Raw genomic sequence first — 196,596 nt, 5'->3', positions numbered from 1 at the left:
ATTTGAGTCTTGCGAGATACTAATTCAGTCTTCGATGAGTATATTTCAGTCTTCGGTGAGTATATTTCACTGTATTTTGATATGATTTGAGTCTTGCGAGACACTAATTCAGTCTTCGATGAGTATATTTCAGTCTTCGGTGAGTATATTTCACTGTATTTTGATATGATTTGAGTCTTGCGAGACACTAATTCAGTCTTCGATAAGTATATTTCAGTCTTCGGTGAGTATATTTCACTGCATTTTGATATGATTTGAGTCTTGCGAGACACTAATTCAGTCTTCGATGAGTATATTTCAGTCTTCGGTGAGTATATTTCACTGTATTTTGATATGATTTGAGTCTTGCGAGACAATAATTTGGTCTTCAATGAGTATATTTCAGTCTTCGGTGAGTATATTTCACTGTATTTTGACATGATTTGATTCTTGCGAGACACTAATTTAGTCTTCAACGAGTCTATTTCAGTATATTTTAATATTATTTTAGTGTCAAAAAATATTGTCCGTGTTTTCTGTTCTTCCGTGGCAAAAAAATAGGCTTTATCGATGTGCAAAAACGAGTAAAGTTTCTTTTCTGAAAAGGAAAGTTGGCAGTACTTCGGAAACGACAATCCCGTTATCCGCTGTAGCTCCGATGAAAAACCGGAGGCTGCCGCTACTACCGGGTTTATAAATAAGGGCTTGTAGTATTAAAATCAAGCTTTATAAAAAAGGCCTGCAATGATAATTTTGCAGACCCTTAACATTTGAGGCATTATAATATTTTAATGGAAAATGGCTAAATCATTAAAAAATATTTTTGTAAAATCAGTGGTAACGCCATCACCACCATATTTAATTCTTTTAACCAAAGCACCTGTAGATGCATTATAGATTAGTAAATAGTTAACGGTAGAAGCTGCACCATAACCCTGAATTCCATTAACCACGATGTAATCTTTGTTTTTATCGTAACGGATGGCGCCATAAACCATAAAGGGATCTTCGGTAATGGTAATAAAAGGTTGGGCTAATGAAGTGGCATCACCATCTACATATTTATAAATGGCTTTTCCTGAATGATAGAAAACGGCATTTTCTTTGGTTGATGCGGTGAGCCTTGTCGGCGCTTCAAGTGCGAATGTACCCACTGCCACCTTTAGTGCTACACCAGCAGTATCCAGGTTGTTATCAATGGCAATTAACCTGCTACCTGTTGAAGCCCAAACTTTTCCGTTTGGCGTTTGCGCAAACCCACGGTTAATGTTAGAGAAACTTTTTACAAGCGAATAATTATTGGCAGATACAATTTTGGCTCCGTTGCTCTGTAACAGGTACACATAATCACCTTTTTTCCACATGTCGCCCGTATTTACCGTACCAACTGTAGTCAGTTTATTTTGCACAGCCAGTGTGTTCAGGTCGATCTGATAAACGCCGTCGTTTGCGCTTACCAATCCCCTGTTTCCATCAACCTGTATAATGCTTCTCCAGTTGCTGGCTTCCTGCACATATCTGGCTTCCTCTTTTAAGGTGTATTCGTTTATTTTTACGATAGGTCCGTTTACTTTGCTCATCAGGTAGATGCTGCTATTAATAATGGAGGCAAATTGTAAGGTGCTTGTTTTCGCCGCATTTGATAATATTTTACCCGGGTTTTCTTTTTCATAAACCCTGATATTAAGGGTATCGTCGCCATAATGGTAAAAGCTCACACTACCTGAATTCTGCCCAATGGAGCCCTCTGCTATTACAAAAAAGCCATTTTTATATTTACCTTCAACAGGATCTACCTGCAGATTCTCTACATTGTCTTTTTTACAAGAGTATAATCCTGTTGTAAGAAATAATGCGCCTGCTAAAAATTGCTTAAAGTTAAATTGTTTCATATTGTGTATTTATTTTTTTAAAATTTTAAATTTACGATGCCATCTAAATCACCAGATGCCGCACTATAAATGCATCGCTATAATAGTAATCCAACCTTAGCAGCTATACCATAGTAACGTTTTTTAGTCATAGACGGATTAATTCTGATTGTTTGATCACTATAACCTAAACTAACAAGTATTCCAGCTTTTGGTCCAACTTTAAACTTATACCCACTTCCAAGGTTAAACATTGCTCCTTTTCTGAAATTATTATCTACTTTCAAACCTGTGCCAGCGTTACCATAAGCAAAGAATGTTTTATTTTGATTTTTGAAATAATATCTAACATCCAGAAATAATTGGAACAAATTATTGCTTAAGTAATAGTTATTATTGTCTGTGTAATTCTCTAAGCCAATGCCTGCTCCGATAGATATGTTATTGGTTAAAAACACACCATTAATATTTCTTAAACTCAATGCATATGAACCAGACGTTGCACCAACATACCTATTTGGCTCCACTTTTGCCTCATAAATATGATTTACAATATGGTATCCAAACTCTGTAAGATTGAAATAGCCCTTTTCCTGTTTGGTAATGTTCTGAGCCATTAGAGCATCTCCTAAAATAAGCATCAGCACAACTAAATATAGTTTTGTATTCATTCTTATTTAATACGTATTTTTAAAAAAAAATTAATTTAATCTGGACTTAATTATTGTGAAATTAAGCTACAGGAAGTATGTTCTACATAAATAAAGTGCAAACTTTTCTTGTTTATAAAACCGGTAATCAATCTTAGCAATCATCAACCTAGCGGTTCTTTTTCATCCATAACAGATAGTATGAGTATCAGCCAAAATAAAAGGCATCTGTAAGGAATTAAATACAATAAAAACGACAGGCTTTTATTCCTGCCGCCCTATTTAAATGTATAACTAGAATAGTATTTCTTTTACTATTCTTTCATTCTAACTTTTAATCTAATTCCCCTCCATTCGTTATTATATTTGACAGTACCAAAAACACTTGCTCCCTGAACTTCAAAATTTGTAATCAATTCTTCAGTCAATAATGATTTAGCAATTTGTCCCGCACTAAAGGCAATACTGCTCGGATTTGTTGAAATGGTAATACTTGAAGTAGAAAAATCTAAAGGGATATCAATTTTATCATCGTTATAAGTTACTACTTCATATGGGGATACGAATGATTGGATTTTGTCGTCCTTTAAAACATCATTTCTTATAATCGTGGAATTAAAGCTTTTCGGCATATTTTCCATATCATTAATAGACAACCATCTTATAGCACCATCCCCGTCTAAAGAATAAACCGGAAATTTATAATTATTGGCATTGTTATTTATTATTGAAGGGCCTGATGGAGGTGCAGATTTAACCAATACTTTCTTCAACTCATTCCATCCTGCTTTTACCGCCCCCTTAAACATACTTGATTTTACATCAATGCCTTCTGGCCTAAATGGTATAAACCACCCTGGTATTGCAATAGTGAAAAGTTCATTACTACCTCTTTTCAATTTCCATCCGTATAAATTATACCTTATACTGTTTGTAGTAGACCACATTGGTGAAGCATAATAAGGATTTTCATATGGATTGATTAAGTAAGGAGCACCAGTAGATGGTGGGTTATCATTATTTGGCAAGGAAATTTTTGGAACCGATATAGCTGATTTGTAAGCAATATAGTCCCATCCTCCTCTAATTTCCTCAGTCTCCCTTTTATTCCACCACAACCACCCTTTCTTTTGAAATTTCACTTTTAACCCTAAAGTTTTTAAAATTCCATAATTACGGTTGTACATCAACACGCTAGTCCTGTAATTATCATTGAAATTATGATATCTTGTAGAGTTCTCAAAAATGGTTTGCAGAATGCTACCTGCACCTTTGCTAAAATTAATTTCATAATCAAGCATATTTTGATATGCTGGACCAGAATCCTCCTGTAAAGAAGCTGTTGGTACAACCGCCAAGTAGTTTATCTGTTTCCTCTCTAAAGGAATGTTATCATTTTCAGTTGGTGCTGTTGGTGCTGGGTCCGGGATTGGAGGAAAAAGATGCCAACCCTGTTTATGGTATGTATCGATTTCTTCGTCTGTATTAACTATTGTTGGTGGTTCATTGCTTTCAAGAAAAGAGTCTATAAAAAATACAGTCTTCATTACTCTTATCATATCTTTTGTTTCCGTACCTTCCATAGGAAAACCATCAAATCTTATAGGCGTCTGCTTGTCATATAATCTTAATTTGTAGTCAAATGAACTGTAAGTTACATCTACAAGGTATTGAAGATCATTTTCAAATTCAATGCGTGCAAAAAAGGTACCATAAGGCGTTACCTTATAAACTATATCTTCAACTTGGATTTCCCCATTTTCACTTAGAATCGCTTTAAATGCTTCATCATCTACTACTTCATCAAGAACATCATCATAAGTTGGGTTATCTCCTGTTTCAGTTTGTACAGCCTGTGTAATTGGCTTGACCATTGATAAAGCCCGTGAATTAAATTTCTGGGTACTTAGCTTTAAAGCGGCACTGCTTACTTTCGAGTCTTTATTTGCAATACCTAGAGAAATGAATTTTGGATTGGAACTTTTAAGTTCTTGAAAGTCAGCTAAGCTTTGTTTATCATTAACCTTTCTAAGATTTTGATAAAGATTGTTAAAATCACTTTTACTCAACTTTAGCCTGTCGCTATCTGAAGCAGATTTATTATTTGACTGGACATCAAAATCTTTTTTACATCCGTTAACTGTCAACAATAATATTATTGATACACAGAAAAATACCAAAATATTCTTTCTATTCCTACTAACTTTTTTTTTCTTTTTTTCTTCTTTCATGATTACGTTAAAAATTAAATTATTTTATGGATTGTTTTTTAATAAGGATAATTGTTGTTCTTTGGTGTACCTAAAAATAAAAGTTTGGATTTTTCAAATGGTTCGGTATTATTAACCTATTTTTTTAAAAGTTTAAGGTCAACCGCTCCACCAAATTCGGTTGAGATTTCGCCCAGGTAGCGCGAACGATCGTTGTCATTATCCGGACTAAAAGGATTCCCATTGCTGTTTTGCCCGGTGTACACCTTTACAAAATCAATTGAAGTCAGATTTACTTTTTTCCCTGCGGCATCAATTGCCCAATCGATATCGAAGGTGTTATATCCCCTTCCCAACGATTCCTGCAAAGCGATGTACTCACTTGAGCCATTATCCGAATAACCAAAGGCGAAAGGTTTGTTGGTAATAATCTCGCCTGGAGTAAGGGTGTTTTTAAGCAATGTTCCGGTGAAAGAAATTTCACTGGCGGTTGACCATGAGGGGAAATAATCCTGTGTATGGAACTGATTCCTCAATACCAGTCCTTCTTTACCCTGATTATCTGTCCAGCGGATATCGTCGGTTATTTTTGCTGGTTTATAATAGGTAATTTTATAATTTTTGATGGTGGTTGAGGCATTGTATTCACTTCCGGCCAGTTCATACCAAACATCATCAGCCAGACCGTTTTTGTTTACATCCTGCATTACTGAGACGATTCCGGGTTCAGAAAATTCCATATCTGCGCCGATTAACGGATTACCGTAAATACCCAAATCGGCTCCTGCTGCGTTGGTTACGCTATGATCAAATCCAAATACGATAAATCCACCAAAAGCGCCAAGTGAAACGAGGCCGTTACCCGCGCTGCCGATTAATACATCGGTTTTAACAAGGTCGTTGGTAAATTGTCCTGGCGCCTGTTTAAATTCATATATTTTATTTAAATATGGCGATTGGTTAGTAACAGGCTTTTCCCCTTCGCCCTCTTTTTCAACTGCATTTTCTTTTTTACAAGAAAAAAGCACGGCTGATAAAAGCGTTAAGGTGATGATAAATTTTGTTTTCATAATAAGATTATTGAATTATAAAAGAGCGTGAATCCAGTGTAATTTCTTTTAAGAAAACTATTTGATCCCTAAATCCATTGCGCCTTTAACTTCGGTTGATATTTCTCCTAAAAGCGTATTCCCTTTTTCCCGCTGACCAGTATAAACTTTTACGAAATCGATGGTATTTAAAGCGATTTTCTTTCCGGTTTTATCAACGGCCCAGTCTAAATCAAAACTATTGTATCTTTTAGTGGCATAATCATCATCAATAGACCAGCTATCGGTATAACCCCATGGGAAAGCGCTGTTAATGAAAATGCTGCCATTTTTACCCCAGGTAGATGGAAGCAGGGTGCCTTTTAACGTTAATTTTTCCTGGTCTAGTGCAAATTCAGGATAGAAATTATGCTTGTGGAAATTGTTTACATCATAGGTGCCGCTGTTGCCCTGGTTATCCATCCAGCTTACATTAGCGAAACCTTTTGGATTGGTGTAAATGATTTCGTAGTTTTTAATGGTTAAAGGATTGTTGTATTCGCTGCCCGCCAATTCATACCATTCGTCGTCAGGTTTTCCGTTACCGTTCACATCCTGACTTACCATCACAATGCCCGGCTCGGCCCATGGGGTTGTTCCACCAATCGGGTTGCCGTAAATGGCTAAATCAGCACCGGTATTATTTACCACAGAGTGATCGAATCCGAAAATAATGTACCCACCAAAGCCACCTAAACTAACAAGGCCGGTTTGAGATACATCGCCAATAATTTTTTGTGCACCTGCAAGGCTTCCTAAACTTTCATTAATAAACTGGCCCGGTGCTGGTAAATATTCAAATACCGTAGTAATAAATTTGGTACTATTTGGCGTAATGGCCACTACCGGAACAGGAACGGTTACAGTGTACTTATGAGAGAATGCCCCCACATTGTTACTTGCAGTATATTCTACTAGATAAGTACCAGCCTGCGTGGGTATAAAATCAAAATTATACGCGGTGCTTACTACTTTACCATCCAGTTTCCATTGGTGATTAAAGCCTTTTCCATTATTCGTTCCGGCAGAGAATGCAACGTTAGTATTCACTTTAGCTGTCATGGTTTCTCCTTTAACAGAGAGATTTACATCAGGAGCTGCTTCATTGTTTTTTTTGCAGCTAAACATCAGTGTTGCAAGGCAGAGCGTTAAGATCAGGTAACTTTTTTTCATTTGTTTATTATTATATATGGTAGTTGTTTATTCGTATTTATAAGAGTAGTTGAATACGGCATGCTGAGGCAACACACCGGTTGCAAAACTGAATTTCACTTTACCATCTGTCCCTACACAATAGGCTGTGCCTGCAGTACCGTTATAACTGTTGGCATCTGCAACTATTACATCTTTACCAAATGGATTTATTGTTAAGCCATAAATAATGTTTATCGAGTGTCCATCGGTAATTAAACTTGAACCAAGTGCTCCACTAACTGTATTTAAAGCTTTGATATCGGGATTGCTGTAAATATCTTTAGATACATACGCCGAAGAGCCGTTAATGGCAATGGCGCCCAGGTCGTAATTATAAGAGGCGGTTTTGGTATCAGTGGTACTGCTAATCCGGTCTAACGATGGGTTGTTGTTAATAATATAATCATTCCAGCACACCACAAATAAATCACCATTATCAGCTGCCTGTATCCTAACCGGATTATTGTTTACGGTAATATCTTTTGTTTTGGTAAAGGTGGCCAGGTCGATTACTGATACTTTGTTTTTTGCACCGTTCTGGTAATACGGATGTGATGAATTGCACACATAAAGCTTTCCATTGGCTACAGCAAGTTGCTCTAAACCTTCTGATAACATAATTTCTCCATCAATAGCCATTGATGCGGTGTCAATCCGGCTTACTCTTCCATCGTAACGCGAAACATAGGCTTTATCTTTATAAAAAGCTACAAACCTTGGGATATACCCATCGGTGGCCGAATTGAATGAAATCCTTTTTAACGATTTACAGGTTTTGATGTCGATAATATCCAGAAAAGATTGTCTGCTGCCCTGAATACCTGCTACTACACAGTACATTTTGCTGCCGTACTGCTGCAAATCGTTTGCAGTTTCTCCGAGTGCTACATTGTTTACCTGTTTGTAATAATCGGCAACAGTTGTTTTTGTAGCAACATCGTAATACGATATAGAGCTGTTGCCATTGCCCATTAAACCTTCGCAAAGCATGTAAATACCTTTGGTATCTGATATTACCTGTGTTTTTTCGGCTATTTCAATGCTTTCCTTTTTGCAGGATGAAACAAAAACCACCATGGCGGCAGCCAAAAATAAAATGTTGTTTTTGTAGAGATTTCTCATATTATTAGATTTAGTTTGTAAATGCAATGTGAGCAGGAATATCGCCCGTGGTAACCGACCATTTCAAGCGGCCTTCCGGACTGTAACAGTGTAATTTGCCGGGCGTAACGTAATCTTTGGCATCGGTTACATATACATCTTTACTGTTGGGGTTAACTGCAATGCCATATGGGATTTTAATATTCTTTTCGGTACCATCCATAATAAATTTGCGGTCCGTCAATGTTTCATCTTTTACATTAATCATCGAATAAGTAATGGTATTTTTCTGTTCGATATAATTCCATTCGGTGGCGTAGATGTAAGCATAATCATCATCTATGGCCAAATTGCTTGCAGCAATGTTAAATACCTTTTTAATCTGGTCGGTTTGGGTATCAATTACAAAAAGTCTTGAAGGGATAGTATAATAATCACCACGCGAAGTAATATACAAATCGCCATAGCGATCGGCTTTAATCCGGTGAAGGTTAATGGCAACTTCAATCCGTTTAATTTCTTTAAAACCAGGCAAATCGATCACGGAAACGGTATGCTCATAATCAGGCGGACTATAACCACCAGAATTGGCCACATATAATTTGTCACCAATAATGGCCATCTCTTCCGGCTGCCTGCCCACCTCAACAGTGCGGTTTACCTTTAAAGCCGTTGTGTCTATTTCGGCTACAATACCATTTGGCGCTTTAGGATCGCCAACTTTGCCTAAATAAGCACTTACATAAGCTTTTCCGTTATTAAAGGTTACGTACCGGCAATTGGTGATGTTGATCTGACCGATTTTTTTACCGGTCTTCACATCTAAAACTTCTACTTTATTGGAAACGTTAACCACCACGTAAAGCTTGCTGCCATAACGGCCAATATCATTGCCCACATCGCCTAAACCTTTGGTAACTTCAGGATTTACCTGGTTGTACAGGTTGCGGGTGTAAATGCCATTTACCAGATCAAGGTAATCTAACGAGGCTTTATTCATGTTCATATTGCCTTCGTTAACCAGGTAGAAACCTTTAATGGCTGATGTTGGCTCTGGCTCAACCCTGGTAATTTCAGATGGCAAAGGCTTCGGGTCTTTCCTGCAGCAAGTGGTAGTTGCCGCCAGAAAAGCCAAAATGCATATCGAAAATTTTAGCTGCCTCATAACTTATAATTTAAGGTTAACCTGTAGTTTCTGCCGGGCATAGGGAAATTCGGAATGATATCAAATTGCTGATTAAGCAGGTTATTTACTTCGCCATTAATGTTTAAGCTTCCCTTTTTCAGTTTAAATTCATAACCAATTGCAGCATCATGGGTGTACCATGGTTCCATATAGTTTTCTATAATATTTGCTTTTTGGTTATAACGAAACCCGGTGTAAATGAAACTATAGTTTGCCCGCCACTGGTGATAATCAAGCCTCGTTAAAAAAGAACCGCTGTTTTGTGGTATGTAAGGAATCTGGTCTTGATATTGATCTTCAGATTTTGAAGTAATATCTACCGCTCTTTGATAGGTATAATTAATGGCAAGATTTACCATCAGATCGGTAAAAGGCTCAAATGCAGTTTTTGCGTTAATTTCTAAACCACGGATATCCACCAGACCAATGTTGTACATAATCCAGCGGTATAAGTTTGCGCCTGGTTGTGCTACGATTTTGTCTTTTACGCGGTTATAATAAACATCAGATTGAATATCGATAAAATTAAATTTCTGGTTTTTAAAGTTTTTGAAATAGGTTACGCCAACATCATATTGCTTGGCGTATTCAGGTCTTAATAAAGTATTACCGATGAAAGTATAGTAAAGGTCGTTAAACGTTGGCATCCGGAAAATGCCTTTGTAAAAAGCGCGGATTCTGATGTCCTTATCCTTGAGCAGTTTCCATGAAAGCATTACCGTTGGACTAAAAACCTGTTTATCACCTGCTGAAGAATAAACTTTTACCCGGTCGGTTACAGTAGTGCTTAATACACTCGCCCTTACATTAAGCTGATTTAGTGTTAACGACGAACTTAAAACATTTAAAAAGGTATTTCTGGTGGGATAAGCAAACCTGTAAATATTGGCATCCAATGTCTGATAAGTATAATCGGATGCATAAGCAGCCTCCCATATCGAATTGATTTTATATTTGCCGGAAATGGAAAAGTAAGCTTCCTGTTCTTTAAAACGGTTATCTAAAAGGCCTGTAGTGGTTACAAAATCAGGATCAAGATAACGCTGATAAGCATAACTGTATTTTCCATTAACAAGAATGCTTAGTTTAGCCGAAAGTTGCTTTTCTACACCTCCCTGAACAAAAAAATCACGGTCCCAGATTCTTTGTGTAAAATCGAACCTGTTGGATACAATTGCACCCGGCAGGCCCCTCTCTGATAAAAAAGAGTAAGCCTGTGCCTGCCATTTTCCATTTTTAAATTTACCAAAAAGTGCTGCCTGCAAGCGAAAGCGTTCTACATCGGCATTATTTCTTACCGCAGTGGTATCGTACACGCCATTAGTCGATCTGAATTTGTATTTTCCATTGGCATATATATATTCGGTATTGATACTGGCGTTTAAGCGATCATTAACCTTATACTGATAAACCAAGGTTGGATTAATGAGACCAAAAGATCCGCCTTTTAAGCCCAATTCTAATTGTTCATGCTGATTTTTTTCAAATTCAGGCACCCTGGTTTTTAAGTAGATGCTGCTGGCAGAGGCGTAAGCCCTGGCGGGCAGAAGTAATTCAGGCTTTTGTCCACTGTATAAGGAGATTTCTTCAAGGTTGTTTAATGAGAACTTACCTAAATCTACCTGGCCATTTTGTGCATTTCCAACCTGAATCCCATCCAAAAAAACAGCAGTATGGTTGGTACCTAAACTGCGTACATTAACGGTTTTTAGTCCCCCAATGCCACCATAATCTTTTAACTGCAAGCCAGAAAAATAACGGAGGGCATCGGCAACCGAAAGACTGTTCATCCTTTTAAGGTCTTCTCCTGATAATATCTGAAGCGGTGTAGGCGATTTACTCTGCTCAGTTAACCGATATTCCCTGATCCGGATTTCCTTAAGCTGCGTGCTTTTCTTCGTGCTGTCTGTTTGCGCCCAGGTATTTAAGGGCAATAAAAATCCTGTCCACAGAATAGAAGAATATATAAAAAACCGCATTGTGCCCGCATAGGCAGAATGTTTTTGTGTCATTTTGATTGTGAGTTTAACCCACAGCCAACAGATGGAAAAGAAATGAAATACGATTACGTAAGTACATCACCCCTTAGCTTCAATCCCCGAAAGCTATGAAATATAATGCTAAGGCAGGTCTTCTGACTTACTCCCGGGTTTCCGGCCTTCCCATCCCGACAAATCGGAACAGTGGCAGATTGATTGGAAATCCGTTAAGGAGCTTACAGCTGCGGGACAGTTACAGATTTACACTGTATTCCCTTTTAATTCCGGGTGTAAAGCCGGAAACCAAAAGCGCTGCAAAGGTAATAAAATTAAGCAACATGTAAAATGGATGATGGAAAACAGTCTTTCTAACAGAAAAAGCTAAATTAGGAATCAAATTTTCAACCATGAAAAGGATTTTAACTGTTATATTATCGTTCATTAGCCTGTCTGTTATGGCACAAACTGATACCGTCTTCTTAAAGAAATTACTGGAGAGTAAGCCCGAACTTTTTTCGGCCATACTCAACCATCCCGATCATAACCAGGTACAAATCCTTTATACTCAGGTAAACCGCGATGCAAAGAATAAACCGGCGTTTAAAACCTTCAGTTATAATTTAGATCCGCACCATTATTTTTACCCTGCAAGTACGGTTAAACTTGCCGCCGTAATTTTTGCATTGGAAAAGGTAAATCGTTTAAAAAGTACAGGACTAACTACCAAAAGCATCATGATTACCGATAGTGCCTATAAAGGACAAACTAAAGTTTTAAAAGATACCAGTGCAGAAAGCGGCCACCCTTCTATTGAGCATTATATCAAAAAAATCCTGCTTACCAGCGATAATGATGCCTTTAACCGTTTATTCGAATTTATCGGTCGTGCCGAAATTAACGAAAAGCTAAAAGCAAACGGATTGAATGACAGCCGGATTTTAAACCGTTTGGCCATTGGCGATGCCGGCGAATCAGCCAGAAATACCAATCCGGTTAAATTTTATAACGGCGATAAATTGGTGTATGATCAAGCCGCTCAGTATGATCCAAAGGAATATGAGCTGCAGTTAACCAATCTGGTGATGGGCAAAGGTTATCTGGACAGCACCGATAAACTTGTAAACAAACCTTTCAGTTTGGCCGGAAAAAATGCTTTTGCCATTAACGATCAGCAAAAACTGATGCAGAAACTGATTTTTCCGGAAGTTTTCCCGGTTAAAGAAAGATTTAACCTGACTCCGGAAGATTATAAGTTAATTTACACCTACATGAGCAAGTATCCAACGGAAAGCGATTTTCCTAAATACGATCCGAAAGCGTTTTGGGCTACTTATGCAAAAATGCTTTATTATGGTCGTGAGCAGGAAACGCCAGATCCAGATATCAGGATTTTTAATAAATATGGCGACAGTTATGGTTACATCATCGACAACTCCTATTTCGTTGATTTTAAAAATGGAATTGAATATTTTCTCACAGCAGTGGTACAAAGCAATGAAGACGGTATTTTCAATGATAATAAATACGAATATGATACGGTTTGTTTCCCTTTTATGAAAAACCTGGGCAGAACGATTCATGATCTGGAATTAAAAAGAAACAAAAAGTACAAACCAGATCTGAGTAAATTCAAAATCGATTATAATCATTAAAACCTTTCTCCTACTTAATGGTTTATAGCCTATAAATTGTATAAAAAACTATACATTAATTAAAAAATAATATATTCGCATCTGAAATAAAAGAATACATCTCTAATGGCTAAACTATTAATAATTGACGATGAGCGTGCGATAAGGAGTACCTTACGCGAAATTCTGGAATACGAAAATTACGATGTTGAAGATACTGATAATGGTATCGATGGCCTCGAAATGATCAAAAAAGGAAATTTCGACCTGGTACTTTGCGATATCAAGATGAATAAAATGGACGGGATGGAAGTGCTGGAACAGGCACAAATTATCAAACCCGATCTGCCTTTTATTATGATATCTGGTCATGGAACAGTTGAAACCGCCATTGAGGCCAGTAAAAAGGGAGCTTTCGACTTTATTTCGAAACCACCTGATTTAAACCGCTTACTCATCACCGTACGCAACGGTTTAGACCGTGGAAATTTAGTTACCGAAACCAAGGTTTTAAAACGTAAGGCCAGTAAAACCCGCGAAATTTTAGGCGAATCAGAAAGTATTTCTAAAATTAAAGAAACCATTGAGCGTGTGGCACCAACCGAAGCCCGCGTATTAATTACCGGTGCAAATGGTAGTGGTAAGGAACTGGTAGCCCGCTGGTTACACGAAAAATCCAACCGCGCCGATAGTCCGTTAATTGAGGTAAACTGTGCTGCAATTCCTTCTGAATTAATTGAAAGTGAACTGTTTGGTCACGAAAAAGGTTCATTTACCTCTGCTGTTAAACAGCGTATTGGTAAGTTTGAACTTGCAAATGGTGGCACCTTATTTCTGGATGAAATTGGCGATATGAGCTTATCCGCCCAGGCAAAAGTTCTACGGGCGTTGCAAGAACATAAAATCTCACGTGTAGGGGGCGAAAAAGAAATTGAAGTAAATGTTCGTGTTTTAGCGGCAACGAATAAAGATTTATTAAAAGAAATTGAAGACGGTAATTTCCGTATGGACTTGTACCATCGCTTAAACGTAATCAATATCCACGTTCCGCATTTAACAGAACGTACCGACGATATTCCGGTAATTGCGCAGAACTTTTTAGAAAGCATTTGCAGTGATTATGGCATGCCGGTAAAGAAAATAAATGATGGTGGTATGGCCGCACTACAAGCTTTACCATGGACAGGTAATGTGCGTGAGCTTCACAATATGATTGAGCGTTTGATTATTTTAAGTGATAAGGTAATTACCGAAAATGATGTGCGAGCATTTGCCAACCCGGGCGGTGGAACCAATATCGGTGCTGCCACAAGCGCACAGATTGCGGGCGCCGGAGGTTCAGCCTTAACTTCATCATTTGATTCATTTAACAATTTCCAGGATTATAAAGACCATGCTGAACGTGAGTTTATCAAATTCAAACTGGAAAAAAATAACTGGAATGTATCAAAAACCGCAGACGAGATTGATATTCAAAGAAGTCACTTATATAGTAAAATTGAGAAATTTGGCCTGAAAAGAGCTGAATAGTTTAATAAATTAAAAAGTTTAAAGGTTGGAATGTTTGAAGGTTATCTTGGAACATTCCAACATTACAACTTACAACTTTAAAACATTAAACATCAAAACAACACGCAGGCCGTCATTTCGACTGTAGCGAAGCGAAATGGAAAAATCTGTAAAAGCTATCTATCAGTAGATTTATCCACTACGGTAGAAATGACAATCATGCAGGATTTTAAGGTTCTCCGGGCAACATCCCAACTTTAAAACATTAAACATTACAACATCAAAACAACAGGAAAGTCGTCATTTCGATTGAAGCGCAGCGAAATGGAGAAATCTATAAAAGCTATCTATCCGTAGATTTATCCACTACGGTATAAATGATGATCATGCGGGATTTTAAGTTTCTCCTGCTAACATTCCAACTTTAAAACATTAAACATTTCAGGATCAAAACAACAGGCAAGTCGTCATTTCGACTGTAGCGCAGCGAAATGGAGAAATCTATAAAAGCTATCTATCCGTAGATTTCTTCACTACGGTAGAAATGACAATCATGCGGGATTTTAAGGTTCTCCGGGCAACATCCCAACTTTAAAACATTAAACATTACAACATCAAAACAACAGGAAAGTCGTCATTTCGACTGTAGCGCAGCGAAATGGAGAAATCTGTAATAGCTATCTATCCGTAGATTTCTTCACTACGGTAGAAATGACAATCATGCGGGATTTTAAGGTTCTCCGGCTAACATTCCAACTTTAAAACATTCCAACATTACAACCCATCTTAACATTGCAACATTAAAACCTCTCTCAACCCATATAATCATTTTGCCTCATCAGCAATGCCCTGTATTTATTAAAAATAGCTGTTTTAGACACAAAACCTAAATATTGATTTTGTGCAGTAAGCACTGGTAAAATCCACACATTATCCTGCTCCATTTTCTCCAGTACCAGTTTCAGGTCATCATTTTCTGCAATCGTATTCGGTGCGGCCTGCACTAAATGAGAAGCCAGTAGATTTTCTTTGTCCGGATGATTGATCATCTTATTAAACAACTCTTCAATATAAATAATACCTTTAAAATCACCCAGTTCATCAGTAACTGCGCAGATATTTTTATGCGATTGCAGAATTTCATTCATCTTAACTGAAATCTGATCGTTCATCTGCAATTGCGGATAACTTTTCTCGATCAGGTATTTCAGCTTCATCTGGTTTAAAACCGTCGTATCCTTGTCCTCGTGTGATAACAATTCTCCCTTATCGGCAAGTGCTTTAGTATAAATAGAGTGTTTTTGTGAGCTGCGGTTAATGGCGTAAGAAATTGCTGTGGTAATCATCAGCGGAACCATCAGGATATATCCTCCGGTAATTTCGGCGATAAGAAATATTCCCGTCAATGGTGCATGCATAATAGAACCTAAGGCGGCAGCCATCCCAGCTACAATAAAATTAGAAACATTCAGCTGTGCAATACCAGATAGATTTACTACATAAGCAAAGATAAACCCGATTAAACCACCCATAATCAAACTTGGAGCAAACGTTCCGCCGTTACCGCCAGCTCCTAAAGTAACCAGTGTGGCGATCGATTTCATAAAAATGGTAACCACTGTAAATAAAACAACCAAAGCCGGGATGGTGTTGTAATCGGCAAAAATACTGTTATTGATCACAGTGTGATAATCACCTTTTAATAACCCTTTTATCGTAATATACCCCTCACCATAAAGTGTTGGAAATAAAAATACCAATGCACCGAGCATCAAACCACCTACAATTACTTTGGTGTAAGGATGTTTTATTTTATAAAATAATCCTTTAACTGCATAATTGGCTTTGGTAAAATAAATGGAAAATAAACCAATAAAACAGGCCAAAATTACATAATAGAACAAGGCGTTTACCTTCCACCCTTCTGTAACCAGAAAGAAAAGTTGTTGCGTGTAAAATAACCTGGCTACCACAGCTGCTGTTGCCGCAGAAAGTAATAAAGGAATAAATGCGGGAATGGTAAACTCTGGCAATAAAATCTCGATGGCAAAAACAATCCCCGCCACCGGACTATTAAAAGCACCTGCAATACCTGCTGCCGCTCCACAAGCTACCAGCATGGTAATTTCGCGATACGATAAGCCTAACAAACGGCCAAGATTGGATCCAATTGCTGATCCGCTGGTTACAATGGGTGCCTCTAAACCGGTAGAACCGCCAAAACCAACTGTAACGGCTGCCGTGATGATTTGCGAGTAAATATTGTGTGCCTCAACCTTACTCGATTTTTTTGAAATGGCATAAAGCAGCGGCGTTAAACCCGTTTCGAATTTCGTTCTGCGGATAAAATATTTGATGTACAAGACCGTCAGAAAAATACCGATCATCGGAAAAATAAAATACAGATAATATTTGTATTTCCAGTGCCAGTCTGACTGAAGAAATTCTTCGATGTGGTGGGTTAAACTTTTTAAAACGGCTGCCGCCAATCCGGCCAAAATCCCGACAATTACGGCCAGGATAATTAAGAAATTACGGTTTGATATTTTAGATTTCCGGTATTGGTTAACCCTATCAAGGTAATTTACAAATCTGATGTACATTCTATTGTTTTTTAAATAGAGGGCGATGCCCAAAAGTAACAAAAACAAAAGGAGAAGCCAATTTAAAGGCCTCTTTTATGCATCAAATTTATCCAGTAATTTTATTAATGTTGCAAAATCTTTAGGGTATGGAGCATCGATTACAATATCCTGATCATTTAATCCTTTAAAAACCAGATGACGGGCGTGTAAAGCAAAACGTTTCATAATGGGTTGTTCCTCTTCACCTTTGGTTAATTTATAACCTCTTTTGATTGAAGAAAGAAAAACAGGTTTTCCTTTGTACATATCGTCGCCCACGATAGCCGCTCTTTGCGTAGCCAAGTGGATCCGGATCTGGTGCATTCTACCCGTAATTGGCTTACATTCTACCAAGGTATAATGTTTGTAGTATTTTAAAGAGTTGAATATCGTTTCTGCCCTTTTACCTTCAGCCCTATCGATGGTTACATTTTTATTGCCATCGTTTAAGATAGGCAGGTCGACCGTTAAATCGTCAAAAATAACATGCCCATCTACCACGGCATGATAGGTTTTATTCACCTTTCTTCTTTCGAACTGCATAGAAGCATGACGGTAACCTTCAGGGTTTTTCGCAATAATTAAAGCACCAGAAGTTTCTTTATCCAAACGGTGGCAAACCTGTGCATCATCGCTATATTGTTTGGCCAGGCGCAAAACGTTGGTTTCCCCCGATCCGCCACGTTCATCGAGCGAGGCTAAAAACGGAGGTTTATTGATCACAATAAAATCGTTGTCTTCGAAAAGAATAAGGTCTTTAAAATTAGGAAACTTCAAACTGTGTGTAATTAATGAAGCGCAAAAATACGATTTTATTTTTATTGGTTGAGGAATTAACCACAGATAAAAAGGATAAACAGATATGGAAAGAGGAAGATCGGCGATAGCATGATGGTCTTACCTTGTGTGTCGTCTTCCTGGCGCATTTTGTCATTCTGAACGCAGTGAAGAATCTCCAGGACATAGAATGTGTTATAAAATAAAAGCAGAGGTATTTAGCAGCAGAGCTAAAATGTAAGAGATTCTTCGTACCTCAGAATGACAGCATAAAAAAAACACAGATTAAGCATCAGAAAAAATCTGTGTTAATCTGTGTCTATCTGTGGTGAAAAATTATTTAAGAAAGCTCAAACTTATAACCCACTCCTTTTACAGTAGATACATAAGTTTCGCCTAATTTTTCCCTTAATTTACGGATGTGTACATCAATAGTCCTGTTGGTTACCACTACAGAATCTTCCCAGATATTTTTAAGGATCGATTCTCTCGTGTAAACTTTTCCTGGTTTAGAAGCCAATAAGTATAACAGTTCAAATTCTTTTTTAGCCAATACTACCTTGTTACCCCCCTGAAAAACCAGGTAAGCTTCACGGTCGATTACCAAATCCCCGATTTCAAGCTTGTTTTCAGATACCTCTTCTGTTCCCGTATTTCTTCTCAAAATCGCATTAATGCGGCTCACCAAAGCGCGTGATTTAATCGGTTTTGCAATATAATCATCGGCACCAACATTAAAACCTGCGATTTCAGAATATTCTTCACTTCTGGCGGTTAAGAAAACCATAAAAGTGTTTTTAAATTCAGGTATTGCACGCATTAAACGGCAAGCCTCAATCCCATCCATTTTAGGCATCATAATATCCAGGATAATTAAATCCGGATGAACCTTTTTCGCAACAGTAATTCCTTCCTGGCCATTGGTCGCTGTGAAAACCTGATAACCTTCTTTCTTTAGGTTATATTCAATAAGTTCCAGAATATCTGGTTCATCATCAACAATTAATATTTTCTGACCTGCGTTGTTCATAGTTAAATATTTGTTACGAAAGTAGTATCTATGATGCAATATTTAGTTAAGTCTAAGTTAAGAAATTGTTAATTACTTAAATTAGTTTAACATGGAATTTGTTTTAACGTAACGTTTTGGCTAAAAATGCTTCCAGTTCGTCGCCACGCAGGTTTTTAGCCACAATTTTTCCAGCTGGATCAACAAGGTAAGAGGTAGGAATCGCCTGTACCTGGTATTTTTTTACGGTTTCGCCATTAAAATCTTTTAATTCCGAAACATGCGTCCAGGTTAAACCATCTGCTTTTACTGCACCTAACCACGCTGCTTTGTCAGTATCTAACGAAATACCGATAATATCGAAGTTTTTGCTTTTATATTTATTGTACACTTTAACTACATTCGGGTTCTCCTGACGGCAAGGCTGGCACCACGAAGCCCAGAAATCGATCAATACATATTTTCCTTTGTAATCGGATAAACTCACCGGTTTATTATCTGCTGTGTTGATGGTAAATGCCGGTGCAACCTGACCAACCTGAACGGCTTTTAATAAGGCCATTTGTTTTACAAAAGCATCAACCGTAGCATTGCCTTTAATTTCTTCTTTAACTTCATCAGCAAACTGCACCAGTTCGGCTTCAAACTCCTGCGGACTCAACGTATTCATCGCATAAAAACTTGCAAGTGTTCCTTTATTATCCTTTGCAAATTTAATAATCTGCGTATTCAGCTGGTTGATATAAGATTCGTACTGAGGTTTCATCGATTCTAACACAGCAGCCCTGTTTTGTGGTTGAGTGGCTACTTTTGCTTCAAAATCTGCCTGTAGTTTTTCAACCTGTTTAGCAAAGTTGTTCCTGATGGCATTCAGTTCTGATAATTTATCCACTTCATTCGCACCAGAAATTTTGTAAGCCATGGTTTTATCTGCTATATCGGCTTCAAGCTTAATGTCATCACCATTTTTTGCAATCAGCATAAATTCATGATTACCTAACGATACCCTGAAAAAATCTACAGATGGGGTTTTACGTGTAAATTTAAATTCGCCTTTTTCTGATAAATTGGTCGAATCAACTGCGATCATATTGCTGTTCTGCATGCCATATAAAAGCACTTTCTTCTCCGTTCCGGGATTTTTGAAAGTTCCATCGATGGTAAAGCTGTCTTTTGGTTTACATGCAGTGAAGGCAACCGCGATCAGCATGATCAGGCTCAATTGTTTTAGTCTCATTATTTCAGTTTTTCAAGTATTAATTCATTTAATTTTTTAGCATCGGCTTTACCCTTGGCCAGTTTCATTACATCGCCAACAAACAAACCTAAAACGCCTTTTTTACCTTTCTTGTACGCTTCTACCTGTTGTGGATATTTATTTAACACTTCATCAATAAAACTACTTAATTCATCGTCATTTTCGGAAATAAGTAGGTTTAATGATTGAGCAAGACCGGTAACATTTGCATTGCCCTGAAGTTCTAAAGCAGGTAATAGTTGCTGAACTGCAATTTGTTGCGTAATTTTTTTATCATCAACAAGATTAATGGCTTCAGCCAGTTGTGAAGGATTTACTTTAAAATCATTAATGGCAATCCCTTTTTCATTTAGAACCGCCCTGATCGGACCGATTAACCAATTGATCAGGCTTTTTTTATTCTTAACAACTGCTATTGCAGCGTTAAAATAATTTAACAGATCCAAATCTTCTGCAAAAAGGGCTGCATCGGCCTTACTGATTCCAAATTCAGCAATCATTTGTTGTGAAATTTCATTTGGCAAAGCCGGCATTGACGATTTGATCTCCGCCAACCACTCATCCGAAATATGGATCGGCTGTAAATCAGGATCAGAGAAATAACGGTAATCGTTAGCTTCTTCTTTGGTACGCATTGGAGAAGTAGTTCCTTTATCGGCATCAAAATTCAAAGTGCTCTGAATAATCCGCCCACCATTATTGGTCACTTCTACCTGACGGCCGAATTCGAAATCCATAGCCCTGCGTACGTTACGCATGGAGTTTAGGTTTTTTACTTCGCAACGGGTTCCGAATTCAGTAGTGCCCTGCGGGCGGATAGAAATATTGGCATCGCAACGCAAACTGCCTTCTTCCATGTTGCCGTCGCTTACATCTAAATGCCTTACCAGTTTCCTGATTTCGCTTAACAGCACAGAAGCTTCTTCCGAACTGCGGATATCGGGCTCGGTTACAATTTCGATTAAAGGAACCCCGGCACGGTTTAAATCAACAAGCGAAAAGTTCTCATCCTGATCATGGATACTTTTGCCGGCATCTTCTTCCAAGTGAATTCTGTTAATACCAATCTTTTTTGTAGAACCATCTGATAATTGTACCTCTAAAAAGCCATTTACGCAGATGGGCTTATTGTCTTGTGTAATCTGATAGCCTTTTGGCAGGTCGGCATAAAAATAGTTTTTCCTGTCGAAATGGTTTACCTGATTAATCGTGCAGTTTAAAGCCAAACCGATACGAATGGCCTTTGCCACCACTTCTTTATTAAGCTTTGGTAAAGCGCCAGGCAAGGCCAGCGAAACGGTTGATATATTTTGATTAGGCAAAGCCCCGAAAGATGCACTATCAGCAGAAAATATTTTGGTATTTGTATTTAACTGAACGTGTATTTCCAGTCCTGAAACGAGTTCGAAAGTATTTTGGGGACTTTTTTCTTGTAAAGGCATTTAAAGCTCGATGTGTGTTTATAAATTATTAGCCATAGATCGGTGCAGATTTAATTTTAATTTGCATGCCATTGATCACTGGTTAAATATTAATGTTTCAAATATAGTTATTATTTAGTCTTTCCTTAAAAAAGGCTTGAAGGAGAAATTTTTAAAAATTCCTGCCATGGCAAGCCACCTGCACCTACCAGAAGCATTTTATCAGGCTTATATATCTTATTAAATGCATCCATGCCTGAGGTTTTGCTTATAAAGCCGGTACTTTTAACTTCAATGCCGACCACTTTGCCTCTTTTTTCTAAAACAAAATCTACCTCATCATTCCGGTGTCGCCAATAAAATACCTTATAGTCCTCAACAAAAGAAGAATTTAAAAGATGTGCGCCTATGGAAGATTCAACCATCCTGCCCCATTCTGCGGGCAGCTTTTTTATTTCTCCGAAAAACTCATTTCTTTGAGCACTCACTAAAGCGTTATTATGCACCTGGAATTTTGGACTGGAAGACCGTTTGCGAACTACATCGGCTGCATATTTCTCTATACCACCAAGCAAGCCAGCAGTATCCAGTAATTCCATATAATGAGATAAGGTAGTGGTATTACCTGCATCTGAAAGCTGACCAACTATTTTGGTGTAGGAAAGGATCTGACCGGAATACAAGCACCCAAGCTCAAATAAACGTTTCATTAAGGCAGGTTTATCCACACGCGTTAGCATTAAAATATCTTTAGAAATACTGGTTTCGATCAAGGCATTTAAAACGTAGCTTTTCCATCTCTCCTCATCCCCGATTAATCCTGCAGAACCCGGGTAACCACCAAACCAAACATACTGCTCTGCGGTAAAGCCGAAAGCGCTTTCCATTTCGGCAAAACTCCAATGCCCTAAATAAGTTAATTCGAACCTTCCTGCCAACGATTCCGTTAATCCCTGCTGAATTAATAATCTTGACGAACCTAACAGGATGACCTTTATGTTTACACCGTTGCGCATGTCTTCATCCCAGAGGCGTTTTACAATTTCGCTCCAGTTATCTATTTTCTGAATCTCATCAATAACTAAAATGTATTCGTGAGTACCAGGTTCTTTCATCAACTCCCTGGTATTGTACCATATTTGTTCAATCCAGGTTCTATCAGAAGCTACAACGGCATCAGCAGACTCAAATATGCAAGGCGTAGCTAAATCTTTTACCAATTGGCTTAATAATGTTGTTTTACCAACCTGTCGGGGGCCAACAAGTACCTGAATAAACCTTTTTGGTTCGTTCATTACCTTTATAAGTTTTTGAAAATGAGACCTTTGAAACATAATATACAATTTACTCAATAAACTGAGTAAATTTACTCAAAGTATTAAGTAAATCCTAATTTAATTATCCTTAACTCGATTTATTAAGCTAAATAAGCCCAGTTATTATCGCGTTAATTACTTAAATACTATGCTATAAATACCTATATAACAATTCATTACATTTATAATTACAATTTACTCAGTAAGATGAGTAAAATTACTCAATGCTTTTGAATAGTTAAAGAATGTTAAATGCAGTTGATGCAATTAAACTACAATCCGGTGGTCTAGTCTATTAACCAAACACACAAGAAACCTTAATTAAAAGTTATGAAAAAATTAGTTTTATTTGCCGCAGTACTGATGGTTTCATTATTCGGCATCAAAAATGCGAAAGCACAGGTTAGCTTAAATATCAATATTGGTTCGCAACCCGTTTGGGGGCCAACAGGTTATGATCATGTAGATTATTATTATTTCCCGGATATTGATGCTTATTATTATGTACCATCTGGCCAATACATTTATTCGAACGGTGGCCGTTGGGTTTGGACAAACAGTTTACCTGCCCAATATGGGAACTTTGATTTATACCGCGCTTATAAAGTGGTAATCAATGAGCCTAAACCCTATTTGAGAAATAACATATACGTAACCAGGTACAGTAAATATAAAAACTATGGCGGCCGTCAAACCATTATCAGAGATAGTCGCGATAGTAAATATTTTGTTGTAAAAGGACATCCGAATTATAACCAAAGACCTGCAAGAAATGTTACTGTTATCAATAACCGTCCGAACCGTGTAGTACAAAAGAATGTAACAAGACCCGCTCAAAATAATGGCCGTCCTCAATTTAAAAATGGTCACGATAATCGTCCTGAGAGAAAGCGTGAAGAAGGCCGTGGTAACGGGCGCCACTAGTAATAATATTTGGTTTTGATTAGGGAGTGCCGTGTGGTGCTCCCTTTTTTCATATCTCTGTTACAATAGAAGTTTTGGCACAGCGTTTGAATTACTGAAGTACACACAAATAAAATGGATTATTATGAAAAAGTTATTTATCATCTCCGCGATTTTAGGTATCGTGGCTTTAACATCTAATCAATCTAACGCTCAGGTAAGTATTAATTTAAATATTGGCGCACAACCTGCTTGGGTTCCGGCAGGCTATCAAAGCGTTGATTATTATTATCTGCCGGAAGTACAATCTTACTATTATGTTCCGCAAAGACAATTTGTTTATTTAAATGGAAACAGGTGGACACGTTCGAGGTATTTACCTGCAAGATATAGAGGGTATGATTTGCACCATGGACGAAAAATTGTAATGTATGGCAACAATCCTTACCGCCATTACAATACACACAGGGTTACTTATGCCAGCCGCAATAATTACTACCGATCATCATATGGTGGTGGAGACAGGATCAGATACCGCGCACCAAGAAACAATTACAGATCTTATCATGTTGATAACAGGCACCACGACAGAAGGGTAAATTCAAGTTTATTCTCCAGAGGACACCGGGAAAAACATGGCAGACATTAAAATAAAAAAAGAGGCTTTAGGGCCTCTTTTTAATTTCCTGATGATTATTGTTGTTGAGTAATAAAGCTCTCTGCTTTTTCCAGCACAACTTTTAATCCTGCCGGATTTTTACCTCCTGCTGTTGCATAGAACGGCTGACCACCGCCACCGCCCTGGATTTCTTTGCCCAGTTCGCGGACAATGTTTGAAGCATTTAATCCTTTTTTAACCAAATGGTCAGAAAGCATTACCGTGATTCCTGGTTTACCATCAATTTCAGTAGTAAAAACCAAAAAAAGGTTATCAATCATATCTTTTAAAGAGAAAGCCAGGTTTTTAACGGCTTCAGCACTTTGTAAATCGATATGTTTGGCAATCAGGTTAATTCCGTTGATCCCCCTTACATGGTGAACAATTTCATGTTTCAAGGTATTTACACGCTCTATTGTCGATTTTTCGATTTCCTTTTTCAGTTTTGCGTTTTCATCCAATAAAGCCTGAACAGATGCTGATAAATCTTTGCTTCCGTTTAATAATGCTTTTAAATGCCCTAATTCTTTTCTCTGATCTAAGAAAAACTGCTCTGCTTTATCAGCAGTAATGGCTTCAATACGACGCACACCTGCAGCTACTGCACTTTCTGAAACAATTTTGAAAGAACCGATCTGCCCGGTGGCTTTTACGTGCGTGCCGCCGCAAAGTTCTTTTGAAAAATGATCGTCAAAAGTAATCATGCGCACAAAATCACCATATTTTTCACCAAATAAAGCTGTTACACCACTTTCAATAGCATCCTGATAAGGAACGTTACGTTGTTCCTTTAACTTAATGTTCTGGCGGATTTTCTGGTTTACGATCACTTCGATCTGAGCCAGTTCTTCATCAGTTACTTTCGCGAAATGAGAAAAATCGAAACGTAAATAATCAGCATTAACCAAAGATCCTTTCTGATTAACATGTTTTCCTAAAACCTGTTTAAGGGCTGCATGCAATAAGTGAGTTGCCGAGTGATTATCTTCCGTTAAAACACGTTTATCTTCATCTACAACCGCCCAAAATTTACCTTCAAGATTATCAGGTAATATATCTGCAAAATGAACGGTTAGTCCGTTTTCTTTCTTGGTATCAGTAATATCAACCCAAAATTGACGGCTATGGTCTTCTAAACGGCCGGTATCTCCTACCTGACCACCACTTTCAGCATAAAAAGGTGTCTGGCGAAGTACAATCTGATATTGCTCTTTTCCTTTCGCTTTTACTTTACGGTATTTTAGAATCTCCGTTTCAATTTCAAGGTCATCATAACCTACAAATTCGCTCTGATCTTCTGCATTTACGACGATCCAATCGCCTGTATCTATGGCTGTTGCAGCGCGGCTATCGTCTTTTTGTTTTTTCAAAGCTTGCTCGTAACCATTCAAATCAACGCTCCAGCCTTTTTCTCTTGCCATTAATTCGGTTAAATCAATAGGAAAACCAAAAGTATCTGATAATTCGAAAGCAAATCCGCCTTCAACTACATTATTGGAAGCCTGATATTTTTCAAAACGCTGAATTCCTGTAGATAAAGTCCTTAAAAACGAAACTTCTTCTTCTAATACTACTTTCTGAACGAAATCCTGTTGCGAAATCAATTCATCAAAAACACCTTTAAATTGCTCTGCCAATAAAGGAACCAATTGATTTAAAAACGGTTCTTTAAAGTTTAAGAAAGTGTAAGCATAACGTACGGCACGACGTAAAATCCTGCGGATTACATAACCAGCTTTATTATTTGATGGCAACTGTCCATCGGCAATTACGAATGAAATCGCACGGATATGATCGGCCATTACACGCATGGCAATGTCTGTTTTCTCGTCGGCACCATATTTTATTCCTGCTTTATCAGAAATAAACTGGATCATTGGCTGAAATACATCAGTATCATAGTTGGATGTTTTCTCCTGTAAAACACGTACCAAACGCTCAAAACCCATACCAGTATCAACATGTTTGGCCGGTAAACTTTGCAGTGAACCATCTTTTAAACGATTAAACTGCATAAATACGTTGTTCCAGATTTCGATCACCTGCGGATGATCGGCATTTACCAGCGTAGCGCCATCTACCAATGCTTTTTCTTCGTCGGTACGGCAATCTACATGGATTTCGGAGCATGGTCCGCATGGTCCGGTATCGCCCATTTCCCAAAAATTGTCTTTTTTATTTCCGGGTAAAATATGGCTTTCATCAACATATTGTTTCCAAAGGTCATAAGCTTCCTGATCTTTTTCCAGGCCTTCTTTTTCATCTCCTTCGAAATAAGTAACATATAACTTTTCCTTCGGGATTTTATAAACCTCGGTCAATAATTCCCAGCTCCAGGCAATGGCTTCTTTTTTAAAATAATCGCCAAAACTCCAGTTGCCCAGCATTTCGAACATGGTGTGGTGGTAAGTATCGATCCCTACTTCTTCCAGGTCGTTATGTTTACCAGAAACGCGCAAACAGCGCTGCGTATCCGCAACACGAGAATATTTTATGGCGGCCTCTCCTAAAAACAAATCTTTAAATTGGTTCATACCCGCATTGGTAAACATCAATGTCGGGTCGTTTTTAACCACAATCGGTGCTGAAGGAACAACATGATGCTGTTTCGATTCAAAAAAACTAAGGAATGCCTGTCTAATCTCTTTTGCTGTCATTTCAATATTATTGGAGGCAACAAAATTAAAATTTTATTACGTTAATAAGGAAAAATCGAGCTACATTTGAATACTTTAATTAATCGATATAAAACACTCATAATCAAGCACAAGTTATGCCGTATAAAGAAAGAGACATTAATAAAATGTATTATACCATGGGCGAGGTGACTGAAATGTTTAATGTAAACGCATCCCAGATCCGTTTTTACGAAAAAGAATTCGATATTCTTCAGCCTAAGAAAAACAAAAAAGGCAACCGTCTTTTTACCCCGGAAGATATAGAAAACCTGAAGATTATCTTCAATCTGGTTGATGAAAAGGGTTTCACTTTAAAAGGTGCAAAAGAATACCTGAAAAACAATAAATCGGACGTGAAAGAGAACCAGAAAATTATCGATTCACTTGAAAAACTGAAAGGTTTTTTAGTGAAACTCGCCGAAGAACTTTAATCTGTATACCTTACACTGCTTTTTAATCCTACAAAACTGTATTTTTATAATTATTTATTTTGTAGTATTTAAAATATATTTCTACATTAGTTTTAATTAATCAACCATCACCCTATTTTCTTTAACTGGCTTAATCTCCGCTTATGAAAATATGGTATCTGCTGTTGATCGATTTATCTTTCAACTATTTTTCTCTCCAGAATAATCTGTCGACTAGTTTTACAACAGTCAGCAATAGCTGTTTGGTTGTTGTTAATGTCTGGTTTTTACAATCCAATCCTGCTATTTATGCTTGCTAGGATCTTAATTATCGCTTTTGTGATGATGGGATTCATTGCAAATGCACAACAGAGCAACGAAACAGAAATAGATATCCGCGATATTCTGGAAAGTGTTACCGAAAGCCTGCCGGATGATTACGATATGACTGAGCTGGTTGATGTGCTAATGAGGTACCGTAAACATCCGATCGACCTTAACCACACCTCTCCGGAAGAATTAAAGAGTCTGGTTTTTCTTTCTCCATTGCAGGTTAGTAACTTTTTCTCTTACGTTAAAGAAAACGGACAATTTGCAGATGTGCTGGAGTTACAAAGCATTGATGGTTTTGATGTTAAAACGGTTCAGAATTTATTACCTTTTGTAGCGGTTAATGTTCTACCGGAGTACCAGCAGCTTAATTTTAAAAACATTTATAATCTTGGCGAAAATGACCTGATGATGCGCTATGCACAGAACTTAGAAAAGCAAAAAGGCTTTACCGATTTGCCCGGAAACCGATATTTGGGTACCCCGGAAAGGTTTCAGACACGTTATCGTTTTAATTATAGTACTATACTTTCTGCTGGCCTCACAATGGATAAGGATGCCGGTGAAAAATTTTTCAGCAAGCCTTTTGATTTTTACTCCGGTAATGTAGCCTTGTTTAAATTAGGCAGGATTAAAAAACTTGTTGTTGGCGATTATACTTTACAATTCGGACAAGGTTTAACTTTGTGGTCGGGCTTCTCTTTTGGTAAAGGACCGGATGTAACCAGCGTAGCCAAAAAGGATTTGGGTTTAAGGCCATACAATTCTACCAACGAATATTCTTTTTTCAGAGGAGCATCGGCAACCTTTAATCTTTTCAAAAATATAGACATTACCCCATTTGTTTCTTTTAGAAATCTTGATGCAAGCCAGAAAACCGATAAGGAAGGAAATCTGGTTCAATCGACCATCAATCAAACCGGCTTGCACCGAACTCCTTCCGAAATAAAAAATAAAAATGTTTTAAGTCAGCAATTATACGGAGCTGTTCTCCAATATACCAAAAATGAATTTGGTATAGGTGCAGTTGCTTACCAAAGTACTTATGGAAATGATTTTGTGGTACAAACTGCTGCTTATGATAAATACAGTTTTACCGGCAAATCATTAACCAATTTAGGGTTGTTTTATAATTATACTTATAAAAACATGTACCTCTATGGCGAGGCGGCCAAAGGTGCCGGCGGCGGCGTTGCTTATATTAACGGTGTACTCGTTAGTTTATCAAAAGTGGTTTCTGCTGCCCTAACCTATCGCGATTATGCCAAAGATTACCATAATTTCTTTAATCAGGCGGTATCCGAATCCAGCGAAGCTGTTAACGAAAAAGGCTTGTACATCGGCTTAAATGTTAATCCAAATAAACAGTGGGCAATTTCAATGTATGGTGATTTTTTTAAGTTTCCGTGGTTAAAATACCGCGTGGATGAACCATCAAAAGGTTACGAAGCATTAGGACAGGTTGTTTATACCCCGGATAAAACCTTTAAAATTTTAGCGCGCTTTAAAACAGAAAAAAAACAACAGAATACCGACCTGGATGTACCTATTAATTTTTTAGATGATGTAAACAAACAAGGATACCGGATTGAAGTAAACTGGCTGCTCAATAAGAATTGGAGCTTTCAAAATCGTGCTGAAGTTTCTCAATACAAAAAGGGAAATGCAAATACAGAATTTGGTTACCTCATTTATCAGGACGTTGATTATTCTCCCATGTTCTCGAAAATTACCGGCAATGTGAGGTTTTCTTATTTCAATACCCCAAGTTACAACAGCAGGATATATGCCTATGAAGATGATGTATTATATAGTTTTAGCTTTGGTATGTACAGCGGAAAGGGTTTCAGGACTTATCTAAACCTGAAATACAATTTGGCTAAAAAGTTAAATATCTGGATGCGGTATGGGTTGTTTATTTACCAGGATGTTGAAACAGTAGGTACTTACCTGGATGAGATTAAGGGTAATAAGAAATCGGAAATTAAAGTTCAGGTGCGCTACCAATTTTAAGGAATGTTTAAAGCTGAATACGTTTTTGTAAGGATATTATTCCCTTTTCTGATTGGTACCGGTATTTTTTATTTCTTTCCCTCAAAAGTGTGCCTGCAATTTCTATCCGTTGTAGTTTTACTAAATTTTCTGTGCATACTCTGTTTAAATATTTGCTATAAAAGGCTGAATATTTATCGCTATAAAGGAACAATTGGTGTTTTGCTGTATCTATTTTTCTTTAACCTGGGCGGCTTACTTTGTTTATTAAATAATCAAACCCTTAAAAATGATTATTTTGGAAACAGCAATTATACTTCCTTAAAAATCTGGGTAAAAGAGAACCACAGCAAAATGGGAATATACTGCGGTTTAAAGCAAATGTAATTGTGGGCTATGAAAAAGATAAGCAGGTTAGGTCGTCGGGCCAATTGCTTGTGGCTTTAAGATTAGATAGCTTAAAACCAATCCAACTAAAATATGGCGATGAAATCATCATCTCTGCAAAATATACGGAAATAGAGCCGCCATATAATCCGGCCGAATTTGATTTTAAGGCCTGGCTCTCGCATCAGAATATTTACCACCAGGCTTTTATTGATCAGGCGCACCTCATTAAAACCAACAATAACATAGGTAATCCAGTTATAAAATATGCCTTAATCCTGAGGGAAAAACAGGTGAAAAAATACCGGAATTTGATTAAAAGCAACGAGGCTTTTGCAGTGGCTTCTACCTTAATTTTGGGTTATCGGGCCGATTTAACTAAAGAAACTTTATCATCATATACCAAAACCGGCACCATACATGCTTTATCAGTTTCAGGGGCACATGTGGCTATTATTTATGTGGTGTTAGATTTTATGCTGATGTTTCTAAACAGGAATCGTTCATTAAAAATCGTCAAATTGATACTGATCTGCACTTTAATATGGAGCTATGCACTGCTAACAGGCTTATCTCCTTCTGTTGTGCGCTCGGCAATTATGATCAGTATTTTAATTACAGCAAAAGTTTTATCCAAAAATACCAACAGTTATAATATTTTGGCGTTCTCTGCATTTTGCCAGTTGCTTTATGATCCCTTTTTAATTTGGGACGTTGGCTTCCAGCTCTCCTACCTTGCTGTTTTCGGTTTGGTTTATCTTCAGCCAAAAATTTATAACCTGCTCTATATTAAACATAAATGGACAGATAAATTATGGAGTTTTATTGCCATGTCGTTAGCAGCGCAAATTGTCACTTTTCCTTTAAGCATTTATTATTTCCATCAATTTCCACTTTATTTTCTTTTTGGTAATCTTTTTATCACGATACCCTTGGTGCTGATGATGTACCTTGGGATTGCTGTTTTGGTTCCATGGTTTAGTTTTTTAGCGCCAGTTTTCGAGTGGATCATCAACTTTACCAATTCAGTATTGAAATGGATCGCTGATTTGCCCTATGCTACTTTTTCATCAATATGGATTAATCTGCCTGAATTTATTTTATTGAGTTTTGCACTTGGCTTGTTTATATATGGCCTGTCAAATTTCAACAAGCGCTTTATATTTTCATCACTCCTTATTTTCGCCGGCTATCAGGTATTGGTTGCCTATGATGACCTGGCTGCATTTCATCAACAAAAGATTATTTTCTTTTCGTTAAGGAAAAACTATGCGGCTGCCTTTATCACAGGAAAAGAAAGCATTCTGGTTACCGATTTAAAAATTACGGATAAAAATTATGACTTTTTTGTAAAACCGGCACTCACACAGCTACAAATAAATAACATCAGTTTTATTAATTTAAAGAAAGATACGGTGCTTAAGAATTTTGTATTGAGAAACCATCAGCTTGTATTTCATCATTATAAGCTATTAGTGGCTGATGAACGTCTAAATTATAAAAAAATGAGTGGAAACGGTGTGTTTTCCAGTCTCTGGATTAGCGGCAATACAAAATTTAAGTTAGAAAGGTTAGCGCCTGAAATAAAATATAAAAATCTAATCATTGATGCTACCAATAAGGATTATAAGATTGAGATTCTTAAAAAAACTGCAGAGAATAATCATTTAGATTTTCATATTTTAAAGAAAAATAAAGCATATTTGGTGCAACTAACCCAATAATATGGAAAATCTGGTTTTATATCAGGTTGCAGAAAGAATTGCAACCTTAACCATTAACCGGCCTGAAAAAAGAAATGCCCTAAATCCTCAGCTCATTTCAGCTTTAACAGCTGCATTTATCCGTGCGGCAGAAGATGACCTGGTTAAGGTAGTTATACTAAATGCGAATGGCGATTCGTTTAGTGCCGGTGCCGATTTAGGCTACCTGCAACAGTTGCAACACAATACCTTTGAAGAAAATGTTGCTGATTCCAATCATCTAAAAAAACTGTTTACCACCATTTATTACCTGCCAAAAGTAGTTATAGCACAGGTTGAAGGACATGCCATTGCCGGTGGCTGCGGTTTGGCAACAATCTGCGACATTGTTTTTGCAACCCCCGAAAGTAATTTTGGTTATACTGAGGTTAAAATAGGTTTTGTGCCAGCCATTGTTTCCTGCTTTTTAAAACAAAAGGTTAGCGAATCGGTTGCTAAAGAAATCTTATTGACCGGAAAAACCTTCTCTGCTGAACAGGCACTTAAATATAATTTGATAAATTTTGTAACAAATTCATCCGAAATTCATCAAAACGTAAGAGAATTTGCATTAAGTTTGTGTAGCGGGAGTTCTGGCAATTCGTTAATGGTTACAAAACAATTGATTACGCAAACCACCAATCCCCTGCTTGAAAAATGCCTTGAAACTGCGGTACAGATCAATGCCCGTGTACGGGAGAGTGAAGATTTTAAAAAAGGAATTTCTTCATTTTTAAACAAAGAAAAAATTAACTGGTAAATAACTAAACTGAAATAAAAAACATGTTAAAATCAATCAAAACAAGCGTTGTTGCTTTAATCTTAGTAAGTAGCGCCGTTATCGCCCATGCGCAAAAGAAAATAGCTGAAGGTACAATTACCTATGGCCTGGCGTATAAATTAACTGAAGAACAAAAAGCTGCAATGGGCGGACAAGAACCACCTGCAGAATTGAAAGTTAAATTTAATAATGGTTTAACCAAAATCGAAATGGAACAAGGTCCTGCTTTAATCGGTATTGTTTCTGATAACAATGAGAGAACAGGTTTGCTTTTAATTGATGTTCCGGTTGCACAAAAACAGTTTGCAGTAAAACAAACTAAAGCTGATATTGAAAAAGCAATGGGCGCTATCCCTAAATATTTTGATTTCAAAGCTACAGGCGAAAAACAAACTATTGGTGGTTTTAGTGCTGAAAAATATTCTTATAAAGATGATAAAGGTGCAACGCTTGAATTATGGGCTACAAAAGATGTTGAATTACCAAACGTTGGTTCTCAAAACTATTTCCCTGGTTTAGCTGCTTTTCCTGTAAAATATACATTGGTTCAAAGAGGTGTAGAAACTACTACTACCCTAAAATCGGTTGTTGAAGGTAAAGTTGGTGCCATTTCGAAAGAAGTACCAACAGGTTACGAAGTAGTAACAATGGAAGATTTAGCAAAAATGCAAGGTGGTGGTGAATAATTAACCAAATCCTGCTAATTAATGGCTTTTTAACTGCCGGCTTTTTATTTAAATTAGCCGAAAAGTTAAAAAGCTTTTTTTATGCCCCAAATTATATATGATTAAAAACTTATTATTCAGATTATCAATTGCCTGCATCGCTTTATGTACGTTAATTGATGCAAAAGCCCAAAGTATCAACTGGGCAAAAGATGGTAACTCTTACTACCAGATTGCAAGCGGAGAAATTATCTCGGTTACGCTTCCAAAAAGCGACAAAAAAACAATTATTTCCAGAGCGTTACTAACGCCGGCAGGAAAAAATAATGCCATTGCGGTAAGAAGTTTCCAGTTATCTGACGATGGTACAAAAGCTTTAATCTACACCAACAGTAAAAAAGTTTGGCGTTATGATACCCGTGGCGATTATTGGCTGGCTGATTTAACGGCTAACAATATTACCCAAATCGGGAAAGATAAACCGGCATCATCTCTAATGTTTGCAAAATTATCGCCGGATGGAAGTAAAGTAGCCTACGTAAGCAAACACAATTTATATGTAGAAAATATCGACGGATCAGGTTCAAAAGCTTTAACCACTGATGGTACCGATCGCCTGATTAACGGTACTTTTGATTGGGTTTACGAAGAAGAATTTGATTGTCGTGATGGTTTTAGATGGAGTCCTGACGGGAAATCTATTGCTTACTGGCAAATTGATGCAACCAGGATCAAAAACTTTTTGATGATCAACAATACGGATTCAATTTATCCTTATACCATTCCGGTAGAATATCCAAAAGTAGGCGAAAATCCTTCTGTTTGCAAGGTTGGTGTGGTTGATGTTGCATCTGCCAAAACAAACTGGTTAAATGTTCCGGGCGATAATATTCAGCATTACATTCCACGTATGCAGTGGGTACCAAACAGCAATAACATTATTTTACAACAGCTTAACCGCGAGCAGAACGAAAGCAAAGTATTTATCTGCAATGCTAGTACAGGTGATGCAAAAGCCATCTACACCGAAAAAGCAAAAGCATGGATCGATCCACAGGATGAATGGAAATGGTTAAACGACAATAAAGAATTTACCATTGTATCAGACAAAGATGGCTGGAACCATTTGTACAGAATTAGCATTGACGGAAAAAAAGAAACTTTGGTTACAAAAGGCAATTACGATGTAATTGATGTGAAATTAATCGATGTAAAAAACAATACGGTTTATTTCCTTGCCTCGCCAACAAATGCCACGCAGAAATATCTTTTTAAAACAAAGTTGGATGGAAAAGGGAAATTAGAACAGGTTACCCCTTCTATCCTTCCTGGTACTCATAATTATGATATTTCTCCTAATGCTGCATTTGCCCGTCATACTTATAACAGTTCGATTGTAAGACCAATTACTGAGTGGATGAATTTCACCACAGGCAATCCGTTTACTATGGATGGAAGTGTTACTACACAACTATCAAAACAGGAAGCCCCTAAAAATAAGGTTGAGTTTTTCAAAGTAACCACCGAAGATGGCATTGAAATGGACGGCTGGATGAAAAAACCTGATAATTTTAATCCTGCTAAAAAATATCCTGTTGTATTTTATGTTTATGGCGAGCCTGCTTCACCAACAGCAGCAGATACTTATGGTGCGGGAAGAAACTTCTTATATGCCGGCGATATGGCTAAAGATGGTTATATCTATATATCAATGGATAACAGAGGTGCACCGGTGCCGAAAGGAAGCGCTTGGCGTAAAAGTATTTATAAAAATATTGGTGTAATCAATATCCGCGATCAGGCCATGGCTGCTAAAAAACTATTGGCTACCAATGCCTTTATGGATAAAGACCGTGTAGCGGTTTGGGGCTGGAGCGGTGGTGGCTCATCAACCTTAAACCTGATGTTCCAATATCCTGAAATCTACAAAACAGGTATTGCCATTGCTGCGGTAGGCAATCAGTTAACTTACGATAATGTTTATCAGGAACGTTATATGGGTACGCCTTTCCCTAGTAAAGAAGCTTATGTTAAAGGTTCTCCTATTACTTATGCTAAAAACCTGAAAGGTAATTTATTGTATATCCATGGCACCGGCGATGATAACGTACATTATCAAAATGCCGAAATGCTGATCAACGAACTGATTAAAAACAGAAAAGTTTTTCAGTTAATGAGTTATCCTAACCGTACGCACAGTATTTCAGAAGGTGAAGGAACAAGCGAACACCTTTCGCTAACCTACACCAAATTTTTAAAAGAAAACTGTCCTCCGGGAGCAAGATAGAAAATTTAAAAAGCAGCTTTCGGGCTGCTTTTTTTATGCGATAAAACTTTGGTTATGTATATATGATAACCTTAGTGTTGAAGTTAAGCACTATGGTTTCAAAACCAATCCCTGAAACCATTGTTTACTAGCTATGGCATTAATCGAATTTACCAAAAGAGGCATTTACTGTAAACAGGGCGATTTTTATGTAGACCCCTGGTGGCCTGTAGATTATGCCGTAACTACACATGGACATAGCGATCACGTGCGGTTTGGAAATAAATATTACCTCTGCCATACTTTAACAAAGCCCATTATCAAACGCAGGATTAGCGAAGATTTAAATGTTGAAACATTGGAATACGGAGAAAGTATTGTTCGTAACGGTGTAAATATTTCTTTTTTCCCTGCAGGGCACATTATTGGTTCTGCACAGGTACGTTTAGAATATAAAGGCGAAATCTGCGTAATATCGGGCGATTATAAAATTGAAGATGATGGGATCACCGTACCATTTGAACCCGTAAAATGCCATTCTTTTGTTTCAGAAAGCACTTTTGGCCTGCCAGTTTACAAATGGCAAAGACAGGAGATTGTTTTTAACGGAATCCGGAATTGGATAAACGATAACATTAATCAACAGAAAACCAGCGTATTAATTGCCTATAGTTTGGGCAAAGCACAGCGTTTAATTAAAAACCTGGCCGGCGATATTCCGATTTATGTACATAACAGTATTGCCAACCTGAACGAAGTAATTATAGAAGCAGGTGTAAACCTTCCAAAAACGATTAGGATTACTCCTGAAACCACTAAAGATGATTTGCAGAAAGGAATAGTAATTGTGCCGCCCGCGATGCGCGATAGCCGCTGGATCAAGAATTTATCACATCCTGTTACCGGAATATGCTCTGGCTGGATGCAGGTTCGGGCGCACCGCCGCTGGCAAAGTGCCGATGCCGGTTTTGCATTAAGTGATCATGCAGATTGGCCTGGATTGATGGAAGCCATTACCGCAACAGGTGCAGAAAAAGTTTATGTTACGCATGGTTTTACTGCGGCTTTTAGTCGTTTTTTAAATGATGAAGGTATAGAAGCCGCAGAAGTTTTAACCAAGTTTGGTCAGGAAGATGATGAAGAAAACAAGGTGGATTTAGCTGAGCAAAACGAAAATAAATAATATGAAACGTTTTGCCAAACTGATCCATCAGCTCGAACTGAGCAATAAAACCAACGATAAAATCGCGGCTTTGGTTGATTATTTTAACCACGCCGATGATAAAGATAAAGTATGGGTGATTGCCTTATTTACTGGTAAAAAACCTAAAAGACCTATTAAATCGGCCTTACTTAAATATTGGGCGATTGACATTACCGAAACGCCTGAATGGTTATTTGCCGAAAGTTATTCTAATGTTGGCGATTTAAGCGAAACCATCGCTTTATTATTACCTCCAGCCGAAAATACGTCAGATTTTCAATTGCATACCTGGATCGAAGAATTGCACGATCTGGAAGGCAAAGATGATGAAACTAAGAAAGATTTTATTTTAAATGCCTGGAACAAACTCGAAACACAGGAACGTTTTATTTTTAATAAACTAATTTCGGGTAATTTCAGGATCGGTGTTTCCAATAAAATGCTTGTAAATGCATTGGCCAAACAAAGCAGTTTAGATAGTGCCCAGATTATGCACAGCATTATGGGTAAATGGAATCCTTATGAGATTACCTTTCATGAACTGATTAATGGCATCCATGTAAATACCGATAACTCCTGGCCTTACCCTTTTTGCCTGGCCTATGCTTTAGAACAGGAACCCGAAAAACTTGGCGATATTTCTGAATGGCAGGCCGAATGGAAATGGGACGGAATCCGCGGGCAGATTGTAAAACGGAACGGCGAACTTTTTATCTGGAGCCGTGGCGAAGAACTGGTGACGGAACAGTTTCCTGAACTGCATTTTATGATTGACGTTTTGCCTGACGGCGTAGTTTTAGATGGCGAAATTTTGGCGGTACAGGATAAACAGGTTTTATCATTCAGCACTCTGCAACAGCGTTTAAATCGTAAAACGATTAATAAAAAACAGTTGGAAGATGCGCCTATCGGATTTTTTGTTTACGATATCCTGGAATATGAAGCGAAAGATTTCAGGGAAGAACCCTTAAGTGAAAGAAGAAAAATACTCGAAAAATTAATTGGTGGACTGGATGAAAGTCCGGTGATTATTTCTCCGGTAATCAGTTGTAATACGTGGGAAGAACTGGCCGAATTAAGACAAACTTCACGTTCGATCAATAGCGAAGGGATTATGCTTAAAAAACTGAGTTCGCATTACCACAGTGGCAGAAAGCGCGGAGATTGGTGGAAATGGAAAATCAATCCCTACACGGTTGATGCGGTAATGATTTATGCTCAAAAAGGAAGCGGTAGAAGGGCCAATTTCTTTACTGATTATACTTTTGCTGTTCGTGATGGAGAAAACCTGGTAACGATTGCAAAAGCCTATTCGGGTTTAACAGACAAGGAAATTAAAGAAGTGAACAGTTTTGTAACCCGCAATGCGATCGAAAAATTTGGTCCGGTACGTACGGTAAAACCCGAACTGGTTTTCGAAATTGCATTTGAAGGAATTGCGGAGAGTAAACGGCATAAAGCAGGATTAGCTTTACGTTTTCCGCGTATATTGCGGTGGCGAAAAGATAAAAAAGCAGATGAAATTAATACTTTGGAGGATTTGAGGCAATTGCTGCAATCTACCTTGTAATGCGATTCTATGATCTGTGTCCTCACAAACCATTATGATCATAACTAAAAGATTTCGGTCTGTATGGGCACAAACTGATGGAAATTTAATAGAATAGTTAGCCTACGTAGGTTTGCCTTGCTATTTTAAACCCGACAGCAGCGATACCCTTTTTTGTTTAAGGATAATCAGTTTTATCGTTGATTTACAAAAAAGGTTTAGCGCATGGCGGGACTGAAGCAACCGAAGGATTACTGATATTGCTTTTCAAAAAAAACAAAACTCATAAATATAAAACCAATAGGGAAATACATTAGGCATGGACCAAACCAAAACCAAAGGTTATAAAAAGATAAAAAGCTGGCTAAAAACCAATAAACGAAGGCCTTTTCAATTTCAGGAAGATGCCTGGCAGTATTATCTTAATGGCTACAGCGGTTTGGTAAATGCACCCACAGGCTTCGGAAAAACTTTTTCGTTATTTTTAGCGGTGGTAATTGAAGCTTTAAATGCATCAGAAGCCAGTAATAAAAAAGCAAAAGACCGTTTACAGTTGATCTGGATTACCCCGCTCCGCTCTTTAGCAAAAGACATTGCAAGGGCCATGCGCGAAACTTTATTGGAACTGGAACTGGATTGGCACGTGGGGGTCCGCAACGGCGATACCTCGCAGGCAGAAAAAGTACAGCAAAAAAAATCGATGCCCGAAATTTTGTTGATTACCCCGGAGAGCCTGCACCTGTTGCTGGCACAAAAGGGTTCTTCTACCCTGTTCCGGAATCTTAAATGCATTGTGGCAGATGAATGGCATGAACTTTTAGGGAGCAAACGCGGAGTATTGGTTGAGCTGGCGGTATCGCGGATTAAAGGTTTGCAAAAATTAGAAAAAAATCAATTTTTAAGGATCTGGGGGATTTCTGCTACCATTGGCAACATCGATGAAGCTTTAGATGTTTTAGAGCCAAATTTAGATGCCAAACGTGTTATTGTTAAAGCTGATTTAGAAAAGAAAATTGTAATTAAATCCATTATACCCGACGATATTGAGACACTGCCCTGGGCAGGGCATTTGGGCTTAAAACTAGCTTACAAACTTTTGCCGATTATTGAAAAGAGCAAAACCACTTTAATTTTCATCAATACCCGCGGACAATCGGAAATGTGGTACCAGCACTTGCTGAATATCGAACCTGAACTGGCCGGGCGCATTGCCATACACCACGGATCGATAGATTTTGAACTCCGGAACTGGATTGAAGATGCTTTACATACGGGACAACTTAAAGCCGTAATTGCCACTTCGTCGTTAGATTTAGGTGTCGATTTTAAACCGGTTGATACGGTTGTTCAGGTGGGTTCGCCGAAGGGTGTCGCCAGGTTTTTGCAGAGAGCAGGCCGTTCGGGCCACTCCCCTCACGAAACCTCCAAAATATATTTCCTGCCTACCCATGCGCTTGAATTGGTAGAAGCCGCGGCCATTAAAGAAGCGGCTAAAACCAACAATATAGAAAGCCGTGAGCCTTTTATTATGGTGTTTGATACATTGGTGCAATACCTGGTTACATTGGCTATAGGCGACGGATTTGACGATAAAATCATCTACGAAGAAATTAAAAACACCCATGCTTTCAAACTTATTCTCCCTGAAGAATGGACCTGGGTAATGCAATTTATTACTTCGGGGGGCGATAGTTTAAGTGCTTACACAGAATTTAAAAAGGTAGTGAAAGAGGACGGAATTTGGAAAGTAAAAAGCCGTCAACTGGCCATGCGCCACCGTTTACACATCGGTACTATTGTAAGTGATGCGATGCTGAAAGTCAAATTTATTTCAGGGGGCTACATTGGTATGGTGGAAGAATATTTTGTTACCCGTTTAAAAGTAGGAGATAATTTCCGCCTGGCAGGCCGGGTTTTAGAATTTATCCAGGTGAAAGATATGACGGTTGTAGTAAGGGTAAGCAAGCAAAAAAACGCCATTTCCCCTAGCTGGAACGGAGGCCGACTACCCTTATCATCTAATTTAGGTTCTGTATTGCGGAAGAAATACAATGAGGCGCTTGATAAAACCCATCAGGATGAGGAACTGGATTCTGTTTACCCATTGTTTTTATTGCAGGAAAAACGTTCTCACGTACCAAGAAATGATGAGTTACTAATTGAGCTGATTAACAATAAAGAAGGTTTCCATTTATTTGCCTATCCGTTTGAAGGGCGTTTGGTGCATGAGGTTTTAGCCGCTTTGGTTGCTTATCGCTTAAGTAAATTGCTGCCGATCAGTTTTTCGATCGCCATGAACGATTATGGTTTCGAATTGTTAAGTGAAACGGAAATCCCTATGGATGAATCGATTGCTTACGAAGTTTTTTCCCCTAAAAATTTAACGGAAGATATTACGTTAAGTATTAACTCCACTGAAATGGCAAGGCGTAAATTCAGGGATATTGCGTGTATTTCGGGATTGGTTTTTCAGGGTTACCCGGGTAAATATGTCGCAAATAAACATCTCCAGTCATCTGCAGGTTTGTTTTTTAATGTTTTTAGCGATTACGACAAACATAATTTACTTTTGCGCCAGGCATACGATGAGGTTTTTTATCAGCAACTGGAAGAACCCCGGTTGGCAGCCGCTTTAGAAAGGATCCAGAATGGAGCAGTTATCATTACCAATCCGAAAAGTTTTACGCCGCTCTCTTTTCCGATTAAGGTAGATAGTTTACGCGAAAATATGAGTTCGGAAGAGTTGGAGCAACGGATTGCCAGGATGAAAGCCGAATCAGAGAAAATTAAATAGATACATGATCTTGTGCAGTCAGAAATTAAAAGATCCTTCGACAAGCACAAGATGACAATAGCATAAAATAAATGACCATTACAAGCCAGGGTGAAGAACTGATTTTAGATAAAGAAAGGGCTATATTTTTACCAAAACATCAACTTTTAGCCATAAGCGACCTGCATTTAGGCAAATCGGCACATTTCAGGCAGGCAGGTTTACAGGTACCTGCAACCATTGCCCAAACCGATTTACAACGCTTAAGTTTGCTTATTAAACAATACCAGCCTAAAACATTGCTGATTAATGGCGATATGTTTCACCACGGCTTAAATACTGATATTGACGAATTTGCTGAATGGAGAAAACACTATCAGCAACTGAATTTCTTATTGGTTAAAGGGAATCACGATCGCCTGTCTCATGCCAATTATGCTGCAATGGACATCGAAATACACGAACCCAGCTATTGCTTAGGTCCATTCTGTTTTATCCACGATGCGCCAAATTGTACTGAAGAAGAATTATATCCCATCAGCGGACACATCCATCCAGGCGTTACCATTGTGGGGAAAGCAAAACAACGGTTAAAATTTCCATGTTTTTACTTCGGTAAGGAATACGCAGTATTACCTGCTTTTAGCTTATTTACCGGACTTTATAACATCTACCCTAAAACAAGCGAACGTATATTTGCAGTCACGCCAAAAAGTGTGGTAGAAGTTTAATATTCAGGCATGTGCATCAATCACCTGCTTAAGTTGAGCGGCCTGTAAAACTCCACTTTGCCTCCAAACCTGTACTCCATTTTTGAAAAGGATTAAGGTAGGAACGCTCTGAACATTGAACGAAGAAGCGGCAGGTTGATTCTTATCGATGTCAACTTTAAGGATGGAAACCGAATCGCCAACTTGTGATTTCAGCTGTTCTAAGATCGGTTTCATCATTTTACAGGGCCCACACCACTCTGCAAAAAAATCAACCAGTACAGGTTTGTCGCCATTAATTAAATCTGAAAACTTAGCCATGATATTTGTCTTTATTTAGAAACAAAGATAAACCGGATTGGTTTTTAATGAAAATTCGTCATTACGAACGGAGTGAAACGCAATGGGAAATCAATAATAGATCTCTCCATTTCGCTGTGCTTCAGTCGAGATGACGAATAAATTAAATAATTCTTCTTAAATTAAGCGCTTACCGTTAATTCAGCGGCTAAGGCAGTTACCCAGTTATCAAATAAAGCTTTTTCGATTTTAATTACTTCTGCAGCATGGTTTTCCCAATCATCAGAAAAGCTCACCAGCTGGTTCATCATTTCTTCCAGATGACCTTCTTCTTCCAGGATAATCGATTTCACATTTACCTTGCTCTTCGCCTCATCTAAAACGGCCTGGTAAATTGGATACAATTCATCAGCACGTACTTCAATCGCATAGGTAACAAATAAATAGGCAGCAAACTTTAAGTCGTAACCTGACAGATTAAACTGTGCTTTTAAGTAACGGCAAACCGCAATATCCAAAGCGTGCAAATAGTATTTGGTATGATTTGGTGAAAGTAACTCGGCATTTGTATAGGTTTTACATAACGACTCATCAACTTTTGAAATCTGCTTTTTTAAATAGTAGGCATGACGGTGTTCTTCTGCCGCATGTTTAAGGATAATCAGGTTTACATTTTCCTTATGCTCTGACGCTGAAATCTTTTTTGCACCTGCATTTTCCATATAAGACAATGTATTTAACCATTTGGCGTGCAATACATTATCCGAAACTATCGATTTTAAATTTGAAGCTAACATTCTTAATTGTTAAACTGGTAAATTGTTGGTATTAGCCAACTAAAATTTTTAACTGAAAACTGATTAAATTTCCCTGTTCAGGTCCCAGCTTTCTAAATAATCGGCTACCCTGCGCACAAACATGCCACCCAATGAGCCATCTACTACCCTATGATCGTAAGATAAAGAGAGGAACATCATGTGCCTGATCGCAATTACATCACCGTGTTCGGTTTCTAAAACAGCCGGTTTCTTTTTAATGGCCCCAACCGCTAAAATAGCTACCTGTGGCTGGTTGATAATCGGTGTACCCATTACGTTCCCGAAGCTACCTACATTGGTTAAGGTAAAGGTTCCACCCTGTGTTTCGTCGGGTTTTAATTTAGAATTTCTTGCTCTTGTGGCCAAATCGTTAACGGCTTTAGTTAAGCCAACAAGGTTAAGCTGATCGGCATTTCTAATTACAGGAACAATTAAATTTCCACTTGGTAAGGCAGCGGCCATACCGATATTGATATTTCCTTTTTTAATAATTTGTGTTCCGTTTACCGAAACATTGATCATCGGGAAATCTTTTATAGCTTTTGCAACAGCCTCTACAAATATTGGCGTAAAGGTTATTTTTTCATTTTCACGTTTCTCGAAACTGTTTTTTACTTTATTGCGCCATAATACCATATTGGTTACATCGGCTTCTACAAATGAAGTAACGTGTGGCGAGGTGGTTTTACTCATTACCATGTGGTCGGCAATCAGTTTACGCATCCTGTCCATTTCAATAATTTCGTCGGCACCGCTTACACTCGTTGTAGATGGTTTATTTGTAGGTCCGGTCTCAGCCTGAGCTGTTTTAGGCACTGCTGTTTCAGTCGCAGGAGGTGGATTTAATATAACCGTATTGGTTAAAGCAACTCCTCCATTTTTATTGGCAATATAATCCAGCAGGTCGTCTTTATTTAAACGACCATCAGTACCAGAACCTTTAATGGCATCTAACTCTGCCAGCGGAATATTTTCCTGCGCAGCAATGCTTTTTACCAGAGGAGAATAAAACCGTTCAGAAGCACTAAAATCTGTTACTGCAGCTTTATTTTCTGATGGAAGCTGCTCAATACCAGGAATTGTTTCTGCTTTTTCTGCTACAGCTGGCGCATCAACTACAGGAGTTTCAACGGCCGGGCTATCTCCGCCTGCAGTTTCTATTATTGCAATTACATCACCAACCTGGGCAATTTCATCTTCCTTAAATAATTGCTTTACCAACATACCGGCTACGGGCGAAGGAACTTCAGAATCTACCTTATCCGTAGCGATTTCGAGAATAGTATCGTCTAAATCGATCGTATCACCCGGTTGTTTTACCCATTTAATCACCGTTGCTTCCGCAACACTTTCACCCATTTTTGGTAACAATAGTTCGTATTGAGCCATATTAAATTACAGTATTTTATATTGGTAACGCCACAAAAATACAGTTTTTATTCGTTCTAAACTGTTTCTTTAAGTAGATTTAATAGCATGGTTAATGCGGAAGCTGCCGAACGCTCTATATTTTGAATGCGTTTGTTGCTGAAATTAAACACCTTAGCTACGGTTTTATGCCTGGAAGAAATTGCAATCCATACGGTACCAACCGGTTTATCTTCTGTTCCGCCATCAGGACCAGCTATTCCGCTAACTGCAATGGCATAATCGGTTTTGAAATGTTTTATGGCACCTTCTGCCATTTCGGTAACGGTTTCTTCGCTTACTGCCCCGAAAGTGGTTAAAGTATTTTCTTTTACCCCTAAAATTGATTCTTTTAACTCATAAGCGTAGGCGACTGCCCCGCCCCAATAAACCGAAGAACAGCCCGGATGTTGCGTAATTAAATGGGCAATGTATCCTCCGGTACAGCTTTCTGCCGTTGATAGGGTTAAGCCCTTTTCCTTCATGATATTGATGATTGCTTTTTCAAGCGCAATATCTTCATCAATCACCACAAATTGATTTACTTTGGCAATAATCTGTTTGGCGTACACTTCAACCTCTGCTTTTAATTCTGCTTCGTTATTTCCTTTGGCAGATAAACGCAAACGCACCTGACCTAATTTAGGCAGATAAGCCAATTTGATATGCTGAGGTAAATTATCTTCTATTTCTTCAATCTCTTTAGCCAAAAACGATTCGCCAATATTTGCAGTAAGGATGGTTTTATGAACGATAGCCGGAAGTTTAAACCTGCTGGTAATCCTCGGCAAAATCTCGTCATCCATTAAGTACATCATCTCATAGGGCACACCTGGCATAGAAACAAAAATCTTGTTATTTTGCTCAAACCACATACATGGCGCTGTGCCGTTTCTGTTCACAATTACCTCACAACCATCAGGAACATCAGCCTGCTGAATATTTACATCCAATAAAGGACGCTTGTATTTTTCAAAAATCTGGCGGACCATTTCAAGTGCTCCCGCATCATTACGGAAGCCCATATTAAAATATTTTGCAAGCGTTTTTTTAGTGATATCATCCTTCGTCGGACCTAAACCGCCGGTAATCAAAATAATATCAGCCCGTTTTTCGGCCTGAGCCAAAGCTTCGAGGATATGTTGTTCCTCATCAGAAACTGAAGTAATCTGTTTCACGGAAACACCAATCAGGTTTAGCTGTTTGGCCATCCAGGCAGAATTGGTATCCACAATCTGGCCGATGAGAATTTCATCGCCAATGGTAATAATTTCGGCTAGCATAATTTATCGGTATGTGCTGTAAAAACCTTGTCTTTTGCTCAATTTCAAATCCTGCAATATTGATGCTTTAACTTTAATGGTTACCGAATAACTCTTGTAGGCACCGTAAGGAACCCAGTTTACACTCATATCCCAGCAATGCAAATCGCGGTATATGGCCAGGTTCATCGGTGTTAAACCATTATTCTTAAAATCGTAACCGGAGTTAAACGTAACCTTCCACTTCGGAGTTAAGTTTACATCACCATTAAAGTTTAAGGTATTTGAAGTTGTAGTGGTGTTTCCATCATTCGAATATTGGAAACTATAAGAGAACGAAAAATTCCACGGAATGTTAAAATCAACAAAAGCATTCGGATCGCGGCTAATGGCTGCCAGTTGTTCCGACTGAATATCAGTTAAACCTTTTTTATTGGCCGCTTCACCCAGCTTATCATTGGCTTCATTTTTACGTTTTAAAGCTTCAGGGTTTAAACTATAATCAAACGAGAAACCAAAATTTGCCAGGCGTGGCAAAAATTTACCGGTTTGCCAGAAATAACGGTCTTGCCTGATTCTTAATGTTGAACCTGGTAAAGTATCGTTCCTTAACGAATAAGGATCTAATGTTCCGTTGTAGTTGATGCCCAGTTTATCGGTAAACTGAGACCGGCCGCTAAAACCAATGTTTGATAACTTATACGAAGTTGCGAGGAAATTGTATGAACCGCTAAAACTCAATCCCTGGATAATCGGGATTTTTTTCGAACCCGTTCCGGTTGTATCGTTTTTGTTCCGCACTTTCAACTCAACGGTATTATCCAATCCAAACCCAATGGAAGCGTTAGGGCCACCAAAAGAGCCCGGCTGCGCCATACCATCAAATATGGAGTACTTTAAAGGTATTCCGTTAACTAAAATCGGTTTATTATTTTGGTTAATTGCAGCTTCATATGGTCCGGAACCTGCTTTTGTAAAATCAGGCGAATAAGAGAATGAAACATTTGGTGTCATTACATGCCTCAAAGCCTGAATTTTTCCCTGAGGGTTAAAATCCCTTCTTCCGTAAATCTTAGTCGACATGCTAGTAGATAAGCTATAGCTACCGGCTCTTTTAAAGCCACTTAAGGTATCTTCTCTAAAGCTATAGGTATTATCTGCGAATTCTGTATATTTTCGTCTTACACTCTGGAAATTCCAAACTTCATTATATGTTCCGCCTAAACTAAAGTTTAAATATTTCAGGGCAGTAAACGACATATTTACAGGAATGCTATGAGAAAAACCACTTCTTAAACGTTTTAAACCATCGTTCTGGAAAAGTAAACTATCAAAAGTATCAATCCGGTTTGTTCCCTGCAAGCTATAGCCCACCGTTATTTTCTGATACCATTTTTGCTCCCCAACTGCATTTTTCGAACTGAAAGGGTTAAAAGTTGGTACGTTAAATGTTACTTCGGGTAACCTTAGAGATATGGCCCTTGTACTTAAGGTCTGATCACTTGAAGCCGCCATGGAGAAGTTCATCCCGTTTGAAAAAGCTTTGGCATAACTCACACTACTACTGGTAGAGTTTGTTGCAATGGTATTAATATCGTAAGTGGTACCCGCTGCCGTATTTTTGTAATAACCTTTTCTTCCGGTGGATACCAGCCTTACACTTGCACTAAAGGTAGTTCCGGGATTGGCATTGGCGTTTTGGCTGTGGCTCCAGTTGATGCTAAAGTTTTTGGTCGGGTTTGCAAATGCCTCCGTACCTTCTAAACCGTCTTTAAAACTCGAATAAGACAGGTTAATGTTACCGTTATATTTATAACGCTTGGTGTAATTACTCAATACACTGGTTTCGTAAGATCCATTGGTATAAATTGAGCCCATCAACTTGGCATCCCAGTAATCGTTTAAACCGAGGTAATACCCCCCGTTTTGCAGGAAAAATCCCCTCGTGGCATCTTCACCGGGCGTTGGTAAAATAACACCGGAAGTTCGTTTATTTTGCTTGGGAAAAAATGCAAATGGAAGCCCTAAAAAGGTCGGAATATCCTCAATAATCATATAAACCGGTCCGGTAATAATCTGTTTTTCGGTTACAACCCCTTTCGAGATCATTAATCCAAAGTGAGGATGCGGCAAATTACAGGTGCTGTACATCACATTTTTAATGTGCAGCTCATCATCTATTTGCTTTTTACTCTGCCCTCCGGAGAAAAACCCACCCTCCTGTTCAGAGAAAACGCCATAAACTTTGGCCCGGGTTGTTTCTGAATTGTAAAAAATAGAATCGGCAATTGCAGTTCCGTCAGCACCCGATTTAAAAATCGGTCTGCCGGTATATCTCCCCGTTTTTGGATCTTTAACACCCCTTGCAAAAATGGTATTCTGCTTTTTATCGTATTTGATATAACTCGCATCCAGCTCAAAATCACCATAAATAACCCTGGCATTTCCATATAGATAAACGATGTTTTTATCAGCACTCATTTTTACAGAGTCATCTGCCTTGTACTCTACTTTCTGATCGAGACTGCTGTTATTCTTGCCCGTTTTTTTGGTTGTATCCTTTTTTGTAGTGTCTTGTTGAATGATCTGTTGCAATGAAAATCGCGAAAATGCGTTAGCTTTACCAACAACAAGTGTTAATAAAATGACAGAAATTAGTAAAATAGAGCTCTTAAGAAGTTTCAAATTCGTATTTGAATGTTATTTTTGCACAAATGTTTAATCAAAAACGTTCAAAATTAGTGAAAAATATACCATTGATGTATCTTAAATCCATTTTAACATTTATTATTTATTTAGTATTGTCAAATACAATTGATAATCAAGCGCTTGCGCAAGAATATAAAATTAAAACAATTGTAATTGATGCGGGTCACGGCGGCAAAGACGGCGCCACACACGGCGTCTATTCGAAAGAAAAAGACGTTGCGCTTAAAACTGCATTAAATCTTGGCAAAGCACTTCAAGACAGCTTAAAAGATATCAAGGTAATCTACACCAGGCAAACTGATGTTTTTATTCCTTTGTACGAGCGTATTAATATTGCCAATAACGCAAAAGCGGATTTATTTATCTCAATCCACTTAAACGATATGCCTGTTCGGGTATCGCGGGTGGTTGATTATTACAAAAAAGTGCGGGGCAAAAAAGTACCGGTTTATACAACCGTTACTTCGAAAAGTACGTCTACAAGGGGAACAGAAACTTTCGTATCCGGAACAGGCCGTTTAGGCGAGCAGGATGAGGTAATTAAAAGGGAGAACGCATCGATGTTTCTTGAGGATAACTACCAGAAAAACTATGAAGGTTTTATTGCGAATACGCCAGAGAATGACATTATGTTATCTTTAATGAAACAAACGAACAGGGATAGGAGTTTAAAGTTTGCTTCGATGTTACAGCAAGAGTATGTTAATGCCGGCCGTACCAACCGTGGTGTGCAGGAAAAAAGTTTAGCAGTGCTGGCACGTGCAGCCATGCCGGCAGTTTTAACTGAAATTGGTTTTGTGAGTAATCCGGAAGACGAAGACTATATGAACTCACAGGAAGGACAGAACGAAATTGTAAGCGGTATCATCAGGGCAATTAAAAATTATAAACGCATAGCCGAAACATCATTTTAATTACTTATAATGAAGATCAAACTTCTGATAACGATATTTTTCCTCTCCATTTTTGCTGTCAAACAATCATCCGCTCAAGGGTACAAAATTAAAACTATTGTAATTGATCCCGGACACGGGGGCAGAAAACCTGGTGCTTCGGGTAGTTTTACAAAGGAAAAAGATATTTCGTTAAAAGTTGGATTAAAGCTGGGTGAACTGATAAAAGAAGAACTTCCTGACGTTAAAGTAATTTTTACCCGTAAAACCGATATTGATGTAGACCTCTACCGCCGTGCAGAAATTGCAAACGAAGCCAATGCCGATCTGTTTATTTCGGTACATTGCAACTCAATGCCACCGGGCAACAAACACATTAAAGGTGTAGAAACATTGGTGGCAGGTTCGCATCGGTTAAAAGAGCAGGATGCAGCCATCCGTGAAAACGCCGATATCAAACTGGAAAAGAATTATAAAAGCAAATATGATGGTTACGACCCAAATAACCCCAGTAGTTTTATCCTTTTGTCACTGTTAAAAAACACCTTTCGGGATAAAAGTATTAAATTTGCAAAACTGATCCAGAACAGTTACATCAGCAGGGATGAAAGACTTAGCCGTGGTGTAAAAGAACAGGGCGTTCTGGTATTGCAACGTTGCGGTATGCCGGCTGTTTTAACAGAGGTTGGTTTTATTTCAAACACCGAGGAAGAAAAATATATTAATTCGCAAAAAGGTCAGAATGAAATTGCTAATTCTATTCTGGAAGCAATAAAAACATACAAAAAAAATATTGAAGTTAAATAAGTGGCATTATAAATGATAGTTATTTTAACTTTACGAAAAATATTAACAGATACCAGATAAACAATTGATGTAAACTTTGTGTATTTATAAAGTTTAACGTTATAAAAAAAGAAATTACGCTCCAGCGGGTTTTAAAAACAAACTTAAATCTGCAGCATTAATAACAACACTTATGAAGATTAAGAACGAAACCAAGGTAGGTATTTTAGCCGCATTTGCCATAGCTTTACTAATTATTGGATATAATTTTTTAAAAGGTAATTCCATTTTCTCAAACGAAACAACACTTTATGCTAAGTACACCAGGGTTGATGGTTTAACGGTATCAAAACCGATATTAATTAACGGTTATCAGATTGGCCGCGTTGCTAAACTGGAGCTACAACATGATGGTACCGTAATTGCAACCTTAAGTGTTAATAGTAAATACGAAATTCCTGAAAATAGTATTGCCCGTTTAGAAGGTACCGATCTTTTAGGTAGCAAAGCGATTGTAATGTCGTTAGGTAACTCTAAAAAAATGGCAGAAGATGGCTACACTTTAAATGCCAATGTAGAAAAAGGATTGATGGAGCAGGTTCAGCCGGTACAGAAAAAAGCTGAATTGATTATCGGTAAAATGGATTCGATCTTGAGCAGTGTAAATTCTATCCTTAATCCAAATTTCCAGAAAAATGTGGATAAGAGTTTTAACAGCATTGCAGGTACTTTAGCTTCGTTAGAAACGACTTCTAAAAAAGTTGATGGTTTGGTGGGTTCTGAAAGCAAACGTATTGAAGCGATTTTTAGAAATGTAGAAGGCATTACTGCTAACCTGAATAACAACAATCAAAAAATAAGCGACATTTTAACCAATATTAATACGGTTACCGATAAGTTTGCCGCTGCTAATTTTAAACAAACATTAGATAACGCAAATAACGCCATTGCCGATTTACAAAGCGTGATTTCAGGTATTAAAGGTGGAAAAGGTAGTTTAGGCTTATTGTTAAACGATGATAAAATGTATCAGAATTTAACTAATGCTTCTAAAAATCTTGATGAATTAATGATCGATTTAAAAGCAAATCCTAAACGTTACGTACACTTCTCGGTATTCGGTGGTGGAAATAAAAAAGACAAGTAATTAATTTTTATAAATTCGAAAGCCCTGTAGTTTTTTAATTGCAGGGCTTTTTTTGTGCGCTATTTTGCAACGGAGAGACGCACAAAAGAGAATCTCTCTTTTTGTTGTCATCCTGAACGCAGTGAAGGATCTTTAATTAGATAAAACTTGGCTTATTTCTTTAGCCCGGAGACATATCGCTCTCCATTGTCATCCTGAGCGTAGTCGAAGGATCTTTAAATTTAGGTAACTCAATAGATTATTTTTTTGCCACGGAGACACAGATAAGCACGGAGTTATTCTTACGTGGTCATTGCTATAGTAAAAAATTAAAGCGAAAAAGTCCTGCCCTCAACAGCTAACTCTGTATTTTCGAACACAGATTGCGCTTCCTCCAAAAGCATTTGTAAAGTCTTGTAGCGTGAAGAAAAATGCCCGATGAGCAATTTCTTTGCTCCGGTAATTTTAGCCACTTCCCCTGCCTGTAAAGCTGTAGTGTGGTGTGTTTCATTCGCCCGGTCTAACAGATCATGCATGAAAGTGGCTTCATGATATAGCGTATCGCAATCTTTTATGGTCGAAAAATAACGTTCGTCAAATAAGGTATCTGAGCAGTAAGCATAACAACGTGGTGGGTCGGCTTCTGTAGTGTAATCGGAACTGCGTAAAATATCGCCGTTTGGCAATTCTACATCGTTTCCCTTTTTTAAAGTGGTATAATAAGCCATCGGCACTTCATCAGCCTTTTCTTTAATCAGCTTGCGTTGTCTTTTCTTTTGTTGAAAAATAAAACCTGTGGTCGGGATACGGTGATTTAAAACAATGGTTTTTACAGTCAGATCACTGTTTTCGAAAATCTGGGTAGATTGATCTGCTTCGATCGGGAAAAATTCGATCGGGTACCTTAAAACCGTATCTGAGTATTTAAACTGGATCTCTAAGATCTCCAGCAAAGGTTTCGGACCGAAAATCTGCATGGGTTTTATCCTGCCGTTTAAATGCAGACTTGATAGCAAACCGATTAAGCCAAAATAATGATCACCATGCAGATGACTGATGAAAATATAATCGATCCGGGCTGCCTTTAGGTTAAACCTGGCCAATTGTTGTTGTGTACCTTCACCACAGTCGATCAAATAGTATTTTTCGTTACAGTTTAAAAGCTGTGCTGATGGATTCCTGTTAAATACAGGTGTTGCAGAACTGCTTCCCAAAATTGTAACTTCAAACTTCATCATGATCAGATATAAAAAGCCCCGTAGATTTTTAGAAACTACGAGGCCGTAATGTTATTTAAATAATATGTTATTTAGCGCCTCTAAACTCTTTTTCCAACTCTTCCATAAAGATGAAATCTGTTGCTTCGTCTAATGTATTAACAAACGTTACAGATTGAAATATGTTTGATAATTCAATAATTGAAGCAAGCTCATCATTAATCCCGGTTACGATAAATAATCCGCCTGCCGATTTGCAAAGCCTGTCGCCAACCAATAAGCAGCTTAAATCCTGTGCATCATTACACTCGGTAACATGGCTTAAATCAACAATAATGTTCTGAAAGCCTTCGGCATTAAGTAAATAGAATTCTGATTTTAAGCCTGGTGCATTATCATTTGTAAACTTAGTTTCCTCTAACTTTAAGGTTACATATTTATCGTGTTTATCTACTGAAAATTTCATCTCTCTAATCTTTAATTCTACTAATGTAGAAATTTCTTTCGAATTTTATAAAGTTTCTAAAGCCTTTACCACATTGCTTTCGATACGGCTCGAAATGGCATCTGCATCTGCTTTTATAAACGTCTCTCCTACAATATGTTCGTAAAGTTCGATGTAACGTTCAGAAATCGAGTTTACAATTTCAGGTGTCATTTCTGGTATCGTTTGACCATCTTTCCCCTGAAAACCGTTTTCGATTAACCATTTTCTTACAAACTCTTTCGAAAGTTGTTTTTGTGGCTCATTATTATCCTGACGTTCCTGATAACCTTCAGCATAAAAATAACGTGAAGAATCTGGTGTATGAATTTCGTCGATCAGGTAAATTACTCCATCTGCAGAACCAAATTCATATTTTGTATCTACTAAAATCAATCCGCTTTTGGCGGCAATTTCAGTTCCGCGTTGGTATAATGCGTAAGTATATTCTTCTAATTTTTCGTAATCTGTAATCGAAACGATGCCTTTGGCCAGAATATCTTCTTTCGAAATATCTTCGTCGTGACCAACCGAAGCCTTTGTTGTTGGGGTAATAATCGGCTGAGGTAATTTATCATTTTCTTTTAAACCTTCCGGCAAAGCAACACCACAAACAGAGCGTTTACCGGCGTTGTATTCGCGCCATGCATGACCAGCCAGGTAACCCCGTATTACCATTTCTACTTTAAAGGGCTCGCAGATACGGCCTATAGTAACCATCGGATCAGGAACAGCCAAAACCCAGTTTGGAACGATATCTTGTGTAGCAGCTAAAAATTTAGCAGCAATCTGGTTTAATACCTGTCCTTTAAATGGAATCGCCTCAGGCAATACTACGTCAAATGCAGAAATACGGTCTGATACCACCATTACCATGGATTGATCAGCAATAGTATATACATCACGTACTTTGCCTTTGTAAAAATTACTTTGATTCGGGAAATTGAAATGGGTTTCTTTTAGTGCTTTCATGAGGCAGTAAAAATAGGGAAAAAGTCCGAAAGTCCGAAGACCGCGGTCAGAAGTCAGAAGATATAATTTATTAAAAAACCAAAAATAATAATGTCAAATGGATGATGGTTTTAAAAGCTTTAACGCTGCCCATCATCCATTTTCCATCTTACATTTTACATAACTACTGAATATCTCCGTAAGCTTTCAAAATGTCTTTCACCAGTTTATGCCTTACCACATCTTCTCCGCTCAAATAAATAATATCGATTCCTTTAATATCTTCTAAAATTCTCAGCCCATTAAATAAACCCGACATTTGTTTTTTAGGTAAGTCGACCTGTGTAACATCACCCGTAACGATAAATTTTGCGGTTGGGCCCATACGGGTTAAAAACATTTTTAACTGCATATCGGTGGCATTTTGAGCCTCATCTAAAATCACAAAACAGTTATCTAAAGTACGGCCACGCATAAAAGCTAATGGCGCAATTTCGATGGTGCGGTTTTCGATATAGAATTTCAATTTCTCTGCAGGAATCATATCATCCAGCGCATCATAAAGCGGACGTAAATAAGGGTCGATTTTTTCTTTTAAATCTCCCGGTAAAAAACCCAGGTTTTCCCCTGCTTCAACTGCGGGACGGGTTAAAATAATCCTTTTAATTTCTTTATTCTTTAAAGCTCTAACCGCTAAAGCTACTGCTGTATAGGTTTTACCTGTTCCGGCTGGTCCAATGGCAAAAAGGATGTCGTTTTTAGCAATACTACTAACCATTTTACGCTGATTTGCCGTTCTTGCCTTTACCAATAAGCCATTAGTACCAAAAACAATTACTTCTCCGCCACCTCCGGTTGGTTGTTCTGCATCTTTTTTTGCAACGCCCGCTGCCTTTGCGCCCAGTATCGTTTCTACATCATTATTGCTTAGTGAGCTATATTTTTCGAGGTGTGCAATCAGCTGGTTAAACTTCTCTTCGAAAGCCTTAAGTTCCTGTTCATCACCGAGAACCTTAACATCACTACCTCTCGCCACCAGTTTTAACTTCGCGAAAGCACCTTTAATCATTTCGTAATTCTCATTGTTCGGCCCCCAAAAGTGAGCAGGATTTACGGTATCCAGAGTTAATTTTAATTCGTTCAAACTGTAGTATTTTAAAAAGTTATCGGGGTATATTAATTAAAATTTGAATATTTGCAGACGCTTAGGCCTGTACACAAGAATAAGCAATAATAATGAATTTTTAATGGGGATAATTACTTTAACAACAGATTTAGGTTCGAAAGATTTTTACCAGAGTGCTCTAAAAGGTAGTCTGTTGAGTCTTATGCCTAATGTTAATTTAGTTGATATTACCCACGAAGTTCCTTCGTTTAATATTTCTTATGCGGCTTTTGTTTTAAAAAACGCTTATCCTTACTTTCCGAAGAACACGGTACACTTAATCGGCATCGATTCGGTTTATAGTGAAAATACCAAATACATTGCCGTAAAACACCGCGATCATTATTTTGTTGGCGCAGATAATGGCATTTTCTCGCTTCTTTTTGATGATATACCGGAAGATGTAGTGGAGCTGAATATCATGCAGGATTTAAAATATTTGCATTTCCCACTGGTTGATATTTTTGTGAAGGCTGCAACGCATCTGGCTAAAGGTGGTAAATTAAAGGATATCGGTTTACCTGTAGCAGAGATTGAGCAGAAGATGCTTTTACACCCTGTAATTGAGCGCGATGTGATCCGCGGAAGTGTGGTGTACATCGATACGTTTTGCAATGTAATTACTAACATTACGAAAGATCTTTTTACCAAAATTCAGAAAAACAGGGATTTTACTTTACACTTTAGAAAAAGCGAAACCATTACTCAACTGAGCTGGCATTACAACGAAGTGCAGGAAGGTGAAAAACTTTGCCTCTTCGGAATCAGTAATCACCTCGAAATTGCAATTAACAAAGGAAAAGCGAGTGGTTTACTGGGCTTGCATCTGGGAGATATTGTGCGGGTTGAGTTTCATTCTTAGAGAGGTGAAAGACTAAAGGAGAAAGACTAAAGCAGAAAGCCGTCATTTCGAGCGGAGTGCAACGAAGTCGAGAAATCTATCAAGGCAGATCTCTCCTGTCTGAAGCAGGCGGGCGTTCCACTGCGTTTCAGTCAAGATGACGAATATTTTGGCGCTTTGCACTACCAATACATCAATGACGGCTGAACCAATGAACCAGTAAAACAACTTCTACCCTTTTCGCGTTTATATCCACATGAAGAAATATTTTTACCTGCTTCCGGTTATTTTAATGAGTTTTCAGGTTTATGCACAACAAGATACTGTTGCTTATGCAGCACAACGCGTTAAAGTAAATTCATTGCTCCAGGAGCGAAGCGCGAAGTTTGGCCAGTATGATGAAAGCTTAACGCAGCGTTCAGGTATTTTTGGCTGGCAGACGAAGAAAGATATTAAAAACTCGAATGAAATTCTCCGTCAAGTGGTATTAACGGATAATAATATTTTTAAAGAGCTGAAAATTTTAATGGATTATAAAGACCTGCAGAACCAGCAAAAAGTGGCGGTTGCAGATAACTCTCAAGAACGCATTGAAGCCTATATGGGTACCATTAAAAAACTTCAGGATCAAAATTCACAACTTAAAGAAGATTTAGACAAAAAGAATAAAGGCAGTTTATCAAACTACATTATTGCATTTCTGGTTTTAGTGATGATTGGTGGGTTTTATTTCTTCAATAAAAAACTACAGCGATATGAAAAGAGGACTGTTTAAAATACTGGCAAAGATAAACAAGGTAGTATTACCAAGTTTGTATAAAAAAGATCCGAATAAGCTGACTACTTTTCAGAAAGCGATATTGGGCTATCGTTATTGGGTTATAACGAATGCGCTGGATTAGGATAAAAGACCTTACAGGTTTTAAAACCCATAAGGTCTGGACTTCCGCGCTAACGCTCGTTTTTAACGAGCGTTGAATAGTTTATCGTTTACAAACGATAGAATCGTAAAGCTATTTATGCACTCGTTTGGAAACGAGCGCAAGCCCCTATCTATTTTTTAAAATGCTCAATAATCAGCGTAGCCAATTCCGTACCGATACGTTCTTGTGCTTCGTTGGTTGATGCACCGATGTGCGGTGTTAAAGAGATTTTAGGATGTGTTAAAATTTCTGCCAATGGTGTTGGCTCATTGTCAAAAACATCTAAACCGGCAAAAGAAACCTTCCCTGAATTTAATGCTTCAATTAAAGCTGGTTCATCAATTGTTCCACCGCGTGAGCAATTTACAATACCTACGCCATTTTTCATTTTTGCAAATTCCTCTGCACCTAAAATAGGTTTATCGGCAAATGGGGTGTGTAAACTAAGGAAATCACTACCGGCAATAACTTCATCCAATGATACCGTTTTAATTGGAATACTTACTGATTTTCCGCCCTGGAATTCTAAAGTAATTTCAGATTCTGAAGGATATAAATCGTAAGCCAAAACATTCATGCCTAAGCCTAATGCCACTTTTGCAGTAGCGCGCCCAATACGGCCAAAACCAATAATACCAATGGTTTTACCACTTAATTCAGTTCCTTTAGCATAAGCTTTTTTAAGGTTGTTGAATTGTGTTGAACCTTCAACAGGCATCTTACGGTTGGCATCCTGTAAAAATCTGATACCGGTAAACAAGTGAGAAAACACCAGTTCGGCTACTGATAATGATGAAGCAGCCGGTGTATTAACTACTGCAACCCCCTGACTGCGTGCGTATTCTACGTCGATATTATCCATACCAACCCCACCTCTACCAATTAATTTGATATTTGGAACGGCATCAATTAACTCTTTTCTAACTTTTGTTGCACTACGAACGGTAATGGCATCATAGTTTTTTAACGCTTCGGCTAACTGATCTTGTGGAATGGTTTCTGTATCTACCTGAAAACCTGCTTTTTCTAATAATTCTTTTCCGATCGGATCGATCCCATCGTTTGCTAATATCTTAATCATATGTATGATTTCACTGATTAAATTGATTACACAGATTTAAATGCGAATCAATTATCGGTTAAAATTTAAATTAATTTGCTTTTGCCTGTTGTTCTTCAAATGACTGCATGGCATCGATCAACGCGTGAACGCTTGTAATTGGTAACGCATTGTACATTGAGGCACGGAAACCACCTACACTTCTGTGTCCTTTAATACCCACAATCCCTTGCTCTTCTGAATATTTCAGGAATGGTTTTTCCAGTTCTGCATTTTCCATTACGAAACAAATGTTCATTCTAGAACGGTCTTCAACTGCACAGGTCCCTTTAAATAATGGGTTACGGTCTATCTCTCTGTAAAGTGCCTCAGCTTTTTGTTTGTTTTCCTTTTCAATTTCGGCAACACCACCTTTCGATTTTAACCAGCGAAGGTTCAGCAATGCCACATAAATAGAGAAGACAGGTGGCGTGTTATACATTGAACCATTATCGATATGAGATTGATAATTTAACATAGATGGAATTTTACGGTCAATTTTACCTAAAATTTCATCTTTCACAATCGCAATGGTTAAGCCTGCAGGACCAATGTTTTTTTGTGCACCGGCATAAATCAGATCGAACTGAGAAACATCGATTACGCGGCTCATAATATCAGACGACATATCGCAAACTACCGGAACACTGGTTTCAGGCACTTCGAACAGCTCGGTACCATAAATCGTATTGTTCGAGGTATAGTGGAAATAAGCACTATCAGCAGGAATTTCAAAATCTTTTGGAATAAAAGTATAGTTCGCATCTTTTGAAGAAGCAACTACATTTACATTACCAATAAATTTAGCTTCCTTTAACGCTTTGGTAGCCCAAACGCCCGAATCTAAATAACTTGCTGTTTGTCCGTCGCCCAATAAGTTCATCGGAACCATTGCAAACTGTAAACTTGCACCACCCTGTAAAAATAAAACGGAATAACCCGACGGCACATTTAATAATTCTTTTACCAACTTATCAGCTTCAGCAACAACTGCCTCAAATTCGGTTGTTCTGTGCGAAACTTCTAAAATTGATAATCCATCGTTAAAATCTAAAACAGCCTGAGCTGCTTGTTTAAACACTTCTTGAGGTAAAATACAAGGGCCTGCGCCAAAATTATGCTTCATCTTATTATATAATGTTTTATGGCGGTAAATGTAAAATTTTTAAAGCAGTTATGCCCCAAAAATCGTCACCTAAAAAATTAAATTTTGTTAAAAAAAAGCCATAAATTGATTGATTTATTACAGTTTTTGCAATTAAAACGTTTTACTAAAAACAGATCAAAACAAACCTATAATATTTTCGAAATATGGTTAGTTTAAATGCAAAATCAGCTCTCTAAACCAGTTGAAAAGCAGAATACGATTTGTATAATGTACTAATGAATTTACTGATCTAACTAAAACTCAAAGAGGATCTCAAAACGGTGGGTTCGCGTTAAGGATTGTAAGGGTTCAGTACCGATCCTTCATCGGTACCGGAGCGAAGCGCAGCCCTGAAAAGCCTGACCCTTGCGCAGCATGGGTAACGCTCATATCAGTTTGCAGCTTGCAGTTAGCAGCTCTTAGTTTTCAGTTGGCATTTTGCAGTTAACGAAACTTAATTTTTTAATTTTACAATCAATTTTAAATTAAACTGCCGTCCGGTTAAATAATTGGGAATGGCATATTGCACATTATCGACATCTTTTAGCCAGAGATAAGAAATTGTATTATTGATGTTCAGCATATTAAAAACCTCGAAAAACAGAATAACCGAGCTGAAATTTTTATCGAGGAACTTTGGTTTATGCAAAGCGGCATCATCCAGAAAATCTTTTGAAAAGCCGATATCTACACGTTTATAAGACGGAATAAAAAACTTATCGAGGTACCTGGGGGTTTGCGATGGACCGATTGGCAACCTGGAGCCATAAAGGGCATTTAAGTGAACCTTATAAGTTGGACTATTTAACAGTTTATCCTGAAAAAATATGGAAAAATTTAAACGTTGATCGGTGGGGCGTTTTAAATAGCCAGGGTAAATTGTAGTGCCGTTTTCTACGTAACTATCACCTATAATATCTTCGTTGGCATGCATTACCGACATTCTGAAATAGGAAACCAGGTCTTTTACAAATTCACCGCCAATGCTAAAATCGGCACCATAAGCATATCCCTGTGATACTTCATTAGCCAGATATTTAATCCTCAGGTTATCAATTTTGTAAGGGATCAACCTGTCTGAATATTTAAAATACGCTTCGGAAGTAAACTTTAACCTGGTGCCGAAAGCGTCAAAAGCATATTCGTAACCCAGCGAAGTATTATAAGAACTCTGGGCTTTTTGGCTGATATTTAACTGACCGGAAAAATCGCGGATGGTACGGTAAGATGGCGGTTGTTTGTACACCCCTGCTGAAAACCGCAGGATTTTATTGTTCGAATTTGGACGATAAGCAATCAATAACCGCGGACTGATTAACAATTGTTTGCTTAGCGAGCTGTAAGTAGCGCGTGCTCCCAGCTGCAATTCGGCTGAACTAGAAAGTGAATAGCTATCCTGAATGTAAGCGCTGTAGTTTTTAATGTCGATATTGTTTTGTACATTAATTACATTTTGCAAGATAATGTTCTTCGAATTGTTTGGCAAGATAAAGCCGGCAGAGTCGGTATAATTATATTCATGCAACTGATCGTTGTACCTTGATCTGTCGAATTTTAAACCCCAGGAAAAAACATGGTTATCAAAATTCTGGTCAACCTTTATTTCTGAAGAAAACACCTTGGTATTCAAGCTGTTTCGTCCATAATTGTAATAACTACCAATGCCCCTGTTTTTATTCACCGGTCCAAAATTCTCACCCACAAAGCTATTATCTATTTCATCAAAAATATAACTGCCATCAATATCGAATCGTTCCCTTTCAATGGTATTAAAATAACTATTGATAAATTTGATTACCAAATTAGGTTTGGGCGAATAAGTAGCAGTAATGGCACTACCCAAGGTTTGGTAATCATCAATTTCCTGCCCCGTATAATCTACATTTAACCTTAAAGTAGTGCTTAATGTACCAAACTGGGTTTCCCTGTTTGTGGGCACCAGTTTAAACTGACCAAGGTTGAAACTCCCTAAATAACTGATATTGAATTTTGGAGAAAAATCGTACTGATAAAGTAGCTGGGCATCTGCAAAATTTGGACTGTAACTTCCTTTTTCATCTTGTTTGATGAGCACACTTGAATTATTTTTATAACGTAAACCAGCCAATAAAAAGCTGTTTTTAAACACTTTTTTTGTAGTTAATGAGGTATTTAAAAGGCTGGTACTTATTGTAGTTTGATTGCTATCGGGTTTATCATACTTAATATCTAAGATTGATGAAAGTTTATCGCCATATTTCGCTTCGAAACCACCGGCTGAGAATTTTGCCTTACTTACCAGGTCTGAATTAATAAAGCTTAGTCCCTCCTGCTGTCCGTTACGGATTAGCACCGGCCGGTTAATTTCTACATCGTTGATATAGATTAAATTTTCATCAAAATTCCCTCCTCTAACGCTATATTGAGCGCTTAATTCGTTATTGGTTGATACTCCAGGCAGGGTTTTGAGCATGGTTTCGAAATTACCTGAAACCAGCGGCATCGAAGTTACATCGGCAATGTTGATGGTGGTGGTATTGCTTAACTGGTTCTGTTTATTAGTAATATTAACCTGCTCTAACTCATTAATATTAGCAATTAAGCTCACTTGCTTGATAATCCGCGCACCAGAACGCTCATTAAATTTAATGGTTTGAGGCTGATAACCTAAAAGCGAATATTTTATACTGAATGTTTTAGATTTGGAATAAATGGTATAAACGCCAAATTCATCTGTAACCGTTGATTGTGCCTGCCCTAAAACAATAACGGTAACCTGAGAGAGCGGTAATTTTTCATCGTTATAAACTATCCCCGAAACCCTGACTAAAGGCTGAGCCACAGCAAAACTGCAACCAGCGATTAGAAAAAAAAGGAATAGCCGGAATTTGAGCATTTTTAGGTATCGAGATAAGTAATTTAATATCAAAACCAGAGTATTAAGTAAGAAGATGACCTACCAACTACTCCATTTTCAATAATCAATTTAGTAATAAAACAATTAAATGCTCACAGCATTACTGGTTAATTGTTTCATCTTAGCAATCGTTTCTGTTGGATTTTCTGTTGCAAAAATTGCATTTCCGGCTACGAAAGCGTTGGCACCTGCCGATACTAATGTAGCAATATTTTGTAAACCAACACCACCGTCAACTTCGATAACCAAATCCTCATTAACACCTCGAATCAGGTTTTTTAAATCCTTAATTTTCTTATAGGTATTATGGATAAAAGCTTGTCCGCCAAAACCCGGATTAACCGACATAATCAGCACAAGATCCAGATCTTCAATTACATCCTGTAGCAAGCTTACAGGAGTATGCGGATTTAAAGCCACACCCGCTTTACAGCCAGATGCCTTTATCAATTGGATTGTTCTGTGTAAATGAGTACAGGCTTCGTAATGAACGGTTATCCTGTCTGCTCCTGCATTGGCAAATTCCTCAATATATTTATCAGGCTCAACGATCATTAAATGTACATCCAATGGTTTGGCGGCATGTTTTTTAACAGCGGCCATTACCGGAAAACCAAAAGAAATATTGGGTACAAAAACACCATCCATTACATCAACATGGAACCAGTTGGCCTCGCTCTGGTTAATCATTTCAATATCGCGTTGTAAGTTGCCGAAATCTGCAGAAAGTATGGATGGGGCGATTATATAGTTCATTTTATAAAGATAGGGAAATCGTTATAAACTAAAAACCCTTTCGATTTGGAAAGGGTTTTTAGCCTAGTGTAATTTAATTTCAATTGCTTGTCCATCCCTGGTCACTTCTACAAATTCTTCTACCCGATCCGAATAGTTGTTTGTATAACTTTGATAATCGTAATAATCTGTTCTGCCTCCATAGCTGTTATAGCCGCTTCCCCTGTAAACCGGAACAGAACCACTGCGTGAATAACTTGCGAAAGATTGAATAAAATATTTGCCAGGTTTCATCTGTGTAAATTTAAACCGTCCATAATCATCTGTTTTAATGGTAATCCGGTAACGGAAAGCCTGTTCAGACATATACACACTGTTTTTTTTATTTTCCATTTTTTTACGGAGGTTAAACCATTCTTCAAAGTACGCAGTTACAGGATAAAGGGTTACCTCCACATTTTTGGCCAAAATTTTCGAACCGACTTTCATACCATAGCCATTTTTCAATCGGGTAAAAGCAGTTCCTTCAATGGTAGATTTTCCGAGTGCAAGCCTACTTTTTGCATCCACAGAATCAAAAGGAACCTGGGGATAATAGGCTGCTTTTTGTGCCTTAACAAGTGTGCTAACAAACATTAGCACTAAAAAGGTAAAGGTTAAGTTTCTCATTTTCAATAAGTAAATTAGATGTTGTTTTTTGTTTTTCAAGAATGCATAATTATGGTATTTTAGGCAAAAAAACAACCAATGAAAAAGTATATTTTAATTTTATCTTTTGTTTTCTCGGGTTTTCAGGCATTTTCTCAAAAGGAAAAGCCCTGTGGGATGAAAGATGGTTTACAGGAAGGTACATGCAAACAATTTTATGGAAACGGAAAAACAAGCTTATCAGAAAACTGGAAAAAAGGCAAAAGAGATGGCATTGCCAATTACTATTATGAAAATGGCAATTTGAAAGCTTCGGGGAATTTTACAAAAGATAAGAAAAACGGGATCTGGAAATATTATTATGAAAACGGTGCCATTAGTGGGGAAGAGAAATTTGTTTACAGAGATTTTGCAGAAATAAAAGAAGGTGCATTTAAAAAATACCATCCGGATGGAAGTGTAAAAGAATCGTACACCTATGTTGATGATAAACTGGAAGGTTTATATACCTTATACTATCCTGGCGGAGCTATTGATGAGCAAGGCGCTTATGAGAAAGGCTTATTTACAGGAATATGGAAAAACTATTTTCCAAACGGGAAATTAAAATGCCAGTTTACTTATGTAAATGGCAAACAGGAAGGAGAAAGCACTTGTCAGGATGAAAATGGGAAAATCACCAAAAAAACTACCTATAAAAACGGAGTAAAAATTAAATAAGTTATTTACTTAACGAAAAAGGCTGATTCGGTATTAGAATCAGCCTTTTTTTGTTTTATAAAATACCGGACTATGCTTGTGGCGCAGCTGGTTTTTCTGGTCTTGGTAATAAAACTTTGCGCGAAAGTTTCATTTTACCTTGTTTATCGATATCTAATAATTTAACCTCGATTTTATCACCTTCTTTTAACACACCATCCATGGTTTCTAAACGTTCCCATGAAATTTCAGAGATGTGCAATAAACCATCTTTGCCTGGCATAACCTCAACAAATGCACCGAATGGCATAATTGATTTTACTTTACCCTGGTAAATTTCACCAATTTCTGGTTTAGCAACGATATTACGGATACGGGTTACTGCGGCATCAATAGCTGCTTTATTATCGGCAAATACTTCTACAATACCTTTACCATCAACTTCTTCGATTGAAATTGAAGCACCGGTTTCGCGCTGCATTTCCTGAATAATTTTACCTCCAGGGCCAATAATTGCACCGATAAATTCTTTATCAATAGTTAAAGATACAATACGTGGAGCATGTGGCTTATAATCTTCATTAGGCGAGCTGATGGTTTTCTTCATCTCGTTTAAGATGTGTAAACGACCATCTTTAGCCTGTAATAAAGCTTTAGTTAACACCTCGTAAGATAAACCATTGATTTTCAAGTCCATTTGACAAGCAACAATACCATGTTCAGTACCAGTTACTTTAAAGTCCATATCACCTAAATGATCTTCATCACCTAAAATATCAGAAAGAATTGCGTATTTACCAGTTTTCTCATCAGTAATTAAACCCATTGCGATACCAGAAACAGGCGATTTGATTTTAATCCCTGCATCCATAAGCGCCAGTGTACCAGCACAAACAGTTGCCATTGATGAAGAACCGTTAGATTCTAGAATATCAGAAACGATACGGATAGTATAAGGATTAGCTTCACCCTGAGGTAATACTTTTTTTAATGAACGTTGTGCTAAAGCACCGTGACCAATTTCGCGACGGCCTGCGCCTCTGTTAGGTCTAACCTCACCGGTTGAGAAACCAGGGAAATTATAGTGCAATAAGAATTTGTTATAACCATTAAAGAAAGCACCATCAATCATTTGTTCATCATCTTTGCTACCTAAGGTAACCGATGTTAAAGATTGCGTTTCGCCACGTGTAAATACAGCCGAACCGTGAGCAGCAGGTAAGTAACCAACTTCGCTCCAGATCGGGCGGATTTCAGTTGTTTTACGGCCGTCTAAACGGATACCTTCATCCAACAATAAATTTCTGATCGCATCGTACTGAACATCATGATAATAATGTTTAGCCATTGCTTTGGTTAAATCTGCAGTATCTTCTGGCATTGCTTCGAAGAATTCGTTAATAATGGCAGTAAAACCTTCTTTACGTACATCTTTATTGCCACCGGCTTTTGCTACCGCATAAACTTTATCGTAAGTATCAGCATATACTTTAGCTTTTAAATCAGCATCATGGTCTTCGTGGTTATATTCACGTTTAACAGTTTTGCCGGTTGCTTCGGTTAATTCAACCTGAACAGCACATTGAACTTTAATTGCATCATGCGCAAATTTTAAAGCTTCAACCATTTCATCTTCCTGAATTTCATCACACTCACCTTCAACCATGCCTATATCGTTGGCCGAACCGGCAACCATAAACTCTAAAGTTGCACGCTCCAATTCGCTAGCTTTTGGATTGATAATTAACTTACCATCAATTTTAGCAACACGCACTTCAGAAATCGGACCGTTAAAAGGAATATCAGAAACTGATAACGCAGCAGATGCTGCTAAACCTGCCAAACAATCTGGCATAATATCTTTATCAGCAGAGATTAAAGAAATCATCACTTGTGTATCAGAGTGATAATCGCTTGGAAACATTGGACGTAAAGCTCTGTCTACCAAACGTGAAATTAATACCTCATAATCAGATAATCTTGCTTCACGACGTAAAAAGCCTCCCGGGATACGGCCTGTAGCCGCGTATTTTTCCTGATAATCAACCGATAATGGTAAAAAATCAGTACCTGGTTTAGCACCAACAGTAGATACAACAGTTGCCAACAACATGGTATCGCCCATTTTCACTACAACCGAACCATCAGCTTGTTTAGCCAGTTTACCAGTTTCAATTTCTACAATTCTGCCATCGCCCAAATCGAACGATTTTTTTATTACATTCATTTAATTAGAATTATGGTGTGTTTTCCTCTTTCTACACACCGTTGTTTATATATGTTTTTGTTTTTGCAAACGAAGATAAGATTAAAAAAGCCTATCTATAATAAAACCCGTTAAAAAAATTAACAGGGAATTAAAAAGCCATTCCCTAAAGAATGGCTTTCGCTGATAAAATTCGCTTATTTTTGTTTAATGATATCACGAAGCGATAAAGCTTTGATGATAGCACGATAGCGCTCAATATCTTTTTTGTACAGGTAAGCCAAAATACCGCGGCGTTTACCTACCAATTTTTGAAGTGACAACTGAGTAGAAAAATCCTTACGGTTTTTCTTTAAGTGTTCTGTTAAGTGCGCAATACGGTATGTAAATAACGCTACCTGACCTTCTGCAGAACCAGTGTTGGTTTCTACTTCGCCGTGTTGTTTAAAGATTTCGGCTTTCTTTTCTGGACTTAAATACATTTCTTGAATAATATTAAAGCAATAAAAATTAATTAATTGTGGCGCAAAGATAAGGTTATTTTTAATTATAAGCAAGTATTTCTTAATTGGTAAATCAAAACCCCTTTGGGCAGATTTAAGGGTAAAGCAAAGTTTAGTTTTAATCGGTTGCTGCCCTCCCGCCCTCGCTACAATCTTTTAAAAACGCCTTTCATTTTGAGCACGAAGAATCAGTTTCATCAGCTGCAGATTCTTCGTACCTACCATTGACAGATTTAGAAAGGTCGTCATTGCTGAGGAGGAACGACGAAGCAATCTTTCCTGCTAGCGATTATTGTTAGAAAGATTGCTTCGTCGGCTGAAAAAGCCTTCTCGCAATGACGAACTTAGCGGCTTATCATTGCGCGAAGATTCTTCGGTCATTCATATTGATTTTTATAAAATTAATTATCCCTCAGAACGACAGCTTATTTAGGGTTGCTGCACATTTTAAAAGGATTTCCGCTAAGTCGGGTTTAGAGAACTTAAGTCAGTATAAGAGACCTAGTTCTTCTTATTGATGCGTTCCAATTCTAAAACATCCAGCTGATCTTTAGGCCTGTTGGTAGCCCGTTTATTATCTAAAAGGTGATTATAATGCAGAAACCTTGCCCTAATACCGTTTATTTCATCTACTGTAGCCATTTGGAAATACTCATCAAACTTTTGTTTATCAAGTCCCGGAATATCCGTCATTAAATCTGCGTACATGCCGTCATCCATTAAAACTTCGCAATAACCAGCAATAATGGGCACATCCAATAACATATCATATCTGCCATATCCCATTTTATCAAGAGCGTAAATCAAATTCTGCCTGTTTTCTTTAGTATCCTTTAAATAAATATCTAAATCGCCGGTAGTACGGTTATAGCCATACCGGTTAACTGCGAAACCGCCAACAATCAGATAATTAACATTAAACTGCTCAAATGTTTCTAACAATAAAAGCATTTCAGGATTTTCTTTATCAAAAGACATAAAGCAAATTATATGGCTGGCTTGCGTATTACAAGCCCTTTGCCTTGTGGAGATTTTAAAGGCTGGCCACCATTCATGGTAACTGAAATGTGGTTGAGTTGCAAAACACCAAAAAAGCGTTGCTCAGGGGTGCGGCTCAAATAAACAGCATCACGTTCCTCCACAATTGTTTCGCGTGGAGTATTGATATCATATAATTTGAGTTTTCCCATTTCATCAAAAATACAAAAAATTGGTGATATATCTTTACGTCAAGACATCTTTATATAAAGACATCAAAAGCTTACTTTTGCAAAAAAAACATTTACCCTTGGAAAAGAATCAATACAGCATTTTTGAAAGCGAATTACGTGTCCGCCCCGATGATATCGATATGTTTAACCATGTACATAACAGTAAATACCTGGATTATGTACTGGCGGCACGTTATGAACAAATGGAAAGATTTTACGGTATGCCCTGGGAGCACTTTACCAAACAAGGTTTTGGCTGGGTGGTTAGCCATGTTGATATCAGTTTTAAACGTCCGCTGTTAATGAACGATTTAATGCTGATTAGAACCGGAATCCTTACCATGAATGATAAAGGTTGTTCAGTACAATTCGAAATTATTAACCGGAAAACAGGAAAAGTAGCTTCGGATGGTGTTTTCGATTATGTGTTGATTGATCTAAACACAAGCAGAGGTACAAAAGTTACCGAAGAAATGATTAAAGCCTATAGCATTTAGGTAATTACACAGGTTTAAGATATTACATACATAGAGTAATTCAGCCATTTAGGAATAGTGATTATAAATCCGTGAGTCCGTGTCTCTGTGACTAAAATTATGAGATAAAATGGGTCCTATCGAGACGCTGAGACCAGGCTAAAGAATTTAACTAAATATAAAATCAGGGCGTCTTGTGTCTCCATGGCAAAAAGAATCTAAAAAAATTAATCACTTCCATAAAAATTAGTCATCAAAATTTGACAATTCAAAAATTTAGCTAACTTTGCATGATCAATAAGACCAGAGCCATGATAGTATCTGCAATCCGTTTGAGGTTTTAAGCAACCGAGGATTCCCTCCATTTCAATTTTAGGTATGTACGCTTAACTGCGTATCATTGGTTTATACATCAACATTTATTTTTATTATATGTCACAGTCTACAAAGGCACAGGGCAAATTATCGTCATTTTTCGATATTCTGATCCAGTCTTTAAAAGGTCACGAGGTTGACCTCACTTCAATCAGTATTAAAAGGGCAATTGTTTTACTGGCTATCCCGATGATGCTGGAAATGGCCATGGAATCGGTTTTTGCTTTAGTTGATCTCTATTTTGTAGGTCATTTAGAGAACAGCAGCCACGCCATACAAACCGTTGGTTTAACCGAATCGGTTTTAACCATTATTTATTCACTGGCCATTGGCTTAAGTATGGCTGCTACTGCAGTGGTTGCGAGGCGCATTGGCGAGAAAAACCCTGAGGCGGCATCAAAAGCAGGTATGCAAACCATTGTGATTGCAGTTGCAGTTAATGTTTTAATCAGCATCGCCGGCCTCATTTACGCCAGAGATATTCTTTTATTAATGGGCGCTTCAACAGAAACTGCAGATCATGGCATCACCTTCGTACGCATTATGATGGGCGGGAGTATTATTATTGTACTGCTTTTCTTAATTAACGGTATTTTTCGGGGTGCGGGTAATGCTGCAATCGCCATGAGGAGTTTATGGATCGCTAATATTGCCAACATCATCCTCTGCCCAATTTTCATCAACGGCTTTGGCCCGGTACCCGCATTTGGTTTAACAGGTGCTGCAATTGCCACAACTATTGGTCGTGGTTTGGGAGTTACTTACCAGGTTTATAATTTATTTAGCGGCAAAAATGCATTAAAAATAAGGATCAGTCATTTTGTTCCGGATTTTACGCAGATTAAAGCGATTGTTAAAATTGCTGCTCCAGCTATTTTTCAATTTGTAATTGCAAGTTGCAGCTGGGTATTTTTAGCAGAACTGGTTGCCACTACAGGCGGCGATGAAGGTTCAGCAGGTTACCAAACCGCTTTACGCTTAATGATGTTTTTTATGTTGCCGGCCTGGGGCCTGAGCAATGCTGCAGCTACTTTAGTTGGACAAAATTTGGGTGCTGGCCATATAGATCGTGCTGAAAAGTCTGTTTTTCAAACCTTAAGGTATATTTTAATATTCATGGCGGTGGTAAGTGTATTATTTCTTACCTGCGGACATTTGTTTGCCTCATTTTTTACAGCAGATGAAAAGGTAATTGCTATTGCAAGCAAGGCATTAAAAATTTTAAGTATTGGTTTTGTGATTTACGGAGCTGCAATGGTTTTTAGCAGTGCATTTAATGGTGCGGGAGATACCTGGACGCCCACAAAAATCAATGTTTTTGCTTTTTGGCTGTTTCAGATTCCGTTGGCTTACTTTTTAGCAAAATATTTAGAAATGGGCCCGACAGGTGTTTTTATCGCCATCCCAACGGCCGAGGCAGGCATTGCAATAGCTGCATTTATCCTTTTCAAAAAAGGAAAATGGAAGAAAACAATGGTTTAATTTTTTAACCCCAGATGGACACGGATGAACACAGATAGAATAACCTTATCCGTGTTTATCCTGTTTAATTTAACTTCTGTAACTTCCTGCTTCATGTGAAAAATGCAATATTGCAATGAATTAAAAACAGGACTACAATAATCGTAGAAACATCGCTTTTGCGCTTTAAAACAATAAAAATTCGGCCTTTTTAGCATTCCATTTTCCCTCTTATATTTTCCATTAAAAACCATATCTTTGCGCAAAGATGAAGCATATACGTAATTTTTGCATTATTGCACATATCGACCATGGCAAGAGCACCCTGGCTGATAGGTTATTAGAATATACAGCGACGATTTCGCAGCGTGAAGCGCAGGCGCAATTGCTCGATAACATGGATTTAGAGCGTGAGAGAGGCATTACCATTAAAAGTCATGCCATACAAATGAACTATAAAGTTGGCGATATTGAATACAATTTCAATTTGATCGATACGCCGGGCCACGTGGATTTCTCGTACGAGGTATCGCGTTCAATTGCAGCCTGTGAAGGTGCTTTATTGATTGTAGATGCTTCGCAAGGTATTCAGGCTCAAACCATTTCCAATTTATATTTAGCTTTAGAGCACGATCTTGAAATTATCCCGATTTTAAATAAAATGGATTTACCAGGGGCAATGCCCGAGGAAGTAAAAGACCAGATTATTGATTTAATCGGCTGTAAACGTGAGGATATTATTCCTGCATCGGGTAAAACCGGAATGGGCATCCCTGATATTATCCAGGCGATTGTAGACCGTGTTCCTGCACCTGTAGGCGATCCGGAAGCACCATTACAAGCATTGATATTTGACTCCGTTTTTAATTCCTTCAGAGGGATTATTGCCTACTATAAAGTAGTTAATGGCGAGATTAAAAAAGGCGATAAAGTAAAATTCATCAATACCGGAAAAGAATACCTGGCTGATGAGGTAGGTATTTTGAAACTGGATATGTCGCCACGCAATGTGGTTAAAACCGGAGACGTGGGTTATATTATTTCGGGTATTAAAGAAGCCCGCGAAGTAAAAGTTGGCGATACGATTACGACAACTGCAAGACCATCATTAGATGCAATTCAGGGATTTGAAGAGGTAAAACCAATGGTTTTCGCCGGTATTTACCCTGTTGATACTGATGAGTTTGAAGAATTGCGTGAAGCTATGCACAAGTTGCAATTAAACGATGCTTCTATCGTTTTTGAACCTGAAAGTTCTGCAGCATTAGGCTTTGGTTTCCGTTGCGGTTTCCTCGGTATGTTGCACATGGAAATTATTCAGGAACGTTTGGAGCGTGAGTTCGATATGACGGTAATTACTACGGTTCCGAACGTATCTTACATTGCTCATACAACCAAAGGCGATGAAATTTTTGTAAATAATCCATCTGATTTACCCGACCCAAGTAAATTGGATTCTGTTGAAGAACCTTATATCAAAGCTAACATTATTACGAAAGCAGATTTTGTTGGTCCTGTAATGTCACTTTGTATTCAGAAAAGAGGAACCATTGTTAATCAATCATACTTAACATCGGACCGTGTAGAATTGGTTTTCGAAATGCCAATGGGCGAAATTGTATTCGATTTCTATGATAAACTGAAAACGATTTCTAAAGGATATGCCTCTTTCGATTACCATCAAACAGGTTACCGCAAATCGGATCTGGTTCGTTTAGACATGTTAATAAATGATGAGCCGGTTGATGCATTGTCATCTTTAATCCACCGTAGCAATGCTTACGATTTCGGAAAGAAAATCTGTGAGAAATTGAGGGAATTAATCCCACGCCAGCAGTTCGAAATCAAAATTCAGGCATCTATCGGTGCTAAAGTTATTGCCCGCGAAACATTGAGTGCTTTACGTAAAGATGTAACGGCCAAATGTTATGGTGGTGATATTTCCCGTAAACGTAAGTTATTGGAAAAACAGAAAAAAGGTAAAAAACGCATGCGTCAGGTGGGTAACGTAGAAATTCCACAAACGGCATTTATGGCGGTTTTGAAATTAGATTAGAAATTAGATATGAGATTTGAGATATGAGATATTAGACAATTTGTTGATCTCAAATCTCAAATCTCATTTCTCACATCTTTAAACATGAAATTATTAGACGGTAAATACGTATCAGAAAAAGTTAAAGTTCAGATTGCAGAAGAAGCTGCAGAATTTTTAAATAAAACAGGTCGCAAGCCACATTTGGTTGCCATTTTAGTTGGTAATGATGGTGGTAGCGAAACTTATGTGGCCAGCAAGATGAAAAACTGCGAAAAAGTAGGTTTTAAATCTTCGCTTCATCGTTATGATAATTCGGTAACAGAAGCAGAATTACTGGCTAAAATTGAAGAAATTAATCAGGATGATGATGTAGATGGACTAATTGTTCAATTGCCTTTGCCAAAACATATCGATCCTGAAAAAGTAACAGAAAAAATTGATCACCGCAAAGATGTAGATGGTTTCCATCCTGTAAACTTGGGCAGGATGATGCGCAACTTACCTTGCTTTATCCCGGCAACACCTTATGGCATTTTACTGATGTTACAGGAATATGGTATCGATACTACCGGAATGCATTGCGTTGTGGTTGGCAGAAGTAACATTGTAGGCAGTCCGATGAGTATATTAATGGCCCGTAATGCCAATCCGGGTAACTGTACCGTAACGCTTACCCACTCACGCACTAAAGATTTAAAAGAACAGGTACTACAGGCCGATATTGTGATTGCAGCAATTGGCAAAAAGAACTTTGTTACTGCTGATATGGTTAAACCAGGCGCCATTATTATTGATGTAGGCATTAACCGCGAAAATTCTACAGAAACTAAATCTGGCTTTAAGTTATATGGTGATGTAGATTTTGAAAATGTAGCGCCTAAGGCCTCTTACATCACTCCTGTTCCTGGCGGCGTTGGTTTAATGACAATTGTAGGTTTATTGAAAAATACATTGGCATCGGCCAGAAAAGAAATATATTCTTAAGCTTAAAGCTGAATAGGATAAAGCAGAGAAAGCGGTTCATTTTTGGATCGCTTTTTTTATTTAACGGTTGAGAGCTGCCTGCGTATTTTAGACTACAAGGCACAAAAAAAGTTTTTTCCATTCCATTTTGTCATCCTGAACGCAGTGAAGGATCTTTAATGATCGAAGATGTAAAATGGTGATGGAAGATAAACAAATAGATCTCTCCACTTCGCGATGCTCCGGTCGAGATGACGTTTTTTTATTTGGCGTTTGAAAACAGTTAACCGCCACAGTTAACCGATTTAAACAATCAACCAGTTAACCAATAGGCCAATGACAAATGAACCTTTATCCCCACAATTTACTCCACCAACTCTCTTCAAAACCGATGTACAATCCATCTTCACGTAATTCTGTAGGATAAATATTAATATAATCTCCCTGACCTTCAGCTCCTCTTCCATTAGTTAAACTATACTCGTAACGATGAATCGGGCAAACCAGGTTTCCGTTTTTACACCAGCCACCACTAAAATGGCCGCCAGCATGCGGACAATGCGACTGAGTGGCAATAATTTTGTCTTCATTATTGATCAGACAGATCTGTTTTCCATTAACCTCCATGGTTTTAATGGTATCTACCCGGGGAATCTGATTGTTATTTAGCGCTTTAAACCACTTCATTATGCTAAAATACGGCAAATAAATATCAGTCTTATTTCATCTTTCCATTAAATTTCGAAAGAGGAACCACATCACCATATTTTTTTAGGATATTTGCATCCTCAAAAATGAAACAAGACATACCAGAAGACGGCACATTACTTCCTTTAATGGAAGAATTTTATACCATACAGGGCGAAGGATTTAATACCGGAAAAGCAGCATATTTTATCCGCCTGGGAGGTTGCGATGTAGGTTGCCACTGGTGCGATGTAAAAGAAAGCTGGGATGCTGATATGCACCCGCTTACGCCAGCTGATGTAATTGTAGAAAATGCCGATCAATTTCCGGGCAAAGCGGTTGTAATTACCGGTGGCGAACCATTAATTTATAACCTGGATTACCTGACCAATAAATTAAAAGATAGAGGAATTTTAACTTTTATTGAAACTTCCGGAGCTTATCCCCTTTCGGGCAATTGGGACTGGATCTGTTTATCGCCAAAGAAATTTAAAGCACCAAGGCCAGATATTACTCCTTTTGCACACGAGTTAAAGGTAATCGTTTTTAATAAAAGTGATTTTAAATGGGCCGAAGAATATGCCGCAATGGTATCGCCTACCTGCAAATTATACCTTCAGCCGGAGTGGTCTAAATCAAAAGAAATTACACCTTTAATTATTGACTATGTGATGGCCAACCCTAAATGGGAAATTTCTCTGCAAACACACAAATTTTTAAATATTCCTTAAAAACAATACATTAGCTTTATACCAAATGTTAATGTAATGAAATTTTGTTTAGTCCTGTTCCTTAGCATATTGAGCATTTATTGTTTCGGGCAAAGTTCGCCTAACAAAAAAGCACAGATTTCTTTTGAAAAAGCAGGTCCGTTGATTGATAAGCTGGATTATGCAGGTGCCGAGCTGGTATTAAAAACTGCTGTTGAAGCTGATCCGTTGTTTCAGAATGCCTACATTGTGCTTGCTGGTGTTTATAAAGCGGAAAAGAAATATACCGAAGCCATGGCAGCTTATGAAAAAGCCATCCTCATTAATAAAGCGGTTGCCCCTGCTGTAATTTATGGCCTGGCCGAAACCGAATTTGCTACGCAGGATTATGTAAAGGCAAAACAGCATTTTGAAGAATTTTTAGCACAAGATACTTCTTCCGATCGGGCTAAAAAAGCTAAAAAATATGTTTTTGATTGTGATTTCGCATCTACAGCAATAAAGAAACCAGTAAAATATAGCCCAACAAATTTAGGTGAAGGTGTAAATACAGCAGATGCCGAATATTTTCCTGCTTTAACTGCAGATGGTGAAACGTTGGTTTTTACGCGCCAGATGAATGGAAATGAAGATTTCTGGACTTCACAGCTTAAAAACAATAAATGGGACGTCGCTACGCCCTTATCCAGTAAAATAAATACGACGCGATATAATGAAGGTGCACAAACCATCTCTCCTGATGGTAAATATTTATTTTTTACAGGTTGCAACCGTCCTGATGGCTTGGGCAGGTGCGATATCTATGTTTCGCACCGCGAAGGAAAAGACTGGGGCGAACCTTATAACATCGGAAAACCTGTTAATTCAGAATATTGGGAATCGCAGCCTGCAATCAGTCCGGACGGCAGGACATTATATTTTATCAGCAACCGCCCGGGTGGATCAGGTGGTTATGATATCTGGAAAAGTACCATTACCGATGATGCAAAATGGGGACCAGCTGTAAACCTCGGCCCTGATATCAATACCATTTACGATGAGAATACCCCTTTTCTGCATGCAGATGGGAAAACTCTGTATTTCTCTTCAGATGGCTGGCCGGGATTTGGAAATAAAGATATCTTTTACAGCCGCATGGATAACGATGGCAAATGGCATAAACCTGTTAATATAGGCTATCCAATCAATTCTTTCGAAGATGAAAGTGGTTTAGTTGTAAGCGCTGATGGAAATTTCGGATTATTCTCCTCAAATTTAAAAGGGGGATTTGGTTTGCAGGATATTTATAGTTTTGGCATACCGGAATCAGCAAAACCGTCAAAAGTTTCTTATGTAAAGGGAATCGTGAGGGACAAAGACACAAAAAAAACGATAGAAAGCAATGTGCAGGTAGTGGATTTAAAAACCAATAAAACTGTTTTTGATGACTATACCGATCCTGAAACCGGTCAGTTTTTAGCTGTAATGCCCGTGGGAAGTGATTACCTGTTTAATGTTAATGCGGAAGGCTATATGTTTTATTCAGAAAATTTCGAACTCAAAACCGGCGACATCAATAAACCTTACCAGATTGAAGTATATATTGAAAAAATTAAGCCAGGCGGAAATGTTACCTTAAGAAATATATTTTTCGATACCAATAAATTTAATCTTTTGCCCTCGTCTATCCGCGAACTGGATCTGCTTATTGATTTCCTGCACCAAAATGAAACTGTTCAGATCGAAATCCAGGGCCATACCGATAATGTTGGAGATGATAAACTGAACGAGAAACTATCGTTTAACCGTGCCAATGCCGTTTACGAATATTTGGTTAAAAATAGCATTGATGCGAAAAGACTTACATTTAAAGGTTTTGGGGCAAGTAAACCGATTGCAGATAATAAAACGGAATTGGGAAGGAAAAATAACCGGAGAACATCGTTTGTGATTACGAAGGTTTAGATTTATTTCGGTTGGTGAGACACCAACCGATAGGATTAATGTGATCCGTCATTCTGAACTTGTTTCAGAATCCATCATGCTATAAAAAAAGTCGTCATTTTGACTGGAGCAAAGCGAAACTGAGAATTCTACTGTAGATCTCTCCACTATGGTCGAGATGACGATTTCTATATAATAGACGATTCGTAAGTAATAGCAACTAAAATCTCTTCCCTTTTAATACTCTGATTTCAGATCCCTCTGCCAGGAATACAGAATTGGGTTCAGCTTCATTTAAAAAAACAAAATCATTTCCATAATTAATTCCGAAATCGACATTAATTTTATAATCTTTTACCGGATACGCCAGCCAGCGAGGGTGCTCTACGCCATATTCGGAAGTTCTGTTGGCTCCGATTTTAGTGTACCCCCAATAATGTTCGGTAATAAATTCTTCTTCACTACCAGCTAAAATTTCTTCAGCTTTTGAAAAAGCAGTTACAGAAAAATTATGCCAGTCTTTGTTCTTCCATGAATAATTAACTTCGAGCTGGTGCCCTTGTTCAATCCAAACATGTTTCATCGGGAATGTTTGGTAATTTTCTTTGTAAATGGTATTGGCAACAAAGGTAATGGCTGGTTTAGGCACAAATTCTTTAATAAATACTACTCCCCGTTTCCAGGTTTCGCCATCTTTAAATTTGACGTAAAACCTCAGATTAACCTCTTCAAAATTGGTATGAAAGGGAATATTAAAGCCAAGCAGCTTTACATCAACAAACATAAAACCAACCAAACTCACATAATATTTCCCCTGCCAGTCATCCAGTTCGGTGTGCGGGGGCAAATATTTCGAAAGTATTTCTTTATCAACCGCATATTGCGCCAAAGCCAGTTTTCGCCATCCGGCAGTGAGAAATACTTTCGGGCTGTTCAAAATTATAGTATGGCTTGTCTGATCCTGATCAGTTTGGTTAATGTTTCTTCCAGTAAATCCAGGTGCAACATATTGGCACCATCCGATTTTGCATTGGCCGGATCAGGGTGTGTTTCGATAAATAAACCATCCGCACCTACTGCAATGGCAGCTTTGGCGATAGTAGAAATCAATTCGGGTTTACCACCAGTAACGCCGCTGCTTTGATTGGGCTGTTGTAAAGAATGCGTACAATCCATCACCACAGGCACGCCGAAACTCTGCATTTCGGGTAAGCCACGGTAATCAACAATTAAATCCTGGTAACCAAAGGTATTGCCCCTATCGGTTAAAATTACTTTATTGTTTCCGGCTTCTTTTACTTTCTCCACCGCAAATTTCATCGAACCGGCAGAAAGGAACTGGCCTTTTTTAACGTTTACCACTTTGCCGGTTTCGGCAGCAGCGATTAATAAATCGGTTTGGCGACATAAAAATGCAGGAATCTGCAATACATCTACATAAGCTGCAGCCATGGCCGCTTCTCCACTTTCGTGGATATCGGTAACGGTTGGCACACCAAATTCTCTACCGATTCTTTCTAAAATGCGCAAGGCTTTTTCATCACCAATGCCCGTAAAAGAACTGCCTTTACTTCTGTTCGCTTTCCGGTATGAGCCTTTAAAAATATATGGAATTTGCAGTTTATCGGTAATATTTATAATCTTGTCAGCAATTCTCATGGCAATATCCTCGCCTTCGATAGCGCATGGACCAGCCATTAAAAAGAAATTCCCTGAATCTGTATTTTTTAATTTATCTAAATAGTTAAGCATAGTTGAGATGTGAGGCATGAGATGTGAGACATGAGATGTGAGTTTATCTCAAATCTAACTTCTCATATCTCACGTCTAATTTTTAATTTCCTAGTTCTGACATAAATTTAATCCGCATCAGTTGAATTTCTTCGCGGGTGTAATCGGTTTCGCCTAATTCGTTCAGTGCTTCGTCTATAGAATCGCTTTCTGCTGCCCTGAAATAATCGAAAACTTCATCCTGGCGGTCGTCATCAATTACTTCATCAATGAAATAATTCAGGTTGAGTTTGGTGCCAGAATTAACGATAGATTCTACTTCTTTAAGGATTTCTTCATAGGTAATGCCTTTTGAATCAGCAATATCCTCTAAGCCGATCTGTCTGTCGATATTTTGGATAATCGAAACCTTCATCTGCGATTTATTGGCCTGGGTTTTAATAATCAGGTCAATCGGGCGCTCGATATCGTTATCCTCTACATATTTTTTGATCAATTCGATAAAAGGACTTCCGAATTTCATGGCTTTACCAGAACCTACACCCGAAATCTGGCGAAGTTCTTCCATTGTAATCGGATAATGCGTACACATTTCCTCTAAAGATGGATCCTGGAAAACAACAAATGGTGGCACACTTTTCTGCTTGGCAATTTTCTTCCGGAGATCTTTAAGCAACGATAACAAATGAGTGTCTAATGCTCCAGTGCCCTGTTTTACATCGTCATCGTCGTCATCGGCACCACTTTCTATTGGTTCGTTTAATATAAATTTTAGGCTGTAAGGATTTACAATAAAATCCCTGCCCTGTTTGGTTAATTTTAATAATCCATAATTATCGATATCTTTATACAGATAGTTGTTTAAAACAGCCTGGCGGATGATCGATTTCCACATCAGTTCTCCATCTTCCTTTCCAACACCAAATTCGGGCACTTTACTATGCTCATAGGCAATGGTTTGTGCGGTTTCTAAGCCTAAGAAAACGTTCAACAAATGTGCATCATCAAATTTTTCGCCTGATTTTTCTATAAACTTTAATAAGGTAGATAACTGGTTTTCAGCATCAAACTGTTTTTTAGGCTTTTTGCAATTGTCGCACATGCAATTACAGCCAGTTTCGTTAAAGTTTTCACCAAAATAATGAAGAATCTGCTTACGCCTGCAAACGCCCGACTCTGCATAATCAATCACTTCTTTTAATATCTGCGTACCAATTTCACGTTCCGAAACCGGTTTATCTTTCATAAACTTGGCCAGCTTATCTACATCTTTTTGAGAGTAAAAAGCGATACATACACCTTCCCCACCATCACGTCCGGCCCTACCCGTTTCCTGATAGTAACCTTCCATGCTTTTAGGCACATCGTGGTGGATTACAAAGCGAACATCCGGCTTATCGATCCCCATGCCAAAGGCAATGGTGGCCACAATAACCTCAGCATCTTCCATCAAAAATTTATCCTGCGTTTCGGCCCGCACTTTGGGATCTAAACCCGCGTGATAAGGCAAAGCGCTGATTCCGTTCAGGTTTAAGGCTTCGGCAACTTCCTCTACTTTTTTACGGCTGAGGCAATAAATAATCCCCGATTTACCCGGATTTGATTTAATATACTTGATAATCTCTTTGGTAATATCACGTTTAGGGCGGATTTCGTAAAACAGGTTTGGCCTGTTAAACGACGATTTGAACAATGTTGCTTCCGTCATCCCCAGGTTCTTCATAATATCCTGCTGCACTTTTGGTGTAGCGGTAGCTGTTAATGCAATAATTGGAATATTATCTCCTAAACCCGCAATAACCTGTTTGATTTTACGGTATTCTGGTCTGAAATCGTGCCCCCATTCAGAGATACAGTGCGCTTCGTCAACTGCAACGAAGGAGATTTTAATCAGATTTAAAAATTCAATATTGTCCTGCTTCGCCAGGGATTCGGGCGCAACATACAATAATTTGGTCTGACCGCTTAAAAGATCAGATTTAACTTGAGTAATTTCAGATTTATTTAGGGATGAATTAAGAAAATGTGCAATACTGTCATTTCCACCAAAAGCCCTTAACTGGTCTACCTGGTTTTTCATCAATGCAATTAATGGAGAAATAACAATTGCTGTTCCCTCGCTCATTAAAGCGGGTAACTGATAGCAAATAGACTTCCCTCCACCTGTTGGCATAATAACAAAAGTGTTATTGCCTTCTAAAATATTTGTAATGATCGACTCCTGATCACCCTTGAAATTATCAAACCCGAAGAAATTTTGTAGGTTATCAAATAACGACTTTTTCACGTCCATTTTGTGTAATAAAATATGCGATGCTATTTTTGTATCCAAAATAACATAATTTTACAAGAATTTCAAGTATTAACAGACAATTATTTTCTCTTTGAAAAGTAAAAAATCAATAATTCAATCGGCTGTAAGCACTTTAGAGCTCGAAGCAGCAGCAATATTAAATGTTGCAAAGAATCTCGATAACGATTTTGAAAAAGTCGTATCAAGTATTTTACAGGGCAAAGGACGGGTAATTGTAACCGGTATCGGGAAAAGTGCCATTATTGCGCAAAAAATGGTGGCTACTTTCAATTCAACAGGTACACCTGCAATTTTTATGCATGCTGCAGATGCCATACACGGTGATTTGGGTATGATCCAGGTTGATGATATTGTGATTTGCTTATCGAAAAGTGGGAATACACCCGAAATTAAAGTATTGGTTCCGCTGCTAAAAACGTCTAATAATCTGTTGATCGGGATGGTTGGCGAATTAAATTCATTTTTGGCAGAACAAGCTGATCTGATTTTAAATACTTCGTTCGAAAAAGAAGCCTGTCCACATAATTTAGCCCCTACCACCAGCACCACTGCACAATTGGCACTGGGCGATGCATTGGCAATCTGCCTGCTCGAATGCAGGGAATTTAATGAAGCAGATTTCGCCAAATACCATCCGGGAGGATCATTGGGTAAAAAACTTTACTTAAAAGCAAGGGATTTAGCTCTATCAAACGAAAAACCATCTATTAGCCCAACTGCATCTGTAAAAGATGTACTGATTGAAATTAGTAAAAACCGTTTGGGGGCTGTTGCTGTTGTTGATTCAGCTAACCATGTATTGGGTGTGATTACCGACGGCGATATCAGGAGAATGTTGGAAAACAATAATTCTATTGCTGGTTTAAAAGCCGAAGATATTATGGGTAAAAGCCCTAAGAGCATACAATTTGATGCTTTGGCAGTTGATGCCTTAGACATTATAAAACAAAACAATATAACACAATTGTTAGTTCTGGAACAAAATACTTACTTTGGCATCATCCACTTACACGATCTCCTTAACGAAGGAATTGTGTAATTTTTAAAATAAAAAATGAATAAAAATTATTATGCATTAATTATGGCCGGTGGCGTCGGAAGTCGCTTTTGGCCGGTAAGCAGAACAGAATACCCAAAACAGTTTATCGATTTTTTCGGTGTAGGTAAAACTTTAATACAAAGTACGTACGACAGGTTTTTAAAAATCTGTCTTCCTGAAAATATTTTTATAGTTACGAATGAGATTTATTCTGACCTCGTAAAAGAACAGTTGCCGCAGTTAAGTCCTAACCAGATCCTGGCTGAGCCCCTACTTAGAAATACAGCACCATGCATTGCATATGGCAGTTTAAAAATTGCCGAATTAAATCCAAATGCCACAATCGTTGTAGCGCCTTCTGATCATACCATTGCCGATATAGATGGCTTCGTACAATCGATTGAGCAATCGTTGGATGCAGCTTCTAAAAATGATTGTTTAATTACGCTGGGTATTAAACCAAATCGTCCGGATACTGGTTATGGCTACATACAACACACTGATTATGTGCTTAATACCGACACCGATCTGCATAAAGTTAAAACCTTTACAGAGAAGCCAAACCTTGATTTAGCAAAATCATTTATGCAAAGTGGTGATTTCCTTTGGAACGCGGGAATATTTATCTGGTCGGCAAAAACCATTTTGAACGCTTTTGAAAAACACCTGCCTGATATGTATGAAATATTCAGTTTGGGCCGATCGGAACTGAATACCGAAAACGAAAAAACGTTTATCAATAATGCCTATTTACAATGTACCAATATATCGATCGATTTTGGCATTATGGAAAAGGCCGAGAATGTTTATGTACTTCCGTCTGATTTCGGGTGGTCTGATTTAGGCACCTGGGCTTCTATTTACGAAATGGCAGAGAAAGATTACGTTGGCAATGCGGTTATCCCTTCAGAACAGGTCATTATGTTCGATTCGTCGAACTGTATGGTTAATGTTCCGAAAGATAAACTGGTGATCTTACAGGGATTGCACGATTATATTGTGGTAGAAAATAACAATATGCTAATGATTTGCCCTCGTGATGAAGAACAACGTGTTAAAGAGTTTGTTGCAGAAGTAAAATCACGCTTCGGAAACAAGTTTATTTAGAATGGAAGGTGTGAGATGTAAGATGGATGATGTAGCACAGTTGCCCATCATCCATCTTACATTTTCCCTTTTACATCAATTCTCCATCATCCATTTTCCCTTTTCCATTTTCCCTCTTCCATCTTACATCCCTCCTTACTTCCCCCGCTGTCTAACCGCTTCGTATAAAATTACGCCTGCAGCAACAGACACATTGAGCGATTCGATTTTACCGGCCATTGGTATTTTAGCCAAATGATCGGCCACTCTTAAAAGCTCGTTAGAAATGCCTTCATCTTCTGATCCCATTACAATTGCGGTAGGCATGGTATAATCAGGGGAATATATAAAATCGTTTGTTTTTTCAGTACAAGCTACAATTTGTAAACCACTTTCCTGCAAAAACAGACAGGTTTTGTGTAAATTACTATGACGGCAGATCGGGATACTAAACAACGCACCTGCTGAAGTTTTAATCGCATCAGCATTGATCTGCGCAGCATTTTTTAAAGGCACTACAATGGCATGAACGCCTACGCAGGCAGCGGTACGGGCAATTGCGCCCATGTTGCGCACATCGGTTACGCTATCTAAAACCAAAATTAATGGCACCTCTCCTTTTTCAAAAACCGCCGGAACTATATCTTCAATATTTTGGTAAGTAATCGGCGAAATTACGGCGATTACCCCCTGGTGGTTTTTCTGCGACATCCGGTTCAGTTTTTCTACCGGTACAGAATTTAACGGGATCAGTGTATCTTTCAAAAGTGCTTTCAACTCCAAAAATAATTCGCCGCCCAAACCGCGTTGCTGGTAAATGGTTTCAATATCTCTTCCTGCTTTAATGGCTTCTATTACGGCCCTGATGCCAAATACAAACTCATTATTCTCTTTTGCGCGTTGCGGTCTTCTAAAATTATCCATGTTTCGAAATTGTTAGGCAAAAGTATTCAAATAAATGTTTTAGCCCTAATCTATATTCTTCTTATTAACATTTAATTGTTTAAAATTTTTTACGATTTAATAAAAGCCTGTAAAATTTAATCTGATTATACTTCAATTTGTTAACAAACAAGTAGTAACTAATTCAAACAACCCCGTCAAAATTTGATTACTTTTGTTGAATGAGTATCGATAATGAACAAGGCGGAAAGAACAGTATGACTGCTAGAAAAAGCAGGTTAAGCAATACCATTAGTTCACAAGGGAAAATTCCCCCACAGGCATTAGACCTGGAAGAAGCCGTTTTAGGTGCATTGATGCTCGAAAAAGATGCTCTGTCAGCAGTAATCGACGTTTTAAAGCCTGAAGTTTTTTATAACATCGCTCACCAGAAAATCTTTGAAGCGATCCACATTTTATTCCAGAAATCGAAACCGGTAGATATTTTAACGGTAACTTCAGAACTGCGTACGCTGGGTTCGTTAGAAATGGTTGGGGGGGCTTATTACATTACGCATTTAACCAACCGTGTTGCTTCTGCAGCTAATATTGAATTTCACGCGAGGATAATTTCGCAAAAATATATCCAGCGCGAACTGATCAGGATCTCAACCGAAATTATCACCAACGCTTATGAAGATACGACTGATATTTTCGATTTATTGGATCAGGCTGAAAAAGGCCTTTTTGAAATTGCCCAGAATAACCTGCGTAGAGATACCCAGAAAATGGATGATATCATTAAACAATCTCTTGCTACACTTGAAGAACTTCGTACCAAAACAGATGGTTTAACCGGTGTACCAACGGGTTTTACCGGCTTAGACAGGATTACCGGTGGATGGCAAAAACAGGATCTTGTGATTATCGCTGCACGTCCGGCGATGGGAAAAACGGCATTCGTACTTACCTGTGCCCGTAATGCCACCGTCGATTTTGCAAAACCAACAGTAGTTTTTTCACTCGAGATGTCGTCGGTTCAGCTGGTGAATCGTTTAATTTCAGGAGAAGCAGAAATTGAGCAGGAAAAAATCAGGAAAGGAAATTTACAGGAATGGGAGTGGCAACAGCTGCACAGTAAAATTGGCCGCTTAACCGAAGCTCCCCTATTGATAGATGATACTCCGGCACTAAATATATTTGAGTTCAGGGCAAAATGCCGGAGATTAAAATCGCAGTACGATATCCAGCTGGTAATTGTCGATTACTTGCAGTTAATGCATGGTAAAGGAGAAGGAAAAGGTGGCGGTAACCGTGAGCAGGAAATCGGTAGTATCTCGAGGGCACTAAAATCTGTAGCAAAAGAACTTGATGTTCCGGTATTGGCACTTTCGCAGTTAAGTCGTGCGGTAGAGAGCAGACCAGGTTTACAGGGAAAAAGGCCAATGTTATCCGATTTACGTGAATCGGGATCTATTGAGCAGGATGCGGATATGGTATTATTCCTATACCGTCCTGAATATTACGGCATTACCGAAGATGAGCAAGGAAGATCGCAGGCAGGTATTGGCGAAGTAATTATTGCAAAACACCGTAATGGTGAAACCGGAATTGTGCCACTTAAATTCGTAGGTAAATTTGTGAAATTTCAGGATCTTGAAGATGATTTTAATGCACCGCCAAATTCGTTCGCGGCTGATCCATCTGCAGGAATGTATCCATCGCAGGATTTTGAAAAACAAAGCAATGTGATTATCCGTCCTTCCAAAATGGATGACTACAATGACGATGATCCACCATTTTAAAATATAGCTACATAAAAAATGCCTCAAATTAAAATTTTATCAGAGGCATTTTTTATTTAATGAACATTCTATAAACTGAAAAGCAGACCCGCGTTTAAGCTTGATCTTCCCGTTCTGATTTGATATCCCTGGTTTTGCTTAAACAAATCGGTAATACCCGACTGTCCGTCAGCTTCCAGCAATACCTTAATTTTGTTTGCGATTGGCAATTTTACTCCGATACCTAAATCAAAACCGATATCGCGGTTGTGCACAAAATCCTTTAAATCAATATTAAATTTTGATTCTTTTGCATCTAGCAGAATACCAAAATAAGGCCCAAAGTTTAAATACCAGTTTCTTTTTCTACCGAAATGCCAGTTGGCCATTACAGGAATGGTTAAGTAATTAATCTCGTAATTGGTAACAAAACTTTGTCCATTATCCAGGTTGGTTAAATATCCATTATCCCAGCCTTTTTGGTCATAACCAATTTTGGCCTTAATACTCCACCTGTCCGAAAAGAAGTAATCTCCAACCGCTGTAACGTTAAAGCCACTTCTAAATTCGCTGTTGGTCTGGGTACTTGTTGTAACAGTAGCAGCATTGTAGCCTACATGCAGTCCTACTTCAAAACTGTTTTTTTCCTGGGCTTGGGTAGTTACGCCTAGCCCGCTTAATAATAGAAGCGTTAATAGTTTCCTCATAATTTTATCTGATTTTAAATTTGCCGAAGATATAACTAAAATCTTCTTTATAAAAAATCCATATGAAGAAATACTAAAAAATATAAGCAAGCAGAATTCCGGCGAGTACAATAACCGGCGGACTTACTTTGGTAAAATTGAGCAGTAAAAATGTAGCCACCATAATCCCTAAAAACAGCCAGTTAAACCCCATCGGAATTAACAAGAGTACAAATGCAGCAATAATGAAACCTACACTTACTGCATTGATTCCAGATAAACTGTGACGGATCCTCGAAATCTTTTTCAGGTCATCCCAAAAAGGAACGATAAATAAAACGAGGATTAAACCGGGTAAATTGATGCCTATTACACCAATTAATCCACCTAAAATCTGCCCCCATAAACCATAACCAAAATTTTTCATGCTTAGAGCACCCAAATAACTGGTAAAAGAAAATGTAGGTCCGGGTAAGGCTTGCTGAAGCGCAAAACCAGATAAAAATCCTGATGATGGCAAATAATGCTTCATCTCCACAAACTCGGTAAACATCAATGGTACAAGCACTTGTCCCCCACCAAATACCAATATACCGTTACGGTAAAAATTTTCGAGCAAACGGATCGGTAAACTAAAAGGCGAGGTTCTGTTGATAATGGCACCAACTAATGCAAATAAGAGCAGTGCACCTAAAAAGTAGATCAGTTTTTTCGGATTGATGTTCGAGAAAAGCTTAACCCGCAATTCAGTTTCTTCTTTTGGCGTCTCAATAGCAGAGGAAATCATTCCACCGATTAATATAGACAATGGGAATACATATGCATTCCTTAAAACCAGCGTAGCAATTACCGAAGCAATAGCCAAAAAGATAGAAACCTGCGAGGAAAGTACTTTTTTACCCAGTTTCCATGCACCATAAGCCACAATACCTAAGGCTATCGGCTGGATATATTCTAAAATATCGTTAAATTTTTGTTTTTGATCCAACAGGGCATAACTAATCGCTGCAAAAGTCATGATTGCGGCAGTGGGCAAAATCCAGATCAAAAAAGTAATGATGGCCAGTTTCAGCTTACCAACCTTCCATGCAATTCCCACCAGTGTTTGCGTAGATGCAGGTCCCGGCAACACTTGCGCCAGTGCATTCAGCTCCAAAAGTTCTTCTTCTGAAATGAATTTTGTGCTTTGAACAAAATATTTTAGCAGCAATGCCAGGTGTGCCTGCGCACCGCCAAAAGAAGTGAAAGTAAAAAAAATTACATTCCGGATAAAAAGCCACTGTCTTTTAGCTGCTATGGGTTTGGTTTGCATTAATTTAAACGGCTAACTGTTAACTAAAAATTGGAAACTGTAAACTGAAAATTGACTTAATCATCTTCATAATCTAATCCGGCAGCCGAATTGTAAGCACCCTGTAATTCAGAAAACGCATGCATATCCCTTTTATTCCGGGCCACCTGCATTCCTTTCTGATAGGTTTCGATCGCTTTCTCTTTTTCCCCGTCTTTTTCGAGTAATTTGCCTAAATGGTAATAAGTTCCTACATAATCAGGATGTTTATCGGTTAACTGAAGGTAAAAAGAATAAGCTTTTTCTTTATCATTTAGATTGTTATACTCTGTGGCTAAGGCATATAGTATAAACGGATCGTTAGCATCACTTTCTAAAAATTCCAATAACTTACTTAAACGGGTAGATGACATTTTATTTCCTTGCTTTTTTAATTAAATTTGCAGAAAGACCTTATATAATAATGATATCATATATGAATCGATTAACAGCGAACAATTATAGTTCCAGATCGTTCATTAAATAAAAACCACTATTAACATATGAAAATATTAGTTTGTATCAGTAACGTGCCAGACACGACGACAAAAATAACTTTTACTAATGATAATACCGAATTCAATACGGCGGGAGTGCAATATATTGTTAATCCTTACGATGAAATTGCTTTATCAAGGGCCATCGAGTTAACCGAAGGCGGTAAAGGAACGGTAACGGTAATTAACGTAGGCGAAGCAGCCAACGATCCTACCATTAGAAAAGCTTTGGCTATTGGTGCAGATGATGCTGTACGCGTTAATGCAGCACCACGCGACGCTTATTTTGTGGCTAAACAGATAGCTGAGTATGCCAAAGACAAAGATTTTGATGTTATTTTAACCGGTCGCGAATCTATTGATTACAATGGAAACCAGGTTGCGGCTATGGTTGGCGAATTTTTAGATATTCCATCGGTATCCATCATTAAAAAATTAACTTTCGAAGGCGATAGCGCAACTATTGAAAGAGAAATTGAAGGTGGAAAAGAAGTATTAACAGTTTCTGGTAAGTTTATTGCGAGCTGTGCCGAAGGTGTTGCGGAGCCAAAAATACCAAATATGCGTGGTATTATGAGTGCGAGAACAAAACCTTTAACCGTAGTTGACGCTGTGGCAATTGAGGAAGTGAGTAAAGTAACTAAATACGAAACCCCAGCCCCACGTGGTACGGTAAAGTTAATTCCTGCCGATCAAACAGAACAGCTGATCAGCTTGTTACATAGCGAAGCAAAGGTAATTTAGTTGGCAGTTTGGAGTTTTCAGTTGTCAGATAAAGAGATAATTAATCGAATTAATTCAATATAAAATTTAATTCCCAAATAAGGGAATTCAGGGAATAAATATATGTCAGTATTAGTATATGTAGAACAAGCTGAAGGTAAATTCAAGAAATCTGTTTTTGAAGCCGTTTCTTATGCCAAAGCCATTGCCGATCAACAATCAACCAGCCTAACTGCTATTTCTATCGGTGATGTTGCCGAAAGTGAGTTAAAAGAATTAGGTAAATACGGCGCAGCTAAAGTTTTAAATGTAAGCGCCGATCAGTTAAAAACTTTCGTAAACCAGGCTTACGCCAGCGTTATTGCTGCTGCTGCAGAAAAAGAAGGCGCTGATATTGTTGTTTTATCTAACTCCTTCTCGGGTAAAGGTTTAGCACCACGTATTGCAGTAAAACTTAAAGCAGGTTTGGCAGATGGTGCAGTAGAATTACCAAGCACCGATGGAAAATTTGCCGTTAAGAAAACAGCTTTTTCCGGTAAAGCATTTGCCATTACCGAATTAACTTCTGCAAACAAAGTAATCGCTTTAAATCCAAACGCTTTTGGCGTTAAAGAAAATGCAACTGATGCAGCGATCGAAGCCTTTAGTGCTGATATCAAACAATCGGATTTAGGTACGTTAATTAAAGATATCGTAAGGGCTACTGATAAAGTTTCGTTGCCTGATGCAGAACTGGTGGTATCAGCAGGGAGAGGTTTAAAAGGACCTGAAAACTGGGGAATGATTGAAGAGCTTGCCGGTTTATTAGGTGCAGCTACAGCTTGTTCTAAACCTGTTTCGGATGCAGACTGGAGACCTCACTCTGAGCACGTTGGTCAAACCGGTATTGCCATCAGTCCTAATCTATACATTGCAATCGGTATTTCTGGCGCTATCCAGCATTTGGCTGGTGTGAGTTCATCAAAAGTTATTGTAGTAATCAACAAAGATCCTGAAGCACCTTTCTTTAAAGTGGCAGATTACGGAATCGTTGGTGATGCTTTTGAAGTTGTACCAAAATTAATCGAAGCATTAAAAGCACATAAGGGATAATTTTTGTCATCCTGAGCCTGTCGAAGGATTAAATAATGTTTCGGCAAGCTCAACATGACATCGACAAATATGAAAAAAGTAAAATTAGATATTGTAGGTTTATCTTACAGCCAGACTCAATCTGGTGCTTATGCCCTTGTTTTAGGAGAAGTAAATGGTCGCAGGCGTTTACCCATAATTATTGGTGCTTTCGAGGCGCAGGCCATTGCCATAGAAATTGAGAAAATGACTCCCAGCAGGCCATTAACACACGATCTTTTTAAATCGATGGCTGATACTTTTCATATCAATATTCAGGAAGTAATTATTTACAACCTCGTTGATGGTGTTTTTTATGCAAAGCTGATTTGTAGCGATGGCAAGAACACCCATGAGGTTGATGCCCGCACTTCTGATGCTATTGCCCTGGCCGTTAGGTTTAACGCCTTAATTTATACCTACGAATTTATTCTTGCTTCTGCGGGGATCGTAATTGAAGGAAATGATTTTCTTTTCCTTGAGAATATGGATTCGTTAACGAAAGAACCCGAAGCAGACAGTTTACCAGGTGCCGGCAAACAACAGGGCTTTGGCGATCTAACGCTGGAAGAACTTCAGCAAAAATTACAGGAAGCCATAGCAGAAGAAGCTTACGAGAAAGCCGCAAGGTTACGCGATGAACTTAATAAACGCGGAACATCTTAATTTTTCTTTAAAAATACCCAACAGATCAAAATCCCTATAGATTTTTCTAAAAAATCAATAAATAAAAAAGCTAAATACCAAAATGAGCCAGATTGTTTAAAATAATTTAAGCTCATTTTGGATTATCATTCAAAATAGTTCTATATTCAGCTTTTACTTTCAATAATCAAACTAAACTATTATTATGAACGTTAAGTTTCGCTTAACTATAATGAGTTTCATGCAATTTTTTGTATGGGCTGCCTGGTTAATTACGATTGCAAATTACTGGTTTGGAACCAAACAATGGGACGGTGCAGATTTCGGGATTATTTTTTCTACAATGGGTATTGCATCCCTTTTTATGCCAACCATAACTGGTATCATCGCCGATAAATGGATCAACGCAGAAAAACTCTATGCTATTTTACACATCCTTTACGCCGCTACCATGTTCTATCTTCCACAGGTAGAAGATCCTCATACATTTTTTTGGGTAATATTAGTGGCCATGTGTTTTTACATGCCAACCATTGCGTTAAGCAATTCCATCAGCTATACCACTTTAAAAAATGGCAATTTTGATGTCGTAAAAAATTTCCCTCCTATCCGTGTATGGGGAACCGTTGGTTTTATTGCAGCCATGTGGATTACCAATTTAACAGGTAACAAAGCCAGTGCAAATCAATTTTACATTGCCGGGATAAGTGCTTTATTTTTGGGCCTGTATTCTTTTACTCTTCCGGCATGTAAACCTTTAAATTTAATCAGCGAGAAAAAAACATTTGCTCAAAAACTGGGATTAGAATCATTTAAACTTTTCGCCGATTACAAAATGGCACTGTTTTTTATTTTCTCTATGTTTTTAGGCGCAGCATTGCAGCTAACCAATGCCTATGGTGATGTTTTTTTAGATGAATTTAAGCTATTCCCCGTCTTTGCAGAATCTTTTGTGATCAAGTATTCTACTATCATTTTATCGATCTCCCAAATATCAGAAACGCTTTTTATCCTGGCCATTCCGTTCTTTTTGAAAAGATTTGGGATTAAATGGGTAATTGCCATTGCCATGTTTGCCTGGGTGTTACGTTTTGGTTTATTCGCTTTTGGCGATCCTTCAGTCAACCTTTGGATGATTATCACCTCTTGTATCGTTTACGGCATGGCTTTCGATTTCTTTAATATATCCGGATCATTATTCGTAGAAACCTCTACTACACCAAAAATACGCTCATCAGCCCAGGGCTTGTTTATGATGATGACCAATGGTTTTGGTGCCGTATTTGGAAGTTTAATATCAGGCTGGATGATCAGTAAATATTTTACGACCTATTATACCAATATCGGATCATTATCAAAATATGTAAAAAGCGAAGCAGATAACGAACACCTGCTTAAATTTTTACAAAATAAAGGCATCAGCGTATTACAGAATGGCGATCTAAGCCGGGCACTGGATGTAAAAGACTGGCACAATATCTGGCTAAGCTTTACCATTTACGTTTTAGTGATTGCTGTTGTTTTTGTGGTTATTTTTAAACACAAACATACCCGTGCAGAAGTAGAAGCCATTAACCATTTATAACCTCTCCATTCCATTTTATCCTATGTCAGCTGGTAAGTATAGAAAAGAACATAATTGTTTAAACTGCGGTTCTCATGTCGAGAAACATTATTGCAGCAGCTGTGGCCAACCAAATGTAGAATTAAAAGAAAGTTTCTGGACTTTTATCAGCCATAGCATTGCCCATTATTTTCATTTCGACAATAAATTTTTTCAAACCCTTTCTCCCCTTTTAACCAAGCCAGGCCAGGTTACATTAGATTATTTAGCAGGTAAAAGAGCCCGCTACATTAATCCGGTGAGCATGTACATTTTTGTTTCTATTGTTTATTTTTTGGTAGTGTACTCTCCAAAACATGTAGAAAAAAATTCAGACCATGATAATATAGATATTGAACATAATAAGGGTGAAAATGTAACTGATAGTGTAAATAAAGCGCTTAATCTTACCGGAATGCCTAAAAGCATTGCGGATAGGACCACAAAATCAATTAATAAAGCGATTCAGAAAAAAGAATTTATAAAGCTGGGCTTTGCCGATCAGGAAAAAGAACTGAACAGGCTTAAAACAGAAAATACCACCTTAAAATCGGATTCCATTTCGGATTTGATCGAAGATTTTAATGAGATCCATATTGAAAGAAACGACAGTACCTACTCAGCCTACCTGTCCCGCCAGAAAAAATTAACACCTGCCGAACAGGATAGCTGGTATGAAAGATTGATTAAAAAAAGGGCGATTACCATCGGAGAGAAATCAGAAGTAATTCAGGAAACCCTCGAACATAACAGGCCTAAACAATATTTCTTACTGATGCCTTTACTGGCCTGGTTTATTATGTTAAATTTCAGGAAAAACCATATCTATTATTTAGATCACCTGATTTTCACCATCCATGGCATGATGGTTTACTTTATCGTCTCAATTATTACCCAGCCGATTATGAAACATGTGTTTGGGGAAGATTCTATAGTGAGTAGTATTATCGAGGTTGGCGTTACCGTATATTTATTCTGGTACATGTTTAAGGCACTCACCGTTTTTTATCAGCGTAAAACCTGGAGTACAATTTTTAAAATATTCTGGATTTTAATTCTTTATGCGGTTGCCTTTAAGCTTTCAGAAATGGCAATGATCAATTTGATTTATTACGTGGCTACTTAACTTAAGGTTCGTCATCTCGACCGAAACGCAGTGTAGCGGAGATCCTTCGACTACGCTCAGGATGACAACTTAATAAATGGCCGTCACAGTCACAGCAATGACGACTATTGGTAAAGGAAAGTAAAACCCACAAAAAAACCACCCGATATTTCGAGTGGTTTTTTTATGCTTTTAGAAAAATTATTTTCTGTCTTTCAGCTCAACAAATTCTCTATCTGTTTCACCAACATAAATCTGGCGCGGACGACCGATAGGTTCTTTATTTTCGTGCATTTCCTTCCATTGTGCAATCCATCCCGGTAAACGGCCTAAAGCAAAAAGAACAGTAAACATTTCTGATGGGAAACCTAAAGCACGGTAAATAATTCCTGAATAGAAATCTACGTTCGGATATAATTTACGCTCAATGAAATACTGGTCAGTTAAAGCTGCTTCTTCTAACTTTTTAGCAATTTCTAAAATCGGATCATCAATACCTAAGTTTTCCAGGATATCATCACATGCTTTTTTAATGATTTTTGCTCTTGGATCGAAGTTTTTGTAAACGCGGTGACCAAAACCCATCATACGGAAAGGATCGTTTTTATCTTTGGCTTTAGCAATCCATTTTTCTGTATCGCCACCATCGGCTTTAATCAATTCCAACATATCGATAACCGCCTGGTTTGCACCACCATGTAACGGTCCCCAAAGTGCAGCAATACCTGCAGCAATTGAAGCATATAAATTACAGTCTGATGAACCTACAATACGTACAGTAGATGCCGAACAATTTTGCTCATGATCTGCATGCAGAATCAGCAATTTGTTCATTGCATTAACCACAATCGGGTTTACATCATAATCTTCGGTACGCTGGCCAAATGTCATCCAAAGGAAATTGGTCACATAATCATATTTATTTTTCGGATAAATAAGCGGGTGGCCCAATGATTTTTTATAAACAAAAGAAACAATGGTCGGGAATTTAGCCAATAACTTAATAATGGTTAAATCCTGCTCTTCTGCGGTTTGATTTGGCTTTAAACACTCAGGGTAAAATGTAGACAGCGAAAATATTAATGAACCTAACTGACCCATTGGATGTGATCTTGACGGATAACCGTCAAAGAATTTTTTCATATCCTCATGAATCAGTGTGTGCTTGCTGATATCGGCCTGTAAATCTTCCAGTTGTTTTTGTGTTGGAAGATCTCCATAAATAATCAGATAAATAACTTCTAAGAAACTTGATTTGGCTGCAAGTTCTTCAATAGAATAACCCCTGTATTTTAAAATGCCTTTTTCACCATCTAAAAAAGTGATTTTACTTTTTGTAGAACCCGTATTTTTAAAACCAGTATCTAAAGTTACAAAGCCTGTAAGATCTCTTAATTTCGAAATATCAATGGCCTTCTCGTCCTCTGTTCCTGTTATTACTGGCAATTCTATTGTCTTACCATCAACTTTAATCTCTGCAATATCTGACATATTATTGTATTGTGTTTATAGCTCTCTAAATTATATAAAATTAATATACATGCATAACAAATCTGTTAAATTAATATGAATAATTGGTCAAAATGACGTAACAATCATGCTTAATTATACAGCTTTTGGAATTTACTTCGCCTTTATCTCCTCAGCCACTCTCCCACATTCCAGCATTTCGTTACCATAATAAGGATTCTTAATTTCCTTTTCAGTTGATAACCAGTCGCCTCCATCTCCCTTGTTTGCCATCGGGCAGTGCTGCACATAAATTGTACCTTTTTCAATCTCGGTTCCTTTTAACAAAGCAATTAAATCGGCACTTAAAACTGTAAAATCTTTTCGTTGCGAAACAAGATCACTACTTCCTGCAATTTTACCGGCCACAGCAGCTGTTGGCTCACAGCCTTTGTAGGCAGCCAAACTGGTTTGTAACTGAACAGCCGATTTTTGGGCATTTGCAGCATCAGATTTTACCAGCGCATCTTTTAACACCACATATTGGTTAAAAATCGCTGATTTCTGTTTGTCTTTTATAGCAACCTCATTTTTAACAGCAACTGAATCTGTTTTTGTCGAGTCTTTGGTTGCTGTAGAATTTTTATTCGCCTGGTTGCAGGCCATTAAAGCAGTAAGTATTGCTATTCCGAATATTCTTTTCATTGTATTTGGTTTTCGGCTCAAAATAGCAATTTAAATATTAAATAAATAAAAAAGTCCCGATTTTCATCGGGACTCGCAAAATATTATGATGTTTTAATTATAATTTGAAATTATATCCAAGTCTTAGGTTAAACTGTCCTGTTTTCATAAAGTAAAGATCAGAAGCACTATTGTTTACGTAACCTTCGTATTTTACACCAAGATCCAGGCCGTTTTTCCATTCGTAACCTAAACCACCGGTATAAATAAAGTTCATGTTGGCACCATCTTTAATAGCCAGTCCTGATCCCAGTTCAGTAGCTAAATACATTCTTTCGATCGGGAAAACCCTTACACCACCCATTACAGGGATAAATTCGAATTTAAGCGGACTACCTTTCCATTTTAACCTGGTATAACCACCAGAAGCAGTGACAGCTACATACGGACTTAAGTCGTATTGAAGTTTAACATCAGCACCATAACCATAATCCATTTCAGAACGATCAGGAAATAAGCCACCATTTACACCAACACCAATTTTGAAAGCCATGCCGCTTCCGCTTGTCATCGGCTGTGTCGAATCCATTGTTTGTGCTTTTAAATTTGAAGTGGTTAAAACTGCAAGTGCGGTTAAGCTTGTTGCAAAAAGTTTAGTAATTGTTTTCATTGTCAGATATTTTAAGTTATTAATTAAGGGTTTAAGTCATATACGTTAAAATATCATTTGTGGATTTTTATATTTTCATTTTTTTCAGAATGTTATGAAATAAAAAAAGCCCCCTTAATAGGAGGCTTTCAGTTTTATTGTGGATTAATTTTACAAATTAAATCCGTAAGCTAAACGCAGACCGAAAAATCCGGTGCTACCACCATCTTTAGCCAGGCCTTCGTATTTTACACCTAGATCTAATCCGTTACTCCATGCATAACCAACAGCTGGTGAATACACAAATGAAGTTCCACTGCCTGAACTTGTACCAAAACCAGCACCTAATTCTGCTAAACCGTATATACCAGAACCAGTAGTATTAAAGAAATATTTAACACCTGCTTTTACAGGAATATAACCGAAACTACCACCGCCAAATTCATCTTTTACAGATAAATTGGTATAGCCAGCAGTAACCGGAATAGATAATTGTTTATCAATATCGAACTGATAACGTAAATCTGCACCAAGTGCAACACTGTAAGCATCACTAGTTGGGATACCTGCAGTTACTCCTATTCCTAATTTTTGTGCATTAGCATTTGTAGAAAAAAATAATGCCACTACAGCTGCTGAAGTAGCAATGATTTTAGTAATTGTTTTCATTTTAAGGATAATTTATGAGTTAAAACTAATATGCTTCAACAAACACAAAGGTTGTGCCAAAAGGGCTTTTTTGGAGCTTTTTAACCTATAAACCAACCTTAAGATGACCAATAAATATTAATTCACCTGAGATGAAACTTTTTCCAGGATAAACTGTTTTAACTGGTCTGTTGGGGCTGATGCGTTAAGCCAAATGATATGAACATTGTCTTTTTCCATTTTCCTGAAAAACGTATTTTGCCTTTTGGCATACTGGCAAATGGCTATTCCAAGTTTAAGCTTAAGTTCTTCTAGTGTAAGCAGCCCATCGAGATAATTCACAATGAATTTATATTCCAGGCCGTAAAAAATCAGTATTTCTTTACTAATCCCATCTTTAATCAGCTGTTCTACTTCATCAATCAGTCCCGCTTTAAACCTTTCTTCCAATCTGGCAAGAATTTTAGCCCTGGTTACCTCCACTTCATTTTTTAAACCAAAAATAACGGGTTTAAGTTCGGGCCTTTCTACAGGTTCCAATTGATTGTTTTTTAAATATTCAGCAATTTCCAAAGCCCTGATTAACCTCTTTTTTGAAGAAAGGTCAGCATGCCCGGTATTTTGAATGTTATCCTGTTGTATTTTACAAATCAGTTCTTCTTTAGATAACAAATCAAGCTGATCCCTTAATTCCTGGTTTACCGGAATTGCCGTAAAAGTTTGGTTCTGCAGCAAACTATGAATATACATGCCTGTGCCGCCACAAAGAATAGGGATTTTATGTTTTGCGGTTATGCTTTCAAAAGCTTTATAGAAATCGTTTTTAAAAGCATCTACATGGTAACGTTCGCCCGGCTCTAAAATATCGGTTAAATGATAGGGAATGCTTTTTCCATTTAAATGATACTCCTGCAAATCTTTCCCGGTGCCAATGTCCATGCGTTTAAATACCTGACGGCTATCGGCGCTGATAATTTCTCCGTCCAGGGCATCGGCAACCTGCACGGCAAGTTTTGTTTTACCCGATGCCGTTGCACCCAAAATTATGATGAGGTTATACTGATCCATTAAAATTTTAGGATAAATTTTAAACTTCCTGTATTAAATACTTCCTGAGCTGAAATCTGATTCTCTTTTTTAAGCTGACGATTTAAATGCTCATCCAAAATATAAATCTGAGGTGATAAAACGGTGGTTTGAACAAAACCTAAGGTATCATAAGCCTCGCCTGCAGACCAATCACAATCGGCATAAGTCATCAGGTCATTTGGTTTATAGGTTTCTGCAAAATAAGCAATCAATTTGCTTAGTCCGCCGGTAATGGAATAGCCAGCTTTAACGGCAAACCTGATTAATTCTGCCGATTTGTAATTTTCAGTATGATTCATTTTTCGAAGTGCCGAAAAAGTAGCCACCGCCACGAGATCTTCTTTTTCAAATAATCCAACTTTATATCGGCTGCTCACCGGTCCCTGTAGATGATTTTCGTTTAAAAAAGCATCAGCAACCGGCTTTGTGATTTTAAATGCCTTTGTTTTCCGACCATGAATGCGGATATTTTGCCCGAGTAAAGATTTAATCCTGCCCAAAACCTGAGCCGGTTTTGAGAGCCAAACATCCTCCCAAAGGTGAATGAGTCTGATATTTTTTTTGAAATATTTTTCTTTAAGCCTAATCAGATCACCTGGTTTAAAGGAATTATTTAGGCCAACTAAATTAATCAACAGACTTTTATTAACTTCTACAAGTTTAAAATCATCTTCCAAAAAAAAATGGCATTCAATTTTATGTTCAGCTAATGCTATACTAAATTGATGATGCCAGTTATAATCAGGGTTTAAAATATTCAATCGGCAGAAGGTTATTCAGAAAAATTATCTGCCGCAAATTTAACCATCAGATTTTTAAATCCATTCTTTTTCTTTAAAGTTGGTATGGATAATTTCAACCAGTGTTCCTACTTCCTTTAATTTAGTATCATCTAACTGCGTAATTGCTAAACCCGCAATATTTTCGCCGAAGTGAACCAATTCCTGATTTGTTGTAGAAAATTCGCTTGTATTTAATTTCACTTCAACCTTATCCCCGTTAATATAAACTCCCGTAAAAAAGCGCTCGGTAACTTTCTCATCATTTACATCAATATTTTTTTCACTATAAAGATCATAGCCGGTTTCAGAGTTTTCATGAACAGTATATCCCCGTGTTGCATATGGCTGTATGCCTGCCCTAATGGTTTGAAAAATTTCTACAAGATCAGTTTTCATAATTTTATTTGAGTTTAGAAATTAAACACCTGTTGCAGATTATTGTTTAGTTTTTATTCTGTTAACCACCATTTTTCAGCAGGGAAATGCCCATTTAATATCACGGTTTCGCCTAATTTTGGCGTAAGTAAAGGAAAAGCCTTTTCTCCTGCTGTTGCAACAACCCTTTTTACAGGTTCGTTCCATGGGTGCATGGCCAGGCTAAATTTACCCCAATGCACAGGCATTAATACTTTTGCTTTTAAATCGATAGCGGCCTGCACAGTATCTTCTGGAAACATATGAATATAAGGCCAATAGGCATTATACTGACCACATTCTAACAGCGCCAGATCAAACGGACCAAATTCCTCCCCTATTTCTGCAAAATGTGTATCGTAACCTGAGTCGCCACCCATAAACAGTTTATAATTAGCAGTCTGCAATATAAAAGCCGACCAAAGGGTTTGATTTCTTTTAAATTTTCTGCCGGTAAAATGTCTGGCAGGAACAGCGGTTATGGTTAAATCGTTGAATAAAGTAACTGATTGCTTCCATGCTAATTCATTGATTTTTTCTGTTTTAATCCCCCATCGTTCTAAATGCGACCCTACTCCCAAAGAAGTAACAATTGTTTTAGCCTGAGGTGCTATTTTTAAAATACTCGGGTAATCCAGGTGATCGTAATGATCATGCGTAATCACCAGGATATCAATATCTTTAAAATCACCGGCTTTTACCACATCTGTTCCTTTAAAGGCCTTACTTCCGATAAACGAAAATGGTGAAGGCGTTTGACTAAATACCGGGTCAACCAGAATCCTGAGCCCCTCTACCTTGATCAGATAAGAGGAATGACCGAACCAGATGATTTCGGGAACATTACTTTCCGGCTTTCCTGCAATATCCGGAGTTACAAAAGGAAGTGCTTTATCAGGCGATTTATTGGGATGTTTTTCGAAAAAGAATGCCTTTAAAATTTTAAAAAAACTTACGCCCTCGGGCTGCATCGGCGTAAACGACAGGTTTTGCAATGCACCTTCCCTGTAATTGGGCAAGTGGTGAATTTTTGCTAACCTTTGATTTTTTGGTAAACGGCCGAAAACCGGGAGATTGATGATTACAAAAAATGCAATAACCAGAACTAATATGATATATAATGCGATCATTCTAACTAAAATAAAAAACCAAAGTAGGAATATGCTTTTAAAAAAATCAGATCGCAGGTATATATGACGAATGGATTACTTCTGTAATGAAAAATCCCTCCAAAATTGAAAGGATTTGATGTTTAAAGAATAACTAAATTTTATACCTTTGATATGGGTTAACATATAGCTTAGATAACTTATTGTATCCTGCGTGCAGGAATATAACCCGTTTAGCGAGGAGTGGTACGAACACTTCTCGTTTTTTATTTTAAACACCCCTCATAAAGAGGGGCATTTTTGTTAATCATTGGGGGTGTGCCTTTATAAATCAGCATTTATTTTAATGCCTCATTCATTTTTTATTAAATTTACTCGTTTTCCATCTGCAAATCTGATGCTACTAATTCCGGAAATGATGTACATTTCATTCCCCGAATGTATTGATATTTACAAGCTGTAAGAAAGAAATGAGAAAAAAAAACAACGCAAACGTTTGATTAATTTTGTAATATTACATATTGAAGAAATTTAATGTAGTTTAGCACTTACAATGCAATCGAAGCCAACCACAATCAAAGAAATAGCCAGGATTTTAAACATATCCCCATCTAGTGTTTCCAGAGGTTTACACGATCATCCCAGTATTGGAGCGGTAACCAGGGAGAAAATTAAGCAGCTGGCCAAATCTCTAAACTATGAGCCTAATAATGCGGCAATTCTTTTTCAAAAAGGAAAAACCTACACAATTGGTGTAATCTTACCTGAACTTTCTGAACACTTTTTCTCTATCGCCATATCGGCCATTGAGGATGAAGCGATTAAAAAAAACTACACGGTTATTTTTGCCCAATCGCATGATAATTATGAACAGGAAGTAAAACTCGTTGAAAAAATGAAAAATCAGCGTGTTGATGGTTTACTGGTATCCATCAGTAAAGACACTTCGAAATTTGATCATTTTGAGAAATTAAACTCATTTAATATTCCTGTTGTATTTTTCGACCGCATCCCTCCTTTTAAAAACGTACATTATGTTGCCTGCAGTTTAGAAAGTGCAACCATAAAAGCAGTTAATTACCTGTTAAAAAAAGGCCACAGAAGTATTGGCATGATCAATGGTCCGAATACTTTATATGCAAGCGAAGAACGCAAAGATGGTTACATGCAAGCCATTAACTTTAACCGTTTAAAGTTCGACCCTTCATTGGTTGTGAATTGCGATTTAACTGAACAAGGCACTATAGAAGCTGCCGACCAGTTTTTAAATCACAAAAGAAAACCTACAGCAATTGTTGCTTTTAATGATTATGTAGCACTATTTCTGATCAAATATTTCAAAAAGCTAAATGTGATTAATGATTTTGATATAGTGAGTTATGCCAACTTACCCATTATCAGTTACCTGGATAATTCGCCTGTTGCATCGGTAGAGCAATACCCTTATTTACAAGGGCAGAAAGCCGCAAATATTCTGCTTGATCTGATCCACAGTCCAAATTCAGAAAACCAGGCTTATTACAATACCATTGTAGAATCAGACCTGATTGTGAATGAAGTAAAAGAATAAACAAACGTTTGCGCTGAGTTTTAGTTCTTATTTAAACTGCCCGGCAAAATGTGGTATTTCTTTTTAAAAGCTGCAATAAAATGCTGGGCATTTTTGTAACCTACTAAAAAAGCAACTTCATTTACACTCTTTTTTTCTTTCGACAGGAAGTAGTGTGCTTTTTCCATCCTGATTTTATACAGGTAACCAAATACGGTATGCCCTGTTAATTCTTTAAAGCCTTTCTTAAGCTTATAATCGTTAATGCCGGCTTTACGCGAAAGTTCAATCAGTGAGTTTGGCCTTTGGAGATCGTGCTCTACCAGTTGCTTTGCCAGCATAATTTTATTGATATCTTCCTGTTTAAAAGTAATGCTTTGCTGCTCCTGATTCTGGTTCAGGTAAATAATCATTAAATCTAAAATCCTGGCTTCTAAAAATAAACGTTTAGCTTTTTCCTCATGTTTGCAATTAATAATGTGCTGTAAAATTAAACTGGTTTCAGGTTTAACGGGCTGTTGAAACCGTTGTGATTGAAGTGAAAGGGGTTCGGTTGCTGCAGCCTTTCTAAAATAACTTTCGGTAAATTGTATGTAAAGCAATTTAGTTTGCTCTGTTGCCCTGAATGCGATTTTATCAATACAACCTAAATTAATGTTTTGCTCGTTTTTGTTAATTGAGGAGAAATTATCCTGTTGAGTATTGAAATTATAGCCAATTACACCACTTAAGCAAAATAAAAAACCGACAAGCGGACGGGAAGATTCGAAAAGAAAATCTTGCTGCAAATCAGTTTCAATTTTAATTAAACTCATGTGGATCCACTTAAACCATTTCTCTTTTATCTCGATGCTTGCATTGTCATTTTTATAGTCAACTAAAAATTCATCAACAATATTACTGCCTTCAAAATTATCGGGATAAGTGTTGTTATAAATGGTATTTCCATTTACTGAGCGTTTAAATTCCATCATGATTTAATCCGTTTAGCGGTATTAATTATCCGTTTAACGTTATCTGTTTTTTGTGATTATGCACAAATTTGCACAATTATTTATAATTAGTCTAAATAAATGAAGATATATTTATCAATTGCCTTATCGCTTTGCGGATTTGTTACTGTGGCTCAAGAAATTAAAGTTGATACCACTAAGGCAAATGATTTAAAAGATGTTGTTGTTACCGGGCAGTACGGGCCACAAACTTTGAGGAACTCTGTTTATAATATCAGAACCATTACGGCCGAACGGATTAAATTGAGGGCTGCTACCAATGTACAGCAGGTTTTAAACACCGAACTGGGTTTTCGCTTTAGTAATGATTTAACTCTAGGAACCACCGATGTTTCTTTGATGGGAATGACCGGCAGAAACATCAAAATTTTGCTTGATGGTGTACCTATGGCAGACCGGTCGGATGCCAGGGAAAGTTTAAACCAGATCGATATCAATACCATCGACCGTATCGAGATTGTTGAAGGGCCAATGTCTGTAATATACGGTACAGATGCACTGGCGGGAGTAATCAATATCATAACCAAGCGTGGTGCTGGTAAATCTTTATTAAACCTATCTGCAAGGGTTCAGGAAGAATCTGCAGGTAATGAATACGAGGCTTTATCCGGTAAGGGAAATCATATACAGAATATCAGTGCCAACTGGAAAAACAATAACTGGAACATATTGGCAGGTTTTACGCACAATGAATTTGGTGGCTGGAATTTAGCAAGTAAAACAGCTACCATTCAGGAAGTGAGCGCCGTACCTAATCGCTGGAAACCGAAAGAACAGTTTTTGGCGAATACTAAAATCGGATACAGCAATCATAATTTCAACATCTGGTACCGTTTAGATGGCTTAAAAGAGGATATTGATGTCCGTAACGGATTAAACCCTAATACATATAAGGGATTATTGCAAACTTATACCACACACCGGTACACACAACAGCTTCAATCTGAATACAAAATCAGCAATACACTACAGTTATCAGCTATTGCAGGTTTTACCAATCTCGACAGGGCCACCAGAACAGTTATTCATGACTTTACCAATAATACCGAAGAATTATCACTTGGTGCAGGAGAACAGGATGTTGCCAGGTTTAATTCAGCCATTTTTAGGGCAACAGCTGTTTATAAATTGAATAAAATGGTATCATTTCAGCCAGGTGTTGAATACAATCGGGATGCAGCCAGCGGACAAAGAATAAGTGGTTCACCGGTAATCAGTGACTATGCTGCTTTCATTTCATCAGAACTTAAGTTTGGCGATGGAATCAATATCCGACCCGGGTTCAGGTTTATCAAAAATTCGGTTTACAATGCGCCCCCGGTAATTCCTTCATTAAATACAAAGTTTAAACTAAATGATCAACTGGATCTTCGACTGGCTTATGCAAAAGGATTCAGATCTCCAGCCCTTAGAGAATTATATTACGATTTTGTAGATGCAAGTCACACCATTTATGGAAACCCAAATTTAAAGGCAGAGAAATCTGATAGTTTCAATGCCTCGATTGCCTGGGCAGGGATATCATCAGAAGACCTCAGTTTTAAATCAACACTTGCCGGATTTTACAACAAATTCAAAAACAGGATCATTTTTGATTTTGATCCTGCCAATCCGACTGTTACCACATTACTTAATATTGAAAACTTTAAAACGACTGGAGGAACGCTGGATAACACATTGAATTTCAAATCTTTACAAGCTAATATTGGCGTATCCTACATAGGCACCTACCACGATTATTCGGAAGCTCAAGACTTTGCGGGCACAAAAATATTATGGTCTCCTGAAATTACGGCGAATTTAACCTATGGATTTCCTAAAATCGATGCAAATGTTAGTGTGTTCTTTAAATATACAGGCAAAAAGCCAGGTTTTCAAAAAAGCAGTACACCAGAGCTGTATAAAGAAACGACGATTTCGGGTTTCAGCTTTGCTGATTTAATGCTGAATAAAATCTTGTTCAGCTCTTTAACCATTAACGCAGGGGTTAAAAACTTATTTAATGTTACGCAATTAAGCAACAGCTCAACTGCTACCGGTGGTGCCCATAGTACAGGTGGCGCATCTGTACCATATAGCTATGGCCGTTCTTACGTACTGGGCTTAACTTACAACTGGAGTAAACTCTAATATTAAACAACATAATTATAATAAAAACATGAACAAATTTAACTCAACAATCGCTATCGCACTTTTGGCGCTAAGCTTTACTGCTTGTAAAAAAAATACGGATGAACCTATTGTGGTCGTTCCACCATCAGACGGAAACACTTTAACACTTAATGGTTTAATTGGTGCAGAACTTGGAAGTGCAGCTGGCAATAGTGTTTATGTAGATTTTAGTACTGATAAACAAACTGCTATTGAAAGAGACAGCTGGGATTTAGGATTTTACAGTGGAACAGATTTTAAAGTTATTTTGAATTCAACCAACGGCGCTTCAGCTGTGGTGACGGATAAAACAGATTTAAATGCCGTAACTGCTACAGGCTTTGATTCTAGTGTATTAAAAGTTGGGCAAGGATCAGGTAATTTCAGCATAGTTGATGATGGCAGAGAAGCAAATATTTTAAATAAAACTGCTATTGCTACAATCTCGGCAACAGATGCTGAAAATAAAGTGTATATCGTTAACAGAAAAGGCGGATCAGCTAATGTATTAGCCAATGATGAACTTTACAAAATCAGGGTGATCAGAAAAGGTAATGGCTACACACTACAATATGCTAAATTAACCGAAACTACTTTTAAAACATTAGATATTACTAAAAATACTGAAGCCAATTTCCAGTTTGCATCTTTAGTTAAAGGAGCAGCTGTAACTGCTGAGCCGGCAAAGGCAAGCTGGGATATTGTTTGGTGTTACAGCATGTACTGGACCAGCACTTTTCCATATGCATTTTCTGATCTGGTTTTTATTAACAGCCTGGGCGGAACTACTGCTTCAGCATTTTCTACCAGTAAAAAATCTTATGCGGCATTTACTGAATCGGACTTATCATCTGTTACTTTCTCCTCTTCAAGAGATGTAATTGGTGCAAACTGGCGCCTTACACAACCGGTAACAACTAATGGCATTACAACACCAATAGGTGTTAAATCAGACATATTCTTTCTTGTGAAAGATGCATCTGGAAATATATACAAACTTAAGTTTAACAGCTTTATTTCTAATGATGGTGGCACGCGTGGCAAACCGGTAATCGAATATAAACTGGTTAAAAAGGGATAATCATCGAAAGACTTCTGAAACCGGATGTATGATCTAACGATCAGATTTCAGAGGTTTGGATTAAAAAAATATGTTTTGTTAGTTGGATAAGAGCTCTCCGCGATGGGGAGCTTTATCTTTTTTAGGATTTTATAAAAGACTTACGGGGGTCTGACAGGAAACATACCCATCCGACCCCCGCAAGCTACTATCAGCAAACGCAAAAAGGGCCCCGGCATACCAGAACCCTTTTTGTTTCTACCCGCGAAATATTATTTTCCAGAGTTTTTCTTTTCAGTTACTTCTGCACGGATTTCTTGTGCTAAAACTTTAAGATCCTGCATTGCTTTACGCACACGAGTACCAGCAGCTGCATTGCCAGCATTATAAAATTTTTCTACATCTGCTTCAACAGCAGCAAGAGCAGCTTTAACTTTTGAGAATTTTTCCATCGCTAATTGATGTTTTTAAGGTTTAAAAAATTTATTTTTTTCAATAATACATATTTACCTTGAATTAACAACAGAAAGCAAATATTTATTTACAATAAGTTTTGCACATTTTCACAATCAAAAAAAATGCCCTGAAACTATTACAGGCCCATTTTTTACATTTTGAAGATCAAAATCGTAGAGGCTAACTGAGTTGTTTTGATAAGTTGATCAGGTTATTAAAGGTTTGGTTGGCGCTGTTGATGCAACGCTCATAATCTACTTCCGGAACGCGTTCATTTAATACTGAAACGAATTTTTTCCATTTTGTGCTCAACTCTTCGCCATATACACCGTAATAATTTAAACCGGCTTCATGATCTTTAAAGTTAGGATTGGCCAAAATATGCCTTTTAATCACGTTTCCACCTAATGTTGCACCTTCAAGCACGTATAAAGCGCCTAAAACTTCGGCAGTATTTTTTTGCGGAAGATAGAGTTCAAAATTTAAACCAGGCAATGTTAAACTATCAATACCCCAATAATTTAAGTCTTTTTCTAATGCAGAAAGTTTTAGCCTGCTATTCATTTCGAGCTCTGCAGCGATATCAGCATCGAGCATATTGGCCAATATATTTTCTGATTTCTGGTGGATGATATAATTAACCGTCAACAGTTTTTTATACTGATCGATGCTTAACGAATTGTTCATAATTTCATTTACAAACATTAACGATTCTAGTGTTTTATGGTTTTCTGCAGTTTCTGTCCTCAATAAATTGGCAATCATATCGTGGTATTATTTTAATTAAAAATGATCTTAAAAAGAAAAGATCCGGGTAATAATACCCGAATCTCCCTATAAATGTTTTATAAATTCTAATTTAGCCTTAAATGTTGGTTAAACCAAAAATCGTGTACAGAATGCACACACTTCACCAGGTTTTCATATCCATCAGGCTTGGTCAGGTAAGCGTTCGCGCCAAATTCTATCGATGCCTTTACATCATCCGGATTATCTGATGTAGAAAATAAGATTACGGGAACCGTTTTCAAGTAAGGAATATCCCTGATAAACTTTAACAGATCAAGGCCAGATAAACCCGGCAGGTTTAAATCCAGTAAAATCAGTTTCGGTTTTGTTTTAGTATCTGCAAAATCCTGTAATTTCTGTAAAGCTTCTGCCCCATCCTCAACAATGGTTAAATTAAGTGTATCTTTTACTTCCTGTACAGCGCTTTGCATAAAAAATGCATAGTCTATATCGTCTTCCACGTAAAATATATCTGGCGTTTTCATTTTATCTGTTTTTAAAAGCTACATAAAAAGTAGAACCTGCGTTTAACTTACTTTCAAACCAAACCCTTCCATTGTGTTTTTCCACAACCCTTTTTACAATAGCTAAGCCTACTCCTGTCCCCTCAATATCTTTAACATTATCCATGCGTTTGAAAAGCTCAAACACCCTGTCGTAATATCGGTTATCAATTCCTATACCGTTATCCTTAACAGCGTAAATTATTTCTCCGCCATCAATATAACCCGAAACCTCTATTTTAGGCTTATCGGCCATCATAGAGTATTTTACCGCATTCCCGATCAGGTTTGTAAATACCTGGGCTATCATTGTTTTATCGCCTTTTAAATTTGGCAATTGCCCTAAAATCAGTTCGGAATTGTCTGCTTTAAAAGCCGTCAGCACTTCGTTCTTAATTTCTGTTAACAACGAATCCATCTTAACTGTTTCAAAAATAACATCAGAACGCCCTACCCTGGCCAGATTCAGGATTTCTTTGATCAGAAAATTCATCTTATCTGCTCCGTTCAAAATCCTGTCTAACATTTTCCTTCCAACTTCATCAATGCTTTTATTTTTGAGCAACAGTTCGGTATAGGTTTTTATAGAGGTTAGCGGTGTTCTTAAATCGTGGGAAATGGTGTAACTAAAAGTATCGAGCTCCTCGTACGCAGCCTGTAATTTTTCATTAAGCAGCCTGATTTCGTTGGCTTTTTTATTGATATCGGTGATGATAATTTCACGGATTCTTAATACTGAGGCAATTTCTTCGGCAAGCCACTTTTCGGAAGTGTTATTCACCACCTGCGACCAGATTTCGAAAGATTTTCTTGGAGATAGGTTTAAAAGGCCGTTTTCTGATGGTGTAGCAGGTTTTTCGGGATTACCTGCCCAGTTTACATTGGTAATCATTTCGGGTTTAAACCAGATAATCATTTCGCCCAGCTCCTTGTTTAAAGTGCAGGAAAGAATCCCGGAGGCGATGGATTTGTATTTCTTAGCGGGAGAATGAATCTCAGGTAAACGATGGGTATAATAAATGGATTCGTCACTCGTATTTTTTAGCCAATCTGCAAGTTCGCGTATTTCATCATCCGATGGTACCGTACCAATGGTTTTAAGCTCGTTTTCGAAGATAATGGCTACACCTGCAGCTTCGGTTACATCGAGAATATTGGTTTTATGTGTGGAAATGGCCTCAACCAGGTATTTATCCCGGTTTAAATGCTCAGATAAAACACTGGCGGTATCTTTAAATTGTTTTATTACTGCAGCGTCTTCTTCTTCCTGACGGTACTCTAATGCTGAAGAAAGGATCTGGCCAATTAATTTAGAACCTTCCCTGGCTTTATAATCGATAAATTTTGGGCTATAGTTATGGCAGGCGATTAAACCCCATAATTCACCATGCGAAATTAATGATATACTAAAACTCGAATGCACCCCCATATTTTTTAAATACTGAATGTGTATGGGTGATACCGCACGCAATGCGCCATTGGTTAAATCGAGTGGTTGATCTTCTTTAAAGGTTATAATAGTCGAGTCGCTGGTATTTACGTCGGCAATTAATCTGGTTAAATTTAGCTTATAAAGTTCCCTTGCCTGTTTCGGAATATCAGACGCCGGGTAATGTAAACCGAAAAATGGTTCTAAATTATTTTCCTTTTCTTCGGCTACAACTTCTCCGTGCCCATCATCCAGAAACTTATAAATCATAATCCGATCATAATTGATCAGTTTTTTAACTTCCAGTGCTGCACTGCTCAATAAAGCAGAAACACTCTTGCCCTGAAGCATGGATGAGGCGGAGCGGCCTATGGAACTTTGGATGTCATACTGTAAAGTAACAGGCTCAAATTCAAGCAGCCAATTGCCATCAGATGAAGAAATAATTAAGTAAAAAGGATTACCATTAATTTCAATCGGATGGGGACTAATGGCATCAAAACTTTTACGTATCATGCCAAGCTTTAACAGATCCTCCAAATCGAATTCCGGATCCTGCTGTTTAATCAGATCGTTTAAAATGGAAAGTGGCTTATCTAAAAGGTTTTTAGCCTGTTCTTTTAAAAAATCTCCTGTATTCTCACTAAGATATGTAATAGAGAAATCGCTCTTATCAACTGCTATAAGAAAACCATGTGATTGAATTTTACCAGGTATATGAATAGGTTCTTTATCACAGTTGGTTAAGTCTACAGAAAATTTAGTCATATGATGTATTGATGTTGCAAAAATATTAGATTTAACGGATTAACAAATATTAAGCCTGTTTTTAGAATGTCTCTAATTTACTTATTTAGGTTTTAGGATTTATTTTTTATTATATATTTGTTTGAAATTTAAACAATCACCCTAAGCTTGGCGAAGAAGAATATTTTGGTTATTGAAGATAACCATGCAATCCTGGATGTTATTACCCTTATTTTAGAAAGCGAAGCTTTCAACGTTGCCGGATTAAATAAAGGAGCAGACTTTATTAACCATGTACATGAACTTAATCCTGATGTGATTATCATGGATATAATGCTTCCTGACGCTGATGGCAGAGAACTTTTAAAAGAACTTAAAGATACTGCTACTACAAAACATATTCCAGTTTTAATGATTTCTGCCCGTTACAACGCAAGTAATTATGCTGTTGATGATGTACTTGCCGATGATTTTATGGCAAAACCATTTAACATCGATGAATTAATGGATAAGATTTATGCCCTATTGAGGAAGTAATCATTATTCTGGCATACCAGGTAATTTTATTCCCCCAAGTTTTAGGTTTTTCATCAGTACCTCCAGAAATGAAAGCTTAGTATCGGTAAAGCCATGTGCATTTACCCAAAGATTTAAACTGATTTTAAAACCGCTGTCTTCAAGTGATGATACACCGATCCTTCTTTCAGGAGTTTTTAAGCAATCTTTAAATTCATCAACCGTTTTATTAAAAATGGCTACTACCTGGTCGTAATCGATGCCATAACTAAATTTCATTTCAATGTCCAGGCGCCTGCTTCCTTCCCTGCTGATGTTGATGATTACCTCATTAGATAGTTTGCTATTCGGGATCACTACCGTTCTGTTATCAAATGTTTTAACAATAGTATAAAATATCTGTATAGAGGTTACTGTCCCCTCCTGACTTTGGGCGATAATGTTATCACCCACAACAAAGGGCTTTAAAAGTAAAATCAATACTCCGCTCGCAAAATTTTGTAATGTACCCGATAAAGCTAAGCCTGCAGCCACACCAATACCGCCAATTAATACGGTTAAGAAAGTTAACTGGATCCCGATAATCTGCATCACCGTAAGGATCAGTAAAATTCTCAGCGTAATGAGCATTAAACTGGTGAGGAAAGGCCTGAGCGATGGATTTATATCCTTACGGTGCATACCGCCCTGCATCCATTTACCCAATAGTTTAATTAACCATAGGCCCAAAATAAGTATGGCTATGCCTAAAATTACAGAAGGTCCTTTATCAATTATCCAATCATAGGCTTTATCATAAAAATGATCAATATTACCGGCATCAATCTTCATAAAAAAGGGAATTTATTTTCTTAGGGTTTCTTGTTTTTTACGGGAGCATCTTTGGTTACATTTACTTTTTTGGCATCTTTAGCTGATGTTACTTTATCATCAGCACCTTTGGCTTTAGTATTTTTCGGTGCAGTAGCCTTGCTACTTTCCTCGGCAGTTTTATTATTTTTCATCGTTTATTTTTTTATAATATTAATCTTCAGTATTTAACCAGGCTTTAGCTTCTTCCAGTTCCTCGGGCTTAAAGCCTTTCGATTTTCCTGGCGTAGCTACCGTAAAAATATCGGTAAACCACTCTACACCTTTTTCGGCGCTTACCACGGCAATCTTTTTCCATTTGGTAAAATTTTCAATCCCGGCTTTGGCGTCCTGTATCCAGGCGCCGGCAGTAAAGTTTTTTACATCGGTCTCTAAAACAAGTAGATACCTGATTTCTTTAAAACGCTGTGCCGTTCTCTTAAGACCGGTGATGAGTACATCTTTTATATCGTCGCTGGTTACTTCTCCAGTTGCCCTTACGCCAAAAATATGATCTGGCAGTCCTGTTATTTCCGTTAGCATATTTATATTTTCTAATAAGAACACGATAATTCGTAAAGATGTTTGCTATTTGGTTAAATTCTAAAAAGTTGTAAGGCCGTAAAAACACTTATTTGATTGATACTGTTATAGAAACATATTCAAATAAAACATAAAAAATAACCTATGAAAACCCACACATTAAAACTTAGCGCAGTAATATGCGGCATGGCAGTTTCGCTAGCGGCGTGTACGAGCAACACAAAAACAACAACTACAACAGATTCGACCATAATTGATTCTACCGCAGCGGCGGGCTTAAAACCTGCAGGACCGGCACCTGAATGGGGTAAAACCATAAAGCCGGAAATGCAAACGGTGATTGAAAAACTGGCCAGTTATGGTGATAAACCAATTGAAACCTTAAGTGCTACCGATGCCCGTAAAAACCATACGCCAACAGATGCGGTAATGGACCTGGTAAAACAAAACAACATTACCATCCCTACACCAAAGGTTGATACCATGGGTAAAGATATTGATGTAAGCGGCGGAAAGATCCACTTGCGTGTTTACACGCCTAAAGAAGGAAAAGGCCCGTATCCATTAATCGTTTATTACCATGGTGGTGGTTTTGTAATCGCCAATTTAGATGTATATAATGCCTCTGCACAAGGCCTGGCCGAACAAGTTGGCGCTGTTGTAGTTTCGGTAGCTTATCGCCTGGCACCTGAAAACAAATTCCCGACAGCACATAATGATGCATTTGCAGCTTACGAGTGGGCAGTAAAAAATGCGGTAAGTTTAAAAGCCGACCCAGCTAAAATTGCTGTTGTAGGTGAAAGTGCCGGTGGAAATCTAGCAGCTAATGTATCGATAATGGCACGCGATAAACACATTATGATTCCTGTACACGAAGTTCTGGTGTACCCGATTGCACAATCTGATATGAATACTGAATCGTATAAAATGTACGAAAAAGCAAAACCATTAAATAAAGCAATGATGGGCTGGTTTACAGAAAAATATTTAACTACAATGATTGAGGCGCAAAACCCAAAAATTTCATTGGTTAATGCCAATTTAAAAGGTTTACCACCAACAACCATTATTACTGCAGAAATTGATCCTTTACATGACGACGGTGTAATGCTGGCTGATAAACTGAAAGCTGCCGGCGTAAAAGTTGATAATAAAAATTATGAAGGGGTAACTCACGAATTTTTTGGAATGGCTATTTTGGTGCCGGAAGCTAAGGCTGCACAAGCTTATGCTGCAGACCAGTTAAAAGCTGCTTTTAAGTAAGATTTTAATTTAAACAACAAAACGGCGCAGATTTTTTATATCTGTGCCGTTTTTTATATATGGTAAAATTGCTTTTAACTGTTAAGCGCCTTTCTTTGAGCCTAAACTCTGCATTAACTGATCGTAAAGGTCATCACTTGTTGCTTTCTGAGGTTTCATCTTTTTAACTGTAGCCCGCTTACCTTTCGCTTTTGCCCTGATAATTTTTAACAATTCGGTGCTGTAATCATCTTTAAAGGCACTCAGGTCGAATTTTGAGCTGTATTGTTTAATTAGGGCTAAACCAACATCCATCTCTTTTTTGGTAATCGTAATATCATCTACTTTATTAATTTCTGATAAACTTCTGATTTCCTGTTCAAACCTGATCTTGGTAATCACAATTACGTTTTCCATCGGATGGATTACACAAAGGTTTTCGGTATTTCGGAGTACAAATCTTGCAATACCGGCTTTCCCCGATTTTTCTAAAGCTTTTAATAATAAACCATAAGCTTTTTTACCCTGTTTCTCTGGTTCGGTATAATAAGAAGTTTCGTAATAAACCGGATTAATTTCTTTCAGATCCACAAAGTTTTCGAGCTCAATAATTTTGGTTTTTTCCGGAGCTGCTTCTTCAAAATCATGTTTGTCCAGTACAATATATTTGTCCTTTAAAAAATAGCCTTTCACTATTTTCTCGTAAGGTACTTCCTTGTGGGTGTTTTCATTTACCCTTAAAAATTTAATTTTTGCATGATCGCGTTCGTCGAGCATGTCTAAATCGAGGTTACTGTTTTGTACACCTGAAAACAGCTTGATTGGGATGTTTACCAAACCGAACCCGATAGAACCTTTCCATATTGATCTCATCGTAGTTATTGTTTACCTACTAACAACAGCCTAAATGAGATTGTTTTGGCTTTTATTAAGCATAAATTGAGGAAATCACAAACTATTTAGATTATACGATGTTATTTAAGTATCAACCCTATTTGAAATATGAAAATAGCCTATATATCTACCTACCCTCCACGCGAATGTGGTTTGGCTACTTTTAACCAAAACCTGGTTAATGCATTAAGTTTAAATCCTGCCTATAATCCACAAAACAGTTTTGTTGTTGCATTAAATGAGTCTGATGATGTAAATGAACATCAGTACCCTGATGAAGTAAAATTCGTTATCCGCCAGCAAAATCAACAGGATTATATCGAAGCTGCTAATTTTATTAATAACAGTGATGTAGACAGCTGCATTATCGAGCATGAATTTGGTATTTATGGCGGTAACAGTGGTGTATTTCTGTTATCGTTAATCAACAGGTTAAAAAAGCCATTTATTACCATTTTGCATACAGTTTTAAAAGAGCCGAGTTTTATGCAGCAAACCATTATTAAGGAGATTGCCTTAAAATCATCCAATATTGTGGTAATGAGCAAAAAAGCGGTAATGTTTTTAACCAGCATTTATCAGATCCCAAAAACATCGATTAAATTAATAGAACACGGCGTACCCGATTTAGAACCGGTACCAAATAACGAAATTGCACAGAGCGAATTGTTTAAAGGTCGTAAAGTGCTGTTTACTTTTGGATTGATCAGCAGAAATAAAGGCTTAGAAACTGTAATTAAGGCTTTGCCCGAGATTGTAGCCCAGCACCCTGACGTTTTATATGTGATTCTGGGCAATACCCATCCTGGTGTGGTTAAACATAATGGCGAAGAATACCGCGATAGCTTAAAGGCATTGGCCAAAGAGTTAGGCGTAGAAAATAACATTGCTTTTGTAAACAAATTTGTTTCCGAAAATGAACTTCACCAATATTTAACCGCTTGTACTTTATACATTACGCCTTATTTAAATGAAGCGCAAATTACCAGTGGTACTTTATCTTACGCCATTGGCGCCGGTGCAGCAGTAGTTTCTACCCCTTACTGGCATGCACAAGAACTTTTAGCCGATAACAGGGGAAAACTGTTCGATTTTAAAAACGATGCGCAACTGGCAAACATTGTAAACGAACTTTTAAGCGATCAGGATAAATACCAAAAACTTAAGCAAAATGCTTATGAATATGGTTTAAACCTGCGCTGGCCTGCCATTGGTTCGGTGTATCTTAATGTATTAAATGAGGCGGTAACCGCTGGAAAAAAAGCAGAAAGAATTACTCCTCCTATTATCGATGTAGAAAGTATGCCGGCCTTAAACCTGAACCATATTTCTTTATTGACCGATGATACCGGCATTATACAACATGCAAGATTCGGCATTCCGAATTTAAAGGAAGGATATTGTATAGATGATAATGCAAGGGCTTTGATTATGGCATTAATGGCTACAGAGCAGGGCGAAAACCCAAAAGCATTAAAATTTATGCCCGTGTACCTGAGTTTTATCCAGTACATGCAAACAGATAACGGAAACTTCAGGAATTTTTTAAGTTTCAACCGTAATTACCTGGACGAAGTAGGTTCTGAAGATTCTTTCGGGCGTACCATTTGGTCTCTTGGATATTTGGTGTCCAGTGCTCCTAATAACTCTTACCGAGAATTTGGAAGGGAATTATTTTCACATTCTATTCCGCATTTTAAAAACCTGAAATACATCAGAGGTAAAGCAAACACCATTATTGGTCTGGCTTATTACCTGTGTGCACATCCCGGCGATGAAATGATTATTAAAGAAATTAACCTGCTGGCCAGCTCACTTGTAGCGTCTTATAAAGCGCACAAAGATGGCGACTGGCATTGGTTTGAAGATATCCTTACCTATGATAACGCGATATTGCCTTTAGCATTACTTCACCATTACGAGGTTACCGGAAATGCAACATCATATAAAATTGCGATGGAAAGCATTGCATTTTTAAATAGTTTCTCTTTCGAAAACGGATACCTTAATCCGGTTGGAAACGCAGGCTGGATGAAAAAACACGGTAAAAATCCAGTTTACGATCAGCAGGCTTTAGAAACCATGGCTATGGTTTTACTTTACGCCAAAGCTTTCGAGATTACTAAGGATGATCAATACCTCAATTTAATGCATACAAGTTATCAGTGGTTTTTAGGTAAAAACAGCCTGCACATTCCATTATACGATTTTGAAACACATGGTTGCGCCGATGGCTTACAGTTTAACAGTGTAAACAGAAATCAGGGGGCTGAAAGTACGCTGGCTTATTTTATTTCACATCTGGCTATCCTGAAAGCCGCAGAAGCTGAGTATGAAACACTGTCTTCCCCCTTGGTAGAAGCAGATAAATACAATTAATACCAAATTGTCTTGGAAATATAAAAGGCTGGTTCAGAAATGAATCAGTCTTTTTTAATAAATAAAAACTTTAGAGTTGAAGTTGGATGGTTAAAGTGCGAGAATGCATTACTTCGTTTCATTAAATAGTCGTTATAATTTTGAAAATCAGGGTTTGGTACGCTTCGGTTACAACAGTCCTGCTATCACTGCAAGTCCTCACTCATGGCTTCGCTCCGGGCTTTCCGTTCTATCAGGTTTATTTAACCTGGGCTTCATGTTCTTAGGATATTAGATTATACTATATCGGTCTCTCCAAAACTAACAAAATGGTCTGTGAGGACACAGACCATGGAAATAGATTAATAATCCCTTGTCCTCGGGCTGTGTCCTCACAGAACGAAATTTTGATTACAATAAAGATGGTTTGTGAAGACACACACTATGGAAAAGACTGAAATTTGATTGTAACAAAAAATGGTCTGTGAGGGCAAAGATATGGAAATAGATTAATACCCTTGTCCTCGGGCTGTGTCCTCATAGAACGAAATTTTGATTATAATAAAGATGGTTTGTGAAGACACACTATGGAAAAGACTGAAATTTTGATTGTAACAAAAAATGGTCTGTGAGGACACAGACCATGGAAATAGATTAATATCCCTTATCCTCGGGCTGTGTCCTCACAGAACGAAATTTTGATTACAATAAAGATGGTTTGTGAAGACACACTATGGAAAAGACTGAAATTTTGATTATAACAAAAAAAGGTCTGTGAGGACACAGACCTTGGAAATATTTTATAAAACCTGCGAGGTTTAAATATACTTAAATTCATTGCTCTCGCTGAAACAAGAAATTATCATGATTTATTTCTCGTTATTCTCCAGCAATTTATTCAATAGCAACTCTAGATTTACCGTTGCAAACGAAGAACTGTAATCTGATAATCCATAAGGAATAATCAGTTCACCATTGCTAATGATCGATCCGCAGGAATAAACTACATTGGGCACATAACCCTCACGCTCATCGTTATTCGGGATGATTAAAGGCTCTTTTAAATGACCGATCTCTATACTCGGGTCATCCAGATCCAGCAAACTTACACCAATGCAATACCGTCGCATCGGGCCAACGCCGTGGGTAATTACAATCCAGCCTTTATCCGTTTCAATAGGCGAACCACAGTTACCAATCTGTACCAGTTCCCAATCGTAACGCGGTTGTTTTAAAAGGACTGGATTTTCCCACACATTCACCTTATCCGAAAACATCAGGTAATTGTTCCAGCCATCTATCCTGCTCATCATTACATATTTACCTTTAATTTTACGCGGAAATAAAGCCAGATTTTTATTCTGCGCACCATCTCCATAAAGCGGAATTACCTTAAATTCGTAAAAATCTTCAGTTTGTACCAGTTTAGGGATAATTAAAGAGCCATCAAAAGCGGTATAAGTTGCATAATATAAGATCTTACCGTCGTCCTTAATAAATTTCACAAAACGGGCATCTTCAATCCCTTTACGTTCAAATTCAGAAATCGGAAAAATCACCCGGTCCGAAATGTCGGTATCTTTTGAAAAACTGATGGTATGGTAAGTATCCGACAGCCAAAGAACTTTATCGTATTCGATCAAACGTGTTGGATTTTCCTTATACAAACTTTTCGAATCTTTAATAATATTGCTCAAACTGGTATATTCAAATTTATCGTCCAGTTTTGCTTCTATTTCTTCCAGCACCGAAGGATCTATCTGCGCATAAGCTGCCTTTTTGAGAAAAAGCTTTTTAACATAGATGGCATTTTTTACAACTTCCGCCTCATCAACATAATTCCCTACAGGTAAAACCTGGATATTGTTGTTTTTATCGATCAAAGCACGGCGGAAAACAATTGAAGAAATGTGCCCCTCACCTACAGCCCTGAAACTGATAATTACCCGTTTTTCGCCTTCCACCAGGTCGGTTTGATCAGGATCATCAACAATGCTCGGGTTAAAAAATGCTGCCGATTCTATTGAATACTCGTGTGTAAAATAGGCACCAATAAGCAGTCTGGTATATTCATCTATATCTTCAAATTCGGTACCCAGTGCAATAAACTGTTTTTTTAACTTTTTGCAATGACGGGTTAAAATCTTGGTGATGTTCCGGTGCCTTTTAGAATACTCCTGCAAAATAGGAGAAATCAGCGAGAACACTTTCTCGTCCGAAAACTCTAAAACCTTTCTAATTACTTCTAATGCTCTCTCCTCTCCGTTGAAAAAAAAACGGGCAATAACTCTTTTCGTATCCGGATTAACCTTAACCGGTTTACGCTCTATGTATAATCTCATCGTTTAAGCTGTTTTGGTAGTAATTTTACGTTTTTCCGCACTGTTTACTGCAAAATATATTAACGGAATTTACGACTTAATTGTTTACATTATTATCATAATCTTTACCTTTAGTTTTTCATTCTTATCCTATTAAAAAGGCCTTAATGCAGATCGATCAAGCAGAAAACAACCCTCAGTCTAATGAAACTTTGCGTTTAGCAAAATTGAGCTATTATGATATCCTGGATACACCGGCCGAAAGTGCTTTTGATCAGCTAACGCAGCTGGCAGCAGCAATTTTTGAGGTTTCTAATGCAGGTATCAGTTTTCAGGCAGATGATCAGGTATTTGTTAAATCGCAAATCGGTTTACCGCTGACCGATCAATTTGCTTTTTTTGCCAGCGCGCCGATTAGAACGCCTGATGGATTTGATATCGGCCAGATTTACGTAGCCGGAGATGCGCCTGAAAAGGCAATGGAAAAGCAGCTCAATATGCTTAATTTAATGGCTGCCATGGTTGTTGAAAAACTTGAATCGAGAATTGCAATCAGGAAAACATTCAGGGCTTATGATGACCGTTTGCATGTACTGATTCACGACCTTAAAAACCCCATGACTACCATTTCGTTGCAATCTGAACTTCTGGGAAGGATCCCTGGCGTTGATGAAAGGGCATCGGTAATTGCGGGAAAAATCAACGCACAATCTAAAAGGATGATCGATAACCTGAACGGGATATTAAGTACTGCACGCAAAGAAGCCAACTCTTTTAAGCCTAAGAAAACGGAGGTTGACCTGAAAGAAGTGCTTGAAAATGTAAAACTCGATTTAGATTTAAGTATAAAACGAAAAGCTCAGAATATTTCTATCCACATTGATAATCCGCTAAAAATATTTGGGGATCCTGATAAGCTTAAGATTCTTTTTAACGAACTGATTAATAATGCTATTAAATTTTCGCCTAAGGGTGGAGAAATCATCATATCACATCAAATAGCCGAAAATGAAATTACAATTGCAATAAAAGACCATGGTGTGGGTTTAAAAACTGAAGATCTGGATAAAATTTTCCTGAAATTCCCGCGATTGAGCGCAGTAGCTACCGGGCGTGAAAATGTTTATGGTTTAGGTTTGATCACGGCAAATGCCCTGGTAGAAATCCATAAAGGAAAATTAAGGGTAGAAAGTGAAGGGAAAGACTTAGGGACAACTTTTTTTGTTTCGCTGCCCATTAAATAGATTCGAATAATTCGCTTAATTTCATTTCTTCAAGCAGTACCCTTTCTGGTACTGCATTTTTATGGTATGACCATTTAATCAAACGGATAAAACCATTTTCGATCTCAATTCCGGTAATATCGCCATCACTAAAACAACAGCAGCCACTGTTAAAATACCAGGGCTTGTATTTGCCAAGTCGCGGCGGCTTATCTTCTTCTTTGATCCTTTTGTGCAGTTCTTCATTTAAAAAAGCAAGCTCATCTTTATTTTTGGTTTTTTTCGCTTGTTTTAATTTCACATAAATTCTTTCCAGATGTGTTAAAGAGGCGAAAACCGGCTGGTGTGTATGCCCGGTAATTAAAGCCATATTTTCCTGTTCAGCTACCCAACTGTACATCATGGCATTATGCGCGGTTTTAAGTTGATTATCGTAAGCAGGTGTATTTGGATTAATTTGGAGATAGGCTTGTAGAGGTGCCCAGATTGTGCTCACAAACCATTTGCTAAACCAGTTTCCATCGCTCTGCAAATCACCCTGATGTCCGTGGGTGAGGAAAATATCTAGCTGGCCCGCCCCTGTTTTTATTCTAAGGATGGCGCCTTCATAAATTGGGATTTTTTTCCCGTAAATCCTGTTGAGGTTAAAGCCAGCCAAAGGATCGTTGTCCCAATACAAATCGTGGTTTCCGAATATTTTAGTGAAGCGGTTTTGAGCGATAAAAGCTTTTTCAGCCTCGAAAGTATTTTTATTATGCTTAATTACCGATTCAAGCAGATTTTCCCACAGTTCTTCACTATCACCCAAGTTGATATAGTGAAAATCATCCTGATTGTAATATTCGAGCGCTTTCAGGTAATTTTTTTCTGCCAGCGAGAAATCATCGGCATAATTACGGGCACCTTTATGCTGATCGGATAAAACGATAAATTTATCTGCATCGGTAATTTCAAAAATCAAACCGCGTTTGCCAGGTTCCTGATTAATGGTTTTGTAAAGTTTGCTTAAGGCATCGTGAATACGTTTACGGTCGGGTCTCGAGCCAAATTTATTCGACATGCGAATGATCCAGGCACTGAGTAAGCGTTGTAAGAATTTCCGCATGTATAAAAATGAATTATTACGATTAATAACGTTTATAAATTAACAAAAAATATTGCTAATCGTTTTTTATTGCGTCATTGCTAACTTAATCACGAATCTTAAAACCATAGCAAATTGCTAATATCTGAGCGCTTAAACGAATCTCATATATCCTATACGGTTATAATTGTTAATCACCTTTTTATAACTTAAACCATATAAAGCAATTAAGAAAATATAAGCTCGTATAGCTTTATACTATTAATTTTTTAAAAAGATTCTTTATAGCTTTCATTAGTTTCCCCATTCAAAATTAGTTTTATTAAATTCATTTTACTAAATTTGTTAGTATTGAAAAGATCAGGAAACGCAGATTTACCCCTACATTATGGCCATGTACCACCTTGGCTGGCTAAACGCATGGCCACACTTGGCCTGGCCATCACAGAAGCTATTATTGCAGAATATGGAAAAGCTGAGGTAATCCGCCGCTTAAGCAGCCCGTTTTGGTTTCAAAGTTTAGGAGCCGTAATGGGTATGGACTGGCATTCATCAGGTATTACCACATCTGTAATGGGCGCTTTAAAGAAATCCATCAATCCCCTATCAAAAGAACTGGGCATTTACATCTGTGGAGGAAAAGGAAAACACAGCAGGGAAACGCCAAATGAACTGTTAAGAATAGCAGATAAAACGGGCTTAAATGGTACCGAACTGGTGCGTGCTAGTAAACTGAGCGCCAAGGTAGATAATACGGCTATTCAGGATGGTTTTCAGTTATATCTTCATAATTTTATTCTAAGCAGCGATGGAGACTGGGCGGTGGTACAGCAAGGCATGAGCGATAGCAGCTCGACAGCAAGAAGGTACCACTGGCATTCTGAAAATTTAAAATCGTTTGTGGAAGAACCACATACGGGCATTTGTGGCATTAATCAGGGTAAAATTTTAAACCTAACCTCAAATGATGCTGATAAAACCCGGCAAAGCATGATGAGCATCACAGCCGAATCGCCGGCGCGTATGCTGGGTGAAATACAAAATCTGGTGTTGCCCAATCATCATGATGTGAGATCGAAAGATATAGATTTAAAACGCCTGGGCAGTATTCTATGGCTTGCACAGGAAAAGAAACCAGGTGATTTTGAAGAATTGTTATTGCTGGAAGGCATGGGCCCGAGAACGTTACAATCAATGGCTTTGGTAAGTGAAGTGATTTACGGTACACCCTCACGATTTTCTGACCCTGCCCGTTACTCTTTCGCCAATGGCGGAAAAGACGGACACCCATTCCCTGTACCTGTAAATGTGTACGATGAAACGATAAAGGTTTTAAGAAATGCGGTAGAAAAGGCAAAAATAGGCAACTCAGATAAACAACAGGCAATAAAATCGTTGCATCAAATTGCCCGCAATGCGGAAAAAGATTTTGTACCTAATATGGATTTTGAAAAGGTTATCCAAAAAGAACGGGCCGAAAGCTGGAAATATGGCGGAAGAACAGTTTTCGGTAAAGAAAAGCCACCGGGTAATGAGCAGTTGAAGCTGTTTTAGAGATGGGTGACGGAAAATGTAATAGGGATAATGGGGAGTAAAATCACCAGATTCAATTTTAAATGATCAATAAAGTCAGAGGTCAGATGTCCGGAAGTCCGGAGATATAGAGCAGAGGAAAACGATTTTAGCAAAACTTTGCGTTTTAGTAAAAAGCCACGGAGGCTCAGAAAACACGGAAGATAAATTCTTAATGGTCCTAATGGTTAGTAAAATGGATAAAGTCTGGGGTCAGATGTCCGGAAGTCCGGAGATATAGAGCAGAGGAAAACGATTTTAGCCAAATTTTGTGTTTTAGTAAAAAGCCACGGAGGCTCAGAAAACACGGAAGATAAATTCTTAATGTGCTTAATTTCTTAATGGTTAGTAAAATGGATTAAGTCCGGGGTCAGATGTCCGAAAGTCCGGAAATATAGTGCAGAGGAAAACGATTTTAGCAAAACTTTACGTCTTAGTGAAAAGCCACGGAGGCCCGCAAAATACTGAAGATAAATTCTTAGTGTGCTCAATTTCTTAATGGTTAGTAAAATGGGATTAAGTCCGGGGGTCAGATGTCCGGAAGTCCGGAGATATAGTGCAGAGGAAAACGATTTTAGCAAAACTTTGCGGTTTAGTAAAAAGCCATGGAAACTTGGAAACATGGAAGATAAATTCTTAATGTTCTTAATGGTTAGTAAAATGGATAAAGTCCGGGGTCGGATGTCCGAGAGTCCGGAGATATAGAGCAGAGAAAAACGATTTTAGCAAAACTTTGCCTCTTAGTAAACAGCCACGGAGGCTCAGAAAACACGGAAGATAATTCTTAATGTCCTTAATTTCTTAATGGTTAGTAAAATGGATTAAGTCCGGGGTCGGATGTCCGAAAGTCGGGAGATATAAAGCATAGAAAGACGATTTTAGCCAAACTTTGCGTTTTAGTAAACAGCCACAGAGACTCGGAAAACACGGAAGATAAATTCTTAATGTGCTTAATTTCTTAATGGTTAGTAAAATGGATTACGTCGGGGTCGGATGTCCGAAAGTCAGGAGATATAGAGCAGAGAAAAACGATTTTAGCCAAACTTTGCGCCTTGGTACAGTTGTTATTGAAGATAATGGTAATGATGGCTCAGAAACATGATCTATAAATTTATAAAACAACAACCCCTAAAACCTGGGGCAAGGCACTTTAAAACCTTTAAAATTATTATGCCGGTAAATGAATGACAGTTCGTAAGTACGCGGCGTAGCGCTCAGCAATTTGCTCCCATAAACCGTGTAATTCATTCCGGCGCTGATGTTTCCCATGGCCACGCCAATATACGGATAAAATGAAGCTTCGTTAAATTTGTACCACATGCCAAAGTTTAGCTTCATTTTGGTTTCATCACCGGGTTTAAGTCCCAAAACAGTCCCAAAAATCATATCTCTATTATTTTTTTGGGCATTATACACGCCTGTTACATTTAAATCAATATTGTTATTTAAAAGATAAAGTAACCCAAAATTAACGGTTTTCCGTGCCGATACAATATCGGTACTATTGCTTAAAAGCGCTTCCTGGGGCTTTGTAAGGTGATATTGTGCATAACCAACAGCAAAACTCCAATAATCAAAACTGGCAGCAAAATTGGCCCCGATATTCAGGTCGAAATATGATGTTTTATCATTTTTTAAATCAAGATAATTAGGCATAGCGCTGTTAAAACCTCCGTCGCCATTATATTGAGAAGCAAAAGTAAGTTTATTATAATCCAGATACTTCGAAACATACGAAACCTGTGGCGCCAAACCAAATTTAAACCGGTGCCCCTCATCCATATACTGATAATAAGAAACACTTGCACTGATATATTGCGATTTTAAGGCTTTATTTAAAGATTCGTCAAACAATCCGCTCAAACCCAAACTGAAATAACTATTGGTAAAATTTTCATCTTCTACCAGTTTTAAATCACCTGAAACACTATAGGTATTATATGGATCACCAAGATTGCCCCATTGTTGCCTGGTATTGGCAGCTACACGGTAATCACCATCAAAAAAGCCCGTAAATGCCGGATTTAAAGTTAAAGGAGCCGCGAAATATTGCGAAAACTTCGGATCCTGTGCCGAACAGCATATTGTAGCCAGGCACAAAAATAAAATGAGTAGCTGTCTATGCATCATAATATGAGTATGGTTTTTCCTTTTGATTGAAATTTACCTCCAAATGTGTCAATGCCTTCTGCAAACCACGAAAAAGTTTCCAGGGGTTGCATCTGGCTTTTAAACTGCCCGTCCCAGCCTCCGTTGGCCAACGAGTCGCTTTGGTACACCAAAATTCCCCATTTGTTATACACTTTAAAGCTGATCAGTTTCTGGATGCTCACCAAAAATGGATATAAACGGTTATTGGTATCTTTTTGAGGGGTAAATGCCGTAGGAACAACAATTTTAGGTTGAGGCAAAATATCAACTTCTATTGGTGCTGATGCTAGACATCCGCTTTCGTTCCGGATAGAAATATAATAAATACCTGCTTTGTTCACCTTTGTAGGATCAGCTACAGGACGTTTTAAGTAGGCGTCTTCAAAATAGCCCGCCTTTATAAATGCGCTGCTTCCTTTGGTAATTTCTGAAGAAGTTAAATCTATAAAACCATTATCAAAAACTGCTTTGGGCTTATGCAGCACTAAAACCGGAGCGGTATTAAAGTTCACCTGAACTTTACCGGTAGTAAAACATCCGCCATCATTTTCAGCTTTAATATAATAAATACCTGCTTTTGCAATAGTTTTAGGAGAGGTAACCTTATTCGTCAATGCCGCATCGTAAAAAAACGAATACTTTAAATTTTCCGTTGAACCAATGTAAAGTGCCGGATTGGTAATATCTACCTGATCAGGATAACAGGCCACTTCAGGGTTTTTAAGCTGGAGCACAGGAAGATCATTAATCACAACTTCTATTTTATTGCTAACCGTGCATCCTTCTGCATTAATTGCTTTTACATAATAAGTACCCGGTTTATCAATATGTGACGGATCGGTAAGCAGAGTGCTCAGTTCCCGATCTTGATAAAAACTGTACTTAAAGCTTGCATCACTGCCCGAAAAATTTTCTGCCGATGTAATATCTACCGTTAACGGAATACATACAGGTTTAGGATTGGTCACTTTTAAAATGGGCTTATCTTTAACGGTTACCTCAATAGAAATGATTTTGCTACACCCCATTTGGTTGGAAAGCCTGATAAAATACCTGCCCGTTTTATTAATATGCTGTGGATCTGAGACGATTTTCGTTGCTGCTTCATCTGCAAAATACGATCGGCTAATCCCTTCTAAATTACCCATATACAATGCTGAATTTGTAATATCGACACTTTCCGAATAACATACCGCCTCCGGATTTTTGGTACTAATATTTGCCGCGTCGAATACCAAAATATCAACCGGAACAGCACTTTCGCAGCCTTTGTTATTGGTGCTTTTAATATAAAAAGTTTTATCGGCTGTTATTTTAACATGGCTATTTATAAGCTTGCTTAAATCTTTATCTTCATAAACCAGATAAGTAAAACCTTCCGATTTATTCAGAATATATTTTGCATCCAAAAGATCAATTTCAGCACCCTGGCATACCACATCTTTTTTTAAAACTTTAAGCTCATAATCTATTCCGTGAATTACAGTACTTACTGTACTTGGGCAGCCAAAACCGGTGTAAGGGACTAAATCGAGCAGAATGCGGGAGCCGTCGGCAGGTTTAGGTTTAATATTAATCGATTGTCCGGAACCATAATTGATTGTACGGTCGGCGCTATACCAATTGTAGGTTTGGTAGCCACCCGGGCCAGATAAACCAACCGCATCTGCACTGGCACAATAAGTATTGCCGGTAATTAAATCTCCGTAAACATTATTAATATCTATGTAAGCATAGCCAAAATGCTGCCCTCTCGAACAATCGGTACTGATAAATTCGACAAGCAGTTGCTTGCCCTGATAGCCTGATAAATTAATGGTTACAGGCGACCAGTCTTTATAAATAACACTTTCGTACTCCGCGGATTTTTTGAAACCCGGCAATGATGAAGTAGCTACATATTCGAATGATGCACATGGAATGTATTCATTCTTCTCTACATCCTTTATTCTGGCAATAAAACGGGGCTGCTCAAAAGGTTCGTGATCTGGATCTTCTAAAACAACTGCATATTGATAAGTTAATGTAAATTCAGGCCGATCGGCGGGAACAGTCATCAGGTAAGATATTCCGTCAATCTGCGCACCGGTAACATTATTTCCCAACTTAACCGAATAGTTTCCGCCAGAAGGTGGAATCAAATGAAAACCACCATAAGGATCAACCAGGTTTTTATTGCTGATGATCGTATGTCTGCCTGAAATCGGTTTGGGCAACTCATTCATTGTGACTACATTCTGATTGTTTTCAATCGAAATTGTGCCGGCATAAATCTTCCAGTTCTGAAAATTTCCATTTTCAAATCCAATATTCTCCGGAGAGGATTGCGCACATAATTTAGATGGTATAGCGAAACTTGCTATAAGCAACATCAGAAACAATCGATTTAACAACGGGATGATTTTAAACAGTAATGATATAAAAATATCGTTTTAGTATGTTCAACGCTTTTGTGTCAAGATAAAGCCATACTTTTTTACACGAAACCTGATACCGATATATGAGTATTATAAACGATAACTTTCACCGGGTCTATAGGATATTAAACTATAATCGATTGATTTTTAGGCGCATTAAAATTATCCTAGCCTATCCTATAATAATTGGCATACGGATTTCTATCGGATTTTCAACTGAATAAAAACTGATGAAATACCCGTTTTTTTACATGAAATGACCAAAAGATATTCATAAAATTGTCATATATACGGTTTAGAGTATGTTTAAGCAGTCTTTCCACTATATAAAACAAAGACAACTATAAATTGTTAATCTAAATCAATTAAGAATATTATTATGGAAAAGCTATATACAGCTGAAGTTACAGCTACTGGTGGAAGAGACGGACACGTTAAATCGAGTGACGGGATTTTAGATTTCGAATTAAGAAAGCCAAAAGAATTGGGTGGACAAGGTGGTGCAACCAATCCTGAAGAATTATTTGCTGCAGCATGGGGACCATGTTATTTAGGTGCCTTAGGTTCAATAGCCGAACGTGAAGGTGTTGATGTTAGCGACGCAAATGTTAAAGTACTGGTTTCATTCAATAAGGATGGAAATGCATTTGCACTTTCGGCAGATCTGGATGTACATATTCCCGGAATATCACATGAAGAAGCACAATCTTTAGCCGATAAAGCGCACAGGGCCTGCCCATATTCTAAAGCAACAAAAGGAAATATTGAAGTAAGGGTAACGGCGGTTTAATTAAAAGCGGCGTCATCCCGACTGAAACGTCACGAATATCCAGGAGAGAGAGATCTTGCGATACATATTGATTTCCTGTGTTACGTCAGTTATTTCTAATTGACGCAAAAGCAAAAAAGTCCCGGTTAAAATTTAACCGGGACTTTTTCGTTTTTCAGATGGTTACATCTGACAGCACAATTATTTTGAATTAAACAGCTTCTTCTGCAATTCTTGTATTTGCCGGGCGACCATTTTTAAAGGCATCGCGGGTTTTTAAGCCTAATAATTCAAACATGGCCATATCATCTACAAAAGCAGGATTTGGCGTAGTTAATAACTTATCGCCTGCGAAGATAGAGCTAGCCCCTGCCATAAAACAAAAAGCCTGCTCTAAAGTGCTCATCTCATTTCTACCTGCAGATAAACGTACTACCGAATTTGGCATTACGATACGCGCTGTAGCAATCATCCTTACCATATCCCAGATTGGAACACGTGGCTGATTTTCCAATGGTGTGCCTTTTACCGGAACCAAAGCATTAACCGGCACGGATTCAGGGTGTTTTTCCATGTTTGATAAGGTTTGCAACATCGAAACACGATCTTCTACTGTTTCACCTAAACCAATAATACCACCACTACAAACTGTTAATTTTGCTTTACGCACGTTTTTAATGGTGTTTAAACGGTCATCGTAAGTTCTGGTAGAGATGATGCGTTTATAATCATCTTCAGAAGTATCGATATTGTGATTGTAAGCATATAAACCGGCATCTGCTAAACGTTGCGCCTGGCTTTCGGTAAGCATGCCCAGAGTACAGCAAACTTCCATATCCATATCATTTACGGCTTTAACCATTTCAATTACACGGTCAAAATCGCGGTTATCGCGTACTTCGCGCCATGCAGCACCCATGCATAAACGTGAGGCGCCACCTTCTTTAGCTTTTACAGCAGCGCTAACTACATGGCCAACCTGCATTAAAGGCTGTACTTCTAAATCGGTATGGTAACGGGCAGCCTGCGGGCAATAGGAACAATCTTCGGCACAGCCTCCGGTTTTGATCGAGATTAATGAACTTACCTGAACTTCATTATAATCTTTATTTTCTCTATGGATACTTGCAGCTTCGTAAACCAGGTCCAGAAATGGCCTGTTGTAAATTTCGTATATTTCTTCTTTTGTCCAATCGTGTCTTGTTGTTTGCATGTGGATCAGATTTTACAGATTTAATTTTATGTAGTCTTAGTTAATTAACAGGCGCTTTATTTAGTCTTTCGAGTATGACGTCCCAAAATCCTAAACCTGATTATAATAAAAGTTTACTGGCCAATCCTAAAATTAAAAGGAAACCAAAAACGTCGGTAAAAGTAGTAATAATTATAGAGGATGCAATGGCAGGATCTATACCTACCCTTTTTAAAATAAGCGGAATACCCGCACCTGTGATGCCTGCAATAATCAGATTACCCGTCATAGCCAGGAAGATAACCAGGCCAAGCATCGGGTTTCCATCAAAAAAGAAAGCAAAAATAAATACGATTAATCCGTTTGATGCACCATTAATTAAGCCTACGGTAAACTCTTTTAAAACTGTCCGGTAAGCCTGTTTATCCGTTAAATCGTAAAGTGAAATACGCCTGACCGTTACAGCAAGTGCCTGGGTAGCCGCATTTCCGCCCATTCCGGCAATAATAGTCATGTAGGCCGCCAAAGAAGGAATTAATTTGATAGTTGGATCGAAATAACGTACTACTGATGATGCTAAAAAAGCTGTTCCAAGGTTAATGATGAGCCATGGCAAACGCGATTTTACTGCTTCTACCCAGTTACCGCTCAATTCCTCATCCTCAGATACCCCTGATATTTTCAAGATATCTTCGGTACTTTCTGCCTCCATAACATCGATCACATCATCAAAAGTTACCCGTCCAAGTAATTTTTGATGTTCATCAATTACCGGAATACTGGTTAAATTGTATTGGGAAATCAGGTTGGCAACCTCTTCCTGATCGGTATCGGGATGAACATAAACCGCATCTTCCTTAACCAGTTCGGTTATTTTGGCATTGTGTTTGGCTTTGATAATGTCTTTTAACGAAACAATTCCTTTAAAAATTTCTTCGTCATCTACCACATAAATGGTATAAAACTCTTCCATTTCCTCACTTTGACGGATAATCTCGTCTATCGCATCTTTTTTTGTGAGGTTGATGTTTACACAGATCAGTTCTGTGTTCATCAAACCACCGGCAGTTTTTTCGTCGTAGGTTAAAAGATTACGGATTTCGGAGGCATGATCTTCGGTAAGATCCTCCAGAATTTCTTTCTGCTCATGATCTTCCAGCTGGGAAATGATGTCTGTTGCATCATCGTAATCCAGCTCCTCAACAATTTCGGTACGTTTATCGGGGTGAAGTTCAAAAAGTAAATCTTCGGGGTGCGATTCTTCATCCATTTCCGAAATAATTTCGGAAGCGATCTCTGCCGGAAGCAGATTGATGATATGCCGCTGTTCAGATTTATCCAAACGTTCGAACAAAATTGCGATTTCTGAGGCATGATATTCCTCTAAAACTACTTTTAAAGTTTCATCGCCGGCTAAAATTGCATTTTTAACCTTGAGTACGTCGCTTTTATCTATTTCGAATGACTGCATCTATAACCTAACCAAAACGCCCTAAAGCTACAAATATTAAAAATTGAATTTTTACAATAAGTGATTTTTAATACTAATCATTTACAGTGTAATTAAAATTCTGACAATTTAGCTCCTAAATCCATCTTAGCGTGTAAAATCCTAACTATTTCGATTTCTCCATTCTCGATTATCAGATAGAAAATGATATGTTCGCCGGCTTTAAATCCTAATACATTTTGGTTTGTCTCCTTATAATTTCTACCTATTTCAGGTTTCTTTGCAATCTGAGTACAAAATCCAATGAGTAGCTTATAATATTTGTCTGCTTGATTTTCAGACCAAACATCATAAGTATAATTCCAAATTTCACTTAAATCTTCAATCGCTTTTCTACTAAGAGAGAAACTAGCCATTTTCCCTCTTTTTGGCTTTCAACATTTCAAGATGTTTTTTAGGATCAAAATCCTTCACCGTTCCGCTATCAAGTCCTGCCTGAAGTGCTTCTTTTAAAATTTTGATTTTATTTTCTTCATCTTCCAATAATCTTAACCCTGCCCGAATAACTTCACTTGCATTTTTAAATCTTCCTTCAGAAATTCTTTCATCAACAAAATTTTCAAAATGATCTCCTAAAGCCATAGATGTATTTCGTCCCATCGTTTTAATATTAAAATATTACTAAAGTTACCAAAAACTGGTACATTTTAAAAATAATGTTTTATTTAAACCAACCTTTACGCCAAAAATAAATCACCTGTAAAATCGCAATTACTGCCATAACAATCCAGGTGTATAAATAACCGTGTGCTGCATATAATTCTGGCATGTTGTCTTTCAGTATTTTTCCGGTTGCCGGGTCTTCCCTGCTAAAATTCATCCCGTAAATCCCTGCAATAAAGGTTAATGGTATAAATATGGACGAAATAATGGTCAATACCTTCATAATTTCGTTCATCCGGTTACTAATGATCGATAAATTCATATCAATGTTGGCAGAAGCAATCTCCTTTAATGATTCAATAAAATCTATAATCTGGATGCAATGGTCGTAAGCATCTTTCATATAGGTTTTGGTCAAATCAGATATCAAGGGACTATCTGTACGGATAATATCATTTAACTTATCCCTTTCCGGCCAGGTTACTTTCCTGATGGTGATCAATGATCGCTTAATGGCCTGTGTATCGTACATGATCCTTTTATCGGGGTGATCATACAGGCGGTCTTCAATTGCATCCAGTTCTTCCCCCCAAAAATTCAATAAGGCAAAATAGTTGTCTACAATCACATCCATGATGGCGTACATCAGATAACTGCTGCCTCCGATACGGATGTTGCCCTTCCCTACTTCCAAACGTTTCCGCACCGGTTCAAAACAATCGGCATAAGTTTCCTGAAAGGTAATCAGCGTGCGTTCTGATAAAATAAAGGAAATCTGATCGTTGCAAAGCACATTATCATCATTCAGATATAAGTGCCGGCTTACCGAAAAAATATACTTGTCGTTATCGTATTCATCCAGTTTAGGCCGCTGGTAAGAACTGGTAATATCTTCGAGCACAAGCCTGCTGATATCAAGTTTATTATAAAGCGTTTCAAAAATATTAGGATCAGCCAGTCCTTTGATATCAAACCAGTAATAGAAATCTTTGTTCTCGATCAGTTTATCAATGTTATTGATATTCTGTATTTCTGTTTTCTTATAAGTTTTTTCATTATAAGTATGCAATACAATTATAGGCTTTAAAGCCTCTTCATCAATGGCATACAAACCCGGACTGGTACCCGGAGCTGGAACTTTATAGTGTTTGTGACGGTTGCGTGGCTTGTTTTTTCCCATAGGTTATAAATATAGCCGGGCTTGCGGACCCTGGTTAAATAACAGATCAACAATACTTAAGTTGGGTAAAAATTGATGTTTACCTTCAAAAACCTGATAATATGGCTTATTGTTTACAATATCTTCCTGTTTTTTAGGGTTCATGGCTGCGCGAAAATCCAGTTCAGGTTTGATATCGTCAAAATATTCAGGGGTAACTTCGAAGTTTTTATTTAATTTGAGTTTCTTATTCAGCCATTCTAAAAGTTCGAGATTGTAGTCAAACAGAAACTCAAATTTACCGGTATAAAAACGGGATAGTTCATCTTCGTAAAACTCGAAATAAGCAGAACTCCGGTAACAGCTTTCTAAACTCAGCCAGTGCAACCGCTGCCAGTTAAAATCGTAACTGATCCGTACATCTTTCATTTTCGTATGTGTTTTAGCACCCTTAACCACCGGAACGGTAATATCAAGTTTGCCATTGGGCGAATAAATACTGGCCCTGTTACGGTAAGTCTGCTTGGCTAAATGCTCATGTTTTTCGATTAAAAAATCTTCTCCAAGCTTTTGCAATAAACTAAAATAACCTACTGGCGGAAGATAAAATAACGGAAGTATAGCTGTATTCTGCATTTGAAAATTTATGTTTGTACCTGAAACGTTTTAAAAATAATGATTAAAAGAGGGATTGCGCACGTTGGCGTATTTTTTTTATACCTGTTGTCGCTGCTTCCTTTGCCTTTGCTGTTTTTTTTTGCAAGATTACTATATTATCTGCTTTATTACGTAATTGGCTATCGAAAAAAAGTTGTCAGGCAGAATTTAACCCAATCTTTTCCAGAAAAATCAGCGGCTGAAATCAAAGCCATTGAAAAAAAATTCTTCTTGTACCTGGCCGAACTTATTTTTGAAATCATTAAAATGACCAGTATTTCGAAAGCGGAAACCTTGAGAAGGGTAAAGTTTACGGGACTGGAACAATTGGAAGTTCATTTTAAAAACGGAGAAAGTGTATTGGCCTGTACCGGGCATTATGGAAACTGGGAATTGGGCACTTTAGCGCTTGGGTTAAGCATTTCTGCCAAAACCATGGTCATTTTTAAACCCATTAAAAATAAAATTTTTGAAACCTGGTTTGATTGTATGCGGACCAAATATGGCAATATTTTTATCGCGATGCGCCAGACTTTACGTGGCATGGCTGCCTATAAAAATGAACCTACCCTTTTGTGTTTCGCGAGCGATCAATCCCCCACGAGGGAAGAAACCAAATATTTCGCAGATTTTTTAAATCAGCCCACTGCGGCACTTTTAGGGGTAGAAAAAATTGCAAAATCGACCAAAAGACCGATATATTACTTTAAAGTAAATGTGGTTAAAAAAGGTTATTATCATATAGAAGTGTTGCCAATGTGCCTCGAACCAGCCAAAATGGATGAATTTGAAATCACCGACCTGCACTTTAAATTTTTAGAAAATATTATAAAAGAACAGCCTCAATACTGGCTCTGGAGCCATAAACGCTGGAAATTTAAACCCGAATAAAAAGAATGAACCCATCAGTAGCCCTTGTAATCTTAAACTGGAATGGAAAAGCATATTTAAATCAGTTTTTACCCGGAGTTTTACGTTCCGAATATGATAACCTGCAAATAATTGTGGGAGATAATGCCTCAACCGACGATTCAGTTTCATTTTTACAGGAAAACTTCCCAACTGTTAAAATTATTCAGAACGACCAGAATTACGGATTTGCAGGGGGCTACAACAAAGTATTGGAACGTGTAGAAGCCGATTATTTTATTTTACTTAACTCAGATGTTGAAGTTATTCCAAACTGGATTAAACCGGTGATCAACCTGATGGAAAGTGATGCGCAAATTGCAGCAGCGCAACCAAAAATTAAATGGCATATAAATAAAAATCAGTTCGAATATGCCGGTGCTGCCGGCGGATATCTGGATATTTATGCTTTTCCTTTTTGCCGTGGCAGACTTTTTAATGTTTACGAGCACGACAATGGGCAGTACAATGAACAAAAGGAAGTGTTTTGGGCCAGTGGTGCAGCTTTTTTTATCAAAAGCAAATGCTGGAGGGAAGCCGGTGGTTTAGATGCCGATCTTTTTGCCCATATGGAAGAAATCGACCTTTGCTGGAGATTAAAAAACCTGAATTATAAAATTATGTATTGTCCCGATGCCGAAGTGTACCATGTTGGTGGCGGAACTTTACAAACGGAAAATCCATTCAAAACTTACCTCAATTTCAGGAACAACCTCATTATCATGCAGAAAAACCTTCCTGCAGGTGATGCAATTTTCCGGATTACCATCCGCATGTTTATCGATTTTATTGCCTGGTGGCACTTTTTACTTACCGGAAAACCAAAATTTACGATGGCCGTAACCAAAGGGCACTGGCATTTTCTTAAATCCTTATCAAAAACGAATAAAAAAAGGAAATCGGTTCAAAAAGCTTATGTCAAACATACCGGAGTGTACAATAACAGTATCGTTTGGGCATTTTTTATTAAAAAAATTAAATATTTTTCAAAGCTGACCTAGAAATTGTATCGTAGTAAGCTTGTGCATTTGATTGATTACAAGTCATCATTGCGAAACGGCGTTTTCAGCTGACGAAGCAATCTATTACTCCAGGTTTGTAGTGCTGTCAGATGTTTTCATCTGACAGTTTCAGTATTAAAATTAAATTAAACCAACAAACTTTCAATAGCCAAACGGTAACCCTTCATTCCAAACCCGGTTAAAACACCCTGACAGTTTTTACCGGTTAATGATACGTGGCGATATTCTTCGCGGGCATAAATATTCGAAATATGCACTTCAACAACAGGTGTCTTAATGGCTGCAATAGCATCTGCGATAGCCACAGAAGTATGTGTGTAACCACCGGCATTAAGCACTACCCCATCATAACTGAAACCAACTTCATGCAATTTATTAATAATTTCGCCTTCTACATTGCTCTGGTAATATTCAATTTCGATTTCCGGATAAACTGATTTTAATTCTTTAATGTAATCTTCAATGCTGGTATTTCCGTAAATAGATGGCTCGCGAACGCCCAATAAGTTTAAGTTTGGTCCGTTAATAATTTGTATTTTCATGCTATGTAGTAACGTTAAATGTTGTAACGTTGCAATGTTATAAAAAATCTCATATAAAAGCATGCTTTGGCCATCATATATTAAAGGATTTAAGTCGTATTTAAAGCTTGAGCGGTCATTATCTGGCAATTCTGTAGAAGCTTATCTGAATGATATTGACAAACTTGCCCAATATTTTAAGTCATTAAATGAAGAGCCAAAACTGACCGATATCACCATAACCGACTTAAAGTCTTTTATTTCGTGGTTAAATGAACTTGGTATGCTTGCCAGCACACAAGCCAGGGTAATATCAGGACTGAAAGCTTTTTTTGCCTATTTAATGCTCGAAGATGTCATCTCTAACGATCCAACCGCTTTACTGGAAGCGCCTAAACTGAGCAGAAAATTACCTGATACGCTCAATATACATGAGATTAACGAGCTGATAGCCGCAATAGATGCTTCAAAACCCGAAGGAATGCGCAATAAAGCCATAATGGAAGTATTATACGGTTGTGGCTTAAGGGTTACTGAATTAACCGAACTCAAGATTTCCAGTCTTTTCCCGCAGATTGAATTTATCAAAGTAATAGGAAAAGGTAATAAAGAACGCTTAGTACCCATTGGAAGCGTAGCTTTAAAACTGCTTGATATTTACATCAATGAAGTACGTGTGCACGCAAACATTAAAAAAGGACATGAAGATTTTATCTTTTTAAACCGTTTTGGGGCTAAACTTTCGCGTATTTCTATCTTTAACCTGATTAAAAGTCTGGCCATAGCAACAGGACTAAAGAAAACAATCAGTCCGCATACTTTAAGACATTCATTTGCTACACATTTAATTGAAGGCGGTGCTGATTTACGAGCGGTACAGGAAATGCTAGGCCATTCGAGCATTACCACAACAGAAATTTATACGCACATAGACAGGGATTATTTGAGAGAGGTAATCACACAGTTTCATCCGAGGGCTTAGTAATATTTTTTAACCACAAAGACACTAAGACACTAAGTTAGAACTGACCGTCTCGAGCGAAGTACAATGCGATCAAAAGATCTGCAAAGAGATAGATCTCTCCCTGCCCGAAGCAGGCGGGCATTCCACTGCGTTTCAGTCGAGATGACGCCCCCTATGTACCTTATCCATTTCCCATCTTCCGTCTTACATCATCCATCCTACCTCATCCATCAAATCATTGCTCTTAACATCCGATCTTTCCCTTGCATATCTTTCCTTAAATCAATATTTACAAAGCCTTTATCTTTTAGCATTTCAATAGTTTCTTCACCTAAATATTCGTTGATCTCGAAATATAGTTGTCCTTTGGGTTTTAAGTTGGTTTTAGCAAAATCGGCAATGGCTCTATAAAAAATCAGTGGGTTTTCATCCCTAACAAACAGGGCCAGATGAGGTTCGTGCAATAGTACGTTATCATGCATTTCACCTTTTTCTAAATCCCTGATATATGGAGGATTACTTACGATAACATCAAATTTTTCTTCATATTGAAAAGTCAAAATATTCGCCGTTATAAAATCAATTTCCACGCCAACTTGAAGCGCATTTTGCTTGGCCACCTTAATAGCCTCAGGTGAAACATCTAATGTAAATATCCGGGCATTCGGTAAGTATTTTTTTAGGGTAACCGGAATACAGCCAGATCCTGTTCCAATGTCCAGAATCTTAAAATCATCAACATTAGTCTGCGAACTGCAAACAGAGATGATCCACTCTACCAGTTCCTCTGTTTCGGGCCTTGGTATCAATACATTTTCATTTACTTTAAAAATCAATCCATAAAAATGCGCTTCTTCCAGAATATGCTGAATGGGTTTGCCAATCTGCAAATCGTTTAGGATGCTCAGCAGTTTTTGCAAATTGATAAAACTGATTTCCTGGTCTTTCATCATCATCAGTTTATTGCGGGATAAGTTTAAAACCCGTTCAGCAGCTAAACTAAACAACCACTTAGCCTCTCCGCTGCCATATAACGACATTAATTCCAATTTGTATTGCTCTTCAAGCGCACCTATATTCATGTACGGCAAAATTACTTATTTGCGACGATAACAAATCTGTTTTGATCAGCCCATGACGCTTTTTTTACTACTTTTGCGCTAATGAGCGATGAATTCTATATAAAACGTTGTCTGGAGCTAGCCGCCTTAGGAATGGGTAACGTAAGTCCGAACCCAATGGTAGGATGTGTAATTGTACTGAACAACAAAATTATCGGCGAAGGCTACCACCAGGAATATGGAAAAGCACATGCAGAACCAAACGCTGTAAAAGCTGTATTTGATCAGTTCGGAGAAGAAGCCGAAGCAATGTTAAAACAGGCCACCGCTTATGTGAGTTTAGAACCATGTGCCCATTTTGGCAAAACCCCGCCCTGTGCCGATCTTTTCGTGAAACATCAGATTAAAAGGGTGGTGATAGGCAACAGAGATCCATTTTCAAGCGTTGATGGTAAGGGAATTGAAAAACTTAGAAACGCCGGAATTGAGGTAATAAGCGGTGTTTTAGATGAAGAATGTCGTTACCTTAACAGAAGATTTTTCACCAGGATACAACAGCAGAGGCCTTATATTATTTTAAAATGGGCTGAAACGGCGAATGGCTATTTTGCAACAACTGATGGTCATCAAAAATGGATTAGTGGTGCTTTGGCCAAACGTTTGGCGCACCGGTGGCGTACTGAGGAAGATGCAATTTTAATCGGAAAACAGACTGCCATAATGGATAATCCGCAATTAACAGCGCGGGAATGGCCGGGTAAAAACCCTGTACGCTTGGTGATCGATAAAAACCTGCAGGTTCCAATATCCAATCACATTTTTAACATAGCGGCCAAAACCATCATATTTAACGAAATTAAAACCGATGTTGTTGGTAATGTCCATTATATCCAAATGGAAGATATGCATTTTTATTTCGCTCAAAAGGTTGCATTTCAGCTTTACTTAATGGATATACAATCCGTAATTATCGAAGGTGGGGCAAATATCATAAATCAGTTTTTGTCTGCTAATCTTTGGGATGAAGCACGTATCTTCACCTCATCAAACAGCTGGAAAGATGGCATTCCTTCACCCACTATAAATGGAAACCTGAAAGAACATATCCAAGTTGAAAATGATAAACTCTCTATCTATATAAACGACATAAATAAATGATTTACATTATCTTAAGCATCTGTTGTAGTGTTACAGTTGCTATTCTGTTAAAGCTCGCCAAACGATACCAAATCAGCATTATTCAGGCCGTAACGGTTAATTACCTGGCTGCACTTACCTTATGTTTTCTATTTTTCAAACCGGATGTATCGCTGGTAACTACCAGTGCGCCGTGGCCAAATTATATTGCGCTGGCCATATTGCTACCATCTATATTTTTATTTCTGGCAGCATCGGTTAAAAATCTGGGAATCGTTAAAACTGATATCGCGCAACGTTTATCATTGTTCATTCCCATATTAGCAGCTTACTTTATTTTTAAAGAAGATTTTAATAATTTCAAAATCATAGGTTTAGCCATCGGATTTGCGGCAATCATTTTAACTTTTCTCCGCAAATCAGATAAAAAAGACAACAAAGGGAATCTGCTATATCCCATAATGGTTTTTGTTGGCTTTGGCGTTATTGATGTCCTTTTTAAACAAATTGCACTTTATAAGGATTTGCCTTATACCACTTCTCTTTTCACTGTTTTCTGCCTTTCGTTTATCGTATCGTTGTTAATTGTAATCGCGATGGTCATTTCAGGCAAAATTAAGTTACAGCTGGTTAACGTAGCCTGCGGACTAATCTTAGGCTTCTTTAATTTCGGAAATATACTTTTTTATATGAAGGCACATAAAGCACTGGCAGAAAATCCATCTACAGTGTTTGCCGCCATGAATTTAGGTGTTATCATTGTTGGAACTTTAATTGGTGTAATTGCCTTTAAAGAGAAATTAAGCAAACTGAATTATACGGGTATAGTTTTGGCTATTGCCGCCGTTATTTTCATTACATTATCGCAAAATGCTGTTCGATGATTCCTATAAAACCATCGAAAGTGCCTCAGAAGGTATATTTCGCGATAAAGGAAGTAAATTTATTGCCTTTTCGTACCCGATCCGCAGTGAAGAAGAAGTAAAGCCAATTATTGCTAAACTTCGTACCGAACATCCAAAGGCCAATCATTTTTGTTATGCCTACCGTTTAACACCAAACCGGTCAGTTTTCAGGGTGAACGATGATGGCGAACCTTCTGGCACAGCCGGCAGACCAATATTGAACTGCTTGCTATCTGAAGATATTACCAATATATTAATCGTTGTAGTCCGTTATTTTGGTGGCACTTTACTTGGTGTTCCGGGTTTAATTAACGCCTATAAAAATGCTGGTTTAGAGGCCATTAAAGCTTCGAATGTAGTAAGCAAGACGGTTAATGATATTTATGAAGCCCATTTCGAATACCTGCAGATGAATGATGTAATGAAATTAACCAAAGAAGAAAATTTACAGGTTTTGGCTCAACAGTTTGACATCAATTGTATCTTAAAATTTGAGGTTAGAAAAGCTCAACTCAACCAGGTTTTAAGTAAATTTGATAAAATTGAAGGTGTTAAGTTAAAATACCTAAGCACAATTTAATAACCACAGCTTTTAGCGCTGCGTTAATCAGGGAAATCTGCTGGAAAAATTGTGAGGGTAAACAACAAAACCAAAATATAATTAACGACCCCAGATAAAAAGGATAAACACAGATAAATCTGAGGGATAATATAAACCAAATATGAAAATATCCGAAAGCGACCTAATCATCAATCCTGATGGCAGCATATACCACTTAAATCTTCTCCCCGGAGACATTGCAGATACTGTAATTACGGTTGGCGATCCGGACCGTGTTGGCGAAGTAAGCAAATATTTCGACCAGATAGAGTTTAAAAAAGGTAAGCGCGAATTTATTACCCATACGGGGTATATAGGAAAAAAGTGGGTAACAGTGCTTTCAACAGGTATAGGAACTGATAATATCGATATTGTTTTTAACGAACTGGATGCATTGGTGAACATCGATTTCGAAACCCGTGAAGTAAAAAAAGAACTGACCTCGCTAAATATTATCCGGATAGGTACTTCAGGAGCGGTGCAACCCGATATCCCGATGGGTACGATTTTAGCTTCTACACATGGTTTGGGGATGGACGCTTTAATGAATTATTATCTTCAGCAATTCTCTGGTGATGAGCAACTTATACTGAATGATGTTAAAACGCATTTTGGTCATTTAAAAAATATTAACCCTTATTTAACTGCTGCTGATGAAAGTCTTTTAAATACTATTGGTAAAGATATGGCGCATGGCATTACGATTACAGCACCTGGTTTTTACGCTCCGCAAGGCAGAATAGTAAGGGCAAAAAATGCAGTTCCTGATTTTATCGGGCTCATTAACAGCTTTAGGAGCAATCAGCACCGCATTACTAATTTGGAAATGGAAACGGCGGGGATTTATGCATTGGCAAAAGTTTTAGGGCATAAAGCGCTTTCTGTAAATGCGATTCTGGCTAGCAGGGTAAAATTCGAATTTAGCAATGAACCAAATAAAATTGTAGAACAGGCGATTAAAACAGTACTGGAAAGGATTTAAATTTAAATTAGCATATCATTTCAGTACATTTATTGCTAAAGCAGTAAAAGTCAATTATGAAGAAATTAATCCCTCTCTTTATTTTATGTAATTGCTATATCTTATCTGCCCTGGCTCAGGGGAATTTACTGAGCAAACAGCTTATTGAAATGAAAAAGGCCGGGTTAAATCATTACAGGCTTCACCAAACCCATGCCTATATTGATACCCTGAACAGAATTTCGTATTTATATTTTAAAGAAAATCCTGATAGCAGTTGGTTTTATGCAGATAAAGCTTATAAACTTGCTATAAATGATCAATACCTCTACGGACAGGCTAAAGCAAAGCTTAATTTTTCTGGAAATTATTATTATAAGAATAATTATGACAAAGCATTTATTGAATTGTATGATGCCTATAAAATTGCTACTAAAACTTCAGATCAGGCTTTAATAGCCATTTGCCTAAACGATATCGGTTTGGCCTACGTTCAGCAAAAAAATTACCCTATTGCTTTAAAGCATTTTTATCGTGCGCTAGAGCTTTCTACAAAGATAAAAGATTATAATACCCAAATGCTAAATGAGTTTAACCTTGGTTTTTGCTATGCCATACTTTTTGGTAAATATAAAAAACAAGCCTATTTTAATAACTCTTTCAAGCATTACCAACTTGCGCAGGCAATAGCTAAAAATATAAATAATCAAACTTACTTTTTTACCTGCTATAATCGCCTGGGCGACTTATTTATTCTTAAACAAGACTATAAAAAAGGAATAAAATATTTTGAAACGGTACTTTACAATCAAAAAGAAGTTTCAGATTGGGAACTCGGCGCTACTTATACTAGCATGGCAAAGGCAAACATTGGCCTAAAAAAGTTTGACAATGCTATAAAGTTTGCAGAGTTAGGATTTTCTATCGCAAAAAAGAATAAGGATCAAATAAATATTGAAAAATCCTTGTCCTTGCTGGCGAAAGCCTATCAGGAAAAAGGGAATTTCAAAAAAGCTTATGAAATATTAGATCAGAAGGCGCATTATGCTACCTTAGCCTCCGATGAAGAAGCCAAAAAAAGAGTAAATGAATTATTAATTATTCAGAAAAACCTCGAAAATCAGTATTTAACCAAAGAAATTACTGCACAAGAAAAAAACATACACCTCAATCGTTTATTGATTATAATAAGCATATCTTTTTTATCGCTGGTTTCCATTTTATTGGCAATAGTTTATCTTAAATCAAAACAACAAAGCAAACTGAACAGGCTATTAGCTGATAATAACATCGATATTTTACAACAGAAAGATCTGATAGCACAGCAGAATATAGAACTACAAAACAACGACGATTATAAAAACAAACTTATACTGGTAATTGGTCATGATTTGCGTTCGCCATTTGCCACTACATTACAGGCAACCCGATTTTTTAAAGAAGGTGATTTTAGTAAGGAAGAACTTAATCTTTTTATTGATGATTTTCAAGAAAAAATATTAAGCAGTCTTGAAATGTTGAATGATTTGATTACATGGACAAAAAGTAATAAATCAACCAGGGCCAATAGAATTCCTTACAAACTCAGTAGCGTTACTGATCTGGTTATTAAAGAATTAGCTCAGACCAGTTTACTGAAACAGATATCCTTAAATCATTATCACTCAACAATAAACGACATCGTGTTAATCGATGAGAAACAGGTAATGGTTATCTTAAGGAATCTGATTACCAATGCCATTAAATTTACCAAACCGAAAGGCAATATCGAAATTTTTTACAGTACAGAAACAGCAGCCAATAACATTTTTCTTCATATTAAAGATAATGGAATTGGAATGGATCAAAAAAAAGCTGCTAAGCTTTTTGCTGTTTTTGGTGATGAAATGTCTTCAAGAGGAACGGCTGGAGAATCTGGTTCTGGAATTGGCTTAAGTCTGGTAAGCGATTTTGCGAGATTAAATGATATCAAAATACAGATGAAAACACAAGAAAATGGTGGTACGGAGTTTATATTGGGTTTTACACTTGTTTAATGCTACTCTGATGACTAAATCAGCCATCAGAGTAACATCATAATTTTAGTTAAGTATATTAAACTTCAGCAATGTTTTCCTTTACCAGTTCATTGCCTTCGGCATCCAGGTACGTACAGGTCATTTCTTCCAGATCGGTTACCCATTTCTCCACTCCTGCATCTGCGGCCTGTTTGCAAAAAGTAATGTAATCTGTTTCGCCCTGCTGGTGTATTTTTAAAGCATGCTCAAGTTTTCCGGCAGAAGGTTCATCGTTGATAATTAAAGCCGGGTATCCATCAGGACTTACTTGCTGGGCATTATCTTCATTGTCAAAATAAATGGATAAACCATTGCTCACATAAACATCGTTCCGCCTAACACCCAGTTCCTTAATTTCTTTTATAAACTGCGGGAAATCTGCACCAGTTTTAATTTTCGATTCTGCTGCCCGGATGTTTTCGATGGTGAACATAATTATTTATTTAATGAAACTTTGTAAATGGTTGTTTGCGTGTATAAATCGTCAGGTCTTAATACCGTACTTGGAAATTCCGGAATATTAATGGCATTTGGGTGATGCTGTGTTTCCACGCAAAAAGCACCGTAGCTTTCGTAATCCCTGCCACCCTTTCCATTTTTCACATCCAAATACTTCGAGGTATAAAGATGTGCTACTGGCTCTGTTGTATATACGCTTAACACTAAACCGCTTTCTTCCTCAATTGTTTTAGTGGCCAGTGATAAATCACCGTATATTTTATCCAGCACGTAGGTTTGATCGTACCCTTCTTCCTCATTCCAATCCTGTCCTATCGCTTTAGATTTTGTAAAATCCATGTTGGTTCCTGCAACAGGGATTAGTTTACCCGTAACCGAGTAATTACTATCCTGCTCCAGGTAATGTGAAGCAAAAATCTGCTGTTTGTGGTCCTTAATATTCCCACCATTTGGCGCGAGGTTGAAATAACCATGGTGGGTTAAATTAATTGCCGTAGCCTGATCGGTTTCTGCCTCGTAACTCAAAATCAGTTCATCATTTTCGGTCAGTTCGAAAGTAAGATCAATGATCAGGTTGCCTGGAAAATTCTCTTCACCATCAACACTTTCATATTGTAAAGTAACCAGCGACTGCTCCCCTTCGCCCACTTCGATAACATCCCAGACTTTTTTATCAAACCCTTCAATGCCGCCGTGTAAAGTATCCGTCCCGGCATTTTGTGCCAGTTGATAATCTTCACCATCAATAGTAAAACGACCATTTTTAATGCGATTGGCATAACGCCCTACAATTGCACCTAAATATGGGTACTGGGTTAAGTAATCCGGATTAAGGTATTCATCAAAAGTATCGAAACCCAGTACAATATCCTGCATCTCGCCTTTGGCATTTTTTACAATGAATTTGTTGATGATTGCACCATAATTAAATATTTTAACATAAGTGCCTTTACTATTGGTTAATTCGATTGCGATAACTTCTTCGCCATCAATAATTTTTCCGGTAGGTGTTTGCTGAACGCTCATAAATTGTAACTTAGGGCTTTTGTTTCCTAAACAAACATACTATTATTAATGCTTTTAATAAATATATTTTAGCCAAATGAACATTAACCTTGAGGAAAAATTTGCAGAGCAATACGATAAAAAGGCCCACGCTATATATTTTACGCCCGGCCGGGTTAACCTCATTGGCGAGCATATTGATTATAACGGTGGTTTAGTAATGCCCTGCGCCATTACCCTGGGAACATGGCTGGCTATTGCGCCCAATCAGGATCATAAATTCAGGTTTAAAAGTTTAAATTTCGAGAATGAATCCATTGTTGAGAGTAATGTTTTAAACGAAAAAGACGGTAACCATTGGGCAAATTATCCTGTTGGTGTAATCAACGAAATGATTAAGGATGGAAAAGAAATAACCGGATTAGACTTTCTTTTTTATGGGAATATTCCCATCGGATCGGGACTTTCATCTTCTGCATCTATCGAAATTGCCACAGCATATGCGCTAAATACCCATTTCAATTTAGGTTACGATAAACTGGAACTTGTTAAAATAGCCAAACAGGTGGAGAATGATTTTATTGGTCTAAACTCAGGCATTATGGACCAGTTTGCAGTTGCTTTTGGTGAAAAAAACAAAGCTATTGTTTTAGACTGCGAAACTTTAAAATATAAAATGGTTGATGTGGAGCTCGGCAAGTATGTTTTGGCCATCATTAATACCAACAAGCCCCGCGAACTGGCAGATTCTAAATACAATGAGCGTGTTGCAGAATGCCAAACGGCCTTAAAGCAGCTTAACGAAGAAATCACACTCCATTACCTTTGCGAACTTAATGCAGAGAAATTTGCACTGCACAGCCATGTAATAACCGATGAAGTTATTTTAAACCGCGCCACCCATGTGGTAAAAGAAAACGACCGTGTTCATTTAGCAGCAAAAGCCTTAAATGGCGGTAATCTTGAAGAATTTGGCCGTTTGATGTATGCCTCACACGAATCTTTAAGAAACTTATATGAGGTAAGCGGAAAAGAACTGGATGCTGTAGTGGATTTTTGTAAAGATTATGAGCATGTTATTGGTGCACGCATGACCGGTGCAGGCTTTGGTGGTTGTGCCATTTCTCTACTGGAAAAAGGTTTTGAAGAAGATTTTGCCAAACATTTAACAGATTACTACTTAGCTAAAATTGGTTACCCCGCTGCCATTTACATTAGCGAAATTGGTGGTGGACCAACCAGTTTATAACAACATTTAATACTAGATGCATACAGATAAATACAGATGCGACGATATTAATCTGTGTAATCCTTTCATGTGTGGCATCATTTTAAAAAATCATGAGAAAATTAAAATTAGACGAGTTGAACCGTCCGGATATTGAAGAATTTAAGGCACAGGAGAAATTACCTGTTGTAGTGGTGTTGGATAATGTGCGCAGCATGCATAATGTGGGCTCTATATTCCGTACAGCAGATGGTTTTGCCCTGGAAAAAGTGATTCTCTGCGGCATTACTGCACAGCCGCCACACCGTGAAATAGAAAAAACGGCTTTGGGCGCTACTCAATCTGTTGATTGGATCCATTATACAGATACTTTACAGGCTGTTGATGCCTTAAGGGACTTAGGTTACGAGATTGTTGCCATTGAGCAGGCCGAAAACAGCACGATGCTAAATACTTTTCAACCCGATCCCAATAAAAAATATGCTTTGATTTTTGGAAATGAAGTAGATGGTGTGAGCGATGAAGTAATGGCTAAAATCGACGAATGCATTGAGATTCCCCAATTCGGTACAAAACATTCTTTTAACATTGTAATTTCTGCCGGTATTGTATTCTGGGATTTCTTTGCTAAATTAAGGTTGTAATCATCTAAGTTTTTTACCAAAGATCACTTATAAAAAAACACAGAAAATACATCGATTTTTGTAATATTATCTTCGGACATCTGACTGCAGAATTCGCACTATTCAAATGGAAAATCTATTCTTAAAAAAGCTTCAGGTAAAACCAGGTTATACTGTTAAAGTTGTTGATGCGCCTGAACATGCAGCAGCTATATTTGGTGACATCCCATCCGATATTGTTATAAAATATAACGAAGAAGCTGATTTTAATACATTAATTATCTTCACCATAAGTAAAGATCAGCTTAACCAGCAAATTCAGAGAAATTTAAGACAGATTAACGCCAAAACCATTTTCTGGGTTTTTTATCCCAAAAAATCAGCAAAAATCAAATCAGATCTCGATCTGATGAAAAGCTGGCAAGAACTGAATGCTTTTGGCTTAACGCCCTGCGCATCGGCAGCAGTAAATGAAACGTGGACAGCTTTACGTTTAAAACTTATTGAAGAAGTTAAACCATCGGGAATGCGAAACGACCATATTAAAACCAATGAATATGGCGAATATATAGATCCGGTAAATAAAACTGTTAAACTTCCGGCTGATTTACAAGCCGCTCTTTCCGGTCATCCACAGGCTTTGGCATATTTTAACCAGCTTGCCTATAGCCATCGAAAAGAATATGTGCTATGGGTATTATCTGCAAAACAAGGAAAAACAAGGAGTAGCAGGCTCGAAAAAACCGTTGAAATGCTGTTGAACCATAAAAAAAATCCGTCAGACAAATAGAATTTCTACCGATTAAAATCGTTTAAATTCCTTAAAATGTATAGAATACTATACAAATTCTTATTGATTACCTATGGTTAAGTAACTTTTTTGTGAATTTAATTTAACCTCCTAATCTTCTGATAACATGCTATTTGAGTAAAAAATATAGTATTTGGCAAGATTTTTTCTTAGCCAATGCAAAACAGTACGACATAAAAACTGTTAAGACACTAATATTTAAAAAATAGAAGAACATGAATACGAGAATTACAAAATCAACAATGTTGGTTGCATTATTAGGTTTATCATCACAATTATTTGCGCAGGAGACACCAACAACTACGAGTACTACAGGACGTTTCTCTCCTAAAGAATTCCGCACCTGGTCGGTAGGTGTTCACGGAGGTTTATTAACACCAAGAACTATTTTCGGCAATTCAAATCACCAGTTTCAAACTCCGGTAGAGCATATTGGATACGGTGGTTACATTAAAAAACAAATTTTACCTCAATTAGGTATTCAGGCGGATTTCTTAGCTGGTAAAGTTGAAGAGTTAAGAATTGCTAACGGAATTGATGCTGCCGGAAATACCACTTATGCTGCTAACACAGGTTACAAAACCAATATGCAGTGGTCTGGTGCATTATCAGCAGTCTGGAATGTTGCTAACATCAACATCAATAATGAGAATGCAGTAATTATCCCTTACTTAAAAGCAGGTGCGGGTTACATGTCATCTGGTGCTACAACTACACCAGCTAATACGCAAGATGCAGGTTATTACAGAGAAGGTTGGTTTGTACCTGTAGGTGCCGGTTTTAAACTAGGTGTTGCAAAAGGAATTAACGTAGATTTAGGTTACGATGTAAATTTTGTGAAATCTGCTAAATTTGATGGTGTTAATACTGGTGCTAACGACAGATTTGCTTATGCACACGCAGGTTTAGAATTTGCTTTGGGTAGTAAAGAAAAACCTCAGTTACAAAACTATAGCTCATTAGCTAATTTACGTCAGCAAAGCGCTGAAGAAAGTTCTGAATTAAGAAGAGCATTATCTACTGCTGAGCAAAATGCACAACGCGACAGAGAGCAATATGCTAAAGACCTTGGTGATGATGATAACGATGGTGTAGCAAACAAATTCGACAAATGCCCTGGAACTGCTTCAGGTACAGTTGTTGATGGTTCTGGTTGCCCAATCAAAGTTCAACGCGAAGTAATTAAAGAAACAAGAGTAATCACTGAAGAAGATCGTAAAGTAGTTAAAGATGCAATTTCTAACTTAGAATTCGATTTAGGTAAATCAACTATCCGTTCTAAATCATTTGCTACTTTAAACCGTGTTGCTGCTTTATTGGTAGAGAAAAACTTTAGCTTAAAATTAGCTGGTCACACTGATAATACTGGTGGCAGAGAGTTAAACTTACGTTTATCTAAAGACAGAGCTGAATCAGTAAAAGCTTATTTAGTATCTCAGGGTGCTAATGCATCAAGAATTGAAGCTACAGGTTACGGACCTGACCAACCAATTGCAACTAACAAAACTGCAGCTGGTCGTCAACAAAACCGTCGTGTAGAGTTTACTTTATACTAATCGTAAATAACGGTTAAATAAAAAGCTCCTCAGATTAATTTCTGAGGAGCTTTTTTTATGCTGAACAATAAGAATAATCATGGAAAACAAACAAAGCAATATTCCTATTAAGATTCCCGCCTGCGCCGGGAATGACGAATGAAGTCGATTTTATTGTTTACACTTATTAGAAAACGGGCATTAGCCTACTATCTAAGACAATCCCTTTTTATTTTTGTAAGTCATTTTGGCTTTTGTGCCGGCGCTGTAATTGTAGTTTTTTAAATTACTGGCTTTCTTTTCATGAAAAGCTGCACCACGCTCGCTGTCTTCATCATCTTCGTTCGCTTTCTTTTTCTTTGGTTTGGCTGTGATGGCATCAACAACTTTTAAATCTTCAGGCAGCTCCATTACTTCCATCTTTTGCCCGATGGCTTGCTCTATTTTCTTCACCTCAATCAATTCGATATCGGTAGAGAAAGTAATCGCCACCACTTCTTCATCACCATTTTTAACAATGCGCTGAATTAAAGTTTCTTTCTGTTCAGGAAGTTCTAAGTGTAAAAGAATAGGAATGCCTTCAATATTTAAATCTCCCAGATTCTCATTAGCAACAATTAAAACCCTTGCATCCGGATTGTCTTTAAAGTCTTCAATATCATCATAGCCCTTATCATCAAAAAACAATGAACGGTAAATGCTGATTTCTCCTTCTTTATTATGATTAAAATTTTTATATACTGTTTGGGCAGTTAACCTGGTATTCACAAAAACCACTACCTTATCAAAAACTTCCTTATCATTCAATAATAAAGTGAGCAGGTTAAGTTTGGTCCTGAAATTTGGCACCTGATACAACATTTGCTGATAAACCTCTGCCTGTTTTTCGCCAATTTCCTCTACCTCAATGGTTGAAGCAGAATCTTTCATAAAAGGCGAAATCATGTGGTTTAATTTTTCGTGCATTACCTCCGTAAATACCACGTGCTGCGATTTATAGGCGCTATTGGCCAGCTCCACAACAGGCAACTGCAGGCCTTTTTTAACAATCAGCTCTGCATTATCTACAATAAACAACTGGATTTTATTGGTATTTAGCGCCAGTTTTAAGTATAATGCACGTGCACGATCGGGTACTGCAACAATAATGTCGCAACCATCGGTAATTTCGTTCATTTGCGTATCAACGGCACCACGGCTATCAATTCCCAAAATCCTGAAGGTACTGTTACGGTTAAGCAATTTGAACTGTTCCAGCACATGATCTACATGTTCCGCATTGGGCACTAAAATTAAAGCTCGTGGTGCTTCTTCAAAGGCATACTTTAATTTCATTAAAGTTGCTAAAACATAGGTTGTTGTTTTTCCCGAACCCTCCGGCCCCACCGCTATAACATCTTGTCCACCTAAAATACGCGACATGGTTTTGGCCTGGATTTCTTTTGGAGTTAAAAATCCGGCGTCTGTCATGGCCGCTACAAGTGGTTTGCTAAGTTTTAATTTATCTAAAGACACAATTACTATTTTAATGATTGAACTGCAAATATCCTTAAAATAATTAGCTTTTCTGAAATTGAATTTAAAGCGGCTTAAGCCTAAGCTCGTAAATTAAAACGGCTGTTAAATATTAAGGTTAATATTTGAGGTAGAAAATCTATTAAAAGAAGCTACTATTACAAACAGAATAAAAAATAATAAACTGATAATGAATTATTTATAATATTATTTAAAATAAATACTACTAGATCCATAGATATTATATACTTATTTATATATTTGCTCAACATTAATCATAAAGAAAACGATGTTGAACAATTAAAACGCTAAAATTATGTCAATCTATTTTCAATATCCCACTATAGATGAATATCAGGCCCTTACCTATCCGGTAAAAACGGAAGAAAATAAGCAGGAATATTTAAAGGATGAAGATAGTTTAATTAAAGAACAAATTTTAGAATTAAGGGATTATTTGGCATTAAAACAGTTATAAAATAAGGCCAGTTGACCGATTGGAAGGTTGGGGGTTTCATAAACTCTTTACAATGGTTCGAATCCATTACTAGGCCGCAAAGTGTATCTCATAGCACTTTACCTGATTCTGCTCAATCAGGTAAGATTTGGTTATCTTATATTTGTTTTGTTGTTAGCAAAGGCTATCCGCGAGGGATAGCCTTTAACTTTTAAATAATTTTTTAAGATCTCTATTTTAAGACATCCTTATCTTTTTTAAATATTAAGAAGCGCAGTTTCAGTGCTTATCGTAAAGGGTTGGTCCTGCTGTACACTGCAATCTTTTTGGGCAGCTTTCTACAATACAACATAACGTTACCAAAAAGTATTTCCGTTTCCATCAGGGCTATTGAGGAGGGTTAGTGGATCTACCCTGGCAGATTTCCCGACTGCGTTGCACTCCGCTCGAAATGATAATAACTAGAAAAAATTTACTTATAAATTGATTGCGGCTATTCAAATTAATTTTTATCCCATAAATCATTTATAAGCATGACTAAATATTTTTTTATAAAATCTCAAAACATTTTATTTCAAAAGTGGTTATTTATATAATTCACATTATACTAATCTTTTACAGATTAATTTGTTTGGTTTAAAAAAGGGATTTATGGATATAAATCCCTTTTCTTTTATGCCAATATTTTAAATCCTATATTCGCTACATCAACATTTACATTCTTATTTTAGATGAACCGAAAACATTTCCTTTCTTCATTTATTGCAGCTGCAACCGTATTTCCGGCTTTTAAAACATTGGCTAATACTGTCGAAAATGAAAGTTCATCTTTTAAAATTCCACCTTACTTAAAACCAGGCGATACGATTGGAATAACCAGTCCGGCGGGTTACATTACACCGGAGCAGATTCAACCCTCAGTCTTACAGATGCAAAGCTGGGGCTTTACCATAAAAACCGGCGATACCATTGGCAAACGCGATTTTACTTACGGCGGAACGGATGCTGAAAGGTTGGCAGACTTGCAGCGCATGCTTGATGATCCCAATATAAAAGCCATTATGTGCGCCCGTGGCGGATATGGCCTGGTGCGGATTATCGATCAGCTTGATTTTTCTTCATTCAAAAAAAATCCAAAGTGGATTATAGGTTTTAGCGACATTACAGTTTTACATTGCCATTTGGCTAAAAATTATGGAATTGCATCCATCCATTCTAAAATGTGCAACAGTTTCCCGGAAGACTGGAGCAAAGCAGAACAGATACAAATCGAAACCATACTATCTATAAAAAATGCATTAATTGGCGAACAAATGGGTTACACCGCTCCTTCCAACAGTAACAACCAGTTAGGAAAAGTTGATGGTATTTTGGTAGGCGGCAACCTGAGTATCATCGAAACCCTGGCAGGAAGTGATTCTGATTTAAATACAAAAGACAAAATACTTTTTATAGAAGATACCGGCGAATACCTTTACAGCATAGACAGGATGCTGTGGAATTTAAAACGGAGCGGAAAATTAAAAAACCTGAAGGGTTTAATTGTTGGTGGTTTTAAAGTCAAGCCTGACGATCCCGGAGAAGAGTTTGGCAAAACCATTTATGAAATCGTTTTAGAAAAAGTAAAGGAATATGGCTATCCTGTCGCTTTTGATTTTCCGGTTGGGCACCAGCGCAATAATTTTGCTTTAAAGTGTGGTGTAAACCATACGCTAACCGTAAAAGAAACCGGTTCAGTTTTACAAAGCATAGCTTAATTAAGGGACAAATAATTTATAAATCAGATAACAGATTATTGTTCCAACTGCTGCGATGATGAAGCCGCTTAATCTTTTCTTTTTGATAAAACAGATCAGAATAATGCCCGAGATGGATACCAAGGTCATGAGTACGGCTGAGATATCGATAATCCAGGACCAAGCCTTGCCCGAATCCCTGCCTTTATGCAAATCGTTAATTATGGCCACTGCACCAAACCTGGTGGTGGTTAATTCATATTTACCTGTTTCGCGGTCGATAAAAGAATCGGCCAGGTAACCAGGTCCGTTAAAAGTTAAGCTCAGTTCACGGTCGTCAATTCTAAAATCGCTCAATGCGCCTTTAACCTGGTGTTTGCTCCTTAAAAATTCAACAATTTGTAGTTTGTTTATTTTATTGGTATCTGCCTGGTTTACCCATTTTAAATCTACCGAGCCTGAGTCTTTAACCACCACTTCTTTTCCCGAGGTAAACCAATCAGCGTGATTTAAGGTTAATCCCGATACTGCAAAAAACAGCAGTATAGTAAAACTCACCATCGATAAGTAAATGTGCAGCCAGCGTGATAAACCGGCTAAACGTTTCTTCCCCTTGCCTTTTCCACTATCCTTTTTTACCGGCTTTTTTCCCAGTCCGCCAGGTGCAGCGATAGTATTATTTTGCGATTTTTCTGTAGTCAAGGGATGCTGATGCTAATTCTGTATTTGGGGTTAATTCTACTTTTTGTGCGGAACCGGTAAATTTCATTTCTTTCGAAATCACCTGATAGGTGCCATGCTCGCGGGCTACTTCAATATAAACAGTATATGTTCCGGCTTTTACTAATTTGCCGCTATCATCTTTTCCATCCCACGATAAACTATATTTACCAGGACCACGTGTAGCCGAACTGGTTGAACTTAATTTTCCTTCAGCTCCTTTTCTAAATTCATCACCGTTTACACGATTCCACGATTTTAAATCTGGTAACCAGCGTGGTTTATTATACCAGATGGCCAGGTTACGTACCGGTGTTTTTGCAGCATCTTCTACCCAAACGGCCACAAACGGACGGCGAACACGTTTTCCATCGGTCGATTCGATATTGGCAAGCTCCAAATTCACAATTAGCTCATATTTCGCATTCCAAAGTTTATCTGCTTTGTTAACTTTCGCCATTGCAGCTGCTGGTTTAGCTGAAACCAGTTCATATTTCGGCCAGTTTTCATTTTTAATCTCTTTGCCGTTTTTGGTAACCAAAAGGTAAGCAATATCATTTCGGTTGGCGGTAATGGCTTCAATTTCTGAAACAGATAATACATTAAACGAAGTGGCAAGTGCGCCCGCTTCACTGGCATCAGCAGCAATCACTGTAGCGCTGATAATTTCTGAGGCTGGGTTTCCTGTACGTGGATCAACAATATGCGAATACCAATTTCCATTAACATTAAAGCCCCTGCGGTAATTACCACTGGTGGCAACCGCCATATTTGAAACTTTAATCGTATTTAACGCTGCATCATTTTCTGTATCGGCCTTTGGATTGGCAATTTCGATATTCTCCGGCTGATTTCCTTTAACCACCATATCGCCGCCAATGTTCACCACCACGTTTTCAATCCCCGGTGTTTGCATGGCTTTATCAGCAGCTTTATTAATGATATAACTCTTTGTAAAAGAGTTTAAAGCCAAAGGCACCTCATCTAAACGTGTAACGGTTTTATTTTTCCCGTCCAGTACATAATGCTTTTGTTTAACCAGGCTAACTGCATTTTCCAGCTCGCTGGCAGATGGCAAACGGTGTTCAGCCGATGCTTTTTTCCAAACATTGCCAATAAGGGCTGCTGATGCATTAAGGGCACCATTAGTTAAATTTTTATAATCCTCAAACTGTTGCAAAACCTCAAATAATTCCGGTGAAATTTTAGTGGTCTGTTTACCGTTTTTCATCCATTGGCTAAATTCGCTGGATGGTTTGTAAGCACTTAAAATCTCATCTAAACGATCAATTTCTTTAAGCGCATGTTCTTCGGCCAGGTCGGCATCTGCCTGATTACTTGCTTTAAATTTTAACTCTAAAGATGTACCCAATACATTTTCATAGTTGGAAACAAATGTTCTTAAAGCTTTTTTAGTACTCACAAAGGCCGAAGCTGTGATCACCAATAAAAAGATGGCGGCTAAGTGTTTAAATTTCATTCAGGAGTTTTTGAGATTTAATGCAAAGAAAATAGTTTATCTGGAATTATTTTAAATAAGATCAAATATATTTGAAATAATACAAATCTGCTCATCTGCAGTTCATTTGGTTCCGTATTTATTTTTATTGACGCGAATTGCAAGGAAGGGTTTAATCAGATTAGGTTAAATTTAGTTTATTCAGTTAACCATCTTGGCCAATTCAGCCTGGCTTTTAGCAATCCTGTTTAGGCATTAAGCTTTTTTTTCCTATTTTCGCTTATACGATGCTGAATATACAATCTAAACTTCCTGGTGTAGGTACCACCATTTTTTCGGTGATGAGCAAACTTGCGGCAGAACACAATGCCATTAATTTATCACAAGGATTTCCTGATTATGCCTGCGACCCAAAACTGGTTGAATTGGTAAATAAAGCCATGAAAGATGGTTTTAACCAATATGCGCCAATGCCGGGCAATATTTTTTTAAAGGAAACCATTGCAGAGAAAGTTGAAAAACTTTACAACGTAAAATATAATCCTGAAACAGAAATTACCGTTACTGCAGGCGGAACGCAGGCTATTTTTACCGCATTGGCGGCCATCATTAATGCAGGCGATGAAGTGATCATTTTTGAACCTGCTTACGATAGCTATGCCCCTACCGTAAAACTTTTAGGCGGTTTGGTTAAAACCTATGAGCTTGCCCCACCTAGTTACGGTATAGATTGGGATATGGTTAAAAAGCTGTTTACCGCAAAAACAAGAATGATCATTTTAAATACGCCGCAGAATCCTACCGGGAGTATTTTATCTGAAGATGACATGAAATCGCTGATTAAACTGATCAGTGGCACCGACATTTTAATTTTAAGCGATGAGGTTTATGAGCATTTAATTTATGATGAACAAAAACACCAGAGTGTAATGCTTTATCCCGAATTAAGGCAGCGGAGTTTCATTGTAGCCTCGTTCGGTAAACTTTTACACGCTACAGGATGGAAACTGGGTTATTGCCTGGCTCCGGAAAAACTGACCAAAGAATTCAGGAAGGTACACCAATTTAATGTTTTCAGCGTTAATAGTCCCATGCAGCAGGCCATTGCCGAATACATTAAACAACCTAAAAATTATACCGGATTAGCCAGCTTTTTTCAGCAGAAACGGGATTATTTCAGGGATTTGTTGGCCGGGAGCCGTTTTAAACTTTTGCCATGTAACGGTTCTTATTTTCAGTGTGCAAGCTATAGCGACATCAGCGATGAAAAAGACACCGATTTTAGTATGCACTTAATTAAGGAGTTTGGAGTGGCTACCATTCCTGTTTCGGCATTTTATCAGAAATCGACCGATCATAAAATCATTCGCTTCTGCTTTGCCAAAGAAAATTCTACGCTTGCCTTAGCTGCAGAGAAATTAAAAAACGTTTAACCAGTTTAAAACATTAAAAATGGAAGCACCTGTTTACACTCAAATAGAAAACCTGAAAGTAACCGTCTTTCAAGCTTATCTTTTTTGGGAAAACATAGAAAAAAACCTTTTAAATCTGGCGCTGAGGCTATCCATGGGTGTTCGGGAAAAAACCGACATCATTATCCTTCCCGAAATGTTCAATACCGGTTTCAGCATGAATTCGGAAGCATTGGCTGAAGAAATGGGTGGAAAAACCATGCAATGGATGCAAAAAATGGCAGACCTGTATAATTGTGTGGTTACCGGAAGCTTAATTATTAAAGAAAATAACCAATATTATAACCGTTTAATCTGGATGGAACCAGATGGAAAACACCAGCATTACGATAAACGCCATTTATTTGGCATGGGCGATGAAGACCATCATTTCAGTCCGGGTAAAGACAAATTAATTGTAGAACTTAAAGGCTGGAAGATCAGGCTGGCCATCTGTTACGACCTTCGTTTCCCGGTTTGGTTGCGTAATGTAGATCAGGAATATGATATTTTACTTCTGGTTGCCAACTGGCCTGATAAACGCTCGGCACACTGGAAAGCACTTATCCCGGCAAGGGCGATCGAAAACCAGAGTTATGTAATTGCCGTAAACCGTGTTGGCCATGATGGTAACCAGATTTACCATAGCGGATTATCCATGTGTTTAGATCCTTACGGAAATACCGTTTATTATAAGCCAGAGGATGAAGATTTATATACTTTTAGCATCAATTATGAGGAACTGGTTAAAGTTAGAAGACAGTTTCCGTTTTTAAAGGATGCGGATCGGTTTACGATTGATTAGTGAATAACCAATAATTATATTACAACTTTCAGACCAATAGTAAAACGATTAATGAATAATGACCAATGTTCAAACCAAATAATCAGACAGGATTGATTGATTTAACAATCTAACAATTCGTCAATTAACCAGTTAAACAATTTAAACAATTAACCACCCTTTACAATTAACCATTTAACCAATTCAAACAATTAACCACTTTTTACAAATTAACCATCCTTAACAGTTAACCAAACTACACAAATGTTTAACCGCCGTAAATTTATAAAAGCGTCAGCCCTGTCTGCAGGTTTGATGGCCATTGATAAAAGCAGCATTGCCAATGTGCTCCCTGAAAATGATTCGAAAGCAGCAAATTTCCCGATTGTGATTTCTACCTGGGATTTTGGGATTGCAGCCAATGCAGATGCCTGGAAAGTATTATCATCAGGCGGACGTGCCCTGGATGCTGTAGAACAGGGGGTTTGGGTGCCGGAAGCAGATGAAAAAAATCAATCTGTAGGTTATGGTGGTTTGCCCGATCGTGATGGCCGTGTAACCCTCGATGCCTGCATTATGGATGAACAAGGCAATTGCGGCGCTGTTTTAGCACTCGAATATATTAAACACCCCATTTCGGTAGCGCGCAAGGTAATGGAAAAAACGCCCCATGTAATGCTGGCTGGCGATGGCGCTTTGCAATTTGCATTAGAGCAGGGTTTTAAAAAAGAAAACCTCCTGACTCCCGCAAGCGAAAAAGCATGGAAAGAATGGTTGAAAACAGCAAAATATGCGCCGGTAGTGAATATTGAAAATAAACTTTACGAAAAAGCTGCGCCGCAAAAATTACCAGGAAATCAATATAACCACGATACCATCGGGATGTTGGCGATTGATGTCAAAGGAAACATTTCTGGCGCCTGTACCACCAGCGGCATGGCCTATAAACTGCATGGACGGATTGGCGACAGTCCGATTATAGGTGCAGGTTTATATGTAGATAACGAAATTGGTGGTGCAACCTCTACCGGTGTGGGCGAAGAAGTGGTGAGAAATGTGGGATCATTTTTAGTGGTAGAACTGATGCGCCAGGGTTTTAGTCCGGATGCTGCCTGTAAAGAAGCCGTAATGCGGATTATTAAAAAGAAACCAGAAACCGCAAAAAACATCCAGGTGGGCTTTTTAGCTATCAATAAAAAGGGCGAGTATGGTGCTTATGCCATTCAACAGGGCTTTAGCTATGCCGTTTGCAATGCAGAAAAACAGGATTTATTGATCAAAGGAAAAAGTTATTATTAATATGGCTTGTTTAGAAGTCTGCGCAAATTCTTACGCTTCGGCATTGGCTGCTCAAAACGGCGGTGCTAAAAGGGCTGAATTTTGCGATAACCTGGCCGAAGGTGGCACTACACCAAGTTATGGTCAGCTGGCATTGGCCAAGAAAAACCTGCACATCGAAATCTGGCCGATTATCCGTCCGAGGGGCGGCGATTTTTTATATTCTGACACAGAATTTGAATTAATGAAAGAAGATATAAAAATCTGTAATTCATTAAATTGCGAAGGTGTTGTGATAGGAATACTTAAAGCAGATGGTACAATTGACAAAGAAAGATGTGCTGAACTAATTGAGTTGGCACGTCCGATGGATGTGGCTTTCCACAGGGCATTTGATATGAGCAATGATATGGATCAGGCACTGGAAGATTTGATCGAACTCGGTATTAAAAGGGTACTCACTTCTGGCGGTGCATCATCAGCTCTATTGGGTGCAGAGAAATTATCTCAATTGGTTAAAAAGGCAAATGGAAGGATCACAATCATGCCTGGCGCCGGAATAAATGAAAATAATATCCAACAACTCATTGACCAGACTGGAGCAACTGAATTTCATGCTTCGGCAAAGGAATTTATAGAGAGCAAAATGAAGTTTCGGAATAATGAATCTAAAATGGGCAGTATTGATGATGAATACCGTTATGAATTAACTTCTGAAATTAAAGTGAAAGTTTTAGTTGATCGGATTAATAAGGTTAAATAAAATTTGTCATTTCGACTGTGTCGCGAAACGCCAGCCTGATACGGGCAGGAAGAAATCTATGCTATATAATTGTAAATAGATTTCTCCGCTACGGTCACAATGACGACCATTCTCTAAATATGAGCTTCAATGAACTTATATGTCTTATATGGTAAAACATGATAGTTTTTTTTAAAAACCATATAAGACATATGAGAAAATATAAGCTCGGGGCGGTTATTATTGAGCGACCGGAAATGACTTATATTTTCAGTGTTTTCAGTGCCTCAGTGGCAATCGTTAATTAACGCGGTGGTCTGTAAAGAAACAGATCATGGGTTTACGGTCGAAAGCCTATTCTCTAAATGTGAGCTTCAATGAACTCATATGTCTTATATGGTAAACACGATAGTTTTTTAAAAAACCATATAAGACATATGAGAAAATATAAGCTCCTTGCCACTAATTTTAATATCCCAAAAGAATTACATTTAAAGCAATAGTTTGATAAACAAACCATTAGAAAGCTTCTGAAATTAAAGTGAAAGCTTTAGTTGATTGGATTAATAAGGTTAAATAAAATTTGTCATTTCGACTGTGTCGCGAAACTTCCGCCTGATACGGGCAGGAAGAAATCTATAAGATGTAATTGTAAATAGATTTCTCCGCTACGGTCGAAATGACGACCATTCTCTAAATGTGAGCTTCAATGAACTCATATGTCTTATATGGTAAATATAATAGTTGCTTTTTGAAACATATAAGACATACGAGAAAATATAAGCTCGGGGAGGTTATTTTGGAGCGACCGGAAATGACTTATATTTTCCGTGTTTTCAGTGCCTCCGTGGCAATCGTTAATTAACGCGGTGGTCTGTAAAGAAACAGATCATGGGTTTACGGTCGAAAGCCTATTCTCTAAATATGAGCTTCAATGAACTCATATGTCTTATATGGTAAACACGATAGTTTTTTTTAAAAAACCATATAAGACATATGAGAAAATATAAGCTCCTTGCCGCTAATTTTAATATCCCAAAAGAATTACATTTAAAGCAATAGTTTGATAAACAAACCATTATAAAGCTTCTGAAATTAAAGTAAAAGCTTTAGTTGATTGGATTAATAAGGTTAAATAAAATATGTCATTTCGATAGATTTCTCCACTACGGTCGAAATGACGACCATTCTCTAATGTAAACTTCAATGAACTCATATGTCTTATATGGTAAGATAATAGTTGCTTTTTGAACCATATAAGAAAATATAACTAAAAGTGCTTATTAACAAATGGAAAATAAATTAAGTCTTCAGTGTTTCTGTGTTTCAGTGGCAAATATGACATAATCTAACCCAATGTTTCCTTCATTAAACGCGTATAAAACTCTTTTAACGAAATACCCATCGCAGCTACCTGTTGTGGAATAAAACTTGTTGCGGTTTGCCCCGGGATGGTATTGATTTCGATAAAATAAAACTTGCCTGTTTCGTGCTCCAGGAAATAATCTACACGCACCACTCCCCTGCAATTTAGCTTTTTATATACATCCGTAACCACTTGTTGCACACGTTGCAATTCTTCCTCATTCATGCGGCCGGGGGTAATTTCTTCTGTGGCCCCTGGCGTATATTTCGCTTCGAAATCGAAAAATTCATTCTGCGGAATTACTTCTGTAGTCGGTAAAACAATAATGTTGCCTTCCGCGCCAAAAACGCCAATCGAAAATTCCCTTCCACTTACAAACTCCTCAATCAAAACCTGGGTATCTTCCTTAAAAGCCTTTTCTATGGCTTCATCAAGGTCATCAGCATGTTTAACCTTGCTCATGCCAATGCTGCTTCCGCCACTATTCGGTTTTACAAAATATGGCAGTCTTAAATCTTGTTTAATCTGACTTAAACTGTAATTTCCGCCTTTAAATATCTGGACAGATTTAGCTGTATATAAATTTTCAATTCCTTCTACAATAGCCTTTGTATAGCCTTTGTTCATTGTGATAGATGAGGTTAAAGCATCACAGGTAGTATATGGAATCCCCAGCATATCAAAATAACCCTGTAATTTTCCATCTTCCCCGGGAGAACCATGGATGGCAATAAAAACACCATCAAACTTTATCCTACGGCCATCAAGTGTGAGGGAAAAATCATTTTTATCAATTTCAATCTTAACAGAATCAGCAGGTTCATAAAACCATCCCTTTTCATTCAGCATAATTTTATAAACATCATATAAATCAGGGTCGATGTTCTGGGCAATTGTTGCTGCACTTTTTACCGAAACAACCCATTCGCCTGTGGTACCGCCTGTTAACAACGCAATAGTTTTCTTCATGTCAGAAATCCTTTTATAAATAGAAATTGAATATAAATATATCCCCAAAAATATAAATATCTTTGTGCTTTGATCACATTAACGGAACAATTATTGAAGGTTGAATAAGAGAATTAGTGAAGGAGTGAATGATTGAAGATTGAATGTTGAATTAGTGAAGAATTAAATATATATCGCGTGCTGATTATTCATTAATTCTTAATTCTATTAATCTATCATTCATTAATTGTATCAATCTATCATTCAATATTCAATCAATAATTAAAATAGTTACATTTGAGCTTATACGCATAAACCCCATTTAAGATACATGTCTAAATTTATAGATTACTTAAAAACCAAATCATTTAGAAACAACATTTTAGCAGCCATAGGCACCGTTTTTGCCCTGCTGCTGATTGCATTTTTTAGTTTAAGGTATTACACCAAACATGGCGAAGGCTTAAATGTGCCGATGGTAAAGGGGCTTTCTTTTGAGCAGGCGGTAAAAAAACTGGAAGATGCGGGACTAAAATATGAAGTGGATTCTGTTTTCATTATGGATCAGCCGGCCGGCATTGTAATTGACCAGGATCCTGACCCAAACACATTTGTAAAAGATAACCGTACCATTTATTTAACCATTAATGCCGGTAAAACACCAAATACAAAATTCCCGGATATTGCGTTTAAAACCTTACGCGAGGCACAGGCGATTATTGAAAGTTCGAGGTTAAAACTGGGCGACACTACTTACAAACCGGATGTGAGCCGTGATGTAGTGCTCGAAGCCTCTTTTGGCGGTCAGCCGATTGCCGCCGGGCAGATTGTTCCGGTAGGTTCGAGGATTAACCTGGTACTGGGCGATGGCCGTGGAAACGAAGAAGTAGATATTCCGCAGTTAATGGGTTTAACCATGGATGAAGCAAAGTTTAGTTTGCGGGGCTCGAACCTGAGCTTAGGTAATATTATTTACGAAGGTCCGGTAACGGACAGCGCTGCTGCAATTATTATTAAACAAGACCCGATGCTGGTTGATTCGCTAACAAAAGTGCCTTTGGGAACAAAAATCAACATTACGCTATCCAATAAACAACAATAACATACGCATACGATACAGATGACTGAAGTAGAAAAAAAGACCATGAGTACCGGCAAAAAAGCAGCAATTGTAATTGTGCTGATTGTAATTTTAATTGCCGGTTATTTTGCGCTGAACCTTTACAGGCTTTATTTTGCCCCCAACATTACCGAGAACCAAAAATACTTATACATTAAAACAGGTAGCAGCTATGATGATCTGCTGGCCGAAATGAAAAAGAAAGATCTGGTAAAAAGTATTGGTACGTTTACTGCTGCTGCCGGAAAAATGAACCTGGCAACCAGTGTTAAACCTGGCCGTTACCGTTTGAAGAAAGGCATGACTAACCGCACATTGATCAACCTGATTAAAGCCGGGAACCAGGATCCTGTTAAACTGAAATTCCAGAATATCCGTAAGAAAGAGAATTTTGCAGCTTACCTGGCCAGCAACCTCGAAGCCGATTCTTTAAGTTTTATCCATGTACTGGATTCGACAGCACTGATCAGCAAATATGGTTTCAACCAGGATAATGTGTATGCCATGTTTATTCCGAATACTTATGAGATGTACTGGAATATTTCGCCGGTTGATTTTTTTGAACGCATGCACAAAGAATATGATAAATTCTGGAATGCCGACCGCAAACAAAAAGCGGCAAGTTTAAACCTTACACCTGCACAGGTATATACTTTAGCCTCTATTGTGGATGGCGAAGCACTTTACGATAAAGAAATGCCGATTATTGCAGGATTATATTTAAACCGACTGAACAAGGGCATCTTGCTACAGGCTGATCCAACAGTAATTTTCGCTAATAATGATTTTACTGTAAAAAGGGTAACCGGAAAATTATTGCAGGTGCAATCGCTTTACAATACCTACAAGTATGCAGGTTTGCCTCCCGGTCCGATTATGATGCCAAGTATCAATGCGATTGATGCCGTGTTAAACCGCGACAAAAACAATTATATTTACATGTGTGCCAAAGAAGATTTTTCGGGTTACCATAACTTTGCCGAAACGAAAGCAGAACACGAAATCAATGCAAAAAAATACCGTGAGGCTTTAAACAAAAGAAATATCTTTAAATAATGTATAGCCACAGTACAAAAATCAGGGTGCGCTATGGCGAAACCGATCAGATGGGTTATATGTATTACGGTAATTATGCGCAGTACTACGAAGTTGGGCGTGTAGAAATGTTGCGGAGTTTAGGCATGAGCTACAGTTCTATGGAAGCCGATGGCATTATGATGCCTGTGCTGGAGCTGAAATGCAAATACATTAAACCTGCATTATACGATCAGGAAATTACTGTTAAAACCATTATTAAAACCTTGCCCGGCATCCGCATTTTCTTCGAGTACGAACTGTATAATGAAAAAGAAGAATTGATAAACATTGGAGCCACTACGCTTGTTTTTGTCGACATGAAGAAGAACAAGCCTACCAATCCGCCCGAAAACTTTATGGAAAAGTTATCGGTATTTTTTAATTAACAGCTGCAATGGAATGGTTACACCGGCAATTATTACATCTTAAGCTCTATTCTCGGTTTATAGAATGGACTAAGGGATGTATTTTGCCCGGATTTAGCCCGCTGCCCTTATATACTGTTGCTACGTTTTTCTTCAGCGAGATTGGCAAAGATTCGCTGGTTAACAAATCTTCGTCGCTGGCCTATAGTTTTATGCTGGCCATTTTCCCGGGGATTATTTTCTTGTTCACACTGATTCCTTTTATCCCGATAAAGGGTTTCCAGGATCAGCTTTTAAATTTAATCCAGCTGGTATTGCCGCACAATGCTTTTGATGCTTTCGAAACGACATTAAAAGACATCATCAAAAAGCAGAATACAGGTTTGTTGTCTTTCGGTTTTTTATCGGCACTGTTTTTTGCCACCAACGGGGTTAAAAACCTGATGAAAGCATTTAACAAATCATCTCTGATTATCGAAACCAGGGGCTGGTTAAAACAACGCTTAATTGCCCTGATCTTAACGGTAATCATTTGTTTTTCCATTATCATCTGCATCAGTGCCATGGCATTGGGTGAAGTTTTGCTGAACAAAATCAACGATGAACTCCATTTAAAAGATAGTTTTCTGGTTTACACTATTAAATTTACGCGTTGGGCATTACTGGCCATTCTGTATTTCATTACCATTTCTATTTTATACCGCTATGGACCTTCGCACACTAAAAAATGGCGCTTGTTTAGTGCGGGTTCATGGCTGGCCACTATACTGGCTTTTCTCACCATCTGGGGATTTTCCTTCTACATTAATCATTTTGCCTCCTATAATAAGGTTTACGGCTCTATCGGGACGCTGATTGTAGTGATGATCTGGCTTTACCTCAACTCACTCATCTTATTGATCGGTTTTGAGCTCAATGCCAGTGTTGATGTAAGCAAACGAAGTGTTAAAATCATCCGCCCCACCTTCAACCTGTTCAAAAAATCAGAGCCGATTGAAGAAAACATCCGGAAGAAATAATTTTTTTCTCCCTCTGTGTTAAGTAATTATCAAGTTTATATAAAAAAAACGCATTCTGAGTTTGCAGATTTAAGCCGAGTTTGTACTTTTGCAGCGGAGAGCTGGCAGAGTGGTCGAATGCGGCAGTCTTGAAAACTGTTGACTGTAACAGGTCCGGGGGTTCGAATCCCTCGCTCTCCGCATAAAAACTAAAGCCTGAAATCAAAAGATTTCAGGCTTTTTTGTTTTCTTATTGGTAACTGAATGGGTTAATTGTTTCAATTGGTTAATTGTGAATTGCAAACTTCTAACTGCAAACTTCTAACTGTCAACTGAAAACTGTTAACTGAAAACCGATTTCTTCTCATTTATCGTTCAAATCTGTGGGAGGCCATTTATATAGGGTTTCCTGCAAATTTGGTGAGATATGCCCGGATGAATGAAAAGCAGAAATCGAGGCCATGCCACATTATATTAACCCGTTAATATCTTTATCAGCAAATTTGTAAATCCAGATATTTATTACGTATAATTTATGATAAGGTAATATCTACAGCTACAAGACCAGAGGCACCCATACTAATATCAAATAACACTTCATCACTAACATTCACGTTTACCTGTAAATTCGCTAAACTAAATGTAATCTCCTGCTGGTTCTCGTCTTCTATAGTTCCATGTCCGTGAATTTCACTCACACTCAGTATTTTTCCCTTTCTCATTATTTTATCATATCGTTTAAACGGTAAGCTGCACTCTTAAAATTCTTTATCTTTAATACCAGTCCCACCCCATTTATCCGTTCGTTGCTGTAGAGGTTTCCGGCAGGAAACACCTGCGATCTTGGCAGGTGCTGTTTGTTAAGGAAAGTGCTAAAGGTTTTCATGTAATCTTTAAGGTGGATGTCGGTATCAATCATCGACCATAAATCGGAGATGTTTTTTAAAGCCACCGATTTATTTTTCACCGCGTAGCTGATTACTGCTTTAGTAATGTTTTTCTGTCGCTCTACCCTTGCATGGTCATCATAACAGGTTCCGGCAACCCTTACCCTGGCATAAGCCAAGGCCTGATCGCCAGTTACCTTAATTACTCCCGTTCGTGTTAGCGGCAGTAAAGGCACACCTTTTAAGTACGACTGCTCTGCTATATACCGGTTTACATATTGGTGTATGCCTTTATCTATATTAATGGTAATTCCTCCAAAAGAGTCGATTACCCTCGCTGTATTGTTAAAGTCAGTTACGATAGAAGATACCAGTTTGGTTTTAAAATTTGCATTAATGGTACTGATCAATAATTCCCTTCCGCCCAGGCGATACGCCGCATTGAGTTTCTGATTGCCATATCCCTTAATGTAAACATAAGTATCGCGCAAAATGGAAGTCAGCTTTACCTCTTTATTTTTTACGGTAATCACCATAATCAGATCTGCATTGCCCCTCGTATTATTCTCCCTCGAATCAGATCCAATCAAAAGTATCTGCTGGGCATAAAGTGTAGCCATGCCAGATAGGTTTAGTAACACCATTAAAAGTAAGGTCTTGATTTTCATAATCAGTATATTAAAACGGCAAATCTGAACATACATATCCACCTAATAATCAAACACAAAGCTATCGTTAGCTACTCCTTTTACCTATAGCCTTATTTCACTAAATGCCTGTTATCTATATTTTTAAACGGGCAGATAAACCACCCAAAAAGGCTATAGACCAGTAGCCGGGCTTTGCATAAGTTTGCAGAAATGGCATTAACATCTATCATTACGGTAAACTACAACCAGCCTGGGGTAACCCTGGATCTTTTGAAATCAATTAAAAAAAACTGCCTGACGGATGACATTGAAGTAATTTTGGTTGATAATGCGAGTGATGTTGACAACAAAAGCCTTTTTGCAGATTGCTATCCTTCATTAAGGTATATCCGTTCGGAAGTTAACCTGGGTTTTGCCGGCGGGAACAACCTCGGTATCAGGCAGGCTAAAGGTGAATATATTTTGATGATCAATAACGACACTGAAATAATTCCCGGTTTTGTGGGGCAGCTTGTAGCAGAAATGATTGCCCGGCCGGAAATCGGGATCATCTCGCCGTTAATACTTTTTTATGATGATCCAAGCGTTATCCAATATGCCGGTTTTACCCCGTTAAATTTAATTACGGGCAGAAATCGCACCATTGGCCTGGGCACGCAGAATAATAACCAATACGACAATACCAGTTACCAAACCGCTTTTTGCCATGGAGCCGCCATGATGTGCAGGAAAAGCGACATTAACCGTGTTGGGCTGATACCTGAACAGTATTTTTTGTATTATGAAGAGCTGGATTGGTGCGAGATGTTTAAACGGGCAGGTAAACAGATCTGGTTTACCGGTAAAACACACATCTTTCATAAAGAATCGATGAGTGTAGGGAAAGAAAGTGCTGTAAAAACTTATTTCGTTACCAGAAACCGGCTGCTTTTTATGCGGCGGAATACCAACTGGCTAAATGTTACGCTGTTTAGCGCTTATTACCTGCTTCTGGCCGTGCCAAAACAACTCATTACTTACCTGGTAAAAGGCAGGAAAGATCTGATCCCTTTTGTAGCAAAGGGACTTTCGTGGCACCTGTTCCGTTCCAAAAATCATGTCGAACAGCGTTCTCCTCTCGTTTTACAAGCCAAAAGTATTAAATAAGCATTATAATGGTAGTAAAGGACTATTGAGATACAGTTCTAAGCATCCTAACTTCGTGCCGCTGGTAAGCCAGGGCTTAATGATCCACCACCAATTTATACATATCCAATAAACAATGATTATTTTCTTTTGGGCCTGCCTTTTCATCGTGATGTACACCTTTGTGGGTTACGGATTATTGCTTTATATCCTCATCAGGATTAAACGCTTTTTTACCCGTCCAAAAAAATTCCTCACTGATGCTGCCCTGCCTACTGTTACCTTACTGGTGGCTGCCTGGAATGAAGAACTGATTATTGGCGATAAAATTAAAAACACGCTATTACTGGATTACCCAAAAGAGCTGTTGCAGATTATTTTTATTACTGATGGCTCTACAGACCTCACCCCCGATCTGATTTACCCCCATAAGGAAATTGTGCTGATGCATAACGGTGCACGCCACGGCAAAATGGCGGCAATAAAAAGAGCAATGCCAGGCGTAACGGGCGAAATTATTGTATTTTCGGATGCGAACACCTTTTTAAATCAACAGGCCCTGCGCGAGCTGGTAAAACATTACCAGAACGAAAAAGTGGGCGCTGTTGCAGGCGAAAAACGGATTTTGGTTAACCAGCATGCAGATGCCAGTTCGGCCGGAGAAGGTTTTTACTGGAAATACGAATCGCGGCTTAAAAAGTGGGATTATGAACTCTACTCTAATGTAGGTGCTGCCGGCGAACTTTTCAGCATCAGAGCATCGTTATACGAACCGGTAGAAAGCGATACCATTATTGATGACCATATGATTGCCATGCGGATTGCGGAAAAAGGCTATTTAATCGCTTACGAACCTGCAGCTTACGCAAGTGAAACAGCTTCGGCAAATACCGCTGAAGAGCTTAAACGTAAAATCAGGATTGCAGCGGGCGGTATCCAGTCTATTTTCAGGCTAAAAGTGGCAGCAAATCCTTTCCGTTACCCCCTGTTAACTTTTCAGTACCTGTCGCATCGCGTACTCCGCTGGACGATTACCCCGTTCCTGCTCGTTCTGGCCCTTTTGGCCAACATCATCATTGTTTCGCAGTATAACGAAAGGTTTTACCTGTTCCTGCTGATGGCACAGTTTGCTTTTTATGGCCTGGCCCTGCTCGGCATGTTGATGGAACGGAGAAACATCAGGCTCAAACCGCTTTTCATCCCCTATTATTTCTGCATGATGAATTATGCCGTGGCAGCGGGGATTTTAAGATACATTAACCAGAACCAGAGTGCAGCCTGGGAGCGCTCGCTACGCAAATAGCCAAACCGGCAGGCTAAACTTTCCATTGATAAATTAAACGCTATTAACAATAAAATACATGAAAATTGCAGTTATCGGCACCGGCTATGTGGGCCTAGTAACAGGAACCTGCCTGGCAGAAACAGGAAATGATGTAATCTGTGTGGACATTAATGCCAGCAAGATAGAAAAAATGCAACAGGGCGAACTCCCTATTTATGAACCCGGATTAGAATTGCTTTTTCACCGCAACATTCAGCAGGGACGTATCCGCTTTACCATGGATCTGCAATCGGCGGTAGAACATGCCGAAATTATATTTATGGCCCTTCCTACTCCTCCGGGCGAAGATGGTGCGGCCGATCTTTCGTATATACTTGGTGCGGCAAAAGATATTGCAGCGCTCCTTACCGGCTATAAAGTAATTGTAAACAAATCAACCGTGCCGGTAGGAACCGCAGATAAAGTAAAAGCTGTTTTTGAAAGCCATACTTCTATCGCTGTTGATGTGATTTCGAACCCGGAATTTTTAAGGGAAGGCGTTGCGGTAGAAGATTTTATGAAACCAGACCGCGTGGTAATTGGTACAAGCAGCGAAAGGGCAAAAAAATTAATGTCGGAGCTTTATGCACCCTATGTACGCCAGGGCAATCCGGTTATTTTTATGGATGAGCGCTCAGCCGAACTGACCAAATATGCGGCAAATTCATTTTTAGCCACAAAGATTACTTTTATGAACGAGATTGCCAACCTGTGCGAGCTGGTAGGTGCCGATGTTGATGCCGTACGTAAAGGGATAGGAACTGATGAACGCATTGGCAAACGCTTTTTATTCCCCGGTATTGGTTATGGTGGTTCCTGCTTTCCGAAAGATGTGCAGGCGCTGGTTAAATCAGCAGATGAGCATGAGTACAACTTTGAGATCCTGAAATCAGTAATCATCGTAAATGAAAAGCAAAAAGTAATCCTTGCAGATAAACTGCTTCAATACTATGACAATGAAATCAGTGGTAAACATTTTGCCCTTTGGGGACTTTCCTTTAAACCGGAAACAGATGATATCAGGGAAGCACCAGCACTTTACCTGATCGAAACCCTGCTTAAAAATGGTGCCAGCGTTAGCGTTTTTGATCCCGAAGGACAGGAAAATGTAAAATCGATATTTAACAACCGGATTTCTTATGCCGAAAACCAGTACGCAGCACTTGAGGGGGCAGATGCATTGTTAATTGCAACCGAATGGTCGTTATTTAGAAACCCTGACTTTGAAAAAATGGCTGAATTGCTTAAGGAAAAAGTAATTTTTGATGGCAGAAATCTGTTTGAGCTTGAGAAAATGACCGAGCTTGGCTATTACTATAATAGTATAGGAAGGAAATTGATTGCACCGGATGAAACCTTGTATCAATCTCTGAAAAGTAAAACAGATGCTGTTCAAAATGCTTGATCAGAATAACTTACACAACTGTACATCAACATACAAAACCATAAAATACCATGATGCATCAAGCTGAAAGTATAACGATAGTAACCATTTGCGACAATCAGTTTGTGGCGCTGATGGCTGCAATGCTAAGGTCGTTAGAAGATAACCACCATTCGGGAGAAGAAATTAAGCTCTATATTGTTTCTGATCATATTACGGAGAAAAACAGGCTCAAAGTGGTTTCGAGCCTGGCTACCACTAAACTTCGTTTACACTGGATCCCGATTGAAGAAGCTTTACCGAAACAGTTTAAGCTACCCAGGGATAAATCTTCATTTCCGGCGAATGTTTACATGCGCTTGTGCATCCCTTATTTTATCCCTCAGGAGGCTACAAAAGCAATTTACCTGGATGTGGATATGATTGTGCTAGATGATATTTCTAAGTTATGGCATACCGATATAGGTAATTACGACCTGGGTGCTGTACCCGATCTTTCGGGTGTGGTGAGTTCGCCATGGGGAGGAATCAGTAATTATAAAGCGTTGGGGCTCGATCCTGACAGCAAATACCTTAATGCCGGCATGATGTTGTTAAAACCGCAGCGTTGGCGCGAACGGAATATTACTGCCCGAGCTTTTGCCTGTGCCGCAGAAAATGCAGCGTATCTCAACTTTGCAGAGCAATATACACTCAACGTGGTTTTTAATAATGACTGGTTTGAGCTGGATCCTTTATGGAACTGGTTTGCCAAAAAAGATACGGCCAGCCCCTACCTCATCCACTTTACGGGGATGAAACCAATTTACAATGGTTATTCGGGACAGGAACATTTTAAAAATACTTTTTTCCATTACCTAAATAAAACCCAATGGGCAAACTACCGCATTAAAAGTGATGCGGTGAGCAAACTAAAAAAGATTTATAATAAGATAGAGAAAAAGCTGGTGATGGCTTTCAGGTAATCACTGGGTTGCTGCGGAGAATCCTTGCAGGATTCCCTGCGGCTACGGCACCATCTGGCACCGATTTTACCACTACCGAACCCGCCCCGATGGTTACGTTGCTGCCGATGGTAATGTCACCAATAATTACTGTATTACAGCCAATATCTACAGCATCGCCAATAACCGGGGCTTTAACGATTCCCGATGCTGTAAAATCCTGTTTAACACCAATGGTGGTACACTGGCGCACCGAGCAGTTTTTACCGATTATGGTATCAGGATGGATAACCAGGCCGCTGCCGTGCCAAAGCTGAAAGCCGCTCCCTATAGAAGTTTTCCAGTTGAGCTCTACACACATCATCCATTCTATAAAAACCCTGTAAAACAACAGGTACCAAAAGAACAGAATCTTAGTAATTTTATACCTCGATATCAGCTGTGCTGCCCTAAAAAACACCACGATATACTTTCCCTTGGTGGGATTGGCCAGATTGGCCTTCCGGTCCTGAAGGATATATTTGATTATCCCCATATTAAAACTTCGGCCTGTAAGGCCAGTAAACGGTATTGTTGTGTATTCATATTAAAAAACCAGACCAGGAGCATTAACGCACAATGTATTGATGAGGCTGGGAATTACCCAAAATTAACACCTTAAAGCTTTGGTTTCATTAGTATTTAAGGGCTATTTATAGAGCAATACGGGATGAGTAATTTTGATTATCCTTATTAACCGCCCCTGCATGGAGCTTTGGCCAGAAATTACGGAAAAACCCTGTTTTATTGAATGAAATTAATTTCTAAATTAAAAAACATCCATTTCCTATCCCTTATGGGTACCGGTGGAATGTCGTTGCTCACTTTCCTTTTTACCGCCATTTTATACCGGTCGTTAAGCATTAAAGAAATTGGTATCTGGTTTTTCTTTCAGGCACTTCTTTCCTTTTTAGATACTTTCAGACAAGGATTTTTAACCACGGCATTTGTAAAATTTTATGCAGGCGCTACCGAAGAAAAAGGCCGGCAGGTAATTGGTTCTACCTGGTATATCGCCGCCGGAATTACTTTGTTATTAGTAGCCGTTAATGTACCGCTACTATTTTTCAGTCACTTCAGTAATGATGAAAGCCTTGCATTTTTCATCAAATATTATGCAATAAACCTGATCTGCTCCTTACCGATGATTGTAGCCATGTGTATTGCCCAGGGTGAGCTCCGGTTTGATACGCTTTTATATATCAGGATGTGCCAGGTAATTTTACTCATTAGCTTTCTGGTTATCCTCAACATTTTAAAAATCAACTCGCTGCAATACCTCATGTTTGCCAACATTGCCGCAACGCTGCTAACCAGTATGTTAACGCTGGTAATGGGCTGGTCGGGCATTGGTTATTTTTTCAAAAAACAGAAAGACTGCATCAGGGAGATTTTCAATTTCGGAAAATATACGGTGGGCACTTCCATCAGCAGCAGCCTTTTTGGGGTAACAGATACCTTTGTGATCAATTTTATGCTCGGGCCATCCTCACTGGCCGTGTATAACCTGGGCAAACGCCTGATGGAAGTGGTAGAAATTCCGCTAAGAAGTTTCGTGGCCACCGCAATGCCTTCTTTATCTAAAGCTTACAACAGCGGGGATAAGAAAGAGGTAATTGATATTATGAAAAAATATATCGGAACCATTACCATCTGCCTGTTTCCGGTACTGGTGGTGGCCTATATTGCCGCCGGACTGGCCATGAGCATTATTGGCGGGGGGCAATACCACAATTCGCCCGCAGGTGATACAGCGATAAACATCTTCAGGATTTTTACCACGTTTGCATTGCTTTACCCGGCAGATCGTTTTATGAGCGTAGCGCTTGATGCGATCCACAGGCCACAAATTAATTTCATTAAAGTAATTGTAATGCTGGTAGTTAACCTTTCGGCCGATTTTTTAGGTGTGTACCTGCTTGGGAATGTTTATGGCATTGTAATCGGCACATTTTTCCCCACCATTACCGCAATAGCCATCTCTTATTATTACATCAATAAAGATTTTAAAAAATTCTCTCTCGTAAACAGTTACCTCAGCGGCTACCGCGAACTAATGAGGTTTGTAACCCTGGGATTAAAACAGGCAAAAAATTTACGCTGATTACGGTACATTTAACTCAATGATACAACGCATACCATGAATAATATTTTCACTACTCCGGACTGGATCAACAAATATGATTTTTCTTTTAAACAAGTAACGGAAGTACCCGAATCGCTTTTTGAAGAAATAAACGCCCGGCTGGATGTGCTGCAAACCGGAACTCCCATGGTGAGTATTGTAATTGCGGCCTGGAATGAAGAAGTTAATATTATCCGCAATATTGCGAGCCTCGCCAACCTGGCGACTAAAATACCGCTTGAAATTATTGTAGTTAACAACAACTCTACCGACGCAACACAGCTGACTCTGGATAAACTGCACCTTAAAAGTTATTTTCAGCAGATACAGGGCTGTGGACCTGCGCGACAGATGGGGATGGAAAAAGCCAGGGGAAAATACATTCTGCTGGCTGATGCGGATTGCATTTACCCGGAGTGCTGGCTTGATGATATGCTGGCCATTTTAAGCAGCCCCGGCACCGTTTGTGTGTATGGCCGCTATTCTTTTATTCCCGAACCCGGTTTCCCCCGGTGGAAACTGGCCATCTTAGAGAAAATGAAGGATGCTGTTGCTGCTTTAAGGCATGTAAAACGCCCCTATCTTAATGCATTTGGCATCAGCATGGGTTATATCCGCGAGTATGGAATGAAGGTGGGCTACGTGATGGTAAATGTGCGGGGCGAAGACGGGCGCCTGTGTTTCGATCTGATGCAGTTTGGCAAAGTACGCCAGCTTAAGCGCAACCGTTCCCGAGCATGGACAGCACCACGAACCTTGCAGCGGGATGGTTCTTTTACCCAGGCATTATTCTCTAGGATTTCGATCGAATCAAAAAAATTATTATCGCTCTTTACGCCACACAAGCCACACGATACCAAGAAAATTTAAACCTTAAAATCAATTAACAATGTACACCTTTTTTCAGGTTTCCCTTTTAATTACGCACTACAACAGAAGTTCATCCTTAGCCAACTTGTTATATACGCTTAAAGACCTAAAATGCGGTTTTGGCGAAATCATTGTTTCGGATGACGGAAGCAATGAAGAACACCTGGGCAAACTCCACCTGCTCCAAAAAGCTTTCGGTTTTAAACTGATTACCACACCCGTAAACCGTGGCCTGGGCCATAACATTAATAAAGGCCAGGATGCAGTAACCAAACCTTACACCCTTTACATTCAGGAAGATTTTGAACCTTCTGCCCAGTTTCCGCACCTGTTTTTACAGGGACTGGAACACATGAAGGCAAAAAAGGCATTGGATATTGTGCGGTTTTATGCATACTCGCCTTACGCCTACCTTAAACCCTTTGATGAACACTTTTCGCAGATGTTCCACCCTACCTTTGGGACAGATTACACCAAAATATACCTTTATTCGGACCATCCACATTTGAGAAGATCAGATTTTTTTCAAAAATTCGGCCGGTATCCTGAGGGCTTAAAGGGAGATCTTACGGAATATAAAATGTGTATTTCCTTTTTACAGAACAAAGCACAGGGGCTGTTCTATAACGATTTTAGCAAGTTGCTGATCCAGAAAAATTCGCAGCAGGAACCGAGCACCATGACCAGGATCAGCTGGCGTGAAAGTAAAGCCGTATGGATTAAACTGTTAAGAGATACTTACCGCCAGCTTAAGTATAATTTCGACATTATTGCGCAGCCACCACTCCGAAAGCTTTAATAGCCTGGCTGGCTATAATATTATGGCTTTTTCTGCAACTGGAGTTTTTTCTGAAAGCGCATTTCGATGTGCCTGTAAGTCCAGCCTGCAACCAGGTAAATTACGAGGTAATTAATAATAAACAGATAACCGTATGCCGCGGGAGAAAATTTCAGGATCCTGATAAAAAGTACATTAAACATACTGATAAACAGGGTGTGCACCATGTAAATGGAATAAGAATATTTCCCCATCTTCTCCAGTAAGACTGATTTGCTAAGCATAAGGGATAAATAACCTTTCTGGAAAGCAAAAATAAAGACAGAAACGAAGAAAACCGGTTCGAAAAGAATGCTCAGCTGACGGAATTCTTTTCCGTTAACCACCATAAAACCGACAATGATTACTGCAGATATCTCTAAAAAGGTAAACAAAACTGCAGACCATTTACTCAGGCGGTGATGGGAAAAATCGAACAGGTAAAAACATAAAGTACCGGTAAAAAAGCCGATAATGCCTCTTAAGAAACCATAATTGTAAGTATAATCTAAACGTGCGCTACTGGTAAAGTTATAAATTAATGTGCCTGCCAGGGCTGCCAGTAAAAAATAAGCTATGGGTTTTAACCGGTCGAGTTTGAGATGGCTGAGTGAAAAACAACTAAGTGCGAAAACCACATAACTGATAAATTCTGCGCTGATAGACCAGCTCACCATGTTCCAGCTGATATCGCGTACGCCAGGGAAATCAATGGAGTTGAGCAGAAAAAAAGAAGTGATAAAGGTAAGTGTAGAATTATCAAGCGAATTATTGATCTGCACCCGCCCGGCCAGAAAATATTTAATTCCCTCTACCCCCAAAAACAACAATAACATTAAAAGATGCAAAGGGTAAAGCCTGATCAGCCTTTTGTAAAGGAAGCCGGAAATGTTTTTAACGGCGTTGATGGAGCGGTAGGAATAACAGATTACAAAGCCACTTAACACAAAGAAAAAATCGACAAAAAGATCGGCATTTTCGATAAAAGCATTATTGAGTATGGGTGTATCAGAAAAAGCGCTCATGTGATAAAACACCACCAGGGTGGCAAAAATCCCCCTGAAAACATCGAGTACAACAAATCTGTGTTTCATCTCTCAGCAATTAGAACGTTTGGTTTCCACTAATCCGGCCAGGGCATCGTATATTCCCTTTACCGATTTTTCCCAGCTGTGCGAGCGAGCAAAAGTTGCCCTCTGAAAAGCCTTTTCGGGAGTATTATGGTTAAGCAAGGTTTCAATTCCTTTAATATAACCCGTTATGCCTTCGGCCAGGTACACCTGCTCTTTAAAGGCTTCCATAGATGGCGTAGCAGTAGCAATGGTGGGTTTGCCCAATACCAGATATTCATCAATTTTACGCGGATAGTTGCCAATGGTGAGGTCGTTGATCAACTGGGGATTGAAGCACACATCAAATGCCTGAATGTGCATCGGGAGTTCATCAGTTGGCCTGGCACCTAAAAAGTGTACATTGTTAAGCTGATGCAATCCGCTGGCCATAAAATCGGCATCTTCTGGTCCTACAAGCACAATGTTCCAGTCGGGGCGCGCTTTGGCTATACCTGCTATCAAATCAATATCCAGCCTGGCCGAGGTAAGTACCCCCACATAACCAATAACCGGACCTGTAAAAGTATTTGGTTGTTTCTGCTCAGGCTGCTCCAGAAAATGGTCAAAAAGGCTAAAATCGCAGCCCTGCCCAATATAGCTGGAGTTGGGATTATAATGCCTGCAATAATCTGCCAGAAATTCAGAATTGGCTACACAGAGGTCATTTTTTGCAATCAATTGCGGTTCGAGGGCCAATCCGTGTTTTTTATAATATGAGGTAGCAATCAGGTTATCACGCGAGTAATAAACAGCAGCGAGGGGCTGCAACAGTTCGATGAGGTAAAAACTCCTGAACATGTCGCCATCGTTAAACAATACAGCATCGTTAAAGCCCAGGCTCTCGATTACAGGTTTTATGGCACGGTAAAATTTATGGTTATTGAACCGGTTAATGCTGGTAAAAATAAATCCGCGGGGCAACCAGTTTACCGATTCGATAAGGCAATCGGGATAGAGCGTAAAAAGTCCCGGACTGATTTCTTCGAGACCGCTTTGTTTGCCTTTAATAATGGCCAGGCGTTTCTGCACTTTTTTATCGGCCGCATGCCGCATTTTGCTGATGCGATCTAATGGCGGATTGATATAAAGCACACGGTTCTGTTTGGAAAATTCCAGTGCAATATTTTTACAGTTGCTCCCGATTTCTGTATCCCAGGGCTGCTGACCTACAATGATGATATTTCGATTTTTCAAATCTTTTTGATTAGCGTTTTAGCATTATTTGATAACATGCCTGGTGGCTACCGAGCGTTTATTGGCCTGCCTGATGCGCATGAGAGAGCAGAGCTGTACGTAAATAAATGATGGGATGCCCACCAGGGCCTTGTAAATATTACGATCGGCTTTGCCATGCCTTAGTGCAATAAAAAAACTTAAACCAAAAGCCATAAAGGCTGCACACCATAGCCATGATAATGTGCTTCCTAAAAAAATATTGAGCAGCAAACACGACATTGAAAGCAAAATGAAGAGAAAAAGTGGCGGGCGTAACAGTATGACCCCAAAAAGCAGCTGGTTCCAACTGCAGTTGGCCAAACCACGGCCAATAACTGAAAAACCCAGGCTAAAATATTTAAACCAGGTATTGATCCAGCGTGAGCGCTGGTTAACCAATTGTACACGGTTTGCTGTTTTTTCGTCGTAAACTATTGCACGCGGTGCAAATGCAATGCGAAGATCCTGAGAAACGATTTTTGCCTGTAAAACTTTGTCAAACCCTGCACCCTGAAGGTCATGATCCCTGAAAGCATTAATATACAATTTGGTGCTAAAAGCCATCCCCGATCCGGCCAGTGTTGCCGAAGAGCCTAAGGCAAACATCACTTCGCCATCAAAAAAATGGTAATATAAGTCTCTTGCCGCATCTAACGAGGCAATGGTGGTTTGCAGTCGTTTTGATTTACGCAAACCCTGAACGGCTTCAAAGCCATGATCAAAAAACACATTAAGTTCGTTTAAATATTGCCTGTCGACCAGGTTATCGCTATCGATAATGGTGAGGAGCTTGTGTTCACGTTTAAAATGAGCAATGGCATAAAGGTGCGAACGGGTGTTACTGGCCAATACTTTTTCGGGCCGGAGCAAAATTACCCGCTCATCATCAAAGTGCAGGCCGGAGATATCGCAGTTATCGCACACCAGATAGATCAGGTAATTGGAATAATCCATTTTCAGCAGTGAATCCACTACTGCGGGCAATAATTCTGTCTGTTCATAAGCCGTAACAATAATGGCATAATCGTGCTCAACGCTTTCTATTTTAGGGTATTTGCGTTTGCCAGTCAGCAGATATCCCCCATAGAGCAGCAATGGCAATATGAGGTTGTAACCGATCAGGAGCTGTATAACCAGCCAAACAACATTTAAAATCATATTTCAGGGCTTTTTGGAGAGGTAAATATTTTTGGCTTTAAACAGGCCTATAATAAAGCAGATTATTCCCGGCATGATAAAATATTCGAACGGCATAACTTAAATTAAAATTTCTTTACCGGGTTTTAACACCGGCGATCTGTAAATAAATACCCAGGAAAGATAGACCACAATTGAAGTCGGCATGAGGTTAATTACCTCATTACCATAACTGCAAAACAGAATACCTGCACAGCCTGCGGTAAGGGCAATTATTTTTACCTTCAGCACTCTGTCTGTTATTCGCCATGTAATACCGCAGCAGCTTCCCAAAATGTACATCATGATGCCAAACCAGATGCTAAGCCCTACAACACCATACATCATCCAGATTTTTACAAAATAGCTATCAGGTTCAACTCTTGATAGATACTTGTCTCCGTTATAAAGTTTTCCATAATATCCGGTCACTCCGGGTCCGCCCCCAAATGGATAATCTTTCATGTAGAGTGCCAGGTTTCTTTGGTTGGCCAACCGCAAGTTTAACGACGGATCTTCAGGGTTCATTGCCGTGCGTAAACGGTAAATCTGGTAATTGCTATCGCCTATGGTGGTAAATTTAAGTATGCCAAGCAGGGCGATCACCAGAAAACCGCCACATAAAAGCGCCCGGTAATTTTTACCAAGAATAATGGCCACAAAGCCACCTATAACAATTAAAAACAAAGCACCACGCGTACCCGAAATCAGCATACCATAAATATTGATGGCCCCGCATAGAAAAAGTAAAATCCTTTTCCAGGTTTTAATGGGTGCGAGCGAAAGAATAATCGCCATTAAGCCTACGTGGGCCTGCGATGCACCAAACTGTCCGGCATCACTGTAAAAAGAAAAAACACGCAAACGGCCCCATAAAAGATGAGTGCTTGCATTATCGAGTAAAAATACCCGCTCATTGGCACTTGGACCAATATAAAGTTGTTTAATTCCGTTTAATGAGGCCAAAGTGGAACAGATTAATACCAGGATAAGAAAAATATCCAGATCGCGGTGCGTCCGGAAAATTAACAAGCCAAGCAACACCGCTATAAAGGGATATATGGCCGTACTGCGGATTTCATTGATCCAGCCCAGTTTGTTGGACCCCGGATTAAAGCCCTCAAATAAACTCACGATCAGCCACAACAACAGCAGGTAAAAAAGGCTGATGTTAATGGCATCCCATTCTTTTTTTGCCGTGGTAACAATTGTAGTAAGCAAAATGAGCACAAAAAACACATCGATCAACAAACCGTAAGGAAGCAAGCCGATTTCGCGTCCAAAAAGAAACAGGAAAAAGCAGTAAGCAACCAGAAAATAAAGTAAAATCCGCTTCATTAGTAAGGTAATCCGTATTGATGCACCCGTAAATTATTTAACATTAGTTACCTTATTAAATACCCAGCCCATAAAACCGGGTTGCTCCCTGATGTAACGGATTAAAGGCCTGTCGGCTTCGCCAATTTTACCGCCATACTCAAAAAGGGCAATGTTACGTTCGGTAAACAACAACCATTCTTTCGAAATATTAACTTCGCGTAAGCTGTTCACGTCAATAATTACATAGTCAAATTCTTTTTTAAGCACTTCAAAGCCATCTTTCAGGTTACCTACATTCTGGATTTCCAGCAGCGAATTCCGCTCAACGCTTTTGTTCATCACCGTAATCAGATCTTCGGTATGAAATTCTTTTTTGATCAGGAATGACTGAAAGCTCAGGTTAGAGATCAGTCCTGTTTCATTTGATAGGGGCTGTTGTTGTTCATCAGCAATGAGCAGCACCTTTTTACCGGTTAATGCAAAGGCATAAGCGAGGCTATGGCTTAAAAAAGTTTTTCCTGCGCCACCTGCCAAACTGGTAATACCCAAAATTTTGCTGCCACTACTTTCCATTTGCGAGGCAATTTCGAACCTCAGCGATCTGATCTGTTCTTTAAATACCAGGTATTTTCCATCTGCAGATTTATCGCCCCAGATATTTCTGGCGGTGCGTTCTTTGCCAGCTATTTCGTTTATGTTTCCAATTACCGGACTTTCGGTAATGGCTTCGAGGGTTTGCTGGTTGCGTACGGCAGAATCTACCACCACCAGCAGCAGTACAAAACTAATGCAAAGCGCAAAAGTGCCTGTGCCGGCTCCGGCAATATACAGTGCCTTTTTTGTAGGTTTTGGATTGCCTGGCAACCCGAGTTGTTCAATTTCGAGGTTAAGGCCTAACTTCTGATCGGTTTTTGCGGCATTAAAACGATCAAGCGCCAGCATGTAATCTTTGGTGGCCAGTTCCGCATCGCGCTGATAGTTTTGTATATCGGCATCAAACGGAACCATACTGCTGTAGCGGGCCCGTAAAATACGCAACTGCCCGTCGAGCGTTCTGATACTGCTCCGGGCTTGTTGTAAAGATACTTCGAGACCAACTTTTTGCTGAACAAGATCCTGTTTTGATACACGCGTATCTACTATATTTTCATCCATATTCGCCGAGCTTTTATTACTGATCAGGCGGTTTAATGAATCAATTTTCTTTTGCATGGCAGGTTTAAATCCACCATCTATATAAAGGTTATTGGCAACCTGCAGCTGCCTTTTAAGATCAACAATCTCGCGGTTGCTGGCCCTGCTGCTTCCATTAATATAACGATCGCTCCCGCCGAGTTTACTTTCAATGGTGGCAACACCACCTGCGTTAGACTGGATTACCCGCATGGCTTCGGCACGTTGCGCTTCGTACTGCGAAATCTGGTTGTAAACCGTTGCCGATTGTTCGTCGAGGTTAAGCACCCCTTTGGTCCGTTTAAAATTTGAAAGCAGGTTATTTTTGGCATCCATTGCATTTTTTTTGCTCAGGAGCATCGAATCGAGAATTTTGGCTGAAGAGTTCTGATTGTTAGACACATCATTGCTGTAACTGCTGATGAACTCGGTAGAAAGCGTGTTTACCGTAAAGGCAGATAATGCAGGATTTCCGGAAGTAAAAATTACGGAGAGCAGATCGCTGTTGGCCGCATGCGAAACTTCGAGGTCATCTCTTAACTGTTCTTCGCCATAACCCATATCTTCGGCAATGGTAAATAGTTTGTAGCGGCCTTTATCATCATCAAGGGTTAACAGGGCATTACTGTTCAGTTTTTTTTCAAAAAGGGCTGTAATCTCTGCCAGTTCTGTACTACTTTTTGCCGATAATGATTCGGGCAAGCGTTTAAATGCACTTTTCTGATCGGTAAGATCATGAATTACCAGCCTGTAAGTAAGCAGGTTAATCATCCTTTTCATTGTAAATTTTTCTACCAGATTGGCAAACTGCTGGTTTACGGCAAAAAAATCTACCGTTTCATTGCTGATTACCTTTTTAGAAGGATCGAGCAAACCGGTTGAAATCTGTGCAACAGATTCGTATTTCCGGGGGATATTTTTTACCAGCAGAAAAGAAATGATTATCGCCAATACGGGCAATAAGATGATGAGCCATTTAAACCTGAAAATCCGATGTAAAAACAATTTAAAATCCATTACCATATTATTTTCCTGCCGGTATCTGCTGACCGATTATTTCTTCCAATAAATCTTTTGCTTTCAGGTAATTGCCCTCCGCCTCTACTTTTAATGTTTCTGCACTTGATTGTGTAACCCTCGATTGATTGAAAACCTCAAGGGAAACCTCACTCCGTTCGAATTTTCTCCTCAAACTTTCCGCGACTCCTTTACTGTCTGATGCACTTTGCGTGAGCACCTTTAAACGACTTTTTTCCTGCAGGTAGTTATAATATCTTTTTTTAACTTCGAGCGTAAGCTGGGTATCAAAATCAAGCGCTTCCAGCTGGGCTACCTTGTAATTTGCTTTGGCTTTTTTTACCATAAATGGCTTTTGAAGCAGGGAACCTACATTAATATTGACGCCGAACTGAAATCCGTTTACGTTGTATGGATTTACAGGATCCAAAACGGTGTTATTTTGGGGGCGGTAAAAGTAAGAGGCATTTAAAATATCCAGGTAAGAAACTTTAGCCATAGAAACATCGTTTTTCACTGCTTCGGAAGAAATGGTCTGGATTTTCCGTTTTACGTAATTCTGCCTGGCCAGCGCAACATATTGTTCAATATCTGCCTGGTTTACCTGACCCAGAATGGATTCTTGCGCAGATACCGAACTGCCAACAAGCATAAATAATAAAAGGGTTATAGCTGAAATGTTTTTCATATAATTTTTGTGTGATTAACCGGGCAATCTGTTAAACTTCTTCTTTCTGGATTAGCGCGGGAATGGTTTTTAATATAATTTTGAAATCGAGGAAAATGGAATAATGGTTGGCATAGTAATTATCGAGCTCTTTGCGTTCGCTCTCCGACATTTCTTTGCGGCCTCTTCTGCTGATCTGCCACAGGCCTGTTAAACCTGCGGGGCCGTTAAAACGCGAAGACCATTTATTGGTGGTAAGCTGTTCTGCCTCGTAAAGTGGAAGCGGCCTGTTGCCTACCAGCGACATATCGCCAATAAATACATTGATCAGTTGCGGAAGTTCATCGATACTGGTTTTACGCAATATTTTGCCCAAACGGGTAATCCTCGGATCGTTGTTGAATTTTACAAAAGCAGATTTTCCATTTTTATTCCCTTCGTTGGCATATTGGTTTAGCGAAGCCAGCTCACCGATCATTTTATCGGCATCCTGGCGCATCGACCTGAACTTATAGAAATCGAATATTTTATAACCCGCACCTACCCGTTTACTCTTGTAAATGATGGCACCTTTAGATTCGAGCCTGATCATGATTCCGATGAGGATAAACAGCGGCGTTAATAATAGCAGGGCTGTTCCTGAAGCGATAATATCAAATAAACGTTTACTTAAGGGTATTTTGTAACGTTCCTGCATCTGCACGGAAAGCTCCATAATATTCGGTTTAATTGCTTTAAACCTGATGAGGAAAGCAATCCTGGAAATAAAATCAGCATGTGGAAAAGGATAAACGTAATAATCGTTTGCCCTTAGCTTTAAGGCCTTTTTCCTCGATTCAGCATTTTCTGTTGTACCAATCAGCACAACAATGAGGTGCTTTAGTATCGGATGATCTCTGATAAAGGAAACCTGGTTAAACCACTCTGGGTTTTCATCCACTTCAATCAGCACCAGATCGGGAAGGCTTAAAAAAGTTTGTTGCTGGATGTAAGATTGAAAGTCATCGATAAAAATAACTTCTTTGGTATGCTTATCCAGGCATTCAAAAATAGCATCCCTCAATAATTTACCAAAGTAAACCGACCTTACATTGGCAACAGCAGTATCATTATTATGGCCGTTCATTATGCAATTAACCTGCTAATCTGGTTTTTCAAAATTGCCGGATCGAAGGGTTTTTCCATGTAACTGTCAATCCTCACCGACATATTTTTTATTTTATCTTCCAGGTTTTCTTCTCCCGAAAGCAGCATTACCGGTGTATTGCGGTAAAAGCCACTGCATTTCAGACTCTGGATAAATACGCTTCCGTCAAAAAAAGGCATCCTTAAGCTCGAAATTACCAGATCAGGATCATTGCCTTCTTCGAGCCAGCTCAGTGCATCAATTCCATTGGTTTTAATGGTAAGCTTGTATTCGGGTGCAAGGATAAAGTTCAGTAATTTGCCAAGGTCTAATCCCCCGTCTACCAGGAGTATATGTTTTTTAACATATTTTTTGACGTTGTTCTTTAAAATAAGATTTTTCATTAACGTTAATTATGATATGGTATTCGTCATCTTCTACACATACCGGTTACTGATATATTTTTAAGATGCTGTAAAGGTCTAATTTCGCCTGCCGCCCATCAATAGCCCAATAGGGCTAATCCCTTCTGGCCGGGTTTTAAAACAACAAAAGCAGTTCTTTTTGTACAGAGGCATTCCCCAAATTGCGGGGTATTAAATTGATGTGTTAGCTATGCTCCTTCAACAGAGATGATGTATTTTTTCTTTAAAACGGTGGCGGTGCTGCCCACCATTACGCAGTTGTCTTCTACATCTTTGGTAATTAACGAGCCGGCACCAATGGTTACATTGTTTCCGATATTTACATCGCCAAGTATTACCACGCTGATGCCGATATCTACGTTATCTCCAATCCGGGGTGCACGGCCATAACTGCCGTTTTCTTTCATTTTGGCGCTGATGTTGGTAAGCTGCCTGATGTTACAGTTTTTACCGATTACTGTATTGCTGCCGATTACTGTTCCGAAACCATACTGGATCCTTAAACCCTTGCCAATTACAGCGCTTGAGTTGATTCCGATATTCATCAGCCAGCCTAAAGCAAACTTGTAAAGCAACAGGTACCAGAAAAAAATAAACCGTAAAATTCTGTAGCGGTAAATTAACGAGGAGATTCGGTAAAGGAGCATGATAATCCTGGACTTAAAATTCCCTTTATTGTTCTTCCAGTCCTGAAACACATAAAGTGATTGTTCCCGGCCTTCAGAAACCATTATTATCCGTCTTTATATTCATATACATTAAGGCGCATGGAAAAAAAACCGGGCACGCAATATCGCGTACCGATCCTTAGCCTTAGCTTGTACAAAGCTATTGCATACCATCAGCGTCCCAAATAGCCCTTAAGTACCAATAACAGGAGCAAATGCATACCCTTGTAATAGTGGAAATTATGGAGTTTTTTTATTTAGGTTGAATAAACACGGGAGTTTCTGTTACCAGAACCTGTAAAATGCCATTTTTAGTGGTTACGGTTTTACCGGCCATTTCATCTTTACCAATGGCAGGTGTATAAATAATAGCCTCTTTGCTCTGGCCAAGGTCAAGATCGTATGATTTTGTTCTACCAACCTGATCGGGTATGGTAAGTACAAAGGTTTTTTTTCCGTTAAGCATGTACACATCAACCAGCGGATCTTTACTAAGGGTAGATTGGTAATGGTACTCTCCTATTAACCGGTTTGTCTGGAGCACATAATCTGCTGAGGGCCTTTTAGAGTAATCCGGATTAATAAAACCCGATGAGGTATATTGCGTCCAGCTGTTTACATCCACATTCTCCAGCATGTAAAATATACATTTCGATATGCCTGATCTGGCATATAGCAAAGCTGTGCGCAGGTTCCAGTCGGCCTGTGTTACCATAGCGCTTTTGTCGCCAATTTTTAAGGCTCTTTGTGGCGTATGCTCGCCTACATCGAAACCGGTTTCAGTCACCCACACGGGGATCCCGCCGTTTACCGATTTTGAAAAATCTTTAAACAATGCTGCTACCTTGCCCAAATCAGAAAGCTCGGGTGCCATACCTGCTGTTGCATTGCCATAATTCTGGAAACCATCGTTAGAATACTGGTGGTAATTAATTACATCAAAACACAGGTTAATCTGTCCGTTTGCTTTCATTCCCCTGTTGGTTTTGCACCACGCCACCATTCTGCGTACAAAATCAGGATTTGGATCGGCCAGGCCGCCCATTACCACAATCATATCCGGATCTGCTGTTTTTACGCCAATGCCTTTACCCAGGGTACCTTTATGGCCATCGTAAAAAGCCGAAAGGTTTGCGGCATATTCTTCAGGAGATTGCTGTGCCAAAGGACCTTTCCACCATTTATCACGCTCATTATCGCACTCCATATAAGTAATAAGGCCTAAACCTGCTTTGGGTAAATTTGGTGGATCATCCCGCCAGCGCACCGTAGGATCGGCCAGTAACAAACTTTTATCAACCAGTTTATTTGCACCATAGCGCGCCGCCAGCTGAAAGCCAACACGTGCCTGTTTAATATAAGTGGCAGGTAAAGCGCGGTCTAAACCATAGGGCGCAGGAACGTTTTCGGCATCCCTTTTGCCTAAAGGATAGGTTTCCAAAAGCCAGTCCGGACAGCCTTTTAAATCCAGCAATACGTATTTACCGGCTTCTTTCATTCTCCGGTAAATCTGGTCATAATCCCAATCGCCCCAGTGTGAAGGGCTATAGGTAAATAACCCCTCCTTATTCTCAATTCTTTGCCAATCGAGGTAGTGCCTGATGCCTGTAAAAGATTTTATCGTCTGAAACCTGGATTCTTCAATCTGGCCGTGGTTAACATCCGAAGTAAAATTCCATTCGAAGGCATTTACGCCAAGAAAATCTTTAAATGGTGCTTCACTTACTGAAGTGTTGACCACACTATATTCGGGCCCGGTGATGATGGCCTTATGGCAGTTGGGAAAAATGAAAATGATACAAACAGCGGCAGCAAAAATTACTCTCGTAAAACGGCTTTTCTTCATGAGCAGGGGATTGGACTACAAGGTAGCAATTTTATATTCCCGCAGCCCATAAACTGCATTATGTGCATAACTTAAGCATTTAACAGGGCAATTTACCCGGCTAAACGCTTATACAGATTCGCATATGATAAAAATGGTCTGTTTACTATCCAGTAAAAATATAAATTCGGTAAACTCATCGCTGATGTTCTTCTTAATCATGGTAACCTTTCCGCTGGATTGGTACTCATCCATTACCTCATCACCAATCTTAATTTTTTCCAACCTGGAAATGGGAGTACTATACGCTAATTTAATCATATCGTGGAAACTTAAATCTTATTAATATCGCCAGCTAAACCAGTGCATCACAAAACACCCGGAACATAACTAATCGTCCGGCAGTGTGTAAAGGGGGATGACAACAAGGGGACAACAGGTTGCCGGCGTTAAAGTTTTACGCTTATTGATTATGATTGATTTGTATGTGTTTAAACATACCTGGATGCATGATGCAGAGAAATAAAAGATTTTTTATGCCCAGCCATTTAACATAACCCGGGGTAATGGTAATGCGGGAAGATTAGTTATAACTGTAATCTTTAAATTTATTAAGCGCCTCGATCTTGTTTTGAACATGCAGCCGCTTGTAGATGTTTTTACAGTGGTTTTTAACGGTATTCGGGCTGATAAAAAGCATTTCAGAAATTTCCTTGTACAATAAACCTTTACTCAGTAACGACAGCACTTCGAGTTCGCGTTCGCTGAGGCCTAAATCGATTTTTGGCCGGGCAGGCTGCCCACCGCGAACCAGGTTAATCACTTTTCTGGCAATATACGGACTCATGGGCGCGCCACCGTTGTAAAGTTCTATCAGCGCTTCATGGATCTCGGCCGAAGTACAACCTTTAACAATATAGCCCGAGGCGCCGGCCTGCAGTGCGCTAAAGATTTTTTCATCGTTCTGAAAACCGGTACACATCAGAAATAGCGTTTTATCAAGCCCTTCCCTGCTCTGCATTACCAGGTCGATCCCCGACATATTAGACAGTTTAATATCTACAATGGCAATATCCGGACTTTCGTTCGGCAACTTTTCCAATGCTTCTTCAGCAGAGGAATAAACCCCTTTAAGTTCGAAAGATTTGTTTTCGAGAATGGTACTGGCCAGACTGTTCCTGTAAAGGCTGTGATCTTCAACAATGGAAACTGATATCATAATAATGCGTTTTTTTAAGTAATATTGTCAGATGCCTGTTCCCATCATTTCAACATATATCTTTTAACCCGCCATACCGGATTTATGCCGCTGATGATCAGATGATTTTTTTTGAAGGGGAGACGATCTTTTTATCCTGCTTAAGCCGGACATGACAAACCTATAAAAAAGAATTGTTTTAGCTATGCCCTTTGATATCACTCAGTTAACAAGATTAATTATGACGAAATGAATAGATCGGGCATACAGTTTATGCATATTTCAGTATTACACAACTATGATAACAAAGCATTAATAAGTAGTATTAACAATACAAAATGTCCTTTAACTGCTCACTTTCGAACTTTGATCCAAAACCCCTATAAAAAATATGCAGCTAAATTATTACCAAGAACCGTTTGGAATTCCACCTATTTTGTTGGGGATATTAATTTTATTTCTGTTGTTCTTTTTGATCAGATATTATAAAAGAGCAAAAAAGTTCAAAAAGAAATACAAAAATCAGGCAGTTTTGATCAGAACTGAGAGAGACAGGATTAGTGGTGAACTGCACGACGAAATCGGATCTGGCCTCACCGCCATAAAATTATATGCCGAACATGCAGCCCGGACGAGACCCGATATTCCTGAACTGGGCGAAATGGAAGAAATGGTGAATGAGACAGCGGTAAAAATCAGGGAAATCATATGGAGTTCAAATACAGACAGCGATAACCTGGAAAGCCTGATCTATTTTATCGATGAACAGATCAGAAAACTTTTTGAACACACCGATATTATTTTTTCGTCCGAGCTTCCTGAACATATTCCCCTTATTGAACTGGAAAGCCAGAGCAGAAGGGATTGCTACCTGATTATCAAGGAAATCGGGCACAATATCCTTAAACATGCCAACGCCACTACAGCCAAGCTTCTGATTGAGATAGAAAAGAATCAGCTGATACTTTCTTTAAAGGATAATGGTATTGGTTTTGATCCCGCAGTTCAGAAATCTTCAGGGGTAGGAATGGAAAATATCAGGGTAAGGGCAGAACGGCTAAGGGCTGGCCTGATTATCGAAAATTACAGGGGCACCAGAGTCAGGATTAATATTCCAATGAAACACAATATTGCACACTAGGCAAAAGATTTACACGCTTGAGCAATACCTTTAAATATTATAAACACCGCCTTTTATCCAAAAGGCAGTGTAAAAAATCATCCCTGATCATATGAAGAATACAAATGTAAGTGCGTTGTGTATGTCAAAAAATAGCCCTTTTCAGCTATCTTACTATAATGATATGAAGTTCTCCGCCTGTGAACAGAATTTTATCTGGTCTCTCACTTCATCATAGGCAGTATTATCATGGTATTGATTCAGGTTATCATTTTTAAAAAAATATCTACCGGGTGGGTATAATCCCCATATCCAGATTATTTCCCCTGTAACTCGGAGATACCGGGTGCAATGCTCGAAGGGATAATGCTCCTGTTTACCACCCTTACCACATCCCAGAAATAGCTGCCATTTTGATCAAGACCACCCATGATGCGCACTTCGTAAGGTTTTCCCAGGTAGCTTGTAGAAACCTCAAGAAAGTCGTTTTCTATATCCAAGGGTTTTAGTGCAGGTTTAAAACGTTTTAATATTATTTTTTTGAAACTGTCGAATTCGGTATGATTAAGCATAGGTTGATGTAGCTTGATGATTTAAAGTTCTGATAGTTCCAACTTTTATGCCAGTTAGCCATTTACTCATAATTAGTTGACCAAAATAGCGTTTCAGGGGATTAACGGCAGCTTTCATAGAGTTAAAACCGAAATTTTATTTATTTTAAATGAAAAAGCCGCTTGATAAAAATACAGCATTTCATGATATAGTATCATTTAAACTACAGATTTCTGACTACCCGGATTTAGTTTACCGGCCATCTGCGTAAAGTTTAAGTAAAAAATTTACCAACAGATTTTAATTCATTGCCTTTAAACAGAAGGATTATCAAATCATGTGGTAAAAATCTGAAAGTTACTTTGAAACCTTTCCACTTTGGGTGGCGGCAAATCATTAAAAATTGTTCAAACTGGTTAACTGTCATAGCCGAATTCCTTATTACAAGATCATGTAAGCAGTAGCGTAATCGATTCAGCACTATGAACTTAAAAAGAAACCTTTCTACCTGCACTCTACCGAATGGCCATATCCAACCGTATATTTAGGCGACAAAAACGGAATATCCAGACCGGCTGATCGCATAATAAGTAAAGCTCCCATGAAAAGCATCATCCAGGGGATGAGCTTGCTGGTATTAAAACGGATATATTTTTTCAGAAAAATCCCACCAAGCGAAATCATCAGCATTAAGGGCGTAGTACCCAGGCCGAAAAGAAACATAAAAGCCGCACCAGCCTGAACATTACCGGCATTTAATGCTGTTGCAAGTGCCAGGTAAACCATTCCGCAGGGAATAATGCCGTTAAGCATGCCCGCAAACAATCCCCATAATTTTAAGTTAAACACCTTCCCCATTAATTTACTCAGCGGGTTCATGGCCTTTAACTGGAGGGTTGTAAACCGGTTTTTATAGTTTCTATTAAACTGTAATAATGTAAATAGAATCAACAGGAAGCCAATAAGCATACTCAACGTTTTCTGATCGCTGAATAAGCGGATGCTGTTTCCTAAAATGCCGACCAGCATACCCAGCACGGTATATACCATCACTCTACCCAACTGATAGAACAATAGTTGCAGGGCACTTTGAAAAAAAACCGCTTTTCTGAATGGCATGCCCAGCATAATGGGTCCGCACATTACTGCACAGTGGAGGCTTCCGAACAGTCCCATTAAAAATGCCAGTGACAAATAATCTGTCATAGGGTGATGTTATTTTTAAACAGATAAGATTTCCCCCCGGCATGCCACGAAAGGTTGATAAACCACATCCCCTTCGCCATTTTAGTTTTATCTACCAGGATAAGGTGCGAATTTCCGGTGGTATTTCCTTTCAGTTTAACATCATCATCGCTGTTGGCAGGGCGCATCAGCATAAGTTCGTATTGCGCACTGTCTTTTAATTTTATTACTACCTGCGTATTGGTGATGGTGATTTCAGGCTTCGCATTATCATTTAGTACATTTTGTTTGGCATCGTATTCTGCATTATAATTGATTCCCTTTTCGTAATAATTTTCTTCAATTAAGGCATCCCTACCGTGCACATGGAACATGTAAATTACCATCCCCACAATAAATGCCATAAATGCAACCATGCCCATTACTATTTTTGTTCCCCAGTTCATAGTTATAATTTTTTAATGATAGAATGAGTGAGTTACCAATGAGTGAATGAGTGCGTTACCAATGAGTAAATGACTGAGTTTTGAATGAGAGAATTATTAATGATTGAGTTTTAAATGAGAGAATGTTTAAGGCAAATCGCAGATTCAATCATTAATATTTTAATCATTTCATAATTATTTCACTCTACCATTCATTTTAAAATTCTCTCAATCTATCATTTCTTCATTCTATCACTCCTTCATTCACTAATTCAATCATTATTTCAATCTATCATTTCTTCATTCTATCACTCCTTCATTCACTAATTCAATCATTATTTCAATCTATCATTTCTTCATTCTATTACTCCTTCATTCACTAATTCAATCATTATTTCAATCTATCATTTCTTCATTCTATTACTCCTTCATTCACTAATTCAATCATTATTTCAATCTATTATTCTCTAATTCAATCATTCTCTCACTCCATCACTCTATTATTCACTTTCCGGTTTGTGCGAAAAAACTTGTGCTTGCCGTACTCAAAATCTCGCCATTGGCAACAACTTCGAACACCGCATCTGTTTTATATTTTTTAACCGAATTATTTTTCCTGACCAAAAAGAACGTGAGGTGCACGGTACCTTCTTTTGGTAAAACACTGGCATGCTGAATAAAATCGATCTGATCATTACTATCCTGCGACCTGAAAGTAAATTTTACCGCTTTATTGGTTTTATTTACCAGCTCTGCATTGTACAGGTTAGTCGTTTTATCAGTCCCTCTGCTTTGGTATAAAGTTCCGCTGGCCCTTAAAACGGTGGTCTGGATGTTTTCTCTTTTATAAATAAGCGAAGAGAAAACCATTAATACCACGAATAAAACCGCAGCATAACCGTAAGATTTTAAACCAATTTTATATGGTTTACGCTCTGCAATAAAATCCTGGTTAAAGAAACCGATCAGGTTTTTGGGTTTGCCTGTTTTAAGCATCACTTCGTTGCAAGAATCGATGCAGGCGGTACAATTTACACATTCAAGCTGTGTTCCCTGGCGGATATCGATACCTGTAGGGCAAACCTGTACGCAAAGTCCGCAATCAATACAATCGCCTGTTTTTTGAACTGATGCATTTCGCTGCAAACGGCCACGGGGTTCGCCCCTGGTAAAATCGTAAGCTACCACCAGGCTCTGGTTATCGAGCAGCACGCCCTGAAGCCTTCCGTACGGACAGATTACAGTACACACCACCTCGCGCACATAGGCAAAAACACCATAAAATATAAGCGTGAACAGCCAGATGGAGATAAAACCAGAAACATGACCTGCAATAGGTTCGGTGATGATTTTCAGCAGTGCATCTGAGCCGATTATATAAGCCAGAAAGGTGTTGGCGATGGCAAAAGAGATGATCATGAAAATAAAATGTTTGCTTCCTTTTTTCCATATTTTCCCTGCGTTCCATGGTCCCTCGTCGAGCTTCTTTTGCTTATTGGCATCGCCCTCTATCCAGTATTCTATCCTGCGGAACACCATTTCCATAAATATAGTCTGCGGACAGGCCCATCCGCACCACAACCTGCCTAATACCACTGTAAAACAAACAATGAAGATGATGAAGATGAGCATGGCGAGTGCGAACAGGTAAAAATCCTGCGGAGTGAAAATCAACCCAAAGAAAACAAATTTCCTTTCGATGAAATTCAGCAGCACCAATTGCTCGCCATTTAGTTTTAGAAACGGACAAGAGAACAGAAATAACAGTAGTACGTAACTTACCCATTTCCGGTAATTGTACAATCTACCCGACGGTTTTTTAGGGTAAATGAAATTTCTGCCCCTGCCCTTACTTTCCGGTTTATTTTTTAGTAACATCGGCTTGGTTTACACTATCTTTCGCAACTTTCATCTCGTTGTCTTTTAAGTCTTTCTCTTCGTATTTTTCACCCTGAGGGGCTTTGGCACCTGCAGGATTGCTGCCTTTTAACGACAGGATGAAATTTGCCACTGCACTGATCTGTTTAGGATTCAGGTTTTTCTCCCAACTGATCATCCCCTTTTCCGGCACACCATATTTAATCGTTTTAAACACATTGTTGATGCCTCCGCCATGCAACCAGTAATCGTCAGTTAAGTTTGGGCCAATCACGCCCTGGCCTTTATCGCCATGGCAAACCACACAGTTGGTGTTAAAAATGGTTTTTCCATCTGCCAGTACCGTTGGTGTATTATCAAACTTCACAGAGTTTTCGTCTATCGTATTGGCCGATTTTTCGAGAAATGCAGCTTTTTCTACCTGGGCTTTGGCCATTTCATTTTCGTATTCCTTATCCTGCAGATCGCCATAGCCGCCAATGTGGTAGTAAAAAAGATAACCTGCAGCGAAAATCATCGTACCGAAAAACAAGAAGTTGAACCAGGCCGGCACCGGGTTGTTCAGTTCTTTAATGCCATCATAAGCATGATCGATGACCAGGTTCTTTTCCTCTTCAATGGGTTTTAAACCCAATAATTTTGCCCAGACAGAAGGTTTTACGGGTTTCTGTTTTAACCAGCTATCGTAATCGAGAACCTCCTCTTTTACAGGTTTGCTGTATGGAGTTGGGTTCAACTGTTCCTGATACATAACTTTAAAGGCATTAAGCAATGTTACCGAAACAAAAAGCAGTACCAGGGCAAAAAGCAGAAGCAGGATAATGAGTATTTCAGATTGGCTGAGTCCTAATCCGGGCTGAGAAGGTGCTATGGCTTCTGCTGTTTTTTCTTCAGCTGCATAAGTTGCCACGGATAAAAACAGTGATAATGACAATAGTTTAATCTTCTTCATATTGATTGGTTTTATTGTCTTGAAAAGGGATTTCGCTCATGGTTTTGATATGGCCTCTGCTTAATTTGAAGAGGTAAACCCCAACAATTGCAAAAAACACCATGAACATAAGCAGAGAGGTAACAAGGTATATTTCGCCACCGGCTAAATCTTTGATCTGATTAAACATATTTTTATTGATTTGAAGGAATGGTTTCTTTATTGGCTTTAATATCAGTTCCCAATCGTTGCAGGTAAGCGATAATCGCCACAATTTCACGGTCGCTTTTAACTTTAATGTTGTTCTGTTTCAGATCGAGCGCAATTTTTTCGGCCTGTATTTTTAAATCCTCATTGGCATGTTTGTCATAACCTTCGGGATAGGGAACGCCAAGGGTTTGCATGGCCCTGATTTTACTTGCTGTGGTGGTGATATCGAGTTGTTGTTCGATAAGCCAGGCATATGGCGGCATAATACTTCCCGGCGACATAGACGTAGGATCAACCAGGTGGTTGTAATGCCAGGCATCAGAATATTTCCCACCTACGCGGTGAAGATCAGGACCGGTACGTTTGCTGCCCCATAAAAACGGGTGATCGTACACAAATTCTCCGGCTTTGCTGTATTCGCCATAACGTTCGGTTTCTGAACGGAAAGGCCGCACGGTTTGCGAATGGCAGTTTACACAACCTTCTCTGATGTACAGATCCCTGCCCTGCAGCTCGAGCGCGGTATATGGTTTTACACTTGCAATGGTGGGCACGTTAGATTGAATGGTAAAAGTCGGCATCATTTCTACCATCCCTCCAATAAGGATAATGATCAGCGAAAGCACCATAAATTTCATCGGTTTACGCTCCAATACCCTGTGCCAGGCTTTATCGGCTGGGCTACTATCGATTACAATTTTGCTTAAAGGCATGGCCTCGGCAGCTTCATTGTCTACAAGTTTAGCCCCAAGCATGGTTTTGGCCAGATTATATGTCATTGCAATTACCCCGGTTAAATAGAGTGCACCTCCAATTGAACGCAGCACATGCATCGGGATAATCTGCAACGTGGTTGCCAGGAAATTAGGGTACTTCAATAAACCTTCAGGGGTGAATTCTTTCCACATCAAACCTTGCGTAAAACCTGCCCAATACATCGGGATGGCATAAAAAAGGATTCCCAGTGTACCGATCCAAAAGTGGAAACCTGCCAGTTTTTTAGAGTAAAGTTCGGTTTTATAAATACGCGGGATTAACCAGTACAATACCCCAAAGGTTAAAAAGCCGTTCCAGCCTAAGGCGCCAACGTGTACGTGGGCTACAATCCAATCAGTAAAATGTGCTACCCCGTTAATCTGTTTTAACGATAATAAAGGACCTTCAAAAGTGGCCATACCATAAGCGGTAAGGGCAACCATCATAAATTTAAGGGTAACATCTTCCCTTACTTTATCCCAGGCACCACGGAGGGTTAATAAACCGTTAATCATACCGCCCCAGCTTGGCGCGATGAGCATGATGGAAAAAGCAACGCCTAATGATTGTGCCCAACCAGGTAATGAAGTATATAATAAATGATGGGGACCAGCCCAGATGTAAATAAAAATGAGCGACCAGAAGTGCAGGATACTCAGTTTATAAGAGTAAACAGGCCTGCCGGCCATTTTTGGGAGGAAGTAATACATCATGCCCAGGTAAGGCGTAGTAAGGAAAAATGCCACGGCATTGTGCCCGTACCACCATTGCACCAAAGCATCCTGAACGCCCGCATACACATAGTAGCTTTTCATAAAAGAAATGGGAAGCTCAAAAGAGTTTACAATGTGCAATACCGCAATGGTAACAAAAGTAGCAATGTAAAACCAGATGGCCACGTAAAGGTGACGCTCTCTTCTTTTAATAATAGTACCAAACATGTTGATGCCGAAAACCACCCAGATGATGGTAATGGCAATATCGATTGGCCATTCAAGCTCAGCATATTCGTGTGACGTGGTAAAACCCAACGGAAGGGTAATTACAGCCGATAAAATGATAAGCTGCCAGCCCCAGAAGTGGATCTTGCTCAGCACATCACTAAACATCCTGGCCTTTAGTAAACGCTGAAGCGAATAATAAACACCCATGAAAATGGCGTTCCCGACAAAGGCGAAAATTACGGCATTGGTGTGCAAAGGCCTGATCCTGCCAAAAGTGGTGTACTGGCTGCCCATATTCATTGCAGGTTTAAAGAGCTGCATGGCAACAAGCAGACCAACGGTCATCCCTATAATTCCCCAAACCAGGGTGGCAATGCCAAAGTTTCTGACAATCCTGTTATCGTAAGTAAATTTTTCTAGCTGCATAATAGAAGCGGAATTTTGTATGTTTTGTACACCAAAGGTACCCTGCTGCCCGGAGATAAAGGATGATGGTGGTTAGCTGGAAAAGTGATCTTCTTCACTTTTTCCGGCAACCACCTCATCGTCGAACAATACACGGATACCAGGGGTATGCACATCATCATTTTGCCCGGTTTTATAAGCCCAAAAGAAGGCACCGAGAAAAATAAGCGCCATTAAAACGCTGCAGCCCACTAAAAAGTAGAGGATATTCATATCAGGTTATTTTTACGGGCAAACCAACGGGTTGCCAGGGTGGTAAATAAAATGATGGTCACAGTACTAACAGGCATCAATACCGCGGCCACCAATGGGTAAAGTGTGCCCTGTACGGCGAAGTAGATGCCAATGCAATTATAGGCAATGGCGATGGCAAAGCTTATCTTAATCACTTTAAGCCCGTCTTTACTAAGCTGGATAAAATGCGGCAGGAGGTTTAATCCGCCGCCCTGCAGAATGGCATCGCAGCCTGGGGTAAAATTATTGATGTTATCAGTTATGGCGATGCCAAAATTGCTTTGTTTTAAGGCTCCGGCATCATTTAAACCGTCACCAAGCATCATTACTTTATTCCCGTTTTCCTGGAGGTTTAAAACAGCATCCAG

The 196,596-nt window shown here is 38.4% G+C and carries 174 protein-coding genes, 2 tRNA genes and 1 riboswitch (1 of these 177 cut by a window edge); of the genes, 76 read left to right on the top strand and 100 right to left on the bottom strand.

All coding sequences use genetic code 11. The features are described 5' to 3' along the window. Positions 1-767 precede the first annotated feature (767 nt). The 8 genes from ACTJKC_RS19605 to ACTJKC_RS19570 all read right to left on the bottom strand — a co-directional run bounded on the left by ACTJKC_RS19605 (position 768) and on the right by ACTJKC_RS19570 (position 11,291). On the bottom strand, positions 768-1,871 hold the full coding sequence (locus tag ACTJKC_RS19605) for a DUF5074 domain-containing protein (protein WP_440794554.1): 1,104 nt from the start codon (positions 1,869-1,871) through the stop codon (positions 768-770). Positions 1,872-1,948: 77 nt separating this feature from the next. After that, complete coding sequence (locus ACTJKC_RS19600; RefSeq protein ID WP_440794552.1) at positions 1,949-2,521, bottom strand: hypothetical protein; 573 nt, start codon at positions 2,519-2,521, stop codon at positions 1,949-1,951. 293 nt (positions 2,522-2,814) lie between these two features. Continuing rightward, entirely contained in the window at positions 2,815-4,731 is a 1,917-nt protein-coding gene (locus ACTJKC_RS19595; RefSeq protein WP_440794550.1) for a hypothetical protein, read from the bottom strand. A 116-nt stretch (positions 4,732-4,847) separates the two neighbouring features. Continuing rightward, positions 4,848-5,780 carry a PKD domain-containing protein gene (locus ACTJKC_RS19590; protein WP_440794548.1) on the bottom strand — a complete coding sequence of 311 codons (933 nt, stop codon included), beginning with the start codon at positions 5,778-5,780 and terminating at the stop codon, positions 4,848-4,850. Positions 5,781-5,837: 57 nt separating this feature from the next. Further along, positions 5,838-6,971: a PKD-like domain-containing protein gene (locus tag ACTJKC_RS19585; RefSeq protein WP_440794546.1), complete on the bottom strand. Its 1,134-nt coding sequence runs from the start codon at positions 6,969-6,971 to the stop codon at positions 5,838-5,840. A 27-nt stretch (positions 6,972-6,998) separates the two neighbouring features. Beyond that, positions 6,999-8,114, bottom strand: a complete 1,116-nt coding sequence (locus ACTJKC_RS19580; RefSeq protein ID WP_440794544.1) for a YncE family protein — start codon at positions 8,112-8,114, stop codon at positions 6,999-7,001. Between the two features lie 10 nt (positions 8,115-8,124). After that, positions 8,125-9,258 carry a YncE family protein gene (locus tag ACTJKC_RS19575; protein ID WP_440794542.1) on the bottom strand — a complete coding sequence of 378 codons (1,134 nt, stop codon included), beginning with the start codon at positions 9,256-9,258 and terminating at the stop codon, positions 8,125-8,127. Further along, entirely contained in the window at positions 9,255-11,291 is a 2,037-nt protein-coding gene (locus ACTJKC_RS19570) for a TonB-dependent receptor plug domain-containing protein (RefSeq protein ID WP_440794540.1), read from the bottom strand. The genes ACTJKC_RS19575 and ACTJKC_RS19570 overlap by 4 nt, the downstream gene beginning before the upstream one ends. 95 nt (positions 11,292-11,386) lie before the next feature. Then, positions 11,387-11,582, bottom strand: a riboswitch (cobalamin riboswitch). A gap of 83 nt (positions 11,583-11,665) precedes the next feature. On the opposite strand from ACTJKC_RS19570, the gene ACTJKC_RS19565 reads away from it, so the two are divergent. Then, positions 11,666-12,910 (top strand): serine hydrolase, encoded by a 1,245-nt coding sequence (locus tag ACTJKC_RS19565; RefSeq protein WP_440794538.1) that lies wholly within the window; start codon positions 11,666-11,668, stop codon positions 12,908-12,910. A gap of 105 nt (positions 12,911-13,015) precedes the next feature. Continuing rightward, positions 13,016-14,419 (top strand): sigma-54-dependent transcriptional regulator, encoded by a 1,404-nt coding sequence (locus tag ACTJKC_RS19560; RefSeq protein WP_025146223.1) that lies wholly within the window; start codon positions 13,016-13,018, stop codon positions 14,417-14,419. A gap of 791 nt (positions 14,420-15,210) precedes the next feature. On the opposite strand, the gene ACTJKC_RS19555 is transcribed toward ACTJKC_RS19560, so the two are convergent. From ACTJKC_RS19555 to ACTJKC_RS19530, 6 genes are all read right to left on the bottom strand, one after another. Continuing rightward, positions 15,211-17,001, bottom strand: coding sequence for a chloride channel protein (locus tag ACTJKC_RS19555; protein ID WP_440794535.1), 1,791 nt, complete (start codon positions 16,999-17,001; stop codon positions 15,211-15,213). Positions 17,002-17,076: 75 nt separating this feature from the next. Then, on the bottom strand, positions 17,077-17,799 hold the full coding sequence (locus ACTJKC_RS19550; RefSeq protein ID WP_293309063.1) for an RluA family pseudouridine synthase: 723 nt from the start codon (positions 17,797-17,799) through the stop codon (positions 17,077-17,079). 340 nt (positions 17,800-18,139) lie between these two features. After that, the gene (locus tag ACTJKC_RS19545; RefSeq protein WP_440794533.1) at positions 18,140-18,829 is read right to left on the bottom strand and encodes a response regulator transcription factor; all 690 of its coding nucleotides are present in this window, start codon (positions 18,827-18,829) and stop codon (positions 18,140-18,142) included. A gap of 103 nt (positions 18,830-18,932) precedes the next feature. Beyond that, positions 18,933-20,045 carry a redoxin domain-containing protein gene (locus ACTJKC_RS19540; RefSeq protein ID WP_440794531.1) on the bottom strand — a complete coding sequence of 371 codons (1,113 nt, stop codon included), beginning with the start codon at positions 20,043-20,045 and terminating at the stop codon, positions 18,933-18,935. Further along, on the bottom strand, positions 20,045-21,508 hold the full coding sequence (gene gatB / locus ACTJKC_RS19535; protein WP_440794529.1) for an Asp-tRNA(Asn)/Glu-tRNA(Gln) amidotransferase subunit GatB: 1,464 nt from the start codon (positions 21,506-21,508) through the stop codon (positions 20,045-20,047). The genes ACTJKC_RS19540 and gatB overlap by 1 nt, the downstream gene beginning before the upstream one ends. Before the next feature lie 125 nt (positions 21,509-21,633). After that, positions 21,634-22,782 (bottom strand): ATP-binding protein, encoded by a 1,149-nt coding sequence (locus ACTJKC_RS19530; protein WP_440794527.1) that lies wholly within the window; start codon positions 22,780-22,782, stop codon positions 21,634-21,636. A gap of 351 nt (positions 22,783-23,133) precedes the next feature. Here ACTJKC_RS19530 and ACTJKC_RS19525 point away from each other — a divergent pair, with 351 nt between their 5' ends. After that, positions 23,134-23,727 (top strand): hypothetical protein, encoded by a 594-nt coding sequence (locus ACTJKC_RS19525; RefSeq protein WP_440794526.1) that lies wholly within the window; start codon positions 23,134-23,136, stop codon positions 23,725-23,727. Positions 23,728-23,851: 124 nt separating this feature from the next. Further along, complete coding sequence (locus ACTJKC_RS19520; protein WP_440794524.1) at positions 23,852-24,355, top strand: hypothetical protein; 504 nt, start codon at positions 23,852-23,854, stop codon at positions 24,353-24,355. 44 nt (positions 24,356-24,399) lie between these two features. On the opposite strand, the gene alaS is transcribed toward ACTJKC_RS19520, so the two are convergent. Next, positions 24,400-27,021 (bottom strand): alanine--tRNA ligase, encoded by a 2,622-nt coding sequence (gene alaS, locus ACTJKC_RS19515; protein ID WP_440794522.1) that lies wholly within the window; start codon positions 27,019-27,021, stop codon positions 24,400-24,402. Positions 27,022-27,137: 116 nt separating this feature from the next. Between alaS and ACTJKC_RS19510 the strand changes: the two genes are divergently transcribed. From ACTJKC_RS19510 to pdeM, 10 genes are all read left to right on the top strand, one after another. Next, on the top strand, positions 27,138-27,473 hold the full coding sequence (locus tag ACTJKC_RS19510) for a MerR family transcriptional regulator (protein WP_440794520.1): 336 nt from the start codon (positions 27,138-27,140) through the stop codon (positions 27,471-27,473). A 288-nt stretch (positions 27,474-27,761) separates the two neighbouring features. Then, a complete protein-coding gene (locus ACTJKC_RS19505) occupies positions 27,762-29,795 on the top strand; it encodes a helix-hairpin-helix domain-containing protein (RefSeq protein WP_440794518.1) in 2,034 nt (677 codons plus the stop codon). A 308-nt stretch (positions 29,796-30,103) separates the two neighbouring features. Continuing rightward, entirely contained in the window at positions 30,104-31,885 is a 1,782-nt protein-coding gene (locus ACTJKC_RS19500; RefSeq protein WP_440794562.1) for a ComEC/Rec2 family competence protein, read from the top strand. Position 31,886: 1 nt separating this feature from the next. After that, positions 31,887-32,663, top strand: a complete 777-nt coding sequence (locus tag ACTJKC_RS19495) for an enoyl-CoA hydratase/isomerase family protein (RefSeq protein ID WP_440794516.1) — start codon at positions 31,887-31,889, stop codon at positions 32,661-32,663. Positions 32,664-32,686: 23 nt separating this feature from the next. Further along, entirely contained in the window at positions 32,687-33,370 is a 684-nt protein-coding gene (locus tag ACTJKC_RS19490) for a DUF4412 domain-containing protein (RefSeq protein ID WP_440794514.1), read from the top strand. Positions 33,371-33,467: 97 nt separating this feature from the next. Then, on the top strand, positions 33,468-35,636 hold the full coding sequence (locus ACTJKC_RS19485) for a S9 family peptidase (RefSeq protein ID WP_440794512.1): 2,169 nt from the start codon (positions 33,468-33,470) through the stop codon (positions 35,634-35,636). Positions 35,637-35,769: 133 nt separating this feature from the next. Next, on the top strand, positions 35,770-36,798 hold the full coding sequence (locus tag ACTJKC_RS19480; protein ID WP_440794510.1) for a ligase-associated DNA damage response exonuclease: 1,029 nt from the start codon (positions 35,770-35,772) through the stop codon (positions 36,796-36,798). A gap of 1 nt (position 36,799) precedes the next feature. Further along, positions 36,800-38,389, top strand: a complete 1,590-nt coding sequence (locus ACTJKC_RS19475) for an ATP-dependent DNA ligase (protein ID WP_440794509.1) — start codon at positions 36,800-36,802, stop codon at positions 38,387-38,389. 298 nt (positions 38,390-38,687) lie between these two features. Next, entirely contained in the window at positions 38,688-41,162 is a 2,475-nt protein-coding gene (locus ACTJKC_RS19470) for a ligase-associated DNA damage response DEXH box helicase (protein WP_440794507.1), read from the top strand. Between the two features lie 71 nt (positions 41,163-41,233). Continuing rightward, the gene (gene pdeM, locus ACTJKC_RS19465; RefSeq protein WP_440794505.1) at positions 41,234-41,872 is read left to right on the top strand and encodes a ligase-associated DNA damage response endonuclease PdeM; all 639 of its coding nucleotides are present in this window, start codon (positions 41,234-41,236) and stop codon (positions 41,870-41,872) included. 3 nt (positions 41,873-41,875) lie between these two features. On the opposite strand, the gene trxA is transcribed toward pdeM, so the two are convergent. The 5 genes from trxA to ACTJKC_RS19440 all read right to left on the bottom strand — a co-directional run bounded on the left by trxA (position 41,876) and on the right by ACTJKC_RS19440 (position 48,233). Then, positions 41,876-42,172, bottom strand: a complete 297-nt coding sequence (trxA, locus tag ACTJKC_RS19460) for a thioredoxin (protein WP_440794503.1) — start codon at positions 42,170-42,172, stop codon at positions 41,876-41,878. A 161-nt stretch (positions 42,173-42,333) separates the two neighbouring features. Then, a complete protein-coding gene (locus ACTJKC_RS19455) occupies positions 42,334-42,948 on the bottom strand; it encodes a hypothetical protein (RefSeq protein WP_440794501.1) in 615 nt (204 codons plus the stop codon). 63 nt (positions 42,949-43,011) lie between these two features. Beyond that, positions 43,012-44,358 (bottom strand): dihydrolipoamide acetyltransferase family protein, encoded by a 1,347-nt coding sequence (locus ACTJKC_RS19450; RefSeq protein ID WP_440794499.1) that lies wholly within the window; start codon positions 44,356-44,358, stop codon positions 43,012-43,014. A gap of 56 nt (positions 44,359-44,414) precedes the next feature. Beyond that, the gene (locus ACTJKC_RS19445) at positions 44,415-45,659 is read right to left on the bottom strand and encodes a competence/damage-inducible protein A (RefSeq protein ID WP_440794497.1); all 1,245 of its coding nucleotides are present in this window, start codon (positions 45,657-45,659) and stop codon (positions 44,415-44,417) included. A gap of 3 nt (positions 45,660-45,662) precedes the next feature. Continuing rightward, positions 45,663-48,233, bottom strand: coding sequence for a putative LPS assembly protein LptD (locus ACTJKC_RS19440; RefSeq protein WP_440794495.1), 2,571 nt, complete (start codon positions 48,231-48,233; stop codon positions 45,663-45,665). Between the two features lie 164 nt (positions 48,234-48,397). On the opposite strand from ACTJKC_RS19440, the gene ACTJKC_RS19435 reads away from it, so the two are divergent. The 3 genes from ACTJKC_RS19435 to ACTJKC_RS19425 all read left to right on the top strand — a co-directional run bounded on the left by ACTJKC_RS19435 (position 48,398) and on the right by ACTJKC_RS19425 (position 51,173). Beyond that, positions 48,398-49,261, top strand: a complete 864-nt coding sequence (locus tag ACTJKC_RS19435; RefSeq protein WP_344853878.1) for an N-acetylmuramoyl-L-alanine amidase family protein — start codon at positions 48,398-48,400, stop codon at positions 49,259-49,261. A gap of 9 nt (positions 49,262-49,270) precedes the next feature. After that, positions 49,271-50,047, top strand: coding sequence for an N-acetylmuramoyl-L-alanine amidase family protein (locus ACTJKC_RS19430; RefSeq protein WP_440794493.1), 777 nt, complete (start codon positions 49,271-49,273; stop codon positions 50,045-50,047). 172 nt (positions 50,048-50,219) lie between these two features. Next, positions 50,220-51,173: an MlaD family protein gene (locus ACTJKC_RS19425; RefSeq protein ID WP_440794491.1), complete on the top strand. Its 954-nt coding sequence runs from the start codon at positions 50,220-50,222 to the stop codon at positions 51,171-51,173. A 308-nt stretch (positions 51,174-51,481) separates the two neighbouring features. Here the strand turns inward: ACTJKC_RS19425 and ACTJKC_RS19420 are convergent, their stop codons facing one another. The 4 genes from ACTJKC_RS19420 to ACTJKC_RS19405 all read right to left on the bottom strand — a co-directional run bounded on the left by ACTJKC_RS19420 (position 51,482) and on the right by ACTJKC_RS19405 (position 54,948). Further along, positions 51,482-52,387, bottom strand: a complete 906-nt coding sequence (locus ACTJKC_RS19420; protein WP_440794560.1) for a ribonuclease Z — start codon at positions 52,385-52,387, stop codon at positions 51,482-51,484. 70 nt (positions 52,388-52,457) lie between these two features. Then, complete coding sequence (locus tag ACTJKC_RS19415) at positions 52,458-52,835, bottom strand: STAS domain-containing protein (RefSeq protein ID WP_344853851.1); 378 nt, start codon at positions 52,833-52,835, stop codon at positions 52,458-52,460. A gap of 45 nt (positions 52,836-52,880) precedes the next feature. Continuing rightward, the gene (locus ACTJKC_RS19410) at positions 52,881-53,825 is read right to left on the bottom strand and encodes a phosphoribosylaminoimidazolesuccinocarboxamide synthase (RefSeq protein WP_440794489.1); all 945 of its coding nucleotides are present in this window, start codon (positions 53,823-53,825) and stop codon (positions 52,881-52,883) included. Between the two features lie 163 nt (positions 53,826-53,988). Then, a complete protein-coding gene (locus ACTJKC_RS19405) occupies positions 53,989-54,948 on the bottom strand; it encodes a PhoH family protein (RefSeq protein ID WP_344853849.1) in 960 nt (319 codons plus the stop codon). A gap of 103 nt (positions 54,949-55,051) precedes the next feature. Between ACTJKC_RS19405 and ACTJKC_RS19400 the strand changes: the two genes are divergently transcribed. The 3 genes from ACTJKC_RS19400 (at position 55,052) to ACTJKC_RS19390 (ending at position 56,712) form a co-directional block, all read left to right on the top strand. Continuing rightward, positions 55,052-55,831: an SAM hydrolase/SAM-dependent halogenase family protein gene (locus tag ACTJKC_RS19400; RefSeq protein WP_344853848.1), complete on the top strand. Its 780-nt coding sequence runs from the start codon at positions 55,052-55,054 to the stop codon at positions 55,829-55,831. A gap of 235 nt (positions 55,832-56,066) precedes the next feature. Next, complete coding sequence (locus ACTJKC_RS19395) at positions 56,067-56,585, top strand: hypothetical protein (RefSeq protein WP_440794487.1); 519 nt, start codon at positions 56,067-56,069, stop codon at positions 56,583-56,585. Then, a complete protein-coding gene (locus tag ACTJKC_RS19390; RefSeq protein WP_440794485.1) occupies positions 56,566-56,712 on the top strand; it encodes a hypothetical protein in 147 nt (48 codons plus the stop codon). The genes ACTJKC_RS19395 and ACTJKC_RS19390 overlap by 20 nt, the downstream gene beginning before the upstream one ends. A gap of 151 nt (positions 56,713-56,863) precedes the next feature. Here the strand turns inward: ACTJKC_RS19390 and ACTJKC_RS19385 are convergent, their stop codons facing one another. The 5 genes from ACTJKC_RS19385 to ACTJKC_RS19365 form a co-directional block, all read right to left on the bottom strand. Further along, entirely contained in the window at positions 56,864-57,814 is a 951-nt protein-coding gene (locus ACTJKC_RS19385; RefSeq protein WP_344853845.1) for a D-2-hydroxyacid dehydrogenase, read from the bottom strand. 70 nt (positions 57,815-57,884) lie between these two features. Next, the gene (gene serC, locus ACTJKC_RS19380; RefSeq protein WP_440794483.1) at positions 57,885-58,958 is read right to left on the bottom strand and encodes a 3-phosphoserine/phosphohydroxythreonine transaminase; all 1,074 of its coding nucleotides are present in this window, start codon (positions 58,956-58,958) and stop codon (positions 57,885-57,887) included. 475 nt (positions 58,959-59,433) lie between these two features. Further along, positions 59,434-61,854 (bottom strand): TonB-dependent receptor, encoded by a 2,421-nt coding sequence (locus tag ACTJKC_RS19375; RefSeq protein ID WP_440794482.1) that lies wholly within the window; start codon positions 61,852-61,854, stop codon positions 59,434-59,436. Between the two features lie 105 nt (positions 61,855-61,959). Next, complete coding sequence (gene rpe / locus ACTJKC_RS19370) at positions 61,960-62,631, bottom strand: ribulose-phosphate 3-epimerase (RefSeq protein WP_440794480.1); 672 nt, start codon at positions 62,629-62,631, stop codon at positions 61,960-61,962. Positions 62,632-62,694: 63 nt separating this feature from the next. Next, complete coding sequence (locus ACTJKC_RS19365; protein WP_440794478.1) at positions 62,695-63,279, bottom strand: hypothetical protein; 585 nt, start codon at positions 63,277-63,279, stop codon at positions 62,695-62,697. A 78-nt stretch (positions 63,280-63,357) separates the two neighbouring features. On the opposite strand from ACTJKC_RS19365, the gene ACTJKC_RS19360 reads away from it, so the two are divergent. Beyond that, the gene (locus ACTJKC_RS19360; protein WP_440794476.1) at positions 63,358-63,978 is read left to right on the top strand and encodes a toxin-antitoxin system YwqK family antitoxin; all 621 of its coding nucleotides are present in this window, start codon (positions 63,358-63,360) and stop codon (positions 63,976-63,978) included. A 70-nt stretch (positions 63,979-64,048) separates the two neighbouring features. Here ACTJKC_RS19360 and pnp read toward each other — a convergent pair whose 3' ends face one another. From pnp to ACTJKC_RS19340, 4 genes are all read right to left on the bottom strand, one after another. Further along, positions 64,049-66,184, bottom strand: coding sequence for a polyribonucleotide nucleotidyltransferase (gene pnp / locus ACTJKC_RS19355; RefSeq protein ID WP_344853839.1), 2,136 nt, complete (start codon positions 66,182-66,184; stop codon positions 64,049-64,051). 176 nt (positions 66,185-66,360) lie between these two features. Next, positions 66,361-66,645, bottom strand: coding sequence for a 30S ribosomal protein S15 (gene rpsO / locus ACTJKC_RS19350; protein WP_025146265.1), 285 nt, complete (start codon positions 66,643-66,645; stop codon positions 66,361-66,363). 522 nt (positions 66,646-67,167) lie between these two features. Continuing rightward, complete coding sequence (locus ACTJKC_RS19345) at positions 67,168-67,644, bottom strand: hypothetical protein (protein ID WP_440794473.1); 477 nt, start codon at positions 67,642-67,644, stop codon at positions 67,168-67,170. A gap of 8 nt (positions 67,645-67,652) precedes the next feature. Beyond that, complete coding sequence (locus ACTJKC_RS19340) at positions 67,653-67,856, bottom strand: hypothetical protein (RefSeq protein ID WP_344853837.1); 204 nt, start codon at positions 67,854-67,856, stop codon at positions 67,653-67,655. 98 nt (positions 67,857-67,954) lie between these two features. Here ACTJKC_RS19340 and ACTJKC_RS19335 point away from each other — a divergent pair, with 98 nt between their 5' ends. The 4 genes from ACTJKC_RS19335 to ACTJKC_RS19320 all read left to right on the top strand — a co-directional run bounded on the left by ACTJKC_RS19335 (position 67,955) and on the right by ACTJKC_RS19320 (position 73,211). Then, the gene (locus ACTJKC_RS19335; protein ID WP_440794471.1) at positions 67,955-68,374 is read left to right on the top strand and encodes an acyl-CoA thioesterase; all 420 of its coding nucleotides are present in this window, start codon (positions 67,955-67,957) and stop codon (positions 68,372-68,374) included. Positions 68,375-68,785: 411 nt separating this feature from the next. After that, complete coding sequence (locus tag ACTJKC_RS19330; protein WP_440794469.1) at positions 68,786-70,210, top strand: MATE family efflux transporter; 1,425 nt, start codon at positions 68,786-68,788, stop codon at positions 70,208-70,210. Between the two features lie 247 nt (positions 70,211-70,457). Next, entirely contained in the window at positions 70,458-72,245 is a 1,788-nt protein-coding gene (gene lepA, locus ACTJKC_RS19325; protein ID WP_344853834.1) for a translation elongation factor 4, read from the top strand. Positions 72,246-72,329: 84 nt separating this feature from the next. Continuing rightward, positions 72,330-73,211, top strand: coding sequence for a bifunctional 5,10-methylenetetrahydrofolate dehydrogenase/5,10-methenyltetrahydrofolate cyclohydrolase (locus ACTJKC_RS19320; protein ID WP_025146269.1), 882 nt, complete (start codon positions 72,330-72,332; stop codon positions 73,209-73,211). Between the two features lie 330 nt (positions 73,212-73,541). On the opposite strand, the gene ACTJKC_RS19315 is transcribed toward ACTJKC_RS19320, so the two are convergent. Then, positions 73,542-73,877, bottom strand: a complete 336-nt coding sequence (locus tag ACTJKC_RS19315) for a Rieske (2Fe-2S) protein (RefSeq protein WP_344853832.1) — start codon at positions 73,875-73,877, stop codon at positions 73,542-73,544. Positions 73,878-73,984: 107 nt separating this feature from the next. Between ACTJKC_RS19315 and ACTJKC_RS19310 the strand changes: the two genes are divergently transcribed. Together ACTJKC_RS19310 and ACTJKC_RS19305 are read left to right on the top strand one after the other, a co-directional pair. Next, entirely contained in the window at positions 73,985-74,608 is a 624-nt protein-coding gene (locus ACTJKC_RS19310; protein ID WP_440794466.1) for a 7-carboxy-7-deazaguanine synthase QueE, read from the top strand. A gap of 36 nt (positions 74,609-74,644) precedes the next feature. Continuing rightward, complete coding sequence (locus tag ACTJKC_RS19305) at positions 74,645-76,531, top strand: OmpA family protein (protein ID WP_440794464.1); 1,887 nt, start codon at positions 74,645-74,647, stop codon at positions 76,529-76,531. 199 nt (positions 76,532-76,730) lie between these two features. Here ACTJKC_RS19305 and ACTJKC_RS19300 read toward each other — a convergent pair whose 3' ends face one another. The 3 genes from ACTJKC_RS19300 to recQ all read right to left on the bottom strand — a co-directional run bounded on the left by ACTJKC_RS19300 (position 76,731) and on the right by recQ (position 80,534). Continuing rightward, positions 76,731-77,447 carry a YqjF family protein gene (locus tag ACTJKC_RS19300; RefSeq protein ID WP_440794462.1) on the bottom strand — a complete coding sequence of 239 codons (717 nt, stop codon included), beginning with the start codon at positions 77,445-77,447 and terminating at the stop codon, positions 76,731-76,733. Between the two features lie 2 nt (positions 77,448-77,449). After that, entirely contained in the window at positions 77,450-78,262 is an 813-nt protein-coding gene (kdsA, locus tag ACTJKC_RS19295; RefSeq protein ID WP_440794460.1) for a 3-deoxy-8-phosphooctulonate synthase, read from the bottom strand. 82 nt (positions 78,263-78,344) lie between these two features. Then, positions 78,345-80,534 carry a DNA helicase RecQ gene (gene recQ / locus ACTJKC_RS19290; protein WP_344853876.1) on the bottom strand — a complete coding sequence of 730 codons (2,190 nt, stop codon included), beginning with the start codon at positions 80,532-80,534 and terminating at the stop codon, positions 78,345-78,347. A gap of 91 nt (positions 80,535-80,625) precedes the next feature. On the opposite strand from recQ, the gene ACTJKC_RS19285 reads away from it, so the two are divergent. Beyond that, positions 80,626-81,594, top strand: coding sequence for a KpsF/GutQ family sugar-phosphate isomerase (locus tag ACTJKC_RS19285; protein WP_344853826.1), 969 nt, complete (start codon positions 80,626-80,628; stop codon positions 81,592-81,594). Between the two features lie 15 nt (positions 81,595-81,609). After that, positions 81,610-82,701 carry a mannose-1-phosphate guanylyltransferase gene (locus ACTJKC_RS19280; RefSeq protein ID WP_344853825.1) on the top strand — a complete coding sequence of 364 codons (1,092 nt, stop codon included), beginning with the start codon at positions 81,610-81,612 and terminating at the stop codon, positions 82,699-82,701. A 135-nt stretch (positions 82,702-82,836) separates the two neighbouring features. Here the strand turns inward: ACTJKC_RS19280 and rlmB are convergent, their stop codons facing one another. Further along, positions 82,837-83,604: a 23S rRNA (guanosine(2251)-2'-O)-methyltransferase RlmB gene (rlmB, locus tag ACTJKC_RS19275; protein WP_440794459.1), complete on the bottom strand. Its 768-nt coding sequence runs from the start codon at positions 83,602-83,604 to the stop codon at positions 82,837-82,839. 200 nt (positions 83,605-83,804) lie between these two features. Here rlmB and dnaB point away from each other — a divergent pair, with 200 nt between their 5' ends. Continuing rightward, positions 83,805-85,367: a replicative DNA helicase gene (dnaB, locus tag ACTJKC_RS19270; RefSeq protein WP_344853823.1), complete on the top strand. Its 1,563-nt coding sequence runs from the start codon at positions 83,805-83,807 to the stop codon at positions 85,365-85,367. Positions 85,368-85,435: 68 nt separating this feature from the next. Here dnaB and ACTJKC_RS19265 read toward each other — a convergent pair whose 3' ends face one another. From ACTJKC_RS19265 to ACTJKC_RS19255, 3 genes are all read right to left on the bottom strand, one after another. Beyond that, positions 85,436-86,053: a porin family protein gene (locus ACTJKC_RS19265; protein ID WP_440794456.1), complete on the bottom strand. Its 618-nt coding sequence runs from the start codon at positions 86,051-86,053 to the stop codon at positions 85,436-85,438. Between the two features lie 73 nt (positions 86,054-86,126). Then, complete coding sequence (chrA, locus tag ACTJKC_RS19260; protein ID WP_344853749.1) at positions 86,127-87,344, bottom strand: chromate efflux transporter; 1,218 nt, start codon at positions 87,342-87,344, stop codon at positions 86,127-86,129. A 56-nt stretch (positions 87,345-87,400) separates the two neighbouring features. After that, positions 87,401-87,736 (bottom strand): tetratricopeptide repeat protein, encoded by a 336-nt coding sequence (locus tag ACTJKC_RS19255; RefSeq protein ID WP_187594816.1) that lies wholly within the window; start codon positions 87,734-87,736, stop codon positions 87,401-87,403. Positions 87,737-87,865: 129 nt separating this feature from the next. Here ACTJKC_RS19255 and ACTJKC_RS19250 point away from each other — a divergent pair, with 129 nt between their 5' ends. The 5 genes from ACTJKC_RS19250 to ACTJKC_RS19230 all read left to right on the top strand — a co-directional run bounded on the left by ACTJKC_RS19250 (position 87,866) and on the right by ACTJKC_RS19230 (position 93,066). Then, positions 87,866-88,603 (top strand): electron transfer flavoprotein subunit beta/FixA family protein, encoded by a 738-nt coding sequence (locus ACTJKC_RS19250; RefSeq protein ID WP_440794454.1) that lies wholly within the window; start codon positions 87,866-87,868, stop codon positions 88,601-88,603. A gap of 102 nt (positions 88,604-88,705) precedes the next feature. After that, positions 88,706-89,674, top strand: a complete 969-nt coding sequence (locus ACTJKC_RS19245; protein ID WP_344853751.1) for an electron transfer flavoprotein subunit alpha/FixB family protein — start codon at positions 88,706-88,708, stop codon at positions 89,672-89,674. A 69-nt stretch (positions 89,675-89,743) separates the two neighbouring features. Continuing rightward, entirely contained in the window at positions 89,744-90,358 is a 615-nt protein-coding gene (locus ACTJKC_RS19240; RefSeq protein WP_344853752.1) for a bifunctional nuclease family protein, read from the top strand. A gap of 184 nt (positions 90,359-90,542) precedes the next feature. Next, a complete protein-coding gene (locus ACTJKC_RS19235; RefSeq protein ID WP_440794451.1) occupies positions 90,543-91,922 on the top strand; it encodes a nucleoside permease in 1,380 nt (459 codons plus the stop codon). A gap of 22 nt (positions 91,923-91,944) precedes the next feature. Further along, entirely contained in the window at positions 91,945-93,066 is a 1,122-nt protein-coding gene (locus ACTJKC_RS19230; protein WP_440794449.1) for a DUF3667 domain-containing protein, read from the top strand. Positions 93,067-93,246: 180 nt separating this feature from the next. Here the strand turns inward: ACTJKC_RS19230 and ACTJKC_RS19225 are convergent, their stop codons facing one another. The 8 genes from ACTJKC_RS19225 to ACTJKC_RS19190 form a co-directional block, all read right to left on the bottom strand. Then, the gene (locus tag ACTJKC_RS19225) at positions 93,247-94,536 is read right to left on the bottom strand and encodes a citrate synthase (RefSeq protein WP_440794447.1); all 1,290 of its coding nucleotides are present in this window, start codon (positions 94,534-94,536) and stop codon (positions 93,247-93,249) included. A gap of 132 nt (positions 94,537-94,668) precedes the next feature. Next, the gene (locus ACTJKC_RS19220; protein WP_440794445.1) at positions 94,669-95,199 is read right to left on the bottom strand and encodes a DUF3347 domain-containing protein; all 531 of its coding nucleotides are present in this window, start codon (positions 95,197-95,199) and stop codon (positions 94,669-94,671) included. 97 nt (positions 95,200-95,296) lie between these two features. After that, the gene (locus ACTJKC_RS19215; RefSeq protein ID WP_344853757.1) at positions 95,297-95,848 is read right to left on the bottom strand and encodes a hypothetical protein; all 552 of its coding nucleotides are present in this window, start codon (positions 95,846-95,848) and stop codon (positions 95,297-95,299) included. A 150-nt stretch (positions 95,849-95,998) separates the two neighbouring features. After that, on the bottom strand, positions 95,999-96,496 hold the full coding sequence (locus tag ACTJKC_RS19210; protein ID WP_440794443.1) for a hypothetical protein: 498 nt from the start codon (positions 96,494-96,496) through the stop codon (positions 95,999-96,001). 117 nt (positions 96,497-96,613) lie between these two features. Further along, positions 96,614-97,543, bottom strand: a complete 930-nt coding sequence (gene miaA, locus ACTJKC_RS19205; RefSeq protein ID WP_440794441.1) for a tRNA (adenosine(37)-N6)-dimethylallyltransferase MiaA — start codon at positions 97,541-97,543, stop codon at positions 96,614-96,616. Continuing rightward, the gene (locus ACTJKC_RS19200; RefSeq protein ID WP_440794439.1) at positions 97,543-98,325 is read right to left on the bottom strand and encodes a hypothetical protein; all 783 of its coding nucleotides are present in this window, start codon (positions 98,323-98,325) and stop codon (positions 97,543-97,545) included. The genes miaA and ACTJKC_RS19200 overlap by 1 nt, the downstream gene beginning before the upstream one ends. Before the next feature lie 54 nt (positions 98,326-98,379). Further along, a complete protein-coding gene (locus tag ACTJKC_RS19195) occupies positions 98,380-98,742 on the bottom strand; it encodes a hypothetical protein (RefSeq protein ID WP_440794437.1) in 363 nt (120 codons plus the stop codon). 53 nt (positions 98,743-98,795) lie between these two features. Beyond that, positions 98,796-99,890 (bottom strand): MBL fold metallo-hydrolase, encoded by a 1,095-nt coding sequence (locus ACTJKC_RS19190; protein ID WP_440794435.1) that lies wholly within the window; start codon positions 99,888-99,890, stop codon positions 98,796-98,798. A 532-nt stretch (positions 99,891-100,422) separates the two neighbouring features. On the opposite strand from ACTJKC_RS19190, the gene ACTJKC_RS19185 reads away from it, so the two are divergent. Further along, positions 100,423-101,439, top strand: a complete 1,017-nt coding sequence (locus ACTJKC_RS19185) for a LacI family DNA-binding transcriptional regulator (protein ID WP_344853765.1) — start codon at positions 100,423-100,425, stop codon at positions 101,437-101,439. Positions 101,440-101,459: 20 nt separating this feature from the next. Here ACTJKC_RS19185 and ACTJKC_RS19180 read toward each other — a convergent pair whose 3' ends face one another. Further along, a complete protein-coding gene (locus tag ACTJKC_RS19180) occupies positions 101,460-102,392 on the bottom strand; it encodes a helix-turn-helix transcriptional regulator (protein WP_440794432.1) in 933 nt (310 codons plus the stop codon). Between the two features lie 99 nt (positions 102,393-102,491). Here ACTJKC_RS19180 and ACTJKC_RS19175 point away from each other — a divergent pair, with 99 nt between their 5' ends. Continuing rightward, a complete protein-coding gene (locus tag ACTJKC_RS19175) occupies positions 102,492-104,561 on the top strand; it encodes a TonB-dependent receptor plug domain-containing protein (protein WP_440794430.1) in 2,070 nt (689 codons plus the stop codon). A gap of 28 nt (positions 104,562-104,589) precedes the next feature. Next, positions 104,590-105,663 carry an HmuY family protein gene (locus ACTJKC_RS19170; protein WP_440794428.1) on the top strand — a complete coding sequence of 358 codons (1,074 nt, stop codon included), beginning with the start codon at positions 104,590-104,592 and terminating at the stop codon, positions 105,661-105,663. A 251-nt stretch (positions 105,664-105,914) separates the two neighbouring features. Here ACTJKC_RS19170 and ACTJKC_RS19165 read toward each other — a convergent pair whose 3' ends face one another. The 4 genes from ACTJKC_RS19165 to ACTJKC_RS19150 form a co-directional block, all read right to left on the bottom strand. Next, complete coding sequence (locus ACTJKC_RS19165) at positions 105,915-106,094, bottom strand: histone H1 (protein ID WP_344853769.1); 180 nt, start codon at positions 106,092-106,094, stop codon at positions 105,915-105,917. A 184-nt stretch (positions 106,095-106,278) separates the two neighbouring features. Continuing rightward, a complete protein-coding gene (locus ACTJKC_RS19160; RefSeq protein ID WP_440794426.1) occupies positions 106,279-106,863 on the bottom strand; it encodes a biliverdin-producing heme oxygenase in 585 nt (194 codons plus the stop codon). Between the two features lie 89 nt (positions 106,864-106,952). Then, a complete protein-coding gene (locus tag ACTJKC_RS19155) occupies positions 106,953-107,372 on the bottom strand; it encodes a response regulator (RefSeq protein ID WP_440794424.1) in 420 nt (139 codons plus the stop codon). A gap of 1 nt (position 107,373) precedes the next feature. Continuing rightward, on the bottom strand, positions 107,374-109,587 hold the full coding sequence (locus tag ACTJKC_RS19150; protein ID WP_440794423.1) for an ATP-binding protein: 2,214 nt from the start codon (positions 109,585-109,587) through the stop codon (positions 107,374-107,376). Positions 109,588-109,734: 147 nt separating this feature from the next. Here ACTJKC_RS19150 and ACTJKC_RS19145 point away from each other — a divergent pair, with 147 nt between their 5' ends. Further along, entirely contained in the window at positions 109,735-110,103 is a 369-nt protein-coding gene (locus ACTJKC_RS19145; protein WP_344853773.1) for a response regulator transcription factor, read from the top strand. A 3-nt stretch (positions 110,104-110,106) separates the two neighbouring features. Here ACTJKC_RS19145 and ACTJKC_RS19140 read toward each other — a convergent pair whose 3' ends face one another. Genes ACTJKC_RS19140 through ACTJKC_RS19130 form a run of 3 tightly spaced genes read right to left on the bottom strand, consistent with a single transcriptional unit; the run spans position 110,107 to position 111,474 of the window. Next, positions 110,107-110,913, bottom strand: coding sequence for a mechanosensitive ion channel family protein (locus tag ACTJKC_RS19140; RefSeq protein WP_440794421.1), 807 nt, complete (start codon positions 110,911-110,913; stop codon positions 110,107-110,109). A 20-nt stretch (positions 110,914-110,933) separates the two neighbouring features. Further along, entirely contained in the window at positions 110,934-111,086 is a 153-nt protein-coding gene (locus ACTJKC_RS19135; RefSeq protein WP_440794419.1) for a hypothetical protein, read from the bottom strand. A 19-nt stretch (positions 111,087-111,105) separates the two neighbouring features. Continuing rightward, positions 111,106-111,474, bottom strand: coding sequence for an STAS/SEC14 domain-containing protein (locus ACTJKC_RS19130; RefSeq protein ID WP_440794417.1), 369 nt, complete (start codon positions 111,472-111,474; stop codon positions 111,106-111,108). 144 nt (positions 111,475-111,618) lie between these two features. Between ACTJKC_RS19130 and ACTJKC_RS19125 the strand changes: the two genes are divergently transcribed. Next, on the top strand, positions 111,619-112,737 hold the full coding sequence (locus ACTJKC_RS19125; RefSeq protein ID WP_440794415.1) for an alpha/beta hydrolase: 1,119 nt from the start codon (positions 111,619-111,621) through the stop codon (positions 112,735-112,737). A gap of 81 nt (positions 112,738-112,818) precedes the next feature. On the opposite strand, the gene ku is transcribed toward ACTJKC_RS19125, so the two are convergent. Next, positions 112,819-113,589: a non-homologous end joining protein Ku gene (gene ku / locus ACTJKC_RS19120; protein ID WP_344853777.1), complete on the bottom strand. Its 771-nt coding sequence runs from the start codon at positions 113,587-113,589 to the stop codon at positions 112,819-112,821. A 129-nt stretch (positions 113,590-113,718) separates the two neighbouring features. Between ku and ACTJKC_RS19115 the strand changes: the two genes are divergently transcribed. Next, positions 113,719-115,989, top strand: coding sequence for a glycosyltransferase (locus ACTJKC_RS19115; protein WP_440794412.1), 2,271 nt, complete (start codon positions 113,719-113,721; stop codon positions 115,987-115,989). Positions 115,990-116,837: 848 nt separating this feature from the next. Here the strand turns inward: ACTJKC_RS19115 and ACTJKC_RS19110 are convergent. Continuing rightward, positions 116,838-118,310: a glycoside hydrolase family 130 protein gene (locus ACTJKC_RS19110; protein ID WP_440794410.1), complete on the bottom strand. Its 1,473-nt coding sequence runs from the start codon at positions 118,308-118,310 to the stop codon at positions 116,838-116,840. Between the two features lie 146 nt (positions 118,311-118,456). On the opposite strand from ACTJKC_RS19110, the gene ACTJKC_RS19105 reads away from it, so the two are divergent. After that, a complete protein-coding gene (locus ACTJKC_RS19105) occupies positions 118,457-119,533 on the top strand; it encodes a sensor histidine kinase (RefSeq protein ID WP_440794408.1) in 1,077 nt (358 codons plus the stop codon). Here the strand turns inward: ACTJKC_RS19105 and ACTJKC_RS19100 are convergent. Further along, positions 119,526-120,617 (bottom strand): metallophosphoesterase, encoded by a 1,092-nt coding sequence (locus tag ACTJKC_RS19100; protein WP_440794406.1) that lies wholly within the window; start codon positions 120,615-120,617, stop codon positions 119,526-119,528. The two genes, ACTJKC_RS19105 and ACTJKC_RS19100, sit on opposite strands and share 8 nt — an antisense overlap. Before the next feature lie 330 nt (positions 120,618-120,947). On the opposite strand from ACTJKC_RS19100, the gene ACTJKC_RS19095 reads away from it, so the two are divergent. Beyond that, on the top strand, positions 120,948-122,150 hold the full coding sequence (locus ACTJKC_RS19095) for a DUF763 domain-containing protein (protein ID WP_440794404.1): 1,203 nt from the start codon (positions 120,948-120,950) through the stop codon (positions 122,148-122,150). Positions 122,151-123,296: 1,146 nt separating this feature from the next. On the opposite strand, the gene ACTJKC_RS19090 is transcribed toward ACTJKC_RS19095, so the two are convergent. After that, complete coding sequence (locus tag ACTJKC_RS19090) at positions 123,297-124,298, bottom strand: PorP/SprF family type IX secretion system membrane protein (RefSeq protein WP_440794402.1); 1,002 nt, start codon at positions 124,296-124,298, stop codon at positions 123,297-123,299. Then, positions 124,295-126,691, bottom strand: coding sequence for a hypothetical protein (locus tag ACTJKC_RS19085; RefSeq protein ID WP_440794400.1), 2,397 nt, complete (start codon positions 126,689-126,691; stop codon positions 124,295-124,297). The genes ACTJKC_RS19090 and ACTJKC_RS19085 overlap by 4 nt, the downstream gene beginning before the upstream one ends. 424 nt (positions 126,692-127,115) lie before the next feature. Here ACTJKC_RS19085 and ACTJKC_RS19080 point away from each other — a divergent pair, with 424 nt between their 5' ends. After that, a complete protein-coding gene (locus ACTJKC_RS19080; RefSeq protein ID WP_440794398.1) occupies positions 127,116-127,526 on the top strand; it encodes an organic hydroperoxide resistance protein in 411 nt (136 codons plus the stop codon). 190 nt (positions 127,527-127,716) lie between these two features. Here the strand turns inward: ACTJKC_RS19080 and bioB are convergent, their stop codons facing one another. The 6 genes from bioB to ACTJKC_RS19050 form a co-directional block, all read right to left on the bottom strand. Beyond that, positions 127,717-128,718 (bottom strand): biotin synthase BioB, encoded by a 1,002-nt coding sequence (gene bioB, locus ACTJKC_RS19075; RefSeq protein WP_440794396.1) that lies wholly within the window; start codon positions 128,716-128,718, stop codon positions 127,717-127,719. A gap of 100 nt (positions 128,719-128,818) precedes the next feature. Continuing rightward, positions 128,819-130,168: a magnesium transporter gene (mgtE, locus tag ACTJKC_RS19070; protein WP_440794394.1), complete on the bottom strand. Its 1,350-nt coding sequence runs from the start codon at positions 130,166-130,168 to the stop codon at positions 128,819-128,821. A 92-nt stretch (positions 130,169-130,260) separates the two neighbouring features. After that, positions 130,261-130,563 (bottom strand): type II toxin-antitoxin system RelE/ParE family toxin, encoded by a 303-nt coding sequence (locus ACTJKC_RS19065; protein WP_344853789.1) that lies wholly within the window; start codon positions 130,561-130,563, stop codon positions 130,261-130,263. Then, a complete protein-coding gene (locus ACTJKC_RS19060; protein WP_344853790.1) occupies positions 130,556-130,807 on the bottom strand; it encodes a type II toxin-antitoxin system ParD family antitoxin in 252 nt (83 codons plus the stop codon). Before ACTJKC_RS19060 ends, ACTJKC_RS19065 begins: the two co-directional genes overlap by 8 nt. Positions 130,808-130,868: 61 nt before the next feature. Next, on the bottom strand, positions 130,869-131,990 hold the full coding sequence (gene corA, locus ACTJKC_RS19055) for a magnesium/cobalt transporter CorA (RefSeq protein WP_344853791.1): 1,122 nt from the start codon (positions 131,988-131,990) through the stop codon (positions 130,869-130,871). 3 nt (positions 131,991-131,993) lie between these two features. After that, a complete protein-coding gene (locus tag ACTJKC_RS19050; RefSeq protein ID WP_440794391.1) occupies positions 131,994-132,605 on the bottom strand; it encodes a WbqC family protein in 612 nt (203 codons plus the stop codon). A 39-nt stretch (positions 132,606-132,644) separates the two neighbouring features. Between ACTJKC_RS19050 and ACTJKC_RS19045 the strand changes: the two genes are divergently transcribed. Next, a complete protein-coding gene (locus tag ACTJKC_RS19045) occupies positions 132,645-133,517 on the top strand; it encodes a lysophospholipid acyltransferase family protein (protein ID WP_440794389.1) in 873 nt (290 codons plus the stop codon). A 5-nt stretch (positions 133,518-133,522) separates the two neighbouring features. Then, positions 133,523-134,536: a glycosyltransferase family 2 protein gene (locus ACTJKC_RS19040; RefSeq protein ID WP_440794387.1), complete on the top strand. Its 1,014-nt coding sequence runs from the start codon at positions 133,523-133,525 to the stop codon at positions 134,534-134,536. Positions 134,537-134,682: 146 nt separating this feature from the next. Here the strand turns inward: ACTJKC_RS19040 and aroQ are convergent, their stop codons facing one another. Further along, positions 134,683-135,099 carry a type II 3-dehydroquinate dehydratase gene (aroQ, locus tag ACTJKC_RS19035; protein WP_025144771.1) on the bottom strand — a complete coding sequence of 139 codons (417 nt, stop codon included), beginning with the start codon at positions 135,097-135,099 and terminating at the stop codon, positions 134,683-134,685. A gap of 61 nt (positions 135,100-135,160) precedes the next feature. Between aroQ and xerD the strand changes: the two genes are divergently transcribed. Further along, the gene (xerD, locus tag ACTJKC_RS19030; protein WP_440794385.1) at positions 135,161-136,060 is read left to right on the top strand and encodes a site-specific tyrosine recombinase XerD; all 900 of its coding nucleotides are present in this window, start codon (positions 135,161-135,163) and stop codon (positions 136,058-136,060) included. A 212-nt stretch (positions 136,061-136,272) separates the two neighbouring features. On the opposite strand, the gene prmC is transcribed toward xerD, so the two are convergent. Further along, positions 136,273-137,124 (bottom strand): peptide chain release factor N(5)-glutamine methyltransferase, encoded by an 852-nt coding sequence (prmC, locus tag ACTJKC_RS19025; protein ID WP_440794383.1) that lies wholly within the window; start codon positions 137,122-137,124, stop codon positions 136,273-136,275. Positions 137,125-137,205: 81 nt separating this feature from the next. Between prmC and ribD the strand changes: the two genes are divergently transcribed. The 5 genes from ribD (at position 137,206) to ACTJKC_RS19000 (ending at position 142,743) form a co-directional block, all read left to right on the top strand. Next, entirely contained in the window at positions 137,206-138,261 is a 1,056-nt protein-coding gene (ribD, locus tag ACTJKC_RS19020; protein WP_440794381.1) for a bifunctional diaminohydroxyphosphoribosylaminopyrimidine deaminase/5-amino-6-(5-phosphoribosylamino)uracil reductase RibD, read from the top strand. Beyond that, the gene (locus ACTJKC_RS19015; protein WP_440794379.1) at positions 138,258-139,124 is read left to right on the top strand and encodes an EamA family transporter; all 867 of its coding nucleotides are present in this window, start codon (positions 138,258-138,260) and stop codon (positions 139,122-139,124) included. Before ribD ends, ACTJKC_RS19015 begins: the two co-directional genes overlap by 4 nt. Continuing rightward, on the top strand, positions 139,111-139,725 hold the full coding sequence (locus ACTJKC_RS19010; protein WP_344853801.1) for an IMPACT family protein: 615 nt from the start codon (positions 139,111-139,113) through the stop codon (positions 139,723-139,725). Before ACTJKC_RS19015 ends, ACTJKC_RS19010 begins: the two co-directional genes overlap by 14 nt. Positions 139,726-139,867: 142 nt before the next feature. Then, positions 139,868-140,728, top strand: coding sequence for a nucleoside phosphorylase (locus ACTJKC_RS19005; protein ID WP_440794376.1), 861 nt, complete (start codon positions 139,868-139,870; stop codon positions 140,726-140,728). Positions 140,729-140,784: 56 nt separating this feature from the next. Further along, positions 140,785-142,743, top strand: a complete 1,959-nt coding sequence (locus tag ACTJKC_RS19000) for a tetratricopeptide repeat-containing sensor histidine kinase (protein WP_440794374.1) — start codon at positions 140,785-140,787, stop codon at positions 142,741-142,743. Between the two features lie 58 nt (positions 142,744-142,801). Here the strand turns inward: ACTJKC_RS19000 and ACTJKC_RS18995 are convergent, their stop codons facing one another. Continuing rightward, positions 142,802-143,197, bottom strand: a complete 396-nt coding sequence (locus ACTJKC_RS18995) for a DUF1398 domain-containing protein (protein WP_440794372.1) — start codon at positions 143,195-143,197, stop codon at positions 142,802-142,804. A 2-nt stretch (positions 143,198-143,199) separates the two neighbouring features. Beyond that, positions 143,200-144,249 carry an aldose epimerase family protein gene (locus tag ACTJKC_RS18990; protein WP_440794370.1) on the bottom strand — a complete coding sequence of 350 codons (1,050 nt, stop codon included), beginning with the start codon at positions 144,247-144,249 and terminating at the stop codon, positions 143,200-143,202. Positions 144,250-144,325: 76 nt separating this feature from the next. Between ACTJKC_RS18990 and ACTJKC_RS18985 the strand changes: the two genes are divergently transcribed. From ACTJKC_RS18985 to ACTJKC_RS18970, 4 genes are all read left to right on the top strand, one after another. Then, a complete protein-coding gene (locus tag ACTJKC_RS18985) occupies positions 144,326-145,477 on the top strand; it encodes a galactokinase (protein WP_440794368.1) in 1,152 nt (383 codons plus the stop codon). A gap of 92 nt (positions 145,478-145,569) precedes the next feature. Next, entirely contained in the window at positions 145,570-146,100 is a 531-nt protein-coding gene (locus ACTJKC_RS18980) for an RNA methyltransferase (RefSeq protein ID WP_344853809.1), read from the top strand. 106 nt (positions 146,101-146,206) lie between these two features. Continuing rightward, positions 146,207-146,869: a YdeI/OmpD-associated family protein gene (locus tag ACTJKC_RS18975; protein ID WP_440794366.1), complete on the top strand. Its 663-nt coding sequence runs from the start codon at positions 146,207-146,209 to the stop codon at positions 146,867-146,869. Between the two features lie 236 nt (positions 146,870-147,105). Continuing rightward, entirely contained in the window at positions 147,106-148,446 is a 1,341-nt protein-coding gene (locus ACTJKC_RS18970) for an OmpA family protein (protein WP_344853812.1), read from the top strand. A 192-nt stretch (positions 148,447-148,638) separates the two neighbouring features. On the opposite strand, the gene ACTJKC_RS18965 is transcribed toward ACTJKC_RS18970, so the two are convergent. Then, positions 148,639-149,940 (bottom strand): DEAD/DEAH box helicase, encoded by a 1,302-nt coding sequence (locus tag ACTJKC_RS18965; protein ID WP_440794363.1) that lies wholly within the window; start codon positions 149,938-149,940, stop codon positions 148,639-148,641. A gap of 316 nt (positions 149,941-150,256) precedes the next feature. Here ACTJKC_RS18965 and ACTJKC_RS18960 point away from each other — a divergent pair, with 316 nt between their 5' ends. The 3 genes from ACTJKC_RS18960 (at position 150,257) to ACTJKC_RS18950 (ending at position 152,154) form a co-directional block, all read left to right on the top strand. Further along, on the top strand, positions 150,257-150,418 hold the full coding sequence (locus ACTJKC_RS18960; RefSeq protein ID WP_440794361.1) for a hypothetical protein: 162 nt from the start codon (positions 150,257-150,259) through the stop codon (positions 150,416-150,418). Between the two features lie 5 nt (positions 150,419-150,423). After that, positions 150,424-150,495, top strand: a tRNA-Met gene (locus ACTJKC_RS18955). 633 nt (positions 150,496-151,128) lie between these two features. Beyond that, entirely contained in the window at positions 151,129-152,154 is a 1,026-nt protein-coding gene (locus ACTJKC_RS18950; RefSeq protein ID WP_440794359.1) for a S66 peptidase family protein, read from the top strand. On the opposite strand, the gene ACTJKC_RS18945 is transcribed toward ACTJKC_RS18950, so the two are convergent. Together ACTJKC_RS18945 and ACTJKC_RS18940 are read right to left on the bottom strand one after the other, a co-directional pair. Continuing rightward, entirely contained in the window at positions 152,155-152,835 is a 681-nt protein-coding gene (locus tag ACTJKC_RS18945; RefSeq protein ID WP_440794357.1) for a PepSY-associated TM helix domain-containing protein, read from the bottom strand. Then, a complete protein-coding gene (locus tag ACTJKC_RS18940) occupies positions 152,810-154,333 on the bottom strand; it encodes a DUF2271 domain-containing protein (RefSeq protein ID WP_440794355.1) in 1,524 nt (507 codons plus the stop codon). Before ACTJKC_RS18940 ends, ACTJKC_RS18945 begins: the two co-directional genes overlap by 26 nt. Before the next feature lie 266 nt (positions 154,334-154,599). Between ACTJKC_RS18940 and ACTJKC_RS18935 the strand changes: the two genes are divergently transcribed. The 4 genes from ACTJKC_RS18935 to ACTJKC_RS18920 all read left to right on the top strand — a co-directional run bounded on the left by ACTJKC_RS18935 (position 154,600) and on the right by ACTJKC_RS18920 (position 158,588). Beyond that, complete coding sequence (locus tag ACTJKC_RS18935) at positions 154,600-155,745, top strand: methionine aminotransferase (protein WP_344853819.1); 1,146 nt, start codon at positions 154,600-154,602, stop codon at positions 155,743-155,745. 19 nt (positions 155,746-155,764) lie between these two features. Next, positions 155,765-156,568, top strand: a complete 804-nt coding sequence (locus ACTJKC_RS18930; protein WP_344853820.1) for a nitrilase family protein — start codon at positions 155,765-155,767, stop codon at positions 156,566-156,568. A gap of 243 nt (positions 156,569-156,811) precedes the next feature. Further along, a complete protein-coding gene (locus ACTJKC_RS18925) occupies positions 156,812-157,846 on the top strand; it encodes a N(4)-(beta-N-acetylglucosaminyl)-L-asparaginase (protein WP_440794352.1) in 1,035 nt (344 codons plus the stop codon). A gap of 1 nt (position 157,847) precedes the next feature. Further along, positions 157,848-158,588: a copper homeostasis protein CutC gene (locus ACTJKC_RS18920; protein ID WP_440794350.1), complete on the top strand. Its 741-nt coding sequence runs from the start codon at positions 157,848-157,850 to the stop codon at positions 158,586-158,588. Between the two features lie 1,327 nt (positions 158,589-159,915). Here the strand turns inward: ACTJKC_RS18920 and ACTJKC_RS18915 are convergent. Beyond that, on the bottom strand, positions 159,916-160,902 hold the full coding sequence (locus tag ACTJKC_RS18915; protein ID WP_344850948.1) for a D-alanine--D-alanine ligase: 987 nt from the start codon (positions 160,900-160,902) through the stop codon (positions 159,916-159,918). 310 nt (positions 160,903-161,212) lie between these two features. Here ACTJKC_RS18915 and ACTJKC_RS18910 point away from each other — a divergent pair, with 310 nt between their 5' ends. From ACTJKC_RS18910 to ACTJKC_RS18890, 5 genes are all read left to right on the top strand, one after another. Continuing rightward, entirely contained in the window at positions 161,213-161,983 is a 771-nt protein-coding gene (locus ACTJKC_RS18910) for a PASTA domain-containing protein (protein WP_344850949.1), read from the top strand. A gap of 18 nt (positions 161,984-162,001) precedes the next feature. After that, positions 162,002-163,057 carry an endolytic transglycosylase MltG gene (mltG, locus tag ACTJKC_RS18905; protein ID WP_440794347.1) on the top strand — a complete coding sequence of 352 codons (1,056 nt, stop codon included), beginning with the start codon at positions 162,002-162,004 and terminating at the stop codon, positions 163,055-163,057. Next, positions 163,057-163,464 carry an acyl-CoA thioesterase gene (locus tag ACTJKC_RS18900; RefSeq protein WP_057934757.1) on the top strand — a complete coding sequence of 136 codons (408 nt, stop codon included), beginning with the start codon at positions 163,057-163,059 and terminating at the stop codon, positions 163,462-163,464. The genes mltG and ACTJKC_RS18900 overlap by 1 nt, the downstream gene beginning before the upstream one ends. Before the next feature lie 8 nt (positions 163,465-163,472). Continuing rightward, a complete protein-coding gene (locus ACTJKC_RS18895; RefSeq protein ID WP_440794344.1) occupies positions 163,473-164,462 on the top strand; it encodes a YihY/virulence factor BrkB family protein in 990 nt (329 codons plus the stop codon). Positions 164,463-164,557: 95 nt separating this feature from the next. Next, a tRNA-Ser gene (locus tag ACTJKC_RS18890) sits at positions 164,558-164,642 on the top strand. Positions 164,643-164,974: 332 nt separating this feature from the next. Here the strand turns inward: ACTJKC_RS18890 and ACTJKC_RS18885 are convergent. Both ACTJKC_RS18885 and ACTJKC_RS18880 read right to left on the bottom strand, forming a co-directional pair. Next, entirely contained in the window at positions 164,975-165,163 is a 189-nt protein-coding gene (locus ACTJKC_RS18885) for a hypothetical protein (protein WP_344850952.1), read from the bottom strand. Beyond that, on the bottom strand, positions 165,163-165,996 hold the full coding sequence (locus ACTJKC_RS18880; RefSeq protein ID WP_440794342.1) for an LCP family protein: 834 nt from the start codon (positions 165,994-165,996) through the stop codon (positions 165,163-165,165). Before ACTJKC_RS18880 ends, ACTJKC_RS18885 begins: the two co-directional genes overlap by 1 nt. A 192-nt stretch (positions 165,997-166,188) precedes the next feature. On the opposite strand from ACTJKC_RS18880, the gene ACTJKC_RS18875 reads away from it, so the two are divergent. The 4 genes from ACTJKC_RS18875 (at position 166,189) to ACTJKC_RS18860 (ending at position 170,776) form a co-directional block, all read left to right on the top strand. Next, on the top strand, positions 166,189-167,124 hold the full coding sequence (locus tag ACTJKC_RS18875) for a glycosyltransferase family 2 protein (protein ID WP_440794340.1): 936 nt from the start codon (positions 166,189-166,191) through the stop codon (positions 167,122-167,124). A 115-nt stretch (positions 167,125-167,239) separates the two neighbouring features. Further along, on the top strand, positions 167,240-168,406 hold the full coding sequence (locus ACTJKC_RS18870) for a glycosyltransferase family 2 protein (protein ID WP_440794338.1): 1,167 nt from the start codon (positions 167,240-167,242) through the stop codon (positions 168,404-168,406). A 58-nt stretch (positions 168,407-168,464) separates the two neighbouring features. Beyond that, complete coding sequence (locus ACTJKC_RS18865; protein WP_440794336.1) at positions 168,465-169,832, top strand: UDP-glucose dehydrogenase family protein; 1,368 nt, start codon at positions 168,465-168,467, stop codon at positions 169,830-169,832. 50 nt (positions 169,833-169,882) lie between these two features. Beyond that, a complete protein-coding gene (locus ACTJKC_RS18860) occupies positions 169,883-170,776 on the top strand; it encodes a glycosyltransferase family 8 protein (protein WP_440794334.1) in 894 nt (297 codons plus the stop codon). Here ACTJKC_RS18860 and ACTJKC_RS18855 read toward each other — a convergent pair. Then, the gene (locus tag ACTJKC_RS18855) at positions 170,769-171,290 is read right to left on the bottom strand and encodes a serine acetyltransferase (RefSeq protein ID WP_440794332.1); all 522 of its coding nucleotides are present in this window, start codon (positions 171,288-171,290) and stop codon (positions 170,769-170,771) included. The two genes, ACTJKC_RS18860 and ACTJKC_RS18855, sit on opposite strands and share 8 nt — an antisense overlap. Before the next feature lie 255 nt (positions 171,291-171,545). On the opposite strand from ACTJKC_RS18855, the gene ACTJKC_RS18850 reads away from it, so the two are divergent. The 3 genes from ACTJKC_RS18850 to ACTJKC_RS18840 are packed head-to-tail and all read left to right on the top strand — an operon-like array spanning position 171,546 to position 174,588. After that, entirely contained in the window at positions 171,546-172,898 is a 1,353-nt protein-coding gene (locus ACTJKC_RS18850) for a lipopolysaccharide biosynthesis protein (protein WP_440794330.1), read from the top strand. Positions 172,899-172,934: 36 nt separating this feature from the next. Next, complete coding sequence (locus ACTJKC_RS18845) at positions 172,935-173,789, top strand: glycosyltransferase family 2 protein (RefSeq protein WP_440794328.1); 855 nt, start codon at positions 172,935-172,937, stop codon at positions 173,787-173,789. A 19-nt stretch (positions 173,790-173,808) separates the two neighbouring features. Further along, the gene (locus ACTJKC_RS18840; RefSeq protein WP_440794326.1) at positions 173,809-174,588 is read left to right on the top strand and encodes a glycosyltransferase; all 780 of its coding nucleotides are present in this window, start codon (positions 173,809-173,811) and stop codon (positions 174,586-174,588) included. 20 nt (positions 174,589-174,608) lie between these two features. On the opposite strand, the gene ACTJKC_RS18835 is transcribed toward ACTJKC_RS18840, so the two are convergent. The 12 genes from ACTJKC_RS18835 to ACTJKC_RS18780 form a co-directional block, all read right to left on the bottom strand. Further along, complete coding sequence (locus ACTJKC_RS18835) at positions 174,609-175,700, bottom strand: acyltransferase family protein (RefSeq protein WP_440794324.1); 1,092 nt, start codon at positions 175,698-175,700, stop codon at positions 174,609-174,611. Positions 175,701-175,703: 3 nt separating this feature from the next. Beyond that, positions 175,704-176,912, bottom strand: a complete 1,209-nt coding sequence (locus ACTJKC_RS18830; protein WP_440794322.1) for a glycosyltransferase — start codon at positions 176,910-176,912, stop codon at positions 175,704-175,706. A gap of 24 nt (positions 176,913-176,936) precedes the next feature. Further along, positions 176,937-178,091 carry a glycosyltransferase gene (locus tag ACTJKC_RS18825; RefSeq protein ID WP_440794320.1) on the bottom strand — a complete coding sequence of 385 codons (1,155 nt, stop codon included), beginning with the start codon at positions 178,089-178,091 and terminating at the stop codon, positions 176,937-176,939. A 99-nt stretch (positions 178,092-178,190) separates the two neighbouring features. Then, positions 178,191-179,447 (bottom strand): O-antigen ligase family protein, encoded by a 1,257-nt coding sequence (locus tag ACTJKC_RS18820; protein ID WP_440794318.1) that lies wholly within the window; start codon positions 179,445-179,447, stop codon positions 178,191-178,193. A 33-nt stretch (positions 179,448-179,480) separates the two neighbouring features. After that, positions 179,481-181,619: an exopolysaccharide transport family protein gene (locus tag ACTJKC_RS18815; protein ID WP_440794316.1), complete on the bottom strand. Its 2,139-nt coding sequence runs from the start codon at positions 181,617-181,619 to the stop codon at positions 179,481-179,483. Positions 181,620-181,626: 7 nt separating this feature from the next. Further along, complete coding sequence (locus ACTJKC_RS18810; protein ID WP_440794314.1) at positions 181,627-182,307, bottom strand: TolC family protein; 681 nt, start codon at positions 182,305-182,307, stop codon at positions 181,627-181,629. A gap of 31 nt (positions 182,308-182,338) precedes the next feature. After that, a complete protein-coding gene (locus ACTJKC_RS18805; RefSeq protein ID WP_440794312.1) occupies positions 182,339-183,412 on the bottom strand; it encodes a sugar transferase in 1,074 nt (357 codons plus the stop codon). After that, positions 183,412-183,816 carry a response regulator gene (locus ACTJKC_RS18800; protein ID WP_113946887.1) on the bottom strand — a complete coding sequence of 135 codons (405 nt, stop codon included), beginning with the start codon at positions 183,814-183,816 and terminating at the stop codon, positions 183,412-183,414. The genes ACTJKC_RS18805 and ACTJKC_RS18800 overlap by 1 nt, the downstream gene beginning before the upstream one ends. A gap of 209 nt (positions 183,817-184,025) precedes the next feature. Beyond that, positions 184,026-184,568 (bottom strand): serine O-acetyltransferase, encoded by a 543-nt coding sequence (locus ACTJKC_RS18795; RefSeq protein WP_440794310.1) that lies wholly within the window; start codon positions 184,566-184,568, stop codon positions 184,026-184,028. A 190-nt stretch (positions 184,569-184,758) separates the two neighbouring features. Continuing rightward, positions 184,759-186,351 (bottom strand): hypothetical protein, encoded by a 1,593-nt coding sequence (locus tag ACTJKC_RS18790; RefSeq protein WP_440794308.1) that lies wholly within the window; start codon positions 186,349-186,351, stop codon positions 184,759-184,761. Between the two features lie 108 nt (positions 186,352-186,459). Then, positions 186,460-186,651 (bottom strand): hypothetical protein, encoded by a 192-nt coding sequence (locus ACTJKC_RS18785; protein WP_344850973.1) that lies wholly within the window; start codon positions 186,649-186,651, stop codon positions 186,460-186,462. 262 nt (positions 186,652-186,913) lie between these two features. Then, entirely contained in the window at positions 186,914-187,549 is a 636-nt protein-coding gene (locus ACTJKC_RS18780) for a response regulator transcription factor (protein WP_344850974.1), read from the bottom strand. Between the two features lie 511 nt (positions 187,550-188,060). Between ACTJKC_RS18780 and ACTJKC_RS18775 the strand changes: the two genes are divergently transcribed. Next, complete coding sequence (locus ACTJKC_RS18775; RefSeq protein ID WP_440794305.1) at positions 188,061-188,669, top strand: sensor histidine kinase; 609 nt, start codon at positions 188,061-188,063, stop codon at positions 188,667-188,669. A gap of 296 nt (positions 188,670-188,965) precedes the next feature. Here the strand turns inward: ACTJKC_RS18775 and ACTJKC_RS18770 are convergent, their stop codons facing one another. The 9 genes from ACTJKC_RS18770 to ACTJKC_RS18730 form a co-directional block, all read right to left on the bottom strand. After that, positions 188,966-189,220, bottom strand: a complete 255-nt coding sequence (locus ACTJKC_RS18770) for a hypothetical protein (RefSeq protein WP_344850976.1) — start codon at positions 189,218-189,220, stop codon at positions 188,966-188,968. Between the two features lie 484 nt (positions 189,221-189,704). Continuing rightward, positions 189,705-190,406, bottom strand: coding sequence for a sulfite exporter TauE/SafE family protein (locus ACTJKC_RS18765; protein ID WP_440794302.1), 702 nt, complete (start codon positions 190,404-190,406; stop codon positions 189,705-189,707). After that, a complete protein-coding gene (locus tag ACTJKC_RS18760) occupies positions 190,403-190,831 on the bottom strand; it encodes a FixH family protein (protein ID WP_440794300.1) in 429 nt (142 codons plus the stop codon). Before ACTJKC_RS18760 ends, ACTJKC_RS18765 begins: the two co-directional genes overlap by 4 nt. Positions 190,832-191,314: 483 nt before the next feature. After that, positions 191,315-192,688, bottom strand: a complete 1,374-nt coding sequence (gene ccoG / locus ACTJKC_RS18755; protein WP_440794298.1) for a cytochrome c oxidase accessory protein CcoG — start codon at positions 192,686-192,688, stop codon at positions 191,315-191,317. Further along, a complete protein-coding gene (locus tag ACTJKC_RS18750; protein ID WP_440794296.1) occupies positions 192,672-193,640 on the bottom strand; it encodes a cbb3-type cytochrome c oxidase N-terminal domain-containing protein in 969 nt (322 codons plus the stop codon). The genes ccoG and ACTJKC_RS18750 overlap by 17 nt, the downstream gene beginning before the upstream one ends. Next, positions 193,627-193,809, bottom strand: a complete 183-nt coding sequence (locus ACTJKC_RS18745; protein ID WP_440794294.1) for a hypothetical protein — start codon at positions 193,807-193,809, stop codon at positions 193,627-193,629. Before ACTJKC_RS18745 ends, ACTJKC_RS18750 begins: the two co-directional genes overlap by 14 nt. 4 nt (positions 193,810-193,813) lie before the next feature. Further along, the gene (gene ccoN, locus ACTJKC_RS18740; protein WP_440794292.1) at positions 193,814-195,955 is read right to left on the bottom strand and encodes a cytochrome-c oxidase, cbb3-type subunit I; all 2,142 of its coding nucleotides are present in this window, start codon (positions 195,953-195,955) and stop codon (positions 193,814-193,816) included. 72 nt (positions 195,956-196,027) lie between these two features. Continuing rightward, positions 196,028-196,207 carry a cbb3-type cytochrome oxidase assembly protein CcoS gene (ccoS, locus tag ACTJKC_RS18735; RefSeq protein ID WP_440794291.1) on the bottom strand — a complete coding sequence of 60 codons (180 nt, stop codon included), beginning with the start codon at positions 196,205-196,207 and terminating at the stop codon, positions 196,028-196,030. Further along, positions 196,204-196,596 carry the 3' end of a heavy metal translocating P-type ATPase gene (locus ACTJKC_RS18730; RefSeq protein WP_440794289.1) on the bottom strand. Its footprint extends 678 nt past the window's final position, so the window shows 393 of its 1,071 coding nt (coding positions 679-1,071); its start codon lies off the right edge, out of view; its stop codon occupies positions 196,204-196,206. Before ACTJKC_RS18730 ends, ccoS begins: the two co-directional genes overlap by 4 nt.

This window comes from Pedobacter sp. 22226, from assembly GCF_052045455.1.
Taxonomy (GTDB): domain Bacteria; phylum Bacteroidota; class Bacteroidia; order Sphingobacteriales; family Sphingobacteriaceae; genus Pedobacter; species Pedobacter jeongneungensis.
Note: the sequence above shows the minus strand (reverse complement) of the source record. Positions and strands in the feature narration are given on the sequence as shown.

Bases quoted from the DNA above. Each gene is read 5' to 3' on its own strand.
- ACTJKC_RS19415 (WP_344853851.1), bottom strand. From the start codon at position 52,835: ATGAAATTTTCAGTAGATAAACACGATAAATATGTAACCTTAAAGTTA.
- miaA (WP_440794441.1), bottom strand. From the start codon at position 97,543: ATGGATCAGTATAACCTCATCATAATTTTGGGTGCAACGGCATCGGGT.
- ACTJKC_RS19135 (WP_440794419.1), bottom strand. From the start codon at position 111,086: ATGAAAAATAATAAAACTGCCGAGGAAAGTAGCAAGGCTACTGCACCG.
- ACTJKC_RS19330 (WP_440794469.1), top strand. From the start codon at position 68,786: ATGTCACAGTCTACAAAGGCACAGGGCAAATTATCGTCATTTTTCGAT.
- ACTJKC_RS18925 (WP_440794352.1), top strand. From the start codon at position 156,812: ATGTTTAACCGCCGTAAATTTATAAAAGCGTCAGCCCTGTCTGCAGGT.
- ACTJKC_RS18985 (WP_440794368.1), top strand. From the start codon at position 144,326: ATGAACATTAACCTTGAGGAAAAATTTGCAGAGCAATACGATAAAAAG.
- ACTJKC_RS18805 (WP_440794312.1), bottom strand. From the start codon at position 183,412: ATGAACGGCCATAATAATGATACTGCTGTTGCCAATGTAAGGTCGGTT.
- ACTJKC_RS19400 (WP_344853848.1), top strand. From the start codon at position 55,052: ATGGGGATAATTACTTTAACAACAGATTTAGGTTCGAAAGATTTTTAC.
- ACTJKC_RS18855 (WP_440794332.1), bottom strand. From the start codon at position 171,290: ATGGGGATAATCAAATATATCCTTCAGGACCGGAAGGCCAATCTGGCC.
- ACTJKC_RS19195 (WP_440794437.1), bottom strand. From the start codon at position 98,742: ATGAAAACTGATCTTGTAGAAATTTTTCAAACCATTAGGGCAGGCATA.
- ACTJKC_RS19430 (WP_440794493.1), top strand. From the start codon at position 49,271: ATGAAGATCAAACTTCTGATAACGATATTTTTCCTCTCCATTTTTGCT.
- ACTJKC_RS19180 (WP_440794432.1), bottom strand. From the start codon at position 102,392: ATGATGGAATTTAAACGCTCAGTAAATGGAAATACCATTTATAACAAC.
- xerD (WP_440794385.1), top strand. From the start codon at position 135,161: ATGCTTTGGCCATCATATATTAAAGGATTTAAGTCGTATTTAAAGCTT.
- ACTJKC_RS19160 (WP_440794426.1), bottom strand. From the start codon at position 106,863: ATGATTGCCAATTTATTGAGGACAGAAACTGCAGAAAACCATAAAACA.
- ACTJKC_RS19080 (WP_440794398.1), top strand. From the start codon at position 127,116: ATGGAAAAGCTATATACAGCTGAAGTTACAGCTACTGGTGGAAGAGAC.
- ACTJKC_RS19565 (WP_440794538.1), top strand. From the start codon at position 11,666: ATGAAAAGGATTTTAACTGTTATATTATCGTTCATTAGCCTGTCTGTT.
- chrA (WP_344853749.1), bottom strand. From the start codon at position 87,344: ATGCAAACCAAACCCATAGCAGCTAAAAGACAGTGGCTTTTTATCCGG.
- ACTJKC_RS18860 (WP_440794334.1), top strand. From the start codon at position 169,883: ATGATGCATCAAGCTGAAAGTATAACGATAGTAACCATTTGCGACAAT.
- ACTJKC_RS19580 (WP_440794544.1), bottom strand. From the start codon at position 8,114: ATGAGAAATCTCTACAAAAACAACATTTTATTTTTGGCTGCCGCCATG.
- ACTJKC_RS19255 (WP_187594816.1), bottom strand. From the start codon at position 87,736: ATGTCATCTACCCGTTTAAGTAAGTTATTGGAATTTTTAGAAAGTGAT.
- ACTJKC_RS18820 (WP_440794318.1), bottom strand. From the start codon at position 179,447: ATGAAGCGGATTTTACTTTATTTTCTGGTTGCTTACTGCTTTTTCCTG.
- ACTJKC_RS18825 (WP_440794320.1), bottom strand. From the start codon at position 178,091: ATGATTTTAAATGTTGTTTGGCTGGTTATACAGCTCCTGATCGGTTAC.
- ACTJKC_RS19310 (WP_440794466.1), top strand. From the start codon at position 73,985: ATGAAACAAGACATACCAGAAGACGGCACATTACTTCCTTTAATGGAA.
- ACTJKC_RS19485 (WP_440794512.1), top strand. From the start codon at position 33,468: ATGATTAAAAACTTATTATTCAGATTATCAATTGCCTGCATCGCTTTA.
- ku (WP_344853777.1), bottom strand. From the start codon at position 113,589: ATGAGATCAATATGGAAAGGTTCTATCGGGTTCGGTTTGGTAAACATC.
- ACTJKC_RS19155 (WP_440794424.1), bottom strand. From the start codon at position 107,372: ATGAAAACGCCAGATATATTTTACGTGGAAGACGATATAGACTATGCA.
- ACTJKC_RS19125 (WP_440794415.1), top strand. From the start codon at position 111,619: ATGAAAACCCACACATTAAAACTTAGCGCAGTAATATGCGGCATGGCA.
- ACTJKC_RS18960 (WP_440794361.1), top strand. From the start codon at position 150,257: ATGTCAATCTATTTTCAATATCCCACTATAGATGAATATCAGGCCCTT.
- ACTJKC_RS19435 (WP_344853878.1), top strand. From the start codon at position 48,398: ATGTATCTTAAATCCATTTTAACATTTATTATTTATTTAGTATTGTCA.
- ACTJKC_RS19410 (WP_440794489.1), bottom strand. From the start codon at position 53,825: ATGAAAGCACTAAAAGAAACCCATTTCAATTTCCCGAATCAAAGTAAT.
- pdeM (WP_440794505.1), top strand. From the start codon at position 41,234: ATGACCATTACAAGCCAGGGTGAAGAACTGATTTTAGATAAAGAAAGG.
- ACTJKC_RS19345 (WP_440794473.1), bottom strand. From the start codon at position 67,644: ATGTCTTTTGATAAAGAAAATCCTGAAATGCTTTTATTGTTAGAAACA.
- ACTJKC_RS18795 (WP_440794310.1), bottom strand. From the start codon at position 184,568: ATGGTTTCTGAAGGCCGGGAACAATCACTTTATGTGTTTCAGGACTGG.
- ACTJKC_RS18800 (WP_113946887.1), bottom strand. From the start codon at position 183,816: ATGAAAAATCTTATTTTAAAGAACAACGTCAAAAAATATGTTAAAAAA.
- ACTJKC_RS19390 (WP_440794485.1), top strand. From the start codon at position 56,566: ATGAAAAGAGGACTGTTTAAAATACTGGCAAAGATAAACAAGGTAGTA.
- trxA (WP_440794503.1), bottom strand. From the start codon at position 42,172: ATGGCTAAGTTTTCAGATTTAATTAATGGCGACAAACCTGTACTGGTT.
- kdsA (WP_440794460.1), bottom strand. From the start codon at position 78,262: ATGCTTAACTATTTAGATAAATTAAAAAATACAGATTCAGGGAATTTC.
- alaS (WP_440794522.1), bottom strand. From the start codon at position 27,021: ATGACAGCAAAAGAGATTAGACAGGCATTCCTTAGTTTTTTTGAATCG.
- ACTJKC_RS18995 (WP_440794372.1), bottom strand. From the start codon at position 143,197: ATGTTCACCATCGAAAACATCCGGGCAGCAGAATCGAAAATTAAAACT.
- ACTJKC_RS19000 (WP_440794374.1), top strand. From the start codon at position 140,785: ATGAAGAAATTAATCCCTCTCTTTATTTTATGTAATTGCTATATCTTA.
- mgtE (WP_440794394.1), bottom strand. From the start codon at position 130,168: ATGCAGTCATTCGAAATAGATAAAAGCGACGTACTCAAGGTTAAAAAT.
- ACTJKC_RS18990 (WP_440794370.1), bottom strand. From the start codon at position 144,249: ATGAGCGTTCAGCAAACACCTACCGGAAAAATTATTGATGGCGAAGAA.
- ACTJKC_RS18865 (WP_440794336.1), top strand. From the start codon at position 168,465: ATGAAAATTGCAGTTATCGGCACCGGCTATGTGGGCCTAGTAACAGGA.
- ACTJKC_RS18870 (WP_440794338.1), top strand. From the start codon at position 167,240: ATGATTATTTTCTTTTGGGCCTGCCTTTTCATCGTGATGTACACCTTT.
- ACTJKC_RS19060 (WP_344853790.1), bottom strand. From the start codon at position 130,807: ATGGGACGAAATACATCTATGGCTTTAGGAGATCATTTTGAAAATTTT.
- lepA (WP_344853834.1), top strand. From the start codon at position 70,458: ATGAAGCATATACGTAATTTTTGCATTATTGCACATATCGACCATGGC.
- ACTJKC_RS19130 (WP_440794417.1), bottom strand. From the start codon at position 111,474: ATGCTAACGGAAATAACAGGACTGCCAGATCATATTTTTGGCGTAAGG.
- ACTJKC_RS19140 (WP_440794421.1), bottom strand. From the start codon at position 110,913: ATGAAGATTGATGCCGGTAATATTGATCATTTTTATGATAAAGCCTAT.
- pnp (WP_344853839.1), bottom strand. From the start codon at position 66,184: ATGAATGTAATAAAAAAATCGTTCGATTTGGGCGATGGCAGAATTGTA.
- ACTJKC_RS19045 (WP_440794389.1), top strand. From the start codon at position 132,645: ATGATTAAAAGAGGGATTGCGCACGTTGGCGTATTTTTTTTATACCTG.
- ACTJKC_RS19570 (WP_440794540.1), bottom strand. From the start codon at position 11,291: ATGACACAAAAACATTCTGCCTATGCGGGCACAATGCGGTTTTTTATA.
- ACTJKC_RS18845 (WP_440794328.1), top strand. From the start codon at position 172,935: ATGAATAATATTTTCACTACTCCGGACTGGATCAACAAATATGATTTT.
- ACTJKC_RS19360 (WP_440794476.1), top strand. From the start codon at position 63,358: ATGAAAAAGTATATTTTAATTTTATCTTTTGTTTTCTCGGGTTTTCAG.
- ACTJKC_RS19175 (WP_440794430.1), top strand. From the start codon at position 102,492: ATGAAGATATATTTATCAATTGCCTTATCGCTTTGCGGATTTGTTACT.
- recQ (WP_344853876.1), bottom strand. From the start codon at position 80,534: ATGGACGTGAAAAAGTCGTTATTTGATAACCTACAAAATTTCTTCGGG.
- ACTJKC_RS19240 (WP_344853752.1), top strand. From the start codon at position 89,744: ATGAAAAAAGTAAAATTAGATATTGTAGGTTTATCTTACAGCCAGACT.
- ACTJKC_RS19220 (WP_440794445.1), bottom strand. From the start codon at position 95,199: ATGAAAAGAATATTCGGAATAGCAATACTTACTGCTTTAATGGCCTGC.
- rlmB (WP_440794459.1), bottom strand. From the start codon at position 83,604: ATGGATAATTTTAGAAGACCGCAACGCGCAAAAGAGAATAATGAGTTT.
- ACTJKC_RS19555 (WP_440794535.1), bottom strand. From the start codon at position 17,001: ATGTACATCAGATTTGTAAATTACCTTGATAGGGTTAACCAATACCGG.
- ACTJKC_RS18930 (WP_344853820.1), top strand. From the start codon at position 155,765: ATGGAAGCACCTGTTTACACTCAAATAGAAAACCTGAAAGTAACCGTC.
- ribD (WP_440794381.1), top strand. From the start codon at position 137,206: ATGAGCGATGAATTCTATATAAAACGTTGTCTGGAGCTAGCCGCCTTA.
- ACTJKC_RS19170 (WP_440794428.1), top strand. From the start codon at position 104,590: ATGAACAAATTTAACTCAACAATCGCTATCGCACTTTTGGCGCTAAGC.
- ACTJKC_RS18875 (WP_440794340.1), top strand. From the start codon at position 166,189: ATGGCATTAACATCTATCATTACGGTAAACTACAACCAGCCTGGGGTA.
- ACTJKC_RS18750 (WP_440794296.1), bottom strand. From the start codon at position 193,640: ATGAAGAAGATTAAACTATTGTCATTATCACTGTTTTTATCCGTGGCA.
- ACTJKC_RS19545 (WP_440794533.1), bottom strand. From the start codon at position 18,829: ATGAACAACGCAGGTCAGAAAATATTAATTGTTGATGATGAACCAGAT.
- ACTJKC_RS18940 (WP_440794355.1), bottom strand. From the start codon at position 154,333: ATGAAATTTAAACACTTAGCCGCCATCTTTTTATTGGTGATCACAGCT.
- ACTJKC_RS18785 (WP_344850973.1), bottom strand. From the start codon at position 186,651: ATGATTAAATTAGCGTATAGTACTCCCATTTCCAGGTTGGAAAAAATT.
- ACTJKC_RS19450 (WP_440794499.1), bottom strand. From the start codon at position 44,358: ATGGCTCAATACGAACTATTGTTACCAAAAATGGGTGAAAGTGTTGCG.
- ACTJKC_RS19235 (WP_440794451.1), top strand. From the start codon at position 90,543: ATGAACGTTAAGTTTCGCTTAACTATAATGAGTTTCATGCAATTTTTT.
- ccoN (WP_440794292.1), bottom strand. From the start codon at position 195,955: ATGCAGCTAGAAAAATTTACTTACGATAACAGGATTGTCAGAAACTTT.
- bioB (WP_440794396.1), bottom strand. From the start codon at position 128,718: ATGCAAACAACAAGACACGATTGGACAAAAGAAGAAATATACGAAATT.
- ACTJKC_RS19575 (WP_440794542.1), bottom strand. From the start codon at position 9,258: ATGAGGCAGCTAAAATTTTCGATATGCATTTTGGCTTTTCTGGCGGCA.
- gatB (WP_440794529.1), bottom strand. From the start codon at position 21,508: ATGCCTTTACAAGAAAAAAGTCCCCAAAATACTTTCGAACTCGTTTCA.
- ACTJKC_RS19480 (WP_440794510.1), top strand. From the start codon at position 35,770: ATGGCATTAATCGAATTTACCAAAAGAGGCATTTACTGTAAACAGGGC.
- ACTJKC_RS19425 (WP_440794491.1), top strand. From the start codon at position 50,220: ATGAAGATTAAGAACGAAACCAAGGTAGGTATTTTAGCCGCATTTGCC.
- rpe (WP_440794480.1), bottom strand. From the start codon at position 62,631: ATGAACTATATAATCGCCCCATCCATACTTTCTGCAGATTTCGGCAAC.
- ACTJKC_RS18815 (WP_440794316.1), bottom strand. From the start codon at position 181,619: ATGGATTTTAAATTGTTTTTACATCGGATTTTCAGGTTTAAATGGCTC.
- ACTJKC_RS18895 (WP_440794344.1), top strand. From the start codon at position 163,473: ATGGAATGGTTACACCGGCAATTATTACATCTTAAGCTCTATTCTCGG.
- ACTJKC_RS19015 (WP_440794379.1), top strand. From the start codon at position 138,258: ATGATTTACATTATCTTAAGCATCTGTTGTAGTGTTACAGTTGCTATT.
- ACTJKC_RS19520 (WP_440794524.1), top strand. From the start codon at position 23,852: ATGAAAAAGTTATTTATCATCTCCGCGATTTTAGGTATCGTGGCTTTA.
- ACTJKC_RS19165 (WP_344853769.1), bottom strand. From the start codon at position 106,094: ATGGAAAAATTCTCAAAAGTTAAAGCTGCTCTTGCTGCTGTTGAAGCA.
- ACTJKC_RS18760 (WP_440794300.1), bottom strand. From the start codon at position 190,831: ATGAACTGGGGAACAAAAATAGTAATGGGCATGGTTGCATTTATGGCA.
- ACTJKC_RS19375 (WP_440794482.1), bottom strand. From the start codon at position 61,854: ATGCTCAAATTCCGGCTATTCCTTTTTTTTCTAATCGCTGGTTGCAGT.
- ACTJKC_RS19005 (WP_440794376.1), top strand. From the start codon at position 139,868: ATGAAAATATCCGAAAGCGACCTAATCATCAATCCTGATGGCAGCATA.
- ACTJKC_RS18790 (WP_440794308.1), bottom strand. From the start codon at position 186,351: ATGAAGAAAAGCCGTTTTACGAGAGTAATTTTTGCTGCCGCTGTTTGT.
- ACTJKC_RS18970 (WP_344853812.1), top strand. From the start codon at position 147,106: ATGAATACGAGAATTACAAAATCAACAATGTTGGTTGCATTATTAGGT.
- ACTJKC_RS18920 (WP_440794350.1), top strand. From the start codon at position 157,848: ATGGCTTGTTTAGAAGTCTGCGCAAATTCTTACGCTTCGGCATTGGCT.
- ACTJKC_RS18935 (WP_344853819.1), top strand. From the start codon at position 154,600: ATGCTGAATATACAATCTAAACTTCCTGGTGTAGGTACCACCATTTTT.
- ACTJKC_RS19150 (WP_440794423.1), bottom strand. From the start codon at position 109,587: ATGACTAAATTTTCTGTAGACTTAACCAACTGTGATAAAGAACCTATT.
- ACTJKC_RS19540 (WP_440794531.1), bottom strand. From the start codon at position 20,045: ATGAGACTAAAACAATTGAGCCTGATCATGCTGATCGCGGTTGCCTTC.
- ACTJKC_RS19385 (WP_344853845.1), bottom strand. From the start codon at position 57,814: ATGATTAAGATATTAGCAAACGATGGGATCGATCCGATCGGAAAAGAA.
- prmC (WP_440794383.1), bottom strand. From the start codon at position 137,124: ATGAATATAGGTGCGCTTGAAGAGCAATACAAATTGGAATTAATGTCG.
- ACTJKC_RS19585 (WP_440794546.1), bottom strand. From the start codon at position 6,971: ATGAAAAAAAGTTACCTGATCTTAACGCTCTGCCTTGCAACACTGATG.
- ACTJKC_RS19505 (WP_440794518.1), top strand. From the start codon at position 27,762: ATGCTTGCTAGGATCTTAATTATCGCTTTTGTGATGATGGGATTCATT.
- ACTJKC_RS19280 (WP_344853825.1), top strand. From the start codon at position 81,610: ATGAATAAAAATTATTATGCATTAATTATGGCCGGTGGCGTCGGAAGT.
- ACTJKC_RS19305 (WP_440794464.1), top strand. From the start codon at position 74,645: ATGAAATTTTGTTTAGTCCTGTTCCTTAGCATATTGAGCATTTATTGT.
- aroQ (WP_025144771.1), bottom strand. From the start codon at position 135,099: ATGAAAATACAAATTATTAACGGACCAAACTTAAACTTATTGGGCGTT.
- ACTJKC_RS18910 (WP_344850949.1), top strand. From the start codon at position 161,213: ATGTCTAAATTTATAGATTACTTAAAAACCAAATCATTTAGAAACAAC.
- ACTJKC_RS19110 (WP_440794410.1), bottom strand. From the start codon at position 118,310: ATGAGATTATACATAGAGCGTAAACCGGTTAAGGTTAATCCGGATACG.
- dnaB (WP_344853823.1), top strand. From the start codon at position 83,805: ATGAGTATCGATAATGAACAAGGCGGAAAGAACAGTATGACTGCTAGA.
- ACTJKC_RS19320 (WP_025146269.1), top strand. From the start codon at position 72,330: ATGAAATTATTAGACGGTAAATACGTATCAGAAAAAGTTAAAGTTCAG.
- ACTJKC_RS19605 (WP_440794554.1), bottom strand. From the start codon at position 1,871: ATGAAACAATTTAACTTTAAGCAATTTTTAGCAGGCGCATTATTTCTT.
- ACTJKC_RS19085 (WP_440794400.1), bottom strand. From the start codon at position 126,691: ATGTTGCTTATAGCAAGTTTCGCTATACCATCTAAATTATGTGCGCAA.
- ACTJKC_RS19100 (WP_440794406.1), bottom strand. From the start codon at position 120,617: ATGCGGAAATTCTTACAACGCTTACTCAGTGCCTGGATCATTCGCATG.
- ACTJKC_RS19590 (WP_440794548.1), bottom strand. From the start codon at position 5,780: ATGAAAACAAAATTTATCATCACCTTAACGCTTTTATCAGCCGTGCTT.
- ACTJKC_RS19010 (WP_344853801.1), top strand. From the start codon at position 139,111: ATGCTGTTCGATGATTCCTATAAAACCATCGAAAGTGCCTCAGAAGGT.
- ACTJKC_RS19190 (WP_440794435.1), bottom strand. From the start codon at position 99,890: ATGATCGCATTATATATCATATTAGTTCTGGTTATTGCATTTTTTGTA.
- ACTJKC_RS19090 (WP_440794402.1), bottom strand. From the start codon at position 124,298: ATGATGCATAGACAGCTACTCATTTTATTTTTGTGCCTGGCTACAATA.
- ACTJKC_RS19455 (WP_440794501.1), bottom strand. From the start codon at position 42,948: ATGTTAGCTTCAAATTTAAAATCGATAGTTTCGGATAATGTATTGCAC.
- ACTJKC_RS19395 (WP_440794487.1), top strand. From the start codon at position 56,067: ATGAAGAAATATTTTTACCTGCTTCCGGTTATTTTAATGAGTTTTCAG.
- ACTJKC_RS19445 (WP_440794497.1), bottom strand. From the start codon at position 45,659: ATGCTAGCCGAAATTATTACCATTGGCGATGAAATTCTCATCGGCCAG.
- ACTJKC_RS19185 (WP_344853765.1), top strand. From the start codon at position 100,423: ATGCAATCGAAGCCAACCACAATCAAAGAAATAGCCAGGATTTTAAAC.
- ACTJKC_RS19525 (WP_440794526.1), top strand. From the start codon at position 23,134: ATGAAAAAATTAGTTTTATTTGCCGCAGTACTGATGGTTTCATTATTC.
- ACTJKC_RS19530 (WP_440794527.1), bottom strand. From the start codon at position 22,782: ATGAACGAACCAAAAAGGTTTATTCAGGTACTTGTTGGCCCCCGACAG.
- rpsO (WP_025146265.1), bottom strand. From the start codon at position 66,645: ATGTATTTAAGTCCAGAAAAGAAAGCCGAAATCTTTAAACAACACGGC.
- ACTJKC_RS18745 (WP_440794294.1), bottom strand. From the start codon at position 193,809: ATGTTTAATCAGATCAAAGATTTAGCCGGTGGCGAAATATACCTTGTT.
- serC (WP_440794483.1), bottom strand. From the start codon at position 58,958: ATGAAGCATAATTTTGGCGCAGGCCCTTGTATTTTACCTCAAGAAGTG.
- ACTJKC_RS19265 (WP_440794456.1), bottom strand. From the start codon at position 86,053: ATGAGGAAACTATTAACGCTTCTATTATTAAGCGGGCTAGGCGTAACT.
- ACTJKC_RS18840 (WP_440794326.1), top strand. From the start codon at position 173,809: ATGTACACCTTTTTTCAGGTTTCCCTTTTAATTACGCACTACAACAGA.
- ACTJKC_RS18980 (WP_344853809.1), top strand. From the start codon at position 145,570: ATGAGAAAATTAAAATTAGACGAGTTGAACCGTCCGGATATTGAAGAA.
- ACTJKC_RS18880 (WP_440794342.1), bottom strand. From the start codon at position 165,996: ATGAAAATCAAGACCTTACTTTTAATGGTGTTACTAAACCTATCTGGC.
- ACTJKC_RS19315 (WP_344853832.1), bottom strand. From the start codon at position 73,877: ATGAAGTGGTTTAAAGCGCTAAATAACAATCAGATTCCCCGGGTAGAT.
- ACTJKC_RS18975 (WP_440794366.1), top strand. From the start codon at position 146,207: ATGGAAAATCTATTCTTAAAAAAGCTTCAGGTAAAACCAGGTTATACT.
- ACTJKC_RS19230 (WP_440794449.1), top strand. From the start codon at position 91,945: ATGTCAGCTGGTAAGTATAGAAAAGAACATAATTGTTTAAACTGCGGT.
- ACTJKC_RS18810 (WP_440794314.1), bottom strand. From the start codon at position 182,307: ATGAAAAACATTTCAGCTATAACCCTTTTATTATTTATGCTTGTTGGC.
- ACTJKC_RS19115 (WP_440794412.1), top strand. From the start codon at position 113,719: ATGAAAATAGCCTATATATCTACCTACCCTCCACGCGAATGTGGTTTG.
- ACTJKC_RS19365 (WP_440794478.1), bottom strand. From the start codon at position 63,279: ATGAGAAACTTAACCTTTACCTTTTTAGTGCTAATGTTTGTTAGCACA.
- ACTJKC_RS18915 (WP_344850948.1), bottom strand. From the start codon at position 160,902: ATGAAGAAAACTATTGCGTTGTTAACAGGCGGTACCACAGGCGAATGG.
- ACTJKC_RS19420 (WP_440794560.1), bottom strand. From the start codon at position 52,387: ATGAAGTTTGAAGTTACAATTTTGGGAAGCAGTTCTGCAACACCTGTA.
- ccoS (WP_440794291.1), bottom strand. From the start codon at position 196,207: ATGAATATCCTCTACTTTTTAGTGGGCTGCAGCGTTTTAATGGCGCTT.
- ACTJKC_RS19065 (WP_344853789.1), bottom strand. From the start codon at position 130,563: ATGGCTAGTTTCTCTCTTAGTAGAAAAGCGATTGAAGATTTAAGTGAA.
- ACTJKC_RS19495 (WP_440794516.1), top strand. From the start codon at position 31,887: ATGGAAAATCTGGTTTTATATCAGGTTGCAGAAAGAATTGCAACCTTA.
- ACTJKC_RS18850 (WP_440794330.1), top strand. From the start codon at position 171,546: ATGAAATTAATTTCTAAATTAAAAAACATCCATTTCCTATCCCTTATG.
- ACTJKC_RS19340 (WP_344853837.1), bottom strand. From the start codon at position 67,856: ATGGGAAAACTCAAATTATATGATATCAATACTCCACGCGAAACAATT.
- ACTJKC_RS19600 (WP_440794552.1), bottom strand. From the start codon at position 2,521: ATGAATACAAAACTATATTTAGTTGTGCTGATGCTTATTTTAGGAGAT.
- ACTJKC_RS18770 (WP_344850976.1), bottom strand. From the start codon at position 189,220: ATGCTTAATCATACCGAATTCGACAGTTTCAAAAAAATAATATTAAAA.
- ACTJKC_RS18835 (WP_440794324.1), bottom strand. From the start codon at position 175,700: ATGAAACACAGATTTGTTGTACTCGATGTTTTCAGGGGGATTTTTGCC.
- mltG (WP_440794347.1), top strand. From the start codon at position 162,002: ATGACTGAAGTAGAAAAAAAGACCATGAGTACCGGCAAAAAAGCAGCA.
- ACTJKC_RS18885 (WP_344850952.1), bottom strand. From the start codon at position 165,163: ATGAGAAAGGGAAAAATACTGAGTGTGAGTGAAATTCACGGACATGGA.
- ACTJKC_RS19105 (WP_440794408.1), top strand. From the start codon at position 118,457: ATGCAGATCGATCAAGCAGAAAACAACCCTCAGTCTAATGAAACTTTG.
- ACTJKC_RS19250 (WP_440794454.1), top strand. From the start codon at position 87,866: ATGAAAATATTAGTTTGTATCAGTAACGTGCCAGACACGACGACAAAA.
- ACTJKC_RS18950 (WP_440794359.1), top strand. From the start codon at position 151,129: ATGAACCGAAAACATTTCCTTTCTTCATTTATTGCAGCTGCAACCGTA.
- ACTJKC_RS19225 (WP_440794447.1), bottom strand. From the start codon at position 94,536: ATGTCAGATATTGCAGAGATTAAAGTTGATGGTAAGACAATAGAATTG.
- ACTJKC_RS19050 (WP_440794391.1), bottom strand. From the start codon at position 132,605: ATGCAGAATACAGCTATACTTCCGTTATTTTATCTTCCGCCAGTAGGT.
- ACTJKC_RS19210 (WP_440794443.1), bottom strand. From the start codon at position 96,496: ATGAAAACAATTACTAAAATCATTGCTACTTCAGCAGCTGTAGTGGCA.
- ACTJKC_RS19245 (WP_344853751.1), top strand. From the start codon at position 88,706: ATGTCAGTATTAGTATATGTAGAACAAGCTGAAGGTAAATTCAAGAAA.
- ACTJKC_RS19510 (WP_440794520.1), top strand. From the start codon at position 27,138: ATGCCGTATAAAGAAAGAGACATTAATAAAATGTATTATACCATGGGC.
- ACTJKC_RS18900 (WP_057934757.1), top strand. From the start codon at position 163,057: ATGTATAGCCACAGTACAAAAATCAGGGTGCGCTATGGCGAAACCGAT.
- ccoG (WP_440794298.1), bottom strand. From the start codon at position 192,688: ATGTTACTAAAAAATAAACCGGAAAGTAAGGGCAGGGGCAGAAATTTC.
- ACTJKC_RS19475 (WP_440794509.1), top strand. From the start codon at position 36,800: ATGAAACGTTTTGCCAAACTGATCCATCAGCTCGAACTGAGCAATAAA.
- ACTJKC_RS19040 (WP_440794387.1), top strand. From the start codon at position 133,523: ATGAACCCATCAGTAGCCCTTGTAATCTTAAACTGGAATGGAAAAGCA.
- ACTJKC_RS19595 (WP_440794550.1), bottom strand. From the start codon at position 4,731: ATGAAAGAAGAAAAAAAGAAAAAAAAAGTTAGTAGGAATAGAAAGAAT.
- ACTJKC_RS19215 (WP_344853757.1), bottom strand. From the start codon at position 95,848: ATGAAAACAATTACTAAACTTTTTGCAACAAGCTTAACCGCACTTGCA.
- ACTJKC_RS19470 (WP_440794507.1), top strand. From the start codon at position 38,688: ATGGACCAAACCAAAACCAAAGGTTATAAAAAGATAAAAAGCTGGCTA.
- corA (WP_344853791.1), bottom strand. From the start codon at position 131,990: ATGGGAAAAAACAAGCCACGCAACCGTCACAAACACTATAAAGTTCCA.
- ACTJKC_RS18765 (WP_440794302.1), bottom strand. From the start codon at position 190,406: ATGACAGATTATTTGTCACTGGCATTTTTAATGGGACTGTTCGGAAGC.
- ACTJKC_RS19490 (WP_440794514.1), top strand. From the start codon at position 32,687: ATGTTAAAATCAATCAAAACAAGCGTTGTTGCTTTAATCTTAGTAAGT.
- ACTJKC_RS18780 (WP_344850974.1), bottom strand. From the start codon at position 187,549: ATGATATCAGTTTCCATTGTTGAAGATCACAGCCTTTACAGGAACAGT.
- ACTJKC_RS19560 (WP_025146223.1), top strand. From the start codon at position 13,016: ATGGCTAAACTATTAATAATTGACGATGAGCGTGCGATAAGGAGTACC.